Annotated in this window: 240 protein-coding genes, 5 tRNA genes and 1 other RNA gene (2 of these 246 only partly in view); 139 read left to right on the forward strand and 107 right to left on the reverse strand. The window is 62.3% G+C overall.

The window, feature by feature from the left end; genetic code table 11:
- The 4 genes in view from fdhF (OPC11_RS06290) to OPC11_RS06305 are tightly spaced (at most 23 nt apart) and all read left to right on the forward strand, a layout consistent with a single transcriptional unit that may run on beyond the window.
- Positions 1-1,570, forward strand: partial view of a formate dehydrogenase subunit alpha gene (gene fdhF / locus OPC11_RS06290; protein ID WP_264781366.1) — the 3' portion only. 779 nt of this gene lie to the left of the window's left edge; 1,570 of the gene's 2,349 nt are visible here — the last part of the coding sequence; the start codon falls outside the window, past its left edge; the stop codon is at positions 1,568-1,570.
- A gap of 23 nt (positions 1,571-1,593) precedes the next feature.
- Entirely contained in the window at positions 1,594-1,704 is a 111-nt protein-coding gene (locus tag OPC11_RS06295) for a C2H2-type zinc finger protein (RefSeq protein WP_264781367.1), read from the forward strand.
- A complete protein-coding gene (locus tag OPC11_RS06300; protein WP_264781368.1) occupies positions 1,701-1,970 on the forward strand; it encodes a hypothetical protein in 270 nt (89 codons plus the stop codon). The genes OPC11_RS06295 and OPC11_RS06300 overlap by 4 nt, the downstream gene beginning before the upstream one ends.
- Positions 1,967-3,670: a molybdopterin-dependent oxidoreductase gene (locus OPC11_RS06305; RefSeq protein ID WP_264781369.1), complete on the forward strand. Its 1,704-nt coding sequence runs from the start codon at positions 1,967-1,969 to the stop codon at positions 3,668-3,670. The genes OPC11_RS06300 and OPC11_RS06305 overlap by 4 nt, the downstream gene beginning before the upstream one ends.
- A 7-nt stretch (positions 3,671-3,677) precedes the next feature.
- Here the strand turns inward: OPC11_RS06305 and OPC11_RS06310 are convergent, their stop codons facing one another.
- On the reverse strand, positions 3,678-4,238 hold the full coding sequence (locus OPC11_RS06310) for a GNAT family protein (RefSeq protein WP_264781370.1): 561 nt from the start codon (positions 4,236-4,238) through the stop codon (positions 3,678-3,680).
- A 326-nt stretch (positions 4,239-4,564) separates the two neighbouring features.
- Here OPC11_RS06310 and OPC11_RS06315 point away from each other — a divergent pair, with 326 nt between their 5' ends.
- Genes OPC11_RS06315 through OPC11_RS06325 form a run of 3 tightly spaced genes read left to right on the forward strand, consistent with a single transcriptional unit; the run spans position 4,565 to position 7,339 of the window.
- The gene (locus tag OPC11_RS06315; protein WP_264781371.1) at positions 4,565-5,620 is read left to right on the forward strand and encodes a YeiH family protein; all 1,056 of its coding nucleotides are present in this window, start codon (positions 4,565-4,567) and stop codon (positions 5,618-5,620) included.
- Between the two features lie 53 nt (positions 5,621-5,673).
- Complete coding sequence (locus OPC11_RS06320) at positions 5,674-6,411, forward strand: helix-turn-helix domain-containing protein (RefSeq protein WP_069449713.1); 738 nt, start codon at positions 5,674-5,676, stop codon at positions 6,409-6,411.
- Between the two features lie 52 nt (positions 6,412-6,463).
- Complete coding sequence (locus OPC11_RS06325) at positions 6,464-7,339, forward strand: sulfurtransferase (protein ID WP_007982962.1); 876 nt, start codon at positions 6,464-6,466, stop codon at positions 7,337-7,339.
- 361 nt (positions 7,340-7,700) lie between these two features.
- On the opposite strand, the gene OPC11_RS06330 is transcribed toward OPC11_RS06325, so the two are convergent.
- From OPC11_RS06330 to OPC11_RS06345, 4 genes are all read right to left on the reverse strand, one after another.
- Positions 7,701-8,759 (reverse strand): tyrosine-type recombinase/integrase, encoded by a 1,059-nt coding sequence (locus OPC11_RS06330; protein WP_264781372.1) that lies wholly within the window; start codon positions 8,757-8,759, stop codon positions 7,701-7,703.
- Positions 8,746-9,141, reverse strand: coding sequence for a DUF5805 domain-containing protein (locus tag OPC11_RS06335; RefSeq protein ID WP_264781373.1), 396 nt, complete (start codon positions 9,139-9,141; stop codon positions 8,746-8,748). The genes OPC11_RS06330 and OPC11_RS06335 overlap by 14 nt, the downstream gene beginning before the upstream one ends.
- Before the next feature lie 675 nt (positions 9,142-9,816).
- The gene (locus tag OPC11_RS06340; RefSeq protein WP_264781374.1) at positions 9,817-10,338 is read right to left on the reverse strand and encodes an HAD family hydrolase; all 522 of its coding nucleotides are present in this window, start codon (positions 10,336-10,338) and stop codon (positions 9,817-9,819) included.
- A 124-nt stretch (positions 10,339-10,462) separates the two neighbouring features.
- A complete protein-coding gene (locus OPC11_RS06345) occupies positions 10,463-11,374 on the reverse strand; it encodes an alpha/beta hydrolase (RefSeq protein ID WP_264781375.1) in 912 nt (303 codons plus the stop codon).
- Positions 11,375-11,427: 53 nt separating this feature from the next.
- Between OPC11_RS06345 and OPC11_RS06350 the strand changes: the two genes are divergently transcribed.
- From OPC11_RS06350 to OPC11_RS06360, 3 genes are all read left to right on the forward strand, one after another.
- Entirely contained in the window at positions 11,428-11,964 is a 537-nt protein-coding gene (locus OPC11_RS06350) for an NUDIX domain-containing protein (protein WP_264781376.1), read from the forward strand.
- 132 nt (positions 11,965-12,096) lie between these two features.
- Complete coding sequence (gene kynU / locus OPC11_RS06355) at positions 12,097-13,347, forward strand: kynureninase (RefSeq protein WP_264781377.1); 1,251 nt, start codon at positions 12,097-12,099, stop codon at positions 13,345-13,347.
- A gap of 38 nt (positions 13,348-13,385) precedes the next feature.
- Complete coding sequence (locus OPC11_RS06360; RefSeq protein WP_007978933.1) at positions 13,386-14,048, forward strand: helix-turn-helix domain-containing protein; 663 nt, start codon at positions 13,386-13,388, stop codon at positions 14,046-14,048.
- Here the strand turns inward: OPC11_RS06360 and OPC11_RS06365 are convergent, their stop codons facing one another.
- The 8 genes from OPC11_RS06365 to OPC11_RS06400 form a co-directional block, all read right to left on the reverse strand.
- Positions 14,049-14,321, reverse strand: coding sequence for a hypothetical protein (locus OPC11_RS06365; protein WP_264781676.1), 273 nt, complete (start codon positions 14,319-14,321; stop codon positions 14,049-14,051).
- Complete coding sequence (locus OPC11_RS06370) at positions 14,318-14,545, reverse strand: hypothetical protein (protein ID WP_264781378.1); 228 nt, start codon at positions 14,543-14,545, stop codon at positions 14,318-14,320. Before OPC11_RS06370 ends, OPC11_RS06365 begins: the two co-directional genes overlap by 4 nt.
- 110 nt (positions 14,546-14,655) lie before the next feature.
- The gene (locus OPC11_RS06375) at positions 14,656-16,260 is read right to left on the reverse strand and encodes an AAA family ATPase (RefSeq protein ID WP_264781379.1); all 1,605 of its coding nucleotides are present in this window, start codon (positions 16,258-16,260) and stop codon (positions 14,656-14,658) included.
- Between the two features lie 180 nt (positions 16,261-16,440).
- Entirely contained in the window at positions 16,441-17,280 is an 840-nt protein-coding gene (locus OPC11_RS06380) for a VOC family protein (protein ID WP_264781380.1), read from the reverse strand.
- A 70-nt stretch (positions 17,281-17,350) separates the two neighbouring features.
- Positions 17,351-17,998 carry a winged helix-turn-helix transcriptional regulator gene (locus OPC11_RS06385; protein ID WP_007978944.1) on the reverse strand — a complete coding sequence of 216 codons (648 nt, stop codon included), beginning with the start codon at positions 17,996-17,998 and terminating at the stop codon, positions 17,351-17,353.
- 45 nt (positions 17,999-18,043) lie between these two features.
- Positions 18,044-19,114: a glutamate--cysteine ligase gene (locus OPC11_RS06390; protein ID WP_264781381.1), complete on the reverse strand. Its 1,071-nt coding sequence runs from the start codon at positions 19,112-19,114 to the stop codon at positions 18,044-18,046.
- 45 nt (positions 19,115-19,159) lie between these two features.
- Positions 19,160-19,795: a fibrillarin-like rRNA/tRNA 2'-O-methyltransferase gene (locus OPC11_RS06395; protein ID WP_264781382.1), complete on the reverse strand. Its 636-nt coding sequence runs from the start codon at positions 19,793-19,795 to the stop codon at positions 19,160-19,162.
- Positions 19,792-20,652, reverse strand: a complete 861-nt coding sequence (locus tag OPC11_RS06400; protein WP_264781383.1) for an NOP5/NOP56 family protein — start codon at positions 20,650-20,652, stop codon at positions 19,792-19,794. Before OPC11_RS06400 ends, OPC11_RS06395 begins: the two co-directional genes overlap by 4 nt.
- A 452-nt stretch (positions 20,653-21,104) precedes the next feature.
- Between OPC11_RS06400 and OPC11_RS06405 the strand changes: the two genes are divergently transcribed.
- Together OPC11_RS06405 and OPC11_RS06410 are read left to right on the forward strand one after the other, a co-directional pair.
- Positions 21,105-21,875, forward strand: a complete 771-nt coding sequence (locus tag OPC11_RS06405) for a class I SAM-dependent methyltransferase (protein WP_007978949.1) — start codon at positions 21,105-21,107, stop codon at positions 21,873-21,875.
- Complete coding sequence (locus OPC11_RS06410; RefSeq protein ID WP_007978950.1) at positions 21,875-22,264, forward strand: methylated-DNA--[protein]-cysteine S-methyltransferase; 390 nt, start codon at positions 21,875-21,877, stop codon at positions 22,262-22,264. Before OPC11_RS06405 ends, OPC11_RS06410 begins: the two co-directional genes overlap by 1 nt.
- Here the strand turns inward: OPC11_RS06410 and OPC11_RS06415 are convergent, their stop codons facing one another.
- The 6 genes from OPC11_RS06415 to paaA all read right to left on the reverse strand — a co-directional run bounded on the left by OPC11_RS06415 (position 22,265) and on the right by paaA (position 25,364).
- Positions 22,265-22,477 (reverse strand): YwbE family protein, encoded by a 213-nt coding sequence (locus OPC11_RS06415; protein ID WP_264781384.1) that lies wholly within the window; start codon positions 22,475-22,477, stop codon positions 22,265-22,267. It abuts the gene before it with no gap.
- A gap of 160 nt (positions 22,478-22,637) precedes the next feature.
- The gene (gene paaE / locus OPC11_RS06420; protein WP_007978952.1) at positions 22,638-22,805 is read right to left on the reverse strand and encodes a 1,2-phenylacetyl-CoA epoxidase subunit PaaE; all 168 of its coding nucleotides are present in this window, start codon (positions 22,803-22,805) and stop codon (positions 22,638-22,640) included.
- Positions 22,802-23,266, reverse strand: a complete 465-nt coding sequence (paaD, locus tag OPC11_RS06425; RefSeq protein WP_264781385.1) for a 1,2-phenylacetyl-CoA epoxidase subunit PaaD — start codon at positions 23,264-23,266, stop codon at positions 22,802-22,804. The genes paaE and paaD overlap by 4 nt, the downstream gene beginning before the upstream one ends.
- Positions 23,259-24,101, reverse strand: coding sequence for a 1,2-phenylacetyl-CoA epoxidase subunit PaaC (gene paaC, locus OPC11_RS06430; RefSeq protein ID WP_264781386.1), 843 nt, complete (start codon positions 24,099-24,101; stop codon positions 23,259-23,261). Before paaC ends, paaD begins: the two co-directional genes overlap by 8 nt.
- Positions 24,101-24,421, reverse strand: coding sequence for a 1,2-phenylacetyl-CoA epoxidase subunit PaaB (gene paaB / locus OPC11_RS06435; protein ID WP_007978955.1), 321 nt, complete (start codon positions 24,419-24,421; stop codon positions 24,101-24,103). The genes paaC and paaB overlap by 1 nt, the downstream gene beginning before the upstream one ends.
- 1 nt (position 24,422) lies before the next feature.
- Positions 24,423-25,364 (reverse strand): 1,2-phenylacetyl-CoA epoxidase subunit PaaA, encoded by a 942-nt coding sequence (paaA, locus tag OPC11_RS06440; RefSeq protein WP_007978957.1) that lies wholly within the window; start codon positions 25,362-25,364, stop codon positions 24,423-24,425.
- 84 nt (positions 25,365-25,448) lie between these two features.
- Between paaA and OPC11_RS06445 the strand changes: the two genes are divergently transcribed.
- From OPC11_RS06445 to yqeC, 3 genes are read left to right on the forward strand one after another with little or no spacing between them, the layout of a single operon-like run.
- Positions 25,449-26,090, forward strand: coding sequence for a helix-turn-helix domain-containing protein (locus OPC11_RS06445; protein ID WP_007978959.1), 642 nt, complete (start codon positions 25,449-25,451; stop codon positions 26,088-26,090).
- Positions 26,091-26,148: 58 nt separating this feature from the next.
- Positions 26,149-26,346: a hypothetical protein gene (locus OPC11_RS06450; RefSeq protein WP_007978961.1), complete on the forward strand. Its 198-nt coding sequence runs from the start codon at positions 26,149-26,151 to the stop codon at positions 26,344-26,346.
- Positions 26,347-26,366: 20 nt separating this feature from the next.
- Positions 26,367-27,092 (forward strand): selenium cofactor biosynthesis protein YqeC, encoded by a 726-nt coding sequence (gene yqeC, locus OPC11_RS06455; protein WP_264781387.1) that lies wholly within the window; start codon positions 26,367-26,369, stop codon positions 27,090-27,092.
- Between the two features lie 145 nt (positions 27,093-27,237).
- Here yqeC and OPC11_RS06460 read toward each other — a convergent pair whose 3' ends face one another.
- Positions 27,238-27,855 carry a molybdenum cofactor guanylyltransferase gene (locus OPC11_RS06460; protein WP_007978964.1) on the reverse strand — a complete coding sequence of 206 codons (618 nt, stop codon included), beginning with the start codon at positions 27,853-27,855 and terminating at the stop codon, positions 27,238-27,240.
- A gap of 80 nt (positions 27,856-27,935) precedes the next feature.
- Here OPC11_RS06460 and OPC11_RS06465 point away from each other — a divergent pair, with 80 nt between their 5' ends.
- Positions 27,936-29,684: an aldehyde ferredoxin oxidoreductase C-terminal domain-containing protein gene (locus OPC11_RS06465; RefSeq protein ID WP_264781388.1), complete on the forward strand. Its 1,749-nt coding sequence runs from the start codon at positions 27,936-27,938 to the stop codon at positions 29,682-29,684.
- A 73-nt stretch (positions 29,685-29,757) separates the two neighbouring features.
- Here the strand turns inward: OPC11_RS06465 and fdhF (OPC11_RS06470) are convergent, their stop codons facing one another.
- From fdhF (OPC11_RS06470) to OPC11_RS06480, 3 genes are all read right to left on the reverse strand, one after another.
- The gene (gene fdhF / locus OPC11_RS06470) at positions 29,758-33,045 is read right to left on the reverse strand and encodes a formate dehydrogenase subunit alpha (protein WP_264781389.1); all 3,288 of its coding nucleotides are present in this window, start codon (positions 33,043-33,045) and stop codon (positions 29,758-29,760) included.
- Between the two features lie 81 nt (positions 33,046-33,126).
- The gene (locus OPC11_RS06475) at positions 33,127-34,680 is read right to left on the reverse strand and encodes an NADH-ubiquinone oxidoreductase-F iron-sulfur binding region domain-containing protein (RefSeq protein WP_264781390.1); all 1,554 of its coding nucleotides are present in this window, start codon (positions 34,678-34,680) and stop codon (positions 33,127-33,129) included.
- 195 nt (positions 34,681-34,875) lie between these two features.
- The gene (locus OPC11_RS06480; protein WP_264781391.1) at positions 34,876-35,259 is read right to left on the reverse strand and encodes a PaaI family thioesterase; all 384 of its coding nucleotides are present in this window, start codon (positions 35,257-35,259) and stop codon (positions 34,876-34,878) included.
- Between the two features lie 54 nt (positions 35,260-35,313).
- Here OPC11_RS06480 and OPC11_RS06485 point away from each other — a divergent pair, with 54 nt between their 5' ends.
- The 3 genes from OPC11_RS06485 to OPC11_RS06495 all read left to right on the forward strand — a co-directional run bounded on the left by OPC11_RS06485 (position 35,314) and on the right by OPC11_RS06495 (position 37,481).
- A complete protein-coding gene (locus tag OPC11_RS06485) occupies positions 35,314-36,078 on the forward strand; it encodes an enoyl-CoA hydratase-related protein (RefSeq protein ID WP_007978971.1) in 765 nt (254 codons plus the stop codon).
- A 341-nt stretch (positions 36,079-36,419) separates the two neighbouring features.
- The gene (locus OPC11_RS06490) at positions 36,420-37,088 is read left to right on the forward strand and encodes a hypothetical protein (RefSeq protein ID WP_007978973.1); all 669 of its coding nucleotides are present in this window, start codon (positions 36,420-36,422) and stop codon (positions 37,086-37,088) included.
- Between the two features lie 108 nt (positions 37,089-37,196).
- Positions 37,197-37,481, forward strand: coding sequence for a hypothetical protein (locus OPC11_RS06495; protein ID WP_007978974.1), 285 nt, complete (start codon positions 37,197-37,199; stop codon positions 37,479-37,481).
- A gap of 150 nt (positions 37,482-37,631) precedes the next feature.
- Here the strand turns inward: OPC11_RS06495 and OPC11_RS06500 are convergent, their stop codons facing one another.
- The 5 genes from OPC11_RS06500 to OPC11_RS06520 form a co-directional block, all read right to left on the reverse strand.
- The gene (locus OPC11_RS06500) at positions 37,632-38,993 is read right to left on the reverse strand and encodes a dihydrolipoyl dehydrogenase (RefSeq protein WP_264781392.1); all 1,362 of its coding nucleotides are present in this window, start codon (positions 38,991-38,993) and stop codon (positions 37,632-37,634) included.
- Positions 38,994-39,048: 55 nt separating this feature from the next.
- Positions 39,049-39,474, reverse strand: a complete 426-nt coding sequence (locus OPC11_RS06505) for a hypothetical protein (RefSeq protein ID WP_264781393.1) — start codon at positions 39,472-39,474, stop codon at positions 39,049-39,051.
- The gene (locus tag OPC11_RS06510) at positions 39,471-40,499 is read right to left on the reverse strand and encodes a hypothetical protein (RefSeq protein ID WP_264781394.1); all 1,029 of its coding nucleotides are present in this window, start codon (positions 40,497-40,499) and stop codon (positions 39,471-39,473) included. The genes OPC11_RS06505 and OPC11_RS06510 overlap by 4 nt, the downstream gene beginning before the upstream one ends.
- A complete protein-coding gene (locus OPC11_RS06515) occupies positions 40,492-40,707 on the reverse strand; it encodes a DUF4177 domain-containing protein (RefSeq protein WP_007978981.1) in 216 nt (71 codons plus the stop codon). Before OPC11_RS06515 ends, OPC11_RS06510 begins: the two co-directional genes overlap by 8 nt.
- Before the next feature lie 70 nt (positions 40,708-40,777).
- Positions 40,778-41,653 carry an amidohydrolase family protein gene (locus OPC11_RS06520; RefSeq protein WP_007978982.1) on the reverse strand — a complete coding sequence of 292 codons (876 nt, stop codon included), beginning with the start codon at positions 41,651-41,653 and terminating at the stop codon, positions 40,778-40,780.
- 157 nt (positions 41,654-41,810) lie between these two features.
- Between OPC11_RS06520 and OPC11_RS06525 the strand changes: the two genes are divergently transcribed.
- Entirely contained in the window at positions 41,811-43,259 is a 1,449-nt protein-coding gene (locus OPC11_RS06525) for a hypothetical protein (RefSeq protein ID WP_264781395.1), read from the forward strand.
- Positions 43,260-43,289: 30 nt separating this feature from the next.
- Here the strand turns inward: OPC11_RS06525 and OPC11_RS06530 are convergent, their stop codons facing one another.
- From OPC11_RS06530 to OPC11_RS06540, 3 genes are all read right to left on the reverse strand, one after another.
- Positions 43,290-44,486, reverse strand: a complete 1,197-nt coding sequence (locus tag OPC11_RS06530; protein WP_264781396.1) for an SLC13 family permease — start codon at positions 44,484-44,486, stop codon at positions 43,290-43,292.
- Positions 44,487-44,551: 65 nt separating this feature from the next.
- Complete coding sequence (locus OPC11_RS06535) at positions 44,552-45,892, reverse strand: hypothetical protein (RefSeq protein WP_264781397.1); 1,341 nt, start codon at positions 45,890-45,892, stop codon at positions 44,552-44,554.
- Positions 45,893-46,011: 119 nt separating this feature from the next.
- The gene (locus tag OPC11_RS06540) at positions 46,012-46,473 is read right to left on the reverse strand and encodes a MaoC/PaaZ C-terminal domain-containing protein (RefSeq protein WP_007978987.1); all 462 of its coding nucleotides are present in this window, start codon (positions 46,471-46,473) and stop codon (positions 46,012-46,014) included.
- Between the two features lie 51 nt (positions 46,474-46,524).
- On the opposite strand from OPC11_RS06540, the gene OPC11_RS06545 reads away from it, so the two are divergent.
- A complete protein-coding gene (locus tag OPC11_RS06545) occupies positions 46,525-47,019 on the forward strand; it encodes a hotdog fold thioesterase (protein ID WP_264781398.1) in 495 nt (164 codons plus the stop codon).
- 282 nt (positions 47,020-47,301) lie between these two features.
- The gene (locus OPC11_RS06550; protein WP_264781399.1) at positions 47,302-48,207 is read left to right on the forward strand and encodes a universal stress protein; all 906 of its coding nucleotides are present in this window, start codon (positions 47,302-47,304) and stop codon (positions 48,205-48,207) included.
- 24 nt (positions 48,208-48,231) lie between these two features.
- Here OPC11_RS06550 and paaK read toward each other — a convergent pair whose 3' ends face one another.
- The gene (gene paaK, locus OPC11_RS06555) at positions 48,232-49,518 is read right to left on the reverse strand and encodes a phenylacetate--CoA ligase PaaK (protein ID WP_264781400.1); all 1,287 of its coding nucleotides are present in this window, start codon (positions 49,516-49,518) and stop codon (positions 48,232-48,234) included.
- 106 nt (positions 49,519-49,624) lie between these two features.
- Here paaK and OPC11_RS06560 point away from each other — a divergent pair, with 106 nt between their 5' ends.
- Positions 49,625-50,038, forward strand: a complete 414-nt coding sequence (locus OPC11_RS06560) for a hypothetical protein (RefSeq protein WP_007978996.1) — start codon at positions 49,625-49,627, stop codon at positions 50,036-50,038.
- A 92-nt stretch (positions 50,039-50,130) separates the two neighbouring features.
- The gene (locus OPC11_RS06565) at positions 50,131-51,813 is read left to right on the forward strand and encodes an AMP-binding protein (protein ID WP_264781401.1); all 1,683 of its coding nucleotides are present in this window, start codon (positions 50,131-50,133) and stop codon (positions 51,811-51,813) included.
- Positions 51,814-51,825: 12 nt separating this feature from the next.
- On the opposite strand, the gene yciH is transcribed toward OPC11_RS06565, so the two are convergent.
- The gene (yciH, locus tag OPC11_RS06570; RefSeq protein ID WP_198292369.1) at positions 51,826-52,101 is read right to left on the reverse strand and encodes a stress response translation initiation inhibitor YciH; all 276 of its coding nucleotides are present in this window, start codon (positions 52,099-52,101) and stop codon (positions 51,826-51,828) included.
- Between the two features lie 111 nt (positions 52,102-52,212).
- Complete coding sequence (locus OPC11_RS06575) at positions 52,213-52,599, reverse strand: hypothetical protein (RefSeq protein WP_264781402.1); 387 nt, start codon at positions 52,597-52,599, stop codon at positions 52,213-52,215.
- An 84-nt stretch (positions 52,600-52,683) separates the two neighbouring features.
- Between OPC11_RS06575 and OPC11_RS06580 the strand changes: the two genes are divergently transcribed.
- On the forward strand, positions 52,684-53,835 hold the full coding sequence (locus OPC11_RS06580) for a thiolase family protein (RefSeq protein WP_264781403.1): 1,152 nt from the start codon (positions 52,684-52,686) through the stop codon (positions 53,833-53,835).
- Positions 53,832-54,209: an OB-fold domain-containing protein gene (locus OPC11_RS06585; protein WP_264781404.1), complete on the forward strand. Its 378-nt coding sequence runs from the start codon at positions 53,832-53,834 to the stop codon at positions 54,207-54,209. The genes OPC11_RS06580 and OPC11_RS06585 overlap by 4 nt, the downstream gene beginning before the upstream one ends.
- Before the next feature lie 113 nt (positions 54,210-54,322).
- Here OPC11_RS06585 and OPC11_RS06590 read toward each other — a convergent pair whose 3' ends face one another.
- From OPC11_RS06590 to OPC11_RS06605, 4 genes are all read right to left on the reverse strand, one after another.
- Positions 54,323-55,042, reverse strand: coding sequence for a hypothetical protein (locus OPC11_RS06590; protein WP_264781405.1), 720 nt, complete (start codon positions 55,040-55,042; stop codon positions 54,323-54,325).
- Between the two features lie 107 nt (positions 55,043-55,149).
- Entirely contained in the window at positions 55,150-56,325 is a 1,176-nt protein-coding gene (locus OPC11_RS06595) for a GNAT family N-acetyltransferase (RefSeq protein WP_264781406.1), read from the reverse strand.
- A 133-nt stretch (positions 56,326-56,458) separates the two neighbouring features.
- Entirely contained in the window at positions 56,459-57,241 is a 783-nt protein-coding gene (locus OPC11_RS06600) for an SDR family oxidoreductase (protein WP_264781407.1), read from the reverse strand.
- A gap of 108 nt (positions 57,242-57,349) precedes the next feature.
- A complete protein-coding gene (locus tag OPC11_RS06605) occupies positions 57,350-57,796 on the reverse strand; it encodes a universal stress protein (protein WP_007979014.1) in 447 nt (148 codons plus the stop codon).
- Positions 57,797-57,934: 138 nt separating this feature from the next.
- Between OPC11_RS06605 and OPC11_RS06610 the strand changes: the two genes are divergently transcribed.
- Positions 57,935-59,362: a gluconate:H+ symporter gene (locus tag OPC11_RS06610; RefSeq protein ID WP_007979015.1), complete on the forward strand. Its 1,428-nt coding sequence runs from the start codon at positions 57,935-57,937 to the stop codon at positions 59,360-59,362.
- A gap of 391 nt (positions 59,363-59,753) precedes the next feature.
- Here OPC11_RS06610 and OPC11_RS06615 read toward each other — a convergent pair whose 3' ends face one another.
- Entirely contained in the window at positions 59,754-59,885 is a 132-nt protein-coding gene (locus OPC11_RS06615; RefSeq protein ID WP_264781408.1) for a hypothetical protein, read from the reverse strand.
- Between the two features lie 163 nt (positions 59,886-60,048).
- Here OPC11_RS06615 and OPC11_RS06620 point away from each other — a divergent pair, with 163 nt between their 5' ends.
- A complete protein-coding gene (locus OPC11_RS06620) occupies positions 60,049-60,816 on the forward strand; it encodes an MOSC N-terminal beta barrel domain-containing protein (protein WP_264781409.1) in 768 nt (255 codons plus the stop codon).
- Between the two features lie 132 nt (positions 60,817-60,948).
- On the opposite strand, the gene OPC11_RS06625 is transcribed toward OPC11_RS06620, so the two are convergent.
- From OPC11_RS06625 to OPC11_RS06650, 6 genes are all read right to left on the reverse strand, one after another.
- On the reverse strand, positions 60,949-63,588 hold the full coding sequence (locus OPC11_RS06625; protein ID WP_264781410.1) for an MMPL family transporter: 2,640 nt from the start codon (positions 63,586-63,588) through the stop codon (positions 60,949-60,951).
- A 185-nt stretch (positions 63,589-63,773) separates the two neighbouring features.
- On the reverse strand, positions 63,774-64,052 hold the full coding sequence (locus OPC11_RS06630) for a hypothetical protein (protein WP_018128685.1): 279 nt from the start codon (positions 64,050-64,052) through the stop codon (positions 63,774-63,776).
- The gene (locus OPC11_RS06635; RefSeq protein ID WP_007979022.1) at positions 64,049-64,504 is read right to left on the reverse strand and encodes a helix-turn-helix domain-containing protein; all 456 of its coding nucleotides are present in this window, start codon (positions 64,502-64,504) and stop codon (positions 64,049-64,051) included. Before OPC11_RS06635 ends, OPC11_RS06630 begins: the two co-directional genes overlap by 4 nt.
- Before the next feature lie 227 nt (positions 64,505-64,731).
- Entirely contained in the window at positions 64,732-65,466 is a 735-nt protein-coding gene (locus OPC11_RS06640) for an amino acid ABC transporter ATP-binding protein (protein WP_007979023.1), read from the reverse strand.
- On the reverse strand, positions 65,463-66,281 hold the full coding sequence (locus tag OPC11_RS06645; protein ID WP_007979025.1) for an amino acid ABC transporter permease: 819 nt from the start codon (positions 66,279-66,281) through the stop codon (positions 65,463-65,465). Before OPC11_RS06645 ends, OPC11_RS06640 begins: the two co-directional genes overlap by 4 nt.
- Before the next feature lie 45 nt (positions 66,282-66,326).
- Positions 66,327-67,205, reverse strand: coding sequence for a basic amino acid ABC transporter substrate-binding protein (locus OPC11_RS06650; protein WP_264781411.1), 879 nt, complete (start codon positions 67,203-67,205; stop codon positions 66,327-66,329).
- Between the two features lie 294 nt (positions 67,206-67,499).
- Between OPC11_RS06650 and OPC11_RS06655 the strand changes: the two genes are divergently transcribed.
- Both OPC11_RS06655 and OPC11_RS06660 read left to right on the forward strand, forming a co-directional pair.
- Positions 67,500-68,726: a cytochrome P450 gene (locus OPC11_RS06655; protein WP_007979029.1), complete on the forward strand. Its 1,227-nt coding sequence runs from the start codon at positions 67,500-67,502 to the stop codon at positions 68,724-68,726.
- Positions 68,727-68,771: 45 nt separating this feature from the next.
- Positions 68,772-69,275 (forward strand): hypothetical protein, encoded by a 504-nt coding sequence (locus OPC11_RS06660; RefSeq protein ID WP_018128683.1) that lies wholly within the window; start codon positions 68,772-68,774, stop codon positions 69,273-69,275.
- A 76-nt stretch (positions 69,276-69,351) separates the two neighbouring features.
- Here the strand turns inward: OPC11_RS06660 and OPC11_RS06665 are convergent, their stop codons facing one another.
- Together OPC11_RS06665 and OPC11_RS06670 are read right to left on the reverse strand one after the other, a co-directional pair.
- A complete protein-coding gene (locus OPC11_RS06665) occupies positions 69,352-69,948 on the reverse strand; it encodes a nitroreductase/quinone reductase family protein (RefSeq protein ID WP_264781412.1) in 597 nt (198 codons plus the stop codon).
- A gap of 192 nt (positions 69,949-70,140) precedes the next feature.
- The gene (locus tag OPC11_RS06670) at positions 70,141-71,232 is read right to left on the reverse strand and encodes an NADH:flavin oxidoreductase/NADH oxidase (protein WP_007979034.1); all 1,092 of its coding nucleotides are present in this window, start codon (positions 71,230-71,232) and stop codon (positions 70,141-70,143) included.
- A 113-nt stretch (positions 71,233-71,345) separates the two neighbouring features.
- Between OPC11_RS06670 and OPC11_RS06675 the strand changes: the two genes are divergently transcribed.
- The 3 genes from OPC11_RS06675 (at position 71,346) to OPC11_RS06685 (ending at position 76,886) form a co-directional block, all read left to right on the forward strand.
- Positions 71,346-72,023, forward strand: coding sequence for a hypothetical protein (locus tag OPC11_RS06675; protein ID WP_264781413.1), 678 nt, complete (start codon positions 71,346-71,348; stop codon positions 72,021-72,023).
- A 321-nt stretch (positions 72,024-72,344) separates the two neighbouring features.
- A complete protein-coding gene (locus OPC11_RS06680; protein ID WP_264781414.1) occupies positions 72,345-73,775 on the forward strand; it encodes an aldehyde dehydrogenase family protein in 1,431 nt (476 codons plus the stop codon).
- 1,896 nt (positions 73,776-75,671) lie between these two features.
- Positions 75,672-76,886, forward strand: a complete 1,215-nt coding sequence (locus OPC11_RS06685) for an orc1/cdc6 family replication initiation protein (RefSeq protein ID WP_007979040.1) — start codon at positions 75,672-75,674, stop codon at positions 76,884-76,886.
- Positions 76,887-77,026: 140 nt separating this feature from the next.
- On the opposite strand, the gene OPC11_RS06690 is transcribed toward OPC11_RS06685, so the two are convergent.
- Entirely contained in the window at positions 77,027-78,355 is a 1,329-nt protein-coding gene (locus OPC11_RS06690; protein ID WP_264781415.1) for an APC family permease, read from the reverse strand.
- 235 nt (positions 78,356-78,590) lie between these two features.
- On the opposite strand from OPC11_RS06690, the gene OPC11_RS06695 reads away from it, so the two are divergent.
- From OPC11_RS06695 to OPC11_RS06715, 5 genes are all read left to right on the forward strand, one after another.
- The gene (locus OPC11_RS06695; RefSeq protein ID WP_264781416.1) at positions 78,591-79,358 is read left to right on the forward strand and encodes a hypothetical protein; all 768 of its coding nucleotides are present in this window, start codon (positions 78,591-78,593) and stop codon (positions 79,356-79,358) included.
- 65 nt (positions 79,359-79,423) lie between these two features.
- The gene (locus OPC11_RS06700) at positions 79,424-80,194 is read left to right on the forward strand and encodes a sugar phosphate isomerase/epimerase (RefSeq protein WP_264781417.1); all 771 of its coding nucleotides are present in this window, start codon (positions 79,424-79,426) and stop codon (positions 80,192-80,194) included.
- Positions 80,195-80,450: 256 nt separating this feature from the next.
- Positions 80,451-81,416, forward strand: a complete 966-nt coding sequence (locus OPC11_RS06705) for a carbohydrate kinase (RefSeq protein WP_264781418.1) — start codon at positions 80,451-80,453, stop codon at positions 81,414-81,416.
- Between the two features lie 66 nt (positions 81,417-81,482).
- Positions 81,483-83,042 (forward strand): solute carrier family 23 protein, encoded by a 1,560-nt coding sequence (locus OPC11_RS06710; protein WP_007979045.1) that lies wholly within the window; start codon positions 81,483-81,485, stop codon positions 83,040-83,042.
- 86 nt (positions 83,043-83,128) lie between these two features.
- On the forward strand, positions 83,129-83,404 hold the full coding sequence (locus OPC11_RS06715) for a hypothetical protein (RefSeq protein ID WP_007979046.1): 276 nt from the start codon (positions 83,129-83,131) through the stop codon (positions 83,402-83,404).
- On the opposite strand, the gene OPC11_RS06720 is transcribed toward OPC11_RS06715, so the two are convergent.
- Positions 83,397-83,771 (reverse strand): secondary thiamine-phosphate synthase enzyme YjbQ, encoded by a 375-nt coding sequence (locus OPC11_RS06720; protein WP_007979047.1) that lies wholly within the window; start codon positions 83,769-83,771, stop codon positions 83,397-83,399. The two genes, OPC11_RS06715 and OPC11_RS06720, sit on opposite strands and share 8 nt — an antisense overlap.
- 178 nt (positions 83,772-83,949) lie before the next feature.
- Between OPC11_RS06720 and OPC11_RS06725 the strand changes: the two genes are divergently transcribed.
- The 10 genes from OPC11_RS06725 (at position 83,950) to OPC11_RS06770 (ending at position 94,466) form a co-directional block, all read left to right on the forward strand.
- Positions 83,950-85,191 carry an ABC transporter substrate-binding protein gene (locus OPC11_RS06725; RefSeq protein ID WP_264781419.1) on the forward strand — a complete coding sequence of 414 codons (1,242 nt, stop codon included), beginning with the start codon at positions 83,950-83,952 and terminating at the stop codon, positions 85,189-85,191.
- Positions 85,191-87,623, forward strand: a complete 2,433-nt coding sequence (locus OPC11_RS06730) for a methyl-accepting chemotaxis protein (RefSeq protein WP_264781420.1) — start codon at positions 85,191-85,193, stop codon at positions 87,621-87,623. Before OPC11_RS06725 ends, OPC11_RS06730 begins: the two co-directional genes overlap by 1 nt.
- Positions 87,624-87,692: 69 nt before the next feature.
- Positions 87,693-88,169: a YbaK/EbsC family protein gene (locus tag OPC11_RS06735; protein WP_264781421.1), complete on the forward strand. Its 477-nt coding sequence runs from the start codon at positions 87,693-87,695 to the stop codon at positions 88,167-88,169.
- A 94-nt stretch (positions 88,170-88,263) separates the two neighbouring features.
- Positions 88,264-88,692 (forward strand): DUF4149 domain-containing protein, encoded by a 429-nt coding sequence (locus OPC11_RS06740; RefSeq protein WP_007979052.1) that lies wholly within the window; start codon positions 88,264-88,266, stop codon positions 88,690-88,692.
- Positions 88,693-88,774: 82 nt separating this feature from the next.
- Positions 88,775-89,038 (forward strand): bacteriophage holin, encoded by a 264-nt coding sequence (locus tag OPC11_RS06745; protein ID WP_264781422.1) that lies wholly within the window; start codon positions 88,775-88,777, stop codon positions 89,036-89,038.
- 26 nt (positions 89,039-89,064) lie between these two features.
- Complete coding sequence (locus tag OPC11_RS06750) at positions 89,065-89,484, forward strand: DUF4149 domain-containing protein (protein ID WP_264781423.1); 420 nt, start codon at positions 89,065-89,067, stop codon at positions 89,482-89,484.
- Between the two features lie 3 nt (positions 89,485-89,487).
- Positions 89,488-89,928 carry a GIY-YIG nuclease family protein gene (locus OPC11_RS06755; protein WP_264781424.1) on the forward strand — a complete coding sequence of 147 codons (441 nt, stop codon included), beginning with the start codon at positions 89,488-89,490 and terminating at the stop codon, positions 89,926-89,928.
- 33 nt (positions 89,929-89,961) lie between these two features.
- Positions 89,962-92,064 carry an acetate--CoA ligase gene (locus tag OPC11_RS06760; RefSeq protein ID WP_264781425.1) on the forward strand — a complete coding sequence of 701 codons (2,103 nt, stop codon included), beginning with the start codon at positions 89,962-89,964 and terminating at the stop codon, positions 92,062-92,064.
- Complete coding sequence (locus OPC11_RS06765) at positions 92,061-93,173, forward strand: phosphotransacetylase family protein (protein ID WP_007979061.1); 1,113 nt, start codon at positions 92,061-92,063, stop codon at positions 93,171-93,173. Before OPC11_RS06760 ends, OPC11_RS06765 begins: the two co-directional genes overlap by 4 nt.
- A gap of 12 nt (positions 93,174-93,185) precedes the next feature.
- The gene (locus OPC11_RS06770; RefSeq protein WP_264781426.1) at positions 93,186-94,466 is read left to right on the forward strand and encodes an FAD-dependent monooxygenase; all 1,281 of its coding nucleotides are present in this window, start codon (positions 93,186-93,188) and stop codon (positions 94,464-94,466) included.
- A gap of 109 nt (positions 94,467-94,575) precedes the next feature.
- On the opposite strand, the gene OPC11_RS06775 is transcribed toward OPC11_RS06770, so the two are convergent.
- Together OPC11_RS06775 and OPC11_RS06780 are read right to left on the reverse strand one after the other, a co-directional pair.
- Positions 94,576-94,881 (reverse strand): hypothetical protein, encoded by a 306-nt coding sequence (locus OPC11_RS06775; RefSeq protein ID WP_007979066.1) that lies wholly within the window; start codon positions 94,879-94,881, stop codon positions 94,576-94,578.
- A gap of 229 nt (positions 94,882-95,110) precedes the next feature.
- On the reverse strand, positions 95,111-96,145 hold the full coding sequence (locus OPC11_RS06780; RefSeq protein WP_264781427.1) for an NAD(P)-dependent alcohol dehydrogenase: 1,035 nt from the start codon (positions 96,143-96,145) through the stop codon (positions 95,111-95,113).
- 87 nt (positions 96,146-96,232) lie between these two features.
- Here OPC11_RS06780 and thiC point away from each other — a divergent pair, with 87 nt between their 5' ends.
- A complete protein-coding gene (gene thiC, locus OPC11_RS06785; RefSeq protein ID WP_264781428.1) occupies positions 96,233-97,672 on the forward strand; it encodes a phosphomethylpyrimidine synthase ThiC in 1,440 nt (479 codons plus the stop codon).
- A gap of 18 nt (positions 97,673-97,690) precedes the next feature.
- On the opposite strand, the gene OPC11_RS06790 is transcribed toward thiC, so the two are convergent.
- Positions 97,691-98,641, reverse strand: a complete 951-nt coding sequence (locus OPC11_RS06790) for a phytoene/squalene synthase family protein (RefSeq protein ID WP_264781429.1) — start codon at positions 98,639-98,641, stop codon at positions 97,691-97,693.
- A gap of 272 nt (positions 98,642-98,913) precedes the next feature.
- On the opposite strand from OPC11_RS06790, the gene OPC11_RS06795 reads away from it, so the two are divergent.
- Both OPC11_RS06795 and OPC11_RS06800 read left to right on the forward strand, forming a co-directional pair.
- Entirely contained in the window at positions 98,914-99,606 is a 693-nt protein-coding gene (locus OPC11_RS06795) for a rhodanese-like domain-containing protein (RefSeq protein WP_264781430.1), read from the forward strand.
- A 74-nt stretch (positions 99,607-99,680) separates the two neighbouring features.
- Positions 99,681-99,890, forward strand: coding sequence for a hypothetical protein (locus OPC11_RS06800; protein ID WP_264781431.1), 210 nt, complete (start codon positions 99,681-99,683; stop codon positions 99,888-99,890).
- Positions 99,891-99,902: 12 nt separating this feature from the next.
- Here the strand turns inward: OPC11_RS06800 and OPC11_RS06805 are convergent, their stop codons facing one another.
- A complete protein-coding gene (locus OPC11_RS06805; RefSeq protein WP_264781432.1) occupies positions 99,903-100,991 on the reverse strand; it encodes a CNNM domain-containing protein in 1,089 nt (362 codons plus the stop codon).
- A gap of 342 nt (positions 100,992-101,333) precedes the next feature.
- Between OPC11_RS06805 and OPC11_RS06810 the strand changes: the two genes are divergently transcribed.
- Genes OPC11_RS06810 through OPC11_RS06825 form a run of 4 tightly spaced genes read left to right on the forward strand, consistent with a single transcriptional unit; the run spans position 101,334 to position 106,622 of the window.
- Entirely contained in the window at positions 101,334-104,378 is a 3,045-nt protein-coding gene (locus OPC11_RS06810) for an MMPL family transporter (protein WP_007979073.1), read from the forward strand.
- Between the two features lies 1 nt (position 104,379).
- Positions 104,380-105,117, forward strand: a complete 738-nt coding sequence (locus tag OPC11_RS06815) for a TrmB family transcriptional regulator (RefSeq protein WP_264781433.1) — start codon at positions 104,380-104,382, stop codon at positions 105,115-105,117.
- Positions 105,118-105,155: 38 nt separating this feature from the next.
- Positions 105,156-105,566, forward strand: coding sequence for a hypothetical protein (locus tag OPC11_RS06820; protein ID WP_264781434.1), 411 nt, complete (start codon positions 105,156-105,158; stop codon positions 105,564-105,566).
- 30 nt (positions 105,567-105,596) lie between these two features.
- Entirely contained in the window at positions 105,597-106,622 is a 1,026-nt protein-coding gene (locus tag OPC11_RS06825; protein WP_264781435.1) for a hypothetical protein, read from the forward strand.
- A 4-nt stretch (positions 106,623-106,626) separates the two neighbouring features.
- Here the strand turns inward: OPC11_RS06825 and OPC11_RS06830 are convergent, their stop codons facing one another.
- The 3 genes from OPC11_RS06830 to OPC11_RS06840 all read right to left on the reverse strand — a co-directional run bounded on the left by OPC11_RS06830 (position 106,627) and on the right by OPC11_RS06840 (position 109,920).
- The gene (locus OPC11_RS06830; protein ID WP_007979077.1) at positions 106,627-107,073 is read right to left on the reverse strand and encodes a hypothetical protein; all 447 of its coding nucleotides are present in this window, start codon (positions 107,071-107,073) and stop codon (positions 106,627-106,629) included.
- Between the two features lie 49 nt (positions 107,074-107,122).
- A complete protein-coding gene (locus tag OPC11_RS06835) occupies positions 107,123-109,441 on the reverse strand; it encodes a DEAD/DEAH box helicase (protein WP_264781436.1) in 2,319 nt (772 codons plus the stop codon).
- 101 nt (positions 109,442-109,542) lie between these two features.
- Positions 109,543-109,920 (reverse strand): hypothetical protein, encoded by a 378-nt coding sequence (locus OPC11_RS06840; RefSeq protein ID WP_232423705.1) that lies wholly within the window; start codon positions 109,918-109,920, stop codon positions 109,543-109,545.
- Between the two features lie 248 nt (positions 109,921-110,168).
- On the opposite strand from OPC11_RS06840, the gene OPC11_RS06845 reads away from it, so the two are divergent.
- Both OPC11_RS06845 and OPC11_RS06850 read left to right on the forward strand, forming a co-directional pair.
- Positions 110,169-111,119, forward strand: coding sequence for a HalOD1 output domain-containing protein (locus OPC11_RS06845; protein ID WP_264781437.1), 951 nt, complete (start codon positions 110,169-110,171; stop codon positions 111,117-111,119).
- Between the two features lie 175 nt (positions 111,120-111,294).
- A complete protein-coding gene (locus tag OPC11_RS06850) occupies positions 111,295-113,274 on the forward strand; it encodes a hypothetical protein (protein ID WP_264781438.1) in 1,980 nt (659 codons plus the stop codon).
- A 9-nt stretch (positions 113,275-113,283) separates the two neighbouring features.
- Here the strand turns inward: OPC11_RS06850 and OPC11_RS06855 are convergent, their stop codons facing one another.
- The gene (locus tag OPC11_RS06855) at positions 113,284-113,418 is read right to left on the reverse strand and encodes a hypothetical protein (protein WP_264781439.1); all 135 of its coding nucleotides are present in this window, start codon (positions 113,416-113,418) and stop codon (positions 113,284-113,286) included.
- A gap of 426 nt (positions 113,419-113,844) precedes the next feature.
- Between OPC11_RS06855 and dps the strand changes: the two genes are divergently transcribed.
- The 5 genes from dps (at position 113,845) to OPC11_RS06880 (ending at position 116,943) form a co-directional block, all read left to right on the forward strand.
- On the forward strand, positions 113,845-114,471 hold the full coding sequence (dps, locus tag OPC11_RS06860; protein WP_007979084.1) for a DNA protection during starvation protein: 627 nt from the start codon (positions 113,845-113,847) through the stop codon (positions 114,469-114,471).
- A 50-nt stretch (positions 114,472-114,521) separates the two neighbouring features.
- The gene (locus tag OPC11_RS06865; protein WP_007979085.1) at positions 114,522-114,884 is read left to right on the forward strand and encodes a 2Fe-2S iron-sulfur cluster binding domain-containing protein; all 363 of its coding nucleotides are present in this window, start codon (positions 114,522-114,524) and stop codon (positions 114,882-114,884) included.
- A gap of 105 nt (positions 114,885-114,989) precedes the next feature.
- Positions 114,990-115,424, forward strand: coding sequence for a DUF393 domain-containing protein (locus OPC11_RS06870; RefSeq protein ID WP_264781440.1), 435 nt, complete (start codon positions 114,990-114,992; stop codon positions 115,422-115,424).
- A 65-nt stretch (positions 115,425-115,489) separates the two neighbouring features.
- On the forward strand, positions 115,490-116,623 hold the full coding sequence (locus OPC11_RS06875) for a pyridoxal phosphate-dependent aminotransferase (protein ID WP_007979087.1): 1,134 nt from the start codon (positions 115,490-115,492) through the stop codon (positions 116,621-116,623).
- A 26-nt stretch (positions 116,624-116,649) separates the two neighbouring features.
- A complete protein-coding gene (locus tag OPC11_RS06880) occupies positions 116,650-116,943 on the forward strand; it encodes a PRC-barrel domain-containing protein (RefSeq protein WP_007979088.1) in 294 nt (97 codons plus the stop codon).
- Here OPC11_RS06880 and OPC11_RS06885 read toward each other — a convergent pair.
- Entirely contained in the window at positions 116,940-118,385 is a 1,446-nt protein-coding gene (locus OPC11_RS06885) for a DHH family phosphoesterase (RefSeq protein ID WP_007979089.1), read from the reverse strand. The two genes, OPC11_RS06880 and OPC11_RS06885, sit on opposite strands and share 4 nt — an antisense overlap.
- 148 nt (positions 118,386-118,533) lie before the next feature.
- On the opposite strand from OPC11_RS06885, the gene OPC11_RS06890 reads away from it, so the two are divergent.
- The 3 genes from OPC11_RS06890 (at position 118,534) to OPC11_RS06900 (ending at position 120,515) form a co-directional block, all read left to right on the forward strand.
- Positions 118,534-119,571, forward strand: a complete 1,038-nt coding sequence (locus OPC11_RS06890; protein ID WP_264781441.1) for an ABC transporter ATP-binding protein — start codon at positions 118,534-118,536, stop codon at positions 119,569-119,571.
- Positions 119,568-120,338, forward strand: a complete 771-nt coding sequence (locus OPC11_RS06895) for an ABC transporter permease (RefSeq protein WP_264781442.1) — start codon at positions 119,568-119,570, stop codon at positions 120,336-120,338. Before OPC11_RS06890 ends, OPC11_RS06895 begins: the two co-directional genes overlap by 4 nt.
- Positions 120,339-120,441: 103 nt before the next feature.
- A tRNA-Lys gene (locus tag OPC11_RS06900) sits at positions 120,442-120,515 on the forward strand.
- A gap of 466 nt (positions 120,516-120,981) precedes the next feature.
- Here the strand turns inward: OPC11_RS06900 and OPC11_RS06905 are convergent.
- Positions 120,982-121,650 carry a site-specific DNA-methyltransferase gene (locus OPC11_RS06905; protein ID WP_264781443.1) on the reverse strand — a complete coding sequence of 223 codons (669 nt, stop codon included), beginning with the start codon at positions 121,648-121,650 and terminating at the stop codon, positions 120,982-120,984.
- A gap of 53 nt (positions 121,651-121,703) precedes the next feature.
- Positions 121,704-123,197: an IMP dehydrogenase gene (guaB, locus tag OPC11_RS06910; RefSeq protein ID WP_007979094.1), complete on the reverse strand. Its 1,494-nt coding sequence runs from the start codon at positions 123,195-123,197 to the stop codon at positions 121,704-121,706.
- 464 nt (positions 123,198-123,661) lie between these two features.
- Here guaB and OPC11_RS06915 point away from each other — a divergent pair, with 464 nt between their 5' ends.
- The 4 genes from OPC11_RS06915 (at position 123,662) to OPC11_RS06930 (ending at position 126,595) form a co-directional block, all read left to right on the forward strand.
- Positions 123,662-124,573 carry a DUF5794 domain-containing protein gene (locus OPC11_RS06915; RefSeq protein ID WP_264781444.1) on the forward strand — a complete coding sequence of 304 codons (912 nt, stop codon included), beginning with the start codon at positions 123,662-123,664 and terminating at the stop codon, positions 124,571-124,573.
- A 74-nt stretch (positions 124,574-124,647) separates the two neighbouring features.
- On the forward strand, positions 124,648-124,872 hold the full coding sequence (locus OPC11_RS06920) for a DUF5795 family protein (RefSeq protein WP_018128679.1): 225 nt from the start codon (positions 124,648-124,650) through the stop codon (positions 124,870-124,872).
- Positions 124,873-124,915: 43 nt separating this feature from the next.
- A tRNA-Trp gene (locus tag OPC11_RS06925) sits at positions 124,916-125,090 on the forward strand.
- 170 nt (positions 125,091-125,260) lie between these two features.
- Positions 125,261-126,595, forward strand: coding sequence for a hypothetical protein (locus OPC11_RS06930; protein ID WP_264781445.1), 1,335 nt, complete (start codon positions 125,261-125,263; stop codon positions 126,593-126,595).
- Between the two features lie 51 nt (positions 126,596-126,646).
- On the opposite strand, the gene OPC11_RS06935 is transcribed toward OPC11_RS06930, so the two are convergent.
- From OPC11_RS06935 to OPC11_RS06945, 3 genes are all read right to left on the reverse strand, one after another.
- A complete protein-coding gene (locus OPC11_RS06935; protein WP_007979104.1) occupies positions 126,647-127,219 on the reverse strand; it encodes a metal-dependent hydrolase in 573 nt (190 codons plus the stop codon).
- 270 nt (positions 127,220-127,489) lie between these two features.
- Complete coding sequence (locus OPC11_RS06940) at positions 127,490-127,801, reverse strand: HalOD1 output domain-containing protein (protein ID WP_007979105.1); 312 nt, start codon at positions 127,799-127,801, stop codon at positions 127,490-127,492.
- A gap of 202 nt (positions 127,802-128,003) precedes the next feature.
- Positions 128,004-128,318: a HalOD1 output domain-containing protein gene (locus tag OPC11_RS06945; RefSeq protein ID WP_007979106.1), complete on the reverse strand. Its 315-nt coding sequence runs from the start codon at positions 128,316-128,318 to the stop codon at positions 128,004-128,006.
- A 176-nt stretch (positions 128,319-128,494) separates the two neighbouring features.
- Between OPC11_RS06945 and OPC11_RS06950 the strand changes: the two genes are divergently transcribed.
- Together OPC11_RS06950 and OPC11_RS06955 are read left to right on the forward strand one after the other, a co-directional pair.
- Positions 128,495-129,850 (forward strand): DNA polymerase IV, encoded by a 1,356-nt coding sequence (locus tag OPC11_RS06950; RefSeq protein ID WP_264781446.1) that lies wholly within the window; start codon positions 128,495-128,497, stop codon positions 129,848-129,850.
- 52 nt (positions 129,851-129,902) lie between these two features.
- A complete protein-coding gene (locus OPC11_RS06955) occupies positions 129,903-130,187 on the forward strand; it encodes a hypothetical protein (protein WP_069452394.1) in 285 nt (94 codons plus the stop codon).
- Positions 130,188-130,197: 10 nt separating this feature from the next.
- Here OPC11_RS06955 and tpiA read toward each other — a convergent pair whose 3' ends face one another.
- Positions 130,198-130,842 (reverse strand): triose-phosphate isomerase, encoded by a 645-nt coding sequence (tpiA, locus tag OPC11_RS06960; RefSeq protein ID WP_264781447.1) that lies wholly within the window; start codon positions 130,840-130,842, stop codon positions 130,198-130,200.
- 182 nt (positions 130,843-131,024) lie between these two features.
- Between tpiA and OPC11_RS06965 the strand changes: the two genes are divergently transcribed.
- Positions 131,025-131,945, forward strand: a complete 921-nt coding sequence (locus OPC11_RS06965; RefSeq protein WP_264781448.1) for a DUF4349 domain-containing protein — start codon at positions 131,025-131,027, stop codon at positions 131,943-131,945.
- Between the two features lie 72 nt (positions 131,946-132,017).
- On the opposite strand, the gene OPC11_RS06970 is transcribed toward OPC11_RS06965, so the two are convergent.
- The 3 genes from OPC11_RS06970 to OPC11_RS06980 form a co-directional block, all read right to left on the reverse strand.
- Positions 132,018-133,637 (reverse strand): GMC family oxidoreductase, encoded by a 1,620-nt coding sequence (locus OPC11_RS06970; protein ID WP_264781449.1) that lies wholly within the window; start codon positions 133,635-133,637, stop codon positions 132,018-132,020.
- Positions 133,634-134,176: a gluconate 2-dehydrogenase subunit 3 family protein gene (locus OPC11_RS06975; RefSeq protein WP_264781450.1), complete on the reverse strand. Its 543-nt coding sequence runs from the start codon at positions 134,174-134,176 to the stop codon at positions 133,634-133,636. The genes OPC11_RS06970 and OPC11_RS06975 overlap by 4 nt, the downstream gene beginning before the upstream one ends.
- A gap of 124 nt (positions 134,177-134,300) precedes the next feature.
- Positions 134,301-135,254 (reverse strand): TIGR03557 family F420-dependent LLM class oxidoreductase, encoded by a 954-nt coding sequence (locus OPC11_RS06980; RefSeq protein ID WP_007979121.1) that lies wholly within the window; start codon positions 135,252-135,254, stop codon positions 134,301-134,303.
- Positions 135,255-135,445: 191 nt separating this feature from the next.
- On the opposite strand from OPC11_RS06980, the gene OPC11_RS06985 reads away from it, so the two are divergent.
- Positions 135,446-135,688, forward strand: coding sequence for a hypothetical protein (locus OPC11_RS06985; RefSeq protein WP_264781451.1), 243 nt, complete (start codon positions 135,446-135,448; stop codon positions 135,686-135,688).
- Between the two features lie 128 nt (positions 135,689-135,816).
- On the opposite strand, the gene OPC11_RS06990 is transcribed toward OPC11_RS06985, so the two are convergent.
- Positions 135,817-136,122: a hypothetical protein gene (locus tag OPC11_RS06990; protein ID WP_264781452.1), complete on the reverse strand. Its 306-nt coding sequence runs from the start codon at positions 136,120-136,122 to the stop codon at positions 135,817-135,819.
- A gap of 108 nt (positions 136,123-136,230) precedes the next feature.
- Here OPC11_RS06990 and OPC11_RS06995 point away from each other — a divergent pair, with 108 nt between their 5' ends.
- The 4 genes from OPC11_RS06995 to OPC11_RS07010 are packed head-to-tail and all read left to right on the forward strand — an operon-like array spanning position 136,231 to position 139,092.
- Complete coding sequence (locus OPC11_RS06995) at positions 136,231-137,400, forward strand: pyridoxal phosphate-dependent aminotransferase (protein ID WP_264781453.1); 1,170 nt, start codon at positions 136,231-136,233, stop codon at positions 137,398-137,400.
- Positions 137,397-137,915: an AAA family ATPase gene (locus OPC11_RS07000; RefSeq protein ID WP_264781454.1), complete on the forward strand. Its 519-nt coding sequence runs from the start codon at positions 137,397-137,399 to the stop codon at positions 137,913-137,915. Before OPC11_RS06995 ends, OPC11_RS07000 begins: the two co-directional genes overlap by 4 nt.
- A complete protein-coding gene (locus OPC11_RS07005; RefSeq protein WP_007979132.1) occupies positions 137,915-138,517 on the forward strand; it encodes a CDP-alcohol phosphatidyltransferase family protein in 603 nt (200 codons plus the stop codon). Before OPC11_RS07000 ends, OPC11_RS07005 begins: the two co-directional genes overlap by 1 nt.
- Before the next feature lie 41 nt (positions 138,518-138,558).
- Entirely contained in the window at positions 138,559-139,092 is a 534-nt protein-coding gene (locus OPC11_RS07010; RefSeq protein WP_264781455.1) for a multiprotein bridging factor aMBF1, read from the forward strand.
- 392 nt (positions 139,093-139,484) lie between these two features.
- On the opposite strand, the gene OPC11_RS07015 is transcribed toward OPC11_RS07010, so the two are convergent.
- The 3 genes from OPC11_RS07015 to OPC11_RS07025 all read right to left on the reverse strand — a co-directional run bounded on the left by OPC11_RS07015 (position 139,485) and on the right by OPC11_RS07025 (position 142,138).
- Positions 139,485-139,919: a hypothetical protein gene (locus tag OPC11_RS07015; RefSeq protein WP_264781456.1), complete on the reverse strand. Its 435-nt coding sequence runs from the start codon at positions 139,917-139,919 to the stop codon at positions 139,485-139,487.
- A 53-nt stretch (positions 139,920-139,972) separates the two neighbouring features.
- Positions 139,973-140,713: an ATP-NAD kinase gene (locus OPC11_RS07020; RefSeq protein WP_264781457.1), complete on the reverse strand. Its 741-nt coding sequence runs from the start codon at positions 140,711-140,713 to the stop codon at positions 139,973-139,975.
- A gap of 114 nt (positions 140,714-140,827) precedes the next feature.
- Positions 140,828-142,138 (reverse strand): M28 family peptidase, encoded by a 1,311-nt coding sequence (locus OPC11_RS07025; protein WP_264781458.1) that lies wholly within the window; start codon positions 142,136-142,138, stop codon positions 140,828-140,830.
- Positions 142,139-142,349: 211 nt separating this feature from the next.
- On the opposite strand from OPC11_RS07025, the gene pdhA reads away from it, so the two are divergent.
- Both pdhA and OPC11_RS07035 read left to right on the forward strand, forming a co-directional pair.
- A complete protein-coding gene (pdhA, locus tag OPC11_RS07030) occupies positions 142,350-143,411 on the forward strand; it encodes a pyruvate dehydrogenase (acetyl-transferring) E1 component subunit alpha (RefSeq protein ID WP_264781459.1) in 1,062 nt (353 codons plus the stop codon).
- Positions 143,412-143,492: 81 nt separating this feature from the next.
- A complete protein-coding gene (locus OPC11_RS07035) occupies positions 143,493-143,726 on the forward strand; it encodes a hypothetical protein (protein ID WP_264781460.1) in 234 nt (77 codons plus the stop codon).
- On the opposite strand, the gene OPC11_RS07040 is transcribed toward OPC11_RS07035, so the two are convergent.
- Positions 143,727-143,984, reverse strand: a complete 258-nt coding sequence (locus OPC11_RS07040) for an MTH865 family protein (RefSeq protein WP_264781461.1) — start codon at positions 143,982-143,984, stop codon at positions 143,727-143,729. It abuts the gene before it with no gap.
- Between the two features lie 112 nt (positions 143,985-144,096).
- Between OPC11_RS07040 and OPC11_RS07045 the strand changes: the two genes are divergently transcribed.
- Together OPC11_RS07045 and OPC11_RS07050 are read left to right on the forward strand one after the other, a co-directional pair.
- Entirely contained in the window at positions 144,097-145,146 is a 1,050-nt protein-coding gene (locus OPC11_RS07045) for a M20/M25/M40 family metallo-hydrolase (protein WP_264781462.1), read from the forward strand.
- A gap of 635 nt (positions 145,147-145,781) precedes the next feature.
- Positions 145,782-146,372, forward strand: coding sequence for a plastocyanin/azurin family copper-binding protein (locus OPC11_RS07050; protein ID WP_007978914.1), 591 nt, complete (start codon positions 145,782-145,784; stop codon positions 146,370-146,372).
- 1 nt (position 146,373) lies between these two features.
- On the opposite strand, the gene OPC11_RS07055 is transcribed toward OPC11_RS07050, so the two are convergent.
- Both OPC11_RS07055 and OPC11_RS07060 read right to left on the reverse strand, forming a co-directional pair.
- The gene (locus OPC11_RS07055) at positions 146,374-146,931 is read right to left on the reverse strand and encodes an FAD-dependent oxidoreductase (RefSeq protein ID WP_007978912.1); all 558 of its coding nucleotides are present in this window, start codon (positions 146,929-146,931) and stop codon (positions 146,374-146,376) included.
- Positions 146,932-146,965: 34 nt separating this feature from the next.
- On the reverse strand, positions 146,966-147,442 hold the full coding sequence (locus OPC11_RS07060) for an SRPBCC family protein (RefSeq protein WP_264781463.1): 477 nt from the start codon (positions 147,440-147,442) through the stop codon (positions 146,966-146,968).
- A gap of 87 nt (positions 147,443-147,529) precedes the next feature.
- On the opposite strand from OPC11_RS07060, the gene OPC11_RS07065 reads away from it, so the two are divergent.
- Positions 147,530-148,120: an arsinothricin resistance N-acetyltransferase ArsN1 family B gene (locus tag OPC11_RS07065; RefSeq protein WP_264781464.1), complete on the forward strand. Its 591-nt coding sequence runs from the start codon at positions 147,530-147,532 to the stop codon at positions 148,118-148,120.
- Here the strand turns inward: OPC11_RS07065 and lrpA1 are convergent.
- From lrpA1 to OPC11_RS07080, 3 genes are all read right to left on the reverse strand, one after another.
- The gene (lrpA1, locus tag OPC11_RS07070; protein WP_007978906.1) at positions 148,113-148,541 is read right to left on the reverse strand and encodes an HTH-type transcriptional regulator LrpA1; all 429 of its coding nucleotides are present in this window, start codon (positions 148,539-148,541) and stop codon (positions 148,113-148,115) included. The two genes, OPC11_RS07065 and lrpA1, sit on opposite strands and share 8 nt — an antisense overlap.
- A 104-nt stretch (positions 148,542-148,645) precedes the next feature.
- Positions 148,646-149,581, reverse strand: a complete 936-nt coding sequence (locus tag OPC11_RS07075) for a thiamine pyrophosphate-dependent enzyme (protein WP_007978905.1) — start codon at positions 149,579-149,581, stop codon at positions 148,646-148,648.
- 2 nt (positions 149,582-149,583) lie between these two features.
- Complete coding sequence (locus tag OPC11_RS07080; protein ID WP_007978903.1) at positions 149,584-151,473, reverse strand: 2-oxoacid:acceptor oxidoreductase subunit alpha; 1,890 nt, start codon at positions 151,471-151,473, stop codon at positions 149,584-149,586.
- Between the two features lie 296 nt (positions 151,474-151,769).
- On the opposite strand from OPC11_RS07080, the gene OPC11_RS07085 reads away from it, so the two are divergent.
- Both OPC11_RS07085 and OPC11_RS07090 read left to right on the forward strand, forming a co-directional pair.
- Positions 151,770-155,141 (forward strand): PKD domain-containing protein, encoded by a 3,372-nt coding sequence (locus OPC11_RS07085; protein WP_264781465.1) that lies wholly within the window; start codon positions 151,770-151,772, stop codon positions 155,139-155,141.
- 289 nt (positions 155,142-155,430) lie between these two features.
- Entirely contained in the window at positions 155,431-156,129 is a 699-nt protein-coding gene (locus tag OPC11_RS07090) for a hypothetical protein (protein ID WP_264781466.1), read from the forward strand.
- A 26-nt stretch (positions 156,130-156,155) separates the two neighbouring features.
- On the opposite strand, the gene OPC11_RS07095 is transcribed toward OPC11_RS07090, so the two are convergent.
- Entirely contained in the window at positions 156,156-156,371 is a 216-nt protein-coding gene (locus tag OPC11_RS07095; RefSeq protein ID WP_007978898.1) for a hypothetical protein, read from the reverse strand.
- A 3-nt stretch (positions 156,372-156,374) separates the two neighbouring features.
- Positions 156,375-157,415, reverse strand: coding sequence for an Mrp/NBP35 family ATP-binding protein (locus OPC11_RS07100; RefSeq protein WP_007978895.1), 1,041 nt, complete (start codon positions 157,413-157,415; stop codon positions 156,375-156,377).
- 175 nt (positions 157,416-157,590) lie between these two features.
- On the opposite strand from OPC11_RS07100, the gene moaA reads away from it, so the two are divergent.
- From moaA to rpsB, 16 genes are all read left to right on the forward strand, one after another.
- Positions 157,591-158,565: a GTP 3',8-cyclase MoaA gene (gene moaA, locus OPC11_RS07105; protein ID WP_007978893.1), complete on the forward strand. Its 975-nt coding sequence runs from the start codon at positions 157,591-157,593 to the stop codon at positions 158,563-158,565.
- Positions 158,566-158,638: 73 nt separating this feature from the next.
- Positions 158,639-159,415, forward strand: coding sequence for a M99 family carboxypeptidase catalytic domain-containing protein (locus tag OPC11_RS07110; protein ID WP_264781467.1), 777 nt, complete (start codon positions 158,639-158,641; stop codon positions 159,413-159,415).
- Positions 159,412-159,705 (forward strand): hypothetical protein, encoded by a 294-nt coding sequence (locus OPC11_RS07115; RefSeq protein WP_007978889.1) that lies wholly within the window; start codon positions 159,412-159,414, stop codon positions 159,703-159,705. The genes OPC11_RS07110 and OPC11_RS07115 overlap by 4 nt, the downstream gene beginning before the upstream one ends.
- An 82-nt stretch (positions 159,706-159,787) precedes the next feature.
- Positions 159,788-159,872: transfer RNA gene (locus OPC11_RS07120), tRNA-Ser, on the forward strand.
- 16 nt (positions 159,873-159,888) lie between these two features.
- Complete coding sequence (locus OPC11_RS07125; protein WP_007978888.1) at positions 159,889-160,395, forward strand: 30S ribosomal protein S13; 507 nt, start codon at positions 159,889-159,891, stop codon at positions 160,393-160,395.
- Positions 160,395-160,916, forward strand: a complete 522-nt coding sequence (locus tag OPC11_RS07130) for a 30S ribosomal protein S4 (protein ID WP_007978885.1) — start codon at positions 160,395-160,397, stop codon at positions 160,914-160,916. Before OPC11_RS07125 ends, OPC11_RS07130 begins: the two co-directional genes overlap by 1 nt.
- Complete coding sequence (locus OPC11_RS07135) at positions 160,913-161,299, forward strand: 30S ribosomal protein S11 (RefSeq protein ID WP_007978883.1); 387 nt, start codon at positions 160,913-160,915, stop codon at positions 161,297-161,299. The genes OPC11_RS07130 and OPC11_RS07135 overlap by 4 nt, the downstream gene beginning before the upstream one ends.
- A 3-nt stretch (positions 161,300-161,302) precedes the next feature.
- Entirely contained in the window at positions 161,303-162,049 is a 747-nt protein-coding gene (locus OPC11_RS07140; protein WP_007978882.1) for a DNA-directed RNA polymerase subunit D, read from the forward strand.
- A gap of 189 nt (positions 162,050-162,238) precedes the next feature.
- Positions 162,239-162,323: transfer RNA gene (locus OPC11_RS07145), tRNA-Leu, on the forward strand.
- 30 nt (positions 162,324-162,353) lie between these two features.
- A complete protein-coding gene (locus tag OPC11_RS07150) occupies positions 162,354-162,707 on the forward strand; it encodes a 50S ribosomal protein L18e (RefSeq protein WP_007978880.1) in 354 nt (117 codons plus the stop codon).
- Positions 162,704-163,141 carry a 50S ribosomal protein L13 gene (locus OPC11_RS07155; protein WP_007978879.1) on the forward strand — a complete coding sequence of 146 codons (438 nt, stop codon included), beginning with the start codon at positions 162,704-162,706 and terminating at the stop codon, positions 163,139-163,141. The genes OPC11_RS07150 and OPC11_RS07155 overlap by 4 nt, the downstream gene beginning before the upstream one ends.
- Positions 163,135-163,530 (forward strand): 30S ribosomal protein S9, encoded by a 396-nt coding sequence (locus OPC11_RS07160; RefSeq protein WP_007978877.1) that lies wholly within the window; start codon positions 163,135-163,137, stop codon positions 163,528-163,530. Before OPC11_RS07155 ends, OPC11_RS07160 begins: the two co-directional genes overlap by 7 nt.
- A gap of 12 nt (positions 163,531-163,542) precedes the next feature.
- Positions 163,543-163,743 carry a DNA-directed RNA polymerase subunit N gene (locus tag OPC11_RS07165; RefSeq protein ID WP_018128667.1) on the forward strand — a complete coding sequence of 67 codons (201 nt, stop codon included), beginning with the start codon at positions 163,543-163,545 and terminating at the stop codon, positions 163,741-163,743.
- On the forward strand, positions 163,743-163,925 hold the full coding sequence (locus OPC11_RS07170) for a DNA-directed RNA polymerase subunit K (RefSeq protein WP_007978874.1): 183 nt from the start codon (positions 163,743-163,745) through the stop codon (positions 163,923-163,925). The genes OPC11_RS07165 and OPC11_RS07170 overlap by 1 nt, the downstream gene beginning before the upstream one ends.
- A complete protein-coding gene (eno, locus tag OPC11_RS07175) occupies positions 163,922-165,133 on the forward strand; it encodes a phosphopyruvate hydratase (protein ID WP_264781468.1) in 1,212 nt (403 codons plus the stop codon). The genes OPC11_RS07170 and eno overlap by 4 nt, the downstream gene beginning before the upstream one ends.
- Positions 165,130-165,909 carry a 30S ribosomal protein S2 gene (gene rpsB / locus OPC11_RS07180; protein WP_007978869.1) on the forward strand — a complete coding sequence of 260 codons (780 nt, stop codon included), beginning with the start codon at positions 165,130-165,132 and terminating at the stop codon, positions 165,907-165,909. Before eno ends, rpsB begins: the two co-directional genes overlap by 4 nt.
- A 136-nt stretch (positions 165,910-166,045) precedes the next feature.
- Here rpsB and OPC11_RS07185 read toward each other — a convergent pair whose 3' ends face one another.
- Positions 166,046-167,347: a methyl-accepting chemotaxis protein gene (locus tag OPC11_RS07185; RefSeq protein ID WP_264781469.1), complete on the reverse strand. Its 1,302-nt coding sequence runs from the start codon at positions 167,345-167,347 to the stop codon at positions 166,046-166,048.
- Positions 167,348-167,547: 200 nt separating this feature from the next.
- On the opposite strand from OPC11_RS07185, the gene mvk reads away from it, so the two are divergent.
- Both mvk and OPC11_RS07195 read left to right on the forward strand, forming a co-directional pair.
- Positions 167,548-168,531: a mevalonate kinase gene (mvk, locus tag OPC11_RS07190; RefSeq protein WP_264781470.1), complete on the forward strand. Its 984-nt coding sequence runs from the start codon at positions 167,548-167,550 to the stop codon at positions 168,529-168,531.
- Positions 168,528-169,268 carry an isopentenyl phosphate kinase gene (locus OPC11_RS07195; protein WP_264781471.1) on the forward strand — a complete coding sequence of 247 codons (741 nt, stop codon included), beginning with the start codon at positions 168,528-168,530 and terminating at the stop codon, positions 169,266-169,268. Before mvk ends, OPC11_RS07195 begins: the two co-directional genes overlap by 4 nt.
- Positions 169,269-169,318: 50 nt before the next feature.
- Here OPC11_RS07195 and OPC11_RS07200 read toward each other — a convergent pair whose 3' ends face one another.
- From OPC11_RS07200 to OPC11_RS07235, 8 genes are all read right to left on the reverse strand, one after another.
- Entirely contained in the window at positions 169,319-169,573 is a 255-nt protein-coding gene (locus tag OPC11_RS07200) for a hypothetical protein (RefSeq protein ID WP_007978861.1), read from the reverse strand.
- Positions 169,566-169,937 carry a hypothetical protein gene (locus tag OPC11_RS07205; RefSeq protein ID WP_007978860.1) on the reverse strand — a complete coding sequence of 124 codons (372 nt, stop codon included), beginning with the start codon at positions 169,935-169,937 and terminating at the stop codon, positions 169,566-169,568. Before OPC11_RS07205 ends, OPC11_RS07200 begins: the two co-directional genes overlap by 8 nt.
- Positions 169,938-169,964: 27 nt before the next feature.
- Positions 169,965-170,729, reverse strand: a complete 765-nt coding sequence (locus OPC11_RS07210) for a cytochrome bc complex cytochrome b subunit (protein WP_007978858.1) — start codon at positions 170,727-170,729, stop codon at positions 169,965-169,967.
- Positions 170,730-170,733: 4 nt separating this feature from the next.
- Positions 170,734-171,528, reverse strand: a complete 795-nt coding sequence (locus OPC11_RS07215) for a cytochrome bc complex cytochrome b subunit (RefSeq protein WP_007978856.1) — start codon at positions 171,526-171,528, stop codon at positions 170,734-170,736.
- A gap of 1 nt (position 171,529) precedes the next feature.
- Positions 171,530-172,372 carry a Rieske 2Fe-2S domain-containing protein gene (locus OPC11_RS07220; protein WP_007978854.1) on the reverse strand — a complete coding sequence of 281 codons (843 nt, stop codon included), beginning with the start codon at positions 172,370-172,372 and terminating at the stop codon, positions 171,530-171,532.
- Positions 172,373-172,375: 3 nt separating this feature from the next.
- Positions 172,376-172,762, reverse strand: coding sequence for a hypothetical protein (locus OPC11_RS07225; RefSeq protein ID WP_007978851.1), 387 nt, complete (start codon positions 172,760-172,762; stop codon positions 172,376-172,378).
- Positions 172,763-173,443 (reverse strand): plastocyanin/azurin family copper-binding protein, encoded by a 681-nt coding sequence (locus tag OPC11_RS07230; RefSeq protein ID WP_264781472.1) that lies wholly within the window; start codon positions 173,441-173,443, stop codon positions 172,763-172,765.
- Positions 173,444-173,531: 88 nt separating this feature from the next.
- Complete coding sequence (locus OPC11_RS07235; RefSeq protein WP_007978848.1) at positions 173,532-174,320, reverse strand: hypothetical protein; 789 nt, start codon at positions 174,318-174,320, stop codon at positions 173,532-173,534.
- Positions 174,321-174,410: 90 nt separating this feature from the next.
- Between OPC11_RS07235 and OPC11_RS07240 the strand changes: the two genes are divergently transcribed.
- Positions 174,411-174,899: a hypothetical protein gene (locus tag OPC11_RS07240; protein ID WP_264781473.1), complete on the forward strand. Its 489-nt coding sequence runs from the start codon at positions 174,411-174,413 to the stop codon at positions 174,897-174,899.
- An 11-nt stretch (positions 174,900-174,910) separates the two neighbouring features.
- Here OPC11_RS07240 and nth read toward each other — a convergent pair whose 3' ends face one another.
- A complete protein-coding gene (gene nth / locus OPC11_RS07245; protein ID WP_007978844.1) occupies positions 174,911-175,597 on the reverse strand; it encodes an endonuclease III in 687 nt (228 codons plus the stop codon).
- 108 nt (positions 175,598-175,705) lie between these two features.
- Here nth and OPC11_RS07250 point away from each other — a divergent pair, with 108 nt between their 5' ends.
- From OPC11_RS07250 to OPC11_RS07260, 3 genes are all read left to right on the forward strand, one after another.
- Positions 175,706-175,903, forward strand: a complete 198-nt coding sequence (locus tag OPC11_RS07250; RefSeq protein WP_264781474.1) for a hypothetical protein — start codon at positions 175,706-175,708, stop codon at positions 175,901-175,903.
- Between the two features lie 78 nt (positions 175,904-175,981).
- Positions 175,982-176,956, forward strand: a complete 975-nt coding sequence (mvaD, locus tag OPC11_RS07255; RefSeq protein WP_069453086.1) for a phosphomevalonate decarboxylase MvaD — start codon at positions 175,982-175,984, stop codon at positions 176,954-176,956.
- 61 nt (positions 176,957-177,017) lie between these two features.
- On the forward strand, positions 177,018-178,127 hold the full coding sequence (locus OPC11_RS07260) for an FAD-dependent oxidoreductase (RefSeq protein WP_264781475.1): 1,110 nt from the start codon (positions 177,018-177,020) through the stop codon (positions 178,125-178,127).
- Here OPC11_RS07260 and OPC11_RS07265 read toward each other — a convergent pair.
- Positions 178,124-178,468: a hypothetical protein gene (locus OPC11_RS07265; protein ID WP_007978837.1), complete on the reverse strand. Its 345-nt coding sequence runs from the start codon at positions 178,466-178,468 to the stop codon at positions 178,124-178,126. The two genes, OPC11_RS07260 and OPC11_RS07265, sit on opposite strands and share 4 nt — an antisense overlap.
- Before the next feature lie 142 nt (positions 178,469-178,610).
- Here OPC11_RS07265 and OPC11_RS07270 point away from each other — a divergent pair, with 142 nt between their 5' ends.
- The gene (locus OPC11_RS07270) at positions 178,611-178,832 is read left to right on the forward strand and encodes a hypothetical protein (RefSeq protein WP_254663508.1); all 222 of its coding nucleotides are present in this window, start codon (positions 178,611-178,613) and stop codon (positions 178,830-178,832) included.
- Positions 178,833-178,883: 51 nt separating this feature from the next.
- On the opposite strand, the gene OPC11_RS07275 is transcribed toward OPC11_RS07270, so the two are convergent.
- Entirely contained in the window at positions 178,884-179,237 is a 354-nt protein-coding gene (locus OPC11_RS07275; protein WP_069453083.1) for a hypothetical protein, read from the reverse strand.
- Positions 179,238-179,398: 161 nt separating this feature from the next.
- Between OPC11_RS07275 and OPC11_RS07280 the strand changes: the two genes are divergently transcribed.
- From OPC11_RS07280 to OPC11_RS07300, 5 genes are all read left to right on the forward strand, one after another.
- Positions 179,399-179,854: a thiol-disulfide oxidoreductase DCC family protein gene (locus OPC11_RS07280; protein WP_007978831.1), complete on the forward strand. Its 456-nt coding sequence runs from the start codon at positions 179,399-179,401 to the stop codon at positions 179,852-179,854.
- A gap of 284 nt (positions 179,855-180,138) precedes the next feature.
- On the forward strand, positions 180,139-182,073 hold the full coding sequence (locus OPC11_RS07285; protein ID WP_264781476.1) for an asparagine synthase-related protein: 1,935 nt from the start codon (positions 180,139-180,141) through the stop codon (positions 182,071-182,073).
- Positions 182,070-183,770: an alkaline phosphatase family protein gene (locus tag OPC11_RS07290; RefSeq protein WP_264781477.1), complete on the forward strand. Its 1,701-nt coding sequence runs from the start codon at positions 182,070-182,072 to the stop codon at positions 183,768-183,770. Before OPC11_RS07285 ends, OPC11_RS07290 begins: the two co-directional genes overlap by 4 nt.
- 5 nt (positions 183,771-183,775) lie before the next feature.
- The gene (locus OPC11_RS07295) at positions 183,776-184,795 is read left to right on the forward strand and encodes a GNAT family N-acetyltransferase (RefSeq protein WP_007978824.1); all 1,020 of its coding nucleotides are present in this window, start codon (positions 183,776-183,778) and stop codon (positions 184,793-184,795) included.
- Positions 184,796-184,880: 85 nt separating this feature from the next.
- Positions 184,881-185,975, forward strand: coding sequence for a hypothetical protein (locus tag OPC11_RS07300; RefSeq protein WP_264781478.1), 1,095 nt, complete (start codon positions 184,881-184,883; stop codon positions 185,973-185,975).
- A gap of 14 nt (positions 185,976-185,989) precedes the next feature.
- On the opposite strand, the gene OPC11_RS07305 is transcribed toward OPC11_RS07300, so the two are convergent.
- On the reverse strand, positions 185,990-187,063 hold the full coding sequence (locus OPC11_RS07305) for a M23 family metallopeptidase (RefSeq protein WP_007978821.1): 1,074 nt from the start codon (positions 187,061-187,063) through the stop codon (positions 185,990-185,992).
- A gap of 68 nt (positions 187,064-187,131) precedes the next feature.
- Positions 187,132-188,016, reverse strand: coding sequence for a helix-turn-helix domain-containing protein (locus OPC11_RS07310; protein ID WP_264781479.1), 885 nt, complete (start codon positions 188,014-188,016; stop codon positions 187,132-187,134).
- Positions 188,017-188,246: 230 nt separating this feature from the next.
- Here OPC11_RS07310 and OPC11_RS07315 point away from each other — a divergent pair, with 230 nt between their 5' ends.
- Positions 188,247-188,939, forward strand: a complete 693-nt coding sequence (locus OPC11_RS07315) for a metallophosphoesterase family protein (RefSeq protein WP_007978818.1) — start codon at positions 188,247-188,249, stop codon at positions 188,937-188,939.
- 38 nt (positions 188,940-188,977) lie between these two features.
- Here OPC11_RS07315 and OPC11_RS07320 read toward each other — a convergent pair whose 3' ends face one another.
- Positions 188,978-189,715 (reverse strand): histidine kinase, encoded by a 738-nt coding sequence (locus OPC11_RS07320; protein WP_264781480.1) that lies wholly within the window; start codon positions 189,713-189,715, stop codon positions 188,978-188,980.
- A gap of 186 nt (positions 189,716-189,901) precedes the next feature.
- On the opposite strand from OPC11_RS07320, the gene OPC11_RS07325 reads away from it, so the two are divergent.
- The 6 genes from OPC11_RS07325 (at position 189,902) to OPC11_RS07350 (ending at position 195,590) form a co-directional block, all read left to right on the forward strand.
- Entirely contained in the window at positions 189,902-190,666 is a 765-nt protein-coding gene (locus OPC11_RS07325) for a 2-phosphosulfolactate phosphatase (protein WP_264781481.1), read from the forward strand.
- A gap of 141 nt (positions 190,667-190,807) precedes the next feature.
- Positions 190,808-191,587: a sugar phosphate isomerase/epimerase gene (locus OPC11_RS07330; RefSeq protein ID WP_264781482.1), complete on the forward strand. Its 780-nt coding sequence runs from the start codon at positions 190,808-190,810 to the stop codon at positions 191,585-191,587.
- Between the two features lie 266 nt (positions 191,588-191,853).
- On the forward strand, positions 191,854-192,627 hold the full coding sequence (locus OPC11_RS07335; protein ID WP_264781483.1) for a hypothetical protein: 774 nt from the start codon (positions 191,854-191,856) through the stop codon (positions 192,625-192,627).
- Positions 192,628-192,943: 316 nt separating this feature from the next.
- A complete protein-coding gene (locus OPC11_RS07340; protein ID WP_018128665.1) occupies positions 192,944-193,822 on the forward strand; it encodes a helix-hairpin-helix domain-containing protein in 879 nt (292 codons plus the stop codon).
- An 85-nt stretch (positions 193,823-193,907) separates the two neighbouring features.
- Positions 193,908-194,501 carry a peroxidase-related enzyme gene (locus OPC11_RS07345; RefSeq protein WP_264781484.1) on the forward strand — a complete coding sequence of 198 codons (594 nt, stop codon included), beginning with the start codon at positions 193,908-193,910 and terminating at the stop codon, positions 194,499-194,501.
- A 744-nt stretch (positions 194,502-195,245) separates the two neighbouring features.
- The gene (locus OPC11_RS07350) at positions 195,246-195,590 is read left to right on the forward strand and encodes a carboxymuconolactone decarboxylase family protein (protein WP_264781485.1); all 345 of its coding nucleotides are present in this window, start codon (positions 195,246-195,248) and stop codon (positions 195,588-195,590) included.
- 247 nt (positions 195,591-195,837) lie between these two features.
- Here OPC11_RS07350 and OPC11_RS07355 read toward each other — a convergent pair whose 3' ends face one another.
- On the reverse strand, positions 195,838-196,083 hold the full coding sequence (locus tag OPC11_RS07355) for a hypothetical protein (RefSeq protein ID WP_007978808.1): 246 nt from the start codon (positions 196,081-196,083) through the stop codon (positions 195,838-195,840).
- 151 nt (positions 196,084-196,234) lie between these two features.
- Positions 196,235-196,429 carry a cold shock domain-containing protein gene (locus OPC11_RS07360; RefSeq protein WP_007978806.1) on the reverse strand — a complete coding sequence of 65 codons (195 nt, stop codon included), beginning with the start codon at positions 196,427-196,429 and terminating at the stop codon, positions 196,235-196,237.
- 962 nt (positions 196,430-197,391) lie between these two features.
- Between OPC11_RS07360 and OPC11_RS07365 the strand changes: the two genes are divergently transcribed.
- Positions 197,392-198,066, forward strand: coding sequence for a hypothetical protein (locus OPC11_RS07365; RefSeq protein ID WP_264781486.1), 675 nt, complete (start codon positions 197,392-197,394; stop codon positions 198,064-198,066).
- A 373-nt stretch (positions 198,067-198,439) separates the two neighbouring features.
- Here the strand turns inward: OPC11_RS07365 and OPC11_RS07370 are convergent.
- Positions 198,440-198,514 (reverse strand) — tRNA-Arg (locus tag OPC11_RS07370).
- 101 nt (positions 198,515-198,615) lie between these two features.
- Between OPC11_RS07370 and OPC11_RS07375 the strand changes: the two genes are divergently transcribed.
- The 3 genes from OPC11_RS07375 to OPC11_RS07385 all read left to right on the forward strand — a co-directional run bounded on the left by OPC11_RS07375 (position 198,616) and on the right by OPC11_RS07385 (position 200,764).
- Entirely contained in the window at positions 198,616-199,497 is an 882-nt protein-coding gene (locus OPC11_RS07375; RefSeq protein ID WP_007978804.1) for a geranylgeranylglycerol-phosphate geranylgeranyltransferase, read from the forward strand.
- A 158-nt stretch (positions 199,498-199,655) separates the two neighbouring features.
- Positions 199,656-200,297: a recombinase RecA gene (locus tag OPC11_RS07380; protein ID WP_264781487.1), complete on the forward strand. Its 642-nt coding sequence runs from the start codon at positions 199,656-199,658 to the stop codon at positions 200,295-200,297.
- 56 nt (positions 200,298-200,353) lie between these two features.
- Positions 200,354-200,764: a CoA-binding protein gene (locus OPC11_RS07385; RefSeq protein WP_007978800.1), complete on the forward strand. Its 411-nt coding sequence runs from the start codon at positions 200,354-200,356 to the stop codon at positions 200,762-200,764.
- Between the two features lie 42 nt (positions 200,765-200,806).
- Here OPC11_RS07385 and OPC11_RS07390 read toward each other — a convergent pair whose 3' ends face one another.
- The 4 genes from OPC11_RS07390 to OPC11_RS07405 all read right to left on the reverse strand — a co-directional run bounded on the left by OPC11_RS07390 (position 200,807) and on the right by OPC11_RS07405 (position 205,144).
- Entirely contained in the window at positions 200,807-202,867 is a 2,061-nt protein-coding gene (locus OPC11_RS07390) for an alkaline phosphatase PhoX (RefSeq protein ID WP_264781488.1), read from the reverse strand.
- A 330-nt stretch (positions 202,868-203,197) separates the two neighbouring features.
- The gene (locus OPC11_RS07395; RefSeq protein WP_007978797.1) at positions 203,198-203,617 is read right to left on the reverse strand and encodes a hypothetical protein; all 420 of its coding nucleotides are present in this window, start codon (positions 203,615-203,617) and stop codon (positions 203,198-203,200) included.
- Between the two features lie 183 nt (positions 203,618-203,800).
- Positions 203,801-204,781 carry a PLP-dependent cysteine synthase family protein gene (locus OPC11_RS07400; protein ID WP_007978795.1) on the reverse strand — a complete coding sequence of 327 codons (981 nt, stop codon included), beginning with the start codon at positions 204,779-204,781 and terminating at the stop codon, positions 203,801-203,803.
- 57 nt (positions 204,782-204,838) lie between these two features.
- Positions 204,839-205,144, reverse strand: coding sequence for a DUF5798 family protein (locus tag OPC11_RS07405; protein ID WP_264781489.1), 306 nt, complete (start codon positions 205,142-205,144; stop codon positions 204,839-204,841).
- 81 nt (positions 205,145-205,225) lie between these two features.
- Here OPC11_RS07405 and OPC11_RS07410 point away from each other — a divergent pair, with 81 nt between their 5' ends.
- The 3 genes from OPC11_RS07410 (at position 205,226) to ffs (ending at position 206,423) form a co-directional block, all read left to right on the forward strand.
- Entirely contained in the window at positions 205,226-205,624 is a 399-nt protein-coding gene (locus tag OPC11_RS07410; RefSeq protein ID WP_264781490.1) for a hypothetical protein, read from the forward strand.
- Between the two features lie 82 nt (positions 205,625-205,706).
- Positions 205,707-206,039: a DUF5658 family protein gene (locus OPC11_RS07415; protein WP_264781491.1), complete on the forward strand. Its 333-nt coding sequence runs from the start codon at positions 205,707-205,709 to the stop codon at positions 206,037-206,039.
- Positions 206,040-206,111: 72 nt separating this feature from the next.
- Positions 206,112-206,423: signal recognition particle sRNA (gene ffs, locus OPC11_RS07420), an RNA gene on the forward strand.
- 89 nt (positions 206,424-206,512) lie between these two features.
- On the opposite strand, the gene OPC11_RS07425 is transcribed toward ffs, so the two are convergent.
- The 3 genes from OPC11_RS07425 to OPC11_RS07435 form a co-directional block, all read right to left on the reverse strand.
- Positions 206,513-207,412 carry a succinylglutamate desuccinylase/aspartoacylase family protein gene (locus tag OPC11_RS07425; RefSeq protein ID WP_264781492.1) on the reverse strand — a complete coding sequence of 300 codons (900 nt, stop codon included), beginning with the start codon at positions 207,410-207,412 and terminating at the stop codon, positions 206,513-206,515.
- Positions 207,413-207,484: 72 nt separating this feature from the next.
- On the reverse strand, positions 207,485-208,360 hold the full coding sequence (locus OPC11_RS07430; RefSeq protein ID WP_264781493.1) for a mechanosensitive ion channel family protein: 876 nt from the start codon (positions 208,358-208,360) through the stop codon (positions 207,485-207,487).
- Positions 208,360-208,605 (reverse strand): YhbY family RNA-binding protein, encoded by a 246-nt coding sequence (locus OPC11_RS07435; RefSeq protein WP_007978788.1) that lies wholly within the window; start codon positions 208,603-208,605, stop codon positions 208,360-208,362. The genes OPC11_RS07430 and OPC11_RS07435 overlap by 1 nt, the downstream gene beginning before the upstream one ends.
- A 138-nt stretch (positions 208,606-208,743) precedes the next feature.
- On the opposite strand from OPC11_RS07435, the gene OPC11_RS07440 reads away from it, so the two are divergent.
- Positions 208,744-209,907: an NAD(P)/FAD-dependent oxidoreductase gene (locus OPC11_RS07440; protein WP_007978787.1), complete on the forward strand. Its 1,164-nt coding sequence runs from the start codon at positions 208,744-208,746 to the stop codon at positions 209,905-209,907.
- Positions 209,908-209,947: 40 nt separating this feature from the next.
- Here OPC11_RS07440 and OPC11_RS07445 read toward each other — a convergent pair whose 3' ends face one another.
- The gene (locus OPC11_RS07445; protein ID WP_264781494.1) at positions 209,948-210,679 is read right to left on the reverse strand and encodes a fumarylacetoacetate hydrolase family protein; all 732 of its coding nucleotides are present in this window, start codon (positions 210,677-210,679) and stop codon (positions 209,948-209,950) included.
- A gap of 105 nt (positions 210,680-210,784) precedes the next feature.
- On the opposite strand from OPC11_RS07445, the gene OPC11_RS07450 reads away from it, so the two are divergent.
- From OPC11_RS07450 to OPC11_RS07465, 4 genes are all read left to right on the forward strand, one after another.
- On the forward strand, positions 210,785-211,510 hold the full coding sequence (locus OPC11_RS07450) for a metal-dependent hydrolase (RefSeq protein WP_007978785.1): 726 nt from the start codon (positions 210,785-210,787) through the stop codon (positions 211,508-211,510).
- A gap of 529 nt (positions 211,511-212,039) precedes the next feature.
- Positions 212,040-212,432, forward strand: a complete 393-nt coding sequence (locus tag OPC11_RS07455; RefSeq protein ID WP_264781495.1) for an OsmC family protein — start codon at positions 212,040-212,042, stop codon at positions 212,430-212,432.
- Positions 212,433-212,489: 57 nt separating this feature from the next.
- Positions 212,490-212,666: an HVO_2753 family zinc finger protein gene (locus tag OPC11_RS07460; RefSeq protein ID WP_007978781.1), complete on the forward strand. Its 177-nt coding sequence runs from the start codon at positions 212,490-212,492 to the stop codon at positions 212,664-212,666.
- 3 nt (positions 212,667-212,669) lie between these two features.
- The gene (locus tag OPC11_RS07465; protein WP_007978779.1) at positions 212,670-212,936 is read left to right on the forward strand and encodes an elongation factor 1-beta; all 267 of its coding nucleotides are present in this window, start codon (positions 212,670-212,672) and stop codon (positions 212,934-212,936) included.
- Positions 212,937-212,959: 23 nt separating this feature from the next.
- Here OPC11_RS07465 and OPC11_RS07470 read toward each other — a convergent pair whose 3' ends face one another.
- Together OPC11_RS07470 and OPC11_RS07475 are read right to left on the reverse strand one after the other, a co-directional pair.
- Positions 212,960-213,628: an MBL fold metallo-hydrolase gene (locus tag OPC11_RS07470; RefSeq protein ID WP_264781496.1), complete on the reverse strand. Its 669-nt coding sequence runs from the start codon at positions 213,626-213,628 to the stop codon at positions 212,960-212,962.
- An 80-nt stretch (positions 213,629-213,708) separates the two neighbouring features.
- Positions 213,709-214,875 carry a cystathionine gamma-synthase gene (locus OPC11_RS07475; RefSeq protein WP_264781497.1) on the reverse strand — a complete coding sequence of 389 codons (1,167 nt, stop codon included), beginning with the start codon at positions 214,873-214,875 and terminating at the stop codon, positions 213,709-213,711.
- Between the two features lie 87 nt (positions 214,876-214,962).
- On the opposite strand from OPC11_RS07475, the gene OPC11_RS07480 reads away from it, so the two are divergent.
- The 8 genes from OPC11_RS07480 to OPC11_RS07515 all read left to right on the forward strand — a co-directional run.
- The gene (locus OPC11_RS07480; RefSeq protein WP_264781671.1) at positions 214,963-215,952 is read left to right on the forward strand and encodes an aldo/keto reductase; all 990 of its coding nucleotides are present in this window, start codon (positions 214,963-214,965) and stop codon (positions 215,950-215,952) included.
- A 122-nt stretch (positions 215,953-216,074) separates the two neighbouring features.
- The gene (locus tag OPC11_RS07485; protein ID WP_007978773.1) at positions 216,075-216,365 is read left to right on the forward strand and encodes a 50S ribosomal protein L21e; all 291 of its coding nucleotides are present in this window, start codon (positions 216,075-216,077) and stop codon (positions 216,363-216,365) included.
- A 3-nt stretch (positions 216,366-216,368) separates the two neighbouring features.
- Complete coding sequence (locus tag OPC11_RS07490) at positions 216,369-216,725, forward strand: RNA polymerase Rpb4 family protein (protein WP_007978772.1); 357 nt, start codon at positions 216,369-216,371, stop codon at positions 216,723-216,725.
- Positions 216,726-216,768: 43 nt separating this feature from the next.
- Positions 216,769-217,341: a DUF655 domain-containing protein gene (locus OPC11_RS07495; RefSeq protein ID WP_007978771.1), complete on the forward strand. Its 573-nt coding sequence runs from the start codon at positions 216,769-216,771 to the stop codon at positions 217,339-217,341.
- Between the two features lie 132 nt (positions 217,342-217,473).
- The gene (locus tag OPC11_RS07500) at positions 217,474-218,358 is read left to right on the forward strand and encodes a 16S ribosomal RNA methyltransferase A (protein WP_264781498.1); all 885 of its coding nucleotides are present in this window, start codon (positions 217,474-217,476) and stop codon (positions 218,356-218,358) included.
- Positions 218,358-219,590 (forward strand): mechanosensitive ion channel family protein, encoded by a 1,233-nt coding sequence (locus tag OPC11_RS07505; protein WP_264781499.1) that lies wholly within the window; start codon positions 218,358-218,360, stop codon positions 219,588-219,590. Before OPC11_RS07500 ends, OPC11_RS07505 begins: the two co-directional genes overlap by 1 nt.
- The gene (locus OPC11_RS07510; protein ID WP_264781500.1) at positions 219,587-220,162 is read left to right on the forward strand and encodes a HemK2/MTQ2 family protein methyltransferase; all 576 of its coding nucleotides are present in this window, start codon (positions 219,587-219,589) and stop codon (positions 220,160-220,162) included. The genes OPC11_RS07505 and OPC11_RS07510 overlap by 4 nt, the downstream gene beginning before the upstream one ends.
- Before the next feature lie 63 nt (positions 220,163-220,225).
- On the forward strand, positions 220,226-220,487 hold the start of the coding sequence (locus tag OPC11_RS07515; RefSeq protein ID WP_264781501.1) for a 5-methyltetrahydropteroyltriglutamate--homocysteine methyltransferase. Its footprint extends 734 nt past the window's final position; the window shows 262 of its 996 coding nt (coding positions 1-262); its start codon is at positions 220,226-220,228; its stop codon lies beyond the right edge, outside the window.

A 220,487-nucleotide genomic window follows, 5' to 3' on the forward strand; every position in this document is an offset into this window, starting at 1 on the left:
AATCAAGCAGAACGTCAAGGACGACGACGCGGACATGTTCGTCTTCGACCCGCGCAAAATCCAGATGGCGCAGTTCGCCACGCAGTACACCCGAATCAAACCGGGCTACGATACCGTCTGGATAAACGGGCTGATCCGACACGTCATCGAGAACGACCTCCACGACGAGGAATTCGTCGAGGAGCGTACCGTCGGGTTCGAGGAGGTAAAGGAGGGCGTCGAGAAGTTCACGCCCGAGTACGTCGAGGAGAAGGCGGGCGTCCCGCCCGAGGAACTGAAGCGCGCGGCCGAAACCATCGCCGAGGCGGACTCGTGTACGTTCTGCTGGACGCTCGGCCTGACCGAGCACAGCCACGGCACGGAGAACATCGTCTCGATGGCGAACCTCGCGCTCGTGACGGGGCACGTCGGCACCGAAAAGTCCGGCCTCGCACCGTTCCGCGGCCAGAACAACGTGCAGGGCGGCGGCGGCGACATGGGACCGATTCCGGGGAACTTCCCCGGCTACCAGAAGGTGACGAACGACGACGCGCGCGAGAAGTTCGAGGAAGCCTACGGCGTGGACCACCTCCCGGACGACGAAGGCTACACCATCACCGAGCAGTTCCTCGCCGCCGACCGCGGCGAGATTCGGGGGATGTTCATCCAAGGCGAGAACGTGGTGTACTCGGAACCGAACGTCAGCCACGCCGGGGAAATCCTCGACGACTTGGAGTTCCTCGCGGTACAGGACATCTTCCTCACGGACTCCGCGAAACACGCGGACGTCGTGTTGCCCGCGAACGCCCCCGTCGAGACGAACGGGACGTACACGAGTTCGACGCGCCACGTCCAACTCGTCAAGCGGGCCATCGACCCGCCCGGAAACGCGAAACCCGACTGGGTTATCACGCAGGAACTCGCCGAGCGGTTCGGCTACGAGTGGGGCTTTCGCAACCCGAGCGAAATAATGGACGAAATCAACGACCTGACGCCGATTTACGGCGGCATCACCCACGAGCGCCTCGAAACCGAGGGGAGCATCCCGTGGCCGTGCTGGGACGAGGACCATCCGGGGACGCCACACCTCTACACGGAGGAGTTCAACACCGACGACGGGAAGGCCCACATGTTCCCGACCGACGTCTCCGGCCCCGTCGAGGCGGACATGGAGGACGAGGCGTTCCCGCTGGCGATGACGACCGGCCGCGTCCTCTACCAGTATCACACCGGGACGATGACCAACCGGGAACCCGGAATCCGGTCGTACACCGACGAGTTGTTCGTCGAAATCAACCCCGACACCGCGGCCGACCTCGGCGTCTCGGACGGACAGGAGGTCGAAATCACCTCCCGGAAGGGGTCGATAACCGCCCTCGCACAGGTCACGGAACGAACCGGCGGCGACGTCGTTTTCGTTCCGATGCACTACTTCGGCAGGGGCGACGTCGCGAACGAACTCACCGACGAGGAGCACCTCGACCCGCAAGCCCACGTGCCGGAGTACAAAGTCACCGACGTTCGAGTGGCCCCGACGGGCGAGGGTGAACGAACGGAGGCACAGAAAGCCGGGGCGGAAGGGGACGACTGACCGAAACGACGACATCCAACACCATGCCAGACAATCCAACCGCGAGCGACCACGAGTGCCAGTTTTGTCACGAATCGTTCGACAGCGAGGACGACCTCCGCGAACACATCCACCAACACCATTCCACGGCATGAAACGCACGTACACCGTCAAACGGCTGCTCGGCATCGACAACGGCCTCGTCGGGGTCGAAAACGACCGCGAACGCGACGTTCACGAGTGTACCGTCTGCGGAGCGCGGTTCGAGACGATTGCGCTCAGGTGTCCGGAGTGTGGCAGTCACCTCTTCCGGACGAAAACAGTCGTTCCGAACGCGCTGGTCACCCTGCTCGTCATCGTGGCGCTCGCCGGGGTGGGTGCCGCGTACAACGTCCTCGAAGGCGACGTCCCGAAGGGATGAACGGAACGAACCCCGACGAGACGGTCGAAAGCGTCTGCCCGTGCTGTTCGGTCGGCTGTCGCGTCCGATACAGCGACCGGCGGGACGGTGCTGTGGGGTGTGACGGCGCACCCGTCAACGAGGAGGGGCGGCTCTGTCGAAACGGAATCAATGCCTTCGACGGACTGAACGCCGCCGACCGACTTACCGACCCGCTGATTCGAGAGGAAGGGAACCTCGTATCCGTGACGTGGGAGAAGGCGTTCGACCGAATCGAAGCCGAGTTCGAAACCGTTCTCGACGACCGCGGACCGGACGCGCTCGCGTTCTTCGGCGCGCCGCGCTGTACCAACGAGGAGAACTACCTCCTCCAGAAACTCGCTCGCGTCCTCGGGACGAACAACGTCGATAACAGGGCGCGAATCTGCCACGGGTCGGTGGTCGCGGCGATGGTCGAGCGGTTGGGGTCGCCGGGCATGACCAACACGCTCTCGGATTTGACCGAGGCGGACCTGTTCCTCGTCCTCGGCGCGAACCCGGCCGCCCAGCAGCCCATCGCCTTCAACTCGTATCTTCGCCCGGCAATCAACGACGGCGCGATGTTGATTCACGTCGAACCGGACGCCAACGAGACGACGCGACTCGCCGACGCGCACGTCGCGCCGACCCCCGGCACCGACGCGCTGTTCGTGAACGCCGTCACCGCCGAACTCCTCGACCGGGAATTGCAAGACGAGGCGTTCATCGCCGAGCGGACGACGAACTTCGAGTCGTTCGCCGAATCGCTGGCGTCCCTCACCCTCGCCGAGTGCGCCGAGCGAACCGGCGTCGATGCAGAGCGGATTCGCCACATCGCAGAGCGGTTCGGCCGCGCCGACCGCGCCGCCGTCATCGTCGGAACGGGAGCGGAAGAAGACGACCACGAGGGAACCGCGACGGCGGATGCGCTCATCGACCTCCTCCTCGTGACGGGTAACATCGGCAGGCGCGGGACGGGGATGAACCTCCTGCGCGGTCTCACCAACGAACAGGGGGCGAACGACGTCGGCTGTCGTCCCTCGACGCTTCCGGGCTTTCGTCCCGTGGCCGACGCCGACGCGCGGTCGGCGGTGGCCGAGGAGTGGGGCGCGGCCCCACCCTCGCGTCCCGGCCGCTCGGAACTCGACGCGGTTCGCGCGTTCGGCGACGCGATTCGCGGCGCGTACGTCGTCGGCGAGAACCCCGCCGTGAGCAAACGGGGCACGCAGTCGGTCGCCCGGTCGCTCGAATCGCTCGACTTCCTGCTCGTGCAGGAGGCGTTCCCGACCGAGACGGTCGAACACGCGGACGTGGTGCTTCCGGCGAGCCTCTGGGCCGAGAAGGGCGGAACGGTGACGAACCTCGACCGGCAGGTACAGCGGATGCGCCCGATGACCCCGCCGCCGGATGGCGTTCGACGCGACCTCGACATCCTCCTCGAAATCGGGAGACGACTGACCGACGCTCGGTTCGAGTACGACGACAGAGAAGAAGTGTTCGACGAACTCACGCGCGTCAATCCGCTGTACGCGGGGATGTCGTACGACGGAATCGGTCACGGAAGTCAGCGCTGGCCGTTACCGGACGATGCGGAGGAGGGAACCGAGATTCTGCACGAGGAGCGGTTTCGAACGGGCGAACGGCGAACGGCGTTCGTGCCGGTCGAAGACGTCCCGACTCGCGTCTCCGCGCACCACGACTGACGACCGGTCACGCCCGTTTTCGTTCCCGCCACTCCTCGCGGAGGAGGCCGTACTGAACGATGTCGCGGTGCTCGCCGTCGACGAATATGTACTTGCGCTGGCGGCCCTCCTCGGTGAATCCGAGCGATTCCAACAAACCGCGAGAGGCGTCGTTGAAAGGGTACGCACCCGCACCGATGGCGGGGGTGGCGTAGGTCCGAAACACGTAGTCGATGACCAACGAGACGGCCGCTTTGCCGTAGCCGTTGCCGTGCGCCTCGGGGACGAGCCAGTAGACGAGTTCCGGGCGTTTCCAGTCGGCGTCCTCCACGCCCACGCACCCGATTCGTCGGACCGCTCCTTCCTCGGGAGTCCCCGGACCCGCATCGTCACCGTCGAGGCAGACGAGAAACCGGTCGGCGTGCTCCTCTTCCAGATGCGCTTCGACTTCCGCACGGGTCCTGAGCGGTTTCCCCATCGGATAGCGGATTTCGGGGTTCGTTGCCTCGCGCTGGACGAACGGAACGTCCTCTTCTTCGACCGTCCTGAGCGTGATTCGCTCGTCGCCGTCGATGCGTGCGCCGGGCATTGAACCAGTGTTTTCGAAGCGAGGTAATATGTTTTCCGTGATGAACGTTCGAAGTGGACGAATTCCATCGGAGAAGGAGTTGATCCCTCACCTTCGAATCATTCGCGGTGAATCGAGATTCGGGTAAGGAGTTGTCGTACGACAACCTTGTCGTGCGACAACCGAATTCGTATTTCACTCCCGTTCGGAGTATCGACCACAGTGAGCGATTCCGTTTCCCCCTCCGAACACCTGTGGCGTTGGTGGACGAGTCTCGAAAACGACTGGCAGGCGGTTTGTCTCGGACTTCTACTACTGGTCGCCGTCTCTCTCGGCGTTTCGATTCCATGGTGACGATTCGACGAACCGTTCCGGGATTGGCGGTCCTCCTCGCGGTCGGCCTTCTCGCCCGTCTCGTCGCGTCGGCCGTTCCCGGTCTCAACTACCTCATCGTGACGATACTCCTCGGCCTGCTCGTCGGTAATCTCTACGGAATCCCCGACTGGGCGCGCCCCGGCGTCCGAACCCACAAAGTCTGGCTCGAAGCCGGAATCGTCGTCATGGGCGCGAGCGTCGCGCTCGACCGGGTCATCGCCGCAGGGCCGACGATACTGTTCCTCGTCGTCGCCACCGTCACGACCACGATTCTGGTGGTCGAACTGCTCGCCCGGACGGTCTTCTCGATTCACGAGGAGACGGGTTCCTTGCTGGCCGCCGGGTCGGGCATCTGCGGCGTGTCTGCCGTCGTCGCCATCGCCGAGAGCATCGACGTGGACGAGACCCGAATCGCGTACGCGGCGGCGACGGTCCTCCTGTTCGACTCGACGACGCTCTTCGTCTACCCGGTCGTCGGCCACGCGCTCGGGCTTTCGAGCACCGTCTTCGGAATCTGGGCCGGGCTGACCATGTTCAGCACCGGTCCCGTGACGGCCGCCGGGTTCGCGTTCTCGGAAACCGCCGGACAGTGGGCGCTCCTCGTGAAACTTACCCGGAACTCGATGATAGGCCTCGCCGCCATCGCGTACGCGGTGTACTACGCTCGCCGTACCGACGGCGACGCCCACCGCGACGGCGACAGCCACCGCACCGACGGCGATTCGGACTACAAATCCGGCGACGGCGTGCCCGGCGGGTGGCGGTTCCTCTGGAACACGTTTCCGAAGTTCGTGCTCGGGTTTCTGGTCGTTCTCCTCGTCGCCAACCTCGGATTCCTCTCGGAGGCGCAGATCACTTCCCTCTCGAACGCCTCCGATTGGGCGTTCCTCCTCGCGTTCGCCGGGTTAGGACTCGAAACGCGACTCGACGAACTCCGCTCGACGGGATACAAGCCGATACTCGTCGTCCTCCTCGCCCTGCTCGTCGTCGCCACGGCGATGCTGGCCGTCGTGCAGGCGCTGTTCTGACCCGCTTCGCCAATGAGAGTCTTTTTGCCCGCCCGACGACCTCATCGAGGTGAATGCGGGAGTTCACGTTTGCCATCGAGTACGAAGTCGGTGCGGACCCCATCATGGACGTCTTCATCGACCACCCGTCCGTCGTGGCCCACTCGCTCGATGGGTTCGTGACCGAAGACCGGTTCTGGCGAATCGAACGAATTTCGGGGCCGCGGTCCGCGCTCGACCGCATCGAGGAGATTCGGTTCGACGATACGTGTTGCGGCGAGTCGGTCACCGAGCGGGATTGCGATGCAACCCGTTTTCACGACGTGCTCGAACGCTCCTCGAACGAACTCGTCCTGTACACGTATCTGACCGACATTCGCGGCTGTGAATCCGTCCACACCCTCGCCGGAAAGCACCTCCCGAGGGGATTGATATTCGAAACTCGCCGCCGCGAATCGACCCACTGGTGGCGAATTCTGATGCGCTCGGACGAGAAAGTCGGCGTCTTCTACGACGCCCTCGGCGCGCGACTCGCCGCGGGTCTCACGTTTCGAATGGGCCACCTCCGCGACGCGAGCGGGTGGCGACAGGATTCGCTGGCGACCGTCGCAATGCCGGAAGAGCAGGAGGTCGCGCTCCGCGCCGCGCTCGAAGCGGGGTACTACGAGACGCCGCGCGAGGCGACGCTGGACGAAATCGCCGCGGAACTCTCGATTCCTCGTTCGACGCTTTCCTATCGGCTTCGACAGGCAGAAGCCCAACTCGCCCGGCGCTACGCGGGCGGCGACGAGGGCAACCGATGGCTCGAATGAGACTACCGCGGACGGCGGGGTATTAATGCGACTCCCGCCACAAGGTTCAGCAATGACCAGCGATACCACCGACGCACTGGTTTCCGTCGGCTGGGTGGTCGACCGACTCGACGAGTTCCAACGCGACGACCCCTCGTTTCGGCTGTTGGAGGTCGATATCGACCCGAGCAACTACGACGAAGCGCACGTTCCGGGCGCGACGAAAGTGGACTGGCGGACCGAACTGCAGGACTCGACGACGTTCGACGTGCCGACGAAGGGCGATTTCGAGGCGTTACTCGGCGGACACGGCATCACGGAGGATTCGACGGTCGTGCTGTACGGCGACATGATGAACTGGTTCGCCGCCTACGCCTACTGGCTTCTCACGTACTACGGCCACTCCGACGTGCGGTTGCTGAACGGCGGCCGCGACAGTTGGTTGGGCCGCGACGCGCCGGTCACGGACGAGGTACCGGAGTTCACGGCGCGCTCGTACAGTGCGGCGGAACCGAACGCCGACGTTCGCGCCGATCAACCGGACGTTCTGGACGCGATACCGCGGGAGACCTCGCTCATCGACGTTCGAACGCCGGAGGAGTACCGCGGCGAAATCCTCGCACCGCCGGGATGGAACGAGGGCGTCCAGCGCGGCGGCCACATCCCCGGCGCGGTCAACATCCCGTGGAGTCAAGTCGTCGATGGCGAAGGCCGTTTCAAATCCGAGGACGAACTTCGAGCCATCTACGAGGCGGCGGGCATCGACGAAACGACCGAAATCATCACTTACTGTCGTATCGGGGAACGCTCCGCCCTGACGTGGTTCGTCCTCCACGAACTGCTGGATTTCGAAGACGTGCGAAACTACTACGGGTCGTGGGTGGAGTGGGGCAACACGGTCGGCGCGCCGATAGAGAAGGGCCAACGCGCGGAAATACGACGGCAGTGACGCGATAGCCGAAATCGAAGCGAGGAGTCGAGGGAATTTCTGCAGAAGATGGGAAAATCGTTCTAGCCGTGGCACCGAACTCTCCAACAATTCGATATAGCGAAATAAGATTTATGTCGTCGAAACGAGACGCCCATGCCATGGATAAATAAAGCATATTTGTCATTCTCTGGCGGCTCAAACCACTCACATCCGACTCACGCATCGGTCTGCGAAGGAGAGGGAAAGAGACGGCCGAAGGCTTCTCGAAGAAGTCACGACCCTCTCGACTCACAGCGGTCAGTATCGTTCCGCCGAGTCCGACTCGAATTCGTCCCGACGACAGGTTCCCCCGTATCTCTCCACGAAACGAGAAACCAACTTACAACAGCGAGTAGATGTTCGCCTCGTACACTTCGCGCACCCTGTCTCCCCAGTTGTGCGTGTAGGTGTCGATGATGTCGCTCGCCACGTCGCCGCGGAGGTACTTCACGATACCGCGGTCTCCGGTTCGGTCGCGGAGATGCGTGGTGAAAAAGTGCCGGAAGTAGTGGGGCGTGACGTTTTCTTCCGCGCCGCCGCCGGTTCGGTGCCACCCCGCATCGCGGGCGTGGCGTTCGACCACGTTCCGGATCATCTTCGGCGTGAGCCGTTGACCCCAGTCACCGCTCGTGCTGACGAACAGCGGTTCCGCGGGCGACGGTGAATCCGGCCGAATCGCCAGCCACCGGACGAGCACCCGACGAAGTTCGTCGTCCACGGGGACGATGGTGTCGCGCTTTCGCTTGTTCGAGGCGGTGCGCTCCTCGCCGTTGACGACTTGCCCGCGAACCGCGTCGGTGCCGACGAAAATCGAGTCGGGACGGCCGTCGAGTCGCGGACGCGCCCCGAGGGAGTACGCCGACCGAACGTCCTCGTCGGCGAGGTTCACGTCCCGCAAATCGAGGTTGCTCACTTCGCCGACACGCATCCCCGTCTTCAACAGCGTGCAGACGACGGCGCGCTCCAACGGATGGCCGATTTCCCCGACGAATTCGCGCATCGCTTCGACGGAAATCTCACGGCGGGTCGGGTCCTTGTCGATGGATTCGTGCATCTCCTCGACCACGAGCGCCATCGGGTTGGATTCGAACGCGCCGACTTGCGTCATGTAGGCGTAAAACCGGTGGAGGTAGGACGCGTAGGTTGCTATCGTACTTTCGGCGTTGTCCCCGCGAAGCGTGTGAATCCACGCCATGCAGTCCCGTTGGGTCGCCTCCCCCGGTGCAATGGTTCTCCCCGACGGGTTTCGGTCGGGGTCGGAAAGAAATCCCTCGAACCGCCGCAACACGCGTTCGTAGGCGTCGCGAGTGCGCTCGCTCTTTCCGTGATAGAGCAGGTCCTGGAGGAAGTACCCCACCGGGTCGTCCGGGTTCGGATTGGCGGGGCTACTCGTCGCCATCGACACCCCCGACGAGGACGTACCCGCCGTGGCGCCCGCTGTACTGGACGCGGTTTTTCGCCTGCAGTTCGTTCAACACCTCGTCGAGTCGGTCCTCGAAGTTACCGGCGAGCCGTTCGACCAGTTCGTCCCACGACATGTTGTCCTCCCTGGCGAGCGATTCGAGCACCCGTGTTTCGAGGTCGTTACCCCCGGGGTTCGACCCCCCAGAATGGTCCTCCACGGGATTCATCTCGAACCCCCGTCGTCCGGCCTGCACCATGGACCTGACGAACTCGCTCTGGCTCATATCGAGTTCGTCGGCGTGCGCCTGCCACTCCTCTTTCTGATATTTCGGAATGTACGTCTTTACGACAGTCCGTTCCGTCCCGTCATCGGCCATGGTTTCCCATCTCATCCCGAGTACATTAAGCTGTCCCACGGAGAGTGATAAGCGAACTTATCTGTGAATATAGCACCCCAAATCAGGGCCAAATAATAAAATATCTCGCTAGATAGTCCTGCACTATCACCCGTTCTAGGAACACAAATGACGATATTATTTTGAGCGCCAGCTACGGAGGAGTTATTGGTCCTCCGAAATATTCCAATGGCGCGGGCAGAATACACAGTAATATGTTCAGAACGATTGCTATTACCGTCGTCTCGTAGCCATTTCCCACTATAGACGAAGACAACTTCCGATGGAGATCGTGGTGGTTTCAGAGGGAGTTTTCATCTCGAAGGAAGCAAAAAAAGAGAGATTATTCACAGTTTGTGATCGGTGGCGTGGTCGAAAAACACCCTCCAATTTCGCAACTTCGACATCCATTCGATGCCCCTCGAACATCGTTCCGAAAGAAATTGCATCGGTTCCCGTCCCGGTTTTTGTGAAGAGTCACGATATCTGGCTGATGACGTACTCGTTTGTCTGTATGGGTTCAACGTCGGCGACGCTCGTGTTGACTAACACACCGATAAACCGTATGCCGCGATATTATCTCGGAGGATACAGCATGGCACAGAGGGGGAAAACACGGGAATCGAAGCGATGTGCCGGTTCCTCACGTCGTCGATATCACACCCGTCGAAACGCGGTTCCAGCCCTCCGGGCCGTCTCCGCGTCGCTGTCCGAGTCGCCGACGAACAGGGTACGTTCCGGCGTCGCACCGAGTTTCTGCATGGCCGTGAGCAACGGTTGGGGATGGGGTTTCCGTTCCGGGACGGAATCCCTGCCGACGATGACGTCGGTCGCGTTCGGGACGCCGTGGGCGTCCAGCGCGAGACGACACGCGGCCTCGCAGTTGAGCGAACAGATGCCGACCGGACCGTCGGCGGCGGCCAACTCGTCCAACAGCGGAAGCCCCTCCGAGTCACGGGCACCCGCACGTTCGGCCGCCGCGAGGTGCGGTTCGACCTCCTCGGCGAGGCCCATCGATTCCGCCACCGGTAACAAATCGAGTGCGTCATCCGCGTCCGCGTCAGCGCCGTGCTCCCGGAGAATCGGCTTGATGGGTTCCGCGGCGGCGGCCCAATCCACGGCGAGTCGAACGAGCGTTCCGTCGAGGTCGTACACGACCGCATCGTAGTCGTCGGTCACTTCGTACGATGCAACGTTCGGGGAGATAAACGCTCGCCCTCGGTGGGAGACGAACGTGACCGTCCTCGTCGCCGACGTGCTCGTCTCGTCGTTCAACCGTCGCCCGCCGTGTTACCGTCGTGACTCACATCGAACCGAGGGACGACGCGACCGCATCCATCGCTTCGTCCGCCGTGGTCACGTCGCCGGTGAGACTCAAAAAGCCGTGGGCCATGCCGGGATAGTGGTCGTGTGCGACCGAAACCCCCGCGTCGGCGAGTCGGTCGGCGTACGCGATGCCCTCGTCCCGAAGCGGGTCGTGACCGCACGTGACGACGGTCGCTGGCGGGAGGTCGGAGAGGTCGCGCGCGCGAAGCGGCGACGCGAAAGGATTCCGGCCATCGACCGGACTCCGGAGGTAATGGCTCCAGAACCACTCCATGTCGGCGCGGGTGAGCAGCGGTCCGTCACCGTTCTCCTCGTAGGAGTCCGTATCGAAGGCGTGGTTCGTGATGGGATAGAGGAGACTCTGGTGGGAGAGCGTCGGCCCGCCGAAGTCGCGGGCGTAGAGCGCAGTCACGGCGGCGAGATTGCCCCCCGCGCTCGTCCCCGCGACGCCGAGACGGGTCGGGTCACCGCCGAACGTCTCCGCGTGGTCGGCGGCCCATTCGAGCGCGGCAACGGCGTCGTCCACCCCCGCCGGAAACGGATGCTCCGGTGCGAGTCGGTAGTCCACGGAGACGACGACGCACTCGGCGCGGTTGGCCAGTTCCCGGCATACGCCGTCGATGGAGTCGAGCGTCCCGAGCGTCCACCCGCCGCCGTGATAGAACACGACGACCGGGGCGTCCCGAACGTCGGGGCGGTAGACGCGAATCGGAATCTTTCCGCGGGGGCCGGGAATCGAGAGGTTGCGAACGAACGCGACCTGCGCGCGGTCGTCCGCGGTGAACACGTCGTCCTCGACGCGTCGCGCGCTCTCGACGGACAGGGCGTGCCACGGCGGGACGCCCATCGCTTCGATTCGTGCCACCGCATCGGCCATTTCGTCGTCCATACAGACTTCAGCTCGGCAGGAGAGTTATAGTTTCAGCCTGCCAACGTCGAATCATGTCACTCGAAGCGCGAACCCGTGACGCCACGACGGAGAGCCTCCGTCGGCTTCGAAACGCATACGGGATGTTTCCCGTCCACGACGAGCGGGTCGGGAACGACGCCGACTACTTCGAACACGGACGACGAAAAGCAGCGGACGGATGGCTCGGCGACGCCGCCGTCTGGGTGACCGACGCGAAGGACCGGGTAGCGATGATTCGCCATCCGAACGCGGCGAACGAGTGGGGCGTCCCCGGCGGCGGCCATGAACCCGGTGAAACCCTCTCCGAGACGGCCCGGCGCGAGGTGCGTGAGGAGACGGGACTCCGCTGTCGCCTGACGGACGTCCTCGACGTTCGGCGGAAGGAGATATTTCTCGAAACTGACCCGAGCGAGCGACTATTCGCACTCTCGGTACTCTTTTCGGGCGTCCGCGTCGGCGGCGAGTTGACGGTGGGAGACGACGTTCTCGACGCCCGGTGGTTCGACTCGCCGCCGGAGCGCGTCCTCGATTTCATCGAGCCACAGGTCGAACGCTGGCGCGATGGGTGAGGTGGTCGGCGGAGACGTGTCACGGGGTGTCGAGATAGGGACAAGCTGACGACCCGCCAAAACGGAGTTCGGGAATCACGACCGACTGACCGGGGCGCGTACAGTGAAGTAGCCGTGCCCGAAACGATACGTATGGATACGGGTGCGGACGACGCGAAACGACGTGACGAGGCCGACCCGCTCGCTTCCGTTCGGGACCGGTTTTCGATTCCGGAGGGCGAACTGTACATGGACGGCAACTCGCTCGGCGTACACTCGTCGGACGCGGAGCGGGCGCTCTCGAACGCGGTCGAGGAGTGGAAAGAACTGGGAATCCGAGGCTGGACCGACGCCGACCCGGACTGGTTCCACTACGGGGAGCGCCTCGGCGACCGACTCGCGCCGCTCGTCGGCGCGGACGAGGCGGAGGTCGTCGTCGGAAACTCCACGACGGTCAACATCCACGCGCTCTTCTCGACGTTCTACGACGGCGGGGAGGTCGTCGTCAACGAACTCGACTTCCCGACGGACCACTACGCCATCCGCGCACAGATGCGACGGCTTGGTCTCGACCCGGACGACCACCTCGTCGTCGTCGAAAGCCGAGACGGGCGCACCATCGAAGAAGAGGACGTCATCGACGCGTTGACCCCCGAAACGTCGATTCTGTTCATGCCGTCCGTCCTCTACCGGAGCGGACAGTTGCTCGACCTGAAGCGACTGACGGACGCGGCACACGCCCGCGGCGCGCTGGCCGGGTTCGACCTCGCCCACTCGGTCGGCGCGGTACTCCATCGACTCTCCGAGTGGGGCGTAGATTTCGCCGTCTGGTGTAGCTACAAGTACCTGAACGCCGGACCGGGCGCAGTTGCGGGCCTGTACGTCAACGAACGCCACTTCGGCACCGAACCCGGACTCGCCGGATGGTGGGGACACGACAAGGAAACCCAGTTCGAGATGGAGACGACGTTCACGCCCGCCGCGGACGCCGGAGCGTGGCAAATCGGCACGGTACCCGTCTTCAGCGCCGCCCCGCTCTTGGGGTCGCTCGAACCGTTCGAGGAGATTGGAATCGACCCGGTGCGGGAGAAATCGCTGTCGCTCACCGACTTTCTCATCGAGATAGTGGACGAGTTGCCGGAGTATCGGGTCGGCACCCCGCGTGACCCCGAACGCCGGGGCGGACACGTCGCCGTCGAACACGAAGAAGCGTACCGCATCGGCGAGGCGCTGAAAGAGAGAGGCGTCGTCGTGGACTTCCGGCCGCCGAACGTCGTCCGGGTCTGTCCGGCACCGCTGTACGTCGGCTTTCACGACGTGTGGCGTGTCGGAGAGCACCTGCGCGAAATCGTCGAGACGCGAGAGTACGAGTCGTTCCACCGTCGCGGTGGCGGAGTGACGTAGCCGTAGCACGTATTACAGTCGCTGGCATTCGTTGTCGTATGAGTACCATCGCCGAAATAGAACTCCCGGCGAAGGAGTTTGCGCTCAGAACCGCCTTGGAGCGTGCGCCGAACGCCGAGTTCGATGTCGTTCGCGTGGCGGCACACGACGCGAATCACGTCATGCCCTACCTCTGGGTGACGGCGGACGACCTGGAGAAGTTGGATTCCGCCCTTCGTGCGGACAACAGCATCGATAAATTGAATCTCATCGAGGATCTCGGCGACGAGCGACTGTACCGGATGCACTGGGTGGACCAGATACACGTCGTCATCCACATCCTCGTCGAGGAGGAAGCGACCATCCTGAACCTCCACGGCAAGGAGGACCGCTGGCGGCTTCGCATCCTCTTTCCCGACCGCGACTCGCTGTCGGCGACGTACGACTTCTGTCAGGACACCGGCCTCTCGCTCGACGTGCGCAACATCTACGAGATAAGCGACACGCGCCACGGCCTGTACGGACTGACCGAAGAACAGCACGAAACGCTGATGATGGCGCTCGAAGCCGGATACTACGACGTCCCGCGAGACTCGACGGCGGACGACCTCGCTGGGGACCTCAGCATCTCCCATCAGGCGGTGTCCGAACGACTTCGACGCGGGCATCGGAGTCTCGTGAAAAACGCGCTCGCGCTCTCCCCGAGCGACGGCCGCGAGTGATCAGGCGTCGTTCATCCGCCGAACCGTCTCCTCGCCGCATTCGACGCAGACGCTGACTCGGTACGGTTCGCGGGAAAACGAACTGTGCTTCGCCTGTTCGTTTTCCGTTCGAATCTCGATAGTGACACGGTGTGGCGTCTCCGCCACACAGGTCGGACACTCCTCCGTCCTGTCCGCCTGCTGTTCATCGTTTTCGTTCCGTGTCGCTTTCGCGTTCTCGTTTTCGTTCCGCGCGTTTCCATCGTCCGGCGTTCGTGGTGGTTTTGCTTTCACTGGGAACCATCCTCGCATTGGACGCTCTTTCTGAAGGCGAAACAGTCGAGCCAGAACCGCTCGACGTCGCTCGTCGGCGGTTCCCCCTCGTGTTGCGGCGTCCCGTACAACCGCTCGGGGTTGTCGTCAACGGTAACCTCGTGTTGTGGGTCGCCGTACAGACGACGTTCATCGTCCGAGCCGTCCGCTTGGTCCGGCGCGTGACCCACTCGTATCGTGCTCATAGGTTTCCCCCTCTAACAAAACGAAGCGTCTCCGGCGTCAGGTGACTCGTGCCTGCACCCGCAAGTGGATGAAAAGGAGTGGTTTCCGTTCGGTTGTAGGACGTCGAAGGTCAGTTCCCGCCGAAGACCGAGCCGAGTTGATCGCGCCACTCGTGGAGTTCCTTCAGTTCGCTCTCGATGTCCCCGATGTCGGAACGGAGCGTGTCGATCTTTTCGTCCATGCGCGTCTCGGTCGCCTCGACGGAATCCGAGAGGTCGGAGACGTCCTCGGAAAGCGCCTCGATTTTTCCTTCGAGCGAATCGACCGTCTCGAAGTCGTCTCGGAGGTCTTCGAGTTCGTCGTCCAACGCGGACGCCTCTTGGGTGTTCGTCGCAACGAGGTCCTCCAAGTCGTCGAGCTGAGACGTGAGTCCGTCGAGGTTGGAGTCCAGTTCGCCCAACTCGTCGAGGTCGTCTTCGAGGTCGGCGAGGTCGCTTTCGAGACCCGATTCGAGGCTGTCGATACTCGTTTCGAGACCGTCGAGGTTCGTTTCGAGGTCGGCGACGCGGGCGCGCGCCTGTGCACCCTCGTCCTTCGCGTTCTCTATCTCCGAACCCATCTCGTCGAGGTCGGCGCGAACCGATTCGACTTCGGATTCGAAGCCGTCGATGAGGGTTTTCGCCGTCCCGTTCTCGTCGATGAACTCCTCTAACGCCTCGGTGTAGGCCGCGAGGTCGTCCACCCGGGACTGGAGGTGGCGGATGCGGACGTTCGTGCTCTCGGGCGTGTCCAAATCGAGTTCCTGCTGGATGCGTTTGAGGTCGTCGTCGTTCACCTCCCCGGCGCGAATCTCGTCGGCGAGAGCGGCGGCGACGCTTCCGGGCCGCGGGGGTGACGCCGGAGGTTCGTCGGCGGTTTCGACGGGCGCTTCGAGGCTGTCGTCGTTCGACTCGTCCGCGTCGTCGCCCCCGTCGATGGAGTCGTCGCCCGGCTCGTCCGCGTCGATGATGTCGTCCTCCGAGCCAGCGAACGGACCGTCTTCGGTATCCGAACCGGCGGGGTCCGATTCGTCGGGTGCGGAGTCCTCACCCGTCGAGTCAGCCGACGCGCTCGCCGCGTCCGCGAGCGGGTCCGTGGCACCGTCGTCCGCGTCGGCACTCGACCCGAGCGGGTCGGAGAGGGGGTCGTTTCCGACGTCGGCGAGCGGGTCAGCGGGGTCGTCGCCCGTTTCGGCGTCCTCGTCCAGTCCCGGCAGTCCGCTGTCGCCCGCGATGACGTCGCGGACGACCTGACTGCTGTCCTCGGAAACGATGTCGGTGATGGTGTGTTCCTCCATGCGCTCCTCGCCCTGCCCGCCGTCGTCCGTGACCGGCGTGACCTCTTCGAGTTCCGGTTCGATGAGGAACTTCTCGGCGTCGGACCAGTCCGACAGTCGAATCCCGTACACCGTCGTCAGCGACTCGTTCGGTTCGAGCGTCCGCTCGAACTGGACGCGGTGGTCCTTGTAAGCCGTCCAGTTCTCGTTCTCGTATTCGGGGTGGAATCCCACGTTGTCCATCGGAAAGTCGTCGGGAATTCGGTCCGTGATGCGGACCGTCACCGCGTCGTCGTGGTCCGACCGGAGTTCGAACCGAATCGCCGGGACCGCGAACGCCTCCCCGTCGAACGATTTTTCGATCGTAACCCCGCTCTCCGAACTCGAAATCACTTCGTTCCCGCTACTGAAATCACTCATACTGTGCACATCCGAGAATGGATATATAAATCATGCGCCGGTAGAATTATCGAACAACAGCTATTACGAAGAATATTTCCGTTCGTCGTAACGTTCGAAGCTACCTAGAAGCCTCGATTTAGGGCCTCTTGGAGAGTATTCGAACATCGAACCCCGATATCCCACCTTTCATACCTACAATCAATCATTCACTGTGATTCGTAGAGTTATAGTATCGGAATCGGACACGTCGAATCCATTCTCCCTCGAAGTCGTCTCGACGCCACGCGCGGCGAACCGATGTCGGGCCTCGTCGAGCGCCGCCCGGTCGGGGACGACGAGTTCGAACCACAGCAACCCGCGCCCCGCGGTCGGTTCCGTGCGGTCGTTCCACGTGTTCAGGCCGATGTGATGGTGATAGTCGTCTGCCGCGAGGAAGAGCGCGGACGGGCCGAACCGCTGACGAATACGGGTTCCAAGCGTCTCGACGTAGAACTCCCGGGCGGCGGAGAGTGACGAGACTTCGAGGTGGACGTGCCCGACGGTCGTTCCGGACGGGACCGTTTCGGCGTCCGTCCGCTGTTCCCGGAGTTCGTCGATGTCGAGCGGCAGCGTCTCCATCCGAACGCTCCCGTCTTCCTCGACGGGCCACTCCTCGCGGGGGCGGTCACGGTAGATTTCGACGCCGTTCCCTTCGGGGTCCGTGAGGTAGAGCGCCTCGCTTACGCGGTGGTCGGACGCGCCGGACAGCTCCCAGTCGTTCTCGATGCGCACGAGCGCATCCGCCACGGCGCTCCGCGAGGGGACGAGAAACGCCGTGTGAAACAGTCCCGCTTCGGTTCGTCTCCGCGCGGGAGCGTCGGCGTCCGCGACCAGTTCCAAAAGCGGAACGCCACCAGCGCCGAGGACGGCGGTTTCGCCGTCCTCCCGCAGGCGTTCGAGTCCGACGACGGTCTCGTAAAAGCGACGCACTCGGTCGAGGTCGTTGACTCGGAGTGCGACGCGACCGACGGTCGTTTCGGGAGAAATTGTGGACTCCATGATAGTCAGTACGGTCAGTACCGTGTGTAGAGTCGGGTGAGAAGACCGTGTATCTTTCCGAAGGGGAAGATTACTCCTCGTCCGCTTCGTCGTCCGATCCGGTACCGTCGTCGGCCACGTCCGCCGTGTCTTCCTCGTCCACGTCGTCCGAGATGTCCTCGACTTCGATACTGACCGGTTCGGTTTCGGACACCTCGTCGTTCAGGTGGCTGTCGAGGTTGAACACCGTGTTCAGCTCCTGTTGTACCTGGTCCACGATACCGCCGACGAGTTCGCTCGGCGCGATGGCCGTGTACTCGTACGGGTTGTTTCCGGCACCCGAACTCTCGCGTTTCTCGCGGAAGACGTTCTCCTCCTCGTGGAGTTCGGCGAGCGATTCGCGGACCGTGCTCGGATACAGCCCCGTCCCTTCGGCGATTTCCTCGCTGGTACTCCCCGGATTCTGCCGGAGGTAAACGTAGATTCGCGCGCGCGTCTCGGTGTCGAGCACCCACGAAAGCAGGTCCACGATACCTTGGTCGAACCCTTCGACCGCGCGGTCCGCCTCCTCTCCGAGGCGTTTCCGACCGCGCGACAGCGGTTTTTCGCCTTCCACCTCGTCCGCATCCAATTCGTCGCCGACGGCCTCCGCGTCGTCCGCACCGCTCGTATCGACGGGTATCTCGTCGCCGGTATCCTCGGAGTCGTTCCGTTCGTTGTCAGCGTCGTCCCCAGTCATGTCGTTCTCAGAAGGACAAAAGTCGGTAGCGCGTAAAAAACTTGCCTACAGCAAAAGGGATTCACACAGCGTCTCGAAGCCGTCTTCCTCGTGGAGTCGCCGTTGACACTCGGCACCGCTCTCCGCGTCGTAGATGTCGCCGATGCCGCTGACGCCGAGGCGGTCGCACTCGCGGTCAACCACCTCGCCGAGCGAGATTTCGCCGTCACAGTCGCGGTCGATAAAGGAAGCGTCATGGCCGTAGCGTATCGCACGCCACTTGTTCTCGTCCAGCAGTTCGCGGCGGTGGCGGTAGCCGGACTCGCCGTCCTCGTAGCGCTCCACGAGGTCGGTCACGAGGGCGTGGGTGTACTCCACGAACGCGAGCACGCGTTCCGGGTCGGCCTGCCCGTCGGGTGTTCGAACCTCGACCGTCCCGTGGCCGGAGTGGGGGCGAACGTCGTACCAGAGTTCGCCGCGGTCGTTTATCGACCCCGTTTCGACCATCGTCCGCTCGAACTCGGCGAACGCCTCGTAATCCTCGAAATCGGTCGGCATGCCGGTGTTCGGCAGCGCCTCGAATATCTTCGCCCGTGCTGACTGCAAGCCGGTGTCGTAGCCGTTCCAATACGGCGAGTTGGCCGACAACGCCAGCATGACGGGGAGATACCAGCGAATCTCGTTCGCCACCCAGACGGCCGCGTCCGCGTCGTCCACGCCGACGTGGACGTGTAGCCCGGCGGTCGTGTTGCGGTGTTGCGGGTACTGAATTCGGTCGAGTTGCGCTCGGTAGCGCGGCTTTTCGGCGTGATCCAGTTCACGCCACTTCGCGCCGGGGTGGAGACCCGCCGCCGCGATGCCGAATCCCTGCGAACTGGCGTGCTCGACGAGAGCTTCGCGTACTCGCCTCACATCGTCGTCAACGTCCGAAAGCGTCGTTTTCGGCGTTTGCGTCTCGATGACGCATTTGAACAGTTCGTGGTCCAAGCGACCGTCGAGTATCTCCGGTGGGTCGGTCTGGTAGACGAGTTCGTCTGTCCCTGCGGTCGGGACGCCTCGCTCGTCGACGACGTAGAACTCCTCTTCGACGCCGAGCGTCCCTAGGTCGGTGAAATTCTCGGCCGAACCCAAATCCATTTTTCGAGATTTAGCCACCCGAGACGTAAATACTTCCGGTGACGGTCACACCTTCCGGGGAACGGCCACGACGCCGAGATGGTCCACGTGGAACGGTTCGAGTCGTCGGGTTTCGATGATTTCGTACCCCTCCCGAAGCGTGTCGAGCGCGCGCTCGAACACGGTTTCCGGGTCGCTCGCCACGTCCTCGCTTCGGGCTTTGATGGCGAGAAGTAGCCGACCGTCCTCCCGAAGGAACCGCGCGTTTTCACAGGCCACGCGGGCCTGTCCTCGCGTCGCCACGTCCTGAACGAGCACCTCGACGTCAGATTCGACGACGTGCGCGTACGTCTCGGGTTTTCGCGCGTCCTTCAGCAGCGGAAAGAGGTTTTCGCGGGTTTCCACGGCGTCGAGCAGGTCGCGGGTCGGTCGCGGTGCGAATTCGACCGCGTACGTCGGCCCGGAGAAGTCGGCGACGTGGCTCACCGTCGTTCCGCTCGCCGCCCCGAGGTAGAGCACCGTCTCGCCACCGTCGAGACCGGTGTCCATCCCGTGTTCCAGCATGGCGGCCAACTTCGAGCGCCGAGCGTCCCAGCAGCGCCAGTCCCCGTCGGTCGGTTCGCCGTAGACCGGGTGACCCTTCGTCGCCAGTCGGTCGTCGCCGCCGAACGTCCGCCGTTCGACGCCATCGGGGAGCGTCATTCGTCACCCCGCGACTGAATCGCGTCCATCCGGCGGTCGAGTTCCGCCTTCAGTTCCGGGTTGTGTTCGCCCGAGTAGTGGTCGATTCGCGCCGCGATGACGAGTTTCCCGGACAGCGTGCGCGCCGCCGACCCGCGCTGGTCCGGCGGGGCCGCCCGAACCGCTTCGTGCGTGTAGATGATGCCGTGTTTCGGCGAGGAGGCGTGTCCGCGGAGGTGGGCGAACAGCGCGTTCTCCGCGCCGAGCACCTGTACCGTCCCGCCCGGCATCTTCGCCAGCGATTCGAGTCCCCCGGCCAGCGCGATGAGTCGCGCGGCGAGCACCGGGTCGGCGAGCGTGGCGAGATTCGGCGCGACCGCCGGTGCCTGTCGCTCCACGAACGACCGGAGTGTATCGCGCTCGTCGGCGAGGTCCGCGACCCGCTCCGCCAGCGACACCACCCGCTCCTCGACCGGCGTTTCGGGGTCGCTCTCGGCGAGTTCGCGGGCGTATCCGACGCCCGTTCCGGCGTCGGGATACAGCGTTCCCGCCCACTCCGCGACGCGTTCAGCGAGTTCGTTCGCCTCCGATTCACAGTCGTCCATCGCGCGCACCGCGTGCACGAGTTGGCGGTCGTCCGCCCGTTCGCGCTCCGTCACCGCGTCCCGCGTCGCTCGGATGGTCGCCGCTCGAAGCTTCTCGTAGTAGTCCGCGTCGTCCTCGGCGAATCCGGCCTCGACGGCCCGCTCGGGCCAGTCCGCCGGTGTGTCGGCGCACCCCTCCCGGATGGCGCGCGCGCCGTCCTCCACGTCGTCCGGTTCGACGCCCGCGAACCACCCCGGTTCGCCACCCGTCGTCTCGGCGTCCGATTCGGTCATGGCCGTGGGTTGTGCGCCTTCTCGTTTAAACCTACGTTTACGCGCTCTCCGGTGCCTGTCACGGGTGCTGTCGTGCGGCGGTAGCCACATCGCGTAGTCGTCAAATCTCGTCTTCCCGGTGTGCGAAGCGATTTTAGTGTATAATAGTAAAAAATAGTATTTTTTAGTATGAATCGGTAGTTTCACGGACGGCTTGGGGGTTCGCGAGACGAGTTAGTACACCGGTTTCATCGCACCTCACAGGAACGCACCGCCGACAATCGTGGTCTCGCGTATCGGAAACCGAAGCGAATTCGGTACGTTGCCATCGGACCGCACCACGGTGGAGTCCGGTCACAGGGGGCCGGACGGATGAAGCCATCTCGTCACAAAAGACGAACTGTTTCAGCCGTTCATCCAACCCTTTTCGTCCCGATACGAGCAGTTAAGACCCACCCGCAGAGTTGGAAGTTATGGCCGGTCTCTACGCGCATCCCGACTACTACGAGATTGCCTTCGATTTCCGCGATGTGGCGGCCGAAGTAGACTTCTTCGAAGCCTGTATCGACCGATTCGGCGAGCGGTCGAATCGTCCGGATTCCGTCCTCGAAATCGCCTGTGGCCCGTCCCCGTATCTGCTCGAATTCGACGCGCGGGGCTACGAGTTCACCGGCTTGGACAACTCCTCGGAGATGATTTCCCACTCCATCGAAAAGGCCCGCGAACACGACATCGAAGCGACGTTCCTCCGGCGAGACATGGCGGACTTCGTTCTACCGAGCGACGTCGATTTCGCGTTCTGTGCGCTCGGGTCGCTGTATCTCGATTCGAACGAGGCCCTGCTGTCGCATCTCGATTCGATGGCCGACGCGATGACGCCGGGGTCGCTCTACTGCATCGACGGCTCCATCGATTTCGCGGGCGGCACGTCCTCCCAAAGCGAATGGGAAACGACGCGTGGAGACACGACGGTTCGGTTCGGCATCGAACAGGAACCGATACACACGACGGAGCAGTTGGTTCGACAGACGCTGACGACGCGCGTCGAGACGCCCGAGGGAACGCGGCACTTCCGCGAGGAGTACGTACGCAAGACGTTCGCGCCCCAAGAGTTCCGCATGCTCCTCGAACGGACCGAGTTCGACCACGTGGGGTGGTTCGACAGCTTCGACCTCTCGACCCCCGTCGAGGACTGTGAACCGGGTACGCTCCACCGACCCGTGACGGTCCTCAGGAGGCGCTGATGTTCGTCTCCGTTTGGGACTGGCAGGTCGAAATCGACGACGCGCTGGTCGCCGAACCGCTCGACGAAATCCGTCAACAGGTCGGCGAGTACGCGGCGGGCGAACGGCGGTCGTTCGACCTCACCGTGGACTATCCAGACTCTTTCACCGGACGGGTCATGGCCGCGATGGCCGACGTGCCGCGCGGCGAGACGCGGACGTACGGCGACATCGCCGACGAACTCGACACCGCGCCGATAGCGGTCGGACAGGCCTGTGGTCGCAATCCCGTGCCGCTGGTCGTGCCGTGCCATCGCATCGTCGGCGCGAACGATTTAGGCGGGTACTCCGGCGGACGGGGGGACCGCCTCGGACTGAAAAAACGGCTGCTCGACCTCGAATCCGACTGACTATCCGTCCGGTACGATGCGTTTGACGCGTCCGGTAATCCCGGACTCCAACTCGACTTTCACGCCGCCGGGTTCGCTGTGCTCCTCCGAGAGAATCTTCGCGATATCGCCACGGAGCGGTTCGGCTTCGTCCGCGTTCTCGGCGTTGGTCTGCTCGATTTCGACGGTCATTCCGCGGCGCAACTCCTCTCGCGTCGGTCGATTTGCGGACATACGACGAACTGCAACGGACGGCGGAAAAAACGTGTTGGCCATCTCCATTCGTGTATGGAATCAGACCCATTTATTCACCCTACAAAAGAATTATGTTTACTTTCTCCATAGCTGTTGGTGCGGACCCATCAACACGTCCCCTCGTCGGGACACAAAACCCCTACTCGAACTTCTCGAACGGCTGTTCACAGCCGTTACAGTAGTGCATCGACCGACAGAGCGACGGCCCTTTCGGGTGTTCGCGGTGGGTGTCCGTCGAACCGCAGTAGGGACACTCCGCGCCCGTTTCCTCGCCGCTCGTCGTGACGCTGGGGTCGAGTCGTCTCATATGCTCAGTCCGAACTCCCTGAGGTCGTCTTTGCCCTGTTCGGTCACCATCTCGATGGACCACGGCGGATTCCAGACGAGTTCGAGGTCCGCGTCCTCGACGCCTTCGACCGCCGCGACGTCGTTCACTATCTCCTCGGTCAGCATCTTACGGGCGGGGCATCCGGTGTACGTCAGCGTCATGATGACGGTGACGCTCGCTCCGGCGGCGTTGCTATCGTCACGGGACTCCTCGGGAGTCTCGCACTCGACCCCGTAGATCAGCCCCAGATCGACGATGCTGATGGGCATCTCGGGGTCTTCGATGTCGTACAGCGCGTCCCAGACGCGCCGTTCGAGGCCGGTCGCTCCCTCGCCCGTCGCGGGCAGTTCGTCGGGGGACCGTCCGCTTTTCGTGTAGTCGGTGTACGCACACGCGGTCGGTTCGGAGTCGGTGTCGAACTCCTGTGGGTCACTACTCATTATCTGGGTCCGGCATGATTCGGTGGGCTTCGGTTCGCCCGAGGTCCCGGTACGTCCGCGTCATGTCGTCGTGAAGGTCGGCCCAGTCGTCGGTGTGGTTTCCGTCTCGTCCGATGTGCTCGGGGAGCAGTTCGTCTACGTCGTCCTCGGATTCGGCGGGCACGTCCACGCCGAGCGACGCGAGGAACGGGACCACGATGTCGAGCCACTGCTCGCGCATCGAGTCGAGCGACTCGGTTCGAATCCCGAGTTCGTCGATGTCCTCGTTGGCGTCGCCCGCTTCGAACAGCGTCAGCGCGTACGGGAACAGTCGGTCAACAGCCGCCTGTACGCGTTCTACCCCCTCGTCGTCGCTCGTCAGCCGTTCGAGCCAGTTCTGTGCGTGCTCGCGGTGGTAGTTTTCCTCGCTCAAAATCTTCGCCACGCGGTCCGCGATTCGCGGATACGACGTATCTTCGAGGGCTTCGAGACGGAGTTCCTCGGCAACGTCGTAGAAGTATCCGCGCACGATGGCGTCGGCCCAGTCGCCGGTTTCGAACGGGCGTTCGACGAGCGTCGAGTGGCGGAAGTCCGCGGGGTCGCGCTCGAAGATGAGTTCGGCTTCCGTGTAGCCGAAGTCCTGCAACAGGTCGTACCAGAGCCGGGCGTGGCCGAGTTCGTCCTGTGCGATGTTCGAGATTGCGAGGTCGGATTCGAGCGTCGGCGCGCGAACCTGCCACTCGGTGTAGCGCTCCGCGAGGACGAGTTCGTCGTCGGCGAGTCGGCGGAGCAGGCTTTCGACGGCCGCTCGCTCCGCATCGCCCAGTTCGTCGGGTCCGGCGAGTTGTGCCGACATTATGCCTCACTCCGTCGTCGGTCCGCGTCTTCCTGTTCGCTCTCGGAGTCCTCGATTTCCTGTGCGAAACTGGAGTCGATGGTGTTGTACGCCATCACCCAGCGGTAGGATTTGTTCGTCGTGCCGCCGAAGGCGGTTTCGTCGGCATCGACTTCGCCGATTTCGTCCTTCGGGACGACCCAGAGGCTGTTGGTCGGCTTGCGACGCCCGTGTTGGACTTGGGCGAACATGAGCGCCATGTCGCGGTCCGGCGCGTGGACGTTTCCGCAATGGGTGTGATACTTGCCCGCTTCTTCCTGTCGGAACACTTCCCAGATCATGTTAATCAGCCGCCACCGGCGTGTTCGAACCGCTCGATTCCCAGTCGTCCAGTACGTCACGAACCCATTCCGCCGCGTCCTGTGCGTGTTTGCGGCCGTTTATTTGACCGACGCCGGGTTCGTAGCTGTTCTTCGCGATTTGGAAGAACTCGTCCCAGTCGAGGTCGTCCTCGCGCACTTTGTACGTCCCTGTCTCCTCGTCACGCTCGATGCGGGGTTCGTCGGGAATTTCCAATCCGTACTTCTTCGCCTTCGGGATGTAGGCGTTGAGGAAGGCGTTGCGGAGGTCGTCGTTCGTCATCGTCTTCAACCCGACTTCGGCGGAGAAGTCGTGGTGGGTGCTCTTCTCGTTGGTCGGCCCGAAGAACTGGATGATGCGGGGCCACCACTCCTCGAAGGCCTCCTGCATGAGTTCCTGTTCCTTCTTCGACCCCATCGAGAGTTCGCGCATGATATCCTCGCCGTGTTTGACGTGGAAGCCCTCCTCGAAACACACCTTGTCCATGGCGTGTGCGTAGGGTTCCCAACTCGTGCGCTTCAGCGTCGCCTGTCGGCGCATCGCCGCGCCGTCAACGAAGAAGGCGATCATCGGCGTCTCCCACCAGTTTTCCATCTCGTAGTGGAAACAGTTCAGGAACTTTCCTTCGCCGTTCGCCAACTCGTCCAGCATCTGGTCGCGGGTCTTGATACCCAGCGATTCTGCGGCGCGATAGAGCAGTTGCCCGTGGCCGATTTCGTCCTGCACCTTCGCGCTGAACGCCAGTTTGCGGTCGAGGCTCGGCGCCTGTCGAATGAACGGGCGTTCCAGATACGCCCCCATGATTTCGGAGTTCGCGTGGAACTGAATCATTCGGGTCGCCGCCTTGCGGTACTCCTCCGGCATGTCGTCCTTCGGACTGAACTGCCGGGGTCCGGCCCGCTCCTTGACGGTTGCTATGTCCATGGTCGATAGTTATGGAGCCCAACCCATACCGATTCGCCCGTCCATGTACGGGGTTTAAATATGCAGAGCGCATACAATCGCGGCATGATTGACGAGTGCCTCGTCGTCGAATTCGCCGTAACGGGCGACGACTGCCCGTTGGCCGAGGCGTCGCGCGAGACGGGGGTTCGTATCGACTGCCAACCGCCACAACATCGGGACGATGGCTACGCCCTGCTCCGGTTCAGCGCTCCCGCAGAAAACGACGGTCTCGCCGACTTTCTCGACGAAGACGACCGTATCCGATACCTCCACGTTTCCACGACCGACGGCAGACAGAACTTCCGCTGTCTCTCGAAGCACGCGTGCGTCGTCCACGAACTGACCAACGTCGGGTTCATGGCCGAGTCGCTCCGCTACCGCGACGGCGATGCGAAGTTTACGGGGGCGGTCGTCGGCCACGACGTCCTCCAAGGCGTGCTCGAAGCCGCCGGTGAAACGGTCGGGATGCGACTGGAGCGCGTCCATCAACTCGGGTCCGAGGACGAGAACGTCGTCGCCCAGCAGTGGGACGTGACACCCGCACAGGAACGTGCCCTCCGAACCGCACTGGAATCGGGCTATTTCAGCGTCCCGCGCGGGGCGACCGCGAGCGACGTCGCCGACGAACTCGGCATCAGCAAGTCGGCGTTTTTAGAGCGTCTCCACCGCGCCGAGCGGTCGATGTTCGCACAGATATTCGCGTAGCTGTCGCGGGCGGAAACCCGACGCAAGGTTCATGTTCCGGTGCCAGATATTCTCTCCCGTGCCCACGTCCGACGTCCCCTCTCGACCGGAGATCATCCTCCTCGTCTTCGGCTATCTCTCCATCTCGCAAGCCCACGTCCTCCCGGATGGAGCGGCCGTTCTCGGCTACGCGACCGGGTTCTTCCTGTTCGTGTTGATTCCGTTATTAATTTTGGACGAGACTGACTCCCGGTCGGAATCCAGTAGTTCGAAATAGCGCCCGTTCGATTTTCTCACATGGACCTCGTTACGGCACTCTCGGCGGATTCCGGGCTCCTCTGTGTCGTCGGAGCGGGTGGGAAAAAATCGACGCTGTACACGCTGGCGTCCCATCTCGACAGGGCCGTCGTCACGGCGACGGTCCGAATCCCGATTTTCGATGACCACGTTCGGGAAGTCGTCGTCACTGATTCACCGGGGGAAACACTCCATAGGGTCGAGGAATGGCCCGTTGGGGTCGTACCGGAACAGGAGCGACCCGATCGCTATCGAGGATACGACACCGAGACGGTGGCGTCGCTTCGGGACCGGATCGACGCGCCGGTTCTCGTGAAGGCGGACGGCGCGCGGACGCGGCTTCTGAAGGCACCGAACAACCGCGAGCCACAACTCCCGTCGAACACCGACGTCGTCGTTCCGATTGCGAGCGCTCGCGTCGTCGGCAAGCCGCTGACCGAGGAGTTCGTCCATCGACCGGAGCGAGTGGCGTCGCTCACGGGGCGCGAAGCGGGCGAAGAACTCCGTGCGTCAGACGTGGCTACCGTGCTGGCGAGCGCGCGCGGCGGGATGAAGGACGTTCCCGAGGAGGTGACGGTCGTTCCGGTCGTGAATATGGTCGACGACGGGGAGTTGGAAGCCGTGGGACGGGACATCGCGGAGCAGGTGCTAGCGAGTGCGGACGTTTCCCGCGTCGTCCTCACGAGGATGACGGCGGACGAACCCGTGGTTGCGGTCGTCGAATGAGAGCACGAGTGGGTCGGGGTGCAGGAAACCCGTATGGCGAACAGACGGCACGGCCGGACGTGAAGCGGTGTGCCGTACTCCCGCGGGTCGCTTCACGGCGCTTTGTGGCGGATGGCGAGTGTGGCCGCGTGCTCGGATATAAACCTCAGGTTCCTTCGAGTTGGGTTTCGGCGCGTTCGAACTCCTCGCGCGTGTTGACGTTCTCGAAGGAGTCGAGCGAGCCGTGTTCCCGGAGTTCGTCCTCCTCGACCACGACGTATTCGAGGTCGAACAGCGGTTCGACGATTCGTCGCTCGCCGCGGGCGAGGGCGGCGGCGCACGCCTCGACCATGGGTTCCGGTCGGTACACGGCGTGCGTGGGTTGGAACCATCCGTCGCCGAGTCGAGGGACGGCGGCGTCGTAGCCGTCCACTCGATTCAACAGGAACGAGACGATTGCCGGGTCCACGAAGGGCATGTCACAGGCGACGACGACGGCGTAGTGGTGGTCGCACGCCGCGAGTCCGGTACGGATTCCGGCCATCGGTCCGGTGTCGGGGTCGGTGTCGATGGCAAAGCGAACGGGGAGCGGATAGTCGCTCATGGCGTCGTCGATCGTCGCGCGTTGGTCTTCCCGACAGTTGACGACGAGTTCGTCGACGACATCGACGAGTTGGTCGGCGACGCGGCGAATCATCGGCACTCCCGCGAGCGGAGCGACCGCTTTGTCCGATTTCCCGAATCGAGTCGAGCGACCTCCGGCGATGACGACACCTGCGGGCATATGGTTTTTCGTACGTGGCGGGTGAGTAAGTTTCTGTGGCCGAGGGGATTTTCCCCATGCAATTCCTCGGTTCGAAACGAATGGCGTCTCCATCGACCGCTCGGCTTCTTCGAATCGACCTCTCGTCTCGCAGAGCCGAAAGCGAACCGGTCCCCGCGTCGTGGTCGCGGCGGTTCGTCGGCGGAAAGGGACTTGCGGCGCGATATCTCTACGACGAATTGGATGCGGGTATCGACCCGCTCGGACCCGAGAACGCCCTGCTGTTCATGCCCGGACCGTTGACGGGCACCGTCCCCGGCGAGTCGCGCTACGCGGTGGTTACGAAATCGCCGCTCACCGGAACGTTTCTGGATTCGTACTCCGGCGGGTCGTTTCCCGACCACCTCGCCGCCGCGCTGGGAAACCACGTCGGCGTGCTGTTCACGGGCGCGTCCGCCGACCCCGTTTCCGTGCGAATCGAGGACGGGGACGCGACGGTCGAACCGACCGACGAGCTGTGGGGTTCGACGGTCGAGGAAACGTGTGACGCGTTCGAGCGACCGACGGCCTGCATCGGTCCCGCGGGGGAAAGGGAGGTTCGATACGCGACCGTCGCGTCCGACGGCGGGGACCACCACGCGGGTCGCGGCGGTACCGGTGCCGTCATGGGGTCGAAGGGTATGAAAGCCGTCGTCGCGGTCGGCGAAGCGGGGCGTGGCGAGGCGGAGTCGAACTACGGGAGCACCGACATCGGCCGGTGGCAGGCGTCGAGCGAAACGCTCGAAACGGTCGATTTCGCCAACGAGGTCGGCGTCCTCCCGACGAGGGGGTGGCAGGAAGGGTCCTTCGAGGGCGCGGACGACATCGGCATCGAGAGCGCGCGCGAACGGGCCGTCGCGCGGGAGAACCCGGACGACGAGGTGGCCGGTGGGTTTCGCGTCGAGAGTAGCGAGGGCGAAACGGTGCCGCGTGGCGCAACCGCCATCTCGCTCGGGTCCGGGTTGGGCATCGACGATTTCGACGCGGTAGCGGTACTCGGCGCGGCGTGCGACGACCTCGGTCTCGACCTCATCAGCGCGGGCAACGCCGTCGCGTGGACAATTCGCGCGGCGACGGAGGGCGTCCTTTCGCACGACATCGAGTTCGGCGACGACGAGGCGGCGCGCGACCTCTTGGAGGAAGTCGCGTATCGCTCGTCCGAACTCGGCGACGTGCTCGCGGATGGAGTAGACGCGGCGGCGGCGCGGTACGGCGGTGAAACACTCGTTCCGACGGTGAAGGCGATGGATTTGCCGACCTACGACCCCCGCGGCGCTCCCGCGATGGCGCTCGCGTACGCCACCAGCGACCGCGGAGCCTGCCACCGCCGGGCGCGTCCCGTCCTCGAAGAGGTGTTCGCGGCCGGGTCGTGGACCGACGAGCGCCGCGCGGAAGCGGTCATCGAGGAGCAGGACTTGCGGTCGCTCCTCTGGAGCCTCGTCGTGGACGATTTCGCTGGCGAAGCGCTGTGGAACGAGGCTGGGGCCGAGTGGTTGCACGAGTCGGGAATCGGTCTGTCGGCGGACGAACTTCGGCGGGTCGGCGAGCGGGTCTGGACGCTGACTCGACTGTTCAACGTCCGCGAAGGGTTCGACCGGGAGGACGACGCGCTCCCGGCGATGCTCGCAGAACCGTTGCGAGGCGGCCCGAACGACGGGGCGCGACTCGACCCCGAGGAGTTCGAGCGATTGCTGTCGGTCTACTACGAAAAACGCGGCTGGGACGAAACGGGGCGGCCCACCCGCTCGCTACTCTCCCGGTTGGGACTCGATTCGGTCGTGGACGACGAAACCCCCGTCGGGAAGGAGTAGGTCCGTTTTTGCGCTCGGTGGTCGTTTCCGGTGGTCGTTTCCGGTGGTCGTTTCCGGTGGTGTGTCCCTCGATTCAGTCGTCGCCCGTCGTCTGCTCTCCGGGCCTTCCTTCGAGCGTTCCCGTCGGCGGTTCGACGGGGAGGGGGTCCTCGTCGGTGTCCAGGCCGAGCGGTTCGATTCGAACGCTCGTCACCTTGTACTCGGGGATGTAGGACGTCGGGTCGAGCGCGTGCTGGGTGAGTTCGTTGATGGCTCCGTGCGCGAAGTGCATCGGGATGAAGACGACGCCGGGGTCCGAGGTTTCCTCCACGTTGGCCTTCGTCACGATGTCCCCGCGTCGGGACGTGACGCGGACGTACTCGCCGTCCTTCACGCCGAGTCGGTCGGCCATCTCCGGGTGGATGGTGACGAAACTCTCGGGCACGTGGTCCATCAGCACCTCGACGCGGCGGGTCATGGTGCCGGTGTGCCAGTGGTAGAGCACCCGGCCGGACGTGAGCATCAACGGATACTCCTCGTCCGGGAGTTCGACCGGGCCGCCGTAGTCCGCCGGGACGAACCGGGCCTTGCCGTCGTCGAAGTTGAACTCGTCCTCGTACAGGAACGGCGTTCCGGGGTCGTCCTCGTCCTCACAGGGCCACTGAAGTCCTTCCGGCGTGGATTCGAGACGGTCGTAAGTGACGCCGCCGTAAATCGGCACGAGGTCGTTGATTTCGTCCATCACGTCCGCCGGGCCGTCGTAGTCCCAGTCGAAGCCGAACCGACCGGCGAGGTCCGCGAGGATGTCCGAATCGGTTCGCGCCTCTCCCGGCGGTTCGACGGCGGGGCGGACGCGCTGGACGCGCCGTTCCGTGTTCGTGAACGTGCCGGACTTCTCGGCGTTCGACGCCGCGGGGAGCACCACGTCGGCGAACTCGGCCGTCTCGGTGAGGAAGATGTCCTGTACGACGAGGAAGTCGAGTTCCTCGATTGCGTTCTCGGCCTCGCGGATGTCGGGTTCCGAGAGCACGGGGTTCTCGCCCATGATGAACATGCCCTTGATGTGGCCTTCCGTGATGGCCTCGTACTGTTCGGGCAATCGGAGACCGATTTCGTCCGGCGGTCTGACGCCCCACGCGTCCTCGAACTTGTCGAGCACGTCGTCGTCCGAGAGGTCCTGATAGCCCGGCAGGGTGTGTGGTGCCGGACCCATGTCGCCGCCGCCGCCCTGCACGTTGTTCTGGCCGCGGAACGGAGACACACCGGCGCGCGGTTTCCCGAGGTTGCCCGTCACCAGCGCGAGGTTCGTCAACGCGATGACGTTCCGCGTTCCGTGTGCGTGCTGGGTCATCCCCATCGCCCAGCCGAAGATGCAGGTGTCGGCCTCGGCGATGGTTTCGGCCGCGTTCGTGAGTTCCTCCGGGGGAACGCCCGCGAGTTCTTCGACCTTCTCGGGAGTGAACGGCTGGACCTTCTCCTTCAGTTCGTCGAAGTGCTTGGTGCGCTCCTCGATGAACGCCTCGTCGTGGAGGTCGTTCTCGATAATGTATCGCACCATGCCGTTTATCCACGCGATGTCCTCGCCGGGTTTGGTCTGCGTGTACTGGGTCGCGTGCTCGGCCAGACCGATTTTGCGGGGGTCGAAGACGAACAGGTCCGCGCCGTCATCGACGTTCTGCTTGATTCGCGTCGCCAGCACGGGATGGCTCCCCGTGGTGTTCGACCCGGTGATGAGATAGCAATCGGTCTTCCCGATGTCCTCGTTGATGCGGTTCGACATCGCGCCGTAGCCGAGCGTCTGCTGGAGTCCGGCCACGGTCGATGAGTGACAGAGCCGGGCGCAGTTGTCCACGTGCTTCGTGTGCAACACCTGGCGGGCGAACTTCTGGGCGAGGAAGTTCTCCTCGTTCGTACACTTCGAGGAGGAGGTGACGGCGATGGCGTCGTCGCCGGTCTCCTCGCGTATCTTCGACAACCCTTCGTACACCTTGTCGAGGGCTTCCTCCCACGTCGCCTCGCGGAACTCGTCGCCTTCGCGGATGAGCGGCGTGGTCAGGCGGTTCGGGCTGTTCACGAAGTCGTAACCGAACTTGCCCTTCACGCAGGTCGAGAAGTCGTTCGCGGGCGTCGCGTCCTCGTCCGCCGGTCGGACGCCGAGCACTTCGCCGTCCTTGCCGTACAGGTCGAACCGACAGCCGACGGCGCAGTAGTTACAGGTCGTTTCGGCTTTCGTCACGCCGGAGAGGCGCGGGCCGCTGACGAGTTCGGCGACGTCGAACATATGCCCGATGTTCAGCGTCTCGGAGGCGGATTTCTCGGCGACGTGTTCGGCCTCTTCGAGCAATTCGTCCTTCACGCGCTCGCCGGTTTCCCGTGCTTTCCCCTTCGCCTTCGCCATGAACCGCGCGACGCCGGAGAGTTCTTCCTCGTCGCGTTCGCCGGGTACGTTCCGGTTCGGCGCGGTGGACGTATCGGACGTTTCGGCGTGGTCCACCTCGATGGTCTTCCCGATGGAGTTCTTCTGGTTGAATCCGGGGAGCGGGATGGTCGCCGAGTCGGTCAGGCCCTGTTCGACCAGCGAACCCGTCGGGCAGACGGTTGCACAGTGGCCACAGGAGACGCACGTCGAATCGCTCATCGTCTCGGCGTCGCTCTGGAAGCCGATTCGGGTGTCCTGTCCTTGACCCTCGATTCGGAGGACGCCTTCGACCTGCACGTCGTTGCAGGCCTCGACACAGCGATTACAGAGGATGCACTTGTTCCGGTCTATCTGGATGGCGGCCGACGTGTCGTCGATGGGTTCGTACTCGTCGCGGTCCTCGAACACGCCGTAGCGGGGCTCCTCGACGCCGTTCTCGATGGAGGTGTCCTGTAGCTCACAGCGGCCGTTCTGCCCGCACGTGGTGCACCTGAGGTTGTGATTCGAGAGCACCAAATCGAGGTTGACGTCGCGGGCGTTCGCCGCGTCCTCGGCGTCGGTTCGCACCGTCAGGCCGTCCTCCGCGGGGAAGCTACAGGACGGGACGACGCCGTGTTCGTCCGTCTCCACCATGCACGTCCGACATTCCGAACGCGGTCCGATGTTGTCGCCCTGCTCGGTGTCCCGGTCGTAGTAACAGAGCGCCGGGACGTGTCCGTCCGTCTCAACCGCGTCGGTGGCGTCGATGAGCGTCGAACCCGGCGGCACGGCTATCGGGTGGCCGTCCACCGTCACGTGATTCATTCCATCGCCGTCCGCACCGAGGTCGGGGTCGTTCGCCGTCCCCGTGACGAAATCCTCGGTCAGCGGCGTGCTCGGTCGCGGGTCTTCGATGTCCGGCACACCGGGTTTGGGTGCGGCCGGAGCGGTGTCTTCGATTCCTGATTGCTCGTCTGAACTCATTTTGTGATGTCGCCTCTCGTCATCCGCGCTGCGTTTGTAACGCACGTGTCGCTCTCACGGTTGCACATGTTGCTCTCACGGTTACTGTACTTCCTCGCACGCGCCGCTCGGACAACGGCCCTCGGCGTGTGCGTGAAACTCGGGTTCGAATTCGTCCATCGCGGTCGTTACGGGCCGCGACGCCGACCGTCCGAAATAGCAGATGCTCGTCTCGCGCATCGTCCGGGCGAGTTCGCGGAGCATGTCGTCCTTGAACTCGCCGGAGTAGATATCTCGAAGCAGGTTCGTCAACTGCTTCGAGCCTTCGCGGCAGGGAACGCAGCGCCCGCAGTTTTCCTCCTCGGCGAACCGCGCCCGCGTTCCGGCGGTCGCCACGGCACACCGCGACTGGTCGAAGAGTTCGACCACGCCGTCGGTTCCGAGGCGTGCGCCGGTCAGCGCCGGGGCGCTCGGCGTGTGGTCGAGCGAGCGCGTGACGCCGCCGAACTGCCCGCCGACGCACGCCATCTTGAACTCGCTATCGACCGAGACCGCCTCCAGCACCGTTTCGAGACTGCCGCCGGTCGGCAGTTCGAGGGTCGCGGGGGCGGTCACGTCGCCCGTCACGGTCAGGAGTCGCGTGCCGGGGTCGGCGTCGTCCGGGTCGAACGCGTCCGGGTCGCGCAGGATTCGTCGAACCTGTGCGAACGTGCGCGGCGTGTGGACGATTGTCGGCCGACCGTACAACCCGTGCTCGCCGGGGGACGGCGGGCGGAGGCGGGCCTCCAACCGGTCGTTACCCTCCAGTGCTTCGAGGGCCATCGTCGGCTCCGCCGCGATGTACATGTCCGGGGCGGCGAAGGTGCGAATCGTCACGCCCTCGGCGGCGTCGGTGTCGTTAAACGCGGTCATCGCCTCCCGAACCCGTTCACGGGTTCCGAGGGCGGATTCCGGGCAGTAGACGACGATATCCTCCGCACCGATGGCCGAGGCGACCGCCGTCGCGCCGTCGAGCACCGCTACGGGGTCGGCCTCCAACAGCGTCCGGTCGGTGGCATTCCTATCGTCGGTTTCCCCGGCGTTCACGACGACGACCGGGTCGCCGTCGGTTTCGCGGGCCGTCCGCCACTCCTCGGCGACCGGTTCGTCCATCCGCGCATCGCCCCGTCCACGGCCGAGCAAGCCGACGGTTTCGACCTGTGAGATAACTGCTTCCGGGGCTGCACCGGCCTCCGCCGCGACGAACTCCTCGTATCCCGCCGTGGTCGTCGGGTCCACCCAGCCGCACCGTTCGAGGACGTCCCGGCGACCGACCGACAGCGGCCCGTCGTCCGGCACCGGGAAGGTCGCTTGCTCCTCGCCGTGGCTCACGACCGCGTGTGCGCCCTCCTCGACGACGGTGCCATCCTCCAGCGATTCGACGAGGGTTCGGGCTCGCTCGGGGGTGCAGTTCGCGTGAAGCGCGGTGGTTCCGTCGGCCGTGGTCGCCACGAGCGGCGTTAGCTCCTCGATTCCGACCGGGCCGACGTTCGCAACCGCCGCCGTTTCCGCCGCGTCGCGTGCACTGTCGAGCACCGCTTCCGCGTCCTCGCGCCCCGCCCCAGCCGAAACGCGAAAAATCGGTGCATCGAGTGCGGGCGAATCAGAAGTTCCCATTCCCGATGTACTATTACAGCCAGCCGATAAAAGATTATGACCGGCAGGCCGACACGACGGTGAAAACGAACGCGACGGCCCCGTTAGAACGGCGGTTCGAGTTGTGTGCGTGACCGCTTTCGTCGGCGGAGCGCGAGTGAGACGGTCACGATTGCGAGCAGGATGACGAGGAGAGAGCGGCATCGCTTCATCGTGTCACCCCGTCTTGTAGACGCCGCGCGCATCCGCGACGTGTTCGTCGTCCTCGTCGTAGACGCTCACGTCGACGGTTCCCACGTCGCTCCCGTTCCGCACTACGTCGGCCTCGGCGTAGAGATCGCCCGTACCAGCGCTCAGATAGTCGATTCGCATGTCGATGGTCGGCACCGGCTGGTCGTTGAGGGAGACGAGCGCAGCGCCGCCGACGGTATCCGCGAGGGTGAACGTGACGCCGCCGTGGGCCATGAGTCGGTCCTGATTCCACGACAGTTCCTCGCGTATTTCGAGTCGCCCCTCGGCGTGTCCGTCCGCCGCTTCCGTCACCTCGACGCCGAGCAGGTCCGCGAACGGCATGCCTTCGAAGAACGCTTCGATGTCCATACCACGACTGGACGCGGGGAGTAATTAAATGTACGTGGGGAGACCCTCTCAGGTATGCACGTTTCCGACGACGACGGAATCAGGACCATCACGTTCGACCGCCCGGAGGTTCGGAACGCCTTCACGCCCGACGCGGCGGGCGAACTCGCCGAAATCCTCGCCGAAAGCGACCCGAAAGAACAGGACGCCATCGTGCTGACCGGCGAAGGGAAAGCGTTCAGCGCGGGCGGCGACATCGAGTCGATGGCCGAACGCGAGGAGAACGTCCGGGAAGCCTACGAGCGCGTTCGTGACACTCTCTCCCGCGTGGTCCACGAGGTGCTGACCGCGCCAGTGCCGGTCGTAGCGAAGGTCAACGGCGACGCGGTAGGTGCGGGGATGGCGCTCGTCACGGCCGCCGACTTCGCCTACGCGACGGAATCGGCGCGGTTCGCGGCGTCGTTCATCAACGTCGGCCTCATTCCCGACATGGGCGGAACCTTCCTCCTCCCGCGACTCGTCGGGCTTCGAAAGGCGAAGGAACTCGCCTTCACCGGCGAACTCATCTCGGCCGAAGAGGCGGCCGAACTGGACGTGGTGAACGAAGTCGTCCCGGACGAACAGCTCGATATCCGGGTCACGGAGCTGACGGACACGCTGGCGGACCAGCCGACCCACACCATCGCGCTGGGCAAGCAGGCCCTCCACGAGAATCTGGGCAAGGACTGGCGCGAAGCGCTGGATTACGAGACGATGGTGCAGTCGCAAGCCTACGACATGCCCGCCCACATCGAGGGCGTCGCGGCGTTTTTGGAAGGTCGGGAACCGGAGTTCGAATAGCGGAGAGCGGTCGAATCGCAGTTCGGTATTCGGAGGATTTTTCGGCGGTTTTTGACAGAGGATTGTTACCTTTGTTCGGTGGGGTCGTCGGTTTTCGAACGGATAAACTGTATCTCGCTCTATCGAATCATCCCGTCCGCGAACGATTCAGCGTCAGGGATTTTCGGAGCGGACGCCATCCGTCGTCGTCATCGTTCGATAACGGCTCGACTGACGGCGCTGACTGACGAATAGCCGCGAGCGACGCCGCCGACGAATACATCCCGACGAGCGACACTTCGACGAATTTCCACCGAGTGATTTAACGGAATGGAGGCCCACGGTACGAAATACGAAAACCGATGGTCCCAGATTTCTTTACCGCTACCGTCGTGGCGCTGGCAGTCGGGGTCGGGCTCGCGTTCACCTACTTCGGCTACTCCTTCGTGACGCAACTCACCTCGCTCGTCGGCGGTCTCGGCGGTGCCCTGTTCGGCAGTTTCGCCGCTCGAACCCTCGCCCCCGCACTCGGCATCGCGTCGCCGAACCTGTTGCTCGTGTCGCTGGTCGGTGCCCTCCTCGGCGGCCTCATCGGGAGTCGGGTGGCCCACTCCGCCCAACGGTTCGCCATCGTCGGGGGGAGCGCCCTCGCCGCTGCCTCGGCGGCGTACGCGTCGTTCGGGTCGGGTGGAGTCGAAACGATTGCCCTCCCGATGCTCGACGGGGCCGCGGACCCGCTCGTCGGGTCGCTGCTCGTCGGCGGCGTCACGGGGATTCTCGTCTGGCGGTTCTACCTGCCGTTCCTGACCGTCGTGACGAGCCTCCTCGGGGCGACCATCCTCCAACAACTCGCGCGCCAGTGGGGGAACGTCCTCCCGGTGTTTCAGGCAGACGTGTGGGCGATGCTCGGGACGAACGAGGTGTTCTGGCTCCTCCTCGTCGGGTCGGGCGTCCTGATCCAGTATCGCCGCCACCGCCGCCTGAAATCCCACGTTCGGTTGCGGCGGCTCTCGCCCGGACGGTCGCGGTGAATCGCCTTTTATTCCCGTCTTAGTACTGTTCGACGATTTTCAGTTCATCGCACTGTCGGACACCACAAAGCTTTCACCAGATGTGATGGAAACTATTTGTGAATCCACATGTCCCCCTGGTTGGTCACCTACACGTTCAGAGATGGGAGCACCGTCCGCCGCACCCTCGATGCTCCGACGATAGACGACGCGTACGAAGCGTCCACCCTCCCGAAGACTATCGGCGACCGCGTTCTCGACGGGATAACCATCGAGGAACGAGCGCAGCGGTCCGACGGCCACCGCACGTCGATACGGTTCGGCGAAGAGGAGCGAGGTACGGAACCCACGCCGCAACCGCGGATGGCGGAGTCCGGCGAGCGCGTGCGGAAAGTCGCGGGAGATACGTCGTAAGCGACCCGTCCACGTGAACCGGCCGCTGAAGATATCATTCGAAACGAACCGGTAGGTCAACCGCCCCAATACGACGAACGACTCGTTTCGAACGCTATCGATTCGGATGTCCCGATTGATCCTCCACTGACATCCACGAGGAACGCGCACCTACTCGACGTCCTCGAACGCTTTCAACACGACCTTGCTCAGCGACGGGTGGATGTGGATCGTCTCGGTCACGTCGCCGACGGTCCCGGACCCGCTCGCCAGCGCGAGAAGGACCTCGTGAATCAGCGTCGAGGCGTCGGTACCGATGATGTGACAGCCGATAACGGCCCCGTCGGGGTCGGCGAGCACCTTGACGAAGCCGTCCCGGTCCTTGAGCGCGTTACCCATCACCGTCTCCCGGTAGGCACATCGACCGACGGCGTACTCCCGCCCCGCATCCGCCAACTCTTGTTCCGTTTTTCCCGTTCCGGCAATCTGCGGTGACGTGAAAATCGCGTGGCCCATGCTCGTATACTCGACCGCCTCTCGTTCCCCGTCGAGGGCGTTTTTCACGACGTACTTCGTCTCGTGGTCGGCGGCGTGTTTGAACTCGTAGGTCCCGATGACGTCACCCTGCGCCCAGACGTGTTCCGCGCTCGTCTCCAGAAACTCGTTCGTCTCGATGTAGCCGCGGTCGTCGAGTTCGATACCCGCTCGTTCCGGGTCGAGACGGTCCGTGTTCGGCCGTCGCCCGGTCGCAACCAGCATCTCGTCGGCCGTGACCGCGACCGGTTCGCCGTCCTCCGCGGTCGCCGTGACGGTCACGCGCCCATTCGATTGAGAGACCGCGGTCGCCTCGTAGCCCGCGTGAACCGTGTGGCGGCGACGGGCGATTTCGGTGAACGTCTCCGCGACGTCGCGGTCCTCGTTCGAGACGAGCACGTCGCTCCGACCGATGATGGTGACGGCCGTCCCCAGCGCCTCGTAGAAGTAGCCGAGTTCCGCGGCGATGTAGCCGCCCCCGACGATGACCAGTCGGTCGGGTTGGCTGTCGAGTCGGAGCGCGTCGGCGCTCGTGAGGTATTCCACGTCCTCGATGCCGTCGATGGGCGGAATCGACGGGCGCGCTCCGGCGGCCACGACGACTTTTTCGCCACGGATGCGCTCGTCGCCGACGTCCAAGGTTCGCTCGCCGACGAACCGCGCGTCGTCGCGGAACAGCGTAACGTTCTCGCGCTCCTCGTCGATTCGTTCCATCCTCCGCGATTTGCCGTCCACCGCTCGGGTCACCTCGTGGACGATGCGGGGAAAATCGATTCGTTCGAGGTCGGCGTCGATGCCGAACTCGCCCGCTCGCCCGACGGTTTCCGCCACGTCCGCCCGGTGTATCAGCGTCTTCGACGGGTTACACCCGCGGTTGACGCACGTTCCGCCGACAGGCCCCCGTTCGACGAGCGCCACGTCCAATCCGCGGTTCGCGGCCGCGAGCACCACTTTGTTTCCGGTTCCCCCGCCGATAACGACGACATCGAACTCCTCCATTCCGTTCACCCGGACTCCGTACGACGAGGAGGGTCAAGAATCCCCGAGGCGTTCCTTAGAGGAGTCGGTCGCCGCCGACCGTCACGGACACCGAATCGACCGTCTTCCCGTCGAAATCGACGGCGGTGAGCGTGGATTTCCCGACGGGAAGGAAGACGCTCTTCGACGTTTGGCCGCCGTAGACGCCCGCCGTGTCGAACTCGCTTCCGCTCGAACTGACGACCACGAGGGTCCGAACGCCGTACTCCGTCGTCGCTGACGGCGTGAAGGTCACGGTCGCACTCACGCGACCGCTGGCCCACGGTTCGCTGACGGAGATCGCTTTGAACACGGTCGAATCCTCGATACCCGTGACGCGGACCGTCGGGCTGAGAGTCAGGCACCCGCTCGTTCCGACGATTCCCGCGGCGGCCGCCGCACCGAGGAACGCTCGACGTGAGCGTCGGTTCTCCCCTTCGTTCGCGTCGTCGTTCCCCGTCATCGCTGTGAATCCCGCAGGATGAGCGGCCCGATGGCGAGGGTTCGTTTGGCGACCGTGGCGATACGGAGGATGTACGAGACGAGGAGCATGAACGGAACCAGCGTGACGCTGAACGCCGCGCCGACGACCAGCAGGATGTCCGAAAATCCGAACGTCGTTCCCGTGAACGTCCCGCTGCCGACGAACGCGAGCATCGAACCCGCCACGAACAGCGCGGGAATCGCGGCGTACAGTATCATCTGCGAGAGGTCGATGAGCGCCCACTGGAAGTAGAGCGTCTTGATGTGTTCGCGTGCGGGGCCGAACATGGACAGCGAGGTCTTTAACCGCTCGAAGAGTCGATACTGGTCGTCCGTGAGGTCGTCCCGATACTCGTCTCGCATCCGTTCGACGTGGAATATCTTCCACGAGTAGTTGAAGTTGAGCGCCGCGAACAGCACGTCGAACGTGCCGAACGTCGCACCGTCGAGTTGCTCTTTGACGGTATCCGCGTTACCGGTGAGGCTGTCGATGAACTCGTCGAGTTCGCCGCGCAGTTCCTCGTTTCCGTCCCGTTCGACGGAGTTCCGAAGTTCGTTCGCTCGTTCCTCGGTCGTGTCGATTATCTCGCTCAGGAACTTCGACGGGTCGGACGGCGTGGTGTGGCCCAGCATCTCGCCGACGAAGTTCCGGAAGTCCATCGCGTCGCTCATCCGTCCGCGCTGGTCGCCGAGCGGACCGTTCTCCTGTGAGATAACCAACTGCGTGATGGTGACGACGAGCGTCGTCGCGGTGATGTTCGCGCCGAGCATGGTCGAGAACATCGTCTCGATGGTGTCCGATTTCGCTATCTCGGACCGCAGGGGTGGGTAGAGGAACGTCCCGGCGATGACGAACGCGACGAAAAAGAGCAGGACTATCGCACCCGTTACGAACAGTCGTCTCGCGCCGAGAACGACCCAAAGCTTTGCTCTGCTCTCGCCCGCCCGCTCGCGCATCGTGTTGGCGGTGCTGATCTGGTCGCCGTTGTCGTCTCGCTCACTCATTCTCGTCGTCGTCATCCCTCCATGCCGGTCGCTTGAAGACGAGATACTTCGTCCCGCCGCCGACGTATTCGATGGTCGTCACCAGCTCCCAGCCGTCTTCGCCGAGGTCGTTCAGGTCGTTTTCGGGGTCGATGGATTCCTTTTTCGTGCTTCCCCGCGGCGGCCTGATGGTGTGGTATTCCCACCGCTCGGTCGCTCGTTTCGCCATGGGTGGTTTTCTTCGGGGGAGGGAAGGAATAGAATTGTGGCCCCGAACTGTCGCGTAGCGGTCCGCGAGACTACAGGTCGAGGAACTCCTCCGCGTTCTCCCAAAGTATCTTCCGCTGGACCTCCTCGGGGAAGTCGAGGTCCTCGAACTGGTCCAACCACTGTCCGGGGCGAATCATCGGGTAGTCCGTCCCGAACATCACTTTGTCCCGCAGGAGCGTCTTCGCGTAGTGGAGCACTTGGTCGTCGATGTACTTCGGAAGCCACCCGGAGAGGTCCATGTAGACGTTGCCCTTCTGCTGGCAGATGGCGAGTTGCTCCTGTTCCCACGGGAACGCGGGATGTGCGAGCAGAATCTGGAGATCCGGGTGCTCGGCGGCCACGTCGTCGATGAGCATCGGGTTTCCGTACTTGATTTTGAGGCCCCTGCCGCCGGGTGCACCCGCGCCGAGCGTCGAGTTACCGCCGTGGAAGACGACGGGGACGCCGAGGTCCTCGATGGTCGAGAACAGTTCCTCGTGTTCGGGAGCGCTCGGGTCGAAGCCCTGAGCTATCTGTTGGAATTTGAACCCGGAGAGGTCGAGGTCGTTGACGACGCGTTCGGCTTCCTCCACGCAATCGTCCTTCAGGGGGTCGACGCTGCCGAAGCCGATGAAGAAGTCGTCGTACTCGTCGCGGACTTCAGCGACGTAATCGTTCGGCACCGGCGGGTTTCCGGTGTTGGTCTCGGCGTCCCAGCCGAGCAGAATCGTCCGACCGATTCCGGCCTCGTGGTACTCCTCGACGAGCGAATCGTAGGTGTCCGTCTCCATCTTCGCGCCGAACTTGTTCGCGGCGTCCTCCATCATTTGCCCGCCCGCGTCCTCCAAGAACTCCTTCGTCGGCTGGTGGGCGTGCGTGTCGATAATCCGCGGTTCGTCCTCCGCCTCGAGTACGTCGAGCGTCATACGCGATAGTTCGCCGGAGAGGTGAAAAAGATGAACGACCCGGAGTCGCCCCGCCATCACACCGCGTCGGCGTACCGTTTCGAACGTTCATGAACGATATTTTTAGTAATTCAACCACGAACTGATTTTATGAATTATACTCGCGTTTCTGCTGAAGATGTCCGAGAATCCAGATACACCGAACGAGCGAACGACACTCGACCGACGGTCGTATCTAAAAATCGCAAGCGGCGCACTGGTTGCGGGAGGAACCATCGCTTCCGTCACCCCGACGACGGCCACGTCGAGCGTGACGAACGGTGACATCGACAGCAACGTCGAGGCGACGACGGCGACTCCGGACGGCTTCCAGTACGACGAGGTGTACGACGTCGTGGACGACCTCGGAATGGACCCGGGTGGGGAGGAACCCATCGACGACATCCTCCGCGAGAATCTCCAGAGCAACACGAAACTGGAGTTCCCGGACGGGACCTACCGCGTCACCGAGTTGGTGTATAACTACGGAAACGGACTCCACGACTTCGGGATGGTCGGCGTCGAGGAGGGGGCGACGATGCTCCTCGACACGCCGGACAGCGCCACGCAAAACCCCGGTGCGATGTGGCTGTCGGTGGGCGGCGCGAGCGATTCGTACAACATCCAGTACGAGGGGCTTCGACACGACGTCACCGACGCCCCGGAAGCGCCGGGGATGCAGATAAACGTGGACGACGGCCTCCTCGTCCGGGACGTGGACCATCACGGCGTCCACGACGGGTCGAAAGGACCGTTCATCTTCGGCGTGCTCACCGACGACGGGTCCGGGTTGGTCGAGGGACTCCGCGCCCCCGACGGCGCGCCGGACGGGAGCGGCGCGGTCGGCGTCTTCGTCCACCAGTACACGAAGGGGGACCTCGAATTCAGGGACTGCCACGTCGGAGGATTCCCGAACAACGGCCTGTACGAGTCGAGCAAGAGCACCGGAACCGTCACCGTCACCGGCGGCGAGTACAGGAATAACAACATCGCGAACGTCCGTCTGGCCGGGTCCGGCGGTACGGTTCGTGACTGCTGTGTCGTCATCGACGACGCGCATTCGTCCTCCTCGTTCCCGACGAACATGCGGGGTATCTGGCTGTTCGCCGACGACGCGACGGTCGAAAACTGCGACGTCAGCCTGACCGCCGACGTAGCGAGCGACGGGGCGATAGTCGCCGCCGGTGCGGGAACGACCACGATTCGAGACACCCGGATTCGAATCGGCACCGACGACACGGCGGCGATGTACGCGGTGAAGCCGAAGTCCACGCCCGCGCCGGTCGTCTGTTCCGGCGTACAGGTGACGGGCGACGCGAACCACACGGGAAGCGGCTATCCCGGCAGCGCGCCGCTCCGCGCCTTCGGCCGCCCGAACTCCGTCTTCGAGTCCTGCTGTGTGAGTCAGACCGGTACCGACCGCGACGGAATCCTGTTGCAGTACTGCGACGGCAGCACGGTTACGGGAAGCGGGTTCGACGTGACCGGGGACGCCGTCGTCCTCGACCACTCGGACGACGTGACCCAACGGTGTAACTCGACCTGCGGGGCGTCCTGTGCCTCCCCGTCGTGCTCGTCGGAGGAGTAAGGCCGCCGACTCGCGGTTTTGGTTCGTTTTTCACAGTCCCGCGTTGAGCATGAGCACCGCTACGGCACTCGTGACGATAGCCACGGGGACGCCCACCGATAGCAACCGCCGGATGGAGATGTCCACCCCGCGGCGGGCGGCCTGCTGAAGCGCGATGAGCGTCGCCGCGCTGGCGATGGGCGTGGCGTTCCCGGCGAGGGTGCTGACCGCCGAGAGGACCAGCCAACCGGATTGAGTCGTGACGCCCGACGAGAGCAGGACGACCGCCGGAACGTTGCTGATGAGGTTCGACAGGACGAACGTCAGTCCGGCGAATCGCCAACTAGCGCCGAATCCGGAAACGAGTCCCATCAGCGACGTCTCCTCCAGACTGCCGACGAGGACGAAGATGCCGACGAACAGGACGATGATGCTCCAGTCCATCCCGTGCAGTATCTCCTCGCCGGGCACTCGACGGAACAACTGGAGCCACGTGATGTGAATAATTCCCATCGACGCGGCGATGATGCCGGGGTCCGAGTCCGGGAAAACGATGAGAAGGGCGAACGTGGCGAGGAGAAAGACGACGCTCGACAGCGCCCACCGCTCGTCGATGTCGGGGACGGGAATCTCCGGGAGCGTCGTCCCGGCGGCCGTAATCGGCACGAGGACGAGCGCCGCGATGAGCAGGCAGACGAGCGCGACCGGCGCGAGGTGCGCGACGAACTCGACAGACGTCAATCCGCTTCGGTTCAGGATGTAGGCGTTCTGCGGGTTGCCGAGCGGCGTCGCCGCGCTGCCGATGTTCGCCCCGAGGACGACGGCGATGAGCGGCGGCACGGGGTCGATGTCCGCGTTGCGAATCACCTGCACGAGGATGGGGGTCAGCAACAGGACCGTCGCGTCGTTGAGCGCGACGGAGCTGAAGACGGCGGCGACGACGAGCGTTCCCACGGTGAGTCGTCTCGCCGTCCCGGTGAAATCCACGAGGTACGACCCCGCCCAGCCGTAAAAGCCGCTCCGCGAGAGCGCCTCGACGTGGGCGAGCATACCGAACAACAGGAGGAGAGTGCTCGTATCGACGCTGGCGAGCGCCTCGTCGGGAGAAATCGCCCCGAGCGCGAGGACGACGACGGCACCCGTCGCGCTCGTCAACGACCGGCTGAGCGGGTAGACGCGAATTTGGTTGAAAAACAGCAGGCCGAAGGTACAGAAGACGACGGCGACGACGAGCGCGTCGGAGACCATGGACTAAATTTCGAAGGGAACGGCATAGAACGTTCGGAGGTAAGAACTATCGTCTGGTATATTCTTCATTTTTTCAATTCATTTAGAGTATCAATCACAGACTCCGCTCGTTGCCGTGCATTTTCCCTCTCTGTCTCAGATTTCGCACCATATTTTAGCAACTGTTGATAGTCTTCTCTGGAGAAGCCACGTTGATAATTCTCGAAATAAAACTCTAGTAAACCGTCCAATAGTAATTTTGTAATCCCATGGTCGCTGGGCGTTACCCTGACATTGGGTTTTTCATGAGCGAACATGTTACGCTTGTCTCTTATATTTTCCATCGCTTCATCAAGTTCAGGTCGCCGCTTTTTTCCTCTAGCCCGATTCAGAGCAAATTCTGCTCTGTCTATTGCTTCTTCTTTCTGCCCTGATTCTACTTGAGCAAGATTCTCCATACCTCTCCAAAATGAGAAAAATGATTGTGAGGTTGACGACTCTGTAATTCCCTCGTGGAAAGCTAGCAATGCATTAACAATGTCTTCGTCTACACCAGCCAAGGATGGTGTTTCTGCCGAGAAGTCTGGAAGTTGGAGAAATTCATAAATTTTTTCACAGTCAACTCGACCAGTGGATACTGCCCCCCTGCGGTATCCGTAGTCCACTGGCTGGTATGTAACATAATCCCCTTCTTTGAATGTGAGATAGAAAAATGGCTCCTGTAATCGTGACCAACGGGCACTTGGTGGACGTGAGCTATTTCTTGATGGCTGTGGAATTCCGGCTGACCACTTATAAATAACAAAATTTAGTTTTGCAACCAAGATTTTGGTTTGATTACTAACAACATGCAGAGAGAAAAGCTCGTCCCGTGCGTCATATTTCGCTTCCCAGAAGGTATAGAACATGCTAAGAGAATCTCTCGCATCAAGATGGTTTGGTGTCTCTTGACAGAATCTTTCTAATGTAGTATCGTCTTTATTCAATGCCTGTTCTTTGTATTCACTTCTCCATTTATCATATGTTATTTTATTGTATTCTACATCCGGTGTAGAAATCGAACTTGGGATGTCGCTGTCTCTGATATTCAGTGGAAAAACAACCGTATAGGTAGTTTTCTCAGCACCAATTGTCTTCTTCAAGAGATTGTCCTTTCTTCTTTTGAACTCATCAACCCAATCCTCTAAGTCATCACTTGGAGTATCTTCTGCGATTTCAAGTATCTCTGATCGCACTGCGGTATGCATAGCTTGCTCACTCATTTTATATTCATATGGAGAAAATCCAAAGTATTCTTGGATAAGATTGGTTATTGAAGAACTAACTTTTCTTCCGGTACCAGACCTAAATTGATAGCCATTATCAAACGGAAAGTTGTGTACACACGAAAATACCTCTGTGAGATATGATTCGAAAGTATCTTCCATTTGTAGATTATTAGAATCGGGACCTTATTCAAGAATTCGATGAAAGTACCGTATTTCGACAGATTAGTCCCATTCCCATTCTCCACTGGAAGGTAGGAGATAAGGGCTATCTTTGGCGTTCAGTCGCGGCGCTTGATGAGGAACTTCATGTCGCCTTCGAAGACGACGGTATCCTCTTGATTGGTCATCGTGGTGTCGATGACGACGAGACCGGAGTCCTCGCGGCTGGAGAGGTCCTTCGTCTCGATGACTTCCATGTCGAGCGAGATGGTGTCGTCCATCTTGACGGGCGCGGGGATGTCCATGTAGTTCATGCCGAGGAACGCGAGGACGGTGCGCTCCAGGAAGCCACAGCGGTAGACGAACCCGGTCGCCAGCGAGAACGTCATCGGGCCGTGTGCGACGCGTTCGCCGAAGTACTCGTCCTCGGCGTAGTGCTTGTTCGTGTGGAGTTCCGTCCAGTCGCCGGTGAAGGCCGAATGCATCACGAAGTCGTACTCGGTGACCGTCCGGCCGACGCTCTCGAACGTCTGGCCTTCCTCGAAGTCCTCGAAGTAGTGTGGTTCGTAGCTGTAAGCCATGTCGAATCCCACTCGGGAAGAATATAAGTAACTACTGTGCGGAACCGACCCATGGCGAATATCCCGGACGAGAGATACGACGAAATCGCGAACGACCCCTTCTGTGCGACCCTCGGAATCGAACTCACGACCCTCGAGTCGGGCGGGGCGCGGACGGAACTCACGGTCCGAGAGGAGTTGCTGAACTTCCACGGGACGCCCCACGGCGGCGTCGTCTACTCGCTCGCGGATGCGGCGTTCGCGGCGGCGTCGAACGCCGACGGCGACACCGCGCTCGCGCTGGAGACGAACATCTCCTACCTCTCGGCCGCGGACGTGGGCGACAGACTCGTCGCGGTCGCCGAGCGCGAGGACGAGACTCGACGCACCGGTACCTATCGGGTGGACGTGGCCGTCGAGGCGAGAGCTGAGAAAGACGAGGCGGAAACCGAAACGGAAGACGGGAGCGGGGGAACGGAAACCGCGAGAGAAGGAAGCGAAGGAACGGAAGAAGCAAGCGACCCCGAGAACGTCGCCATCTTCCGCGGTCGGGTGTACAAACCCTGACAGCCGGACCGACACCGACCGCCGAAGCACCCGACGGCACCCCGAACACTCCCAAACATCCCCGAACACCCGTCGAACTCGGCCTCGATTCGTCCCACTTCGGTCGTGATATTTCGAGCCAATTTTAATTCCATTGGTAGTTACTTCGAGAACTGCACGCGGTAACCACGTTCGAAACGCTCACCGAAAAGAAATGAGAATTTTATCGGCACGAGGGGCTTAAATTCCAAATTTGGCTGGATAATGGTGTGATTTATACCGTTTCAGTAAATGTCGTGAGGTATGAACACGAGTCCCATGCCGTGGGCTCCCTCGCTGCTGTACGCAACGGCCGGTGGGCGATCACCGCGGCAGAACGTCGTCGTCCTGTCCGACGGGGGTGACGCCGAACGGACGGTTTCGTTCGCGGCGGCGCTCGCCGACGCGCGCGGTGGCGAGTTGATACTCGTCAACGCGGCCGTCAGGTCGTCGGGAACGCCGCTCAATCTCGCCGGAGACGTGTTGAGCGAACGGCAGGCGGCGGCCCGGCGGACCCTTCAGACGACCGTCGATTCCGCACTCGACGTTCGAACCCGCGCGGCGGCCCGAGTCGGACGGAACTATCTCACCATCGCACGGACCGCGAGCGAGGAGTTCTCTGCCGGTGTGGTCGTCGTGGACGAATCGGAGTCGATGACGTCAACGGCGTTCGGTCGAAGCGTCTCGACGCGCGTCGGTGGCCACGTCGATTGTGACGTGATCTCCGTCGGCGGAAATCACATCTCGACCGACGTGACCTCGATTCTCGTTCCGGTGGCTGGCGGGCCACACTCCGGGCTGGCCGTCGATATGGCACGATACCTCGCCGAGAAACACGGCGCGTGGCTCGAACTCCTCCACGTCGTCCCGAGTTCCGCGGACGAACGCGCCCACACCGACGCGGAGCGGTACATCGCCGCGGCTAACGAGCGCCTCGGCGACTTCACCGCCGTCGATGAGTGGATTCTCGAAGCGGACGACGCCACCGACGCCATCGTCGACCAGTCTCAGTACTACGACGTGACGGTACTCGGCGCGCCGCAAAAGAACAGGCTTCGGGAGTTCGTCTTCGGGTCCACGACGGCGGACGTTCGTTCCTCGGCGTACAGCACCGTCGTCAGCGTCGAACGCCCGGACGGGCGCGACTCGTTGCTCGGTCCGTGGCTCTGAGTCGAGCGACGCGAAGCGCAGCCCTCAGCGGTGGTCGTACACGCGCTTTACCTTCCCGACCTCGGTCCGTTCGAGGGCACCCGGTTCGACCACTTCCAGCGTGTCGGGTTTGACCTCCAGAATTTCGCGCAAACGCTCCTGAATTCGCTCGCGGAGTTCGTGCGGCGAATCGTCGAAGTCCTCGTGGTATTCGACGGTTATCTCCATCCTGTCGAGTTGGCCGTCCCGCCGCAAGTCGATTCGGTAGTGCGGGGCAACGGCGTCCAGGTCGACCATGACCTCCTCGATTTGGCTCGGGTAGACGTTCACGCCGCGAACGATGAGCAGGTCGTCGGCGCGGCCCGTGACGTTGCCCATTCGAACCATCGTCCGGCCGCAGTCACACCGCCCGTAGTTCAGCGTCGTCATGTCGCCGGTTCGGTAGCGCAGAACGGGCAGGGCTTCCTTGGTCAGACTCGTGATGACGAGTTCCCCCTCCTCGCCCTCGGGGAGCGGTTCGCCCGTCTCCGGGTCCACGACTTCGGGGTAGAAGTGGTCCTCCCAGACGTGGAGGCCGTCCTGTGCGTCCGCACACTCGATGGAGACGCCCGGCCCGATGATTTCCGAGAGGCCGTACACGTCCACCGCGGTCACGTCGAGCGCCTCCTCTATCTCCTCGCGCATCGGGTCGGTGAACGGTTCCGCGCCGATGATGACCGTCGATAGCGGGAGGTCCTTCGGGTCGATGCCGCGCTCTTCCATCGCTTCCGCGAGGTACAGACAGTAGGAGGGCGTACACGAGAGCACGTCGCTCTCCAAGTCTTGGAGCATGTCTATCTGCCGGGCGGTGTTGCCGCCGCCGACGGGGATGACGCACGCGCCGAGTTCCTCCACGCCGTCGTGGAACCCGAGGCCGCCGGTGAACAGTCCGTAGCCGTAGGCGTTCTGAACGACGTGTTCGGGTTCGACGCCCGCGGCGGAGAGCGACCGTGCCATAACCTCGCGCCAGACACCGAGGTCGGAACCGGTGTAGCCGACGATTTTCGGCTTTCCGGTCGTCCCCGACGAGGCGTGAATCCGCTGTAGTTCGGCACGCGGGACCGCAAACATTCCGTCCGGGTAGTTGTCGCGGAAGTCCTCTTTCGTCGTGAAGGGGAGTTTCGATACGTCCTCGACGCTCTCGATGTCGTCCGGCGAGACGCCGGCCTCGTCGAGCGCGTTCCGGTAGTGGGGGACGTTTTCGTAGGCGTGTGCGACCGTTTCTGCGAGTCGGTCGTCCTGAAGCGCACGCAGTTCCTCCCGAGATGCACTCTCGGCATCACTGTATGTCATGCTTATTCATGATTTGAAGGGGTACGGGAAAACTGTTTCTCGATTCCCGCCGAAATATCGCGGCTCGACTGAACGTTTATTTTCCTCGCCGTTGCACGCGGAGTGGATGGCAACTGTCTCGGAACTGTGGGGGCGGTCGAGTGCGGGCAAACGACACTGGCGAGTCTTCGTCGGCGGGTACGCCGCGGTCGTCTTCGCGCTCCTCGTCGTCGTGACGCTCGCCGGTGGGTCGGTTTTCGCCGACTCGTTTCTGCTTTCCGCGGCGCTGTTTTACGCGCCGCCGTTCGTCTCCGCGGCGAGCGCCTTTCGCGGCGGCGGCGCTCCCGCCAGCCTCGCCGTCGGTCTCGCACCCGGCGTTTTGTTCGCGTTCGTCGTCGGGAGCCGCGCTCTCGTCGGCCACCCCGTACAGGGAGAAGCGCCGCTCTGGGCGCTGACCGTTGGGTTCTCACTCCTCGGCGTGGTCGGAGCGCTGCTCGGGTACGGGCTCGGAAGGGGCGTGCTCCGCTTCGTGGAAGGGTAGCTGATTCGGATGACGTGAAAGGAGGGGAGGGAAGGGAAGTCGCGGAAGGGAAGTCGCATTGGGCGCTGAGCTCCGGCGGACGCTTCTGTCCGATGCGTGATACCAGACGACACAATCAAATAATCGACCACCGCAGTTCGGGACGGATGCAAATCGACTACCAGCGCGAACTCGCGGAATTCGAGTGGGACATCCCGGAGGGGTACAATCTCCCGGCGGTCATCGAGTCCCACGCGGCGGCGTTCGGCGACCGACTCGCCGTGCAGTTCCGGGACGACGACGGGAACGAGGCACGGCGACGGTTCGCCGACCTGCGCGACGATATGAATCGGTTCGCCAACGCGCTCGAATCGCTCGGCGTGGGCGAGGGCGACCGGGTGATGCACCTCCTGCCGCGCCACCCCGACGTGTTCGCCATTCAACTCGGGGCGCTGAAGCGCGGCGCGATTCTGGTGCCCTGCTCGGCCATGCTGAAACCAAAGGACATCCAGTTCCGGGCGAACGACTGCGAGGCGACGACGATAGTGTGCCACGACGAACTGACCGACATGGTAGAGGCCGTCGCCGACGAGACGCCGCTCGACACGATGGTCGTGCTGGGCGGGTCGCGGATGGGCGAGTGGGAATCCTTCGGCACGCTCATCGACGGGGAATCGACCGAACACGACGGGCCGGACATCGGTCCACAGTCGCCGATGTCTATCAACTACACGAGCGGGACGACGGGACAGCCGAAACCCGTGCTCCACCGTCACCGTTGGATGCACTGTTTCGAACGCGTCAACGGGCGCTACTGGTGGGGCGTCGAGGAGGGGATGGACTTCGAGGACGAACTGCTCTGGGCGACGACGGGCACCGGGTGGGCCAAGTGGTTCTGGAGTCCGGTCGGGGTGGCGCTGACGACGGGGGCACCGCAGTTCGTCTACCGGGGCGACTTCGACCCGGAGACGTTCCTCTCGCTGCTCGAATCGGAGGGCGTCACACGCCTCTGTGCGGTGCCGACGCAGTACCGGATGTTCACCCAAGTGGACGACATGGCCGACTACGACCTCTCGCTGAAGCAAACGCTGTCGGCGGGCGAACCGCTGAACCGCGAACCGATTCAGGCGTTCGAGGAGGCCTTCGACGTGACGCCGCGCGACGGCTACGGGCAGACCGAAACCGTCGCCTTGGTGACGAACTACCCCGGTATCGACGTGAAGCCCGGAAGCATGGGCAAGCCGACGCCCGGTCTCGGAACCACCATCATCGACACGGTGGACGAGGAAGAAGTCGAGCGGGGAGAAATCGGCGAAGTCGCGGTTCCCGTCGATAGTCCCGCCATCTTCGACGGCTACTTCGAAAAGCCGGAATTGGACGAGCGGACCTTCTCGGGGGCGTACTACCGAACCGGCGACTTGGCGAGCGAGGACGAAGACGGCTACTTCTTCTTCGAGGGCCGCGCCGACGACATCATCATCTCCTCGGGCTACCGCATCGGGCCGTTCGAGGTGGAGGATGCGCTCGTCGGCCATCCGGCGGTCGCCGAGGCCGCCGCCGTCGGCAGTCCGCACGACGAGCGCGGCAACGTGGTCAAAGCGTACGTTATCCTCGCGGAGGGCTACGACGGGAACGACGAACTCGTCGAGGAGCTACAGGAGTACATGAAAGAGGAGACGGCACCGTACAAGTACCCGCGACGTATCGAGTTCGTGGACGAACTGCCGAAGACGTCGAGCGGAAAAATCCGACGTATCGAACTCCGAGACAGGGAAATGTCGAAGTTCGGAGACTGACCCTCGCCGCTTTTATTCGACCGCGAAGCCCTTGTCCTGTAGTACCTCCGTGACCCGCTCACGGTGGTCGCCCTGTAGTTCGATAACCCCCTCGTGTACCGTCCCCCCGGTCGCCATCTTCCGCTTGAGTTCGGACGCGAGGTCCTTTACGTCCACCTCGCCGGTGTCGAACCCCTCGACGATGGTGACCGGTTTGTCGTAGCGCCGTTTCTCGGTTCGGATGACGAGGCGCGTCTCGGTTCGCCCCAAATCTTCGTCGATGCCGAGTTCTTCCGGCAGTCCCGTGATGGAACTGAAGTCGTCTTTGTCGTTTGCCACGGCACACGAACTATGCCACCCAGTACCTTGGTTCTGTCTAATATCAGAAAACCCACATCATGAGGCGGGTCCCAAAACCGTTCATCGGCACCCCGGACCGTCGTTGTGAGAGAAGATGCCCACGTTGCCGGACCGATAATCGAGTATCACGTCGTGGCAACCGCGTTTCGTAAAGGTCGCGTGAGTGTGAGCCGACCCGACGCTCACGCTGAGCGTGTATCGCCCCGGTGTCGTTCCCCACGTTCGGTCGGCGACGGGGATAGCGATGGGATCATCGTGCTCCACTCGCCGAGAGAATCGATGGACGGTACTTCCGTCGCGTTCGATTCGGACGCGAAAGACGTGCGGTTCGTCGTCGTAGTTCATCAAGTCGAAGTGACCGAGCGTCGCCTCGGGATCGTTGAAAATTCCGACACACCCGGCGGTTACACCCGTACCGAGGGAGACGAGGAGGGCTCTCCGTTGCATATCTGACACGATACCGAACCGCGACAAGTGCTTTTTGTTGTCGAAATCTCAAGCTTCTAAACCCGTCCCCCCGTCGTGGCGACCATGGAACGAGTCGCAATCATCGGCGCGTCGATGACCCAGTTCGGGCAGCGCGACGCGTGGATACGCGAACTGTTGGCGGAGGCCGGGGAGGCTTGCCTCGACGACGCGGGCGTCTCGCCGTTGGAACTCGACCACCTCTACGTCTCGAACATGGCGAGCGGCGAGTTCGAGGGGCAGACCGGCGTGCCGAACGCGCTGGCGCACGACCTCGGCGCGCTCCCGGCGTACACGCAACGCATCGACCAGACGAGTTCGAGCGGCGGCGCGGGAATCTACGCCGCGTGGCAGTCGGTCGCCTCGGGAGCGAGCGACCTGACCCTCCTCGTCGGCGGGGAGAAGATGACTCACGAGACGACCGCCGAGGCGACGGACGTCATCGCCTCGCTGACCCATCCCGTCGAGTACAAACACGGACTCACCCTGCCGAGTTTCGCGGGACTCACCGCCCGGCGCTATCTCCACGAGTACGACGCGCCGCGCGAGAGTCTGGCCAAGGTCGCCGTCAAGAATCACAGAAACGGCGTGGACAACCCACACGCGCAGTTCCGCAAGGAGGTCGATGTGGAGACGGTGATGGAGTCGCCCATCGTCGCCGACCCGCTCCGCCTCTACGACTTCTGTCCCATCACGGACGGAAGCGCCGCGCTGTTGTTCTGCCCGGAATCGGAGGCCAAGCAGTACACCGACGAGTACACCGTCGTCTCCGGAATCGGCGGCGCGACCGACACCCACGTCGTCCACGAGCGCGACGACCCGACGGTGATGGGTGCGGCCGTCGAGAGCAGCGAACTCGCCTACAACATGGCCGAGCGAGGACCCGAGGACATCGACGTGGCCGAACTCCACGACATGTTCACCATCCTCGAATTCCTGCAGAGCGAGGCCGTCGGCTTCTTCGAGCAGGGCGAGGGCTGGAAAGCCGTCGAGGAGGGCGTCACCGACCACGACGGCGACCTCCCAATCAACACCTCCGGCGGCCTGAAATCCAAGGGCCACCCGCTCGGCGCGAGCGGCGTCGCACAGGCGTACGAACTCCACCAGCAGTTGCTCGGCAACGCCGGAAAACGACAAGTCGATGCGGAGGTCGCACTGGCCTGTAACGTCGGCGGATTCGGCAACTGCGTCATCACCACCATCATGGAGCAAGCATGAGCGGAAATTCGAAATTCGAAGCGCACCGCTGTCCCAACGGCCACCTCTCGTATCCGGGGCACCCGCGGTGCCCAGAGTGTGCCGAACCGCAAGACGAAGCCGTCGATTTGACCGATAGGACCGCCGAGGTCGTCACGTGGACGACCAGCACCGCGACCCCGCCCGGCGTCCGCCAACCGAACCACATCGCCATCGTCGAGTTCGACGTGGACGGCGACTCGGTGCGGGCCATCGGGCAGTTGACGACGGACGGCGTGGAAATCGGCGACGAAGTGCGGCCCGTCTACGCCGACGAACTCCGCGACCCGGACGCCGGAATCCGCGAGAAGGCGAGTCAGGAGTGGGACGGCTACCGGTTCGAACCCGTCGAGTGAGCGCACGGTCGTCGTTTTTCCATCCGGTTCGAAACCCCGTCGATGGTTCGAGCGGGGACGCTGAAACAGAACGAAGAACGAGAAGAGGGGAGAACAGAGGGAGAAGAAGGGGCTTACGCGTCGGGGTCGTCGTCGGGACCGGATTCGTCATCGTCGGAAGAGGATTCGTCATCGGCGGAGGGGGATTCGTCATCGGCGTCCTCGTCGCCGCTGCCGTTGCCGCGAACGCCCAACTCGTCGCGGATGGAGCGGAGTTCGGCATCCACATCCACTTCGGGTTGGTCGACCTCCTCTTCCAGTTCCGCTTCTTCGGCATCGGCGTTGTCCGCGAGTTCGCGCCCCTCGTCGGCCTGTTCGCTCCCGGCCGAAACTTCCTCGCGGATGTCGTCGCTGAGTCGGCGGGCGTCTTCGAGGATGCGTCGGGCGCGCGGTTCCTCGGGTAGGCCACCCTCGGTGAGAGCACCTTCGACGTCGTTCAGCGTATCCTGCAATCGGTCGAGAGTGGCGCGACTCGCCCGTCCGGCGCGGGCGCTGAGGTCGGAGCGCGCTCCTTCCGTCGGGTCGTATTCGGGGTCCACGAGGCGGATGATCTGCTGGAGCGCCTTCAGCGCGCGGACGTTCGCTTCCAGCATGGTGATGAGCGTCGGGATAGCGTACTCGCCGGTAAACGAGAGGACTTCCCGGGGCGTCGGCGGGCGGGGCAGTCCCATCGGCCCGCGCGGCGGTTGCCGAAGTTCGGTCTGGAGGCCGCGCAGGGTGGTTTCCAGTTCCTCGATTCGCTCTTCGAGGTCCTCTCGGTCGTCCCGGTCAGGGTCGTCCCGGTCGTTCGACATAGGTGACCGTTGGCACCGCAGAACAAAAGTATTGGTCGGTCGGAATGTGCGGGTCGGTCAAAATGAGCGGGTGGGTCGGAACATTCGGGTCGGTCGGCGGTCGGGACTCAGAACCCTTCCGTGAGGAACACGTCCCGCTCGGGGAACAGCTCGGCGAGGTTCGCACGCGCGTCGTCGGTTTCGATGGAGAGGTTTCCGAACCGTTCGGCGTCTTCGACGGCGTGGTAGCCCACGACCAACTGCGAGAGCGTGTTCACGTCGGTCACCGCGTCGGGGTCGGCGTCGGTGCGCTCACAGCGAACGACGTCGCCGGTGTCGAGTTCGAACGTCCCTTCGTTCCACTCCGCCAGCGGGTCGGTGACGCGGAGGACGACGTTGGCGTCCGCATCGTACGCGATGCTTTCGAGGGCGCGCGGGACGTCCACGAGGCGGAACATGGGACCGGCGTTGATTTGGCAGTCCACGTCACGGGGATTCGCCACGATGTCGAGGAGGTCGGTGGATTCGGGGACGTATGTCAGCTCGACGGTTTCGACTTGCGAGTCGTGGTACTGCACGAACCGCAGGAGGTGGCGGTATGCCTCGTCGTCCATGGCCGTCAACTCCCACACTTTGAACCGTTTGCCGTCGTCCTCGTCGTGGACGGTGTAGACGACGTAACCGCGCGCTTCGCCGTCCCGCATCCACGCGTACACGTAGGGGTCCCGCTTCCAGCCCTTGAAGACCCGCTCTCGCCACCAGTCTTCGGTTCGGTCGGTGCTGAGGGCGTATCCCTCGGTCATCGCGTCGAACGCGGGAACGAGCAGTTCCCAGTCGTCGGCGTCGAGCGGCCGAAACTCGCCCGCGGGTTCGATGTCCAAATCGAGCGCGTCCGGGGTCGTCTCGTATTTCGTGTGCTTGTTCGCCGTCGCCCAGCCGTACTTCCGATAGAACTCGTAGGAGAAGGGCCAGAGGGCCGAGAAGTACACCTCGTTCTCGCGGTACTCGGCGAGCGATTCGGCGAGCATCTCACGCACCAATCCACGGCGGCGGCTCTCGGGCGGCGACGCGACGGCGGACAGACCGGCCATCTCGTGCCACTCGCCGCGGATACGAGTCGTGAACCAATGGTGTTTGCACACGCAGAGCAAGTCGTCGCCGTCGAAGAGTCCGCGACGGTCCCCGAGTTCGGGGTCATCGTCGTCCTCGCCGATGTCGGGACCGTCTTCGGGTTGGAACGCGTAGTACAAAAATCGCCGATACTCGTCCTTGTACTTCGCGGGAATCGGCCGATAGTCGGGCATGATTAGAGATTGATGAGAAGCGAGAAATAGGTTCGTGTCGGGCAGTTGGACCGCATTTCGCGGTACGAAAGAAGGGATATCGGGGAAGTATGTCGGATCGATATGAAAGGCGAAATACAGGGCAGAACGAACTCTATGACTTGCTTCCCCAACCGAACGAGAGCCATCCGCCGTCCGGGTGGAGGATTTCGCCGGTCATGAAGTGTTCACCTTCCGCGAGGAACGCGGCGCAGTTGGCGACTTCCTCGGGGGTTCCAAACCGACCGAGCGGCGTGCGGTCGATGACGTCCTGCTCGTCGAACCCTATCTGGTCCTGTGCGTCGTCCACCATCTCGGTTCGGATGTAGCCGGGGGAGATGGCATTGACGTGGATGTCGTGTTCGGCCCACTCGACGGCCAGACAGCGGGTGAGGTTGTTGACGCCGCCCTTCGACGTGTTGTACGGCGTCCGGCCGGTCTGGCCCTGTTCGCCCATCATGCTGGAGATGTTGATGATGCTCCCGCCGGTTCCCTGCTCTATCATCTGTCGTCCGGCGAGTTGCGCCCCGGAGAAGGCGCCGGTCAGGTTCACGTCGATGACTTGCTGCCAGTCGGAGAGCGACATCTCCTCGGCCGGGCCGCGGATGTTGATGCCCGCGTTGTTCACCCAGACGTCGAGGGAGCCGAACTGCTCGACGACGTCCTCGACGAGCGATCCGAGCGAGTCGGCGTCCGTCACGTCGGCTTCGATGGCAACGACGGACTCTGAACCCGTCTCGTCCGCGATTTCCTCGGCCGCTTCGGCCGCCCGCTCCTGCGAGCGTGAGTTGACGACGACGTTCGCGCCCCGGGACGCGAACTCCTGTGCGATTGCGAACCCGATACCGCTACTCGACCCCGTTACGACGGCGGTCTGGTCGTGCAATGTGCTGGTCACGGTTGTTGGCTATCGCGCTGCCGTTTTATTATTCCGGTTGTTTCGTCACTATTTGCACACTAAACCGTGTGAAACTGGACTATTGTTGAATAAATGGTGAAGAATCAGTTAATCCGTAAGAACGGTGACCGGTCCGTCGAAGTCGAGAATGACTTCCTGTGTCGCGTCGCCGAAGAGGGCCTTTCCCGTCGGCGAGCGCTGTCGCCCCGTAACGAACACGTGGTCGCAGTCGTACTCCTCGGCGGCGGCGAGGATTTTCTCGGCCTTGTTGCCCAGATAGCCCGTCACGTCGTACTCCACATCGAGTTCGGAGAGGACCTCGTCACCGATGTCACGGGCGAACTGCGTCGCACCCTCCTCGGCCTCGCCGACGGTGTAGCTCGCCGAACTGCTCATGAGCGATTCCATCGCGTCCCGCCGAGCGCCGTACTCTTGTTCGGTAGTGATATGCGTTAGAATCAAGTCGGCGTCCAATCCCTCGGCGATGATACCTGCTTCGCGAACGAGTTCCTTGGCCGCCTCCGTAGGTTCGACGACGGCGAGTGCACGGTCCATAAATACCGCAAATAAACGAGAAATAATAAAACCAGCGTTCGTTTACATAGTGAAGAAATAATACAATCTATTTCAAATATACTGTTTGTTAATTATTCATCTTTATTAAATTATCGCTATTAAAGGAAAATGTTTTCAATGAACATCAATGACATGGAGTCGCAATCCATGGCAATCGAATTCGCACAGAGTCCGCTGTTGACGTTCGCAGCCGGACTGATTTTAGTCATCCTCCTCCTGGTCGTCTGGGACCTCCCGGCGTTCGTCGGGCTAGCTATCTCCGCATTTGGTGTCGGATTACTCAACGCGGTATTCGTCGCCGACTTCACGTTCGGCGACGCGGCAGCACGAACGGCGACGGAGTTCGGGAACGGGATGGCCGGTATCGGTATTCCAATTCTAATGGCATCGGTTATCGGAAAGTCGATGCTCGAGAGCGGTTCCGCCCAACGTATCGTTCGGGCGTTCCAATCGGTCGTTGGAAAGGAAAATTCGGACATCGCGCTGTGGGGCAGCAGTACCGTACTCGCGATTCCTGTGTTCTTCGACAGCGTGTTCTACCTCCTCGCGCCGCTCGCACGTTCGATGCGCGCACGTGTGGGGAAGAATTACGCGCTGTATCTGATAGCCGTCGGGGCAGGTGCCTCGGTGGCTCACGTCTTTATCCCACCGACGCCGGGACCGTTAGCAGTCTCGGATCAACTCGACATCGCTAACCTCGGGCTGACCATTCTGGTCGGTATCGTCGTCGCCATTCCGTCGGCGATCATGGGAGGTCTGGTCTACGGCCGCTGGATAAACAAGCGGATGAACATCCCGCTTCGGGATGCCATGGGAACGACGACGGAAGAACTCGAAGAGCGTGCGAACCGGGACAACAAGAACCTCCCCAGTGTGCTCGAATCGGCCATCCCCATCATCCTCGCAATCGGGTTGGTCGCCTCCTACACCATCGTCGATACGTTCAAGGACCCATATCCGGTGCTCGCGAACCTGCAACCGGTGGTCGCGTTCGTCGGGGACAAGAACGTCGCGCTGACTATCGCCGCCATCGCGGCGGCGTACACCTACCTCCGCTGGTCCGACCTCTCGCGGTCGCTCTGGGAGGAGGAACTCACGGAGGCGCTGAAGAGCGGTGGAAACATCGCCGCTATCACCGCGATGGGTGGCGCGTTCGGTGCGCTCTTGGCCGCGTCCGGAATCGGGTCGTACATCGCAAGCCACCTCAAGGGCATCGGCATCGGCCTGCTCGTGACCGCGTGGCTCATCGCCGCCATCGTTCGCGTCGCGCAGGGGTCGGCGACGGCCGCCATGCTCACCGCCGCGGGAATCATGGCACCGCTCACCGCACAGCTATCGGTTAGCCCGGTGTACATGGTGATGGCCATCGGAGCGGGCGGAAACATCTGCTCGTGGTACAACGACTCCGGGTTCTGGCTCGTCAAGGAAATCGGCGGGCTTACGCAAGCGGAGACGCTGAAGACGTGGACCGTGTTGACGACGATCATCTCCATCACGGGCCTCGTGACGGTGCTCGTCATCTCGACAATCTTCCCACTGGCGTAGTTCGAACCCACCGAAATTCCCCGATTTTTCCGGAGCCGTCGCTTAGCAGTGGAAAAGCCACCTGACCCCCACGGAGAATCATAGTCAAGCGACGAACGCGCGCCCTGTTCGAATTCGGTGTTGCCGCGATAACGTTGGTCGTTCAGATACGCCATTGGCGGGCACTGCTGAACGACGACCGACCGTGACGTCGGCGGTGTGCGAACGAAACGCCGTCGCCGTCTGCTGTTCATCCTGTGCACGGGCGCTGCCCGGCGACGATTCCTGCCACAAACGGGAGCGTTCAGGGACAACTTCGGCGTCGGTCAAACACCCGGGATGGTCGTTTATCGACTCCGGTACGGCGTGCTTCGGCCGCTTCCCGGTACGGACGAATAGAAAAGTCGGCCGATTACAGCACCACCGAGAGGAACTGCTTCGCACGGTCCGTCGGCTTGGGCCCGGTTTCCGGCTCGAACGCGTACCGCAAAAACCGCTGATACTCGTCTTCGTATGTGGCCGGTATCGGCCGATAGTCGGGCATGATTAGAGATTGACGAGGAGCGAGAATTATGTTCGTTTCGGCCACATGTATCGTATATCGATATATGAAATCGGGGGGTTCGAGCAGGGGTATCGTCCGCCGGGAAACCGGCGCAGCCGACCTGAAAGTCAGCTATATGCTCGTCGCGGAACCATAGCCATCCATGAAACTCGGACGGATACGGGTGTATCCCATAAAAGGGCTCGACGGCATCGAGGTCGATGCGACCGACATCGTACCGGGTGGCACGATAGCCTACGATAGGGAATTTGCACTCTTCGACGCCGCGGGCGACGCCGTCAACGGGAAGCAAACGGATATGTTCCAACGGCTGTCAACGGATTTCGACCCCGCTTCGGGTGAGCTGACGATAGAAACGCCGGACGGAGAGACACGCCTCTTCGACCTTCCCGAGCAACGCGAACGGGCCGAACGGTGGTTCAGCGACCGCTTCGAGATGGACTTGACGCTGCGTCGGGACACGGAGAACGGGTTCGTTGACCGGCGAAAGTGGGGGCCGTCGGTTATCAGCACGGCCTCGTTGCGTGCCATCGCGTCGTGGTTCGACGGGATGACGGTCGAAAGCGCGCGGAGACGACTCCGCGCCAACGTCGAAATCGAAGGCGTTCCCCCGTTTTGGGAGGACCGATTCATCGGTGACGGGTCTCCCGCCTTCGAAGTCGGCGGTGTCCGATTCGAGGGCGTCGAGGCGTGCAATCGGTGCGTCATCCCACAGCGCGACCCGGACACGGGCGAAGCCCTCCCAGAATTCCGCACGCGATTCATCCGAAAACGGCGGGAGACGCTCCCGGACTGGGTGGACGAGAGCGCGCTCGACCACCACTACGCGGCGATGCTCATCGCCCAGATACCCGAGTCGGACCGCCATCAAACGCTCCGCGTCGGCGATGCCGTCAAAGTAGTCGAATAGGCCCGAACGGATTCGACAGCACGGCACGGAGCCACGATTTTCGAACCACGACGGGCACGGAAAATAGAGAACACGGGGACAGTCGAAGGACCGCTTGCGACCGTCGAATACCGTAAAAGACCGGCAGCGTTTTCAGTTCGCCGCTTCCCCGGATTCGACGTTCGTCCGTCGTCCCAGGAGTCGCTCGCGGATTACGAGGAGGCACGGAAGCACCGTGACGCACGCGACGAGGGCGTACACGATGCTCAATCCCGTCACCGTCCCGAACCGCCGGAGCGGAGGCGAGAGCGCCAACGCGAGCACGCCGAACCCGGCGGCCGTCGTCACCGCGCTTCCGAGGAGCGCGCCACCGGTCCCGACGATGGCGGCCGAGAGCGCCTCCCCGAGCGTGTCGTGACGAGCGCGTTCGTCCACGACACGTTCGCCGAGGTGGATGCTGTAGTCCACGCCGAGACCGATGGCCAGACTGGTGATGATGACGGTTTCGCTGTTGAACGGAATGTCGAGCAACGCCATCGTTCCGAGCAGCCACGCGAGCGCGATGAGGACGGGAACGAGGAGCACCGCACCGAGTTCGGGTGCACGGTATCGCCACCAGTACAACCCGACGAGGAACACGAGGATGACGCCGAGCGTGATGGAGAATCCCTCGACGAGCGTCTCGAACAGCGCGCTCTGGACGACGGCGGTAACGACCGGCTGACCGGTCGCAATCGCCGTGACGGGGGCACCTCGTTCGACCGCGGTGGCGACGGCGCGGACGTCGCTCGCGCTCGACTGCGCCGAGGCGTCGCCCGCGATTCCGACGATAACGCGTGCGGATTCGTACGACCCGTTCGCGTCACGGTAGAGGACCGTCGCCGCGCGTTCGGGAGCGGCGTCGTACAACCGGTCGAAGACCGCCGCGACGTCTTCGTCCGGGAGTCCGTCGCCGTCACGGTCGCGGTCGTCGATTGCCGCGGCCACCGTGTCGTTCGTGGCGGCCACGTCGCGCAGGACCGTCGCGGGGCTTTCGACGGCGGCCGACCCGTCCGGCCGCAAGACGATGGTGCCGTTCCGCCCGCCGCGTTCCGTTGCAGTCGTCGTCGCCGCATCGAGCGCCGCGAGTGATTTCGGGTCGGTGACGGTCCCACGGACGAGTATCTGCGCCTCCGACCCTTCACCGCGCTGCCGGAAGTTATCGCTCAGGTACGCGAGGTTGGCGCTCACGTCGTACTGGTCGGGCGCGAACGGTTCGGGGAGCGAGTGCATCCACGCGGGGGCGTCCTGCGGGATGAAATCGGCTTGGTTGAACTCCGTATCGATGCCCGTCGCGCCGTAGACGCCGGACGACGCGAGGAGGACGGCGACGACGAGGACGACGACGGGTGCCCGTTGGGCGAGGTTTGCGGTACCCGAAAGCGCGCGCCGAATCGGTCCGTTACCGCCGCCGAACGCCGAACGCAAGCGGGGACGGCCGCGGCGGTCGAAGAAGCGTTCGACTTCGAGTTTGACCGCCGGGACGAGCGCGGCGAAAACGACCAGCATGGCGATGATGCCGGTGCCGCTCAGGAGCGCGAAGTCGCGGATGGACGCCAGCGGACTGACGTAGTTCGAGAAGAACCCGATGGCGGTCGTAAACGCCGCGATGACCAGCGCGAGGATGACCCCGGAGAGCCCCGACCGCATCGCCATCGCCGGAGACCGCCGGTCGGTATCCGAATCGTCGGTATCGAGGGCACCGGTCCGCGCCTCTCGGTACCGCATGACGACGTGCAGCGAGTAGTCGAGGCTCAACCCGATGAGGAGGAACGGAACCGCGATGAGGAGCGAACTCGACGGAATCCCGAGCCACGCCTGCGCGCCGCTGAGCCACACCATCACGACGCCGACGCCGAAGACGCTGATGAGCACGTCCACGAGGTCGCGGTAGGCGAGGGTGAGCGCGATGAGCAACAGGACGAGGGCGACCGGCGTGATGATGATGAAACTGTCGCCGATGGCCCGCGACGAGGCGTCATCGACGATTCCCTGCCCGAAGACGAACGCGTCGTCGAAGCGCGAATCGACCAGCGACTCGATGGCCACCTGCGCGTCGTACGCGGCTTGAGTCGCGGCTTCCGAGTCGTCCGTTCCTCGCTGGAAGACGAACGTAATCCGTGCGTCGGCGCTCGTCGTCCCCGGTTCGTAGTTCGAGGAGAGGAACTCCGTCGGGTCGGTTCCCGGAGTGGTCGCGTCGGAATCGAGCACCGTTCCGACGAGGGACCGGACGTCGGCGGGAGAGCGCGTTTCGAGCGCGCGTATCTGCTGGTCCAACGTCGGCGACGGTGGACGGGTCGCCGGAGCACCGGCGTTCGTCCCGGACCCGTTCTTCGACGAGTTGGCCCGTTGCCGTCGCACGTCCTCCGCGTACGCGGCGGTTGCGACGACGTTCTCGATGCCGACGAGTCCGCGGTCGGCGCGGAGCGTCCCGTTGATGGAGTCGTCGTTTCGTATCTCGCGTTGGAGACGGAGACTTCGAAGCAAGGACTCGCGGGAGAGGACGTTTCCGTCCTCGGTTCTCACGACGACTTGGCTTACTATCGCGTCGTTCGTCCCGTACGTCGCCCCGATTTCGTCGAGGGCTTTCTGTTCCTGCGACGTGGTTCCGGCTTGGCCGATGGGCGCGTCGCCCGTTTCGCCGATGACCGCGCCCGCACCCACGACCACCGAGACGAGGAGCAAGAGCGCGATGACGAGCCGGCTCCGCTCGACGATGGTGTCCGCGAACCGTTCCGCTACCGTCCGCTTCATCGGTCACCACGCGGTCCCGAAGCGGGTCGTCGGTGCGGCACGTCGAACGTGAGGGTACCTTCAGTCATGACTCTCATTACGATAGTCTCCACAGGCATCGAACAAGAACCGATGGTGGGGTCTCACAACGTGGGACAACCTCGAAACGTGGAGGGAAACCGGTTTGTGAACGGACGAAAACGCCGCTATTGCCCGTACAGTCCGACGACCATGACGCCGAACCCGACGCAGATGATGGAGCTTTCGAGGAGCATCCCCATCGTGAGTTCGACGTGGAGGAAGTGGTGGAAGACGCCGACCAGCACCGTCCCGACGGTGATGATGAACAACCCGATGGCGAAGTAGCGAAGTCCCGCGAACTGCGTGCGCTCGTAGGCTCGGTAGGCGAGTAGAGTGACGACCCCGCCGAGTCCGAGCGCGGTGAACTTCACGATGACGAGGAGCCACGTTATCGCGTCCATCATGATTCTTTTTTCATCTCCGTCCAGAAAGTCGCCATCCGGTCCGTGGCGTCCCGGTCCGGCCGCTCGACTGAAACCGTGAACTCGTCGTTCTCGTCGATGCTGATGGAGATATCAGTAAAATCGCGCTCGTAGAGGGTGGCGTTCGGTCCGTCGCGTCGAACCTCGGTGTACTCCCGCACGAGTCCGGCCTCGCCGAGTCGTTCGAGTTTCCGATACACGGTCGAACGGGGCATGTCGCACTCGGTGCGGAGCGCGGTCGCGGACGTGGGTTCGCGTAACGCCGTGAGGAGCGTTCGACACTTGTCGTCTTCGAGCGACCGCAGGACCACCGACGGCGGCGGGGACGTCCGGTCGTCCGACGGTTCTCGGTTCATGTCTGTAGACGGCTCGGTCGTCTCCGTCCGCTCGGGAACCAGTAACAACCGGCTCCAATCGACGTTGTGTTCGTTCATTCGGGTCGCCGGGACCGCTCGATGCGACGTGCGGAATCGGTCCCGTATCTACCCGTCATTTCCGGGCAGGTGTAAAAGAGACATCGACTCGTCCCAGAAGCTTGGAATTGGGTTCCGTCTCACGAAAACGAGGGGGGGAGTACAGGACAGTCGGGAGAAATGAAGGTCGGTCGAAAGGAATTCGACGGGACCGTCGAGAAAGGTGGGACAGGAGCGTTCAAAAACCGCTACAGCACCATCGAGAGGAACTGCTTCGCACGGTCCGTCCGCGGGTTCTCGAAGAATTCCTCGGGCGGCGCGGTTTCGATGACGTGCCCGTCGGCCATGAGGACGATTCGGTCGCCGACTTCGCGGGCGAAGCCCATCTCGTGGGTGACGACCATCATCGTCATGCCGCCCTCGGCGAGTTCGCGCATGACGCCCAGCACTTCGCCGACGAGTTCGGGGTCGAGCGCGCTCGTCACCTCGTCGAACAGCATGACGTGCGGGTCCATCGCCAGCGCGCGAGCGATGGCGACGCGCTGTTGTTGCCCGCCCGAAAGCTGGTTCGGGTAGGAGTCGGCTTGGTCCTCAAGGCCCACGTCGGTGAGGAGTTGCTGGCTCCGTTCGTCCGCCTCCGCACGCGACAGTCCCTTCACGTCTATCGGCGCGATAGAGACGTTCTCCAGCGCGGTCTTGTGCGGGAAGAGGTTGAAGCTCTGGAACACCATTCCGATGCGCTGGCGGAGGAAGTTGATGTCCACCGTCGGGTTGGTGATGGACTGTCCTTCGATGCGGATGTCGCCGCCCTGTATCTCCTCCAAGCGGTTCGTACACCGCAACAGCGTCGATTTCCCGCTGCCGCTCGGGCCGACGACGACGACCACTTCGCCGTCCTCGATTTCGAGGTCGACGTCCTTCAGGACGTGTGCTTCGCCGAAGTACTTATCAACGCCGTCGAACTCGATTTTTGGAGTATTCATCGCTGTTCACCCCATGCAGCGCGCTCTTCCAGCATACGCACGAGTTTGCCAAGTGGGAGCGTGATGGCGAGGTACGCTATCGCCACGAGGACGAGCGGCGTCCACGCGTCGAATTGGTTGCTGTTGACGTTCCGGAAGAGGCTGATGAGTTCGCTGACGGCGATAACCGACAGCAACGACGTGTCCTTGACCAGGATGATCTGGTCGTTCCCGACCGCGGCGAGGGAGTTTCGGAACGCCTGCGGGAGAATGATTTTCCGCATCGCACTGATGTAGGACATGCCGAGCGACCGCGCGGCCTCCATCTGACCGTCCGGAATGGAGTTGATACCGCCTTTGATCGCCTCGCCGGAGTACGCCGCGTGATTCAGCGAAAGGCCGATGATACCGGCGTACCAACCCCACCGGGAGAAGTTTCCGATGCCGAACCTCGGGAGTCCGATGTACAGGACGAACAACTGGAAGAGGAGCGGCGTTCCGCGGAAGAACTCGACGTAACACGTGGCGACGGCGCGAGTGAATTTCGTTTTCGACACGCGACCCAAGCCGATGAAGACACCGCCGATGAGCGAGAGGACGCTCGAAACGACGACGATTACGAGAACGTCGATGTACGTGCTGATGAATCGCGGGAAAATGGTCACCAACAGATCGTAATCGACGAAATCCGTGAGGATACGGAAGATGACGTACGCGATGAGAAGCGAGAATCCTCCAGCGACGGCGATTCCGAACCATTTGAGTCGGGTGTCGGTCAGTAGGCCGTCGCCTGCGCGGTGTTCGGCGGCAGCGTCTTCGTGATATGTCTCTGCCATAATATATCAAGTTATAGTTGTTTGGTGAAGGCGACGTCCGTGGAATCAGCCCTCGAAATACTTGCCGTATATCTCGTCGTACGTGCCGTCGTCCTTGATGGCTTTGATGGCCTCGTTCACCTGTTTCCGGAGGTCATCGTCGTCCTTGCGGAACGCGATGCCGTACTCCTCGATCGTCAGCGTGAGATAGTCGGGTGCGTTCTTCCCCTGCTTCGCGGCTTCTCCTTCGCCTTCGAGGAATACGACGCCGTCCATCTTGTTCACGAACTCCGCGTTGACGGTGTTGTCGTTGATGACCGCGACCGCCTGCTGGTTCCGCAGCGCGTTGAACGCGCCCGCAATCTGGTCGTAGCTGTGAATCGTGAGGCTGCCACCGAAGTCCTCCTTCACTTTTTCCGCCGCACTTTCGCCGGTCGTCCCCTTCTGGACGGCGACGGTCTTGCCTTTCAAGTCGTCGAGCTTCTCGATGCCACCACCCTTGCGAATCGCAACGGTCTGGTACGCCGTGAAGTACGGGTCGGAGAAATCGACCTTCTCGGCGCGCTTGTCGGTGATGGTCATCGCGCTCATGATCAGGCGGAAGTTCTTGTTTTTCAGACTGTCGATGATGGTGTCGAAACCGGCCTTCTTGAACTCGTACTCCCGGTCGAGCTGTCCCTTGAAGATGGCTTCCGCGATACCGGGGTCGAACCCTTCGAGCGACCCGTCCGCCGTGCGGTACTCGAACGGCTTGTACGGTATATCGGAGCCGATGAGTATCTTGCCGGTGTCGGAATCGTCCTTGCCGTCCGAACTGGTCTTCTTGTCGTCATCGTTGTCGCCGTTGTCGTCGCTACCGCTGCCACCAGAGTCGCCCAAACAACCCGCGAGCGCCAGCGCAGCAACTGCTCCGGAACTCGCTTTGAGGTAGGTTCGTCTATCCATGCTATGAAAGCATTTACCACAATTATATTAGCCTTCCGTCTCAGTTCCGTGCGAATTGAAAGTCGGGCAAAGTAACGGGCTTTCACCGTGAATACTGTCCGTCATCGTTCGCAATATTATCCTATTGTTCGCTAATTAATCGTCATCGGGACAGAATGGTCATAAAAGAATTCTGGAAATAGCGTCGAGGAGGACCCTCCTTCACTCGAAGTTTATCCGGGCGTTATTTCAAGGAACCCGAGGACCGATACGAGAAGGGTAATCCTGATACGCCGCGCCCCTGTAGTGTCAGGGATGAGTTCCTCCGACCCACAGGGTTTGCAGGCGTTCCCCGACGAACTATCCGAGCGAGAAGCGTGGCTCGAGCCGTTCGACTGGTATCGGGAGATGCGCGAGCGGGCACCGGTTCGGTACGACCCGACGCGGAAGGTGTGGGACGTGTTCCGATACGACGACGTAAAGGAGATGCTCGACGACGACGAGCGATTCTCCGTAAGCCCGCGGAACGCGAGCGGATTTCAGGAACCTGAGGGCGAGGAGGCGGGCGTCATGCTCGATACGATGCTCCTACAGGACCCGCCGCGACACGACGAACTCCGCGGCGTCGTGGACGAGGAGTTCAGTCCCCGAACGATTCGGGAACTGGAGCCGCGTATCCGCGAGTTGACGACTGAGTTGCTGGACGACATCCTCGATAACGGGGACGAAATCGACCTCGTGTCGGAGTTCGCGTACCCGCTTCCCGTCATCGTCATCGCGGAACTGCTCGGCGTTCCGACGGAGGACCGCGAGCAGTTCAAAACGTGGTCGGACGCCATCGTCTCGGCCGCGAGCGAGGACGAGAGCGGCGCGGAGTTCGTCGAACGCCAAGAGGAGATGCGCCAAGAGATGGCGTTCTACTTCATCCAACTCATGGAAGACCGGCGCGAGAATCCGCAGGACGACCTCATCTCGACGCTCGTCACCGCCGAAATCGACGGCGAACCGCTCACGCATCGGGAAATCCTCGGAACGTGTATTCTGTTGCTCGTCGCCGGGAACATCACGACGACGAACCTCATCACGAACGCGATGCGGTCTTTCGACGAGGTGGACGCCGTGGACGAACTGGCGGGCGACGACCGCGCGCTCACCACGGCCATCGAGGAGGTACTTCGCTACCGGTCACCCGTGCAGGCGATGACCCGCGTGGCGATGGAGGACGTGACGATGCACGGCGAAACCATCGAGGAAGGCGACCAAATCGTCGTCTGGCTCGGTTCCGGGAACCGCGACGAGCGGCAGTTCGACGACGCGGACGAGTTTCGGCCCGACCGCACCCCGAACCAACACTTCGGGTTCGGCTACGGCACCCACTACTGTCTGGGTGCGCCGCTCGCCCGACTCGAAGCGAAGGTCGCGCTCTCGGAACTGCTGTCCCGCGTGTCGAACGTCACGATTCCCGAGACGACGCTCGAACCGACGCGGAGTTCGTTCATCTACGGCGTCGAGTCGCTTCCGATTCGCTTCGACCGCGAGTGAGACGGGGCGACAGAGCTTATCGACGTGGGAAGCGTCTCTACCGACATGAGCCTCGACGTCACGACACCCGCCGCGCCGACCATCTACGAGCTAACGCGGGACGACCAGTACGAGTCCGACGTCCACAAACGAGCCGACCTCCAGACGTATCTGGACGGCGAGGAGAACGCGTGGCACGAGGGATTCTCCGCGTGGGCGGCGGAGACGGCGCTCTCGGTGGACGCGTATCACATCGCGCTCGACCTCGGGTGTATCGCGGCGTTCGACTTCTACTGGGACCCGGAACTGGAAGAGGTGGCGTACGAAGCGCCCGAAATCCCGGACGATTGGGAGGACCGGAGTCGCTACGCGGACATCGACTCGTGGTCCACCGTCTCGGCCATCAACGAGGAGATGGACGCCCTCGGCGAGACGGTGGCGGGCGTGCTCACCGAGTACTACGTCGATTGGGAGTCCGAACGGGACATCGTGGAGACCTTCGGCGACCAGTACAACGGCCGGGACGACGCGATGCCGGAGCACATCCGGGAGGACAGTCGCTACGAGTGAGAGTCAGGTACGTGGGGAAGTTCAGGGAAAGTCACGTGAGGAAGTGCGACAGAATTACGGCGGAAGTGCGACGGCACTACGACGGCACTTCGGTCCCGAAGCGGTTCGAGAACTCCTCTTCCCGGATGTGAAGCGTCTGGAAGACCGGTTCGAGGTCGTCGACGGAGAAGCGAACGACGACGAGTTCCGGCGCGACCGCTTCGAGTTCTTTGACGGTCGGCAGTTCGTCGCCCTCGATTTTCAGCCCGAGCCAGCGCGCTCGTTCGATGCCGTAGCGGACGAGCGCGCTCCGGACGAGCTCCGCGATTTCCCGCGTGTCGGTCGTGGCGAGTCCCGTCGTTTTCCGGCGGGTACCGCGAAGCCAGACGGTCGCCGGGTGCTCCTCGCGAAAGTTCTTCCACCAGTTGCTGTGGTGGCGGAGGGTGGTGGCGACGAGAGTGTCCTCGCGCCGGTCGTAGGCGACGGGCGTGGTGTATCGCGTGCCCGACCGTCGCCCGACGTAGGAGAGGAGCATGAGTCGGTTGCTCACGAGCCAGTGGGCCTTCGAGCGGAGGAGTCGCCGGAGGACGGGATTGGCGACGTACCGCTCGAGGAGAAAAAACGGTTCCGGTGGCGTCCTGATTTCGACCGTCCGTCCACCGCCGCCCTCGCGGGTCGCATCGTCAGTCGGCATGGACGTTCCTCCGCCCTCTTCGGACGTGGTTTCCACGACTGAGCGCCAGCGCCATACCGATAGATGGAGAAGAAACGGCTTAAATGGACCGTCAGACGGAGGTGGGACCGTCAGACAGGGGTGTGGCGTGTCGTCGCCTCGTCATCGTTCGGTTTCGTTTTCTCGCTACCGTTCGGGGACGTTCCCTCGTCGTCACTGCACGGCGCGTCGATACTGTATCGGCCACTCGACGCTATCTTCGGCGTCGAGTTCCTCGGCGGCGTGCAGCGTAAAGTAGGGGTCGCGGAGGTGTTCGCGCCCGATAATCGCGAGGTCGGCGCGCCCGTTCCGGATGAGGGCGTCGGCCTGTGCGGGTTCCGTGATGCCGCCGACCGCGCCGACGGGAACGTCCGTGTCCTCGCGGATTCGCTCCGCGAACGGGACCTGGTAGTTCGGACCCGGATTCGGAATCCGCTGGTCGGGGTGTAGTCCACCGGCGCTCACGTCGATGAGGTCGGCACCGATGTCACCGAGTCGGTCGGCGAGGTGGACGGAATCCTCTATCGTCCACGACTCGCGCTCGGGCAGCCAGTCGGTCGCCGAGATGCGGACGAAGACGGGTTTGTCGTCGGGCCACACGTCGCGGACCGCTTCCGTCACCTCCCGAACGATTCGGGTTCGGTTCTCTAGACTGCCGCCGTACTCGTCCTCGCGGTCGTTCGTAACGGGAGAGAGGAACTCGTGGAGGAGATAGCCGTGTGCGGCGTGGACTTCCGCGATTTCGAACCCGGCGTCGAGCGAGCGCTCGGCCGCCGCCGCGAAATCGTCCACCAGCGTTGCGATATCGTCCGTCGTCATCTCTCGGAGTTGCGGCGGCGTGTCCTCGTAGGGCCACGGGTCCGCGCTCGGGGCGATGGCTTCCCAGCCGCGTTCGTCGGGTTGCAGAGGTTGATTTCCGTCCCACGGACTGGTCTTGCTGGCCTTCCGACCCGCGTGGGCGAGTTGAATCGCCGGGAGCGCACCGCGGTCGCGGATGAACTCGGTTATCGGGGCGAGCGCCTCGGCGTGGTCGTCGCTCCAGATGCCGAGGTCGTCCGGCGAGATTCGACCGCGCGGTTCGACGGCCGTCGCTTCGGTCATCACGATACCGGCGCCGCCGGTGGCGCGGCTTCCGAGGTGGACGCGATGCCAGTCGGTTGCCAGTCCATCGCCGTCACAGGAGTACTGGCACATCGGCGAGACCATCACGCGGTTTCGCGCCGTAGACTCTCGAAACGAGATACTGCTGAACAGGTCGTCGGTCATCGTTCCCCGTACGGATTCGACGCTTAAGATAGCTACAAAGACAGTCGCGTTTGCCGACTTTCGCCGGAGGCGACCCGAAGACTTATGATACATAGACAGACACGTCGGAAACAATGGAAAGACGTGGCGAAAACAGTTCCGAGGCCCGAGAAACGGCCGAGATTTTCACCCGGGAACTGGCGGAACTCAAGCGCCGAGGAAGTGGCCTCTTGGTGGTGGGAACGAAACCACCCATGCAACGAGCGTGCGAGCGGTTCCTCGGTGATGCCACGGAAACGCCACGCCGTCGGGTCTTCGTTCGGACCGACGGTGAGTGCCACCACACGCACGCGGGGGCGCACGAGGACACGAAATTCATCGAACAGGTGACCGATACTCGGAGCACCGCGGCCGTTTCGAACGTCGGCAATCGGGCGGACACGACCGTCCTCCGGACTCAAAAGCTCGCTCCGCTCGGCATCGAGATTTCCGGCGCAATAGACGAGTTCGAACGCGAGTGCGGTCCGTTGGCACCCGGAGAACTTCGGGTTTGTTTCGACTCGCTGACTCCCCTCATCGAGGAACACGACCCCGAATCGGTGTTCCGGTTTCTGCACGTCCTGATCGGTCGTATCATGACCGTCAATGGGATGGGGCACTTCCACCTTCCGGCGGAGATGGATTCCACTATCGTCCGGACGCTGTTGCCCGTCTTCGACGCCGCGGTCGAGGTTCGAGTGAACGGCAGTAACGCAGAACAGCGGTGGCATCTGGTCGAACGTGACGTGACCACCGAGTGGTTATCGCTTTGAATTGACGAATCGACGTTTTCGGGAGACGGTGTGCGAATCGACGCTACCGTTGTGAACCGGCGCTACCGTTGTGAACCGGCGCTACCGTTGTGAACCGGCCAGTGCCCACCGATGCCAGTCATCAGTACCGACGACGCGAATCGTCGATGGTACCAACGGCTCGAATCGTCGCTTGTACTGACGACGCGAATCAGCGCGTTTCGGTGCACGAATAACTGCAGTCCCGCGGTAGTGTTCGACACATTGCGAGATAAAAGCAATCATGTGTCATTAATCCGGTTGTGAGTAAATAATTTACCTACCGAGTCCTAAGGTGTAACCATGTCACAGAAACCGATCCATCGACGGGAGCAACTCTACATCGATGGCGAGTGGCTAGACGCCGACGGCACGCTCGACGTGACCGACCTCGCGGACGGGGGCGTCTTCGCCGAAGTCGCCGCCGCCGATGCCGAACAAGCCGACAACGCGCTCGCTGCAGCGGAGCAGGCAGAAGCGGCCATGCGCGAGACGACGATTCCGCAACGGGCGGAATGGATGGAAGACATCGCGGACGGTCTCCTCGAACGGAAAGAGGAACTGGCCGAAGTCATCGTCCGGGAGGCCGGAAAACCGATTTCGAGCGCGAGCGGCGAGGTCGAAAGCGCGGCCGAGCGGTTCCGCCGCGCGGCGGAGGAAGCCCACGACCTGCAAGGCGAGTTCCGCCAAGGAACTACGAGCGGCCACGAGGGGTGGGAAGCCATCCTCAAGCCGGAACCCATCGGCACGATTCTGGCGATTACGCCGTACAACTACCCCCTCGCCACGACCGCGCTGGAGGTCGCCCCGGCGCTCGCGGCGGGTAACTGCGTCATCCTCAAACCCGCCAGCAAGACGCCGGTGAGCGCGGCGATTCTCGCCGACGTAATCGCTGACGTCGGACTGCCGAAGGGCGCGTTCAACTTCACGCCGGGACGCGGAAGCGAAATCGGCGACCTGCTCGTCGGTGACAACCGCATCAACATGATCACGATGACCGGCAGCAGCGCGGCCGGGAAGCACGTCGCGCGCAAGAGCGGGATGGTCAACTTGCACATGGAACTCGGCGGCAACGCGCCCGCCGTCATCTTCCCCGACGCCGACCTCTCCGAAGTTGCCGGTGCCTGCACGAAAGGGTCGTTCAAGTACGCCGGACAGCGATGTTCCGCCGTCAGCAGGGTGCTCGCCCACGAAAGCGTCCACGACGAGGTGGTCGATCGGATAGACGCGGCGATGGACGAGTGGGTCGTCGGCGACCTCTTCGACGAGGACACCCAGATGGGACCGCTCATCAGCGAGAGCCAAGCCGAGTGGGTCGAGGAACTCGTCGAGGACGCGGTGGAGAAAGGCGCCGACCTGGTTCGCGGCGGCGACCGCGACGGGCAGTTCTTCGAACCGACGCTGCTGGCGAACGTGCCGCACGACGCGCGGATTATCCACGAGGAACAGTTCGGCCCTGTCGCGGCCGTCACGACCTTCGAAACCGAGGAGGAAGCCCTCGAAATCTCGAACGGCGGCGACCTCGCGCTCGACGCCGCCGTGTTCACGGACGATTACGACCGCGCACGCCGGATGGCCGATAAACTCGACGCCGGAGCCGTGCGCATCAACGGCGCACCCAGCCACGGACTCGGCGACATCCCGTTCGGCGGGAACAAAGGGTCCGGAATCGGTCGGCAGGGACTCCACCTGACCATCGAGGAGATGGTCCGACAGAAGAGCATCATCCTCTGAAGCGAGTCGTTCGTTTCCGTTTCGGCGACGGAACAGCACGTGGGGTGTAATTCCCGTCGCTGGGGCATTGCTATGCCGTTGGCGAGGTCCACGGTCGAATTCACATCGTTCCGTGTACCGCTTGGAGTTACATCGTTCCGTGTACCGCTTGGAGTTACATCGTTCCGTGTACTCTTTCGATTCCCGTTACATCCAGTTATCCCGTCACACGTGAACACGCCAACGAACCCCATCGTTCCGCTGTGTCTGACGGGTCGAGCTGACAGAGCGATTTCACCGTTTCGCAATTTTTGTATAAGCGAGATATGGTTTTTTACGGCTCTATTCGCCATTTTGTACGACTTTCGATGTTCCGGCCGGTCGAAGCTCCCACGGGACGAACCCCGTCGTTCCGCTGTTTTTTAGCCCGTCGAACCCACGTCGTTACCCCCACCGCCGTTCCGCTGTTTATTCTCATTTTTTAGAAATGGGCGTGGTTTGTAATAGAACGTTAAGTTATAGAGTCGTGTACGGTCGAGAGCGGGTGATGGCCCGTGGTCGAGTCTATCGCTGTAGTCGGCGTGCTGCCAGATAGCTCGAAAGTCGGGCCCTCGAACCCTCGCCGCTCGACGTTCGCCTACCGGAACGTCATAGAAGAGATGGTTCGAACGCTATCGGTCCATCGAACCCCATCGTTCCGCTGTTTTCGGCTTCCGTCGTTCCACCGTTCTCGTCTTCCGTCGTTTCACTGTTTTCCGCTATCCGTCATTCTCGGCTACGCGCCCTCCCAATTGAGAGTCATCCACTCGCCGCCCACGACTCGCGAGGGGAAGTTGCCACGGGTGGGATGGGTGGACACCACAAGAGTTGCTCATCACCGAGAGTTGCTCATCACCGAGAGTTGCTCATCACCGAAGGCTGGATACCACCGAAAGTCGTCGTTGGACACCCCACCGTTCCGCTGTTTTTTCGTGAATTCGGTCGGCAAACGAGCAAGAAGACAACTTTGCACCCGCATCAGGTTTGTTTCACCACCCCATCGTTCCGCTGTAATTATGCTCGCTGTCGATACGTCCGGTCGAACGAACCGCGGCAAAACGAATCGCCATCTTCAGTCGATAGCTCCCGACTCATCAGCCGTTCAACCGGGTGGTACTATCTCGGCTTGTTCACTATCGGTCACGGCCACTGTCTCGGTTGGTTCCCTCTCCTTCGACTCACCGTCGCTACCCCTGACCGAGATGATCGGGATAGTTCAAGTCTACGGGAGTGTTTGACACAGCCCATACACCGTCGTTCCGCTGTCTTTCGTCCGAAGCTGTTTGCTAGTTCCGGTCGTTACCCACTCGAACAGTAGTTCTCAACCACCCCATCGTTCCGTTGTTCTCTATAGTCGTGCAGAGTTCGCGGTGGAACCGCGCCGACCGCTGTTTCCGTTGTCACGTTTGGCTTATAATGACCCCCACCCCTCTGTTCCGCTGTATTTGCGCTCGGAGGTGGGGCGGAGCAATCGCGGAGCGTTGGAAAGAGAGCGAAGGGGAACGAAAAGAGAATAATTCAGCGACTATTTCGACGAAATAGTCTTTTTCGTCTAGTTTGCGGATATTGTTGTGATGGTCATGACTTGAACGTTTCCGTTCTAGAAAGACCTCCCTCACCCCCACCCACCCTTTCCGACCAACTCAGCGGAATCGAGGGGTGGGGGTGGTTTTTAAACAAACGGGACAAAAGAAACAACGGAATCATAGGAACGGCCGGTTCTACGGTCAGTTCGTCTCGTTCGAATCCACGGCTACGGCGTGAAATCCTCTGTTTCGAGCACTCTCTCCCGAAGTCGGGTGATACAGATGAAACTCAGGAATCACAGGAACGGGTGGTTCGGAAGCGTTATAGTACTCCTCCGTTTGCGAAAATACAATGGGTTCATTCGAGTTCGTTCGCGAACATTCTCCGTACAAAAATCGTGAAGCATTACTGGACGATTATACGCCCGACACGCTGGTGGGCCGTGATTCCGAGTTGGAGGAGTACCACGGGGCGCTACAACCCGCAATCTATGGCGAACAGCCGGACAACATCTTTCTCTACGGCAAGGCCGGTGTGGGGAAAACCGCCGCGACGCGATTTCTACTCGATAAGCTCGAAAACAACGCCGACGACTACGACGACCTCGACATCTTCACCGAACTGGTCAACTGCGACGGACTCAACTCCAGTTATCGCGTGGCGAGCCATCTGGTGAACACGCTTCGTGATCCCGCGAACCGAATCAGCGAAACCGGCTACTCTCGGTCACAGGTGTACGAGTTGATGTGGGACGAACTCGATACTCACGGCGGCATCATCCTGCTCGTACTGGACGAAATCGACCATCTCAAGGACGACAGTATTCTCTATCAGCTTTCTCGCGCACGCGAAAACGGAAACCTGACCGAGGCCCGAATCGGCCTCATCGGTATCAGCAACGACCTCACGTTCCGCGACGGCCTCTCGCCGAAGGTTCGATCCTCGCTGTGTGAACGCTCCATCTCCTTTTCGACCTACGACGCAAACGAGCTTCGGGCCGTCCTCGACCAACGTCGAGAGGTCGCGTTCAAGGACGACGTGTTGACCGAGGACGTGATTCCGCTGTGTGCGGCGTTCGGCGCACAGGAGTCGGGCGACGCGCGAAAAGCGCTCGACTTGCTGCTCAAGGCGGGCGACCTCGCGCGCGAGGAGAACGCGGAACGGGTATCCGAGGAACACGTCCGGCGGGGCCGCGACCTGCTCGAACGCGAGCAGGTCGCTCGTGGCATCGCCGACCTGAACGACCACGAACGACTGGTCGTCTACGCCCTCGCAACGTTGGAGGCGGAAGGCGAAACGCCCGCCCGGTCGCGCGAAATCTACTCCCGGTACAAGGCGCTCTCGGTGACGGCCCAGCGCGAGGCTCTGACTGCCCGCTGGCTTCGAGAACATCTCGACGACCTCGCCATGCTCGGCATTCTTTCGGTGTCCGAAATCAACGAAGGGTCGGCCGGTGGTAAGTATCGAGAATACGCGCTCCAGCAGGACCTCGCCGTCGTGCTGGACGCGCTCGAAGAAACCCTCGAAGCGATGGGGGTTCACACGAGCGTCAAAGGGTACGTCTGACTCATCTGTCCGACCTCTTGGAGTCAACCGTCTGACCCCTCGACTTATCCGTCTGACCCATCGGATACCCGACGCTCACGATATCAGACGCTCACGATATCAGACGCTCACGATATCAGACGCTCACGATTTTACGCCGGTCACACGATATCTTCGAGTTCCGACTCCACCGACGAGACGCCGTTCTCTATCGATTTTCGTTCGAAATAGAGCAACTCGATGACGACGACGACGACCGCGATGGTTGCGACCGTCCAGAACACCGAGTTCTCGCTCGTATAGAGGTGCCAAAGCAGCGCGGCGATGGTTGCGACCGCTCCGGCGGCACCGATTGCGGGCACGACGCTCGTTTTCAGGTCTCCGCCGCTCCGGTTTCTGAACGCGAGATAGCTCGCGGCCCCGAAGATGGTGATGAACGCGAGCGACGCAAAGGACGAAATCCCGTCCAAACTTCCGAGGGCGGTGAACGCCATCGTCAGCGTTCCCAGAATCACCAGCGCCCGTACCGGTTCCCCGTCGCCGTTGCCGCCGACTTGTGCGGGGAGGTAGTCTTGGGACACCATCTTGTTGAGAAGGCGGGAGGAACTGAACAGCGTCGCGTTGATGGCGCTCCCCGTGGAGAACAGCGCCGCAATCGAGATGAGAACGAATCCGGCTTGACCGAGGAACGGCCTCGCGGCCACCGCCAGCGCGGTTTCGGCGTTCTGTTTGATAACCTGTGGCGGGACGAGGTTCGTCGTCACGACGGCGACGATGATGTACAAGGCGGTCACGCCCACGATGGAGATATATATCGCCTTTCGTATCGTCTCCGCCGGGTTCCTGATACTGTCGCGGTCGAACAACAGGAGTTCCCAGCCTTCGAACGCGACGAACGAGAGCGCGGCCGCGATGACTGGGCCGACGCCGAACTGTGACAGGCCGGAGCTGAGCTTTCCGTTTTTGAATCCGTAGTAGACGCCGCCCAACCCGAAGAGGAGTAGTATCGCCACTTTCAATCCGACCAGCACGTCCTCAGTCCGTCCCGACGCGTGCGCGCCGAGCACGTTGAGGCCGACGAACAGGACGATGACGGCCGCGGAGACGAACGGCCGCGCTGGTAGCCCGGCAATCGTCCTGATACCCACGAGCTCGGTGAAATAGCCGCCGAACGCGTAGGCGTACATCGCCATCGTACCGATGTAGCCGACGACGAACGTCCACCCGGTCATTCCGGCCAGTTTCGTACTCCCGGTGAACCGCTCGATGTAGGTCAGCGGACCGTCGTCATCTTCCTTCGAGAGTTTCCCGAGTCGAACGAACGAGTAGCCCGCGGCCAGCGCGATAACCCCTGCGACGATGAACGCGAGCCACGCGAGCGTGCCCGCGGCTGACGCCACGACGCCGAGAACGGCGAAAATGCCGCCGCCAACCATCCCACCGACCGCCATCGAAACCGACGCGGGTAACCCGATCTTTTCGGACGCCATATACGACCAACTGTGTTCCAGTATCTCAATAGTATCGACCATCTGTTAGCATAGGGTCAGAAACGATGCCGAACGAGGGAAACCGACGATGAAGGTGGAGAAGGCTTCATTGTGAGAAAAACACCGTCAGGAAACCGCGTGTCGTCGTGACGTTCAGTATCTCCCCGACGTTCAGTCCCTTCTCGCGCGAACGATGGCCACCGTTTATTGAGTTCCCCGGCGTATCTCTCGTGGCATGAGAAACGACCGACTGACACACGGCGATTCGCGACGGGGGCATTCACGACGGCGATTTCTCGCCGTTACCGGTGGGACGCTGGTCGGGGTGACCGCCCTCGGAAGTGCCCAACGGACGGACGACTCACACGCCGAGACGTTTCGATTCGGCGGGCGCGTCCAAGGATGGCAAGGGAGGGAACCGAACGCTATTGACGGGCAAACGAATCCCACACTTCGATTGCACACCGGGGAGGTGTATCGGGTAACGTGGACGAATCTGGACGGGCAACAGCACAATTTCGCCCTCCGGAACTCGGACGGACGGAACCTGAAAGTCATCTTCCCGAACGTGCGGACGAACATGAACGGCGGGAATATGGATGACGGAACGATGGATGATGGGAACATGGGTGACGGAGGCGGTGGCAACGCGACGCCGCCGAACGACGCCATCAGACAGACGGAAATCGTCCGAACGGAGGGCGCGACCCAGACGTTCCGATTCGTCGCCACGGCGGACATCGACCGGTACACATGCACCGTCCATCCGACGACGATGCAGGGGAGCGTGGAGACGAGCAGCGATGGAGGGTCCGGCGGCGAAAGCGGTGACCACGGTAGAAACGGCGGGCACGATGGGGATGGTGACCACATGGGAGGAAATGGTGACCACATGAACGGGAATAGCGACCACATGAACGGGAATGATGACCACGGTGGCGACCACATGGGTTCTTCCACCGAGCACGGTCGTGACGACCGAAACGGGGCCAGCGGCGCCTAACGACCCGCTGTTTTCGACTCGTCGCTGGCAACTAGAACTAACCGACCGGCGGTCGATTTCGAGGTATGAACCCCGAAACCGGATTCGTCACGCAGGTCGGCATGGAGTACGAGGAGGCGTTCGAGGTCGCGGACGACCTCGGTTTCGACTACGTGGAAGTGATGATGGACGGCGCGAACGAGCGCACCCGCATCGACCCCGAGTCGGTGCGGTCGCGGGCGGACGACTGCGACGTCGGCCTCGCGGTACACCTGCCGTTCTCGTTGGACATCGGGTCCCCGTTCGAGCACGTCCGCGAGGGGGCGGTTCGGGAACTGCAGGCCGCAATCGAGACGGCACGCGAGTTCGGGGCGACGAAGGGCGTCGTCCACGCGAGTTCGAGCGCGTGGAAACCGGCGTGGGACGCGGAGGAAATCGGGTCGAACGTCGTCGAATCGGTGAACGCGCTCGACGAGTTCGCCCGCGAACGCGACGTCGAACTCTGCGTCGAGAACATCCCGGACGGGTGGTTCTCCGTTCACGATTTCGACGGACTGTTCGCGGAGACGGACGCGTCGATGACGCTGGATACGGGTCACGCGAGAATGGATGGCTTGGATTCCGGCGACATCGCCGCCTTCGTCGAACGCCACGGCGACCGAATCTCGCACTTCCACCTGAACGACACGCGACGCGCGAAGGACGAACACCTCCCGTTCGGTGCAGGGACGCTCGATTTCCGCGCCATCTTCGACGCCCTCCCCGACGACTGGGAGGGGACACTCTCGCTCGAAGTGTTCACCCTCGATTACGGCTACATCAAGACCAGCAAAGCGTATCTGGACGAACTGCTGTGAATCCGGAATCCGGAATCCGGAATCCGGAATCCGGAATCCAGAATCCAGAACCCAGAATCCAGAATCGACGTCGAAACCGCCGAAAACGGGGCTACTGGTTCACCGGTTTTTCCTACTGCATAGTCACTCCCAATACTGAATCATACATATTTAACCTATTTTATACTAAATCATACTGACTCCTACTAAAGAAACGGGTGCAGCATCCGGAATCGCGGAGGCAAATCCTTTCCCCTTCGCCCTCTCACGCAACAGCATGACGCTATCGACGCCGCGAATCCTCGTATCGGGCGAGACGCTGATCGATTTCCTGCCGGAACGTCCCGGACCGCTTTCGGAGGTGCCGACGTTCGAACGACGTCCCGGCGGCGCGCCCGCGAACGTCGCCGTGGCGCTCTCCCGGTTGGACGAGACGCCGTGGTTCTGGACGCGAATCGCCCGCGACCCGTTCGGCGACTTCCTCGCCGAGACGCTCGACGCCGAGCTGCCCGACCGGTTCGTCGAACGCGACCCGGACGCGAAGACAACGCTGGCGTTCGTGACCCACGACGAGGCGAACGACCGGGCGTTCACGTTCTACCGGGACGGGACGGCGGACACGCGACTGCAACCCGGCGGGGTCCCGGACGACGCGCTCGCCGAACTCGATTGGGTGTACGTCGGCGGCGTGATGCTGGCGAGCGACCCGGCGCGAACCGCGACGTTCGACCTCGCGGAGCGCGCTCGCGCGGCAGACTGTTCCGTCGTCTTCGACCCGAACGCGCGGCCGGAACTCTGGCCCGAAGACGGGTTCGCCGAAGCGGTGGACGAGATGCTGTCGCTCGCCGACGTGGTGAAGGCGACGCCCGAGGACCTCGACATGGCCGGGTTCGAGGCGGACGACGCGGACCGACTCGCCGCGAGCGTCTGCGAGGCCGGGCCGCACACCTGCTTGCTGACGCTCGGTGGGGAGGGCGCGTACGCGCACGCGACCGACGACGCGCCGTGGGAGTCGGGGGCGGCGACGCACGCGGGCTACGATGTGGCCGTCGTGGACACCACCGGCGCGGGTGACGCCTTCACCGCGGGCGCGTTGGCGGCGCTGGCCGACGGAAAGCCCCTCGACTCGGTTCTCGGCTTCGCCAACGCGGTGGCCGCGCTGACGACGACCGAACCGGGCGCGATGACGGCCCTCCCCGACCGCGATGCAGTCAGGGGGTTACGAGAATCGCAATCGAACTAGCGAAATTCGTAACGTCACTTTTAAGTCTCTCATCGGAAATCGAAGAACGAGTACCACTGAGAACGCATGAGTGACAGCACAGGTGACACGGACGGGGACGCGGCGCTCGAGGAGGCGTCGTTCGTGGAGTACGGTATCGAAGACAAACCACCACTGGGGGAGTCGGTTCTGTTGGGCTTCCAGCACTACCTGACGATGATCGGCGCGAACATCGCGGTGCCGCTGGCGCTGGCCGGTGCGATGAAGATGCCACCGGCGCAGACGGCCGAATTCATCGGAACGTTCTTCGTCGTTTCGGGAATCGCAACGCTGGCCCAGACGACGTTCGGAAACCGCTATCCCATCGTACAGGGCGCGACGTTCTCGATGCTCGCACCGGCGCTGGCCATCATCGGCGTCATCGGTGCGGGGTGGCGCGTGACCCTGCTCGAACTGCAAGGCGCGGTCATCGCGGCCAGCGCCGTCGAAGTGCTGGTCGGCTATCTGGGATTGATGGGCAGGCTGAAAAAACATCTCTCGCCGGTCGTCATCGCGCCGACCATCGCACTCATCGGGCTTTCGCTGTTCAGCGTTCCACAGATTACGGCCGCGAACCAGAACTGGTGGCTCGTCGGACTCACGCTCGGCCTCATCGTTCTCTTCTCGCAGTACCTCGATAATCACCGCGCGTTCCGCCTCTTTCCGGTCCTCCTCGGCGTCGTCACGGCGTGGGCCATCGCGTTCGTGCTCTCCTACACGGGATTCTACACGCCAGCGAATCCCGGTTACGTGGATTACATGAGCGTCGTCAACGCGAACCTCTTCCAACCGGTCATGCCCCTCCAGTGGGGGATGCCCCGGTTCACGCTCCCGTACATCATCGGTATGTTCGCGGGCGTCGTCGCCTCAATGATAGAGAGCTTCGGCGACTATCACGCCGTTGCGCGCCTCTCGGGCGTGGGCGCGCCGAGCAAGAAACGCATCGACCACGGCATCGGGATGGAGGGCATCTCCAGCGTCTTCGCCGGACTCATGGGCACCGGCAACGGTTCGACCTCCTACTCCGAGAACATCGGTGCCATCGGCTTGACGGGCGTCGCCTCGCGCTACGTCGTTCAAATCGGCGCGGTGGTCATGCTCGTCGTCGGGTTCGTCGGCTACTTCGGCCAGCTCGTGGCGACGATTCCGAGCCCCATCGTCGGCGGCTTGTTCATCGCCATGTTCGGACAGATATCCGCCGTCGGGCTGTCGAACCTGAAGTACGTGGATTTGGACTCCTCGCGCAACCTGTTCATCGTCGGACTCGCCACGTTTGCGGGGCTCGCCATTCCGGCGTACATCGGAAATCTCGGTGCCGGTGTGGAGCAAAGCGGTGCCGAACTGTTCCAGCAGGGGATGCACAGCGTGGCCGTCATCGGTCCCGTCCTCGGCACCGACATCGTTTCGAACACGCTGTACGTCGTCCTCGGCACCGGGATGGCGGTCGGCGGTCTCGTGGCGTTCGTTCTCGACAACACCATCGAGGGAACCCGCGAGGAGCGCGGCCTCGAAGCGTGGGAGACGATTACGGAGGACGAGAGCGACTTCCAGAGCGCCTTCGAACGCTTCGGGTCGGAGAGCCGTCCGGACCCGACGAAAGCGGACTGACGAGAACTTACACGAAAAACCGCCCACAACCTTTTGTTCCCCGCCGTTGTGTAGAACGATAGCACATCGCATGTGTTGATTCCCCCATGACGACGAATGAATCGGAGTCCACGACGGAATCGTCCCCTCACGAAGCGGTCCCTCGTTCGGAAGTCGAAGCGCTCCGTGAGGAACTCGAAGCGACGAAGGAACGACTACGCATCGCCGAGAAGAATCTCAAGTGGATGGCCCAGCATCAGGCCGTCGAGACCGGAAAGAGCGTCTGTCCCACCTGCAACTCGAACGGGTCGTTGGGCGTCGAACGAACCGCGACCGGGAAGAAGAAGGTCGAGTGTACCAACTGTGGTGAGCGCCTCATTTGACGACGATTCGACGGGTTCGCGGCCCGTCGCAGTCCACGAACAGGATGGACTGCCACGTCCCGAGCGCGAGTTCGCCGTCCTCCACGGGGACGGTAACGTGTTCCCCGAGTAACACCGAACGGAGGTGCGCGTCGGCGTTGCCGTCCAGTTGGTCGTGTGCGTAGTCGTCACCGCGGGGAACGAGCCGCGACAGAAGGGTTTTGAAATCCGAACGTAACCGCCGTTCGTTCTCGTTGACGATGACACCGGCGGTCGTGTGCGGGACGAAGACGGTACACGTGTCGGCGGCCTCGGGGACGTGCTCGGCCACTCGGTCGGTGATGTCCACGATGTCTACGCGCTTCGACGTTGTGACTTCGAACTCCATATCGTCGCTTCGACGGTCACCGACAAAACCGCTCGTAAAATCGAGGGCACACTATCAGAATACCAAGAAGATTCACTTGTTGAATTCTAATATTTGCTAGCAATATTTTACCATCGATTCTCAGATTTGGTATCTGGACCGAAAATCCTTTGCGTCTTTTGACTATCCTCCTCTATATATGAATGATTACCTGTCTAGAAGAGGATATTTACGTCTAGCTGGCGGGTCCCTCTCCGCTAGCAGTGCCCTCGCTGGCTGTCTCGGTGGGAAACTCGATACGAAACCGGTCCAGGTGGGTGCCCTCCTTCCACTCTCGGCATCGGGGTTTCTCGAAACGGTTGCGAAACACCACCGACGCGCCATCGAACAAGCCGTCACGGACATCAACGACGCCGGGGGTCCGCTCGGACGCGAACTGAAACTCACGGTCGAAGACACCGAACTCGACCCGGAAGCGGCGAAGACGGCGTTTGCCTCGCTCGTCGATTCGGGCGTCGTCGGACTCGTCGGACCCGTCGTCACCGATATCTCGATGGCGCTGGCCGACAGTTTCGCCGAGGAGGAGGTCATCGCGGTGAGTCCGTCGAGCACGCATCCAGCGCTCGCGTCGGCGGCGGTCACGGACGCGACCAAGTATTTCGCTCGCACCGCCGCGAACGACATTCAGCAGGCGCTCGTGATGGCGAAAATACTCAACAGCGAGCGATTCGTCGGCGCCGAAACCGTCGCTATCGTCCACGTGGACAACAGTTTCGGGGAGGGGTTGGCATCGGTCATCGGCGAGAAGATAACGGGGAAAACGGTCGAAACGGTGGCGTTTCCGCCCGGCCGGGAGACGTACTCCGGTCGCGTGAGTCGGGTGGTGCGGTCCGGCGCGGACGCGGTCGCGTTCGTGGCCGAACCGGGGAACGTCACGATTCTTCAGCGGCTCGCGCGGAGTTCCTTCGACGGCGAGTTCGTGCTCAGCGAGGGCATCATTCCGGGCGACGTTCCGTCGTACATGGACGGAATGTACAGCGCGTCGGTGGCGGCCGAGCAGACGACGGGTTCCATCAAACTTCGACAGGAACTCGACGACATCACGCCGCTCGCGCCCTACACGCAACACGCCTACGACGCCACGTTCCTGTTGGGGACCGCGATACAGCAGGCCGGAACCGCGACGGGGACCGCCATCAGCAACAATCTCGTCTCCGTTTCGGGCGGCACGGGCCAGACGGTTTCCGTCGACGAGTTCGGGCGGGCGGTGACGCTCATCGACGCGGACCGCACGGTGAACTATCAGGGGGCGTCGAGTTCGGTGGACTTGAACGAGAACCTCGAACCCCTCAACGCGTACATCATCGAACGCGTCGATGGTGATGGGATGGACGAACTGGAACTGCTTCGAGCGTCCTTCTTCCAAGGGAGGACGACGTGATGGCCGACTCATCGCTCTCGTTGCGACGACGGGCCAGTGCGCGCCTCGCTCGGTACGTCCCGAGCAGGATACGGCGGAGCTACGCCGCGAAGTTCGGCGCGGTACTGTTCGCCATCCTCGTCCTCATCGCCGCAATCGGCTTTTTCATCCACCTCGACACGAAGCAACTCGTGACGGGGCAGACGAACGACGAACTACAGAGCGCCGCGAAGATGGAGGCCGAATCCCTCCACGAATGGGTGGGCCAGAAACGCTCCACGACGCGGTACCTCTCCTCGTCGCTCGACGGAAACGAATCGAACGCCGAGCGCCAGACGTACCTCGAAGGGCAGTTGATAAACATGCCGAACGACGTGCAGGCAATCCACTACGTCGACCGGCAGAGCGGCATCGTGCTCGCCAGCACGACCGACGAGATGGTCGGGACGACGGCGGACGGCGCGGCGTGGCAGAACGACTCCCTGTCGTTCGCGGCCGACTCGGTTACCATTTCGTCGCCGTACGAAGTGAACGGCGAACCCGTCGCCGCGTTCGCCACCCCGACCGAGGACGCGAATCATCTGGTCGTCGTTACGGCGTCCCTCGCGGAGCACTCCCACGTGTTGTCGTCGCCGACGGCGACCGGTGACGTGACCGTTATCGACGAGCAGGGAACCGTCGTCCTCGACAACCGCAACGTCGGGTTGCTACGCACCTACTCGAACGGAGTGGATTCGACCATCCAGCGGGCACTGACCGGCGAGAGCGACGTGACCCAGGTGTCCGGGACGGACGGGTCGTCGGTGATGGCCTACACCCCGATCGTCGGAACGGACTGGGTGTTGCTGTACAACGTCCCCCACGAGACCGCGTTCGCCCTGCAGACGAACGTCACGAAGAACATCGGCATTCTCGTGCTGATGGCGGTGCTCTCGCTCGCGGTCGTCGGTCTGACCATCGGTCGCGGCACCGCGAAGTCCCTCTCGTCGGTCTCCGGGACGGCCGACCAGATAGCGGCCGGGCAACTCGACACCGAACTGCCCGAGACGACTCGGGAGGACGAGATGGGCGAACTGTACGGTTCGTTCGAATCCATGCACGGCTACCTGAACACGGTCGCCGACCAAGCGGACGCCCTCGCACAGCAGAACTTCGACGCGCCGGTCTTCGACGAGACGGTTCCGGGCACGTTCGGCGAGACGCTGGAGCAGATGCGCGACGACCTTCGAACGATGGTCGCGGACATAGAGCAGGCCCGCGCCGAAGCGGAGGACGCGCAAGCGGACGCCGAGGCGGCGCAAGTCGAAGCGGAAGCGGCGCAGGCCGAGGCGGAGGAACTCAACGCGGCGCTGGAGCGGAAGGCCGCGGAGTTCAGCGTCGTGATGGAGGAAGCGGCGGACGGCGACCTCACCCAGCGGATGGCGACCGACAGTCCGACCGAGTCCATGACGGAAATCGCACACGGATTCAACGAGATGATCGCCGAACTCGAAGCCACGATACGCGACGTGAGCGAGTTCGCCGAAGATGTCGCCGCCGCGAGTCAGGAGGTCACCGCGAGCACCGCCGAAATCGAGCGGGCGAGCGAGCAGGTGACGGAATCGACGCAAGTGATGTCGTCGGGGACGGTCGAACAGTCGGAACGGCTCGAAGAGACCGCCGGAGAGATGAGCGAACTCTCGGCGACCATCGAGGAAGTCGCCGCCTCCGCGGACCAAGTGGCACAGACGGCCCAGAGCACCGAGGCGCTCGGGCAGGACGGACGGGAAGCGGCCTCGAACGCCATCGACAAGATGGACGCCATCGAGACGGGGACGGACGAAACGGTCGAGCAGATGGAGGACTTGGCCGACGAAATCGGCCGCATCGGCGATGTCGTCGAACTCATCCGCTCCATCGCGGACCAGACGAACATGCTCGCGTTGAACGCCAACATCGAGGCGGCGAGCGCGGACGGCGACACGGAAGGGTTCGAGGTGGTCGCAAACGAGGTGAAGGAACTGGCGAACGAGACGAAGGAAGCGGTCGTGGACATCGAACAGCGCATCGACACCGTGAAAGAGCAGGCGAACGTGACTGTCACGGACGTCCGGGAGACGCACGAAGCGGTCACCGACGGGGCGGAGACGGTACGCGACGCGCAGGAATCGCTCCAAGCCATCATCTCGAACGTCGAGGAGACAACCGGCGGCATCGAGGAAATAAACGACGTGACCGCCGAACAGGCATCGACGACCGAGGAGGTCGTCGCCGCGGTGGACGAGGTGACCCGCATCAGCGACGAAACGGCCGACGAAGCCGAAGACGTGGCCGCGGCGGCGGAGGAACAGACCGCTTCGGTCAGCGAGGTCGCTCGGAGCGCGGATTCGCTCGCCAAACAGGCCGAATCGCTCGCCGCCACCGTGGACGACTTCACGGTTACCTACCGGAGCGATCCGTCGGGCGGACAGTAATCCCGATTCCTTTTCCGTATTGTTACCACCACCATCACCGATTTATTCCGTCGAAGAGAGATGGGGGACATGCACGAACGAGCAGAAGAGTTCGAAACGCGCGCCGCGGAGCGGTACGATTTCGGCGCGGACGTTCACGAGTTTCCCGAAGGGACGAAAACCGCCGCGGACGCTGCGGACGCCATCGGCTGTGACGTGGCCCAAATCGCCAGCAGTCTCGTCTTCCGCGCGGACGACGAACTCGTCGTGGTCGTGACCAGCGGGGCGAAGCGCGTGAGCGAGGGCCGACTGGCGGAACTGCGTGACGCCCCCGCGTCGGCGGTCGGCATGGCCGACGCCGACGCGATTCGGGAGTCGGTCGGCTGGTCCATCGGCGGCGTCCCGCCCTTCTGCCACGACAGCGACCTGCCCGTCTATCTGGACGAGACGCTGACCGAGTTCGAGACGGTCTGGGCCGCCGCCGGGACGCCGAAAGCCGTCTTTCCGATTTCACCCGACGAACTGGCGGAGTACGCCGACGCGACGGTCGCGCGCGTGAGCGAGTGATCGGGAGGGCGGAAACCGGTCGGAGGGGAAGTCAGAGCGAGAGCGGAAATCGGTCGGGGAAAGACCGATTACGCGATGTATCTTCCGTTCCGTCATGACTCTCCTCGGAACGGCGCTGTTGGTGATTCTGGACGCGAGTCTCGGGATGTGGCTCGGCGGTATGGTGTTCTTCTCGTTCGTCGGTGCGCCGACGACGTTCGACGTGTTGGGCGACGACGCGGGGCAGGTCGTCAACGCCATCTTCCCCAAGTACTACGAGTTCGGTTCGATACTCGGATTCACCGCGGTCGGCGTGGCCGTCGTCGCGTGGAATCGGGGCGTCCTCGACCCGACGGCCACGCTGTTCATCCAACCGCTCATTCTCATCGCGCTCGCGGCGACTATCTACGCACAGGCTCGGCTCCTCCCGAAGATGGAGACGGCGGGCGACGACGGCTTCGCGCGGTACCACAAGCAGTCGGTCGTCCTGAACGGCGTGGCGATGCTCGCGGTCGCCGGTGCGCTGGTGCTTTCGCACTTCTGAGTTTCTCCCCCGTCAACCGCCGCGCAAACCCCTCTCGCCACCCAACGCTAAGACCGTTCGCGTCGAACTCATTCGAGGACTCATGACGGACAAGCTCGACATTCGCGCGTTCGCGCTCGGCGGCGGCGTGATGTGGTCGCTGTACGTGATGCTGGACGCGTGGATAGCACGGTTCGGTTGGGGCGACGAAACGGTCGAAACGCTCTCCTCGCTGTACATCGGCTACCGGCCGACGCTCCGGGGAAGTCTCGTCGGCGCGCTCTGGGGATTCATGGACGGAGCACTCGGTGGTGCCATCGTCGCCACGGTGTACAACGCCGTCGCGCGCGACGAAGAACAATCTTGATTGGCTAGTCGTTCCAACCGTTCGATATGACCCTTCTCGGAACGGGACTCCTCGTCGTCGCGGACGCGGCGCTCGGAATCTGGCTCGGCAGCATCGTGTTCTTCTCGTTCATCGGCGCGCCGACGACGTTCGACGTGTTGGACGACGACGCGGGACAGGTCGTCAACGCCATCTTCCCGAAGTACTACCAGTTCGGACTCGGATTGGGTGTCGTGGCGTTCGGTGCCGCGGTCGTCGGCAACGCGATGGACGCGTTCGACGGCATCGTCGTCGCCGCTCTCGCGCTGGTCGGCGTCGCCTTCACGGGATACGCCCGCTGGGTGCTCATCCCGAAGATGGAGGCGGCGGGCGACGACGCGTTCGCCCAGTATCACAAGCAATCGGTCGTCCTGAACGGTCTGACGATGCTCGCGGTGGCGGGTGGCATCGTGGCCTCGCACCTCTAAGAGATGAAGGGGACGTACACCCTCCTCGTCTCGCTCGCGGCACCCGCGGATATCGAGTTCGGGGCGAAGGGACCCAGAGCACTCGATTCCGGGTGGTACGCCTACACCGGCAGCGCGTTCGGACAGGGTGGCTTCTCGCGTATCGACCGCCACGCGCGGGTCGCGTCGGGCGAGAACGGTGCCCGCCATTGGCACGTCGATTACCTGCTCGGTCATCCCGAAACGGACCTCGCGGCCGACGTTCGAACCGAGGCGTCGGACGTGGAGTGCGCCGTCGCCGACCGGCTCGCCGAGGAAATCGAGCCGGTTCCCGGCATCGGCGCGTCGGATTGCGACTGCGGGACGCACCTCCATTTCGCGCCCGAGAGGGACTCCCTCGAAGCGGCGGTTCGGCGGGCGCACGAATCGGCGGGTAATTCTCCGCCGGTGGAAACAGGGCACTAGTTTTAATCCCGCGCTCGTCCAATCTTCGAAACGATGGGTGACACCGTACTCACAGACCTTTTCGCGCCGTCTCGTGTCGCCGTCGTGGGAGCCACGGAGAACGAAGGCTCCATCGGTCGCGCCATCGTGACCAACCTCCGCGACGAGTTCGACGGCGAGACGGTGCCCGTCAATCCGAACTACGACGAGGTGTTCGGACTGGACTGCTATCCCGACCTCGCGTCCGCGCCGGACATCGACCTCGCGGTCGTCGTCGTCCCGCCGCACATCGCGGTGGACGTGGTTCGCGGGGCTGGCGAAGCCGGAATCAAAAACGTCGTCGTCATCACCGCCGGATTCGGCGAGACGGGGAGCGAAGGTGCAGAGCGGGAGCGAGAGTTGCAGGACATCGCGGCGGAGTACGACCTGAACCTCGTCGGCCCCAACAGCCTCGGGATAATGAGCACGCCGGTCGGCATGAACGCGACCTTCGGGCCGGAGAACGCCCTGCCGGGGTCCATGTCGTTCATGAGCCAATCGGGGGCGTTCATCACGGCCGTCCTCGACTGGGCGAACGACGAGGGACTCGGCTTCAAGGACGTGGTGTCGCTCGGGAACAAGGCCGTGTTGGACGAGACGGATTTCGTCCGCGCGTGGGGCGAAGACCCCGACACGGACGTCATCCTGGGCTACCTCGAAGGCGTCGAGAACGGCGGGACGTTCATCGACACGGCCCGCGAGGTAACCGACGACACGCCTATCGTGATGGTAAAATCGGGGCGCACCGACGCCGGGGCGCAGGCCGTCTCCTCGCACACCGGAACCCTCGCGGGGAGCGACCGGGCGTACGAGGCCGGACTCGAACAGGCGGGCGTGTTGCGCGTCGATTCCGTCCAAGAGCTGTTCGATTTCGCCCAGATTCTGGCGGGCCAACCCTTGCCCGAGCGGGACGACGTGGCCATCGTCACGAACGCGGGCGGACCGGGCGTGATGACCACCGACGCGGTGGGCGATTCGACCCTCTCGCTGGCGTCGTTTTCCGACGACACGCTCGCGGAACTGGGAGAGGCCCTGCCCGAGGAGGCCAACATCTACAACCCGATAGACGCCATCGGCGACGCCGACATCGGCCGGTTCCGGGACGCCATCGACATCGCGCTCGGGGACGAAAACGTCGGAACCGCGGTCGTGCTGGCCGCGCCGACGGCCGTCATCGACTACCGCGACCTCGCCGACGTCATCGTCGAACTGCAGGCGAAACACGGGAAACCGGTCGCCGCGGCGTTGATGGGCGGCGAACGAACCGAGGAGGCGGCGGAACTCCTCCGCGAGGGAGGGATTCCGAACTACTTCGACCCGGCCCGCGCGGTCCGAAGTCTGGACGCCCTCACCACGTACCGCGACATCAGCCAGCGCGAGTACGGGAAACCGACCGAATTCGACGTTGACAGGGAACGCGCCGCGGAAATCCTCTCCCGCGCGAAGGAGCGCGGGGACAACCGCCTCGGCGTGGAGGCGATGGGACTGCTCGACGCGTACGGCATTCCGACGCCCGAAGGGACCATCGCGGATTCACCGGAAGACGCGGTGAGCGCCGCACAGGACATCGAGGGGAACGTCGTCATGAAGATAGTCACCCCCGACATCCTGCACAAATCCGACATCGGCGGCGTGAAAGTCGGCGTCGGAAACGAGGACGTGTACGACGCCTACGAGGACCTCGTGACGCGGGCGCGGAACTACCAACCCGACGCGACGATTCTCGGCGTGCAGGTCCAGGAGATGGTGGACCTCGACTCGGGTACGGAGACCATCATCGGCATGAACCGCGACCCGCAGTTCGGTCCGCTCCTCCTGTTCGGACTGGGCGGCATCTTCGTCGAAATCATCGAGGACACCACCTTCCGCGTCGCGCCGATAAGCGAGCGCGAGGCGAGCGAGATGGTGAACGACATCGAGGCGGCACCCCTGCTCCGCGGGGCGCGGGGCCGCGACCCCGCCGACATCGACGGCGTGGTCGAAAGCCTCCAGCGACTCTCACAACTCGTGACCGACTTCCCCGCGATTCTGGAACTCGACGTGAACCCACTCGTCGCCACTCCGGACGGCGTGCGAGCGATAGACATCCGACTGACCGTGGACACGGACGAACTATGAACACGATACTCGTCACCGCAACCGAAGAAAGCACAGGCAAGACCGCCGTCGCCCTCGCGCTGGCGCGACTCGCACAGCAGCGCGGGCTGTCGGTGGGCTACATGAAACCGAAGGGCACCCGACTCCAGAGCAACGTCGGCAAGACGTTGGACGAGGACCCGATGCTGGCCCGCGAACTGCTCGGCCTCGACGCCGAAATGCACGAACTCGAACCCGTCGTCTACTCGCCGACGTTCATCGAGCAAGCCATCCGAGGCCGCGAGGACCCCGACAAACTCCGCGAGCAGATTCGAACGAGCTTCGAGTCGCTGTCGTCGGGCCACGACCTGATGATAATCGAGGGCGGCGGCAATCTCACGACCGGCGGTATCGTCGACCTCACCGACCCGGAAGTCGCCGAACTGCTCGACGCGGAAGTGCTTCTCCTCTCCGGGTACGAGAAGGGGAGCGACGTGGATGACCTGCTCGCCGCCGTGGACGACATCGGCGACCGTCTGTCCGGCGTGCTGTTCAACGCCGTCTCGAACACGAACTTCGACCCGCTCGATACGGACGTGGTTCCCTTCCTCGAAGGGCGGAAAATCCCCGTTCTCGGCGTCGTCCCGCGCCAGCAGGACCTCGCGGGCGTTACGGTCGGCGACCTCGCGGCGGAACTCAACGCGGAACTGCTCACGAAGGCGGACACGGGCGAGTTCGTCGAGCGGTTCCTCGTCGGCGCGATGAGCGGCGACAAGGCGCTCCGTCACCTCCGTCGGACGCGGGATGCCGCCCTCGTCACCGGCGGCGACCGTCCCGACCTGCACACCGTCGCGCTGGAAGCTCCCGGCGTGAAGTGTCTGATCCTGACGGGCGGGTTCCGCCCGCCGGGTGCCGTCATCGGCAAGGCGGAGGAGAAGGGCGTCCCCGTCCTGCTCGTGCAGGCGGACACGCTGACGACCATCGAACGCGCCGAGGACGTGATTCGAAGCGGTCGAACCCGCGACGAGGAGACGGTCGAGCGGATGGGCGAACTCCTCCACGACCACGCCGACGTGGACGCGCTCCTCGGTGAAGGAGCGGTGGAATCGGACGCGGACGTCGATTCCGACGCCGACGCGGACGAGGAGTAGCGGGGACCAGACATGGCCGACCAGCGCGCGTCCGCGACGACCCGCGAGACGACCGTCGTGGTCGTCGGTGCCGGGCCGGGCGGCTGTGTGATGAGCTACCTCCTCGCCAGAAGCGGCGTCGATACCGTCCTGTTGGAGCGCCACGCCGATTTGGACCGGGAGTTTCGCGGCTACTTCTTCCAACCGCTCGCGGTCAAACTGTTCGCGGAGATGGGCGTGCTGAACGATATTCTGGCCCTCGACCACGATGAGGTGCGGCGACCGGAGGTGACGGCGTTCGGGCGGTCCTATCACGCCGTCGATTTCTCCGAACTGCCGAAACCGTACGATTACGGTCTGTTGATGGAACAACCGCCGTTGCTCCGCTTGCTCATCGACTGCGCCGACGAGCTTTCGACCTTCGAGTTCCGTCCGGCGACGGGCGTCACCGACATCGTTCGTGAGGGGGGACGGGTCGTCGGCGTGCGAGCGAGCGACCGCGAGCGGGACGAGGACCTCGAACTTCGAAGCCGACTCGTCGTCGGCGCTGACGGCCGCTTTTCGACGGTTCGGAAGGCGGCCGACCTCGACCCCGGCCTGTTCGACTCCGACATCGAACTGCTGTGGTTCAAACTCCCGGCGGACGCCGTTCGGTCGGCCGCACAGGGGCGCATCGAGCGCGACGGCATCCTGCTCTACTTCGGCCTCGGAGAGGAGGACGCACAGGCCGGGTGGTTCATCGAGAAGGGTACCTATCCCGACATCAGACAGCGCGGTATCGAGCGATTTCGGCGAGAAATCGCCGCGGTGGACCCCGCCATCGCCCGGCATCTGGAATCGTTCGACCAGTGTTCGCTCCTCCACATCGAACCCGGACTGACGGAACGATGGGTGGACGACGGCCTGCTCCTGCTCGGCGACGCGGCGCACGTCGCCTCGCCGGTCGGCGGACAGGGGAACGGCCTCGCAATTCAGGACGCCGTGGTCGCCCACGGGACCATCACGACCGCGCTCGAAATGGGTGATGCGGGCGACACGGGAGACGAACCGATTCCGGCGGAACGCCTTCGGCGGTTCGAGTCGGTTCGCCGACCCGCCGTCGAGGAAGTGCTCCGCCTCCAACGGCGCGGCGAGCGGGTCGTCACGTGGTACGTACAAAACGGCGAGTCGGTTCCCGAGTGGGCTGTTGCTCCGCTCGTTCGGGGTCTGTTTACCGTCGCCCCGAAGCTGCCGTCCGTCCGGCGGACGTGGCGGACCTTCGCCCTCGGACCGACACCGGTGTCGGTCGATACGGCCGCGTTCGAGGAGTCGTAGCGCACGCCGAAAAACCGGCGAGTCGAAAAATCGGTTCTCTGTTTCCGTTCGATTCTCCCCCCGACTTCGGCGAAGCCGTAGGGTCGCGTTTCGTTCGAGAAGTTGCCGATTAATCGGCGTGTTGCGGTGCGCCGTGCCCGTTAGTCCGCGTTTCAGTTTCGGAGTCCGCGGGCGTAGCGAGCGGGTTCGGCGACCGAAGCGCCGCGATGAGACTCCACATGATCCCCGTGAGCAGGGAACCGGCGGCAGAGAGACTCATCCCGAGCGTGAGGAAGGCGGTTCCGTAGACGATGCCGATAACGGCCGATGGAAGGGAGGTCCCGAGCGGGACGTTCGCCATCGAGTCGCGGAGAGTCGGAACGAGAACGAGGAGGGAAAAGACGCTCCCGCAGAGAAATACGATGTCTTGCCACATTATCGCTCACCCTCCCCAGTTGTCGTTTCGTTACTCGTGTCAATCATCACTTCCCGGTAGTTGGTTGGTGTTGATAAGGTTTACTCATTACCGAGTAAATATTTCGACAGAGACTAGCATGGCAATCTCTGGCTAGACATCTGTGGTGACTGCTCATTCGACAAAAAGTACCACACACGGGGCGTTTCCGTCACGAAACGGGTCGCCGTCGTTCGAATTCCGAACGCGCTCACCGCGAAACCGAAAGCATCCCTTTCACCGTCTCGGACTCCTTCGCCCGCTCGAACGCCTCGCCGACATCCGGCAGTTCCATTTCGAAATCCACGATACCAGCCACGTCGACCGCGCCGTCGGCCAGCAACTGGACGGCGGCGGGGTACGTGTTCCGGTAGCGAAACGACCCTCGGAGGTCGAGTTCGTTGTCGATGATTTCACTCGTGTCGAGCGGGATTTCCGCGTCCTGTGCGAGTCCGATGAGGACGACGGTCCCGCCCCGCCGAACCGCGTCGATGGTGGTTCGAATCGCGGGGTCCGCTCCGGACGCTTCGATGACCACATCGACGCCCTCGCCGTCTGTGAGGTCGGAGACCGATTCCCCGAGGTCGTCTTCCCGAACGTCGATGGTCGCGTCCGCGCCGCGCTCCTCGGCCAGCGCGAGTTTTTCGGGAACGACGTCGGAGACGAACACCTCCGCCGCTCCGGCGGCGTTCGCGGCTTCCATCGCCAGCAGACCGATGGGACCGCACCCCGTCACGAGGACGGAATCGCCGACGCCGACCTCGCCCCGTCGAGCGGCGTGGATGCCGACGCTCAAGGGTTCACAGAGCGCTCCTTCGCGGGTCGAGACGGAATCCGGTAGCCGATAGGTGAAGTCGGCGGGCCACGCGACGAACTCCGCGAACGCGCCGTCGTCCGGCGGGGTCGCCATGAACGTCACGTCGGGACAGAGGTTGTACTCGCCGCGCTTGCAGTACGGACAGCGCCGACAGGGGACGCCGGGTTCGAGCGTCACGCGGTCGCCGACGTCGAAATCGTCGTCGGCGTTCTCGCCGATAGCGGCGACTTCGCCAGCGCTCTCGTGCCCGAGGACGAGCGGCGATTCGACCACGTAATCGCCGATGCGGCCGTGTTCGTAGTAGTGAACGTCGGACCCGCAGATGCCGACCTCGCCGATTTCGACGACCACCTCGTCCGGGTCGGGGGCTGGTTTGTCTCGCTCTTCGACGACGAAGGAACCGGGTTCTTCGAGGACTGCGACTCGCATACGCCACGTTCGTGCCGGGTGATGGTGAACGTTGGTGCCGATTTCGCTCGACAAGAATTATTACCTAGTAATATAACTCAGTAATTGATGTCGGAAACACAACTCCAACGCGCTCGTTCCGGCGAACTGACCGCGGCGATGAAACGAGTGGCGGAGCGGGAGAGCAGGGACCCGGAGACGATTCGGCGAGCGATCGCCGAGGGGCGGGCGGTCATCCCGAACAACCACGAACACGACGTGCTCGACCCGATGATAATCGGGCGAGAGTTCGCCACGAAGGTCAACGCGAATATCGGCAACAGCGAGACGACGAGCGACCCCGAGGAGGAACTTCGAAAGCTCCACGCGGCGGTTCACTACGGCGCGGACACCGTGATGGACTTGAGCACCGGTGCGAACCTCGATTCGATTCGTGAGACGAACGTTCAACACGCTCCGGTTCCGGTCGGAACCGTCCCGATTTACGAGGCGGTCACGCGCGTCGACGACGTTGCCGACCTCACGCCCGAGTTACTGCTCGACGTCATCGAGAAACAGGCCCGGCAGGGCGTCGATTACATGACCGTCCACGCGGGCGTGTTGCTGGAACACGTCCCGCTCACCAACGGTCGGAAGACCGGCATCGTCTCGCGCGGCGGGTCGATTCTCGCCAAGTGGATGGAGGAGAACGAGGCCCAAAACCCGCTGTACACTCACTTCGAGCGGATTTGCGCGATTTTCGCCGAGTACGACGTGACGTTCAGCCTCGGCGACGGCCTTCGGCCCGGTTGCCTCGCCGACGCGTGCGACGACGCGCAGTTCGCCGAACTGGAGACGCTGGGCGAACTGACCCGAACGGCACGGGACCACGGCGTTCAGGTCATGGTTGAGGGACCGGGACACGTCCCGATGGACGACATCGAAATGAACGTCGAACGCCAGCAGGAGGTCTGCGACGGCGCTCCGTTCTACGTCCTCGGTCCGTTGGTGACCGACATCGCGCCCGGGTACGACCACATCACGAGCGCCATCGGTGCCACCGAGGCCGCTCGGGCCGGGGCGGCCATGCTGTGTTACGTGACGCCGAAAGAGCACCTCGGACTCCCCGAAGAGGAGGACGTTCGGGACGGCCTCGCGGCGTACCGAATCGCGGCCCACGCGGCCGACGTCGCAACCGGCCAACCGGGTGCCCGCGACTGGGACGACGCGCTCTCGGAGGCCCGCTACGAGTTCGACTGGTCACGACAGTTCGAACTCGCCCTCGACCCGGAACGGGCACGAGCGTACCACGACCAGTCCCTCCCCGGCGATAACTACAAGAAAGCGCGCTACTGCTCGATGTGCGGCGTGGAGTTCTGCTCGATGCGCATCGACCGGGACGCGCGGGCCGTCGACGGCGACATGGAATCGATAGACGGCGAAACGGACCTGACGGACTCGCCCGCGGCGGCGGCGAACCTGCCGCCGACGGGGACACACGACATGCGTTCGGTTCCGGACCTGCCGTCGTTCGCGGAGCACGCCAGCGAAGGCCACGGTGACGATTGAAACGAGGAGAAGCGAGAGTTATCGAGTCGGAAGCGTATCCCGACGCTCCACGTCCGACCCGCGGTGTTCTGGCGTTCCGACCGGGCTTACGGTCCGGAAGACAGTTTCGGGGTCGCGCGTCTTCCGCCAGTGCCACCGCGTCTTGGCGAGGAGCACGATCTTTCGGACGGTCCCCAGCGACGGTTCCTTGGAGAGCACATCGTACCTCTGCGCTCGAATCACGCGGTGGTACTCCGCGTACAGCACCGCCGCGAGCAAGACCGCAAACTGGCAGTCCTCGGGGAGGTACCGGATTCCGGCGACGCCCTCCCGGTACAGGGCTTCCGCGCGGCGAAGTTCGTCCTGCATGACCTCGGCGAACCCGGCCGTGAACTCGAGGCGCTCTATCTGTTCGTCGGTCACGCCGTGCCGCGAGAGCGTCGTTCGAGGAAGGTAGATTCGATTCCGGTCTTCGATGTCCTCGCGCACGTCCCGGAGGAAGTTGGTGAGTTGGAACGCCTCGCCGAGCGACGTCGCGTGCGGTCGCGCTCGCTCGGCGTCGTCCGGGTTCATCACCGACGTCATCATTTGCCCGACGGCGGCGGCCGAACCGCGCATGTACGTCTCCAGTTCCTCGTAGGTTTCGTAGCGCGATTTGTCGATGTCCGTCGCCATCGCGTCGATGAAGACGACGACCTCCTCGTCCGCGATACCGCGTGATTCACAGAGGTCGTGGAACGCCTCCAAAATCGGGTCATCGGGTGGTTCTTCCCCGAGCGCCTGCTTTCGGAGCGACTCCAACCGTTCGGCTTGCTCCTCGGCCGGAACGTCGGCGGCGTCGTCCACCACCTCGTCGCAGATACGGAAGAACCCGTACAGCACGTACGTCGGGTGGCGCACTCGCTCGGGCAACAGCCGAGTGGCGAGATGGAACGTTTTCCCGGTCTGCTGCTGTATCGCCTTCCCCGCCTCTACGTGTGTGTCTTTCATTGGGTGTGCCCCGAGAATAGCAGTTGGTACGCTGTCATTCTGAAAAAAGACGGTGCCAAACCTGTTAGGTATGTTTTCCGTACCGACCGTCGATTCGATTACGCAGTCTGTAATTAACAGCGTTCTGTTAATAATAAAATTGATAAAGGGGTAGTTGCTACGGGGCCATAGTAATGAACCGACGTACCTTTCTCGCGGCTAGTTCCGTGGCAGTCGCGGGATTGAGCGGGTGTCTCAATCGAGGCAGTGGCTCGGGGTCTTCGAGTTATCCCATGCCCGAAGACGGCAACGTCGATGGGTATCCGCCGGAGTTCGACGAGAAGCCGAAGAAAAAGAGCTTCGACCCGTCCTCGTTCGACACGAAATCCGAGGGCGGCGAGGAGGTCCCCCTCGTCCCGACAGATATCGTCTACAACTGGTACAAGCGCGGGGAAGCGCGGTTCGCCGACGCTCGCGGTACGAAACAGTACAAGACCTCGCACATTTACGGGGCCGTGTTGAGTCCCGCACCGGGCGTCCGTGGTGCCCCGGAGCGTGACCCCGTACTGGACTGGCCGAAATCCGACCGTATCGTCTGTTACTGTGGCTGTCCGCACCATCTCTCTTCGATTCGAGCATCCGCACTCATGCAGAAGGGCTACGAGAACGTGTTCGTCATCGACGAGGGGTTCTGGGAGTGGCACGACAGGGACTACCCGATCCGCGGCTCCAACACGTCGTACAATCCGGTGGCGTACATCATCTCGGGCGTCACGGACGCCGCCTTCGCCGGAAAGACGGCGTGGGCGCGACAGCTCGAAACCGGACAGAACGAAGCGACGGACATCCTGACGGACGGGTCGTACACCCTCGAACTCAAGTTCGAGGACGTAACGGCGGACTCGATGATCCACATCGAGACGCCGGAGTACACCGTGAAGGGAACCATCGGCGACCTCTCCTCGCGGGTCGTGAGCGGCGAATAGACCCCACCGACCGCCACTGACCGTCACCGACGTTTCTCAAGGCTTATATCCCTCGTAGCGAGTGACGACATTCAATGATTCGGTGCAGCCAAGACGAGTGCGGTTGGATCGCCATCGCGCCGTCGGAGCGGGCCGCGTGGAAGCAGTACGAATCGCATCTCCTCGAAACGCACGTTGAAACGGTCGAAACGGAGATTCCCGACGGACACGTGCAGGTACGAACCGACGACGGCGAGTGGGAGACGATGACGCGCGAGCAAGCGCGAGAGTTCCACGACCGGTAGGCGAACGATTCCTCAGGCGGCCATCTCCCTGTCCATCGGATCCTCTAACTCCCCGAGGACGGCTTCGAACGCGTCCGTCGCCGTTACCAACCCGATGACGTCCTGTCCGTCCAACACCAGCGCGAGTTCCTGGTTTTGCGCCTGAAACAGATCGATGGCGTCCGCGACGCTCGTATCGCCCGCGACCGTCATCGGGTCGTGTGCGATGTCGGTCAGCGAGATCTCCTCCGAGGTAAGTTCGTCGTACCGTTCGATGACGGTCGGCGCGTAGACGATTCCCCGAAACTCGTCCAGCGACCCGTCGATGAGCGGAAAGCGGACGAGCGGGTTCTTCTCCATCCGTTCGACGTTCTCCTCGATGGGGTCGTCGGTCGAGAGGGCCACGATGTCCTCCCGCGGAATCACGATGTCACGAACCGGGACGCGCTCGATTTGAAGCGCGGCCAGAATCTCCTCTTCGCGTTCCTCCGGGAGACCCTCCACCGCGCTGAGAACGTCGCCCATCTCGCGGTGGAGGTCGGCGCGGCTGACTATTTTCCGCTCGTCGCCGTCCGATTCCTCGGCTTCCGTCCACGAGCGTTCGATTTCGACGCCGAACAGGGAGAGGAGGCTCTTGGCGGTCTTGTCAGCGAGGATGATGACCGGCGACATCAGTTTCGTCCACCAGTAGAGGATGCCCGACCCGTATCGGGCCGCGAACTTCGTTCGCTCGATGCCCAGGTACGTCGGCGCTTGCTCCCCGACGATGACGTGCAGGAGGTTGATGACGGCGAGTGCGAGAATCGCCGAGAGCGCTTCGGTGGAGCCGCCCCCGAAACCGACGGCTTCGATGACCGGATGGAACACCGCCACCACCGCTGGTTCGGCGACCACACCCAATCCGACGCTGGCGATGGTGATGCCGACTTGGCACCCGGAGAGATAGATTTCGAGGCGGTCGGTCATATCCCACGCGCGCTGCAATCCCTTCGAATCCTCGAACTCGGACTCGTCGAACTGTCGCACCCGCGTCATGGCGAACTCGGTGACGACGAAGTAGGCGTTCATCAGCAGGAGGAATACGCCACCGAGGAGATGGAGTACGGTGAGCAAATCTACCATCGTCTCTCTCTGTATCGGGGACGATGGTAACGTTGATGGCGAACTGACGAAAATTCCACTTGTTGTTGTAGATATGAAATTCACAAAGCGACACGTCTCGGAGAACCCGTCCCATTCTCGTCCCCGCACGTACTGCCGTCGCCCGAACCGGATTTCGTCCGGCACAAACGCGCGATAGAGTGCTGTACGTGCTCTGATTGGACCGTTTCTTCGTTGTACCGGAAATGTGTTTGTGACTTTATGTCATACTAGAAACCGAAACCTCCATCTTTTTGGTGGGGCTGTCAGTAGTATTCTAACAACAGCTATGGCATTACAGCTACATAGCCGAGGAGGGCGTCCGTGACGCTTCTCGACCGGCTTTTCGAAAACGTAACCAAGCACAGTCGGGCCATCATCGCCGTGCTTCTCGTTGCGACGATTCTCGTCGGGGCGGGCGCGCCGATGATAGAGCAGTCCTCGTCGCTCGACCAGTTCCAGAGCGACAGTCCGGCCGCGAAGAAACTGAACTACATCAACTCGAACTTCACGACGGGGAACGAGAATACGACCACCGTACAGGTAATCCTCAAGGGCGATAACGTCCTGTCGAAGGAGGCGATGGTGAACTCGTTACAGTTCCAACAGCGCCTTCGGGACAATCAAACCATCAACGAGACGCTGGCGGAGGGAACCGCCTCCACCGGCGTCGCGAACGTCATCGCCATCTCCGCGATTCAACAGCAGAAGGTCGCGGAGCTCAAAGCGTCTGGTGCGAAACTCCAACAGCGCAGCCAGCAACTCAACCGGACGGCCGCCGGACTGAGCGACGCACTGAATCAGACGCGCGCGCTGCAGGGAAAATACGACCAGTTGAACGCGTCCCATCAGTCGGGCGACGTGGACAACGAATCGTATCGCCAGCAGTCGGCGAAAATCGAAGCTCAACTCTCACAGGTGCGGGCGACAGCCACCGCGAACCTCTCGGCCGAGCAGTCGGCGACGTTCAACAAGTCCGCACAGCAGGCGCGCGGCTTGCAGGCCAAACTCGACGGCTTGAACGCCTCCTACCGGTCGGGCGACATCAACGAATCGACCTACAAGCAGCAGGCAGGCGAAATCCAGTCGCAGTTCGGCAAGGTGTACAAACTCGGCACCCAAGGCGTGCTGGCGGACGAGTATGAGAAACTCGGCGAGCAGAGCGAGAAACTGCAGCAAAAGCGGAGCGCGCTCGAAAACGGCTCGATGCCGACGCTCGCCGAGCAACTCGACCAGTTGCAGTCGATGAACCAGTCGCAGATCGATTCGCTGACGAAGGCCGTGCTCTCCGACGACGGCGGCAGTTCGGGCGGCATGGCGAGCCAAGCGTTGGCGTTCATGCCGACGTCCTACGACACCGGGTCGACGGAGGCGAACGCGACGATGTTGGTCATCTTCCAGAAACAGGAGAGCCAGTCGTCGATGGAGGGACAGGCCTCCGACGTGCTCGTCTCCACCCAGCAGGGGATGAAGACCATCGCGGACGAGGAGTTCGACCACGAGGCGCTCGTCTTCGGGAGCGGCATCATCAGCGAGGAGATCAACCAGTCGATGGCAGATAGCCTCGCCATCGTCGGGCCGCTGGCGCTGTTGTTCGTCATCCTGACGCTCATCATCGCCTACCGCGACGTCCTCGACATCCTGCTCGGCATCCTCGGAATCGCCTTCGTCCTCGTCTGGACATTCGGCTTCATGGGCTGGGCAGGCATCACGTTCAACCAGATGTTCATCGCGGTGCCCGTCCTCCTCATCGGACTGGCAATCGACTACGCGATTCACGTCTTCATGCGCCACCGCGAGGAGCGGGAGACGAACCCCGACGAGGACGTTCGCGGGTCGATGCGCGTCGCGCTCGTCAGCGTCGGCGCGGCCCTGACGTGGGTGACCGCGACGACGGTCATCGGCTTCCTCTCGAATCTGGTCAGCCCGCTGCCGCCGATTCAGGACTTCGGTATCGTGAGTTCGGTCGGTATCGTCGCGGCGCTGATTATCTTCGGCGGCTTGATTCCCGCCCTCAAACTGGAACTCGACGGGTTCCTCGAATCGCGCGGCTTCAACCGCAAAAAGCGCGCGTTCGGTACCGGCGGCGGCGCGCTCGGAAGCATCCTGACCGTGGGCGCGACCGCGGCGCGGAAAGCGCCGCTCGTGGTCATCGTCCTCACGCTGCTCGTCAGCGCGGCGGGCGGCTACGGGGCGACGAAAGTGGACACGAGTTTCTCGCAGGAGGACTTCCTCGCCAGTAGCCCGCCACACTGGACGAAACAGCTCCCGGAACCGTTCAAGCCCGGGAACTACTCCGCCAAGCAGAACCTGGACTTCGTGAACGACAACTTCGTCAGGGAGGATTCTCAGGCTCAACTACTCGTCGAGGGCGATATCACCCGTGATGACGCGCTCGAACAAGTCAAGCGGGCGGAGGAGCAGGCGGCGAAGAAGGACGTCACGCTCACCCTCTCGAACGGTGAGCCACAGGTTCAGAGCCCGCTGTCGGTGATGAAGCAAGTCGCCGCACAGAACGAGACGTTCAATCAGACGTTCACCGCGGCGGATACGGACGGTGACGGCGTGCCCGACGAGAACCTGGAGACGGTTTACGACGGGCTATTCGCCGCCGCGCCCGACGACGCCGCTGGCGTCATCTACCGCGAGGACGGCAACTACGAGGCGCTTCGCGTCACCATCTCGCTGAAGGGTGGCGCGTCGAGTTCGGCGGTCACGACCCAGATGCGTGAGGTCGCCGACAACTTCGACGGCCTCACCGCAACCGCGACGGGCCAGTCCATCGTCTTCGAAATCGTGCAGGACGACCTGCTCAACACGGTCATCGAGAGCCTCATCATCACGATGGTCGCCGTGTTCGCGTTCCTGATGCTCATCTACCGCATCACGGAAGGTAGCGCGACCCTCGGAGCGGTCACCCTGCTCCCCGTCGTGTTCAGCGTCGCGTGGATTCTGGGGACGATGTACCTCCTCGGAATGCCGTTCAACGTCCTGACGGGCATGATTACGAGCCTCACCGTCGGGTTGGGTGTCGCCTACAGCATCCACCTCTCCGAGCGCTACAACGTCGAACTCGAACGACAGGGCTCGGTGTGGGAGGCGATGCACGTCAGCCTCACCGGAACCGGCGGCGCGCTGTTGGGAAGCGCGGCGACGACCGTGGGTGGTTTCGGCGTGCTCGCCTTCGCCATCCTGCCCGCGCTCCAGCAGTTCGGCATCATCACGGGACTGACCATCATCTACGCGTTCATCGCCAGCGTGTTGGTTCTCCCGAGTCTGCTCGTCGTCTGGACGCGCTACTTCGGACCGGGCGCTCGCGGCAGCATCGACCTGAAGTCCGAAGGTGCTCCAACCCCGAGTGAGGACTGACATGGACGAAGTTGACGCCATCGACGCGCTGACCGACCTCGGCCTCTCGAACTACGAGGCCAAGGTGTTCGTCGCGCTACAGAAGCTGGGGACCGGGACCGCGCGGGACATCCACGGCGTCACCGACGTACCGCGGTCACAGGTGTACGGCGCGGCCGAAGACCTCCAGGAGCGCGGCTTGGTGGAGGTAAAACAGTCCAAGCCGATTCAGTATCGACCGGTGAGTTTGGAGGCGGCGAAGTCGCTCCTCCGCGACCAGTTCGAGCGGACGCAAGAACGCGCGTTCGATTACCTCGAATCGGCGAAAAACGAGTTCGTCGATAGCGACGAGGAGCGCGAAGACGTGTGGTCGGTCGACGGCAAGGATGCCGTCAGCAGCCGAATCTGCCAGTTGGTGGCGGAAGCCGAATCGAGAATCGTCTTCGGCCTTCACGACGAATCGCTGGTCACGGAGAAACTCACGGAGATACTTCGGGAACGGGCGACTGCGGGCGTTGACGTTCTCGTCGTCTCGCAGGACCCGTCGCTGCGGGACCGATTCGATGGGCTACGGTTCGTCGTTCGTCACGACAAGCCGGAGGGGGCCCCTGCAGGGCGCATCCTCATCGTGGACGACGATACCGTGCTCATCAGCATCCTCGGCGAGCGCGAAAGCGCCATCTGGAGTTCCCAAACCGGTTTCGCGGAACTCCTCTGTCAGACGGTCAGTTCGCATATCGACGACATAATCGTCGAATAGCCCACTACGCATTTCTTTCAGCCGGTTCAATGTCGGGTATGACCCCGAGACGCCGACTTGCCAGAAACCTGCTCTCGGAAGTACGGGCGTACGGCTACACGCTTTCTATCTGGGGCGGCGGTGCGCTCCTTCTGACTCGCTTCGGCACGCCGACCGCATCGGAGGTGTTCGCCTACGTCGGCGGTGCCGTCGTGGCGTTCGCCTTCCTCGCTTTCCTCACGTTCGGCGAGTTCACGGTCGAACCCAACGTGACGACGGAGATACGAGCGACCTCGTTCGTCCACGTCGTCGCCACCGTCGGCAACCTCCTCGTCAGCTATCTTCTGACGTTCGTGCTTCACGGACTCGTCGCGTTTCTGGTCGTGGGGGTACAGACCACGTTCACGTACAACGTCCTCCTGCTTCCCGAGGAGTACGTCGCTCACGTTATGAGTCGGTCTGTCCGATAGTTTAACTATCAAGACGCACAACAGCTACGCATGTCATGGTACGCCGTCGAGGCGCTGGACGACGCCATCGAGGGAACGCGGGAGTTCCTCTTCCCGTTCGACGCGGGAACGTGGCTTCGACTCGCCATCGTGGTGTTCTTCCTCGGAGGGGCCAGTTCGTCCTCCCCGTTTCAGGGGGGCATGCAGTTCTCCTCCGGGTCGAACGACCCGGTTCCGACGCCCCCGAGTCCGCCGGGCGGCGGTGACGTCTCGATACCCACCGACACGATTCTGCTAGTGGTCGCGGCGGTCATCATCGTCGCCGTCCTTCTGGGGCTGTTGTTCACCCTCATCGGGTCGATGATGGAGTTCGCATTCGTGGAGTCGCTTCGCTCACGGGAGGTTCACGTTCGGCGATACATGAGTCGATACTTCGGACAGGGGCTTCGCCTGTTCGTGTTTCGACTCGTCCTCTTTCTCGTCGTCGTACTGCCCATCGGCGTCCTCATCCTCGTCACCGTCCCGGTGTTTTCGGCTGGTTCGCCGTCCATCGCGGCCGGGACGGTGCTGGTGTTCATCCCCGTGTTCATACTGCTCGCCCTGTTCGTCGCGCTCGTGGACGGGCTGACGACGAACTTCGTCGTTCCCGTGATGATACTTCAGGAGCGAGGCGTGATAGCGGGTTGGCAGGCCTTCTGGCCGACGCTTCGCCGCGAGTGGAAACAGTACGGGGTCTACCTCGTGCTCAAGTTCTTCCTCGCCATCGCGGTCGGCTTCCTCGTCTCCATCGCGGGCGGTATCATCGCGGTATTCCTGTTGATTCCGTTCGCCATCTTCGCTGTCCTGTTGGTCGTCGCGTTCGGCGGATTCGCCGCCATCAGTGCGACGCTCTCGAATCCGGTGGCGCTGGTCCTGTTCGGCGCGCTCGTTCTCGGATACGTCGCCTGCCTTCTCTTCGCGCTCGCGCTGGTTCGCGTGCCGATTCGGACGTATCTCGGCTACTTTTCGCTACTCGTGCTGGGCGATACGAACCGAGAGTTCGACCTCATCCCGGAGCTTCGGGAGGAAATCCGCTGACGTCTCAGAGTTTCGAGTCGAGCTGACGGCCAACGGCGTCGTCACCGACCGGTCCACAGTCACGCGCGAGGTGAACGAGCGGCGCGTTTTCCATCCGTAGCCACGCGCCTTCGCGGTCGCTGGTGACGGTAACGGACCGCTGTGTTTGCGGGAGTCCGTTGGCGCGAACGCCGTCGGTCCGCTCGCGGACGCCGACCATCTGGAGGTGTTCGGTCGAGAGTTCCGTGACGACGAAGCGGTACGTCGGCAGGTCCGGGTCGTGGTCGCGGAGGGCGTTTCGATACTCGCGTGCGAGGTCCGCGGCACGTGCGGCGTCGTCGTGAGTTTCGAAGCGCGTGCCGGTAATCGGAGTCGGACACTCGCCGGTTTCGGCGGCGGCGACGGAGAACGGACCGGATTCGACGGATAGCTCCTCGATTTCGCGTCGGGTTCGCCGGAGGATGTCGTCCATATTTAGGCTAACCTAATTTAGGTTTAGGACAGCCTAAAAGCGTTGCGACTCAGACCGTGAGGTCGGCGAGGAGGTGTTCGGCGAGTCGTTTGTCGAGCGGGTCGTTCGCGTTCCCGCACTGGGGCGACTGTACGCAGGACGGGCACCCCGACTCGCAGTCGCACGCGCGAAGCATCTCCCGCGTGTTCGTCATGAGCGATTCGACGGTTTCGTACCCTTCTCGGGTGAGTCCGACGCCGCCGGGGTAGCCGTCGTAGATGAAAATCGTGCTCGTGCCGGTGTGCGGGTGAAGCGGCGTGGAGAGGCCGCCGATGTCCCCGCGGTCACAGAGGAGTTCGAGCGGAAAGAGCGAAATCATCCCGTGCTCGGCGGCGTGAATCGCGCCGTTGAAGTCGCCGTCCATCGCCCGCAGTTCACGCTCCAGGTCGTCGGGGATCGTGAAGTAGAGCGCCTTGGTTCGGAGCGTGAGTTCCGGCAGGGAGAGCGACTCGCGTCCCAGCGTCTCGCCGCGCTTTGCATCCCGGCGCTCGAACCCGGTGATTCGCTTTCGCATCGTCACGTCGGCGAACCGGACGGTGCAGTCCTCGCGGGTCGGGAGCGACTTTTCCGACAAATCCTCCTCGACGGTTATCTCCTTGTCCGTCAGCGTCTTCGTGTGGTAGTCCGCCCACGTCGGCGAGAGTTCGGCGACGTCCCGCGACAGGTCGAGGTCGACCACCTCGTAGGACTGGCCCTGCTGGTGGTATATCGCGCCGGGGTGGGCGTCGTTGAGCGCGTCGCTGAACGGGAGGGAGGCGATGACGTCACCCCGCGAACGGTCGAGCAGGTCGATTTCGCGGTCGTCGATGGTGCGAAGGCTCATCTCGTGCTGGGGACTTCCGTCGCCGTCGTACACCCAGCGGACCCCGCCGCTCGTTTGCCGCCGTTCGAGTTCGCCGCGCGCTTCGAGGTCGGCGACGAGTTCGGGAAAATCCGGGCCGAAATAGGTCTCGTCCTCCGGCGAGAGCCACGTCTCGCGGGCCGCGGAGGTGACGTGGGAGGGGAGCAGTTCCGCGTTTTCGGGATTGACGACCGCCCGCTCGGGGTCGCCGGAGAAGAACTCGTCCGGGTTCGCCATCAGGTACTGGTCCAGTTGGTCCTCGCCCGCGACGAGCGCGACGAGGCTGGGGTCGGTCCCCCGCCCCGCCCGTCCGGCCTGCTGGAACGTCGCCATGCGCGTGCCGGGATAGCCGTCGAGCAGCACCGCGTCCAGTCCCCCGATATCGACGCCGAGTTCCAGCGCGTTCGTGCTCCACGCGCCCCGGACGTTCCCGGAATGGAGGCCGTCCTCCAGTTCTCGACGGCGGTCGTTCCGCAGGGCCGCCTGATACGCCGCGATGTCGTTGGCGAGGTCGCCGTCCCCTCGCCGTCGAAGTTCGTCGGCGCTCTCCATCGCGTACCGTTCCGCGGCCTGTCGAGCGCGGGTGAAGACCAACGTCTGGCAGTCCCGTCCCACGAGGTCGGCGAAGATGCGCTTCGTCTCGCCGTGGTTCGATTTCCGCCGCTTCGTGCCGCCGTACCGGTCGTCCTCGTACTCCGGCGGGTTCCAGAGGAGCCAGTGCGTCGGTCCGGTCCGACTCGTGTTCTCGTCCACGAGGTCGAACGAGGGTTCGGGCTGGCCGGTCACGGCGCTCGCGTGTTCGACCGGATTACCGATGGTCGCGGAACAGCAGACGAACTGCGGGTCGGCGTCGAACCGCTCACAGACGCGGGCGAGTCGGCGGAGGACGAGCGCGACGTGACTACCGAAGACCCCGCGATACTCGTGAACTTCGTCGATGACGACCGTCTCCAACCCCTTGAAAAACCAGTCCCACAGGCGATGCGCGTACGGAAGCAGGGCGTAGTGGAGCATGTCGGGCGTCGTGAGCACGACGGTCGGCATTCGGTCGCGTACGGCCCGCTTTTCGTTCTTGTCGAGTCGGCCGGTGTACTGGGCTATCGAGACGCGACTCCCAAAGCCCAAGTCGCGGGCGAGTTCGGACAGCGTTTCCTCTTGGTCGTTGATGAGAGCGTTCTGCGGCGCGATGTAGAGGGTTCGACCGCCGTGATCCATCGCGCGCTCGAACGCCGGAATCGTGTAGGCGAGGCTCTTGCCGCTCGCGGTTTGCGTGGCGATGACGGCGTTTTTCCCGTCGCGGACCGACTCCACTGCCTCGGCTTGGTGGCGGTAGAGTCGGTCGATGCCGCGCTTTTCGAGGGCCGACTCCAACCGCGATTCGAGCGGGAGGTCCCGAAACTCGCCGTCGTTCCCCGAAACGGTTTCGTGGCGAGCGATTTGCCCCTCGTAGTAGGGTCGCCCGCGAAGCCAGTCGATGGTGTCCTGCACTGCGAGGGGGTTGGCAGTGGACGCTCTAACCGGTTTCGTCCATCGCGCATGTCACGACGGGACCCGGCCGAGCGAGCTTTGGCGGGCCGAACCACGGAACGCTACTCTTCGTCCGAGCTCAACAGCGACGGAATCGGGTCCACGACGTCCTCCCCGTACGACCACGAGATGATTCCGTAGTCCCCGAGACGTGGCAGGTGCTCCTGTTCGAGTCGAACGCGCACTCGCTCCTGCTCGGACGGCGTTACGTTCGACACGGGCGTGTCGTTACACCGACTCGCTACGTCCGCCGCCACCCGCGAAATCGGTGTCGGGGTTTCCTGTTCGCTGAGATAGAGGACGAGGTATCTCCGTTGTTCGTCTTTGAGCAGTTCGAAAACCCAGTCCTCCGTGGAAGTGAGCGACTCGGCACCGACCGCCTCCAAGAAGCGTAGTAACTCCATGAGTCTCCCCTCCTCACGGTCCGATGTATCGCCCATACCAGTTCTACTACAGTAATACGCATGAATCACCCGATGGTGGAACTATCCTCCGGCAGTTGCTCGTTCTTCATCGGGTTCGCAATAGATGTCAGTTGGGTTGTTTCTATGGTTCGATATACGGTCGTATGGGGGATACCCGTACGGAATCCGGTTTCTCGTCGAGTTGGATTTCGATACCGTTAGTTGATATAACGCAAAACCAGCACAAGCGCTTTTAGCCGTTCAGCTACTACCGATACCAGATTATGGGTTCGATGGAGGATGATGCTGCCCTGCCGTTCATGTGCGGCGTCGAGGAACCGGCGAGGCTGCAGTACGATTGGGGGAGCGGGGTGCCGCTGGGAACGTATATCGTCCAGCAGATGGCGGACCGTGCTCGGGTTAGTGCGACCGACGTCCCAGAATCGCTGTACGGACGTATCGACCCGGACGCGCTGGAGGACTTGTTTCGACCCCTCGTCGACGGAACGCCGCGCGCGAACGGCGAAGTGACGTTCACGTTCGCGGGTCACTACGTCACGGTCAGCAGCGACGGAACGATAGAAATCGAGTCGGAACTCGGGCGATTGAAACGGTCCGGGGGGAACGTACTGCTCACGGGCGACGTTCCGGCCGACGTTTTCGACGAGTTGAGCGCGCAGTTCTTGGGCGAGCCGGAGTACGGCAGAACGCATCTGTTCGCGCTCTACGGACGAGATACGGACACGGCCCGGGGGCGTCTCGAACGCGCGACCGCCGACACCGACCACGCTCACATCCTCACCTACGAAGCGGCGGTACGTTCCGCGACGGAAGTACGACCGCAGAACCGACAGAACAGACCGTCCGTGACGCCGGTCGTCGGGTCGCTCGACGAGTTCGAAACCGCGATTGTGGACGACATCTTCGAACTCCAATATCGGCAAAAAGGGTTCGAACCGGGTCAGCTTCGATTCTGTTTCGATTCATTACAGTTCCTCTCGGAGGAGAAGTCGGCGTCCTCGGTGGAGGAGTTCGTGCGAGACGTTACGAAGACCGTCGAAGACGTGTCCGGCTTGGGTCAGTATCTCTTCCCGGGCGCATACGACTCCGCACCCGTTCGAGCCGTCGAACCGCTGTTCGACGGAACAATCGAACTGAAGGTCGGTGCGCGAGGTCCGATGCAACGGTGGCATCTACACGACACGGACTATACGACCACGTGGTTCCCACTCTAACGGTTTCCGCCCGCCGGTCCCTGTCAGAATATGAGATGTCTGCGAAGTACCGCATAGCGAGCCAACCTACAGAACAGTAATGAAGCCGATATTTCGCCGAAGTTCGGACTTCCCGGGAGTAACCGTCGTCGACCCGATTCATCGGAGACAGTTCCCCATTCGAACGTCAGTCCCCGTGGACCCGCGACAGACGGATACCGACCAGTTTCACTTCCCGGTGGACAGTGCCGTCGAAGTCACGACGGACAGCCTCATGCTGCCGTACGTCGTCATCACGCACGTCCGAGGTATCGACGGGGCCTTCCTGCGGGAAGCCGAGGATTTTTCGTACGAACAGTTTCCCGACGGGGAGTACCTCGTCGAACTGAACGCACCCATCCGAATTTACCTGCGCGTCTCCGGCGAGATGACCCTCGCGTCGTCGGCGGAGCACATGGCGTTCGACTTCGGCACGGAGACGCGGGTTCGAATCGGCGCGCGGTCCTATCACGAACAGCCCGAAGCGACGGTGACGACGACGACGGACCCACGGGACGTGATGACCGCTGTTTCGACGTTCGGGTCGGCGTTGAAGACGCTGAGCTGCGAGCGGTCGCTCCCGTCGCTCAGGGGCCATCCCCCTCGAATCGAACTCGGGGACGAACTGCACGTCCCTGACGAACTCTCGCCGCCGGAGACGGGGGTCCGAATCGAGCTTCCTCCCGAACTACCGATGATATATTCGGCGAGCACCCTCGCGTACTATCTCGGTGCGACCGTGGTTCCGGGCGACGAACCGAGGCTCGTGACGGACCGCGGCTTCGTTCACCCCCTCGACCACCACGAACGGGGATACGAGGGAGAAATCGAACGGGTTCTCGCGCAGTCGCTGTTTTTCGACTGTGTGACGCGGACCGAGGGATTGTATCGGATACCGCTTCACGAGCGACGCGTGATAGAACCGCTTCTCGACCTCTCGTTCGACGAGTTGTACGAACTGGACCTCGCCGAGCAACTCGAAACGTATCTCGATATTCCGTTCGACGTCGTTCGGGAGCACGTCCCGACGTGGTTGTTGTCGACGACGGTTACGGACGATATCGCCAACGTCCGGTCGATTCCGTATCTGGTGAACAACCTTTCGTTCATCTCGTCGCCGAGAGAGGACGAGCGCCACGAACCGGCACCGGAGGTTCCCGACCCGATCGACAGTTTTCTGCGCGGCGGAGGATCACGACGGGAGGACCGTCCCGCCGACCCCGGCCGGTACGTCGCGCCGACCTCGACGAATTCGTTGGAACGCGCGTGGCTCGGCGAGGGGATGCCCATCGGCGCAAACAAGCTGATAGAACGCGCGTTCGAGAACAGATTGGAGCGCTCGTCCTCGACCGACGGTATCGACATCACGGTGGTGTGTAACGAACCGGAGATGAGCGCGGAGTACGACGCGGGGGACGCACTCTACGGGAAACGGGACGAACTCGCGTTCGACATCGACGTTCATCGGAACCTCTCGGTGGACGAACTGGCGTCGGTACTCGCCACCCCAACCGACTTCCTCCACTACATCGGTCACGTAGAGGACGGCCATTTCATCTGTCGGGACGGAAAACTCGACGTCGGATCGGTCGACGGCGTTGCGGTCGATACCTTCTTGTTGAACGGGTGTCGGTCGTACGAACAGGGGCTCGAACTCATCGATTCCGGGAGTATCGGCGGCGTCGTCACCTACAGCGAAATCACGAACAAGAGCGCGATAGCGGTCGGTCGAACCATCGCACGACTCCTGAACCGGGGCTTCTCTCTTCGGTCCGCGCTCACCATCGTTCGGGACCAGCGGATGGTCGGTAATCAGTACATCGTCGTCGGTGACGGGAGCATCGAAATCGCCCAGAGCGAAAGCGGGACACCGTTCGTCTGCCATCTGGACGCGGACGGAAACGACGGGCGCTACGAACTGCGGATACTGACGTATCCGACGGTCGAGTCTGGGATGGGTGCCCTCTTCACTCCGTTCATCAACGACATCGACACCTACTTTTTGAGCGGCGGGGAGGTGAGCACGTTCTCGGTTGACAAGGAGACGCTGGTTCAGTTTCTCCGCCTCGAACAGATACCGGTGATCGTCGATGGCGACCTCACGTGGTCGACCGAATTAAATCTGGGACTGCTATAAAAACGGTGATTACCGAATCGTTCCGCCCGCCGCCGCCGCCACGCTACCGGTCTGCGTGAGCAGCAGGCAGATGGCGAACAGCACGCCGATCATTCGTGGGTTCTCCGCGAGGTACGTCGTTAACGTGTCATTACTTTCGGACATCGCATCAGTCCGGAGGAACCGCCCGACGATAGCTTTTTCTAAATGATAATTATAGGAAATAAATTGGAATTTCCCGCATCACCCCAAGAGAAAGCAGACGGTATGGGGGCGTTGCTCCCGGAAGTGGGGGGTTATTCACGTCGGCCAGTCGCCCACCGGGAAGTGTATGGTTCAATGCGAACTACCCTCTTGAGTAATTACCGATTACGGGTGAATTCGTCACCGTCCGTAATCGTGGTGGAGACCGTTCAACGCGTACATTTCTCCGTTCCACCTCCCTCTACCGGTCGGTAACGTTCCGAGGTGGGAAACTCCGCCGAAACGAATAATATGCAAATTGTTTTTGCTCACTTGAAAATTTTGGCCAGTATTCAGAAGAAAATCTTAAGGAAATTGGAATCCTGTGCTATGAGGAGGTCAGAAACTATGTCAGACGACAAGAAACACGGTTCCGGAAGCGTATCGCCGGGCGACACGAGCGACCGAGTCGGTATGCAGGTCATTCGGGAGCGGGGTGGGGACCCGGAAGAAATTCGTGAGACGCTCATCGACGCTATCGGGGCTGAGTTCTCCACGTACTACTACTACACCAATCTCCGCACCCACCTCGCGGGTCACGAGGACTACAAGGAAATAACCGAGGACGCGCGTCTCGAAGACCGCGCTCACTTCGAACTCGTGATGCCGCGGGTGTACGAACTCGGCGGCCACATCCCCGTGAACATCGGCGACTTCATGGACCGCGCGAGCTGTCCGCACGCCGAACTGCCGGACGACCCGACGGCCGAGAACATCCTCGAAGTCCTTCTCGAAGCCGAACGGTGTGCGATTCGAACGTGGTCCGAAGTCTGTGACATGACCCAAGGTTGTGACCCGCGGACGTACGACATGGCCAGCCGAATTCTGCAGGAAGAAATCGACCACGAGGCGTGGTTCATCGAACTGCTCTCGATGGAACGCGACGACGAAGTTAACCCGGCCGGTCACTTCGTCCGGGACCAACCCGGCGACGCGCCGTACTCCAAGAACCACAGTTTCAACGAGTCGGCGTAGGGAACCACGAAGGCCGACACCCACATTTTTCTTCGATCGTAAGTACTCCCGTGAGCTCCTACACCGTCGAAATCGAGGTCCCCGAGGAGTGCGACGTGGAGCAGGCGGGCGAAACGGTGGAAATAGACGTGCCCGAGGACGAATACCTCCTCGCCGCCGCGCGGGAGAGCGGCGTGTGGCTCCCCGCCGACTGTCAACAGGGTTGGTGTACGACCTGTGCCGCCGAACTGCTCTCCGGCGACGTGGACCAGTCGGACGCCCGGCGCTACTACGAGGAGGACCGTGAGGAAGACATGATTCTGCCGTGCACCGCGAAACCGCGTTCGGACCTCGCGTTCGAAGCCTGCCAGTACGAGGAGATGCTCGACGTTCGGGCCGAACACGACCAACCGCCCGGACGCTCGAAGCGGTGAGGGACGAACGCGCTCGCGGCTCTCCTCGTTCGCTCGGCTTCCCTTCGACTCTCCTGTTCCCGGTGCGAGAACGCTTTTCCGCGAAAATCACGTACGCCGAATCGCATGACCGACTATCGCGCTGTGCTCGTCTTCGACGGCGACTGTCCGTTCTGCTCGGCCGCCGCGTCCGCGCTCCGACGGGTTCGCGGCGTGGGCGCGGTTCCGTGGGACGACGACGCCGCCCAGTCGTTTCTCGAAGCTCAGTTCGACGAGACGCCGTTCGCGCTGGTGTTCGCGGAACGCGAGGAGAAACGGGTGTACGTGGGGCGCGACGCGGCCCGCCAACTCTGTGAGCGGGCGGGCGTGCCGACGCTGGTCGGCGATATCGTCGGCGACAACTACGAGTCCATCGCGGACGCCATCCGAACGGTTTCCGGGGTGGACGACGACCCCGACCCTTACCACGGGGTCTATCCGATGGCCGAAGACGCCCGCGACCGGTTCGACTCGCTCGCGGCGGACGCGAGGTCGATGCCACACGCGATACGAACCGACTGATTCCTTCGACGACGCGCTTTGCACCCTTCCCGAACGTTAAGACCCTCGTACTCGTAGCCCCCGCCATGTTCCCGCATATCGACTATCTCGAGTGGATTACCGGTCGTCCCGAGGCCGCGACCCACGACCTCGGGTCGAGCGACCTTCGGCGGGCGGTCCCGGAACCGGACGGCATCGTCCCGCCCGAACTCGAAGCCCTCCCGTCTCCGCCGGACGACCTCGACCTCGAAACCATCATCGCCGACGCCTACGACGTGGGGACGGAGAACGTCCTCGTCACGGCCGGGGCGACCCACGCCAACTTCGTCGCCATGGCGGCGGCAATCGACGACGCGAACGCGGACGAGGAGACAGACGAGGCGGACGACGAGCATCGGGACCCCCGAGTGATGGTGGAAAAACCGGGCTACGAACCGCTGGTGGCGACGCCCGACGGCCTCGGTGCCACGGTGGACCGGTTCCGACGGCCGGAAGAGGACGGATACGAACTCGACCCCGGACGAATCGAAGCGGCGATGGATGAGGAGACGTGCTGTGTCGTCGTCACGAACCGCCACAACCCGAGCGGACGCGGGGCGAGTCGGGAGACGCTCGCCGAGGCGAGCCGCATTACCGCCGACAACGACGCGACCCTCCTCGTCGACGAGGTGTACGCACCCTTCTGTGCGAACGGCGAGGCCAGCGTGTTCGGCGGCCCGACCGCCGCCGACCTCCCGAACACGGTCGTCACGAACTCGATGACCAAGTTCCTCGGGTTCGGGCCGGTTCGAGTCGGGTGGCTCGTCGCCGACGCCGAGTTCGTCTCGCGTGCGCGGTCGGTCATGTTCCACGTTCCGGCGATTTCGGCACCCGGGATGGCCCTCACCCGCCGTGCGCTGTACGCCGAGTCCGACCTCGCGGACGGTTCGCGCGAGCGAATCGAGGCTAACCGGGAACTCCTCGCGTCGTTCGTCGCCGAGCGCGACGACCTCTCCGGGGACGTTCCATCGGGCTGTACCTACGGTTTCTTCGCCCACGAGTCGGCCGACGGCGACGAGGTTTCGGCGGCCGCGTGGGAGGAGGACATCCTCGTCGTTCCGGGCCGCTTTTTCGACGATAGCGACCGTTTCCGCTTGAGTCTCGGCCTCGATACGGCGACGGTGAAGGAGGGATTGGACGCGTTCGAAGATGTCCTCGATACGGTATCTGCCAAGAGTTAAGGCCCGCGCATACCATCCACGTTCATATGGACGGAACCCCAGAGGAAATCACCACGCTCGTCGGCCGCGAGGTGTACTCCAACAACGGCGTCTTCGTTGGAGAGGTCGACGACGTTCGACTCGACCTGAACGAAATCGCCGTGACCGGCCTCGCGCTCGGCGGCATCAACGACGAACTGTTCGGCAAGCGGATTCAGGGCGGACGCGGCGTCATCATCCCGTATCGGTGGGTACGCGCGGTCGGCGACGTCATCCTCGTCAACGACGTCGTGGAACGACTGAAGCAATCCGAAGACGGCGAAGAAGAAGCGGTCGTCTAATTTCCGTTCGTTTCTCCATCCACGCCCATCGCGTCGAACAGTTTCTTTTTGACGGCTTCCTCGGTGAGCGAGAGGAGCGTATCGCGGTTGTCCTCGTTCGTCTCGATGCCGGTGAAGATGCCGAGCGGAATCTCCGCGCTGGCCTGCGTGGAGTGACCGGCGGCTTCGCCGATGTTGTCGAAGGCGTCCTGCAGGACGTTGCCGATGTTCATCCGAATGTCCTTCGACCGCGCGGCGAGGTAGATGGTGTCGTCGGCGATACCGAAGACGGCGGACGTCGTGATGCCTTCGAGGTTGAGGAGGTGCTGTGCGGCCTGCGTCAGCGCGTCGCGGTCGCGGATGAAGCCCGCGTTGCTGACGAGATGACTGCCCTGTACTTCGCGGTTCGTGATGGCCTCCGCGAGTACGTCGAGCGTCTCGGGCGACATCGACGGCGACTCGACCTGTTCGAGCGTGTCGTGGTTGGCGAAGGGATACAGGTAGGCCGCCGCGGTGAGGTCGGCGGGCGTGGTGTCGCGCTTGAAGTCGAGCGTTTCCGCCCGGATGCCGTACAGGAGCGCCGTGGCGACTTCCTCGCTCAGGTTGATGTCGAACTCCTGCACGTACTTCGTCATGATGGTCGAGGTGGAACTGACGTTCGGGCGAACGTCGGAGAACTCCGCCTCGTACTCCGAATCGGGTTCGTAGTGGTCGATGAGGATATCAACCGGGTGGTCGAGTTCGGGTTGCGTCGCCCGCATGTGGTCCACGAGGGCGAACGTGTCGTAGCTCTCGACGTCAACCTCGTCCCGTTGAAGGAGTTCGATGCCGAGTAGGTTGACGAACGCACGGTTCTCCTGATGCCCGATTTCGCCGTGATAGAGGATGTCCGCCTCGACGCCGAGGCTTTCGGCGATGGTCTGGAGCGCGGCGGCGCTGGCGATGGAGTCGGGGTCCGGGTTGTCGTGCGTGAGCACCGCGAGTTTTTTCGACGTGTCCTCGATGACGCCGGACAGCTGTCGCGCCTTGTACTCCAACTCGCCCGCTTCGAGCGACCGAAGCGCGGAGTTGGCGATGACCGACGAGGGGTTGATAACCACGTCGGCACCCATCTCGGTGAGTTCGTCGGCCGACACCGGGTCGCTCGCTCGGACGACGGTGAACCGCTCGCCGCCACGTGCCTGCAGGTTCGAGACGGCTTCCTTGTTCGCGGCGACGTCCGAGGAGAGAATGAGCACGACGTCGCGGTCACCGACCTCTTCGGCGACCGATTCCTCGCGGATGTCTCCCCCCTGTGCGTTCAAATCCTGGTCACGGAGCGCCTCAACGCGGTCGGTGTCCCTGTCGACGATGAGAACCTCCTTCCCCTGTGCAACGAGTTCCTCGGCGACGGCGTAGCCGACGCTCCCACAACCGAGAATGGCGTACGTAGACATCGAGGAGATAGTTATCCCGGCGCTCATTACTATTGGGCCGTAGCCCCGGCCGGTACTTAATCCTCCCGGAGCGCCGCTGAAACCAGCCCGATGCACTGTTTTAATCACTCGGTGGGAGAATCGTATTCACCATCGAAACTTTCAAAAGTAACGTCACTAAACCTCTTTGGTACTAATGGGCACGCTCGAAATGGACACGGACCACACTCCTTCGCCGTCCGATTCGGCCACGGGCGAAATCGCCGTGAGTGTGGAACATCTGACAAAGGAGTATTCGACGCGGGATGGAGACGCCATCACCGCCGTCGATGACGTCTCGTTCGACATCGAGTCCGGCACCATCGTGGGGCTTCTCGGACCGAACGGGGCGGGGAAGACGACGACCATCAAGTCCACGCTCGGACTGCTGATTCCGACGGACGGGTCGGTTCACATCAACGGCGTCGACGTTCACGACGATTACCGAGGCGCGTACGAGAACGTCAGCGCGGTCCTCGAAGGCAATCGAAACGCGTACTGGCGGTTGACGGTGCGGGAAAACCTCGACTACTTCGCCAGTTTGCAGGGAATCCACCCGAAGACGGTTCGAGACCAACACGACGAGTTGTTGGAGCAGTTGCGGCTCACCGACAAGGCGAACGAGGTCGTCAAGGACCTCTCGCGGGGGATGAAACAGAAGGTTTCGCTCGCCATCTCCTTGGCGCGCGATACGCCGGTCGTCTTCATGGACGAACCGACGCTCGGACTCGACGTGGAGGCGGCCCGCGACCTCCAACGCGACTTGCGGACGCTCGTCGACGAACACGACCGAACCATCGTCGTCAGCAGTCACAACATGGACGTCGTACAGAGCTTGTGCGACCGCGTTATCATCATGAACGAGGGGTCAATCGTCGTCGATCGCCCCGTGGACGCGCTCTCGGACCTGTTCGATACGCGGACCTATCGGGTCGTGCTCGAAGGTCGTCTGCCGGATTCCCACCGGGAAACCGTCGAGGGGACCTACGAAACCAGCCGGTGGAAGACGTCCGACAACCGCACCGAGTTCACCGTCGCCGTCGAAACGCCACGACGACTGTACGACGTCGTGGATATCCTCCGCGACGGCGGCGTCGCCATCGAATCCGTCTCGTCGAACGAATCCGACCTCGAAGAGGTGTTCCTCACGATAACCGGGGATGACGGAGACAACATGCTGGAGGGAAGCGGATGAGCAACTACGTCCTCTTTCGCGGCAACTTCATCAAGTCGTACATCCTGCTCAAACGCTACATCGTCAACACGGTCGCACAAATCGGCACCATCTACATCCTCTTCTTGCTCATCTTCTTCGGCGGGCAGGCGGTCGCCGGTCGGTCCCTGAACGACTCGCTCGGCGGCATCATCGTCGGCTTTTTCCTGTTCACCATGACGCAGATAGCGTTCTCCAGTCTGGCACAGACGATGACGCAGGAAGCGCAGTGGGGGACGCTCGAACAGCTGTACATGACGCCGTTCGGCATCGGGCGCGTCATCACGATTCAGACCGTGGTCAACCTGCTGTGGAGTTTCGTGTGGGGTAGTCTCATCCTCGTGTTGATGTTGGTGACGACGGGCGAGACGCTCATCATCGACTTCGTGACCGTCATCCCGCTCGGGATTCTGACCATCGCGTCGGCCATCGGACTCGGGTTCGCGTTAGGCGGCCTCGCGTTGCTCTACAAACGAATCAGCGCGGCCTTCCAGTTGATGCAGTTCGTCTTCATCGGCCTGCTCTCGGCACCCGTGACGGACGTGCCGCTGGCGAAGTTCCTCCCCCTCTCGCTCGGGAGCTATCTGCTCCGCCAGTCGATGCAGAACGGAACGTCCCTCTGGAACATCGACCCGACCGACCTCGGTATTCTGGTCGGCGTCGCCGTGGTGTACACCGTCGTCGGTTACGTAGCGTTCACCCTCTGTCAGCGCCGCGCGCGGAAACTCGGCGTTCTCGGTGATTACTGACCCCTGCGGGTCACTCGGGGTCGTTCGTTTCTCGGCCAAACCCGAAGACCGCAGTCCGAAAGGAAACGTATTTACGTCCCACCCGACTTTTTCCGAATGCGTTGGGCCGGTAGCTCAGTTAGGCAGAGCGTCTGACTCTTAATCAGACGGTCGCGTGTTCAAATCGCGCCCGGCCCGTTTTTGCCACGAACTACTTCGTGAGTTGTGGCTGTCGCGGTGATTTGAGGACGACGGGATGGAACCGCGGTAGACCGCGTTGATTTTGATTCGAATTCTGATTTTGTTGCGATTGCAGCCACCGAGACGACTACTTCGAAAGCCCCCGCCCGGCCAATAATAGTGGCCCGCGCAAGCGACCACGTAAGCGCGAACGGACGGCCCCTTTCATCCCCGCAAGGCATGAGCGGGGAGTTGAAAGGCGAAGCCTTTCAGAAGTCCCGTCCGCGACCACACCGCTACCGCACCACACCCTCCCCAACCGACTCCCTCACTCCGTTCAGTCGTCTCTCGCGCGGGCGCACTGGCGTACGCCATCGCGCGCCGTCCGATTGGATCGTATTGCACAACCCGTCCTTCCTCCTGTCGCGCGCTGACGAGGTGGTTCGGCTGGCGCTGCCCGAGTACACAGTACGGGCGCTATCCGTTATTTCTCGTTTCGAAACACGAGACAGTAGTTGTGGTCGTAGCCGTAATCGTAGTTCCCGTCTCTTTCACCCGTATCGGACGCGTCCCACCCGACCACGATTTCTCCCTCAAAGTGGTATTGGTCCGAGAGAATTCTCCCAGCGTCCCACACCAACGTCGTTACGTTCCCGTCGTTTTTCAAGTTAGAAATATCGACGAGGAGGTGAGCGTCGCTTGCCAGACACTCTTTGACGGTAGCGAAAGCGCGGCGGAAATCTGCCAGATACTCCTCGTAACTGCCCTCTCCAGTGTAGTTCTGAAACGGGTTGGTCTCCCCTTCTTCGGCCATGTACGGCGGTGAGGTGAGACAGAGATCGGCGGTCGGTAAGTCGTAAGCAGGAAGGTCGAAGACGGTGCCGTGGACGACGTTCTCCCCGTGTTCGATCCGGTCACGGATGAATGAAACCCTGTCTTCCTCGTATTCGACGCCGTAGGGAACTCGGTTCAACTCTTCAGTGACCTTCATCGTCGTTCCGAACCCAGCAAAGGGGTCGAGAACGGTGTCACCGTCTTTCGAAAACTCCGTGACGAACTCCTCCACGAACGATTCGGGTGTTCGAATGTCGTGCCCGAATTCGGACGGGAGTTCGTCGGGTTTCTCGTACTGTAATCGGAGAAACGTCTGCATAGCTGCTATTTTCGAACAGATGCGACAAAAATTGACGTGTGTGAACGACTCTCTTATTCGCCGGGGCTGTAGTTCGGCGCTTCGTCGGTAATCATCACGTCGTGGGCGTGGCTCTCCTGCTGACCGGCGGGCGAGATGCGGACGAACTCGGAGCGTTCCTTGAACGCCGGAATCGTCTCCGCGCCGACGTAGCCCATGCCGGACTGCATGCCACCGACGAGCTGGTGGAGTTCGCTTTCGAGGGTTCCCTTGTACGGTTTGGCCGCCTCGACGCCTTCGGGGACGTACTCGTCTTCGTCCTGCGGGTCGTCTTTCAGGTAGCGGCTGCCGTCGCCGCTCTTCATCGCGCCGACGCTTCCCATGCCGCGGTACTGTTTGTACTTCTTGCCTTCGATGGTGATGACGCGGCCGGGGGCCTCGTCGGTTCCCGCGAAGTACGACCCGAGCATCACCGCGTCCGCGCCCGCCGCGATGGACTTGATGGCGTCGCCGGAGTATCGGATGCCGCCGTCGGCGATGACGGGAACGTCGTGTTGGGTCGCCACGTCGGCCACTTGCGAGATGGCGGTGATTTGGGGCATGCCGGACCCGCTCACGACGCGGGTCGTGCAGATGCTTCCGGGGCCGATACCGACCTTGAGGCCGTCGGCGAAGTCAACGATGTCCTCCGCCGCTTCGCGCGTGCCGATGTTGCCGACGACGACGTCGGCGTCCACGGATTCCTTGATTTCTCGCGCGCCGTCGATGACGTTCAGGTTGTGCGCGTGGGCGCAGTCGATGAAGAGCACGTCGGCCCCCGCTTCGTCGGCGGCGACCGCACGGTCGGTTTCGAACGGGCCGACGGCGACGCCCACGCGGAGGTGACCGTCTTCGTCGCGGACCGCCTCGCCGTACTCGCGGCGCTGGAGGACGCCCTGCATCGTGACGAGGCCGGTGAGGTGGTTTTCCTCGTCCACGATTGGGACGCGCTCGATTTTGTGCTCGTACATCAGTTCGAGGGCTTCCCGGGCGGTCACGGTTTCCGTCGCGGTGATGACTTCATCGGTCATCGCTTCGCGTACTTCGTCCTTGTCACCGACTTCGAGGTAGGGTCGAATGTCGGTGCCCGAAATGATGCCGAGCACTTCGTCGTCGTCGTCGACGACGGGTGCGCCGCTGACTCCTTGCCGCGCCATCATGCCGTCCACTTCTCGGACGGTCTGTTCGGGATTCGCGGTCACGACGTCGCGGATGATGAGTTCGTCCGCGCGTTTGACCCGTTCGATTTCGTCGACCATCGTATCGACCTCCATGTTTCGATGGAGGACGCCGAGACCACCCTGTCGGGCCATCTCGATGGCCATCTCGCTTTCCGTAACGGTGTCCATCGCGGCGGAGAGGACCGGCACGTTGAGTTCGACGTTCTTCGAAACGCGCGATTTCACGTCGGCGTCGTCCGGTTCGACGCGGCTCTCCTTCGGGCGCAAAAGTACGTCGTCGAAGGTGAGCGCCTCCGGTACGCGGAGTTTCTCGGAAAACGGCCCGTCGTGGTGAGAATCTTTCGCCATGTAATCCGAACGAAGCGGTTACTGAAAAACGTTGCGAGATTGTGCTTGACTGACGTGGTAAGCGTTGGATTTTATACACACATGTGTCTATTTGCGCGCCATCGGCCGAAAGTGGCATATATTGCCACTTAGGAACAGTTGGCGAATGAGTGTATTTGACAAAAAAGGAAAGGCGTGTCGGCAGTTTTCGTGTCCATTTCGCGTTGCATGGGGGCATCTGTCACACAACACTTAAGCAACAAACGACAATATTCGTAAATATGGACTCTACCAGTCTCATGGCACAGCGTATTGCAGGTCGGACGAGCAGCGACTCTTTCGCTCCGATTGCAATCTTTGCAAAACTGTGCACAACACTGGTAGGAAAACCGCTTGCGGGGAATCTTCGACCGAATTCGCATCACCGGTCGCACCGCAGGTACCATCACCCTTCGCCCACGGGTCAGGGTTATAGTCACTAGTCGATGAGCAGCTCCCAACACCCAGTCGCCTATCGCCTCGAGCGGCAAGTAGGCGGCGCGACGAAGCTGCTGGCGACCGTCATGGGGCTTCCCCTCGTGGACGGCATCTTCCCCGCGATGGTTCTCGCCGGAGCGCTGAGTTCGCCGGTCGGCATCATCCAGGTCGGCCTGCTCGTCTTCGGCGGTAGCGCGACCGTCGCGGTCATCCTCGCCGAGATGGACGGCACCCCGCGTGAGCAGGCCACGTCCGTTCTCGCGGTCGGCGTCGTCCTCATCGCCATCGCTGGCATCGAGGCCGCGTTCGCGCCGACCATCGCGAGCGCGTTGAAGATGGAGACCTTCGAGCGCTTCGCCGCGCTGGTCATCGCCGCAATCGCGGCGAAGACCGCGAGTGCGCGCATCGGCGAGGTTCTGCCGAGCCCCGGAATCATCATCGGTTTCGGCCTGCTCGCCAGCCTGCAACCCTCGGGCTTCGAGGTGAAGGCCATCGAAGCGACCCAAATCCTCCCCGCCGTCGCGGCGGCCGGTACGGGCGTCGCGTTCGCGCTCGCCATCGCGCTCACCTCGCCGTGGCTCCGCGGCATCGTGGACATCGACCGCTTCCGCTTCGGCAGCGCGGTCGCGCTGGGCGTCCTGCCCCTGTCGATACTCGGCTTCGCGCCGGGTCGCGCCCCACTGGCCGTCCTCGCGGTCACCAGCATGCTGGCGCTCGACCCCGGCGAACACGTCCCGGACGACCTCGACGACGCGCACGCGGACGCATCGGCGGACGCCCCGGCAGAACCGGCACCCGCCGACGGCACCGCGGTGACGGACGGCGGCGAGAACGCCGAACTCACCGAGGGCGAGGACTCCTCGGCGGCCTACGGCTACCCCGGCGAAGAGGACGGCGACGAACGCCGTCCGTGGCTGTAAGCCGAGCTTCGATTTTCTCTGTTTCTCGGTTCGCGGCTGTAACGTTTTTCCCGCTCCGTCGCCGTGGTTCTGACATGCCGGACAATCGCGTCGTGCAAGGGCGGATGGTCACGCCGAAGCGGCTGGCCGAACTGATAGAAGACGACACCGTGATGGAAGCCGACAGCATTCGGGATGCAGAGCGCGAGTGCCCCGAGTGCGGCGGCGACGTGCTCTCGGTCGGGTACATGCCGAGCGTGACGGCGTTCGTTACGGGGTATAAATGCCAGGACTGCGATTGGGGGACGCGAGAGGAGTAGAAATCGAAACCCCTTTAGGTCGTTTCGACCAATCACCGTTCGCGGGGTCGTGGCCAAGCCAGGGATGGCGACTGACTCCAGAGGCTACGCGCCCGGGACGAAACTCCAGCTGATATACCGAGCGGGTGACTGATCATCGCCCGCGTTGACGACCCTCTGGAGTTCCGAGGCGCACCGGAGATATCAGTCGATCGGGGGTTCAAATCCCTCCGACCCCATTTTACCGCGAACCACACGACGAGCGCAGCGAAGGTTCCAATCATAATAAATAATCGATAGCGGATAGCGAATTCGTTCAAACGCGAACTGGGATTCTAGCATCGCTTTCAGACGGCGCATAACAAATAGCGAGTCGGTCGTTTGTTCATCCATACGTGAGTCACTCACGATGAAACCCCTACGCGATACACGAACTCGCCGTCGGGTACTTCGCCGTTCTGGCGCTGTCCTCGTGGGGTCGGCCCTCGCCGGGTGTTCGACGATAAAAGATGTAATCCAAAAACGACAACGGGGGAAGAACACGTCGGATGGCGGTGACGAAGCGACCGACGTCAGTCGGCTCTCGTTGCGGAAACGAGGACAGGCACACCTTTCGGCGGGGTCCTCCCCGAGCGGTGGCTATTCTGAAGTGTCGGTTCGGAAGGACGGAAAATACGCCGTCGTCGGAACCAAATGGGGGACAACCGGGACAGTTCTGGTCGATGTCAGCGATTCGTCATCGCTGAAACAAGTTCACTATCTCGGCAACTCGAACGATGCACCGAATATAGACGTCAAGTTCGACTCCCGAAACGGGCTGTATCATCGAGCGATAGAGAAAACGTGGTCCGGGAACTTCGAAATCGTCGACTACGGTTTCTCCGCCGGAACACCGACAAATCCCACCGTCGTCGGGTCCGTTTCGGACGGCAAGTCGCACAACGTCCGACCGCACCCGACGAAGCCGGTGCTCTATACGATGAACTACGGATTGGAAAGCAACGGGTTCGACGTGTATGACGTTTCGAACCCGACATCCCCGCGAAAGCTCGGAGAGTACGGTCCACAGGGGGCGGGTCACGACATCAACGTGGACCCGGAGCGGGACCTACTCTGCTGTGCGTACCAGTCGGGACAGTTCATCGGTTTCATCATCTACGATGTGAGCGACCCGAGAAATCCGACCGAGATCGGACGGTTCGACTATACGAAGCGGAAATCGTACGACGAAGCCAACGTCGGCGAGGAAGCGTTTGGAGCGGCACATCACGGTCACTTCGACCCGCGACGCGATCTGCTCGTTTTGGGAGACGAGCGCCCGCAGGGAGTCCCGGGCGGAAAACACGTCTTCGATATCGGGTGGAAAAACGGGTCGCTGAAGAATCCGGTCCCGGTCGGATTTACCGTCTCACCGAACGCTCGACGGATGGAAGACGAGTACGCCGAACGCTTCGATTGGACGGGCCACCACTTCGATATCGTCCCGAAGGGTGAGGCCACGCTCGTTGCCAGCGCCGACTGGCACGAGGGAGTGGTGGTGTACGATATCACCGACCCGACGACTCCGACTCCCGTCGATCGATATCGGACCGACGACGGTGTGAGCGATATCAGGGTGAACGACGAAGTCTCGCAACTCGGCAAGGCACCCATGGCGTGGAAAACGGAATACAACGAAGAGCGGGACTTCATCGTCGCCAGCGACACGTTTACTGGGCTATACACGTTCGAACTAACATCTTGAACGCGTCGTCCACCGTCGAAAAGCGAGAAGGAGGAACCGTTCCGACTGCCTTCACCGCCCGACGACGGCGCGTTTGAGTTCCGCAACGACCGGCGCGCCGTCCACTACCCAGAGGAGGAATACGAGGAAGTACGGCGCGAGGTAGATGCCGAGTATCAGCAGCTGTTTTTCGGTGGAGAGCGAGTGGAAAAACGTGCCGATGATGTGGAAGGCGCGGTCCAACAGGGACACTTCGTGGCCGTACGGCGGGAGGGTCACGACGGGCCACAGCACGCGGTCGAACGGCGACCGCTGGTGTTCCATCATGGCCATGAGGATGTCGCCGACGAGGTGCGACCAGTAGCCGACCACGAAGGCGGCACCGAGGGTGGCGCGGTTTTTGTACACTCCGAGGGCGAGCACCAGCAGGCCGACCGGAATCGCCACGAAGACCGAGTGGGCGACGGAGTAGCCTTGCGGGAACAGGTGGAGTCCCCACGAGAGGGGTTTGTCCACGAGGTCGGGCAACTGGGTCCCGAAGAGGAGGGCGAGCACTGCCTGTGCGGACGGCGGCGCACGGGTCCACACGCGGTGGCCGAGCGAGTACAGGGTGTACCCGAAGGCGGCGTGACCCCACGGCATCATGGGATTTTCACCGCCGGAAGAGCACGGACGCGACGGAACGGCCGAAACGGTTCGGTCGTTCGTATCGTGCCCCTGTCTGAATATCTCATCACCCCGTGGATAGTAAGTCGAGGGTTAAAAAGTTCGGAGAACTACCCGCACGTTCATCGAATCCCCGATATATCACGAAGAAAGCAGTCGCTCCGTGAACGGCTCGGGGTCGGTCGGTACGAATCGGTATGGGGAGATGAGGATGGTCTCGGCGGCGGACGTCCGCCGCGGGAACTCGGTCTACTCCTTGACGACGACTTTTCCGTTCGCGTTGACGGTCACTTCGTAGACGTCGTAGTGGAACGTGATGGAAACGTTGTCCCGTGCGTCGCCGTAGCGGCGGGTTCGGAACAGCGCGTCGATGGCGTCGCAGTTGACGGCGGCATGGAGCGGTTGCATTCGGTTCGGCTCCGTGTCCATGACGCTCGCGAGGGAGCGGACGAGCCCGGCGCAGGTGTGTCCGTTTGCCATCTCGCGCTCGATATCGAAGACGTACGTCGAAGACGTTTCCGCTGGATTGTCGTCACTAAGGTTCTCTATCTCAATTTCCATACTATCATCACTGGGTGAATCGACCACTGGTATACTACTACTCTCTCAGAGGCGAGGCAGTAATATAGCTATCGGCGATTTCGGGAACCGAGAGAGGCGGCGGGGGTCGTCCGGTGTCAGAAGCGATAGCGAACGGTTTCGGGCGCAGGCAGTGGCGATATCGATATCGGCTGGAGGTCGCGTACCCGAACGATGGTCGTCGTTAGTTGTCTCCCGATGCGGTCTCGGTGGTCGATGAAGGCGAGTCGGCGTCTCGAACGCGCTCGATGTCGATTCGACCGTCGCTGTGCACCGTCACTTCGTGGGGGCCGTACCGAAATTCGACGCTGCCGCTCGCTCGGGTGTCGCCCTCGTGCGTCGCGGAAAAGAGCGAATCGAGCGCGTCGGGGTCGATGATATCGTAGAGAACGGGCCTGATTTCCGTGGGGGTCGTTCCCTCGTGTTCGGCGATTGCGCTGATTACCCGGATACTGAGTCGATCATCCGCATTCGAACGTCCTTCGTCGGGGGCGACCATTGTATTCACGGCTACCACATATCCGTCCATAAACATAGCGGAATCGACCGTAGAAGCCCGGAGATCAGTATTTATCGCTTGTGGCCGCCAGAGATGTAAACGATATTTCCGCTTCGGTTTCCACTTTCGGCGTGGTTTGCACAGCTTCATTCCGTTGGCTCGCTAACGGACTGTCAATGTCGGACCGCGGCGGTTCACGCTTGCCCGGTGTCGGAGACGAACGCGAGGAGCGAATCGTCCTCCACGTCGATATGGACTGTTTCTACGCGGCCTGTGAGCGACTCCGCGAACCGGACCTTCGCGGCGAACCGGTCGTCGTCGGGATGGGGTACGAGGAGGGAGAGAACCACGGAGCCGTCGCCACCGCGAGCTACGAGGCCCGCGAATACGGCGTCGAAAGCGCCCAAGCAATCGGGAGCGCCCTCGAACGACTGCCCCGGAAGGCGGAGGGCGATTCGACCGATTCTAGCGGTGCTGACAGCGAAGATGGTGCTGACGGTGAGGACGAAGCGGACGTGGCTGGCTACTACCGACCCGTCGATATCGAGTTCTACAAATCGGTCAGCACGGACGTTCGTGCCATCCTCCACGACTGTGCGGATACGGTGCGCGAGGTGAGCATCGACGAGGCGTACCTCGACGTCACGGAACGGACCGCGTGGGAGGTCGCGGAGGGATTCGCCCGGCACGTCAAGAACCGAATCGAGCGCGAAGTCGGCGTCACGGCGAGCGTCGGCGTCGCGCCGAACATGAGCGCGGCGAAGATAGCGAGCGACCACGACAAACCGGACGGATTGGTCGTCGTCGAACCGGGAACGACGCGAGACTTCCTCGCCCCGCTCGACGTGGCCGAGATTCACGGCATCGGCCCCGTGACAGCCCGCACGCTCCGCGAGATGGGAATCGAGACGGCGGGAGACCTGGCCGATGCCGACCCGCGCACGCTCGTCGACCGGTTCGGCGAGCGCGGCCGCGAACTGTACCACCGCGCCCGCGGCGACGACGACAGGCGGGTGACGCCGACGGGACGGCCCAAGAGCCTCTCACGCGAATCGGCGTTCACCGACCCGACGACCGACCCCGAGGAGAAGCGCGCGCGGGTCAGCACGCTCGCGGCGGCCGTCGCCGAACGCGCCCGCGACCGGGACGCCATGTACCGGACCATCGGCGTGAAGGTCGTGACGCCGCCGTTCGACGTGCACACCCGCGAGCAGTCGCTTCCGGGAACGGTGGACGACCCCGAACTGGTCGAGGAAGTCGCCCTCGACCTGCTCGCCGAGTTCGACGACGACCGGGTTCGAAAGGTCGGCGTGCGCGTCTCGAACCTCCAGTTCACCGAGAGCGACCAGACGAGCCTCGACGGGTTCGACGCGCCGAGCGGGACGGGAGAGTCGAGAACGGCGGATAGCTCCGACTCGGCGGACGACCCGAAATCGTCGGCGGAGGCGGCGGATGATGGTGAGAAGACGGACGAGGGAGTCCATCGAACGTCACGCAAACGCGACGGGCAGGTGTCGCTCTCCGACTTCTAACATCCGTTTCGTTCTTCGGACCGCTGATTACCCCGCCCCGTGTAGTTCCGGTATGAACAAGCTGGCGGCGGTGGGCGACGAGGAGGGTCGCTGGCACCTTCCCCAACACGCCCACGTCATCGTCTACGAGGCCGAGCGGGGCGACCAACTGCTCACCATCTACGACTGCGGTGCGGCACAGAAACCGCCCTCGGCGCAGGTCATCGGCAACCTCGTCCGCATCCGGGCGGCCCACGAACTGGAGCGGACGGTCACGGGCTACATCGTGAGCATGCGGGAGGAATCGGTGCTGGAGCGACAGGAAAAGGACCACTTCGTCATCGTTTCCGACGAATAGTTCGAATCGATTACAGCGGTTCGACGAGGTTCTCCAGCGCGGCCTTCGGGTCGTCGGCCTTTGCGACGCCGCTCGCCAGGAGGACGCCTTCCGCGCCGAGGTTCCGCGCCGCAACGAGGTCTTCGCCGGTGCTGATGCCAGCGCCGCAGTAGACGCTCACGTCCTCATCGACCGCTTCCGCGGCGGCCACCGCGTCGGTCACGATGTCCGGGTCGGCCTTGCTGACGGGCGTGCCGGTGCCGATGAGTTCCGGGGGTTCGACGGCCACGGCGTCGGGGGAGAGGGCGGCGACCGCGCCGACCTGCTCGGGGTTGTTCGCACAGACCGTGGTGTCGAGGCCGACGCGCTCGGCGGCGTCGAGTCCGGCGTCGATGTCGGCGAGTTTCTGCCTGCACTCGGAGTGGTTGATCATGGTCCCGGTCGCGCCCGCGTCGGCGACGGCCTCCGCGAGGGTGCTCCCGGTGTGGCTTCCGTGTTCGACGGGACTGACGTGTTGGCCCCACGTTTCGACGCCCGTGTCGGCGACGCGCGAGAGGTGGGCGGTTTGCGGTGCCACGGCGATATCGACGCCGTAGTCGTCGCTCACGTCGCGGGCGGCGTCCGCGATTTCGACCGGGTCGCACGGATAGGCTTTCAGATTGACGAGTACGAACATATCCGAAGCGACTGTCGGCGCCCCCAAATAGGTTGCGTCATGCGCAAGTACGGACGGGGAAACCGGACGACGGAAACGCGGGAGGTGGATGCGGAGCGGGACGAGCGTTGATGCGACCGAAGGGTGAAACAGGTCTTTCACTCTACCCAACAGTTTTGTCCACGGCTTTACCAGTAGACCCCATGACAACACGCCCCCGACGACTGGCCGTCCTTTCGGTGGTCGTCCTCGTTGTCCTCGCCGGATGCGCCGGAATGGGCGGGAACGACGCGGCGAAGGACAGCGCGAATCACGATGGCGGCGGTTCGAACGGCGGCGACGCCGGGAACGCGCGCCCGAACGACGGGACGGCACCGCAGTCCGCCTTGGTCGTCCAGCAACGCGCCCTCATCCGAACCGGAAACGTCACGCTATCGGTCGAAAACTTCGGGAACACGAGTCGGTCCCTGACCCGCGCGGCCCGCGAACGCGGCGGGTTCGTCAGCGACTCCTCCCAGCGCGTCCACCGCGATGGTAACGAGACGTGGACCTCCGGGAGCGTCGTCTTCCGCGTCCCGAAGGAGAACTTCTCGGCGTTCTTCGAGCGGGTCAAACGAGCGGGTGAAGTGGCGGAGTCGAGCACCGGCACAGAGGACGTTACCGACCGGTTGGTGGACCTGAACGCCCGCCTCGAAAACCTCCGGTCACAGCGCGACAAGCTCCGGGCGCTCTACGAGAACGCGAGCGACACGGAGGCGGTGCTCTCGGTCCAGAAGCGACTCTCCGACGTGCAAACCGACATCGAACGACTGGAGGCGAAACAGCAGTCGCTCGAACGGCGAGTCGCCTACTCGACGGTGACGGTGCGGATGCACGAACCGCAACCGACGAGCGACACGAAAAGCCCGGCCGAGAAGTCGTGGTACGAGACGGGTGTCGTCGCCGCGTTCCTCGATTCGGTCGACGGTGCCATCGTCATGCTCCGCGCGTTCGTCGTCGGGGCGGCCTACCTCCTTCCGTACCTGGTCGTTCTCGGCGTTCCGGTCGGCGGTGCGGTCCTGCTCTTGCGCCGCCGGTCGGAGTCGGAGACGTCTGCCGCGCCCGTTACGGACGAAGAGGAATGAGGAAGACGGCTCGCAGTCGCTCGCGGACGGCTCACGGCCCCTGTGGGAAGTTCATAGCCGCCCGTGGACGGTTCACAACCGCTCGTGAACGTGGTCCGCGGCCTTCAGCGAGAGGGCCGCGATGGTGAGAGTGGGGTTCATCGCCCCGCTGGTGACGAAGACGCTGCTCGACGCGATGGTGCAGTTCTGCAGGTCGTGGGTGCGGAGGCGAGCGTTCACAACGCTCGCTTTCGGGTCGGTTCCCATCCGGGTCGTCCCCATGTGGTGAAACGCCGGGCCGGTGTTTTCGGGGCCGACGTGCCACGTCACCTCCGCGCCGAGTTCGTCGAGGATGGCCCGCTGAATCTCGTTCGCCCGGCGGAGCGTCGCCTTCGTCCGCTCGTCGACTCGCCAGTGAATCCGAGGAACCGGGTTGCCGTGGTCGTCGGTCGTTCCGGAATCGAGCGCGATTCGGTTCTCCTTTCGCGGTTTCTGACCGGCGAGCGCCCCCATGCCGACCGAGTTGCCGTACTCCTCGCGGATGGTCGAAAGCAGCTCGTCGCCCCACTCGTCCCCGTCGAGGGCGAGGCCGACCGGCGTAGGTCCCGCGTAGTTCGAGAATTCGAGTTTCAGGCGGTCGTACTCGGCGTCGTCGGCCGCCGAGATTCCCTTCGTTCCCCGCGCGGGGTCCTCGTAGAACTGGTGACATTCGCTGGTGATGAAGCCGACGCGGTGCTGTCGGGTGCGCCGGTCGATTCGTCCACCCATCCCCGCGTACAGGTGGTCCATGAAGTAGCGGCCGACCGCGCCGCTGGTGTTCGCCAGTCCGTCGGGATACGTCTTCGATTTCGAGAGGAGAAGCAGGCGGGGTATCTCCACCCCGCCACCGGCGAGGACGAACTCGCGGGCCTCCTGTCGGTGTTCGACGCTTCCCGTTCCCCCGTTCCCGTGGTCCGGCGCGGCATACACCGCGGCTTCGATGCGCTTTCCCTCGTCGTCGTGTTCTAGGCGTTGCACCGCCGCGCGGTCGATGACGCGCGCGCCTTCCTCCTCGGCCTTCCGCACGTGGACGTCGGCGCCGTACTTCGCGCCGGAGGGACAGACCGGTTTGCAGGTGCCGTAGCCGACGCACTCGCTTCGTCCGTCGTGCGGTTCGGAGTTGCGCGCGTTCGGCACGGAGTGCATGGCGACGCCGAGCGACTCGCACGCGTCGGCGAAGATGGAATCGCTGTGGGAGGGACGGAACGCGGGCAGGGGAAACGGTTCCTCGCGCGGCGGCGCGAAGGGGTTGTCGTCCGCACCCGCGACTCCGAGTTGCGACTCGGCGCGGGCGTAGTACGGTCGAAGGTCGTCGTAGCTGATGGGCCACGCGTCAAAATCGGATTCGTGCAGGCGCATGACCATTCCCTGCCAGTGGAGCGTGCTGCCGCCGACCCCCTTGACGCGGGCGCGGTTCAGCGGATAGAACTGCTCGCCGGTCGAGGTGTAGGCGTCCCGCGGCCCGCCCATGTCCCAGACCGAGCGGTCGTCGTCGCCGGGGCGAATCGCTCGCTCCATCCGACGTTTTCGGTCCTCGAATTCGAATCGCTCGCCCGCTTCGAGGACGACGACATCGTGGCCGCGTCGCGCGAGCGTGTGAGCGACCAACGCGCCCGCCGGACCCGCGCCGATGACACAGACGTCGGCACGCTCGGAGGGGGTTCGGTCGGTCATTCGTCACCACCTCGGTAGGTGTCGAGGCCGCCGGGGTACCCTTGTGGATTTTCGGTGCCGACGAGTTTCCCGCCGGTCGGCGAGGTGAACAGCGCGAAGAGGACGTCGTTGACGAGGTAGTACCGGACCCGCGCCGCGTCGGACCCGTCCGGGTCGGGACGCGCGGTCGCCACACCCATCTCGTCGAGGAGGGTGTTTCGCGTCTCTCGGTCGAGTTCGACGAACGTCCCGTCGTACCACTCGGTCGCGTAGGTGTCGAGGGTCGAAATCGCGGCGGCCGTTCCCCGCCGGTAGCCCGGGCGGTCCTCGGTGCGTCCGACGGCGTAGGTCGTCACAAACTCCCGGATTCCGGTCACTTCGGTGGGGAACACGACCCGCGCGACCGCGACGAGCGTGTCGATGTCGTGTGTCGCCAGCGCTGGCTCCTTCCCGTCGTCGCCGAACTCCAACACGTCGGATTCGACCAGCGCCGCCCCGCCGACGACGGCGACGCCGCTCGCGGCGAGGGCGGACAGCGCGTCCCGGCGCGTTAACTCCATTTCGAACGAGATTAGGCACACCTAAACCTTGAGGGTTGTCCTTCCCGTTCGCGCCTGTTCGAGTCCGTGCTCCGGTCTCGAAGACGGAGCGAAGATTCGCTCCCTCCGCGTCCGTCGGCTTCGCTCATTCGACCTCGGGTAGCACTTCCTCCTCGTAAAACCGGAAGAACGACTCTTGGTCGGGACCGATTTGGTGGACGTACACGTGGTCGTAGCCCGCGTCGGCGAACTGCTCTACATTCTCGATGTGCGTCTCCGGGTCGGGGTCGGTCACGATGCTCCCCTCGGCGATGTCCTCGCGGGTGACCATTTCACACGCCTGTTCGAAGTGGGTCGGCGTCGGCAGTTGCGAGTTGAGTTCGCCCGCGAGCGCGCTGTTCGGCCACCACTCGTGGGCCGTGTCGATGGCGTCCTCCTCGTCCTCCGCGTAACAGACGGTCATCTGACTATACCGCGGTCCCTCGCCGCCCGCGTCCTCCCACGTCTCCACCGTGTCCTGCGGACCGACGCTCCAGAACCCGTCGCCGAGGTCAGCGGCGGCTTGCGCCGCTCGCTTCCCGTAGGCGGAGACGATGATGTCCGGCGGTTCCTCGGGGAGCGTGTAGAGGCGCGCGTTCTCGACCGTGAAGTGGTCGCCGTAGTAGCTCTGCTGGCCGCCCTGCCACAGTTTGCGGATAATCTCGACCGCTTCTTCGAGCATCTCCGTTCGAACCGCGTGTTCGGGCCAGTGCTCGCCGGTGACGTGTTCGTTCAGGCGCTCGCCCGTCCCGACGCCGAGGAAGAAATCGCCCTCGAACATCGTCGCGGCGGTGGCGGCGGCTTGCGCGACGATGGCCGGATGCATCCGCATGATGGGGCAGTTCACCCCCACCCCGACCGGCAGGTCGTCCGTCGCCCGTGCGACCCCGCCAAGCGTGGACCAGACGAACGGGGCGTTTCCCTGTTGGCTTATCCACGGATGGTAGTGGTCGGAGATGGACGCGAACTCGAATCCCGCCCGCTCTGCGCGGACCGCGTGGTCGACCAGTTCGTTCGGCCCGTGCTCCTCGCTCGAAATGGTGTAGCCGATGTGCGTCATCGCGTTCCTCCGTCGGCGGTCGTGTCGAGAATCATGCCACCGGCGCTACATCGGTCGCCGGTATGAGGACTCTGGCTGAAAACGCAAGGACAGTTTCGACGGCGGTGTCCTCGAATCGCTCATGCCGTTCTTACCGCTCCTGCCAGTTCTTACTGCCCCTGCCGTTCCTACCGCTCTTACCGCTCCTGCAGTTGTCTTTGGAGCCGTTGCTGGCGTTCCTGTTGTCGGCGTTGTCCCCGTCGTCGCTGGTGTTCCGATTGTCGTGGCTGTCGTCCCCGTTGTTGCTGTTCGTTCGGTTGCTGTCGTCCCCGTTGTTGCTGTTCGTTCGGTTGCCGTCGTCCCCGTTGTTGCTGTTCGTTCGGTTGCCGTCGCCGCTCGGTGGGGTGTCGATATCGCTCCTCCGTCGGCGAGCGTTGCTGTTCCGACCGGTGTGACCCGCCGTGTCGCCGCTGGCGTTCCCCTCCTTGTCGCCGTTTTCCGTACCGTCGTTCCCGTTGTAGGCGCTCCTGTCGCTGTCGTCGTTCCTGTCTCCCCCCGCGAATTACGGTTCGCTCGACGTCGCTCAGCCGTCGTTCGGACCCGCCCTGTTGCCGTTCGATTTCACCTCGTCGTTCGCCTCCCTCTCGGTGCTGTTCGACCCCGTGCTGTCGCTGTCCCTGCCGCTGGCGACCGTAGCGTCGCTCTTTTTGCTGTCGTTGCTGTCGTCGATGTGGTTCGTGTTGCTCTCCCCGACCGCCTTGCCGACGGTTCGGTTTCGACCCGTACCGTCGCTGGTGGCCCGCCTGCCGTTCTCGTTCTCTCCCTTCCTTCCGCGGACCGCCGTACCGTTGGGGTTCCCGTTCGCTCTCCCGACCGCGTTGGCGCTCACGATGTCGATGATGTGTCATTGTACCTCACGGCTGAGTCGGTCGGAAATCGTTTAGTCGTGCTGGCCGCGGGTGGCCACGCTTAAGACCGGTCGGTGACACCTCCCGACATGGAACCACGAGACCTCTCCGCGCACGTCGCGTATCAGGCCGGACGGGGCATCGAAGAAGTCGCTCGGGAACTCGGCATCGACCCCGACGACCTCGTGAAACTCGCATCGAACGAGAACCCGTTCGGGCCGAGTCCGGCGGCGGTGGACGCCATCCGGGATGCGGCCGGGAACGCGAGCACGTACCCCAAGGCGTCGCACACCGACCTCACCGCCCGGCTCGCCGACCGCTGGAACGTCGAATCCGAACAGGTGTGGCTGGCGAACGGCGGCGACGGCGCGCTCGATTACCTCTCGCGCGCCTTGCTCGACCCGGGCGATACCGTCCTCGTCCCTTCCCCCGGGTTCGCCTACTACGGCATGAGCGCCCGCTACCACCACGGCGAGGTGAACGAGTACCGCCTCTCCGCCGAGGACGGCTTCCCGCTGACCGCGGACACCGTGCTCTCCCAGTACGACGGCGAGCGAATCGTCTACCTGACCAGCCCGCACAACCCGTCTGGCGGCCGGTTCTCGCTCGACGCCGTGACGAAAATCGCCGACGAGACCGACGAGGAAACGCTCGTCCTCGTGGACGAAGCCTACGGCGAGTACGCCGACGGACCGAGCGCGATTTCGCTCCTCGCCGAGCGCGATGACAGCGACACATCTGCCGGTGTGTCTGGCAATCGCGCTCCACGCGATGACAGCGATGCACCTACTGGTGCGTCTGGCAATCGCGCTCCGCGTGATGACGTTGCGGTCCTCCGCACGTTCTCCAAGGCGTACGGACTCGCGGGAGTCCGGCTCGGCTACGCCGTCGTCCCCGAGGAGTGGGCCGACGCGTATGCGCGCGTGAACACGCCCTTCGCGGCCAGCGAACTCGCCTGCCGTGGCGGCCTCGCGGCGCTCACGGACGACGAACACGTCGAGAAGTCCATCGAGACGGCCCGGTGGGCGCGCGAGTACATCTACGAGACCCTCGACGCGCCGACGTGGGAGAGCCACGGCAACTTCGTCCTCGCGGAGGTCGGCGACGCGAGCGCCGTCGCCGAGGCGGTCCAGGAACGCGGCGTCATCCTCCGCGACTGCACGAGCTTCGGGCTTCCCGACTGCGTGCGCATCACGTGTGGGACGAAAGACGAAACCCGACGCGCCGTGCGCGAACTCAACGAGGTGCTGTCCTCGTGAGGGTCGCCGTCACCGGAACCCCCGGCACGGGCAAGACGACGGCGACGGAACTGGTCGAAACCGACCTCGAAGTCGTCCACCTGAACGACGCGATTCGGGAGGAGGAACTCCACGACGGGGCGGACGAGGAGCGCGGGAGTCTCTACGCGAACTTCGACGCGATTCGGCAGTGGTTGGACGAACAGGGCGACGGAGGCGACGACCTGCTCGTCGATTCGCACCTCGCCCACCACTTCGACGCCGAGGAGGTCGTCGTCCTCCGGTGTCACCCCGAAGAGCTGCGCGAGCGACTGCTCGAACGCGGCGAGACGGACGCGAAGGCCGAGGAGAACGCCGAGAGCGAGGCTCTAGACGTGATTTTATCGGAGTCGGTCGCGGAACACGGCACCGAGTCGGTCTACGAAATCGACACGACCGACCGAGCGCCGGACGCGGTCGCGTCGGATATCGAGGCCGTTATCGAGGGCGAGCGCGAACCGTCCGCCGGAACCGTCGATTATCTGGAGTACCTCTAATGCTCGACCAACTTCGCCCCGTCGCCAACCGCGCGCTTCGACCGTTCGTCTCGGCATCGACAACCCTCGGATTAACGCCCAACGCGGTGAGTATCATCGCATTCGTCCTCGCGGGCGGTGCCGGTGTGGCGTTCTACGTCGCCCCGGGTGCCCCCGTCTGGTATCTCGTCGGTGCCGTCCTCGTCTTCCTGAACGGCTGGCTCGACATCCTCGACGGTGCGCTCGCCCGCGAACTCGGCACCGACTCGCCCGCGGGCGACCTGCTCGACCACGTTCTCGACCGCTACGCCGACATCATCCTCATCGTCGGGTTCGCGGCGGGACTGGGCCGGTTCGCGCTCGGACTCGCCGCCGTGACGGGCGTGTTGATGACCTCGTACCTCGGCACGCAAGCCCAAGCCGTCGGGTTGGACCGCGTGTACGGCGGTTTGCTCGGCCGGGCCGACCGGTTGGCGCTCATCGGCATCGTCGGTGCGCTGGCCGCGTTCGTCCAATCCGTCGGCGGGTACTCGCTCGTCGTGCTTTTACTCGCCCTGTTCGCCGTCGTCGGGCACATCACGGCGCTCCAGCGATTTTACTATTCGTGGCGCGCCTTGTCCTGACGTGGCGTGCCATTTATGAGTCGAGACGGTAAATAGCAAGTATGGTTCAGTGTGAGATGTGCGGTGCCGAAACGGCGTCTCCCAAGACTATCAAGGTCGAAGGTGCGGAACTCGACGTGTGTGACAACTGTGCCGACTTCGGCACGGAAGTCAAGACACAACAGACCTCCTCCACCTCGACCAAGTATTCGACGTCTTCGTCCTCGTCTTCGGGCAATTCGAGCACCAGCACTGGCAGTGCGGGGTCATCCGGCGGGTCGCGCTCGCGCCGGAGGGACATGTTCGACGACATGGACGAAATCGCGCCGGATTACGACGACCGAATTCGAAACGCGCGCGAATCGACCGGTCTGAGTCAGGAGGACCTCGCCAAGGAACTCAACGAGAAGGCCAGTCTCATCCGCAAACTCGAACACGGCGACATCCTGCCGAGCGACAGCGTGCAAAGGAAACTGGAGAAAAAACTCGACATCAGCCTCACCGTCGGTAGCGCCGGGGCAGACGACGAGGAGTGGAGCGGCGGCAGTTCGACCGGGAGTTACACCCTCGGCGACGTCGTGAAACGCAAAGACTGAACTCCACGACGCGATTTCCGTCTTTTTCGACGTTCGTGACGCCGTGAGCGGCGCGAACGCGGCGTGGTGTCTCGTCGATAGAAACGAGCGGTTCGAAGAAGTAGTATATTTCAGTATTTAACAGTGCTTTTTAGTACCATTCAGTACTTTTCGTTGTATTACAGTACTATTTTTCCATATTCAGTACTCTCTCCGCCGTATTCAGTATCTTGTCTACCGTTTCGGTGGTATTCGAGCGGGTACCGTTCGCTCGGACACGCAATCGGAACGCGTCGGACCTTCCGATTGCGACCGAGGTCCGACCTCGAAACTGGACTCCACGAAAAATCGAAACCCCATCACTCGGGAGCGGGATGTGAGAAACGAGAAAGGGAAAACCGAACGGAGCCGCTTCAGATAACGGCGTCCCAGATTGGCTTGATGATGAAGAAGACCGTCTCGTAGCCGATGTACATGAGGACGAGCACGGACGCCAAGACGGCCGCTTTCGGTTTTTCGAGCGGGAGTCCACGACGCAGCTCGACCGAGCGGGCCTCCACTTCGAAGAAGTCGGTGATGATGAGACCGAGGACGAGCGTCGAGAGGACGATACCGCCGTGGTGGTGGAGCGTCAGGAAGTAAAACGCCGAGAGGACCAGCAGGATGTTGCTGACCTCGTGGGGAATCCAGCGACTCAGCGTTTCGCGGTCGTCGTCTTTTGCCTGTTTCTCGTAGTTACGGGACGCGAGGATACGCGTCAGCATGTTGACCAACACGAGACCGAACACGACGAACCCGGCGTACGGTTCGAGCGCGTCGACCGGTCCGAGTAATGATAGGGGTTGCATGCTCGAAACTCAGTGCGACAGCGTATTATATTCTTTCCAATTGGGCCGCTCGGTCACTCGTCGAAAAACGGCCGACTTGATTCGACGCTGACGAGTTCCATCGACCCGTCGAACGCAACTTCGACCGGTTCGTGCGGTCGGACGGGACGGACCGACCGGTCGTCGGCGAGGAGTTCCACCGCGTCCTCGTCGCGTTCGACGGCCAACGTCACCGGGCCGCGGAGCACCCAGTTATCGACGTGGATGGCGAACGGTGCGACGGGAACGACGGAAACGACCCCGGTACCGCGTTCGACGACCGGTCCTCCGGCGTCGTGCGCGTAGCCCAAACTCCCGGTCGGCGTGGCGACGACCACGGCGTCGGCACGGAACTGGGAAACCTCTTCGCCCGCGACGCGGACGCTGTACTCCGATATTCGGGCGGGTTCGCTGGTCACCAGCGTCGCATCGAACAGCGCGTCGGCGACGTGTTCACCATCGACCGTCGCCGAGAGTAGCGGTCTGTCCACCGTCGTCCACTCCCCGGCGAGGAGGTCCGCGACGGCGGGTTCGATGTCGTTCGGCGCGACGCTCTCCAATCCCGGTCCGGCATCGACCGGCAGGACCGGGACCGACACGCCCGCGCGCACGAGGTTCGTTACTGCCTGCTCGCCGACCGCGACGACGACGGTCGGGTTCGCGTCGAGGACGGTTCCGGTGTCCTCGCTCGTCGTCGGTTCGGCTTCGTCACCGAGCGCACCCTCGATTTCCTCGACGACATCGCCGTCGGTACTCGGTACGATGCCTACACGCATTCTGGCCTCCGTCCATAGTGGTCGCGTGGTTCGGTCATTATCAGAACAGTCTCACCCCGACCAGAAAAGGATACCGCGCTCCGAGTGAAACCGTGCGACGGAAACGGACGCGGGTTACTCGTCGTAGGGCCAATCGCCGATTATCTTCATCCCCGCCGCTTGGTCCTCGGCTTCGAGCGCGTCGGCGATTTCCTCGGGGGCTTTGTGTTCGACCTCGAACTCGTCACTCGCGAGGTACACCGCCAACTCGGTGAGGAGGATGGCCTGTTCGCGGAGGTCGCGGACTTCGAGTTTGTCCAGCGTGTCGGCGAAAGTGTGTCCCCATCCACGTCCCTCGTCGCCCGTCTCGCTCATGACGTGATAGCCCGGGACGCCCCACTGGACGAACGGCCAGTGGTCGCTGTGCGGTCCCTGTTCGGGAATCGTCGAGATGGGGTGTCCGTACTGGTCCGCGACTTCGTGAGCCGCGTCGTCCAGTTCGTCGAACCCGTGCGTGGTGAACGTGAGCGTCCGCCCTCGGGCCACGCCGTCGTTGTTCAGGATGGCTTTGATGCCGCCGAAGTCGGTGACGCTGGCCATGTGCGACGACCCGTCGAGACCGACTTCCTCGGCACCGAAGGCGACGAAGTGAACCTTCGTGTCGAGTTCGTCCTCGCGCTCCGCGAGCGCGTTCGCCATCTCGACGACCATGGCCGTTCCCGCGCCGTTGTCCATCGCGCCCTCGGCGATGTCGTGGGCGTCGATGTGGCTGGTGACGAGCACTTCCCGCTCGGTGTCCGGGCCGAGTTCGGCGTGAACGTTCTGGCTGGTCGCGTCGTCTATCTCCGCATCGACGTTCACCGTCACGTCGTCACCTTCCCAGCGCCGAGCGAGTCGAGCACCGACTTCCTTCGAGACGCCGACGGCGGGGATGTCGCCGATGGGGTCCTCTTCGGTGCCGACGCTGCCGGTCGGCGGGAGACAGCCCTCGACGTGGTTGCGGAAGACGAAGGCGGCCGCACCGCCCTCGACGGCGTAGTAGTACTTCTCCCGTCGGTGGATGAACCGGTCGTAGTAGCTCGGGACGTTCGAGGCGACCATCACGACTTTTCCTTCGATGTCGTGCTTCTCGAAGTCGTCCGGGAGTCCGTAGCCGAGGTCCACCAACTCGCCGTCCGCGCTTCCGTCGGGACTGCGCGGCAGGGCGATACAGTCCTGTGTGGTGTCGCCAGCCTCGATGGAACTAGACCCCCGCGTCCAGCCCTGCACGTCGAACTCCGCCAGGCGAGCGTTCCGCGCGCCAGCGTCGGCGAGCGCGTCCCGGGTCGCTTCCGCGGCCTCCCGTTCTCCGTCGCTCCCGGTCATTCGGTTTCCGATATCGACTATCGTCTCCAGAAAGTTCCATCCCGCATCGCTCGTGAACGTCCGCCCGATCCACTGTGACATACGCCTACACATCTCTCAGGGGTCGCCTAAATGTTTCGAAACGTAACATCCTGACAAATCGTCGGTTATTCCGTCACTTTCGGAAGAATCCTCGGCGATTTATAATTTGGGTACTTAAACCACCTATCTATTCATCCCAATATTCCTTCTGTGGCGATGCTTTATAACGAATGATGCCGTTTGACCGATAGACAGTCGGTGATTCCAAGATATGGCTTCACAAGCACCTGACATGGCGCGCGTAGTTGGACTCGACGGTAGTGTCGAAGGGAACGTGAATCTCTCCCCGACGGACGTGGAGAACATGTACCGATTACAGGTACTCGCACGGACATTCGACGAGAAAGCCGTCTCGCTCCACCGGCAGGGGCGGATCGGGACCTACGCGCCATTGCAGGGGCAGGAAGCGGCACAAGTCGGTGCGGCGTACGCGCTTTCGCCGGACGACTACTGCTTCCCGACCTACCGCGACCACGGGATTTACATCACCCGCGGGCACGCGATGCGAGACATCCTGCTCCACCTCTCGGGAGCGGGTAACTACGTGGACCGCGAGGATGCTGACGGACTCCGGACGTTTCCGCCGACGATTCCCATCGCCACCCAACTGCCCCACGCGGTCGGCGTCGGCATGGGTGCGAACTACACGGATGACGACTGCGCCGTCCTCGCCAGCTTCGGTGACGGCGCGACGAGCGAAGGCGACTTCCACGAGGCGCTGAACTTCGCTGGCGTCTTCGAGACGCCGACGGTGTTCTTCTGTCAGAACAACCAGTGGGCGATTTCGGTGCCGCGCGAGCGCCAGACGGCCAGCGCCACCATCGCCCAGAAAGCACAGGCATACGGCTTCGAGGGGGTCCGCGTGGACGGTAACGACGTGCTGGCCGTCTACCGGACCGTCTCCGACGCGCTCGAACGCGCGAAGGAGGGCGAGCCGATACTCATCGAAGCGGTCACGTATCGGCAAGGTGCGCACACCACGACCGACGACCCGACGAAGTACCGCGACGACGCGGAAGTCGATGCGTGGGCGGAAAAGGACCCGATAGAACGGACCCGCGAGTACCTCGAAACGGAGCACGGCTGGACGGACGAGGACGAGGACGAACTTCGTGAGGAGGCGAAAGTGCGGGTCGCGGAAGCCGTCGAGGCCGCCGAAGCGCACGACGGTTACGACGTCGATGCCATCTTCGACCACGTGTACGCGGACGACCATCCCCGCTACTCACGACAGCGCGCCAACGTCCCCGAAAACCCCGACGTTGAACGCTGACGCCCCGCCCGACTCGTTCTCGCCGCGGCGGTCGCCAGCACAGTTATGTGTCGGGCTGTGGTATCCGGCACGGGGTCTACGATGGAACGTCACGAAAGACGAATGGGAGAGTACGGGGCGGAAACCGAGCAAATAGCGGACATCGCCGAGATGGAAATCACGGATCCGACGCTGACGTGGCTCGAAGTGTCACAGCCACAGCAGCCGATTCCGCTCGGGGAAAACGACCGGGTGATAGACAGCCGATTCAACGAGCAACACGACGTGTGGGAGGTACTGCTCGTCGCGTTGCCGGACGAGGAAGAAGAATCGTAGTTACAGCATGTCCTTCTGTTTCAGCCCTTCGATGAGGTCATCGACGAGGGCGTCAACGTCGTCGTAGGGGAAGTCCTGTGCGTCGTTCATCTTCGTCGCGAGCTCCATCGCCGTGAAGCTCGTATCGCCCGCTTCGAAGCGCGTGCCGGGACCGTTCGGTAGCGCCGGAACGAGTTCCATCGGGTTGCTGACGGGGTAGTCTGCACCTTTGAACGCGTCCTGGAACTGCTGTCGGAATTCCGCTTCTTTGTCAGCCATGTCAGCCACTGTGTGAGTAAACGGCAAAAACGTTCCGAAACCACAATACACAAGTTGTGAGTTTATTCTCCGCTTCAGAGAGGTTTATACGGAGATGGGAACGAGATTCGGTATGGCATTCGATTTCGATTTCGAACTTTTGTGCGAACTGACGGAGGCGAACGGTGCGGCGGGGTACGAGGACCGAATCCGCGACATCGTTCGACGGGAGTTGGAGGACGAAGTTGACGAACTCCACACCGACGCGATGGGGAACGTCGTCGGGACGATAGAAGGGTCCGAGGACTACGACGTCGCCGTCGCCGCCCACATGGACGAAATCGGATTCATGGTCCGGCACGTCAACGAGGACGGTTTCGTCTCGCTCGACGCGCTCGGCGGGTGGGATTCCCGCGTGTTGCGAGCACAGCGCGTCGTCGTTCACGCCGAGGGCGGTGACCTACCCGGCGTTATCGGCTCGGTACCGCCGCACCTGTTGGACGGCGACGAGGAAGAAGAGGACGTCGAGGACATCTACGTCGACCTCGGGCTTCCGGCGGACGAAGCGACCGAGCGCGTGTCGGTCGGCGACATCGTTACGATGGAACAGACGACGAGGAAAGTCGGCGAGAACGTCTCCGGCAAGGCGCTCGACGACCGCGTTTGTCTCTTCGCCATGCTGGAGGCTGCAAAGCGAATCGAGGACCCCGATGCGACCATCCACTTCTGTGCCACGGTACAGGAGGAAATCGGCCTTCGCGGTGCGACCGCACTCGGCGTCGACGTGGACCCCGACCTCGCGGTCGCCCTCGACGTCACCGTCGCAAACGATTTCCCCGCCGTGAAGCGCGAACGGGACTACGTGACCAGCCTCGGTGACGGCACCGCTATCAAACTCAAGGACGGCAGCGTCGTCACCACCCCGAAGGTCCACCGTCGGATGCGGTCGCTGGCCGAGGCGCGCGACATCCCGTACCAACTCGAAGTGCTTCCCTCGGGCGGGACCGACACCGCCGGTTTCCAGAACACCTACGGTGCGAAACCGGTCGGCGCTATCTCCATCCCGACGCGCTACCTCCACACCGTCACCGAGAGTGCCAACGGCGACGACGTATCCGCGACCATCGATCTCCTCACCGCCTTCCTCGAAACCGAGGACGGCGAGCACGATTACGCGCTCTAGAGCCACCAGCTTTCAGCCACCACCTTTTACGACGGTCACAAGCAGGAGCGATGGCGACAGCCATCGCTCTTGCTGGCTTCTTCACGGCTTCGCCGTGGAGGAACGAGGGAGCTCCGCTCCCTCGCATTCCCTGGAAAAGCTGGACCAAAAGCACCACGTCACCCCACTTCCGTCGCTCCTTTCAGTCGCTCCGTCCGGGGGTTCCTCGGCCCGTTCGCTCACTACGCTCGCTCACGGTGAGGACGCTTGTCGTGAAAATTCACCCAGCCTATCACTCCCACCGGTCGCTGTTTCCCGGTGAGCGACTGGAGGGAGCGATAGGTCATTGAGACGACCGGGGAAATCGGCTATCGACCCAAATACCGGGGATGAGCAAGTGCCTGAAACCTAGAATCGGTCAGAGACACGGCCGCTCGTCGCTAGCATCCTCACCGGAAAATCGGAGATTTTCCGGGCCGACGACCGAGCGGAACATAGTGGAGCGAGGGAGGAGTGCTTTTGGTCCAGCTTTTACAGGAAGACGGGCGAGACCAGCGCGATTCGCGCTGGTCTCGCCTTTCGACCGTCGTAAAAGGTGGTGACAAGGTCGTAGGCAAACCAAAGTATTCAGTACCCATCGGTACAAACCCCCGCTCATGACAGATGGGGAAGCGGATGAATCAGTCACTCGACGTGGATTTCTCCTCGGTTCTGCGGGTGTCGTCGCGGCGGGTGCGGCCGGAACGGCGGCCGCACAGGAAGACGGCACGACGACCAGTTCCGGTGAAAACAACAGCAGTTCCGGCGGCGGCGGTGGCGCGACGAAGACCGTAAAGGTCGGTCCGGGCGGCGACTTGGTGTTCGACCCGGACAAGCTGACCGTCACGCCCGGGACGACGGTCAAGTTCGTCTGGGAGTCGGACGGTCACAACGTCGTCCCCGAAAGCCAACCAGAGGGTGCCGGCTGGGAAGGCTCGGGCAGTGCGAGCGAGCTTTTCGACACCGGTCACACCTACTCGCACACGTTCAGCACGGCTGGCGAGTACGCGTACGTTTGTGCCCCGCACAAGAGCGCCGGCATGACCGGTTCCATCACCGTCGGCTCCTCGTCCGGGTCGTCGGAACCGGCGATTCCGGGTAACGCGAAAACGCTCGGCATTGCGACGTCGGGGGCGCTCGCGTTCACCCTCTCGATAGGATACTTCTTCATGAAGTTCGGCGGAGATTACGGCGAAGCGGTCGAGTAGCCTACTCCGCGTCGTCCGGCGTATCGAAGTCGTGGAATGCACGTCCCTTTTCTGTGCTCAGGATATCCAAGCCAGCGGCCGCGCCGCCGCCGACGGAAATGGCCGCCTGTATCTTGTCCGCCCGGGAACACCAGCCCGCGGCGTAGGCGTTTTCGACCGTCGTTTCGTTGTCCGAGTCGGTTTTCACCGTCCCGTCGTCGTTCAACTCACAGCCGAGGTCCTCCGCCATCTCGCGCGACCGTCCGGTGGTGAAGAGGACGTAGGTAGCGTCGTACTCTCCGTCGGCGGTCGTAACCGTGAACCCGTCGTCGGACGTCTCGACGTTCGTGACCTCCTCGCCCTGCTTTCGGTCTGCCCCCTGTTCGTCCACCTGCTCGCGGGCGATTTCCATGAATTCCTCACCGTCGATGCTCTTGATTCCGAGGTAGTTGAACAGGTGTGCGGCGTGCATCGCGGTGTCGTCGGTATCGAAGACGACCGTATCGAGGCCGTTTTTCGCGGTGAACAGTGCCCCACTTAATCCGGCGGGACCGCCGCCGATGACAGCTACATCTGACATACGGTGTCGGATACCACGCTGACGATGATAAAGTTCATCGCTCCAGCAGTTTCTTCGTCTTTCGGTGTCGATACCGGAACATGGGTTCGAAACCGACTTTTGCGAGCGGGCTTCCCGGTTCGCCCAGCGCCGGGAATCGGTAGTTCACCACGTCGCGTACCAGCGTCTTCCCGTCCCCGGCGTAGAACTGGTGGGTGTGTTCCCATTCGGGAAACGGACCGCCTTCCATCACGTCCCGAAACATCGCGGCCCCGTCTTCCTCCTCGCGCCGGACGATTTTCGAAACCCACCGTTGGCGCGGACCGACGTCGAACGGCCGAAGCGACAGCCGGATTTCCGTTCCGTTCCCCAGCACGTCCGGATCGGACTCTCCCTCCGGTCCGCGGATTCCCTCCACGCGGAGGTTCATCCATCCCGGTGTGAGCGCCTCCAAGCCGTCGATGGTCGAGTAAAACCGCCACACGTCCTCGAACGGCGCGTCGACCCACACTTCGCGCTGATAGGTAGCCATCGTTCGGGAATTCCGTCGCTCACCTCAAAGGTCTTGTGCGCAACCAGTACGACGGCGATTTATCCCGGCTCCGAACGTACACCGCCCATGCCAAACCTTCGATTCGCCGAGACGGGCGATGCCGCCGACATCGCGGCCATCTACGCACCGGTCGTCCGCGAAACGACCATCTCGTTCGAGACGACGCCACCGGACGAAGACGAGATGGCGGACCGCATCCAAACGACCCTGCCAACCTATCCATGGGTGGTCTGTGAACACGACGGCGAACTCCTCGGCTACGCCTACGCGGGCTCTCACCGGTCACGCGAGGCGTACCAGTGGTCCGCGGACGTGTCCGTGTACGTCCACCGCGACCATCGTCGATCGGGCGTCGGGAACGGTCTCTACGAGTCTCTGTTCTCGCTCCTCGAAAAACAGGGCTTCTACAACGCGTACGCCGGAATCGCGCTCCCGAATCCCGCCAGCGTCGGCCTCCACGAATCGCTCGGATTCGAGCACGTCGGGACGTACGAAGCCGTCGGCTACAAAGACGACGCGTGGCGGAGCGTGGGCTGGTGGCACCGTCGGCTCCGACCTCTCGACGACCCGGAACCCCCGCTCCCCCTAACTGCAGTACCGGAGAACGCCGTGGAAGACGCGTTGAATTGCGGCCGCGAATCGATACGAATCACTTGAGTCGCTCTTGGAGGAACGACGGGTGGGCTGCGGTGACGCCGTCGATGGTGAGGATGTCGTCGCTGATGACGCCCCCGACCGCATCGCCGTTCGGCGCGCGCACTTCGGCCATCAGCATGTGGTCGCCGCTGCACGTGTAGAGCGTATCGATATCTTCGAGTTCCTGTAGCGCTCGGGTCGCCTCGACGTAGCGTTCGCTTTCGACGTCGATACCGACCAGAGCGATACTCTGGCTCGACAGCTTCTTCGGGTCGATTTCAGCAGAATACCCGACGATGACGCCTTCGGCTTCGAGCTGGTCGATGTATTTTCGAACGGTCGGTTTCGAAACACCGGCCCGGTCCGCGATTTCCGAGTACGACGCTTGCGCATCGTCCTCTAACACCCGGAGAATGCGGTCTTCGGTCGATTCCGTGCTCATGTTACCAGTATGTTTCCCGCACAGGAAAAAATACCTTGCGAATTGAAAAACACATTAGCAACCATGAAAAGGTTGTTAGATCCGTCGAGAACGGAGAAACGAGATTACTTGTGGCGGTCGAGGAAGTCGTAGCTCCGTTCCCACTCGTAATCGTCGTCGAAGTACCGCTCTGCGAGCGGCGTTTCCGGCATGTCGCCCGTGGACTGTTTCTCCTGCTGGTAGGAGGGGCGCTCGTCGTTCACGTAGAAGCGGCCGGTGAGGACCTTGCCCTCGTAGAGCGCGTCCTCGGCGTCGTGCATCGCTTCCATCGCTTCACGACGGTCGTGAACGTCGAAGTCGTAGTCGTCGCTGTCCTGCACGTCGATGTACGGGACGTACTGCTTTGCGTCCTTGTTCCACGTCGGGCACTGCGTGAGGAAGTCCACGTGTGCGAACCCGTCGTGTTCCATCGCCTCGGCGAGGATTTCCTTCGCCTGGTTCGGATTGACGGCCGCCGTTCGCGCGACGTACGTCGCACCCGAGGTGAGCGAGAGCGAGAGCGGTCGAATCGGGCTCTTCGCGTTCCCGCGCGGCTGGGTCTTCGACTTGTGTCCCTTCGGGGACGTGGGCGACGTCTGCCCCTTCGTCAGTCCGAAGATCTCGTTGTCGAAGACGATGTAGGTCATGTCGTGGTTCTCACGAGCCGTGTGCATGAAGTGGTTCCCGCCGATTCCGTAGCCGTCTCCGTCACCGCCTGCGGCGATGACTTCGAGGTCGGGGTTGGCGAGTTTGGCCGCTCGTGCGACCGGCAGGGACCGCCCGTGGATGGAGTGGAAGCCGTAGCTCTGGAAGTAGCTCGAGAGCTTCCCGGAACAGCCGATACCCGTGACGAGCAGCGTCTCGTCCGGCGTGCGGCCGACTTCGGGCATCGCCTGTTTCAGCGCCTTCAAGACGCCGAAGTCACCACAGCCCGGACACCACGTCGCTTGCGGTTCGAGGCTGGGCGTGAACTCGTTCACGTCGATATCTCGTTCTTCGTCGATTGCGTTGAATACACTCATTTTCAGTCACCCGTTGCGGATTCGATGCGCGTGTTGTGCGCTGGCTCGGCACTGCCGTCGAGTCGTGCTTCGAAGCCGTCTACGACGTCGGTCGGCTCGAACGGGTTGCCGTCGTATTTCAGCAGGCTGAACAGCTTGTCGCCGTGCTTGCCGGTCGCCGCCTGAATGTGGCGGCGGAACTGTGCCGTGGCGTTCATCTCGACGACGAGCGCTTCGTCGACGCCTTCGAGGAACGAATTGACCTCGTTCTTCGGGAACGGCACCATGTCGCTGACGTTCATGGCTTTGACCGAGTGGCCATCCTCGTTCAACATGTCGACTGCCTCCTCGACGGCACCCTTCGTGCTGCCGAAGTTGAGGATGGCGTAGTCGGCGTCCTCGTCGCCGTAGACGGTCTGGTGGGACTCGTCCATCGCGTCGAGTTCGTCGCGGATGGCGTCGAGTTTCTCCATCCGTCGGTCCATCTGTGTGACGCGGTTGTCCGGGTCCTCGCTGATGTGACCGGCCTCGTTGTGCTCGTTACCGGACGCGAGGAAGTTGCCGCCCTTCTGTCCCGGCAGGGAGCGCGGGCTGACGCCATCTTCGCCGTCGTAGCGGTAGCGCTTGAAGCGACCGGCGAGACGCTCGCCCTGCTCGATGTCTTCCTCGGTCACGACTTCGCCGATGTCCGGGTTCGGCTCGCGGTCGAACGTGGACTCCGTAACCGTCTCGTGACCGCCGGAGAGTTTCTGGTCGTAGAGGATGATGCTCGGAATCTGGTAGTTGTACGCGAGTTCGAACGCCTTGCGCGTCTGGATATACGATTCCCGGGCATCACCCGGTGCGAAGACGACGCGGTTCGAGTCGCCCTGACTCGTGTACAGGACGTGTTCGAGGTCGCCCTGTTCGGGTTTCGTCGGCATCCCGGTCGAGGGACCGGCGCGCATCGATTCGACGAGCACGATGGGCGTCTCGGTGATTTCCGCGAGTCCGAGCGGTTCGGACATCAGCGCGAATCCACCGCCGGACGACCCGCTCATCGCCTTTGCACCCGCGTGGCTCGCACCGATTGCGAGCGAGGCGGCGGCGATTTCGTCCTCGACCTGTTCGGAGATTCCGCCGAGGTCGGGGAGGTGCTGGGTCATGATGGTGAACACGTCGGTCCACGGCGTCATCGGGTACCCGGAGATGAACCGACATCCCTCGTCGATGGCACCGTAGGCGATACCGTGGCTCCCCGAGATGAGGATCTGTTCCTCGTCGTGTTCGCTCTCGGGAACGGTGACGCCGACGTCGGTGTCGTAGTTCTCCTTGACGTCCTCGTAGGACTCTCGAAGGATTTCGAGGTTCGGTTCGAGGATTTTCTCCGGCATGGCCTCGCTCATCAGCTCCTCGACGATTTCGAGGTCGAGGTCGATGATGGCGCACGTCGCGCCGACGCCGGCCGTGTTTCGCATGACTTCGCGGCCGTGCTCCTTGGCGAGTCCGCGAAGGTCCAAGTCGAAGACGTGCCAGTTGTTCTCCTCAACGCGCTCATCGAAGTCCGGAATGTCGTCGGTGTCGAGCAGTCCCGAATCGTAGATGATGACGCCACCCTCGCGGAGTTCGTCCAAGTTCTCCGACAGGGGCTTGATCTCTTCGTTGCCGTAGTAGGCTTCTTCCTGTGGGTTTCGCGCGAAGCTGTCTCCGAGCGCGAGGAGGAAGTTGTAGTTGTCCCCGCGCGATTTGACTTCGTGGTCCGCCGCGCGAATCTCCACGTAGGTGTGGCCGCCGCGAATGCGCGACGGATAGTGTCGGTGCGTGAATACGTGTAACCCTGCTCGCATGAGGGCTTTTGCAAAGTTCTGACTCGTCGAGTCGATCCCGTCACCGGAACCGCCTGCGATTCGCCAGATGAGTTCGTCATCCGTCATAATTGAAGCTCCTGGCCTCCCGGGCCTAGTGGATAAGAGTTGAGTCGCAAGGTGGTAAAGCCTTTGCCATAGATTAGCAAGGAACTATTGTGATAGATGGCGCGTAACGGCTGATTTCAGGCGTTTTGACTGGATAAACTCTGTATTTATTAATGATTGTTTAACGGTTGATGGACAGACCTTTACGACACCTCGCGGTTATTGCACCCCCGTTTTCAGGCAAATGTTTTAATATATAAATATAGATAAATCAAATAACTTTTTAAACCAAACCGATGCAAAACTCGTCGAATCTCATGAACCGAGTCGTATCGAGCACCATCATGCTACTACTACTCACGACGACATTTCTACCGTCGGTAACGACGGCGAACGAACCGCCGCTCGCGGACGCTGGTCTCGACCAGCACGTCGCGCGAGGAAGCACCGTCCTTCTCGACGCCACTGGCTCACACGACCCGGATGGATACGTCGAAGGATACGAGTGGACGATAGAGACACCCGGTAATCGAACGATCGAACCGAACTGTCCGAGTTGTCCGCAAACCCGATTCCGTCCGAACACCGTCGGAACGTACACGGTATCTGTGACGGTTACCGACGAGGATGGTACTAAAAGTCGAGACTCGCTCTACATCACCGTGTCGCCGGGCGAGTCCCCGACCGTTGACGTTTCGGGTTCACGCACCCCTTTCGTCGGCCAGCAAACGGTTTACTCCGCGACTATCGATGCGGGTTCTGCATCGCTCGACCACATCGTTTGGTCACTCGATGGAACGGCTATCGCCACAGATTCTCTCTCGGGTGCGAAAGACGTCGATACTATCACCCGGACGTTCCCGAACACCGGTACGAGAACGGTTACCGCTACTGTGTACGATACGGACGGACAGACGGACACGGATTCGATCGATTTGTCTGTCCGATCGAACGGGAGTCCCCCACCGTCGAGTTCCACTGCCGAGAAGTACACGCCAACTGTTGCTGGTGATTCACTGATCACGGGGACGGCACCGTTTCGTGGAACGTATCGTTTGAAGTCTATCCCCACATCGAACCAAATACGTTCCGTACGTTGGTTTGGAGACGGCGTACGACTCGCAAGCGGTCGAACGCTGACGACCGACTGGAAAGCGGGTGACCATTCGCTGTACGCCGCCGTCTCCTACTCTGATGGCTCCCACGACATCGCCCGTTTTTCCGACGGGACGACCACTGTCGTAGCCGACCCCAAACCCACGATTGACCTCCCATCGCTCGACAGTTATGGTGCCGTTTCTGGTCGAACCACCGCGACAGATCCGTACGGTAACCTGCAATCGGTTCGCGTCCAGCTCGGTGGAAAGAGAATCGGCCGCACTAAAATGGATGCCACCTCCCCCGGAGCGATGCAGCGGCATCGATCGGTATCCTTCGATACTCGGGATTTCAAGGTCGGTAAGAAGTACACGCTCTCCGTGACGGCAGTCGATTTTCACGGCCAAAAAAGCACGCTGAAACGGACCATAACACCCGCGAAGATGCCGAAAATCATCCAATCAGGGTTCGTTAAAAACGATGTAGATTCGTACGATGAGCGGATCGACCCGAAACGATATACTGCACACCACGTGACGAAAATAGATTTAAATGGAGTTGATCCGTCGGATGTTCGAGAAGTAAGTGTCGGAGAGATGCGTCATATTCGAGTGATACATAAAGATAGAACAAAAGAGGGCGAAATATTATTTATAAAATCCCTCCTTGCGGGGGAATTCCCTAAAAATTACAAAATAGCCAGAGAATACGATGTATTAAATAAAAAGACTGGCAATTTAGAAACGGCTCTCTCCAGCAAGTCTACTCTCCACGTACACCCCAGCCCTCCAGAAATTCGACTTTCGGTCATCCGCGATGGGGGGACCGGTTATCGTCCGACCAATCTGGGGATGGTTGTGGATGCGGGCGACTCGTTCGACCCGGATGGATCAGAGTTAAGGTATATCTGGAAACAAGGAGCTAATCCGATCACTCCGGATAACACGACAGCGAAGTTTAGCTCCGTCGAACTCGCTGGACTGGAAGTCCGCGACGGATACAACAAGTCGGCTTCGGTCAATTCCCACTTTCTCAACTACTTCGCGCCGGAGATTAAAAATGTGGAGTTGCTTTCGGACGGGCCTTACAAACCAAACGAGACGATACGTCTACGGGTCACGACCGAACGATACAAATTTAGCAAAAATAGCTATCACCTTCGATATGATTTGGGGATTTCAATTGAAGGTGCATCCGGTTCGATCACTGATTGGCAAAAAGACAAGATTACGAAAAGGAGTCTTAAAGAAAATTTCCACGGTACGGACCCTCGATACTACGCTGGAATCGTGGAGCTTCCAGCATCCCAACTGTTCCGGAAAAACGACACCGTGAAGGTGCGGGTATATAACGAAGAGAGACCGGAGACGTACAACGAGATCGAAATTCCGGATGTCGAGGTAATGCGGAGATACGGTCAGTTCTGGACGAACCCCAGAATCAAGAGCACGGAGTATTTCGTTAACCGGCCGACGTACGACTGGAAACTCGCAACATCGCCGGAGAAACGCGACCGCTATCTCTCGAAGGGATATTCGGTCGATCAGAAGAGTCGTGATGGCTTCGAGTACTCGCTCGAAAAGCGCAAAAAGGTTCGGGACGCGAAATACGAAGATGTTGATCGGTCGTTCTCGACCGAGTTACAGCAGTCGGCATTCTTACAGGGACACCCGAACTGGTGGTCGACGGGTCGCAAGGCGGAAAAATACACCTACACGACGACCGAGCACGAATGGCACGATTCGAAATCGGGGAGAGGGAGATTCACCGGGGAGACACGACGTGTGCAGGTTCACCCGGCGCAGTATCGAACGTTGAAACAGTTCGCTCACGAACACGAAGTGACGAAGACGGGGACGAGAACGGTCCGGAAGACGAAACAGGTCGAAGTGACGAAAACGGATACCAAATACGTGATGCAGTGTCGTCCGAACGGTATCTGTTTCGAAGTTCCGGAGCAGTACACGTACACGACGACCGTCTCAAGGACGTACACGACGACCGAGACATATACCTATACGGTCACCGAGACGGATACCTACTGGTCGTATCAAAAATTTAACTTCGATGACTACTATACGGGTGAACAAAAGCGAGTGAAAGTAGAGGATGCAGAGTACGATACAGAGTATCGGTTCGAGTACTCGGAACGACACACGGGCGTAGACTATACGTACGGAGTGCAAACGCGGGAGAAAGTCCGAGACGCACAGTACGAATGGCAAGAGCAGTCAACGACGACGAAACGGGATGTCGCAATGTCGTTCGCCCGGAACAGTGATTGGCGAATTGGAAGTTATCGCCCGAACGTGAAGTGGAGTCTAAAGAAACGGACGGGTACCGAGACCAAAACTGTCGATCAGTATCTGGAATCAGATACCGTCGTAATGACCTACGTGACTGCAAAAGTCGACCTTGTTCGTCAGTATGTTACCGAAGGTGGCGAAATTCAGAACAATACTGTCGGGGAGAAGATCGTTGATGAGTCCTTCCAAAATCTCCTGACCGATTCTGATCTTCGGACGCAACTCAAACACCACCGAGACCAACGAGAAAACGGCTGTAATGGTGAAACAAACTGCATGACATAACACATTAATTTTATATACCTATTGTGCACAAATCATCTGCATGAAGCGTGAAGTTACAATCACCATGATTATAATAGCACTATGTTCGTTCATTTTTGTTCCAATTGTAGGTGCTAATTCACTTAATAATGGCAACTCTGGATGTCCGGTTTCGAAAAGCGGTGATACGAGATATATACAGTCATTTAATGGTGTCTGTGTCAAATCCCACTTTACAAAAGATGTTGTTTCAATTGTTGTTTCTAACCCGACTGACTCTTATATAGATCTTTCTGGGATACTTGTTCAAGTGGATGATACAGACTTCCATGATGAGTCCTTCGATATTGGTCCTGGGCAACAGATCCATCGAGAGATAAATATCACTAAAGGTTTAGACATAGTCAAAAACAACCACACGACAACCGTCTCCACATACGGCAATTACACTACCTACAACTTCACCGAGAAAATCAACGCATCGGCGACGGATGAAATCCCGACTCCGTATATTGCGAACGTCACGGTAGCCGATGGAACCATCGATGGGGAACCGTCTGCGGTTGCGTACGTCACGCTCGTCAACCCGTCGATGCGGCGATATCCGACGAAGCTGTTCGTTCACACGATAGGGACGGACGGGAGCTTCTATGCGCCAACACCACTGCCGAACAATTCGACGACGATCAAAGTCGAACTGCTCGATAAACGCGGTACGAAAATCGCGGGTGAAGCTCGCTTGTACACCGGCAATCTCACGAAAAAACAAGGCGGACTCGATCAAGTCGGGTTCGTCGGAAAGGCAGGGGAGGATACCCAGCAATGGAACGAATCATTCCAGCCGGCCCGTCCGACGTGGATGAACGATCACTATCAGTACGAAAACGACACATATTCCCAAAGCTTCGGTGAGAAGTTGAGCGGAGACCGCGAAATCGGTGGTGTACCGGTTGTCTATCTGGGACTGGTCGTGCTAGTCGGATTGCTTTTCGTTCGGCGCTGGCGCTGAACGCACACGGGTCGACTTTCTCCGCGTCAGTTCTCGCTCTTCGTCCGAATTATCTCGCGCATATTGATGAAGATGTCACGCGGCGTCGTCTCTTCGTCGGGGTCGAACAGATCGCTCACGCGGTAGAGCATCGCGGCGACCAGCTTGCTCTCGCTCGACTCGCCGCGGATGTCGTCGGCGATGTCTCGGAGAGTTTCCATACGCTCCTCGTCGGGGTCGAACGATTCCGTCTCGCGTGGCATGGTTCACTCCTGTTGCTGGCGGCGGCGGTTGATGATGCCGACGTTGTTGGCGACGTTTTCGGTCAGGGTGCGGAACGACTCTCCGGTGTCGCTCTCGTCGTCGAGGACGATGGGCTCTCCTTCGTCGCCGCCGCTTCGCACGGAGGGGTCGAGCGGTATCGAGCCGAGGAAGGGCATCTCGTGGTCCTCGGCGAATTCGGCCCCACCGCCGTGGCCGAAGATATCGTGTTCGCCGCCACAGTCGGGACATTTGAAGGTACTCATGTTTTCGGCGATACCGAGGACGGGGGTGTCGTGTTTGCCGAACATCTGGAGACCTTTGTTCGCGTCGTCGAGCGCGACCTGCTGGGGCGTCGTAACGATGACGGCACCGGTGACGGGGACGCTCTGGAGGAGCGTGAGTTGCGTGTCTCCGGTTCCGGGGGGTAGGTCAACGACCATGTAGTCGAGCTGCCCCCATTCGACGTCCTCCCAGAGCTGTGTGAGGACCTTGTGAACCATCGGGCCGCGCCAGATTACGGGATCGTCCTTGCCGGTGAGGAACGCCATGCTCATCAGTTTCACGCCGAACTTCTCGGGCGGGACGAGCTTTTGCTCCTCGGTGGCCCGCGGTCGCTCGTTGGCGTCCACCATCCGCGGGACGTTCGGGCCGTAGACGTCGGCGTCGAACAGGCCGACGCGGGCACCGAGCTTTGCGAGTCCTGCCGCGAGGTTGACCGCGACGGTGCTTTTTCCGACGCCGCCCTTTCCCGATGCGACTGCGATGATGTTTTTCACGCCCGGAAGCACCTGCTCTTCCGGGGAGAGCTGGGTATCGACGCGTGCGGAGAGTTCGGTGTCGATTCCCTCGTCGTTGAGCGCTTCGCGGACGCGATTGGCGATTTCCGACTCGTGGGGTGCGTAGGGTGCACCGAGCGCGAGTGAAATCCGTGCAGTCTCGTCTTCGACCGTAACGTCGTTTACGAGTCCGAGAGAGACGATATCTTCGCCGAGGTCCGGGTCTTCGACCGTTCGGAGAACGGCTCGAACGTCAGTTTCATCCATATGATGACGATAAGGAGGGATTTGTCGATAAGGCTTGTGAACCCCGAAGCCGGAAATTTCGATTTGTGAGGCTGATTTCCGCTAGCTGTCGAACTCCCCGTAATTGAATTCGGTTACGTTCAGGTTGCATCCTCCCACGAGTTTAAGAATCCTCGCGCGCAAGACAGGGATACTAATGCTCGAAGACTCGTTCGGGCGCGAGGTTACGGGGGTGCGCGTTTCGCTGACCGACCGGTGTAATTTCGATTGCGTCTACTGCCACAACGAGGGATTAGGCGATACACGCGGACCGATGGAGCCGGGTGACGACGAGATGGGTACCGACGACGTGGTTCGGTTTCTCGAAGTCGCCCGCGAGTTCGACGTCGGAAAGGTGAAGTTCACCGGCGGCGAGCCGATGCTCCGGGAGGACTTGGAGGAGATAATCCGCCGGACGCCCGACGGGATGGAGACGTCCCTGACGACGAACGGGACGTTTCTTCCGGGGCGCGCGGAGGAACTCCGGAAAGCGGGATTGTCCCGCGTAAACGTCTCACAGGACGCGCTCGACCCGAAAGCGTTCGCGGAGGTAACGAAGAGCGGTGCGTACGACAAGGTGCTCGAAGGGGTCGAAGCGGCGCTCGATGCTGGACTCGACCCGGTAAAGCTCAACATGGTCGTTTTCGAAGCGACGGCTGGCTACGTTCCGAAGATGGTGGAACACGTCGCGGAGAACGACGGGTTGCAGTTGCAACTCATCGAATACATGCCGGAACTGACCGGCAATCCCGAGTGGGCGATCGACATCCAGCGGGTTCACGATTGGCTCGAAGAACAGGCCGACGAGATAGAAATCCGCGAGATGCACGGGCGGAAACGATACTGGGTCGGCGGCGGAATGGTCGAAATCGTGGACCCGGTGGAGAACCCGAGCTTCTGCTCTAATTGTCATCGCGTGCGCGTCACGCACGAAGGATTCCTAAAAGGTTGTCTGAATCGCAACGACGACCTCCGACCGATGGGAGAGATGACGAAACCCGAAATCCGGTCGGCGTTTCGTGAGACGGTGGCGAATCGAGTCCCGTACTACGGCGAATACATGGTCCGAAACGACGACGGGGAATGGGAGATAAACGACCGCTACATCGACGACCAGTATATCGACGCGTGATTTTTTCGGCTCTCGATTCTGACCACACCACCGAGCGACAAGGTTGATAGTGCTCCACTGTGGCGGTTCCCGTATGCGACGGCGCTCACTGCTTTCGAAGACCGGCGCACTCCTCGCCGGAGGGATGGCGATGTCGGTCGCCGGGAGCGGACGGGAGAGTCTCGACCCTTCCTATCGAATCCTTCCGGATACGAAGTACGAGACGGGGGTCTTCGTTCGAGAGGGGACGTCCGACGGGCCGACGGCGATGGTGGTCGGTGGGATACACGGCGACGAGCAGTGTGGTTATCGCGCCGCGAGCGAAATCGCGGGATGGCAGGTCGACCGGGGAAAACTGGTCGTGCTTCCGAAGGCCAACCGAGTGGCTATTCGAAGGGACCGGCGAGAAGGAGCACATGGCGACTTGAACCGTCAGTTTCCGACCGGCGAGAAACCGGAGACGAGGTTGGCTCGCGCCATCTGGGGAGTGGTCGAGCGCCACAACCCGGACGTGGTGCTCGATTTGCATCGGTCGGTCGGCATCTACGGCTATCACGAGTCGTCGGTCGGGCAGATGATTTGGCCGACGGACGCCGGAAACGCGAGCGAGTACGCGAAGCGGACGGCGGAGGAATTGAACGGGAACGTCGTCCCGTGGTACATGCCGTTTCACGAGTATCGCCGCGGCGGCGAACTCGACGGGTCGAGACCGATGCTGGTACACAAGGTGGCGGGCGATCTCGACCGGCCGGGATACATCGTGGAGACGACAGAGTTCTTCCTCGACGCCGACACGCGGGTTCGGTGGGAGAAGGCGGTGGCGACCGACCTGCTCTCACGGCACGGTATCGAACAGCGAGGGAACCGATGAGCGGGGCTGTGAACGTTCGGCGGCTGTTTCTCGGACGCTCCGTCTGGGTTTGGTATCTCCTGTTGGTCGGTCCGGTCGCTCTCGGCGCGTTCGACACTCGGTTGATGACGCCGCTCGCCCTGCCGGGGTACGTCGCGCTCACCATCGGAAGCGCGTTCGGGAGTTACCTCTTTCCGACGCTCGAACTGTGGGTGTTTTGGGGGCCGCTTCTCGTGGGTGCCTATTTCGTGTCCGTGGCGCTTGCGGCGGCCTCTCATGCGGTTCGGGAGACATTCGTTGCGTTTAAATAGTAACCCCCGGTAGAATGCAGTGCAGACACCTGTAGGGGCACGCGTCCCGAGTCCGGAAGGGCGAACATATACAAGCGAGCGTGTCGAGGTAGCCTAGTCTGGCCCACGGCGCAGGGTTGCTAACTCTGTGGCGTCAAGCCTCGAGGGTTCAAATCCCTCCCTCGACGCTCCAAACTATCAACCATGAGTACCGAACAACCACAGGACGAAGACGACGACCTTCGGTACTTCGTCCGCATCGGGCAAACTGACCTCGATGGGACGAAGACCGTAGAGCGGTCCCTCTCCGAAATGAACGGGATCGGTCGTCGAACGGCCCGAATCGTCGCCGAGGAGGCGGACGTCGACCGGAAGGCGACGTTCGGCCGACTCGACGATGACGACATCGAACGTGTCGTTGAGGCCGTCGAAAACTACGCCGACGAAGTTCCTGCGTGGCTCACGAACCACCGCAAGGAGTACTTCTCCGGCGAGACGACTCACGAGACCGGCAACGACCTGTCGATGTCCCGACGCCGGGACCTCAACAGGATGCAGATGATCGACTCCTACAAAGGCGTCCGACACAAGCGTGGACAGAAGGTTCGCGGTCAGCGAACCAAGTCCACGGGTCGTACCGAGGGTACGATCGGTGTCAACGTCGAGGAGATCAAAGAAGCCGCAGGGGAAGAAGCCGAGGGTGAAGAATAATGTCGCTCCCAGGTGAGAACACCAAGTTCTACGAGACGCCGAACCACCCGTTCCAGGGCGAGCGAATCGCCGAGGAACGCGGTCTGATGGACCGATACGGCCTGAAGAACAAGGAAGAGCTCTGGCGAGCACAGAGTGAACTTCGCAACTACCGCCGCGAGGCACGGTCCCTCCTCGGGGACATCTCCGGCGACGAAGTCAGCGAAAGCGACGAGTTCCTCTCGCGCCTGAAGCGACTCGGCATCCTCGACGATGGCGACGAACTCGGCGACGTGCTGCTCCTCGACATCACGGACGTTCTGGAGCGCCGTCTCCAGACCGTTGCGTACCGAAAGGGCCTCGCCCACACGCCGAAACAGGCACGCCAGTTCATCACGCACGGTCACGTCACCGTCGACGGCCAGCGCGTGTCGGTTCCGTCGTACAAAGTCGAGATCGACGAGGAGTCCGACATCTCCTTCGACGAGCACAGCCCGATTGCGGACGAACTGCACCCCGAACGGTCGGAGGGTAACGAATGAGCGACAACGACGAAACATGGGGCATCGCCCACGTACACGCATCGTTCAACAACACCATCATCACCATCACGGACCTCACGGGTGCCGAGACGGTTGCGAAGTCGTCCGGTGGCTCGGTCGTGAAGCAGAACCGTGACGAGTCCTCGCCGTACGCGGCCATGCAGATGGCCGAGACGGTCGCCGAAGAGGTCAAAGCGGCTGGCATCGACGGCTTGCACATTCGCGTGCGCGGCCCCGGTGGCAACCTGCAGCAGAACCCCGGTCCCGGTGCGCAGGCGACGATTCGAGCGCTCGCCCGCGCCGGTATCGAAATCGGTCGCATCGAGGACGTCACACCGATTCCGCACGACGGTACCCGCGCACCGAAAGGTAGTGGATTCTAAACCATGACCGAAGACTTCGACGTAGAGTTCATCGACCGCGGCGAACGGAAGGCGCGTTTCCTCGTTCGCAACGTCACCCCGGCGTTCGCAAACGGGATTCGCCGAGCGATGATCGCGGACGTTCCGACGCTGTCAATCGACACGCTCCGGGTCATCGAGAACTCCTCGGTGATGTTCGACGAGCAGATCGGACTGCGACTCGGACTCGTTCCGCTGACGACGCCGCCCGGAGAGTTCGAGGAGGGCGACACGGTAACGCTCAGCCTCGACGTTTCGGGACCGGGAACCGCGTTCTCGGGCGACCTCATCAGCTCGGACGAGATGGTGCAGCCCGCCGACGATAACATCCCGATAATCGACCTCAAAGAGGGGCAGCGTCTCGAACTCGAAGCCGACGCGGTGCTCGGCTCGGGGAAGGACCACGCCAAACACCAGGGTGGCGTCGCGGTCGGCTATCGTCACCTACAGCGCGTCGAAGTCGTCGGCGACCGGGACGAGTTCGGGGAAGAAGAACCCCGAATCCTTCGCGGAACCATCGAAGACGATGGTGAACTCGTTCCGACGGAGACGTTCGACCACGACCTCTCCCAGCGGTTCCCCGGAAAGGAGGTCGAGGTTCACGACGTTCCGAACGCCTTCGTGTTCGACGTCGAAAGTGACGGCTCGTTCACCGTCGAAGAGTTGGTGACGCAGGCCGTCGATTCGCTCACCGAACGTGCGGACGAACTCGAACAGGCAATTCAACTATAACCATGATCGGCCCTTACAACCTCCCTGACGTGTCCGCCGGTTCCGCGAGTTTCGACTCTCGGAATCGCTGGACTCGCGGGCGACGGTCGCTCGCGGAATCCGAGGTATGTGCCTCGGCAATCGAAAGTGGTTTTAAGGGCCACGGACAACACTGTGTTGCCCGCGAGGGTACGCACGTGTTCTCAGCGTGCAGGGATAGCCAAGTCTGGCCAACGGCGCAGCGTTCAGGGCGCTGTCTCGTAGGAGTCCGCAGGTTCAAATCCTGCTCCCTGCACTTCAGTTCTCAGTACTTGGAGGAAGTAGCATGAGCAAAACTAACCCGAGGCTCAGTAGTCTCATCGCCGAACTCAAGTCGGTGTCCCGTGATTCGGACGCTGACGTGTGGACCGACGTTGCAGCACGCCTCGAGAAACCACGGAGTACGCACGCGGAGGTCAACCTCGGCCGCATCGAGCGGTACGCGGAGGAAGACGAGACCGTCATCGTACCCGGCAAGGTTCTCGGTAGCGGCGTCCTGCAGAAGAACGTCACCGTTGCTGCAGTCGATTTCTCTTCGACTGCGGAGACGAAGATCCAGCAGGCAAACGGCGAACCGATCCAACTCGAACAGGCAATCGAACAAAATCCCAGTGGTTCCAACGTGCGGGTGATTCGATGAGCATCGCGGAATTTGACGCAGATGTCGTAGTCGACGCGCGCGACTGTATCCTCGGTCGTGTCGCGAGCAACGTCGCACAGCGTGCGATGGACGGCGAAACGATCGCCGTCGTCAACGCCGAGCAAGCTATCATCACGGGCGACAAACAGGACATACTGGACAAATTCGAGACGCGCTTCAACCTCAGCTCCGACCAGGGGCCGTACTACCCGAAGCGCCCGGACATGCTCGCAAAGCGCTCGATTCGGGGAATGCTCCCGTACAAGAAGCCGCGAGGGCGCGAAGCCTTCGAAAACGTGCGTGTCTACGTCGGCAACCCGTACGACGAGGACGGCGAAATCCTCGACGGCACGTCGTTGGACCGACTCTCGAACATCCGCTTCGTCCAGCTGGGCGAAGTCAGCGACTACCTAGGTGCTAACGTCACATGGTAACGAACACGAGCGGAAAGAAGAAGACGGCCATCGCTCGCGCCACGGTCACGGACGGCGAGGGTCGCGTACGGATCAACTCGAAGCCAGTCGAACTGGTGGAGCCGGAGATGGCTCGCCTCAAAATGCTCGAACCGTTCCGCATCGCGGGCGACGAGCGTGAGGAAGTCGACGTTGAAGTGAGCGTTTCGGGTGGCGGAATCACCGGACAGGCAGACGCCGTCCGCACCGCCATCGCGCGCGGTCTCGTCCAGTACATGAACGATGCCGAACTCCGCGATGCGTTCATGGAGTTCGACCGTTCCCTGCTGGTCAACGACGTCCGCCAGTCCGAACCGAAGAAGTGGGGCGGCCCCGGTGCCCGTGCCCGCTACCAGAAGTCCTACCGCTAAGGTGATTTCCCCATGATGATTCCAGTCCGGTGTTTCACGTGTGGCAACGTAGTCAGCGAACACTGGCAGGAGTACAAGGCGCGCGCCGAGACGCAGATGGGCAACGAAGACCCCGGTAAGGTCCTCGACGACCTCGGTGTCGAACGCCACTGCTGCCGACGGATGCTCGTCGCTCACAAAGACCTCGTGGACATCGTCGCACCCTACCAGTAATGGCTCAACAACAATACTCCCGATACGAAAAAGCACGAATCCTCGGTGCGCGAGCGCTGCAGGTGTCGTATGGCGCTCCCGTCCTCATCGAGACGCAAGAGTCCCAGCCGATACTCATCGCGGCCGAGGAGTACGACGCTGGCGTGCTGCCGTTCTCCGTCCGGCGTGAGGAGGCAGAATGACGCGCATCGAGAGCGTTCGGCTCCGTCAGATACTCGACTCGCGTGGGAACACCACGGTCGAAGCCGACATCCTGACCGAGAGCGGTGGATTCGGTCGTGCCGCCGCACCGAGCGGTGCGAGCACGGGCGAGTACGAGGCCATCGAACTCGACACGAGCGAGGCAATCGCGTCCGCTCGTGAGCACGCCGTTCCGCGTCTCGAAGGAGCCGTCTACGTCGGCGACCAGCGCGACGTGGACCGAACCCTCCGTGCTGCGGACGGAACGGACAATTTCTCCGAAATCGGCGCGAACAGCGCCGTCGCTATCAGCATGGCCGCCGCGAAAGCCGCGGCGGACGTGCTCGGTGCACCGCTCTACCAGCACCTCGGCGGTGCGTTCCGCGGCGACAACTACCCGATACCGCTCGGTAACGTCATCGGGGGTGGCGAACACGCCGCCGACGCCACGGCGATTCAGGAGTTCCTCTCCGCGCCGGTCGGCGCACCGAGCGTCCAAGACGCGGTGTTCGCCAACGCGGCCGTTCACTCGGAAGTCGCGGACATCCTCGCCGAGCGGGGAGTCCCCTCGGCGAAGGGTGACGAAGGCGCGTGGGCGCCGTCCATCGACGACGACGACGCGTTCGAAGTGATGGACGATGCCGTCTCGACCGTCTCCGACGAGTTCGGATTCGAGATTCGATTCGGTCTCGACGTGGCCGCAGCCGAGATGTACGATGCCGACGCCGACGAGTACCAGTACCGCGACCGGACGCGCTCGACCGACGAGCAGATCGAGTACATCGCGGATCTCGTGGACGAGTACGACCTCGCGTACGTCGAGGACCCGTTGGACGAAAACGACTACGAAGGGTTCGCGAAACTCACCGACAAGGTGGGCGAGAAGACGCTCGTCTGTGGTGACGACCTGTTCGTCACGAACGTCGAACGACTGTCCGAGGGCATCGAGAAGGGTGCCGGAAATAGCATCCTCATCAAGCCGAATCAGATCGGCACGCTCTCGGACGCGTTCGATGCCGTCGAACTCGCGGTCGAGAACGGGTACGACCCGGTCATCTCGCATCGAAGCGGTGAAACCGAGGACACGACGATTGCACACCTCGCCGTAGCGACCGACGCACCGTTCATCAAGACGGGGACGGTCGGCGGCGAGCGAACCGCAAAACTCAACGAACTCATCCGAATCGAGCAGAACGTATCACGATTATGAGCGATAACGAATCCGAACAGGTAGAAGAAGAAACGGACGGTCTCGACGCCGCGGAAGAGGAGATCGACGCGGAGCCGACCGGCGAGTCCGGTGCGGAACCGGCAGTCGACCCTGACGAAGACGTCGCCGCACAGGCGGACGAGACCGAAGAAGAAGACGAACCGCAGTTCGACGAGGACGTCCTCGGCGACGAGGAGGCGGACCTCCTCATCCCCGTCGAGGACTACCTCGGCGCAGGTGTCCACATCGGTACCCAGCAGAAGACCGAGGACATGGAGCGGTTCATCCACCGCGTTCGAACGGACGGCCTGTACGTCCTCGACGTGAGCAAGACGGACCAGCGAATCCGCACGGCGGCGAACTTCCTCGCCGACTACAACCCCGAGCAGATTCTGGTCACGTCCTCGCGCCAGTACGGTCGGTTCCCGGCCGAGAAGTTCGCCGATGCGGTCGGCGCACGTGCCCGCACGGGGCGCTTCATCCCGGGTACGCTGACGAACCCGAAATACGACGGCTACATCGAGCCGGACGTCGTGGTCGTCACGGACCCAATCGGAGACGCGCAGGCGGTCAAGGAGGCCATCACGGTCGGCATCCCCGTCATCGCCATGTGTGACTCCAACAACTCCACGAGCAACGTCGACCTCGTCGTCCCGACGAACAACAAAGGTCGCAAGGCGCTGTCGGTCGTCTACTGGCTGCTCGCCAACGAGACGCTCGACCGCCGCGGTGCGGAACCCACCTACTCGCTCGACGACTTCGAGAGCGAGATTTAATCGCCGAGTTTTCGATTCGATTTGCGCTGTTTTCCGATTCGCTTCGTCGGCCAGCGGTCGCGTTCGCCTTCGATTCGGCTTCACAACCGCTCGGAGATGACCGCCGAAAATAGAGTGGGCTAGTTCGACAGGCCGCTCAGTCCAGCGACTGTTCGATTTCGGTTTCGAGGGCGTGAATCCGCTGTTCCAAGTCGGCGACCATCTCCGTCTGCTGTTCGTTGGCGGTGGCGATGCTTTCGACCGATTCCGACACCTCTTCGCTCCGGCGAACGCTGTTGTCGATGATGGTCGCTATCTCCTCCGCGCTCGCGGCCTGTTCGTCGGTCGCGTCCGCGATTTCCGTGATTCCCACGTCGGTTTCCTGAATCGCGGTGACTATGGATTGCTGGTTCTCGACGACGGTTTCTATCTCCTCGGTCGCCGCGACGATACCGTCGTTGGTGGCCTCGACGCTCTCGACCGTATCGAGCGCGGTTTCTCGGATATCGTTGACGATGGCTTCGATCTGTTCGACGCGTTCTTTCGACTGCTCGGCGAGGTCTTTGATCTCGTTTGCGACGACGGCGAAGCCGTCGCCCTCCGCTCCGGCGCGCGCCGCTTCGATGTTCGCGTTCAACGCGAGCAGGTTGGTCTGCTTTGCGATGTTGTCGATGACTTCGACGATTTCGTCTATCTCGTCGATACGGTCTTCGAGTTCGTTCGCGTCGGTGACGACTTCCTGTGCGCTCTCGGAGACGTCATCGACCGTGGCGAGGGTTTCGACCGCGGCGTCGGCTGACGTTTCCGCGAGGGTTTTGGTTTCGGTGCTCTGACTGCTGACCTCCTCCGCGCTCGAAGCGATCTCCTCGATGGTCGCGCTGAAGGTAGCGACCTCCGATTGAACGTCCCCGAGGTTTTGGGATTGGTCGTGCGCTAATTCGCGGATGGATTGGGAGTCGTCTGCGACGTCCGCGGCGGACTCCCGGAGTTCGGCGACGGCGCCCTCCACCTCGTCGGTCATCTGTTCTTGGAGCCTCCGAACGGATTCCCGCTGCTCGATGAGTTCGGTGACACGGGTGATGACCTCGACGGCACCGACGCACTCGCCGTCGGGCGTGGTTATCGGGACGCCCAGTGTGCGCCCGTGAATCGTCTCGCCGCTCGCCGCGGTCGCGGCGCGGATGTCCGATTCGCGGATGACCTCGCCCGTTCGAACGACGGCTTCCGCGAGCGTTTCGGTTTCCCCGTCGGTCCCGAACAGTTCGTAGGCTGGCATGCCGATTGCCTCATCTGCGGAATACCCCATGAGGTCCTCCACCCTTCGATTCCAGTGCGTTACCGTTCCGTGTTTATCGATGACGAACGCCGGTTCCGGGTACAGCACGATCAGGTTTTCGAACGCGTGCCGCCAGAACGACCCAGCGTCGAGGTCGCCGCCGGGATATATCTCGTCTCTCACAGGTTTCTCAGTTGCCATTGTTCGATTATGTATTAAGGGCGATACAACCGATGGGCATATATTTTTGGACTGACGACGGATTGAGGCATCAAATCATATACACATATCAGCTAGTCTGTCGTCGGTGGCTCACGGGGAATTCGGTGTCGGGCGGACCGCAGTCCGAAAGCCCTGTTATGTCCCGGTGCGGAGCCACGAGCATGACCGTTTCCAGCGCCCCGGGGAAGGTGTATCTCTTTGGGGAACACGCCGTCGTGTACGGCGAACCCGCCGTCCCGTGCGCCATCGAGCGCCGGGCGAGCGTAACCGTCGAAGCGCGGGACGACGACCGACTCCGCGTGCACGCCAAGGATCTGAGTATCGACGGATTCACCGTCGAGTACAGCAGCGAGACGAACGCCACGCCCGACGTGAACGTCTCGGAGTCGCTCGTCAGGGCCGGTGTCGGCTACATCGACGCCGCGATAGAACAGGCACGCGATGCGACCGATACGCCGGACGCGGGATTCGACATCACCGTGGAGAGCAACATCCCGCTCGGTGCGGGTCTCGGCTCCTCCGCCGCCGTGACCGTCGCCGCAATCGACGCCGCGACCCGCGAGCTCGGCGTGACGCTCTCATCGGACGAAATCGCGGACCGTGCGTACAAGGCTGAACTCGCGGTGCAGGACGGCGAAGCGTCGCGCGCGGACACCTACTGCTGTGCCACCGGCGGCGCGGTTCGCGTCGAGGGCGACGACTGTCGGTCCATCGAGGCACCCGACCTCCCCATCGTCGTCGGCTTCGACGGCGGCGCGGGCGACACCGGAAAACTCGTGGCCGGGGTCCGGGCGCTCCGCGACGAGTACGATTTCGCCGCCGAAACCGTCGAGAGCATCGGCGATATCGTTCGACAAGGCGAACAGGTGCTCGCCGACGGCGACCTCGACGAACTCGGCAAGCTGATGAACTTCAATCACGGTCTGCTGGAGGCGCTCGGCGTCTCCTCGCGCTCGCTCGACAACATGGTCTGGGCGGCCCGCGACGCGGGTGCGATGGGGGCGAAACTCACGGGTGCGGGCGGCGGCGGCTGTATCGTCGCCCTCGACCCGACGGACGAGACGAAGACGGCGCTCCGGTTCACGCCCGGCTGTGAGGACGCCTTCCGCGCGGAACTCGACACCGAAGGGGTGCGCGTCGAATGAGCCTCACCGTCCTCAAACTCGGCGGAAGCGTCATCACGGACAAAGACCGTCCCGACACGCTGGACGGGGAGATGTTGGACTACGTTGCGGATGCGGTGGGCGATGCGCAAATCGACGACCTCGTGCTCGTTCACGGCGCCGGTAGTTTCGGCCACCACCACGCCAGCGAGCACGGCGTTTCGAAAACGGTGGGAAGCAGTGACGTCGCGGCGGTTATCGACATCCACGGCGCGATGGAGACGCTCGACCAGTTCGTGCTCTCCCGCCTCCACGAACGCGACGTTCCCGCCGTCCCCGTTCATCCGTTCTCCGTCGCGTCCCGTGATTCGGACGCGGAGCTCTCACTTCCGGTCCAGCAGATTGCGACGATGCTCGGAGAAGGGTTCGTTCCCGTCCTTTACGGCGATGTCGTCGTCCACGAGGGCAAGGGCGTCACCATCGTCAGCGGCGACGAACTCGTCACATCCGTTTCACGGCAACTCGACGCGGACCGCGTTGGCTTCTGTTCGACCGTTCCCGGCGTCCTCGACGAAAACGACGCCGTAATCCCCGAAATAACGTCCTACGAGTCGGTCGCGGACGTACTCGGTGAAAGCGAATCGACCGACGTGACCGGCGGAATGGCTGGCAAGGTCGCCGCACTGCTCGAACTCGGTGCGCCCGCGTCTATCTTCGGCCCGGACGACGTGGCGGCGTTTCTCGACGGGGAGAATCCGGGGACGAAAATCGACGGGTGAGCGGGTACGGTCAGCGGATAATCGGAGAAAAAGCGGAGAAAAGACTCGTTTTACGCGCGGGACTGGCGAACCTGTCGCAGGACCGGGATGACGAGCCAGAAGAACACCATCCCGAAGATGGCGAGCCAGAAGGTCGCCTCGCGAAGGATGAGGGCCAGATTCCCGTACATGCCCAAGCCGCTGGGGACCTCCCCGATGAGTTGTGTATCCTCGAACCCGGGGGTGGTGTACCAACCCGAGAGAACCATCCATGCAAGCCCTGCGGTGGCCGCGATACCGAGTCCCTTTGCGAATTCGTCAGCCATTGTTAGACGGTTCGTCGGAGTCATCTTTAGACTTTCCCATTCCCTCGGTGCGGAACCGCGTCGAAAAGGCGTAGACGACCGCACCGGCGGCGATGAGGAACAAGCCGAAGATGGCGAGCGGGAAGTCCACTTGCGGAAGTGGTGCGGTCGCTCGGTCAGTCGCCGAATCGAGGAGGATGAAGCCGAAAACGACCGCGAACACGGCGAACATCGTCGAGAAAACGGTAACCGCCTTGTACACCCGGAGCGGGACGACGACATCGCGCGAACGGATTCCACCAGCGGTGTCCGCGGTGTCGCCTTCGGATTCGTCGTCGAATACCGAGTCACTCCGCTCTTCGTCGTCGTCCCGAGATGAAGACATGGAAATGGGAATGGAAATGTGTGGTAGTTACTTCGGCGGGCGGAGTCGATAGTACCGGCGGTTCAGGCTGAACATGTACCCTTCGCGCATCGACTTCAGCACCGTGTAGGTGATGGTTCCCGCGATAACGGGCACGAAGAACGCCAAGTCGAACGTCAGGTGTGCCGCGATGGGCAGCAGGTTCTTGATCGACAGCGCACTGATGGTGGTGGCGAACGTGACGCCACCGACACCGACCGCGGACCAGAACGGCTGTTCGACCGGCCGCCGTGCGCTCCCCTTGTTGAGGAACGGAACGATGGCGATGAAGCCGACCACGACGACGTTTGCGACGACACCGAACGTCCGGTCGGCCATCAGCTTCTGCCCGCCGAGGATGGCGAGCTCGGGATTGAGCGGACCGAGCTTCAGTAGGCCGAACGACCAGTAGAGATACCAGTCCGGCAGGATGATGGCCGGAGTCGAACTCGGGTCCGCCGGCGGTCCGAGGTGCGGCGGGAGCGTCGCCGCGAGGAACAAAATCATCCCGATGAAGAAACTGCCTATCGAGAGGTTTCGAATCATCTCGTGGGGCCACGTCGGGAACGCCAGCACGTCACGTTCGACGTAGCTGGACTCCTGTCGGAGGTCTTGGTCCTCCCGCCGCGACCGCTCGAAGTATTCGTACGTCAGCCGGGAGAGCCCCTGCGTGCGCTGCTTCCGTTCGAGCCACGTCGGGGTCTCGTCGTCCGGCGGGACGATGCCGGTACCACTTCCGTCGGTTCGGGGTTGGGATTCGTTTTCGTCGGTCATTGTATCAGTGTGGTTCCGCGATGCCCTGCATCCAGACGATGCCGATGTGGACGGCGACGAGCGTCGTCACGACGAACGGCAACAGGAACACGTGCAGGATGTACATGCGCTGGAGCGTCGATTGACTCAGGCTGAAGCCACCGAACAACAGGTGTGCAACCCATTCGCCTATCAGCGGTACGGACAGGCTCATTTCGACGCCGATCTGTCCGGCCCAGAACGCCAGCTGGTCCCACGGGAGCAGGTAGCCGGTGTACCCGAACACCAGCGTCAGGCTGATGAGGATGATGCCGAGAATCCAGTTCACCTCGCGCGGTTCCTTGTACGCACCCGTGAAGTAGACACGGAGCATGTGGAGGAACACCGCCGCGACCATCACCTGCGCCGCCCAGCGGTGGATCGACCGAAGCATGAACCCGAAGTTCAAGTCGGTCATGATAAACGTAAGCTGGTTGTACGCGGCCGACGGGTCACCGGCGGTCGAGGGCGAGTAGTAGAACCCGAGTAGCGCGCCGCTGATCGCGGCAACCGCGTACGCGAGGGTGGAAAAGCTCCCCAGCGCGTACAGCGGATACCAGTACCAGAACTTGTTGTCGAGGCCGTACTGTTCGGTGTGGCTTTTCGGCATCTGGAGGTTGACGCGGTAGTACAACGTCTCCAGGATTTCGAGGTAGTCCACGATGCGGAAGCGCTTGTCCATCCACATCAGCGTCGTGAGGAACGTACTCTCGATGGGCGTGAGGTCCTTCTCACGGAGCCACTCCCCGTGGTCGTATTCGTCTTTTGGTTCGAGACTCATCTTAGCTGTCCCCCTCCGGGCGTGGCAGCGCCACGAAGGATTTCTTTACGAGGCTGAAGGGGTCGTACACCGACTGGTGGCACGGACAGTAGACGTCGTCCTGGGCGTTGAACTTGGCGGACCCCGCGATTCCCTTGAATTTGGGAACGCAACAGAAGTGGGTACACTTGTTGAGCCACGCAACGAATCCTTTGTCCGTACTGGCGTTTACCCACTCGTTGTCCTTCTTCTCGATGAGCGGGCTACGGAGGACTTGTACCGTCAGGGTCTGCGAGCTGTCCACGTCCTGTGAACGCCACGTGACCGTCGCGGGTTTGCCGAGACCGGACTTACCGATGCCGTTGCCCCACGTCTTGTAGTCCGAGAAGTCGTCGACGTGGACTTTCCCGCCCGCCTCGACGTCGGCCTGCCATTCGTACTGTGCCCCTTTCTTGTATCGGAAGTAGTTGTCTTGGTCCGCTTCGGGGTCAACGCCTTTGTACGTCTGGACACCACAGTACTGGAACCATTCGGGGGAGTACGTCATGCCGCCGATCTTCTTCTCGGCGACGACGACTTCCTGTCCGCCCTTTTGGACCTTCTTCGCCTCGGGGAACTGCCCCTTGAGATATCCTTCGCTGTCGATTTCGATGGGTATCTGCGGCATTCCACGCGGGGCGGGTCCCGCGATGTTCTCGACCGCCATGTACTGCGTGGTCCCACCGCCCTCGCCGGACGGGGAGGTAGCAGTTTTCAATGCGGCACCGGCGCCGACACCGACGCCAGTGAGCGTTGCACTGCCGACCACGCCTTTGACGAAACGGCGGCGACCTGTGCTCTCCGGATATTTGTCGTCTCCTGCCATTGTTTATCGTTTGTAGTAGGGGTACACTGCTCGTTTGAACTGTTCCCACGCGTTACCGAACGATTCGGTTCCTTCCTCTTGTCCCTCGCGCACGTAGAGGTCTTCCCATTTGCGACGACGCTTTTTCACGATCATCACGTCGGGGAGGAACTCCTTGCGGTACAACATGAGGATGAACGCGAGGTCGATGAAGATGACCGCGAGGATGCCGCCGAGGAACATGTTGCCGGCCTCCCTGAGGCCCCAGCCGTTGAGGAGGCCGTACGTGAACAGACCGACGAACACGACCTCGACTATCGTCAACAGGACGATGGTGATAGCGGCGGTCGTGCTTTCTCGTGCCGGTTCGTATCGGTGAATATCGCCGTAAGTGCTTCCTGACGAGGACATCTATCTGTTCCCTCCACTGGTGTTTGCGGATTCGCCGTACTTCAGGAAGAAGAACGTGTAGAGGAGCGACATCATCACCATCAGAATCGTCGCGATTCCGACGTAATGTGCCTGGAACGGAACACCCATCTCCTCCGGGTCCGCTTCCGCTACCGCGCCGCCACCGCCCGAGCTACCGACGGTGATGGAACCGGTCATGCCGGCGCTCTTGTGCGGGGCACAAACGTACGCGTACTCGCCGGGCGTACTGAACGTGTGCGAGTAGGTGTGACCGGTGTCGAAAAGCTCGCTCGCACTGCCCGAGCCTTCCCAGCCGGCACCCTCTGGTTGGCTTTCGGGGACGACGTTGTGACCGTCCGACTCCCAGACGAACTTGACCGTCGTCCCGGGCGTGACGGTCAGCTTGTCCGGGTCGAACACCAAGTCGCCGCCCGGACCGACCTTCACGGTCTTCGTAGGACCGCCACCACCGCCGCCCTGTGATTGGTTCCCGCTCGATTGATTCCCGCTGGACTGGTTCCCGCCTCCCGACGTCGTCGTTTGGCCTCCACTCGTCCCGTTACCACCGGACTGGTTTCCGCCTCCTGACGTCGTCGTTTGTTGCGCACCAGCGGGTGCCGCAGTCGCGGCTGTTCCGCCAGCAACACCGCTGGCCGCCAGTAGAAAGTCCCGCCTCTTCATACATGTGTTGGTCAGGATGGGACTTGCTTAAACCCACCGATGCCGATGGATTGCCGTCATCGGCAGGCTCGGAATCCCTCCGTCCGGTTCAGTCGTCCTGGTCCTTTTCGTCGACGGGGAGAAAGTCGGGTCGCATCCCCGATTCGACGCCCGCCGAGCGGAGTCTGTTTCGATACTCCTCGGACCGAAATCTGTCGGACAAACGGGCGTTCGCCACGATGAGAAGGACGAACAGTCCGAAGACGAAGAAGGCACCCCCGACGAGGGCGAGCAGGGGTGCGCCGTCTCGAACCGAATCGGCGACGCCGACGACACCGAGGACGATGAGGAGCCACGCGATTATCATCCCGATACCGCCGAGCACGTGAATCGCGCCGATGGTCTGCATCAGCTTGTTGCCGAGTTCGCCGCTGCCCTCGGTCACCTCGTCCGGTTGCGGTAGTTGGCCCCCCTCGGGCATTTCCGGGACCTCGTACTCGTCCATCGACGCTAACGCTACCGTGGGTTTCACGTCGCGCAAAACGGTTCCACGTCCCTCGACGCTACCGTCGGGGTAGACGATGGCGTATCCCTCGTCGGAGTACGCGGCCAACTGTGGCTCGCCGTCGCGCGTGATGCGCTCGACGACGGCGAACACCTCCCTGATAGCGATGCGGTGTTTCAGGTCGGCCTCCACGCGGTCGAGCAACTCCGTGCCGGTTATCCACGAGTCGGGGTCGAAGGCGACCTCCCACTCTTCGAGCGACATCTCCGCCATGTCCTCGGGTCCGAAGTTCTCGAAATCGTACTTATCGTCGACCTCGCGGCGGAGTTCCTCGCGGGATTTCTCTGGCGCGTCGTCGTCCACGCCCTCCGTCCCGCTGTCGGAGTCAGCCATTACCCGAACCTTACACTTCGATGGCTAAAACGTCTTCTGACCTGCCCGGCGTTTCGGACGGTTTAACGCATCCCGGTCTAACCATCCAGTATGGTATCCGACGCGGCGATTGCGACCGTGGTCGCCCTAGTCGTGACGGCGAGCTTTCCGTTTTATCTTTACGGCGCGTGGATCATTCTCGAATCGGACCCCGTGACGTGGGCGGTACTGACCCGCCATCTGAAGTATATCTCCGTCGGACTACTGTTGACCACGGTGCCCTTCCTCACGTGGATGCTTCCGCGATTCATCGCCCACTTCGGCGGCGGTCTCGCCGCGGTGCACGCCTTCCTCGGGTTGCAAGCCTACGCGATGTTGATACTGGCGCTCACCGGCATCGTTAGGATATTTCAGGTCAAACGCGCTCACGATTTGTACGGCACGCCGAACCCCGAGATGGACATCGGCGAACTCCACGAAAACATGGACTCGTGGCGGTGGCGTCTGCGCGCCGGTGTCGCTGGCTACATCATTTTCTGGCTGCTCGCGTGGACGCTCGGCGTCGCACGCTTTTTCATCCTGCACACGGACTATCTCTGATTCGAAGTCCCTCAGTCCCACGCCTCGCCGCTGGCGAGGTCGATGTCGTTGTCGAGTTTCGAGGACGGACAGATGTCTTCGAGGATGCAGTCCCCGCAATCGGGGTTCCGCGCGGTGCAGGTCGCCCGTCCGTGGCTGATGAACAGGTGGGTCAGCCACTGCCAGTCCTCCTCGGGGACGAACGTCATCAGGTCGGACTCGATTTTCTGGGGCGTCTTCTCCTCCGTCAGACCCAACCGGCGCGAGAGACGCTGGACGTGGGTGTCAACGACGATTCCTTCCACCACGTCGTGACCGTGCTGGAGCACCACGTTCGCGGTTTTCCGCCCGACGCCCGTGAGGTCGGTCAGTTCGCTCATCGTGTCGGGAACCTCCCCGTCGTGTTCCTCGATGATGGTCCCGCAGGCGCTGTGTATCCACTTCGCCTTGTTGTTGTAGTACGTGATGGAGTTCAGGTCCTCGGCCAACTCGTCCACGTCGGCGTTCGCGTAGTCCTCCACCGACTCGTACTTCTCGAACAGGTGTTCCGTCTCCTTGTTCACGCGCTCGTCGGTACACTGGGCCGAGAGCATGACCGCGATGAGGAGTTCGAGGCGGTTCGAGAAGTTGAGCGAGATGGTCGCGTCGGGATACTCGTCGTACAGTCTGTCCACGATTTCGTCCAGTTGTTCCTCCCGCGTGTCGAGTGGGACGCCCATGTCGGTGTTCTCGGAGGGCGTCGGTTTGAGTGGTTCGGTGTCTCGGGAGAGCGGGGAGAGAGTCGGCGCGGAGAAAGAATCTTACTCCCGGTGTTCGTAGGCGCGAACATGTCCCCCGATGGCTACTCGGCTTGGTGGACGGACCCGGATTACGTCTCGACGGTCGTCGGCGTTCTCGCCGCCGCCGCGCTCTACTTCTACAGCGCGTGGGTGAACTGGGGGCCGACGACGGTCGAAATAACGGTCGTCTTGCTAGCGGTCCTGCTCCCGACGACGCTCGGCTACGAAATTGCTCGTCGTTTCTAAGATGGACGACTCGGAAACCGCCCGTTGTCCGACTCGTATTCCAGAGAGTTTAAACGCCCGTCACGCACCCATCTCCGTATGAAAGCGACCGCGAAGGCCCACCCCATTCAGGGGCTGGTCAAGTACCACGGGATGCGCGACGAGGAACAGCGGTACCCGTACCACGACAGCATCAGCGTCTGTACCGCACCGAGCCACACGAAAACGACGGTCGAGTTCGACGAGTCGTTCGACTCGGACACCTTCGTCGTCGACGGCGAGGAACTGACGGGGCACGCGGCGGACCGCGTACGTACTGTGGTTTCCCGCGTGCGCGAGCTGGCCGAAATCGACACCCGCGTCCGACTGGAGAGCGAGAACAGCTTCCCCTCGAACGTTGGTCTCGGCTCCTCGTCGTCCGGGTTCGCCGCCGCCGCGATGGCCGCGGTGGAGGCCGCCGGTCTCGACCTCTCGCGTCCGGACGTCTCGACCATCGCGCGCCTCGGGTCGTCCTCGGCCGCCCGCGCCGTGACGGGCGGCTTCTCCGACCTTCACATGGGCCTGAACGACCACGACTGCCGCTCGGAGCGACTCGAATCGCCGCTCGAAGACGACGTGCGAATCGTCGCCGGACTGGTTCCGGCCTACAAGGAGACCGAGGAAGCCCACCGCGAAGCCGCCGACAGTCACATGTTCGACGCGCGGTTGGCGCACATCCACGACCAACTCGTCGAGATGCGCGACGCGCTCCGCGTCGGCGACTTCGACCGCGTGTTCGAGACGGCGGAACACGACTCCCTCTCGCTCGCCGCGACGACCATGACAGGTCCGGCGGGATGGGTGTACTGGAAGCCCGAAACCCTCGAAATCTTCGACGCGGTTCGGAAACTCCGCACCGAGGAGGATATCCCGGTCTACTACTCCACGGATACGGGTGCCAGCGTGTACGTCAACACGACCGCCGAGCACGCCGAATACGTCGAGGAAGTCGTCGCCGATTGTGGCGTCGAGACCATGCGCTGGAAGGTCGGCGGCCCGGCCGAAATCCTCCCCGAAGACGACGCGCTGTTCTGAGTTCCCGAACCGCTACTTGAGCGGGGAGTACGCCTTTAGCCCTCCCATCCGTTGTTTTCCCATGGACATCGCAGTGCTCGGCGCTGGCTATGCCGGTCTGTCCCTCGCTCGAAAACTCGAAACGGACCTCTCCGACGACGCCACCATCGTCGTGGTCGAGGAAACGGGCGAACACCTCGTTCAGCACGAACTCCACCGCGTCATCCGCCGCCCCTCGCTCGCGGACCAAATCTCGATTCCGTTGACCGACGTCCTCGACTGCGAGGTTCGGGAGACTCGCGTCGAATCGGTTGACCCGGACGAAAATCGCGTCCGCCTCGAAGACGACGCGCTGGAGTACGACTACGCCGCCGTCTGTCTCGGTGCCGAAACCGCCTTCTACGACCTCCCCGGCGTCGAGGAGTACGCGATTCCCCTGAAGCGTCTCGAACACGCCCGCGAGATTCGGGAGGGCTTCCTTTCCGCCGACGGCGGTCGCGTCGTGGTCGGCGGCGCGGGACTCTCGGGCGTGCAGGTCGCGGGTGAACTGGCCGCCCTCGCCGACGAGGAGGAGATGAACGTCGAAATCGTCCTGCTCGAACAGTTCGAAACGGTCGCGCCCGCCTTCCCGGCCAACTTTCAGGAGGCCGTACGGGACCAACTCGAACGACGCGACATCGACATTCGTACCGGAACCGCCGTCTCCCGCGCCGATGACGACACTATCACGCTCGAAGACGGCGAAACGCTCGCGTACGACCTGTTCGTCTGGACTGGCGGGATTCGCGGTCCCGACGCGATGGGCGGCGACCGCGCCCGCGTCGATAGCACGCTCCGACTCGGCGACGGAACCTTCGTCGTCGGCGACGCCGCGCAAGTCGTCGATGGCGACGGCGAGGCGGTTCCAGCGAGCGCACAATCCGCCGTGCGGGAGGCCCACGTCGTCGCGAAAAACATCGTTCGACTGGTCGAGGGCGACGACGTGTTCGACCCGCGTCTCGACCAGTTCACCTTCGACTCGCCGGGGTGGCTCGTTTCGGTCGGCGACGGCACGGTGGCGCAAATCGGCCCGACCGTCGTGACGGGACGGGCGGCGAAGGCGCTCAAGGCGACGGTCGGCGCTGGTTACCTCTCGTCGGTCGGTGCCGTCAGAAACGCGGTCGATTTGATCGGAGAAGAGTTGGGGGACTAAATACCCGGAATCCCGAGCGCGCTCGACGTCAGGACGTCGAGGAAGACCAGCGCGTAGGAGATGACGACCACCGAGAGCCACGCGATGAGGCCGATCCCGATGGCGTTGCCCCAACCGCCGGGATACCGCCAGTTGATGACCCAAACCCACGCGATGAGGACGACGATCCAACCGAACAACCAGCCGACTAACACCGCGACGATACCGCCGATGACCGAGCCAACGATGGCTGTTATCAACGCGTACCCGTAATCGTCGGTTCCCGTGACGACCCGCGCACCGATGTAGATGCCGAGACCACCGATGAGCAGGCTCACGATGAAGCCGACGACGGAACCCATGAGGGATAACATCGTGAATTCCCCTACGACGAACCTGTTTTTATAAGAACCGCTTGCGACTCGTCGGAACCTCCGCGGCGAAATGGTTATAATAAACGAATTCAGCATCATCTTTAAGGTACTGGCCCATCCTTGCCTCACCATGGCACGCGAGCCGACGCTTGACACGGTACTGATCGGCGCGGTCGGAGCCGGTGCTGCGGCGCTAATCGGAACGAGAGCACTGGAATACTACCGAGAACGACGACGCCGCTCGACGCCACACGTCGTTTGCACGGACTGTGGCGAAGCGATGCCGATAGACGACGTTCTCGACCCGGCAGTCACCTGCGCTTGTGCGACCAGTAACGTGCGAATGGACTGAGAAGAAACTGCGTGCCACGACGTTCACTTTTCGAGAAAACGAGTCAGGGAGTTAGACGTGGCGCAAACTGCCACGAAGTCCCCGCTCGGCTACTCCGATGAGGAGCAGGGCGAAGAACGCCACGACGAGCCATCGCCCCGTCTGGGAACTGACCGCATCCGCGAACAGTCCCAGCAGGTCGAATCCGACTGCTTGGCCGAGTGCGAACAGCAGCAACACGAATCCGATGGCTATCAGACCGGCCATCATGCCGGTCTTTGCGAGCCAACTCGACGTATCCTCGTCGTCCGTCCGACGTCTCGGCTCGGCCTGCTGGTCTGCATCGCCTCGTCCGGTCGTTTTCTTCCGTTCGGTTCGTTGACTACCGTCGTTTCGGTCGTCTCCGCTCTGTTGTGGTTGGGGCATCGTGTATCCCCATCGACCTCGAGACGGGCGAGACGTATAGCTATAAACCGATTAAACGGCCCGTTTCGGACCGTTTTGTGTGACCATATCCGACGGGTTGGGGTGGTAGGAGGACTTCCGACGAACCTATCGGTCCGCGACACCGAGTGGGGAACGAAACGATGACCGACGAACGGGACCCCGACGAAATCATCGGCGACCTCGACGGGCCGGTGTTGCTCTTCGACGGCGTGTGCAACCTCTGTAACGCCGCCGTTCGGTTCACGGTTCGGTTCGACGAGTCGGGGACGTTCCGGTTCGCGCCGCTCCAGTCCGCCGTCGGGCGGGCGCTCCTCGACCGACACGGCCTCTCGACCGACGAGTTCGATTCGGTCGTGCTCGTGGAGGGTGACGACTGTTACACCCGTTCCACCGCCGCGCTCCGGGTCTGCCGCCGACTCGACGGTCCGTGGCCGCTCCTGTACCCCCTCGTTTTTCTCCCGGCCGCCCTCCGAGACCCGGTGTACGACCTGATAGCGACGCACCGCTACCGGCTCTTCGGGCGGACGGACGAGTGTCAAATCCCGGACCCCGAACTCCGCGAGCGGTTCGTCGAGCGCGCGCTCGATACGGTATGAACCCCCTATCGCGCGAGTAGGTTCCCTCTTCTCATCGGTTCGTTCCCGCTACTCGACCGGTAGGATGACGTACGTCACCCACAGGCCGCGTATAACAATGGTTCGGCGTCGCCAGTTGTATTTCAGTGAGAACGGATGAACGAAAGGCCACATCGAATCGAATTAGGCTGCGGTTCCGCCGAACGGGTCGCCCATCCACCACCGGCGAACGGTCGGACTACCGACCGCTACGCGGCCGTTATGAGTGAGAAGGGAATTCGACGCGTTTCGGGAGGGAGGGGCACATGGTAGGATTGTTCGGTGCCTTCGGCGACCGCACGGTCGGCTTAGACGCGTTTCCGAGCATGCGGCGTGGGGGCCCAGAGCGAACGGATTCGTTCGCCGACGATGCGGTCGCCGTGACCACGGGATTCCATCCGCTGCTGGCCGACGAACAGCCCGTCCGAACCGCCACGGAAGACGTGCTGGTCTGGACCCTCGGCGACGTGTACGGGTTCGAACGAAACGGCTCGTATCAACCGCGTCCGGCCGCCATCGATACGCCGACGTTCTGTGCGAACCTGTACGAGTCGTACGGCATCGACTTCGTGGACGGTTTAAACGGGGAGTTCGCGGGCGTCGTCTACGACCGCGAACGACGGACCGTCTTCCTGTTGACCGACCGATTGGGTTCGTATCCGCTCTTCCACACGGAGGCGGGCGACGCGCTGTTGTGTTCGACGGACATCCAAACGCTCGCCGGATTTCCGGGCGTCGAAACCGCGTTCGACCGCGACTATCTCGCCGAGTTTCTCGCCTACAAGCGGTCGTTCGGCGTGACGACGCCGCTCTCCGGCATCGAACGGCTTCCACCCGCGACGGTCACGGCCATCGACCTCGACGACGCATCGACGGATTCCCGTCGGTACTGGCGGCCCGAGTACGCGCCGAAGGACGAACCGTTCGAGTACTTCGTCGAGGAGTTCGTCGAGCGATTTCGACGCATCCTCGACGAGTGGGTACGTGACGACCGCGAGTACGGCCTGCTGTTGAGCGGAGGGAGCGATTCGCGGCTCGTCATGGCCGCGATGGACCGTCCCGTCGTCGGGTTCCACATGAACGACTGGAGAAACCGCGAGGCGCGCGTCGCGGAGCGTATCGCCGCGGCCGCCGGTAACGAATTTCGGTTCCTCCACCGCGACGAGGAGTACCGGCGGCGGTCGCTCGCGGAGAACCCCTCCCTCTCGAACTTCGACGGGTGGTACAAACAGGGCTACCCGACGGGCTTTGCCGACGAAATCACGTCGTCGGTGGACGTGCTCATGTCCGGGCTGTACGCCGACACGCTGTTCAAAGGCCACGCGGTCCCGTCGCCGAAGGTGTCGCTCGGCCCGGTGGGGAACGTGACCTTGCCGCTCGAAACGCCGATTCGGACGGTGGACGAGTTCATCGACCGGCTCGCCACCGACGCCCCGCCGTACCTCGACGCCGATGTGGACCTCGAAGCCGTCCTTCGGAAAAACATCTCCGTCACTTCGGACGGGGAGATAGACCACCACGGCGTTCGATACCGGTCGATTCGGGAACTCGTCCTCTGTAGCGACTACTACCCGCTGTCGAACGACACCGAACTCATCTACACGAACAGCCTCCGACAACTCCGTCCGTATCGGACGCCGTTTCTCGACAATCGGCTCATCGACCTCCACCTCTCGATGCCGGTCGAATATCAGCTTCGGCGCAACATCGTCCATCAGGCCATCGAGCGGCTCGACTCGCGTCTCGCCGCGGTTCCGCACTCGGAGTCCGGCGTTCGAGCTGACCGCTCGTTTCCGGTCGAATACGTCGGCAAACACCTGAACGCATTCCGGTGGAAGCACTTCGAGGACGAGACGCCGCCGGAACCGTGGTGTACGCACGGCCCGTGGCCGAACGACGCGGCGTTCGTCCGACAGGACGGATTCGTCCGGGACGCGCTCGCCGCGAACCGCGAGGTCGTCGAAATCCTCCCATTCCTCGATTGGGAGGGCGTCCGGCGAAGCTACCGCGACCACTTCGACGGCGCGGACAACACCGTCGAACTCTACACGCTGTTGACCCTGCTCGAGATGCCGGTAACGAAACTGCTGGGCGATGCCGTCGAAACCGACGACTCAGCGTCGCCGACCGGTTCCGAACCGGTCGGCGACCGACCGCTGATCAGGCTTCCGACCGCCGACGAAGGGGGTGAGGAGCGGTGAGCGGCAACGGCAGTAGTGGCGATGGCGGCGACGGAGACGTCGGTAACAATGACGGCCTTCGAACGCTGGTGCTCGGACTGGACGGGGCCTGTCCGCCGATTCTCGAACCGCTGTTTTCGGCGGGGGCGCTTCCGAACCTCCGCTCGATATTCGACGGCGGCGTCTCTGGTCCGCTCGAATCCCAACTGCCGCCGTGGACGCCGAGCGCGTGGCCGTCGCTGTTCACCGGCGTCAACCCCGGCAAACACGGCGTGTTCAGCTTTCTGGACTACGAGGGCTACGACTGGAGCGTCGTGGACGGCTCGGACGTCCGCGCCGTTCCCGTCTGGGAGCACCTCTCCCGGCACGGATTCTCGAGCGTCGTCGTCAACGTGCCCGTGACGCACCCGCCGCGCGAGTTCGACGGTGCGCTCGTGCCGGGGTACATGGCCCCCGACTCCCCGGCGTGTCACCCGCCGGACCTGCTCTCCGACATCCGCGAGGAAATCGGGAACTACCGCGTCTACCCCGAAACGACGGACCTCTCGCCCGAGGAAGCCGCCGCCGAGTACCGCGACGTGGTGGAGATGCGCGGTGAGGCGTTCCGCCTCCTCGCGGACCGGTTCGACCCCGACTTCGGATTCCTGCAGTTCCAGCAGACGGACACCGTGTTCCACGAGTTCCCCGGCGAGCGGGAGACGGTTCGGGCGGTGTACGAGGCGGTGGACGAGCAGGTCGGCGAGGTCCTCGACGCGACCGACCCGGACACCGTTCTCGTCGTCAGCGACCACGGGATGGGCGAGATGACGGGCACGGGATTCTACGTCAACGAGTTCCTCGCAAAACACGGGTACGTGGACGTGTCGCAGGGCGGCGACGGAATGCCCTCGTGGGTTCCGACGCGGGAGTCGCGGCTTCGAAACGGCGACGCGGACGGAGAAGACGCGGACGACCCCAACTTGCTTCGGCGCGTGACCGCCCTCGCCGCCAAGTGCGGCCTCACGACGGCACGGGCGGGAAAACTGTTGTCGGCGGTCGGCCTCCGCGATTTCGCGTCCGAACACGTTCCCGCGGGGGTCGTCCGGGCGAGCGGCAGGCAGGTCGATTTCCCGGCCTCGACGGCGTACATGCGGGCCAGAATCGAGTGCGGCGTCCGCATCAATCTGGCGGGCCGCGACCCGAACGGCGTCGTCCCGCCCGAGCGATACGAAGCCCTCCGGACGGAACTCATCTCCCTCCTCGAAGGCGTCGAGACGCCGGACGGAGAGCCGCTTTTCGAGGACGTGGCACGGCGGGAAGCGTACTTCGACGGACCGGAGGCGGACCGGGCGGTCGATATCGTCACGGTTCCGGCCGACTTCGACCACTTCCTCTCCGCGGAGCTTTCGGGGGACGAGTTCGCCGCGCCCGGCCAACCGTGGAACCACAAGCGAAACGGCGTCGTCGCCATGGCGGGCGACGGCATCGACGGCCCGCTCGGGGACGCTCACATCTTCGACGTGACGCCCACCGTCCTCGCGCTGTTCGGCGTGCCGACGAGCACCGAGATGGACGGCGAGGCGTTGTCTTCCGTGGAACCCGTCGGGGAACGTTCGTACCCGACGCGGCGGGAGGGCGGACGCGAGCGGAAGGAAGAAGCGCGGGAGGACGGACGCGAACCGACCGCATCCGAGGAATCGATGGAGAACCGACTGACGGCACTCGGCTATTTGGAGTGATACGCATGACGATAGACGTAAAAGAAGCGGACGATAGCACGCTCGAACGATGGAACTCGTTCGTGGACGAATCGAAGGAAACGACCCCGTTTCATCGGCGCGAGGCGCTCACGCACCTCGCGGAAACGGCGAACGCCGAGGTGCGGTTCCTCGTCGGTTACAAAGGGCAGGAACCGGTCGGCATCTTCCCGATATTCGAGACGACCAAGGGACCGTTCCGGATGGTGTACTCGCCGCCGCCGCACCTGGAGGTGTACTACCTCGGTCCGGCCCTGCTCAACTTCTCGAAGCTGAAACAGCGGAAAGCGGAGCGCCGACATCGGTCGTTCATCGACGGCTGTCTGTCGTGGATAGACGACGAAATCGACCCGCACTACGTGGACGTTCGGACCGTGGACGGGTACACCGACCTGCGCCCCTTCTCGTGGAACGGGTTCGACGTGTCGCCGTCGTACACGTACATCCTCGACCTGACGGAAGACGACCTGCTGATGCAGTTTAGCCGCGACGCGCGGAGCAACGTCAGGAACCGGGACGACGACTGCACGATTCGGGAAGCGGGCGTCGAGGGTATCGAGGCGGTCATCGGCCAGATTCAGAACCGCCACGCGGCACAGGACAAGGAGTACCGCATCGACCCCGCGTTCGTGACCGAACTGTACGAGCGACTGCCCGAGGGATGCGTCCGCCCCTACGTCTGCGAGCGAGACGGCGAAATCCTCGGCGGCATGGTCACGCTCGAAGGGGACGACACCATCTACCGCTGGCAGGGCGGCGCGAAACACGACCTCGACGTGCCCATCAACGACCTGCTGGATTGGCACATCATTCGGGACGCGCGGGAGCGAGGGCTGACCCGCTACGACCTCGTTGGCGCGAACCTGCCCCGCCTCTGTCGGTACAAATCGAAGTTCGGCCCGGAGCCGGTCGCTTACCACACCGTCCAGCGGAAGGCGACCCGGATGCAGGCGGTGACCGGGGTGTATCGTCGGCTCCCGTCCGCGCTCAGGGTGGTGTCGGAATGAGACGCCCTGCTGCCGACCTGTTCGCCCCCGACCTGCTAGCCGACGATTGCCCGACTGCACGTTCCCCGACTGCAAGCCGACGAGCATGACGAAGCGAACACGGAACGGCATCGAGCGACGAACACGGGACGGTATCGACCGACGAACGTACCTCCTCGCGGTCGCCGAGGGCGTCGGTGCCATCGGCGGCGTTTCGGCCGCCAGTCTCGGGGGCGAGAACGACGGGTCCCGTTCGAAGGCGGTCGTTCGACCGTCGGAGTTCGTCCTCGAACAGGACGATACGTGCGTCCCGCTCGGTGTCGTCACGTCGGACCTGCCGATAGAGACGTTCTACGACTACCGCTCGTCGGACACCGACCCCGAGGGGTGGTACAGCGCCTACGGCCCGGCGACCGACCTCGAACAGGCCGAAAACAGCGTCCTCTACCTCTACCGTGGTCCGAAGGGGAAGAGCCTCGTCTTCATGCACGGAAAGCGCGGGAGCGACGGCGGCGGGTCGGTCACGTTCCACATCACCGGTCTCCCCGCGGACGGCGAGTGGGCGGTCACCGACGACCAGTACGACGCGTCCACCAACTACGACACCTTCTCGAAGTCGGACGACGGCTGGACCGTTGATTGGACGTGGGCGGGCGATTCCCACCACGGCGGGGGTGCCGACGGCGGCGCGTTCCGGGGAATCACCCGCGACGACGTGGTGACCATCGACCCGGCGTTCAACGACGACGCGCGGTTGTACAGGCAACACGTGAACCGAAACTACGTCGGACCGGTCGAGAACTGGAACGCGCTCGCCGCCGATTCCGATGGCCATCGGTGGGCGTCGTTGGACATGGAAACACCGGTCGTCATCCGTTCAGGGCAGTGTGGTGGGAACGACGGTTCGACAACTACGACCTCGACCACGACTGCCACCGAACCGCGAACGACGCGCGGCGGGAGTCGGACAGAAGAGACGACGAGCGCCACCGGGAGAACCACGACCGGTTCTGGAGGCGACTCGACCGTCACGGACGGTACGACGCCGCTGACATCGACGGCGACCGAAGGAGCGGCGAGCGGACCCGAAGACGGAACCACGTCGAACGGACAGGCCGGGTTCGGAATCCTCGCCGGTGTCGCTGGGTTCCTCGGGATGTTCGGTGCGAGTCGCTACTTCGAGCGGGATAGATCCGACTGAGCGGACTGTGCGCCTCAGTCCGCTCTCGGGGCGACCCGCTGGCCCGCCGAAACGTAGCGGGGGTCGCCGGAGTCGTCCGCCGCGTCGGACGCGACGTCCTCGAACCGAATCGGCAGTCCCATCCCGAGGTAGAAGTTCGGGCGGTCCTGGACGTGGAAGTGAAGGTGGGGTTCCGTCGAATTGCCGGAGTGCCCACAGCGACCGATCTGCTGTCCGCGTTCCACGCGCTCGCCCTCGGAGACCGCGACGCTTCCGCGCTGAAGGTGTGCCGAGACGCTGTACTCGCCATCGGCGTGCTCGATGGTGACCCAGTTGCCGAGGATGTTGCGTTGGCGCAGGTCGAGCCATCCGCCCGCACGGGGACCGTCTCGATGGCCGTCGTGCGCCGCGACGACGACGCCATCCGCGGGTGCGCGTATCGGTTCGCCGTAGCAGTAGTACTGGTCCGGGCGTGACCCGTCGCCGGTGTGAGTGCGACCCTCCTCGTCAGTTATCACGAAGTCGAGGGCGTATCGCTGGGCGAGGATGCTCCACGAATGGGAGCGTTCGCGCGTGGGGCCGCCGTTGATGACCGTCCACGTTTTGCCGTCCGTCGGTGCTGTACCACCGTCGGCGTCGTCGGTGGAATCGTCCCGTAATGTGCCGTCGGCGAACGGCAACCGGTAGGCGGTCGCCTGTTCGAACCGGTCGGGGTTCGGCAATCGACCGCGGTATCGAAGGAGCGTCGGAACGTGTCCGACCAGTTGGAGCACGCCTTGTACGAACACGAACGGGTTCAACTGCAACAGCAGAAGCGACAGGCGCGACCGGCGCGTGTAGGATTTTCCGCCGATGGCGACCCAATCGGTCGGGTCCTCCTCGTCCTCGCCGAACGAGGGAAGGAAGCCCCGCACGAGCGGCCACAGCCCGAACAGGAAGAACAGCGCGAACAGCCGGAGGGAACGAAGTGATTGGAACAGGTAGCCGGGTATCGAGAGGAAGCCGAGCAGGGAGAGAAACGTCGGGTCGGGGAGACGCCCGAGGAGCCCCTCGCGTCGGGTCGATTCTACTCCGTCACCGGAATCGGTCGGGCCGTGTGCGCCGGACATCGGGAGTAGATGGGGTCGTCTCCCGCTTCAGTGTTTGGCGAACGATTCTTCGATTGAATTTTTGATAGTTACTCCACGGTTCGCCGCGTCGTCTCCGTGGCGTGGGCGGTGTCGTCTATCGTAACGGACAGCTCCTCGCCTTCGAGTCGGAAGGTGAGTCGGAGACGGTCGTCGTCTCGCTCGTTCACGAGGGACCCGTCGTTCTGTGCGAATTCGAGTTCCCACAGGTACGACGTACGGACGGAGCGCCCGTGGCGATTGTACAACGCGTTCACCTCCGGATGGCTCAACAGGCAGAATCCGATGGGACCGAGGAGTTGGGCGCCACACGTCTCACAGACCGCGTGGAATCGCGGGACTACCTCCTCCTCTCCCACCTCCGGTTCGACCGGCCGGACCGCGGTCGAAATCGAGTCGTAGCACTTGGGACACGTGCCGAGGAGCGCCAACTCCACGGCGCGGTGGACCAACACCGTCGCCAACTCGAGGAGTTCCTCGACGGTCGCGTCCGCGGCGGCGGTAGGTGGCACTCCCCACTGGAACAGGGGATGGTCGTTGTCACAGGAAACGGAGAGAACGCCGTCCTCGTACGCGCCGATGGCCGTCTCTCCGCATTCGCTGCACGCGCTATCGAGTTCGACCGGACCGAGCGTTTCGCGCCCGGTGTACGTCCCTGCGAGGATGGCGGACGCCATCTCGACGCCCGCGTAGTTGAGTCGGTACCCCTCGTCCGTCTTCTCGACGAAGTGCCCGCGGAGCTTCTTCAGATGGTACAGAAATCGCCCCGAGTCGCGGACGCCGACGCACTTTCGCAACTCGGAGAACGGCAACGTCGGATTTCCCGGCCGCTCGCGGTGGGTGTCGGCGAGCGCTTCGATGATTTCGACCCGCGTCGGGTCGCTGAGCGCGCCGAACGCCGTTGCCGGGTCGATAGCCTCGTCTGGCGAATCCATGGGTTCGTTTGCTATCGGACCGAGGGGCCGTGTGAGTGTAAATCCACGGAACTGACGCCGCGGGTTCCGGCGACGAGCGGCGGGCGAGTAGGCGGTCATCCCGGTGGACGACCGTCGTTGCACACCACCGGTTCCGGGTGGGCTTCCCGAACGAGTTCGAGCGCGGAATTCGGAGCGTTTCGGAGCTTATTTCTACGCCCGTTTGAGAACGCTCATCTACGACACGACAAATGAACTCGGCCCCGTTTAATCGGAGTATCTCGGCACAGCACCGCGCCATCGACCTCGCCGATTGGAACAACGTGTACGTCGTCGGCGACGTCCACGGGTGCCGAAAGACGCTCGACCGACTCATCGAGAAACTCGCGCCGAGCGACGACGACCTGCTCGTCTTCGTCGGGGACCTCGTTCGACGCGGACCGGACAGTCACGGCGTCGTCGAACTCGTCCGCTCGTCGGACAACATGCTCTCCGTTCGAGGGAACAACGAGGAGAAACTGCTCCGTGGCCGACGGGTCGCGCCGGACCTGACCGAGGCCGACCTCCGCTGGCTCTTTTCGCTTCCGGTCGCCATCACGTGGGAGAACGCGCTCGTGGTCCACGGGGGCATCGACCCGCGGAAGCCGCTCGGCGAGCATACCGTGGACGACTTACAGAACATGGAGTCGCTCGGCGACGACGGCCGCCCGTTCTGGTGGGAACGCTACTCGGGAGACGATCGGGTGTTCTTCGGCCACACGGTGCTCGAACGGCCGTTCGTCGAGGACGCCGCGGTCGGCCTCGACACCGGTTGCGTCTACGGGGGCGCGCTGACGGCATACGACGTTCGCCGCGACCGAACGATACGCGTCGAACCCGCCCGCGCCCACAAGGAACGGCCGCCGGAGAAGTTCGTACGCCCGATGCTTGCGACGCCGAAGTAGAGCGCTCGGACGGTCCGACGGAGCGGATACACGGACCGTCAGCCCCGCAACGCGTCCTCGATGGAGTCCGCGAGCGGGGTTTCGAGGCCGGTGTGTTTGAAACTCGTCGCCGGATTGCTGTCGACCGCGACCCAGCGGTCGTCCACCCGAATCACGTCGACGCCGAGCGCGCGTGCACCGAGAAAATCGAGCAGTCGTTCGATTCTGACGGCCACGTCGGTGTCGATGGTGCCGGGACCGAGGCGTTCGCGCTCGCCGTGGAGCTTCGAGTCGAACCGCACGACCGCCGTGTGGGTTTCGGTGCCGTCGTGGACGGCGTAGTACTTGTGGTCCGGCCCGTCGGCGTCGAGGAGTCGCTGATAGAAATCCCCGGTCCCGTTCGCCACGGGGTCGTCGCCGATGTCGATGAACCCCTTCGCCACGTAGTCGCCGTCCGGCGGTTCGGTCAGAATCGACGGGATACGAAATCCGGCGGCGGCGAGACAGCCGAGTTGGGATACGCGATTGAACAACAGCAGGGAGGCCACGTAGCCGTTCCACGTCTTGATTCCGTTCCGTTCGGCGTATTCGAGCGCGTCGAGCGACTCCCACCGCGCCTTCTTGTTGACGAGCATGGTCAGTCGGTCGAGGCGGTCGCGTGGCTGCTCCACACCCGGTTCCAAAAACTCGACGTCGTACCCTCGCTTTCGTAAGGTTTCGGCGACGACGCCGAACACTTGATGGTTCGAATCGCAGATAATTCCGATACGTTCGTCGCCGGTGGCTTCATCCCCCATGGTGAATCACCTTGCCACGGAGTACCACCCGTGTTCGTATATGTCTTCGTGGCAACAGGCACCCACCGTGATTGACTATATAGTGCTCTGTAGAGATATTACAGAGCGCTTTTCTACCTAGATAGGCGTTAAACTACCTGCATACGCAATCATTGCACGTTCCTATTCGGACACTCCAGATACTCTATGCAAAATACGAACCAACTCTCCATCGACTTCGATGGGGACCACATCCGACGATGCGAGGACCTGCCAACGGAACCCGCTCCCGGCAACTACGTCATCATCGACGTCATGTTCTTCTCGACCACCGTCGTCGAGTTGCTGGCCGCGGGTGCCCAGTCCGTCCACGTCCCCGAAGAACGTGGACTGGAGTTCGAGTACCAGTCGGACAACGCCGACGCGAAAATCGGTGGCGGTCGCACCGAGGCGTTCGAACCCGAGGACGGGTACGACTTCTACAATTCCCCGAGCTACGTGCAGTCGGTGGACGTAACGGGGCGTCCCACGAGTTTGACCTCCTCGAACGGCGGGCGTGCGATATCCAACCTCCAAGAACTCGGCGACGATGACGTCGACATCTACATCGGGTCCACGACGAACGCGGCGGAGCTGGCTCGTCACCTCCCCGACGACGAGAAGACGTATCTCGTCAGTGCGGGGTCGAAGGGCGAGTGGGCGACGGAGGACGACCTCGGTGCCGCCATGATCGGTCGATACCTGAACGACTATCCCCTCCTCGATTTCGAAATCGAGATGTTTCAGGACATGCTGCAGGTGGCGAAGGGCGAGAACTACGTCGAGCGACACGAGGTTCGCCGCCGGGACGTCGAGGAGTTCGTGCAGGCCATGAACAGTCGGTCGGTCGTGCCGAAACTCGTCGGCGGCGAGTTCGTCGACGTGAACGAGTCGCCGCTGCAGACGGCGGCCCAACCCGCGACCTCCGACTGATCGTTTTTATCGTCAGTTCTGCCGTTTCACTGTTTTTCTGCCGTTTCACCGTCGATGTCGTAGTCGCTTCGACGCCGGAACCTCGCCTGTCTCCCGAGTGTGAATAACGGCTATACGCTCTGCGGACGCAGTATTACGGCGGTGAGTACAACTATGCAGTTCGGTGCATCGCTCGACGTGCGGTTCGATGAATCGGTCGAGGAGTTCGTCCGGTTCTTGGGGGAACAGGGGCTTTCACACGTCGAGCTACGAAAGGGGTACTTGGACGTGCGTTCGGACCCGCCGAGTCCGGACCGATTGCGGCGAATCGCGGACGACCACGGGGTGACGTACACCGTCCACATGCCCCACCGTGACTGCAATCTCGGGAATCAGAACGAACGGCTTCGACGGGCGTCGGTCGAAGCCGTCGAGGAGTCGCTGGATTTGGCCGCGAACATCGAGGCCGGTGGCGTCGTGGTTCACGGCGGGTCCGTGCGGACGCGGTATCCGGAACGCGCACAGGAACACGGCCGCGAGCAAGCCGTTCGCTCCATCCGCGAGTGTATCAACTACGCCGAGGAGGTCGAAGTACCGGTCTGTCTCGAAAATCAACGGGATAAACCATCGAGCCGACGGAACACCGCGGTCCCCGACCGGCTTGCGGCGTTCGCCGACGACATCGGTATCGACTCGGAATACTTCCGGTTCACGCTCGACGTGGGGCACGCGAAGGCTACGGGGGTTCCCTACGAGGCGTTCGTCGAGCGATTCGGCGACCGTATTCACGTCGCTCACCTCCACGACAACGACGGGACGGGTGACGACCACGACCCCCTTCCGGAGTTTCGGGCGGTCGCGGACGAAATCGGTGCCGAATACAACGTTTTCGAGATGAAGTCGCTCGACGATATCCGCCGGTGCGTCTCGGGTGGTTCGTAAGCGATTCCACACCGCCGGTCCGTCGACACGTCGCGTTTGGGAGGCGATGTATGGCCGTCCGTAACTTTCACTCGTCCGTTCCGATGCTGTTCGGCACGCGTGCGCCGGGAATCATATTTATATACTCATATATAGATTATATTGACATAACAGAGCTATTGCGTGGTAGGCATACACAATTTCTATACGTACACCTATGCTAGAGGGTGTCTGTGTCGCTTAACAAGAGATCTCAAGGGGGGGAACAGTCTCGACAGCGAGTGGGGGTGATTTGCAACGAGGAACACGACGTGTTCTCGGTCGTTGGAGACGAACTTCGCAATCGCGGTATCCGTGTCGATTTCTTCGAGCCCGGAACGGCGCTGTCCGAGGAAACTATCTCGAATCTCGATCTGCTGATGAACAAGAAGGTGGACCCGCATTCGTTTCGCGCGCTGGAACGGGCCGAATCGGCGGGTATTGCGACGTGGAACGGGTACAGAACGGTCCTTCTCGGCGCTCGTCTCGTCGGGTATCGCGTGCTCGAACGCGTGGGCTGTCGGGTGCCACCGGTCTCGTTCGAAAAACCGTCGGGTGATTACGTGGCGAAGACATCCTTCGACTGGCACTTCCATCCCGACCCCGAGTTCAACGGAGAGGGGGATTTCTATCAGAAACTCGTCCCGGCGGATCCCATCGATCACAAGTACTACGCCGTGGACACCGGCGACGAAATCGTCGTCCGAGTGCTCCGTGCGAAGTCGAAACTACGCGGGAAAAAGGAGTACATCGACCTCATCGACCCCGAACCCGTGCTGGCCGACCAGATTCGAGACGTGATGAAACTCACCGGCTCGCAAGCCATCGGCGTTGACTTCATCGAATCCGACGACGGCTACTGGGCCGTGGACGTGAACCCGGCGATGAGTTTCAGGGAAGCCGAGATGGAAGACCAACTGGTCGAGTCGGTCCTCGCGGTGCTGTCGCGCGATACCGACGACTCGACCGAGACGGCAACCAGTCCGGTGCTCACTAAACGGGAACTCGGGACGGGAGACTGACACCCCGGCGACGGCAGCGGTCCGTCCGAGCGAATCCCGTTTCATCGTACCACGTCACCGTCGTAGTGTTTATGCTACTTACGGTCGTCCGTGTGCGGTGGGCCCGTCGATACTGGGGCTATCGACGAAACGAGGGGGGTCGGGCGGCGTGGTCGCGTCCACCGCACGGACTGCCGGAAGAGAACCGCGGTTCGACGGGACAACCAGTCGAGTACCGACGCCGAGGAGCGACCCAAACGACATCACAATACCATATCGTCGGTTGCTCTCCCGGTGTCAGCAACATCGATACGATACAACACATCATAAAATGACCATGAAAGTAATCTGTGAAAACGGACTCACCCTCGACTGTAAAGGGTACAAAGCGGTAGACAGCGGCGTCATTCTGATGGATGACGAAGACCGAAAGAACGTCGTCGGGTTCGTCCCGAGCGAACACCTGGAGTACGTCGTCTCCGAGGACGTTTTCGAGGAGAACCGGGAACTGCTCGGCGTTCCGGAACCCGAAATCGAATCGCCCGAGGAACTCGACGACCAACTGGACCGATTCGAGCGGGAAGTCGCCGAACTGGAAAAGAACCTGGACGAGCAGACCGAAGCGATGTCCGAGGAGGAAGTCGAACTCCGCGAAGAAGTCGAGGAGCGACGCGACCACCTCCAAGCGCACGTCGAATCGGTCCAATCCCAACTGTCCCAGGTCATCGACCGAGCGGAGCATTTACGACGGCTCTCGGAAAGTGAGGAAGCGGTCGAAACGGAAGCGGGAGACGCGGACGCCACAGCGGAGGCGGGCGCTTCATCCGCCGTGGAAATCGACGAGACGAGCGAGGACGTCGAGGAACTCCGTCACGAACTCGACGACCGCCTCTCGGCTATCGAGGACCGTCTCGAAACTATCGCCGAGACGGGCGAAGCGAGCGACGAGTCCGACGACGGTGACAAAGCGGAAGCGGAGGAAACGGAGGGCGAAGAGGGTGCGGAGATGGAAGCGGAGGGCGACGGCCAGCACCTCGAACGGATCGACGGGTTGGGCGATACCTACCGCTCACGGCTCGAAAATGCGGGCATCGACTCCCTCGAAGACCTCGCTTCCGCCGAACCGGACGACGTTGCCGAGGCGGCGAACGTCCCCCAGACCAGAGCCGAAGGGTGGGTCGAAGAGGCCTCCGAAGAGCAACGCTCGAACGCGTAACGGACGGTATCAGTTTTGTTTTTCGAGTCCAACCGTTTCGGAACCGGACGACTTTGTTAAGTGAGAACACACCGAATCGGGGGATATGTCCGACCCGACCCTCTCCGACGAGGCACAGCGACGATTTCCCGTCCCCGACTACGATGAGATTCCCGACGACCTCCGCGAACGCATCGACGAGGAGACCGAACGCGCCGGATTCACGCCGAACGTGTTCGCGGCGCTCGCGTACAAGCCCTCCCACTTCCGCGCGTTCATGGCCTTCCACGACGCCCTCGTCGACGATACGTCGCTCGACCGTGAGGAGGTAGAGATGATAATCGTCGCCGTCTCCGGGGTCAACCACTGCTATTACTGCAACGTCGCCCACGGCGCGCTCGTTCGCATCTACGCGAAACGGCCCACCCTCGCCGACCAGTTGGTGGCGAACTACCGGCAGGCGGACGTGAGCGAGAAGCGGATGGCGATGCTCGACGTGGCGGTGAAACTCACCGAGCGCCCGACCGAGGTGTCCGACGACGACCTACAACGACTGCGCGACGTCGGGTACAGCGACGAGGAAGTCTGGGACATCGGAAGCGTGACGTCCTTTTTCAACCTCTCGAACCGGATGGCCATGTTCGCCGACTGGCGACCGAACGACGAGTTCCACACGATGGGCAGGGAACGACGCGAGTAGCTTTCCGTGACGAACGGACGTCGGCACGCGAATCGTGCCGTCCCATCGCATTAAAAATCGACCGCTCCACCGAACTCGTTGTACGAACGGGGGTGGAATCGAACCACCGGGGCCACGAAGTGGCCGCCACCGACGCGGGGTCGATGGTGCTTCTACCAACAAGCAACCCGTTCTCGTCCCGGAGTCCCCCACCGGAGCGCGGTATGGCCGTGCCGGGAAGCGGGCACGACCTGACTGGCGTGAGTATGCCGTGGAACACGACGTTGGGCAGCTGTGCTCGAACGTCGCGGAGTGCGTGGCGACCCGGTCGCACCCTACGACGCTCGCAATTCATCCAATGGCCGCATCCGGTATTGTTATACGGTCCCTACTGTCGAATAATCCGACCGAAGCGCACCACGACTGACGACGGTGACGTGAAACGGCCCGACTCGTTGCGACTCGTGTTGGTTTCGAACGGCATCGAATTCGGTCGTTGGCACTGTTTTATGAATACTCTACTACCCTCGGTCGGATACAAACCGTTCGAGGATCGAACGGACGCCGCAAGCTTTTGTTTGACCGTCGAACGAATCGTCCTTTCGAGCGTGAGACGACCGAATTCGATTGTCTCGGAATGGATGTGTCCGGCAACGAATCTGAACCCCCTATGCCGTTAGTGCAAAAAACAGGGCACACGGGGGCTGTTCTCGCCGATTGGGAAATAACCTCAAAGACATGCGATTGGACATCGAACGGTCTTCTATGAGTCGCTCTGAAGAGTTGGCTGCGTTCAAAGCATCGCTCGGAGAACTGGTGGAAGAAGCACCCGAACTCGAACAGTTCGTCGGGTTCGTCGAATCCGCCGAAACGACGACCGTCATCGACCACAAAACCAAGGAGCTGATGTCGCTCGCCATCGGCGTCGTCACCCGGTGCGACCACTGCATTCTCTGGCACACCGATGCCGCACTGGAGGCCGGTGCGACCCACGAGGAAATCATCGATACGCTGAAGATAGCCGTCGTAATGGGAGGCGGCCCGGCAATGACCTATGCGATTGTCGCGTACGAGACCCTCCAAGCACTTGAGGCCGAACGGGACGAGTAAACCCGCCTCCACGTTCGATCATGATCCGAATCGTCCTTTCGGGCGTGAGGCGTCTGAAAGCGGGAACCACGGAACACTGATATTTGTCGATAGCGAACAAGTGAGACACGTCTGTGTATTGTGTGAAAACTGAAAGCGGAAACTACGAATACGATCCCACTGTGGGGGAGAGACCGTTGGACCTATCGAGTAACCGTCTTAGGGGATTTGTCTTACTCCGGTAGTTGCCTGCTCTGTTCTGTATCGATTACTGCTTCTCCTCGAAGGGTTCATCTCGCTGTTCGAACACTACCGTGAGCCTCCCTGGTCTCTGTCGTTGGGCGGCATTGTGGATCCCCTCGAAATGCTCTAACATCTCCGTTGAATCACTCGTTCCGGCACGGACCGTCCGTGACTCCTCTCGGAGCGTGTCGTACAGTCGATTCAGCAATCTTTCGACGGCATGTGCATCGTCCTTCGACGTAATCTCGAAGGTGGCCTCGTACTCATCCATACTGTCGCATAGGTTCTTTCGAGGGATAGGGTTATCCCAAACGGGCTCTCTACCGTACCGTCCGTCAAACAGCGATAGTTCTCTCCGGGAAGTTCGACTGGAGAAATGAAGTTACGTCGTATCGCCGTGTGGCGACGGTACGAAACGTTAGTTAGTTGCGGACGACGTTCGTCGCGCGGGGGCCCTTGGGGGCCTGTTCGATGTCGAATTCGATATCGGTCCCTTCCGTCAGGTCTTCGCCGCCAACGTCTTCCATGTGGAAGAACACGTCGTCGTCGGAGTCGTCAGTCGAGATGAAACCGTAGCCGCCAGTGTCGTTGAAGAAATCAACCTTACCGTTTGCCATTACAACTAAACAGAGACCCACCACACGGATATACCTACCGCATTCGTTTTTTAATCCGGGAATTATTTAGACAAACATCCAGAATAGAGGAGTTTCGATCTTTATTTGACCAATTGAGTGGTTCTGTGGAGAAGACACACCGAATTCACCAGAACGAACGGTTCCTTCTACTGAACCCATACTTCTCGATCGGCGAGGCCTACTGGTCGGGTCATGAATCTCGGTGGAAAGCACTCAGTTGTTCGACTATCGAACGAAAACAACGGCGCTGCAGGCACCCGTTCGGCTGTCGAACGACTTGTCCTTCCAGGCGTGAGGCGGCCGAGTTCGGCCGTCTCAAAATCGCCATACTTGTGGGACAATTTAATTATATGTATTTATTATGGAACATGTGTGGTGTAGGTCGGTAGTTTTCGCTTATCGTCGGATTCTCTCTAGATGTAACCGTTCTATCATTTTGGCTTGAAGAGTATGCAAATCACTACCGAGTGTGTTTAGCAGACCCAGCGATGCAAGTAGTTTTGACACTCATTGACATTATGAGCTTGAGAACCACTACTGCTATATATCTATCCAGTCTTTGATGGAAATATGGCAGCCGAATCAGACGATACTAGTTTATATCGTCAACAGCGTTTCATAAGTGGACTATTGGGTGTCGTGCTGACAATATTGTATGCTTATCTTTCCAGCTATGTTGGGAGTAAGTTGACAATTATACTGGTAGCCTTTCCACTAGCATGCATACTACGAACCTTCCAACAAAGATCTTGGAAAAGATCCTTTATGAATGCGAGTGCAATTGCTCTGGGACTTCTTTTGCCTGCCTACCTCAATATATTTTAATCTAGTCTAGAAATCCTTAAATAGTGATCAAGAAAATATACATCTGAATTGTAAACAGACGTAAGTTTCTGAAACTCAGTTCAACTGGAATTGCGGGAACAAGTGCATTTAGTGGGATGGCCTCTGCAGCGGAACATTCTACACCAGACGAAATTATTAGTAGCTCAAAAGTAGTGGAAGAAACCGATGAATATACAATTAGAAGAACTGAAACGGAAGGCGGAATCGTATACACTCGATTCAATAAAATCAAAGGGACTGTTGAGGTGTTGCCAGATTATGGTACGGAAGCATCTGCGTCTACATTCTCTCAAGAACGAGTAGGTACAAGTGCCACAACTAGCGGAGTTAAGGTTATTGAAACATCGACTCCCTATTATATTGAGATAGAAAATCAATGTCATATTAAGAGATGTGGTAGTGGTTATGACCACATAATTTCTGGCACCTCATTTAGATTTGTGGGCTGGGCGAACACAATTGCTAATGCAGTACTTGCAAGTGCTGTTCTTAGCACCCTTACTGAAAGACTCCCTGCTCTCGCAGTTTCTGCGATTAAGAACCATGAAACAGTGGCAAATGCTTTTGTTTCGTTATTTGCAGGCGAAGTTGCAAATAATTCGTACTCGTTTGCAGTATATGACTATGATTTGGGTGGTTTCGGGATCTACTCTCCTGCAATCGGCGGTGGATTTGCGAATGTATGGAAAGCTCGGAAAAATGCCCTTATCCCACATCCAGCTTTGCTTGGTGCAGGTATGAAAGACACACATTTAGGGAGTAACTGCTGAGGCTCCCGTTCCCCCGGCAGAAGTTATATTTTGACCAATATTTATTGCGAGGACTCGGGGCTCTGTAGGGTATAAAAACCACCTAAATTTTGTGAAACACTGATTAAAATAACAATATTTTAATATATAGTAGTCTCTCGGTGAAGAATATTTGCACTCTCGCTAGAACTAGGTAATCCAATGTTTTACAGATGGACCTAAGAAAACCAGTAGTTTCCTAACATACTATTGCCGATCTACTGACTTTGGATGTGGTTTAACTGTAAGAAGGCTTCGACCCCCGTTCAGTTCCTAAACGAAATCTACTCGACCAACAGGGGTCGATTTGTAAGGAATCCACTCACGTCTATTGGATTTGTATCGTTCATAAACATGGGCGCTGCAGGATTTGAACCCGCGGCAACTTGGTCCGAAGCCAAGCACTCTGTCCAGACTGAGCTAAGCGCCCGTACTCACTCGTACTGCCCCCTACTTTTTAAACGTCGTGGTTTCGTCTCGCGGAAATCTCATTCCGACCATTTATACGGCGTGGACCGAGTACGTCGCCGTATGAGTATCGACGGGCGTGCGAAGGGACTGTTCGAACTCACACGTCCGGGGAATACGTTCGCGGCGGGCGTGCTCACCTTTATCGGCGCGTTCGTCGCGGGTGGCGTCTTCACCGATTCGCAACCGGTACAGGTGGTCGCGGCCGTGGTGGCGACGTGGTTGGCGACGGGAGCGGGCAACGCCATCAACGACTACTTTGACCGGGAGATCGACCGCATCAACGCGCCGGAGCGACCCATTCCGCGCGGAGCGGTTTCGCCGAAGGGAACCTTGATATTCAGTATCGTGTTGTTCGTCGGTGCCGTGGTCGCGGCGCTCGCGTTGCCCGTCTTCGCCATCGGCATCGCGGCGCTCAACCTCCTCGCGCTCGTGGCCTACACGAAATTATTCAAGGGTCTGCCGGGAGTCGGGAACGCCGTCGTCGCCTATCTCGGGGGCAGCACGTTTCTGTTCGGCAGTGCGGCGGTTGCGGCCGACGCGGGGAGCGTCGGCGTTCCGGTCGATCAAATCCGAACCGCCGCGATTCTCTTTTTGCTCGCCGCGCTCTCGACGTTCACGCGAGAGATAATCAAGGACGTCGAGGACATGGCTGGCGACCGAGAAGAGGGGTTGAACACTCTTCCGTTGGCAATCGGTGCACGTCGTGCGACGGCCTTCGGTGCGATACTGCTCGTCGTCGCCGTCGCCGCGAGTCCGCTGCCGTATCTGTGGGGCGTGTTCGGGCTGCCCTATCTGGTGGTCGTCGTTCCCGCGGACGCCATCATGCTCTATGCCGCCGCTGAGAGTTTCGGGAACCCGACAGCCGGGCAGAATCATTTGAAATATGGTATGTTCCTCGCCGCTATCGCGTTCGTCATCGGTCGGATAGCCGTTCTCTTTTGAGTGTTTTCGACGGATCAGATAGCAATCAAAAAGAATATAAGCGGAACCCAATATATTAATCCCAGATGATACAGGGGGAGAAAACTGGCGTTTCGCTCACCGTTCCCCCGTTTCGCTATCGAATCGAAGGGTGCAACCGTGTACAGTGAGGGTCCACGATGTACGACTTAGGTGGGGCGTTCGCAGGGAGAGACATCAATCCCGGGACGAATCTGCTCGTCGCAGGACCGCCGATGACCGGAAAGCGGCGTCTCACGTTCGACATGCTCGCACACGGCAACCGTGCAGGTGATGGTTCGATACTCGTGACGACGAAAAGTGCGGGTGAACAAGTGCTCTCGGAGTACGAATCGCGCCTCGATGGCCCGGACGCTCCCATCGGTGTCGTGGATTGTGTTTCGAAACAACAGGGAATGGCTCCGCAGCGGACCGACGGTATCGAATTCGCGTCCTCGCCGGTGGACATGACCGGCATCGGAATCAAACTCTCGGAGTACCTCCAGCGATTTTACGATTCAGGCGTCCGTTCCAACCGCATCGCGTTCGATTCGCTTTCGACGCTCCTCATGTACTCGGATCTCCAAACCGTGTTCCGGTTCCTCCACGTCTTCACCGGTCGCGTCCAGAGCGCGGAGGCCCTCGGACTGTTCGTCATCGACTCCTCGGCGCACGACGCGCAGACGATGAGCACGCTCCGGCAGTTGTTCGACGGCGAAATCGAAGTTCGGGAAGACGGGGACGACGGGTCGGAAATCCGGTTGAAGGGCGTCGGTCCGACGACCGAGTGGCGGCGAGTGTAGCTCGCAGTCCGGCGACAGAGCCAACGCTTTTGCGCGCTGGTCGTCTCAGTTCTCCCATGCCAATCGAAGGAGACGACGAACTGCGGGACATCCTCGAACTCGACACGGTGGCGGTCGTCGGCTGCTCTTCGACGCCCGGAAAGGACGCCCACGAGATTCCGAAATACCTCCGCGACCACGGCTACGAGGTCATCCCGGTCAACCCCTTCGCGGACGAAATCTTCGGACGGGAAGCGGCCGATTCCCTCGCCGATGTGGACGAGGAGATAGACATCGTGGACGTGTTCCGGCCGAGCGAGGAGGTTCCCGAAATCGTCGATGCCGCTCTCGAACGGGACGACGTGGATACCGTCTGGATGCAGTTGGGCATCCGCGACGACGACGCGGCGAAACGCGCGGAGGACGCCGGAAAACGAGTCGTTCAAGACCGCTGTATGAAGGTCGAGTACGGCCGGTTGATGGGGTAAGGGGACGAACCCCATCGAAAACCCGCCGAATCGCTGTTTCCCTTACTTATCGGGTTCGTAGACGTACAGACAGTCGTTGCTGTAGGACCGACCGAACTTATCGGCGTCCTCACAGCAGAGGACGCGACCGTCGTCCATCACGTAGATGTTGTCGACGTTGATGAGGGCGTCGTCCGCGATGTCCGCCGGGTCGCTCGCGTCGGGGCCGACGATGACGGGTTCGAGGGTCGAAACGTTGTAATCGTCTTCGAGTTCGGCGCGGTAGACGACGCCGCCGTCCACGCGGTCGAGTCGAACGTCGCCGAGCGTGTCGGCGAGCGCGTCGTTGAGCGCCGAGATGGCGAAGTAGATGTAGTCGCCGGGCTGCGCACCGTCGACGCTATCGACGCCTTCGGCCTTGTTGAACTCGATGGTCGCGCCGACTTCCTTGGCCGCCGCACGGGTTTCGAGGAAGGGAACCTTCCGGAGTTCCTCGTCCACGCCGTTCGGCCCTTCGTTCTCGTACTGCTCGGCCCACTCGACGATCTCCTCGTTCGTGATGTAGTTCCGGTTGCCGTTTTCGACGACTTCCGTATCGGCCTCTTCGAGCGCCGTGTCGAGGTCGTCTTCCCAGTCGGTGTCGGCGTGGGTGTCGAGGTAATCGACCTGTGTAACGTCGTCGTACTCGGCGATCCATTTCTCGACCTCGTAGTTCGCGGCGTGACCTAGTTCCAACCACTCGAATTCGAGGTTCACGTCGGCGGGCGGGTTCTTCTTCGCCGCGTCCGCGTTGGTCACCTTCGGTGCGTACAGGGTTCCGGCGACGTTCATCGGGTCGCAGTAGCCGTCGATCTCCTCGTCGGCGACGAACTTGTAGATACCCTTGCTGTCGCCGTCGGAACAACCGTACACGGTTCGTTTGTCGCTCTGTATGTCTGGAGATTCCCACGACGCTCGGCCCATCACGTAGTATTTGATGGGTTCCGGCGTCTCCGCCGTCGGCTCGCGGAAATCGACGAAATAGCCGTAGCGGTACGGGTTCGGGTACACGTCACCGATGGGGTTCGTCGTGTTCCGCTCGTCCTCCGCGGACTGGTCGACCGGTGAGGCAGTCTGGTCGATGCGTTCGGCACCGAGGTAGTACGCGAGGAATTCGAGGCCCGTGAGCGCCCAGTAGCCTTGGACGCCCCACGACTCGTCGCCGTAGTACTCGTCGATGGCCTCCTGAATTCCGCTCGGATTCGGTCGGTTCCAGAACTGACAGCCGCCGATGAGGTTCTTCCCGCTTCCCTTCTCCACGATGTCGCCCACCGTCGCGGTCAGCGAAACGCGGGGTTGCGCGTAGTTCTCCTCCGCCGAAATCATCGTGTTCCACGGACTGCGGTCGCCGTAGCAGTTGATTCGCGTCCCACCGAGTTCGCGCATCGGTTCCGTGTTTGCGAGGTTGATGGCGTTCTCCAGGTCGGCGGTCCAGCCGCCGTCTTCGTCCTGACTGATGGGTATTCGGGACACGTTTCCGGGGCTGTTTTCCCAGTTGGTGAACAGGAACCCTTCGGTACCCTCCTCGTCGGTCGGAATGAACTGATTACAGTCGGGATTGGATGCGGGGTCACCGTACTGCGTCCCGGCGAAGTTGTCCGGCGTGATGTTCCAGCCGTCCGGCGTTTGGGTAACGCCGAGACGTTCGGTGTTCCCGTTGATGCGGTCTTCCTCCCGTGCGAGGAACGTGAATTCGCCGCTCGCGCTTCGAACCATCCCTTTCTCCTCGTTCGTTTGCGGCGTCGAAAGCCCGGAGAAGTCGTCGTTGCGTCCGTCCATCGAAAACCGGAACCCCTCGAAATAGCCGATGCCGGACCTGTTGTACGGCGCGGGGTTGTCGCGGCTCGGATGTTGAAGGCTGTACAGCGGCGTTCCGTCCTCGAAGACGAACGGGCCGGTGACCTCCGCGCCGAACGCGGTGGACGAAAAGCGTTTGAGGCTGCCCTTTACGTACGGTGCACTCGGTGTGTCGTCGTCCTCCGGGGGTTCGGTGCTCTCGATTCCGATAACGTTCGACGAAACGCTCGCGCCCAGTGTCGCAGCGACCGATGTGGCCATCAGTTTGCGTCGGGTGAACTCGACCATGCGAGCGTCGATTTACAGTAAGATAATATGTAAATTTATAATATATGTATGTGGTATATTGGTTCGGCACGACGTCTATGTACGCATTTCTCCGACATTGTTCGAAGTTTTAAACATTCGTCCCTCACCCGCCGAGAACGTGGTGCTTTCACGGAACTCGGCGAGCGTTCGGCCGAGTCTCCCGCTCTCCCTCGCTCTATAGTTCTCGAACTGGTTTGATATCGTATGGAACTCCGGTGTAATGTGGGTGGTGATGGGGGCCTCCCACGGAGCTATTCACTCCATCCCCAACCGAAAACAGAACGTTCTCCGAGAGACGAGCGAGTTCTCCTACTCCATCCCCATCTCTTCCGCGCCGGTGCGTATCTCTTCGGCCCGCTTCCGAACCGTCGAAACGTACCGTTCTATCTCCGGAGGCGTTTTGCCGTAGAACGAGGCGACCCAGTTGAGGTCGGTGTACGGTTGGGTGAGGAAGTACGCGGACAGCGTATCCCGACCCGCCTGGATTATCTCCGGCGGGACGCCACGTTCGCCCGTTCCCGCCTCCTCGAACCCGTTCACGTCGAAGTACACGTCCGCGTACAGTTCCGCCAACTCGGGGTCCTCGAACCGAACTCCTTCGTGGTTCGGCGCTTCGAATCGGTAGCGGGCGCTCCCATCCTCGGTCGGTATCGTGACGATTCGGACTCCCAGTATGTACTCCCTGTATACCGTCTCGGAGGGAGTTGCATTTCGATCAGTCTGTGACATGGATAGTTGGTCGTGGTCGCTCGACCGCCACCGAGACCGATAGTCGTCGGTCCTCGGATGTAGAGGCCCAAGGGGGAGCGTCGTTTAGTAGTTTGATAATTTCACTATATACGGCTCCGTACCTTGCATCCGCAAAAGTCGGTCAGCGCCTCTCCGTCTCCATGTACCTCTCTAACCCCGCGCTTATCCCTCCCACTCGGCGAACGAGCGGTAGATTCCCTTCGAGAGGTAGCGCTCGCTGGAGTCGGGGAAGATGGTGACGACCGAGTTTCCGGGAGCATCGATTTCGCCGTCCCGAATCTTCTCGGCGACCTGCTGGGCCGCGATGCTCGCTGCCCCGGCCGAGGAGCCGACGAGGTGGCCCTCCTCGCGTGCGAGCCGTTTCAGTTCGTCGTGGGCGGCTTCGTCCGGCACTTGGATGATTTCGTCCACGAGGTCGGGGTCGAACAGTTCGTTGGTCGTCGGGTCGTGCGTCCCGATGCCCTCGATTTTGTACTCCTCCTCGGGCACGTCGGCCCCCTTCGTCGTGGAGTAGAGCGACCCTTCCGGTTCGACGGCGGCGACGTAGGTATCGGGGTGCTGGTCGCGGGCGTACTTCGCCATGCCCATCAGGGTTCCGGCGGTCCCACACCCGGCAACGACCGCGCCGATGTCGCCGTCGAGGGCGTCGTAGAGTTCCGGTCCCGTCGTCTCGTAGTGCGCCTCGACGTTCAGCGGGTTGCTGAATTGCTGTGGAACGACCGCGTTCTCGGTTTCCTCGGCGAGCTGGTGGGCGCGCTCGATGGCGCCGCCCATGCCGTCCGCGGTCGGCGTGTTGATGACCTCCGCGCCGAGCGCGCGCATGAGCTGTTGCTTTTCGAGGCTGAACCGTTCCGGGACGACGAACACGGCGTTCACGCCGAGTTGCCCGGCGGCGATGGCGAAGCCGATACCTGTGTTTCCGGCGGTCGGTTCGATGACGGTCCCGCCGGGTCGGAGTTCGCCGCTGTCGAGCATCGCCTCTATCATGTACTTCCCGATGCGGTCCTTGACGCTCGCGCCGGGGTTGAACGATTCCACTTTCGCGTACACTGGTATCTCGTCGGAGGCGGCCTGAACACGAACGAGCGGGGTTCGGCCCACCGTGTCGAGGACCGATTCGAGCGGTTCCCGATGTGTCGTCATGTCGCAAAAATTGACGGGAGGGCTGTTAGTCGTTGTTATGTCTTCCGACTCGGTGACTCACGTGCTCGCTTCGACCGTCTCGTCGGGCGAGTCGTCCTCCGCTTCGCCCTCGTCGTCCGCCTCGGCGGATTCGACTTCGGACAGCACCTCGTCTACGTCGATGCCTTCCTCGCGGGCCAACGCCTCGATGAGCGCCTTCTGGTGTTCGTTTTCCGCTTCGAGTCGCTCGACGCGCTCGTTCGTCGTCTCCAGCGTCTCGCGCATGTCGACCAACTGCTCGCGCATCTCGTTGAGTTTAGCGTACAGTTTCTCCGCGGTGTCGGCGACTTTCTGAATCTTCTTGGCCGTGCTTCCGAGTCCCATATTCCCCCATTCGTTCCGGAGTAATGTGGGTTTTCCGACTCAAGCAGGACGTTTAACTCGGTTCCACGGATGGGTATGCACATGAGCAAGGCGCTGAAAGCCGGTATGGTGTCGTGTCTGGTCGTAGTTGCGCTCGTTTCCCTGCCGTATTTCGTCGCTCCGGCGACGGCGGTCAGCGTCTACTACGATACGATTCCCGTTCCTGTCGAACTGCTCGACGTTCTCCTCTCTCTCGTCGCGTTCATCGCGTTCGGGTCCGCACTCCGCGGCCGGTCGGACCCGGCGACCGTCGCGGGCGTCACCCTCGTCCTCGGCGGCTTTCTGGCGGGCATTACGCTCTGGTGGGCCGTCGTGACCCCCGCGTCCACGTTGGTCGAAGCGGCACGCATGGACGCGTTGAACGGGTATCGCTGGGTGATTTTCCTCGCGACGCTTGCCGTCCCCACAAGCGCGGGTTGGTACGCCCGAACCGTGCTGTAGTCGTCCCTTTTGGGTCCACAGCGATGTGTTACTCCCCGACAGTCGGCCTATAACAAAGTAACGTGACGGTGCAGGTGGTGGCGTGTCGCCGAACGCTCTCTCTCGCCTGTGGTCGCACGTCTCCCCCCCGTTGCTGATCGCCGTATTAGGAGTGATGCTCGGCGACGTGATAACGACCGGTATCGGTTTGGAACTCGGGCTGAGCGAGGGGAACCCGTTCGTCGCCCACCTCCTCGCCGAGATGGGACTGTTCGGATTGCTTCTTCTCAAAGCGGCGACCGTCCTCCTCCTCGTGGTCCTCTCGGGATGGACCCAGCGGTCGCGTCGGACGTTTCGACTCGGAAGTATCGTCTATCTCGTCGTCGGACTGCTCGTCGTCGTCTCGAACGTCGTGGCCATCGCCACGGTCGGGTGACTTCCGGGCCAAAGTCGAAGCCCGACGCCATTCCGAACCCGAAAGGCCCTTAAGTCGGAGTGGAGTAGAGGGAAGTGGACTAGGTTGGGCAGTTAGGCCCTGCTCCCCGCCCGCGCTATGGTCTTGAGCGGGAACCAAACTCCGGGTACGTCCGGTCAGACCGGGCCGGGCCCCGAAAGCCAACGCAGAAGCCTCGTCCGACGGGGCCAGCGGTCCGTGGCGAACACTCGCAGGGGTGTCCCGTCGCGGTTAGTCGGTGGCAATCCGTCAGGCACGGAAGTGAGCAGCGGACCGCCGAACAGCTGTCGCTCGTCGGATCGCGGGGTGGAGGAGGCAACCGGGATTCCCCGGTCCGGAACGCCGGGCAACCCCGGCCGTCCACATTCATATCGCATTCTCACCGCCGAGTCGAAACGCCGTCTCGAATAGAGATGCCGTCCCGAATACAGATGTCGTCTCGGTTCGACCGAACCCTATCCGTTCAGTCGTGACGACCGAATCCCCCACGAATCGAGCATGCTATCGACGAAGGCCCGCGTCCAGCGAGCGCGTTTTTCGGGTTTCACGTCGTCCTGCGTGACCTCGAAGAGACACGACGGCACGTCGCGGTCCGCCCGCATCTTGTTGACGAGCATCGGCGTGGTGTCGTATTTCGTCTCGCTCACGGGCGTGTGAACGAAGTCGTAAACCGGTTTGTAGCCGGTGACGTACTCGTCGTTCAACCGTCCGACCGCCGCATCGACGCTCGTGACTATTTCGTCGTGTTTCGAGCGGAACACGTTCTGTCCGACGCCCTCGTCGCCCTCGCGTCGCAAGATTCCCTTGGAGCTGTGAAGGTCGATGAACAGGTCCGGGTCGTACTCCTCGATGGCCCTCCAAACCGCCTTCGCGAGCGCGTTCGTCGGCGGCTCCCCGATGGGGAACTTTCTGTTCAAGTCCATTCCCGGCGGCCACTCCCGACGTTCGTGGCGCACGCCGCGAACGTTCGCTTTCGGGAGGACGACGAGCGTTCCGGCGTCGATGTCCCACTTCCTGATGGCGTCCGCTGCCCAGTATCCGCTCTCCTCGTTGCCGTGCATTCCCCCTCCGACGAACGCGGTCGGACCGGGAGACCCCGAGCGAATCTCGTAAATAGTCGTCTCCTGTTCCGTCCCGTCGCGTATCGTCGCCGTCGAGACGGTTTGTTTTCCCGTCGCGGTGGTTGTTTCCGTCGTCGCCGTCGAGTCCGCCGACTCCGCCCCGGACGATACGTCCGTCGTCCGGCCGTTCGCGTCCCCGTCCGAGTCGCTTCCAGCACACCCCGACAGGAGGACCGTGCCACCGATCGAAACGGAACCGACGGTAGAGAGGAAGGTTCTTCGACTGCCGTTCATACCGAAAAATAACGCCCGGTCTACTTCAACGCTGTTCCACGACCGTCGGAACGACGGGCGACGATGGCCGCCTCAGTCTTCCGACAGCACCGCCAACTCGGACGGGTTCGAAATCTCGATTCCCCCCGCGAGGTTGCGGTAGGGGTACGGGATGTCGATTCCCTCCTCGTCGAAGCGCTGTTTGACCGCGGTGACGTACTCGCCGCGCGTCTTCACGAAGTCACTGCGCTTCGGGTCCGAAATCCAGAAGCGGGATTTGAGCCCCACGGAGGAGTCGCCGAGTTCGGTGAGCCGAACCGACGGTTCGGGGGTATCGAGGATGTCCGAGTGGTTCTCGGCCTCCTCGATGATGATCTCGGTCGCCCGGTGGATGTCGTCGTCGTAGCCGATGCCGAAGAGGAACTGGATGCGGAGTTTGTCGTTGGCGACGGGGTTCTTGATAACGCCGTCGGTCAGCACCGAGTTCGGCACCGTCAGCAGTTCGTTGTCGAACGTTCGGACGCGGGTCACGCGGAGGTCGATGTCCTCCACGATACCGGAGTAACTGCCGTCGTCCCACTCTATCCAGTCGCCGATTTTGAACGGTTTGTCGGTGAAGATGAACACACCGGCGACGAAGTTGGCGATGAGGTCCTGTAACGCGAAGCCGACTGCCAACGTCGCGGCGGCACCGATGGTGGCGAACGCAGTGAGGAAGTTCCCGAGCTCGGCAAACCCGAACGCGAGTGCGACTGCCACGAACAGGACGACCAACTGCGTTATCTTTGTAAGTGGTTTCTTGACGCTATCGTCGTATCCACGCCTGTCGAGTAGGCGTTTTACCATCGGTATGACGACGATTCTACCGAGCAGGTAGAGGGCGATAAACGAGACGACGAAGTAAATTGCTTGTGTCACGACCCCCGCGTTATCGCCGAAGATACCACTGAGTCCGGGTAGCGGTTCCATCAGTGGTACACCGCCGTGTTCCCACGCGTTTCGACGAGTTCGGCGTTCACCTCGTCAGCCAGTTCGTCCGCGAGTTCGTCGGTCGAGGTGCCGCCGCGGGCCGCTCGGAGGAACTTCACCTTCACGAGCTTCTCGTTTTGCAGTTGGTTCTTCAGTTCCTCGGTGACGGCACCGACGCCGCCCTTGCCGACCCACACCGTTACGTCGAGGTCGTGTGCCTCTTTGCGCAGTTCGTGATTACTCATAAGTAGCGGATAGTTTGGCGCGACCACCTTTAAAGCTTGTAACCAACACGTCCGGTCAGATTTGGGGAGAGTGTGAATATCACGCACCCGCTTGCGGGTTTCAACACCTTTGTATCGTATGAATCCCGATGTTCGGATATGACTTCGAAGGTCGTCGTGCTCGGTGCTGGCTACGCTGGTGCTGGCGCGATACAGCAACTCGAAGAAGAACTCGATGACGCTGACATTACGTGGGTGTCGGACAAGGACTACCACCTCGTACTGCACGAATCCCACCGTGTTATCCGTGACCCGCGAGCGAAGGACAAGATTACGCTCCCGATTCACGAGATCAAGTCCCCGAGCACGCGCTTCGTGCAGGACACCGTTGTGGACATCGACACGGACGACCGAACGGTCGAACTGGAAGACGGTGACGACCTCGAATACGATTATCTCGTCGCCGCGCTCGGCAGCAAGACGGCCTACTACGGCATCCCGGGCATGGCGGAGAACGCTCTCACGCTGAAGAGTCTGGACGACGCGCTCGAAATCCACGACCAAGTGAAGGAGGCCGCCAAGACCGCCTCCCGCAACGACCCGGCGAAGATCGTCATCGGCGGGGCCGGACTGTCCGGCATCCAGAGCGCCGGTGAAATCGCGGAGTACCGCGACAAGCACCGCGCACCCATCGACATCTACCTCGTCGAGGCACTCGACGAAATCATGCCCGGACAGGACCCCGAACTGCAGGGGACGGTGAAGAAGTACGTCCTCGAAAAGGACATCAACATCCTGACCGGCGACCCGATTACCGAAGCCACCGAGGACGAGATTCAGTTCGACGAGGGCGACGCCCTCGACTACGATGTGTTCGTCTGGACCGGCGGCGTGACGGGCCGCGACGCCATGGACGACTGCGGACTCGACAACGAACACAACCGCGTCACCACCGAATCCAACTTCCAGACCAGCGACGACCGCGTGTTCGCCATCGGCGACTGTGCCATCATCGACCAGGGCGAGAACCCGGCACCGCCGACCGCCCAGGCCGCGTGGCAGGCCGCCGAAGTCGTCGGCGAGAACGTCGCCCGCGCCATCTACGGCCAGCCGCTCAAGACGTGGACGTACAACAACAAGGGGACCGTCATCTCCATCGGTGACGAGGCCGTCGCTCACGACGTCAAAGTCGCCGGGATGGACTTCCCCATCAGCACCTTCAACTCCACGCCCGCGGAGGTCCTGAAGAAGGCCATCGCGGCGCGCTGGATCGCCGACATCTCGTCGTACAACCGCGCCATCAAGGCGTGGAGCGTGCTGTAATCGCGGGTTCGCCGCCTCGAAAAATCAGTTTTCCAGATTGCTACGGAATTCGAACGTCGTGTTCGAGCGTTCCGATTCCCTCTATCTCGACTTCGACGGTATCGCCGTCTTCGAGCGGCGCGACCCCCGACGGCGTGCCGGTGATGACGACGTCGCCCGGTTCCAGCGTGAGGTAGGTCGTAATCTCAGCGATGAGTTCCGGGACGGAGAAGATGAACTGGTCGCGCGAGGACTCCTGTCGCACCTCGCCGTTGACGCGGAGTTGCACGCGGGCGTCCTCCGGGACGTCCTCGGGCGACGCCACGACCGGCCCGAGCGGGCAGGAGTTGTCGAACGCCTTGCCGCGAACCCAGTTCTGCTCCAAATCCTGGTCGTCGCGGTTCGAGATATCGTTCACGCATGTGAAGCCGTCAACGACGTCCATCGCGTCCTCCTCGGCGACGTTTCGACACTGCTCGCCGATGACGACGCCGAGTTCCGCCTCGTGGTCGATGCGCTCCTTTCCGGCCGGGAGCGTGATGGTGTCGCCGTGGGACGCGACGGTGTTCGGCGGCTTGAGGAACAGTAGCGGACGCGTGGGAACGTCCTTGTTTCGCTCGGCCGCGTGGTCGGCGTAGTTCAGACCGACACAGACGACCTTCGACGGTTCCGTCGGTGCGAGGAGTTCGACCTCCTCGGGCGCGTAGCTGTCGCCCCCGAATCGGAGTTCGCCGTCGCGCCATTCGCCGGTTCTAACCGACCCTGCCGGGTCGCGGAATCGGACTCGATGCATACGCTGGGTGTCGTATTCGGGAGGCAAAACGGTTCGGACTCCGGTAACACCCCACCCGCCGCCAACATCTTTTAAGACGGTTTAGGAAGTATCCCAACGTACACCATGGAGCTTACTTGGTACGGACACTCGACATGGCACGTCACCGTCGGCGACACGGAACTCCTCATCGACCCGTTCTTCGACAATCCGAAGACGGACACGGACCCGGAGGAGTTGGACCCGGACTACGTGCTGCTCACGCACGGGCACGCGGACCACATCGCGGACTCCGACCGGTTCCGCGACGCGCACTTCGTCGCCACGCCGGAGGTCATCGGCTACGTGACCGACGAGTACGGCGTCGAGGACGGTACCGGGATGAACATGGGCGGCACCTTCGAAGCCGATGACGCCTACGTCACGATGGTTCGCGCCGACCACACCAACGGCCTCGACACGGGCTACGGTGCCTCCGGCGGGATGCCCGCGGGCTACGTCATCAGCGACACCAAGCCGACCCAAGTCTCCGACGAGGAGAGCGAGACGTTCTACCACGCGGGCGACACCTCCCTGATGACCGAGATGCGCGACGTCATCGGTCCGTTCCTCGAACCCGACGCCGTCGCGGTTCCCATCGGCGACCACTTCACGATGGGACCGTGGCAGGCCGCCGTCGCGGTGGACTGGGTGGACGCCGACTACGCGTTCCCGATGCACTACGACACGTTCCCGCCCATCGAGCAGGACCCCGAGGACTTCGTGCGCGAGGTGGAGGCCACCGGCAACGACGCCGAAGTTCACGTCTTGGAGGGCGACGAGACGTTCGACCTCTCCGAAGAACTCTGGTGACGGGAATCGAGAGTGGACGGGACGGTTTTTCGTTTTCTTCGCTGAGTTCGAGTAGGAGAGAGGATACGGGCCGATTTCGATGGAGGAGAGACATGAACCGGAGAGCACCAGTTTTCGAAAGCCCCCGCCGGTCGCGGTCGCTCGCCGACATCTCGATGCAAACCGCACATCGAGAGCGGTCACCGAGACGACCACGATAAACGCGACCGGGCGGCCACTTTCAATCCACCCAGACACAGCGACCGCCCCGCCGCCGCACCGCGTACTCACGGCGCTGCCGTTCGTTTTCGAGGTTTCTCTGAAACCTCGCATGCCACTCCCTCCCCAACCGACTCCTTCGCATGCGCTCAGTCGTCCCTCGCGCTTTCCAGCAGGCCCTCGGATGTGAAATCCTCGGCCTGCTGACGCACGCGCCATGGCGGTTGACTTGTTTCACACCGACTATCTTGCACGGTTCTACACGTTCACTCCGACAAGCGCGGCCGGAAGAACAAGCCTTAGGAGTGTTGCGGCGAACGTGGAAATTGCAATGCCAGAAGTCACTACCACGTCGGAAGCAGGATACAGCGCAGAGAACGAGGTCCGCGATTTCTCCGTCACCATCGACGCGACGGGCGAGGACGCCCCGGACACGCTCGAAACACTGCTCGCCGCGTACGGTTCGTGCTACGTTCCCGCCCTTCGCGTTGGTGGCGAACAGCGCGGCGCTGGCGACCTCGGCAAGATCGAAATCGACGTGAGCGGCGACCTGAACGACGACGACAAACTCGACGCCGTGGCGTTCGACATCAAGTGGGAAGCCGAGACGGACGACGAGACGGCACAGGACGTCATCGACCGCGCCTTCGAGCTCTGCAAGGTTCACGACGCGGTGAAAGAGAGCCTGCACGCCGAGACGACCGTCGAGACGGGCGCGTTCTAACGCCGTCTCGAACCCCGAAAGGGAAGCGTTAAAAGTCGCGCGGCGGAACGTGGGTGTATGAGTCAGACCCAAAAACAAGCGCGAAAATGCGTCTCGTGCGGGATTAACATCTCCGGCACGAACGCCGCGTCGTTCAAATGCCCCGACTGTGGGCAGACGATCTACCGCTGTGCGAAGTGCCGAAAACAGAGCAACCTTTACGAGTGCCCCGACTGTGGGTTCCTCGGACCGTAAATCATGGGAAAAGTAGCAGCTAAAGTCAAGGTAATGCCGCAGAGCCCGGAGATCGACCTGGACGACCTCCAAGAGAAACTCGAAGATTCGCTCCCCGAGGGTGCGAAAATCAACGGCTTCGAACGCGACGACGTTGCGTTCGGTCTCGTCGCGCTCCTGCCGACGGTCATCGTCCCCGACGATGCCGGTGGCACGGAAGCCGTCGAGGAGTCGTTCTCGAACGTCGATGGCGTCGAGAGCGTCGACGTGCAGAACGTCGGTCGGATATAATTCCACTTTTCGTTTCGTTTTTCTCACTCCGTGAGCGACCGGTACGTCGCCTCGACGTCGGCGTCCTCGACGAACCCGCCGTGATAACAGAGGACCTGACTCGTCTCGAAGTCGGCGAGCGTGCCGACCGACTCGATTGCTCGCTCCAACTCGGGCGTGAACCGCTCGTTTGGCCCGACGAGGCCGTCCTCGTCGGCGACGGTGGCGTCGGCAGCGATGAGGAGGTCCGCCTCGGGAAGGACGAGCGAAACGTGGCCGGGCGTGTGACCCGGCGTTTCGACGACGCGCATCGGTCCGGCCTCGGTTCTGAACGTGACGCCATCGACGACCTGCACATCGACCGGAACGGGGGGATAGCGGTCGCCCCTCGATTTGATTGGGTCCTCGTCGCCCTCGATGGCGGGCGTGTCACCGGTCGAAGCCACGACGGTCGCGTCGGTTCGGGAGAGGAGGTCCTCGGCACCGCCCGCGTGGTCGCCGTCCTGGTGGGTCAGAAGCAGCGTCTCCACGTCGTCCAGCGAGAAGTCGTGGTCGGCGAGTGCGTCGGCCAAATCGTCCGTCTGACCGGGGAACCCCGCGTCGAGGAGAAGCAAGCCGCCTTCGGTTTCGACGCCCGACGGGTAGATAACTGTCTCGCGGTCGCCGCGTTCGAAGGTCAACGGAAACGCGTACACGTGGTCGGTCAGTTCCATGCACGACGCTACGTGCTCCGGTTTGGAGTACTGTTGGGCTCCGGCATTCGATTCCGCAACCGCGGAAAATAGAGGGGTGACTACTTCAGCGCGGCGTCGAACGCCTGTTGGAGGTCCGCCTTCAGGTCGTCCACGTGCTCGATGCCGATGCTGGCGCGGATGAGGCCGTCGGTGAGTCCGGCGGCCAGTCGTTCTTCCTTCGGAATCGCGGCGTGGGTCATCGTCGCGGGTTGTTCGATGAGCGATTCGACGCCGCCGAGGCTTTCGGCGAGGGTGAACACCTCCGTCTCGGACACCACGTCGGCGGCCTCCTCCAGCGAGGCGTCGAGTTCGAAGCTGACCATACCGCCGAAGTCGTTCATCTGCTCCGCGGCGAGTTCGTGGTTCGGGTGCGATTCGAGGCCGGGGTAGTACACGGTGTCCACCGCGTCGTGGTCGTCCAACCAGTGGGCGATGTCGCGGGCGTTGTCGCAGTGACGGTCCATCCGCACGCCGAGGGTCTTGGTTCCGCGGAGGACGAGGAAACAATCGTGCGGGCCGGGGGTCGCGCCGACGCTGTTCTGATAGAAGCCGATTTGCTCGTCCAACTCGGCGTCGTCGGTAATCAGCGCGCCGCCAACCACGTCCGAGTGCCCGCCGAGGTACTTCGTCAGCGAGTGGGACACGATGTCCGCACCGAGTTCGAGCGGACGCTGGAGGTACGGCGTGGCGAAGGTGTTGTCCACGGCACAGAGCGCGTCGGCGTCCGCCGCGATGTCGGCCATCGCCGCGATGTCCACGACGTTGAGCAGGGGATTGGTCGGCGTTTCGACCCACAGCAGTTCGGTGTTCTCGCGCACCGCGTCCGCCACTTCGTCGGGGTCGGTCATGTCCACGAAGGAGAACTCGACGTCGTAGTCGGCGTACACCTGCGTGAAGATTCGGTGGGTGCCGCCGTACACGTCCTCGCTGGCGATAACGTGGTCGCCCGAGGAGAGCAGGTTGAGGACGGTGTTGATGGCTCCCATCCCGCTGGAGAAGGCGCGACCGTATTCGCCGCCTTCGAGGCTGGCCAGATTGTCTTCGAGGTCGGTGCGCGTCGGGTTACCCGTCCGGGAGTACTCGTAGCCCCGGTGGTCGCCCGGCCCGTCCTGCACGTACGTCGAGTTGGCGTAGATGGGCGTCATCAGCGCGCCCGTCTCCTCGTCGGGTTCCTGTCCGGAGTGGATGGACCGCGTTTCGAACCTGAAATCGTCGCTGTCGGTCATGCGCGAGGGGACGAACCGGAGGAGGGTTATCCTTTCGCCTCGCGCTCAGGAAGAAGAGGCATGTACCGGGACCACGTGCCGTGCAACATGGACGAACGCGCGCTCGGAACGACGGGCTACGACGTAACGGAAGTCGGAATGGGAACGTGGAACATCGGGTCGGACTGGGGCGACGTGTCCGACGAAGCGGCTCACGAGGCCGTTCGTGCCGCCATCGACGCCGGAATCACGTTCCTCGACACGGCGGACGTGTACGGCGACGGACGGAGCGAACGCGTCATCGCCGACGTGCTCGCGGAGTACGACCCGGACGAGCGTCCCACCGTGGCGACGAAGGCGGGACGGAGGCTCGACCCGCACGACGCGTCCGGGTACACGGAATCGAACCTTCGGGAGTTCGTGGACCGAAGTCGGTCGAATCTCGATACGGACGCGCTCGATTTACTCCAACTGCACTGCCCGCCGACGGACGTGTACTACCAGCCCGAAACTTTCGACGCGCTGGACGTCCTGAAAGCCGAGGGGGGAATCGACCACTACGGCGTGAGCGTCGAGCGCGTCGAGGAGGGACTGAAAGCCATCGAGTATCCAGGCGTGGAGACGGTGCAGATAATCTTCAACCCGTTCCGCCAGCGCCCCGCGGAACTGTTCTTCGACGAGGCGGCGCGCCGCGACGTGGGAATCATCGTCCGCGTTCCGCTGGCGTCCGGGTTGCTGACCGGGAACCTCTCGGCCGAAACGGAGTTCCCGGAGAACGACCATCGGAATTTCAACCGCGAGGGCGAGGCGTTCGACCGCGGCGAGACGTTCGCGGGTGTGCCCTACGAGCGCGGCCTCGAAGCGGTGGACGAACTCCGACCGCTGGTACCCGAGGACGCGACGATGGCGCAGTTCTCCCTTCGGTGGATTCTCGACCACGACGCCGTTTCGACCGTCATTCCGGGTTCGACGGACCCGAAGCACGTTCGGGAGAACGTCATCGCCGCCTCGCTCCCGCCGCTCACGACGGAGGAGACGGAGCGCGTCAGGGAGGTCTACGAGGAGTACGTGGCCGATGCGGTCCACCAGCGGTGGTGACGGGCTTCCCGGTTGGGTGACCGCGCCCCCGGTCCCGTGCCAAACCGACCCGCGAGGTTCGTGTCTCGGCGAGGAGGAACGTATCTTTTATAACCGTCACTGAACAAGAGCGTCATACGACTATGCCGAGCTCGAACGGACCGTACAACACTACCCGCGAAAAGTTGTCGAACAACCCCCGAGAACGTGGTACGTCCCCACCACAGCGCGCCGTCCAGCAGTACGAGAACGGACAGAAAGTCCACCTCAAAATCGACCCGAGCGTCCGCAAAGGTCGCTTCCACCCGCGATTCAACGGTCGCACGGGTGAGGTCGTCGGTAAGCAGGGCAAAGCGTACAAAGTCATCATCAACGACGGCGGCAAGGACAAGACGCTCATCACCCAGCCCGCACACCTCCGCGAACAGAAGTAAGCTATGACTATCTTCAAGGAAAAGCTCGACGAGGAGTATCTCACGACGCCGGAGGCGAAGGAACTCCTCGCGGACATCGAGCGCGAACGCGCGCTGGACGAGACCCGCGAGATGCCCTACAACCTCTCCCGAGCCATCGAACACGTCAACCGGTTCGCCGTCCTCGACGCCGAGGAGTCGCGCGAACTGGTCGGGGAGCTGCTCGAACTCGAAAAAGTGGACGAGGCGACGGCGTACAAGATCGCCGACCTCCTGCCGAAGGACCGCGACGAACTGCGAGCGGTCTACGCACAGGAGCGGTTCACCCTCTCGGGTGACGAGCTGGACGAGATACTGAACGTCGTGGCGAAGTACGAGTAGCTTCACCGATTCTTTAAGTTGCTCGTCATCGTATTCGAGTGCAATGAGTGAATCCGAGACTGACAGCGAAGCGTCGGCTGTGGTGCTCGACTTCCTGCCACACGGTCGTGCGGAAGACGACCGTCCGCAGTACCAGAAGGAACCGGTCGCGTACGTCCTGACTGAATCCGATTTCCATCTCCTCGAACTCGTGCTCGAACAGGGTGCAAGCGTCGGTATCGGCGATAGCATTCCAATCGAACCACCCGCGGCCCGCGAGAACGTCACCAACGTGCGCGAAGTCGCGTACGGTGACCTCACCTCCGCCGCGCAGTCAGAACTCGAACACGCCGTCACGGACATCGTGGACCGCGACGAACGGCGGTTCGTCGATTTCTACAACGACGCCCAACCGATAACCCTCCGTCTCCACCAGTTGAACCTCCTCCCCGGCATCGGGAAGAAACTGCGCAACCACGTGCTCGAAACGCGGAAACGGAAACCGTTCGAGAGTTTCGACGACCTCGAAGACCGCGTGTCCGGACTTCACAACCCGGAGGACGTTCTCGTGGAGCGCATCCTCGAAGAGATCCGCGAGGACGATTTGAAGTATCGAACGTTCGTCCGCTACGACTGACGCGATCGGGGTTTCGATTTTCGCTCGCTTCCCGCTCGCTTTCCGCTCTCTCGTCTCGCTTCGACGAGTGCTAACCAACGCCGGTCGGAACTCGGTGGGTTTACGCCGCTCGCTCCGGTAGACAGGATAACGATGGAACGCTCGCCACCCGAGGAAGCCGGTACGAGGGACCCCGACGCGCTGATTCGACGTGCGGGCGTCCGGGGCGACCCGAACCGCGACCAACACTTCCTCGTGGACGACCGAGTTGTGGACAGAATACCGACGTACGCCGACGAGATGAATCTGGAGCACGTCCTCGAAATCGGCGGGGGACCGGGTGTCCTCACGGACCGCCTGCTCGCGGCCGCGGACCGCGTGACGGTTATCGAGCGCGACCCGACGTTCGCCGAGTTTCTCCGCGAGGAGTTCCGTTCGGAGTGCGACGACGGGGGGTTGACGGTCGTGGATGGTGACGCGCTGTCGGTCGAACTCCCCGACTTCTCGGCCTGTATCGCCAACCTTCCGTACGGCATTTCGAGCGAAATCGCGTTTCGACTCCTCCCGCTCGGAAAGCCGATGCTCCTCATGTTCCAAAAGGAGTTCGCAGAGCGCATGGCCGCCGAGTCTGGAAGCGACGATTACGGGCGACTCTCCGTGACGGCACAGCACTACGCCGACGTGCGCGTCGTGGAGACGGTCCCGCGCGAGGCGTTCGCGCCGCAACCGGAGGTCGAGAGCGCAATCGTCAGGACGATTCCGCGGGAGCCGGAGTACGAGGTGGACGACGAGGCGTTCTTCCTCGACTTCGTGAAGGCGGTGTTCACCCAGCGTCGGAAGACGATTCGAAACGGGATTCGGAACACGGCCCACATCTCGGGGCTCGACGACCCGGACGCCGTCGTCGATGCGCTCGAATCCCCGGACGACGACGTGTTGGACGAGGACATCCTCCGAAAGCGCGCCGGGAAGGTGTCGCCCGTGGAGTTCGCCGCGATGGCACGGGTCGCAGACGAGTTGGGCCGAGGTGGTGGTTGATGGAAGGACTGCCGCTCGCCCAGACGGAGGGGTTGTTCAGACAGATCGGTCGGATCAGTTGGTTCGACATGCGGGTTTTTACCACCGCGTTCGTCATTCTTGCGCTCATCGCGTTTTTCGCCGTGGCATGGTACGCCCGTCCGCGTTTACAAGAGCGAGTGCCCAATTCGCTGGCAAACGTCATCATCATCAGCCTCGTCATCGTGTTTCTCTTGCTCGCGGCGACGACGCTCGCGTTCACGTGGGAAGTAATTAACTCGGGTATCAGCCTAGTAACTGACTTCGGCGTCGATTACGACACAACCGTCAGAGTCGGGTCGACGGCCGTGGTGCTTGCCGCCTCCTACATCGTTGCCGGGGTCATTCGACAGGGGATTCAGCGGGTGGTCAGAGGGCGCGACGCGTTCTCGAAACACCAAACGCAGGTGATGGTCCGCGTCGCGCAGGTCTGCGTGTACGTCGTCGGGTTTACCGCAGTCCTCAGCCTCTGGGAAGTGGATATCACCGGCCTCCTCGTCGGTGCGGGATTCCTCGGAATCGTGGTCGGTATGGCCGCCCGGCAGACCCTCGGGTCGCTGTTGGCCGGGTTCATGCTGATGTTCGCCCGGCCGTTCGAAATCGGCGATTGGGTGATAATCGAAGAGGAGGAGGGAATCGTGACGGACATCTCCATCGTCAACACGCGAATTCAGACGTTCGACGGCGAGTACGTGATGATTCCGAACGATATCGTCGGCGGGAGTACCATCATCAACCGGAGTCGGAAGGGGCGATTGCGGTTGGAGGTGGACGTCGGCGTCGATTACGAGGCGGACGTCGAGCGGGCCGGGGCCGTGGCGAAGGAGGTGATGCGCGAACCGGACGACGTGCTGGCCGTGCCGTCGCCGCAAGTCGTGACGAAGGAACTCGGCGATTCGGCCGTCGTGCTCGGGCTTCGCTTCTGGATAGACAAGCCCAGCGCCCGACGGAAGTGGCGGGCGAAGACGACGGTCATCAACGCGGTGAAGGAGGCGTTCGACCGCGAGGGAATCAAGATTCCCTTCCCGCAGCGCGAACTCTCCGGCCGCGAGGAGATGGGCGGGTTTCGGGTCGCGGAACGGGAACGGGCGCGTGAATTCGGTGCGACCGCGGACGGCGGAGCGACCGACGGCGGAACGACTGATGATGGCCCGACCGACGGACATGTGAACGACGGCGGCCCGGGATCCGACGACGGAGGCGACGAACGATGACAGACCTCGCGGAACGACGCGGAACGGAGACGAAGGTGTACCAACCGGCTGAGGATTCACACCTCCTCGCCGAAGTGGCGGCCGAGGAGATAGCGGGAGACGAGTTGGTCCTCGAAGTCGGCACGGGGTCGGGCTACGTCTCGGAGTACGTGGCCGAGGAGACGGGTGCCCGCGTCGTGGGAGCGGACGTGAATCCACACGCCTGCGCGAACGCACGCGAGCGCGGCGTCGAGGCGGTCCGGACGGATTTGGTGTCGCCGTTCCGCGACGGGGCGTTCGACGCGGTGCTGTTCAACCCGCCGTATCTGCCGACCGACCCCGACGAGGAGCGCGACGACTGGATGGAACGCGCCCTCTCCGGCGGCGAGTCGGGTCGGGAAGTCATCGACCCGTTCCTCGATGCGGTCGGGCGGGTGCTCGCACCGGGTGGACGTGTGTTCCTCCTCGTCAGCAGTCTCTCGGGCGTGGAGGAGGTCGTCTCGCGGGCGGGGGAGAACGGATTTAGCGCCGTTGCGCTCCGCGACGAGTCGTTCCCGTTCGAGACGCTGACGATTCTGAAACTCGTCAGATAATTATCCACAGTTATTTTCCCGAACGGAAAATATTAAACACCGGCATATCTTAGCCCCCCGTACATGACTGAGCGAATCGCCACGACGACGGGGTTGTTCCCGCTCCCGGATTGGGCGAAGGACGACCTCTCGGACCTGAAGGGTCACCAGAAACACGACCTCATCTCCGGCGACGAGGGGCCGGAGGTGACCGCGGTGTACGACGACGCTCGTTCGGAAGTCGTCGCGGTCCAGCAGGACGCCGGACTCGACCGAATCGCCGAGGGACAGCTCCGCTGGGACGACATGCTCGCGCATCCCCTCACGGTTCACGATTCCGTCGAAA

Origin of the sequence: Haladaptatus sp. T7 (assembly GCF_026008575.1) — an archaeon.
GTDB lineage: Archaea > Halobacteriota > Halobacteria > Halobacteriales > Haladaptataceae > Haladaptatus > Haladaptatus paucihalophilus.

Bases quoted from the DNA above. Each gene is read 5' to 3' on its own strand.
- OPC11_RS06295 (WP_264781367.1), top strand. From the start codon at position 1,594: ATGCCAGACAATCCAACCGCGAGCGACCACGAGTGCCAGTTTTGTCAC.
- OPC11_RS06300 (WP_264781368.1), top strand. From the start codon at position 1,701: ATGAAACGCACGTACACCGTCAAACGGCTGCTCGGCATCGACAACGGC.
- OPC11_RS06305 (WP_264781369.1), top strand. From the start codon at position 1,967: ATGAACGGAACGAACCCCGACGAGACGGTCGAAAGCGTCTGCCCGTGC.
- OPC11_RS06310 (WP_264781370.1), bottom strand. From the start codon at position 4,238: ATGCCCGGCGCACGCATCGACGGCGACGAGCGAATCACGCTCAGGACG.
- OPC11_RS06315 (WP_264781371.1), top strand. From the start codon at position 4,565: ATGGTGACGATTCGACGAACCGTTCCGGGATTGGCGGTCCTCCTCGCG.
- OPC11_RS06320 (WP_069449713.1), top strand. From the start codon at position 5,674: ATGCGGGAGTTCACGTTTGCCATCGAGTACGAAGTCGGTGCGGACCCC.
- OPC11_RS06325 (WP_007982962.1), top strand. From the start codon at position 6,464: ATGACCAGCGATACCACCGACGCACTGGTTTCCGTCGGCTGGGTGGTC.
- OPC11_RS06330 (WP_264781372.1), bottom strand. From the start codon at position 8,759: ATGGCGACGAGTAGCCCCGCCAATCCGAACCCGGACGACCCGGTGGGG.
- OPC11_RS06335 (WP_264781373.1), bottom strand. From the start codon at position 9,141: ATGGCCGATGACGGGACGGAACGGACTGTCGTAAAGACGTACATTCCG.
- OPC11_RS06345 (WP_264781375.1), bottom strand. From the start codon at position 11,374: ATGGACGACGAAATGGCCGATGCGGTGGCACGAATCGAAGCGATGGGC.
- OPC11_RS06350 (WP_264781376.1), top strand. From the start codon at position 11,428: ATGTCACTCGAAGCGCGAACCCGTGACGCCACGACGGAGAGCCTCCGT.
- kynU (WP_264781377.1), top strand. From the start codon at position 12,097: ATGGATACGGGTGCGGACGACGCGAAACGACGTGACGAGGCCGACCCG.
- OPC11_RS06360 (WP_007978933.1), top strand. From the start codon at position 13,386: ATGAGTACCATCGCCGAAATAGAACTCCCGGCGAAGGAGTTTGCGCTC.
- OPC11_RS06370 (WP_264781378.1), bottom strand. From the start codon at position 14,545: ATGAGCACGATACGAGTGGGTCACGCGCCGGACCAAGCGGACGGCTCG.
- OPC11_RS06375 (WP_264781379.1), bottom strand. From the start codon at position 16,260: ATGAGTGATTTCAGTAGCGGGAACGAAGTGATTTCGAGTTCGGAGAGC.
- OPC11_RS06380 (WP_264781380.1), bottom strand. From the start codon at position 17,280: ATGGAGTCCACAATTTCTCCCGAAACGACCGTCGGTCGCGTCGCACTC.
- OPC11_RS06385 (WP_007978944.1), bottom strand. From the start codon at position 17,998: ATGACTGGGGACGACGCTGACAACGAACGGAACGACTCCGAGGATACC.
- OPC11_RS06390 (WP_264781381.1), bottom strand. From the start codon at position 19,114: ATGGATTTGGGTTCGGCCGAGAATTTCACCGACCTAGGGACGCTCGGC.
- OPC11_RS06395 (WP_264781382.1), bottom strand. From the start codon at position 19,795: ATGACGCTCCCCGATGGCGTCGAACGGCGGACGTTCGGCGGCGACGAC.
- OPC11_RS06400 (WP_264781383.1), bottom strand. From the start codon at position 20,652: ATGACCGAATCGGACGCCGAGACGACGGGTGGCGAACCGGGGTGGTTC.
- OPC11_RS06405 (WP_007978949.1), top strand. From the start codon at position 21,105: ATGGCCGGTCTCTACGCGCATCCCGACTACTACGAGATTGCCTTCGAT.
- OPC11_RS06410 (WP_007978950.1), top strand. From the start codon at position 21,875: ATGTTCGTCTCCGTTTGGGACTGGCAGGTCGAAATCGACGACGCGCTG.
- OPC11_RS06415 (WP_264781384.1), bottom strand. From the start codon at position 22,477: ATGTCCGCAAATCGACCGACGCGAGAGGAGTTGCGCCGCGGAATGACC.
- paaE (WP_007978952.1), bottom strand. From the start codon at position 22,805: ATGAGACGACTCGACCCCAGCGTCACGACGAGCGGCGAGGAAACGGGC.
- paaD (WP_264781385.1), bottom strand. From the start codon at position 23,266: ATGAGTAGTGACCCACAGGAGTTCGACACCGACTCCGAACCGACCGCG.
- paaC (WP_264781386.1), bottom strand. From the start codon at position 24,101: ATGTCGGCACAACTCGCCGGACCCGACGAACTGGGCGATGCGGAGCGA.
- paaB (WP_007978955.1), bottom strand. From the start codon at position 24,421: ATGATCTGGGAAGTGTTCCGACAGGAAGAAGCGGGCAAGTATCACACC.
- paaA (WP_007978957.1), bottom strand. From the start codon at position 25,364: ATGGACATAGCAACCGTCAAGGAGCGGGCCGGACCCCGGCAGTTCAGT.
- OPC11_RS06445 (WP_007978959.1), top strand. From the start codon at position 25,449: ATGATTGACGAGTGCCTCGTCGTCGAATTCGCCGTAACGGGCGACGAC.
- yqeC (WP_264781387.1), top strand. From the start codon at position 26,367: ATGGACCTCGTTACGGCACTCTCGGCGGATTCCGGGCTCCTCTGTGTC.
- OPC11_RS06460 (WP_007978964.1), bottom strand. From the start codon at position 27,855: ATGCCCGCAGGTGTCGTCATCGCCGGAGGTCGCTCGACTCGATTCGGG.
- OPC11_RS06465 (WP_264781388.1), top strand. From the start codon at position 27,936: ATGGCGTCTCCATCGACCGCTCGGCTTCTTCGAATCGACCTCTCGTCT.
- fdhF (WP_264781389.1), bottom strand. From the start codon at position 33,045: ATGAGTTCAGACGAGCAATCAGGAATCGAAGACACCGCTCCGGCCGCA.
- OPC11_RS06475 (WP_264781390.1), bottom strand. From the start codon at position 34,680: ATGGGAACTTCTGATTCGCCCGCACTCGATGCACCGATTTTTCGCGTT.
- OPC11_RS06480 (WP_264781391.1), bottom strand. From the start codon at position 35,259: ATGGACATCGAAGCGTTCTTCGAAGGCATGCCGTTCGCGGACCTGCTC.
- OPC11_RS06485 (WP_007978971.1), top strand. From the start codon at position 35,314: ATGCACGTTTCCGACGACGACGGAATCAGGACCATCACGTTCGACCGC.
- OPC11_RS06490 (WP_007978973.1), top strand. From the start codon at position 36,420: ATGGTCCCAGATTTCTTTACCGCTACCGTCGTGGCGCTGGCAGTCGGG.
- OPC11_RS06495 (WP_007978974.1), top strand. From the start codon at position 37,197: ATGTCCCCCTGGTTGGTCACCTACACGTTCAGAGATGGGAGCACCGTC.
- OPC11_RS06500 (WP_264781392.1), bottom strand. From the start codon at position 38,993: ATGGAGGAGTTCGATGTCGTCGTTATCGGCGGGGGAACCGGAAACAAA.
- OPC11_RS06505 (WP_264781393.1), bottom strand. From the start codon at position 39,474: ATGACGGGGAACGACGACGCGAACGAAGGGGAGAACCGACGCTCACGT.
- OPC11_RS06510 (WP_264781394.1), bottom strand. From the start codon at position 40,499: ATGAGTGAGCGAGACGACAACGGCGACCAGATCAGCACCGCCAACACG.
- OPC11_RS06515 (WP_007978981.1), bottom strand. From the start codon at position 40,707: ATGGCGAAACGAGCGACCGAGCGGTGGGAATACCACACCATCAGGCCG.
- OPC11_RS06520 (WP_007978982.1), bottom strand. From the start codon at position 41,653: ATGACGCTCGACGTACTCGAGGCGGAGGACGAACCGCGGATTATCGAC.
- OPC11_RS06525 (WP_264781395.1), top strand. From the start codon at position 41,811: ATGTCCGAGAATCCAGATACACCGAACGAGCGAACGACACTCGACCGA.
- OPC11_RS06530 (WP_264781396.1), bottom strand. From the start codon at position 44,486: ATGGTCTCCGACGCGCTCGTCGTCGCCGTCGTCTTCTGTACCTTCGGC.
- OPC11_RS06535 (WP_264781397.1), bottom strand. From the start codon at position 45,892: ATGGAAGATACTTTCGAATCATATCTCACAGAGGTATTTTCGTGTGTA.
- OPC11_RS06540 (WP_007978987.1), bottom strand. From the start codon at position 46,473: ATGGCTTACAGCTACGAACCACACTACTTCGAGGACTTCGAGGAAGGC.
- OPC11_RS06545 (WP_264781398.1), top strand. From the start codon at position 46,525: ATGGCGAATATCCCGGACGAGAGATACGACGAAATCGCGAACGACCCC.
- OPC11_RS06550 (WP_264781399.1), top strand. From the start codon at position 47,302: ATGAACACGAGTCCCATGCCGTGGGCTCCCTCGCTGCTGTACGCAACG.
- paaK (WP_264781400.1), bottom strand. From the start codon at position 49,518: ATGACATACAGTGATGCCGAGAGTGCATCTCGGGAGGAACTGCGTGCG.
- OPC11_RS06560 (WP_007978996.1), top strand. From the start codon at position 49,625: ATGGCAACTGTCTCGGAACTGTGGGGGCGGTCGAGTGCGGGCAAACGA.
- OPC11_RS06565 (WP_264781401.1), top strand. From the start codon at position 50,131: ATGCGTGATACCAGACGACACAATCAAATAATCGACCACCGCAGTTCG.
- OPC11_RS06575 (WP_264781402.1), bottom strand. From the start codon at position 52,599: ATGCAACGGAGAGCCCTCCTCGTCTCCCTCGGTACGGGTGTAACCGCC.
- OPC11_RS06580 (WP_264781403.1), top strand. From the start codon at position 52,684: ATGGAACGAGTCGCAATCATCGGCGCGTCGATGACCCAGTTCGGGCAG.
- OPC11_RS06585 (WP_264781404.1), top strand. From the start codon at position 53,832: ATGAGCGGAAATTCGAAATTCGAAGCGCACCGCTGTCCCAACGGCCAC.
- OPC11_RS06590 (WP_264781405.1), bottom strand. From the start codon at position 55,042: ATGTCGAACGACCGGGACGACCCTGACCGGGACGACCGAGAGGACCTC.
- OPC11_RS06595 (WP_264781406.1), bottom strand. From the start codon at position 56,325: ATGCCCGACTATCGGCCGATTCCCGCGAAGTACAAGGACGAGTATCGG.
- OPC11_RS06605 (WP_007979014.1), bottom strand. From the start codon at position 57,796: ATGGACCGTGCACTCGCCGTCGTCGAACCTACGGAGGCGGCCAAGGAA.
- OPC11_RS06610 (WP_007979015.1), top strand. From the start codon at position 57,935: ATGAACATCAATGACATGGAGTCGCAATCCATGGCAATCGAATTCGCA.
- OPC11_RS06615 (WP_264781408.1), bottom strand. From the start codon at position 59,885: ATGCCCGACTATCGGCCGATACCGGCCACATACGAAGACGAGTATCAG.
- OPC11_RS06620 (WP_264781409.1), top strand. From the start codon at position 60,049: ATGAAACTCGGACGGATACGGGTGTATCCCATAAAAGGGCTCGACGGC.
- OPC11_RS06625 (WP_264781410.1), bottom strand. From the start codon at position 63,588: ATGAAGCGGACGGTAGCGGAACGGTTCGCGGACACCATCGTCGAGCGG.
- OPC11_RS06630 (WP_018128685.1), bottom strand. From the start codon at position 64,052: ATGATGGACGCGATAACGTGGCTCCTCGTCATCGTGAAGTTCACCGCG.
- OPC11_RS06635 (WP_007979022.1), bottom strand. From the start codon at position 64,504: ATGAACGAACACAACGTCGATTGGAGCCGGTTGTTACTGGTTCCCGAG.
- OPC11_RS06640 (WP_007979023.1), bottom strand. From the start codon at position 65,466: ATGAATACTCCAAAAATCGAGTTCGACGGCGTTGATAAGTACTTCGGC.
- OPC11_RS06645 (WP_007979025.1), bottom strand. From the start codon at position 66,281: ATGGCAGAGACATATCACGAAGACGCTGCCGCCGAACACCGCGCAGGC.
- OPC11_RS06650 (WP_264781411.1), bottom strand. From the start codon at position 67,205: ATGGATAGACGAACCTACCTCAAAGCGAGTTCCGGAGCAGTTGCTGCG.
- OPC11_RS06655 (WP_007979029.1), top strand. From the start codon at position 67,500: ATGAGTTCCTCCGACCCACAGGGTTTGCAGGCGTTCCCCGACGAACTA.
- OPC11_RS06660 (WP_018128683.1), top strand. From the start codon at position 68,772: ATGAGCCTCGACGTCACGACACCCGCCGCGCCGACCATCTACGAGCTA.
- OPC11_RS06665 (WP_264781412.1), bottom strand. From the start codon at position 69,948: ATGCCGACTGACGATGCGACCCGCGAGGGCGGCGGTGGACGGACGGTC.
- OPC11_RS06670 (WP_007979034.1), bottom strand. From the start codon at position 71,232: ATGACCGACGACCTGTTCAGCAGTATCTCGTTTCGAGAGTCTACGGCG.
- OPC11_RS06675 (WP_264781413.1), top strand. From the start codon at position 71,346: ATGGAAAGACGTGGCGAAAACAGTTCCGAGGCCCGAGAAACGGCCGAG.
- OPC11_RS06680 (WP_264781414.1), top strand. From the start codon at position 72,345: ATGTCACAGAAACCGATCCATCGACGGGAGCAACTCTACATCGATGGC.
- OPC11_RS06685 (WP_007979040.1), top strand. From the start codon at position 75,672: ATGGGTTCATTCGAGTTCGTTCGCGAACATTCTCCGTACAAAAATCGT.
- OPC11_RS06690 (WP_264781415.1), bottom strand. From the start codon at position 78,355: ATGGCGTCCGAAAAGATCGGGTTACCCGCGTCGGTTTCGATGGCGGTC.
- OPC11_RS06695 (WP_264781416.1), top strand. From the start codon at position 78,591: ATGAGAAACGACCGACTGACACACGGCGATTCGCGACGGGGGCATTCA.
- OPC11_RS06700 (WP_264781417.1), top strand. From the start codon at position 79,424: ATGAACCCCGAAACCGGATTCGTCACGCAGGTCGGCATGGAGTACGAG.
- OPC11_RS06705 (WP_264781418.1), top strand. From the start codon at position 80,451: ATGACGCTATCGACGCCGCGAATCCTCGTATCGGGCGAGACGCTGATC.
- OPC11_RS06710 (WP_007979045.1), top strand. From the start codon at position 81,483: ATGAGTGACAGCACAGGTGACACGGACGGGGACGCGGCGCTCGAGGAG.
- OPC11_RS06715 (WP_007979046.1), top strand. From the start codon at position 83,129: ATGACGACGAATGAATCGGAGTCCACGACGGAATCGTCCCCTCACGAA.
- OPC11_RS06720 (WP_007979047.1), bottom strand. From the start codon at position 83,771: ATGGAGTTCGAAGTCACAACGTCGAAGCGCGTAGACATCGTGGACATC.
- OPC11_RS06725 (WP_264781419.1), top strand. From the start codon at position 83,950: ATGAATGATTACCTGTCTAGAAGAGGATATTTACGTCTAGCTGGCGGG.
- OPC11_RS06730 (WP_264781420.1), top strand. From the start codon at position 85,191: ATGGCCGACTCATCGCTCTCGTTGCGACGACGGGCCAGTGCGCGCCTC.
- OPC11_RS06735 (WP_264781421.1), top strand. From the start codon at position 87,693: ATGCACGAACGAGCAGAAGAGTTCGAAACGCGCGCCGCGGAGCGGTAC.
- OPC11_RS06740 (WP_007979052.1), top strand. From the start codon at position 88,264: ATGACTCTCCTCGGAACGGCGCTGTTGGTGATTCTGGACGCGAGTCTC.
- OPC11_RS06745 (WP_264781422.1), top strand. From the start codon at position 88,775: ATGACGGACAAGCTCGACATTCGCGCGTTCGCGCTCGGCGGCGGCGTG.
- OPC11_RS06750 (WP_264781423.1), top strand. From the start codon at position 89,065: ATGACCCTTCTCGGAACGGGACTCCTCGTCGTCGCGGACGCGGCGCTC.
- OPC11_RS06755 (WP_264781424.1), top strand. From the start codon at position 89,488: ATGAAGGGGACGTACACCCTCCTCGTCTCGCTCGCGGCACCCGCGGAT.
- OPC11_RS06760 (WP_264781425.1), top strand. From the start codon at position 89,962: ATGGGTGACACCGTACTCACAGACCTTTTCGCGCCGTCTCGTGTCGCC.
- OPC11_RS06765 (WP_007979061.1), top strand. From the start codon at position 92,061: ATGAACACGATACTCGTCACCGCAACCGAAGAAAGCACAGGCAAGACC.
- OPC11_RS06770 (WP_264781426.1), top strand. From the start codon at position 93,186: ATGGCCGACCAGCGCGCGTCCGCGACGACCCGCGAGACGACCGTCGTG.
- OPC11_RS06775 (WP_007979066.1), bottom strand. From the start codon at position 94,881: ATGTGGCAAGACATCGTATTTCTCTGCGGGAGCGTCTTTTCCCTCCTC.
- OPC11_RS06780 (WP_264781427.1), bottom strand. From the start codon at position 96,145: ATGCGAGTCGCAGTCCTCGAAGAACCCGGTTCCTTCGTCGTCGAAGAG.
- thiC (WP_264781428.1), top strand. From the start codon at position 96,233: ATGTCGGAAACACAACTCCAACGCGCTCGTTCCGGCGAACTGACCGCG.
- OPC11_RS06790 (WP_264781429.1), bottom strand. From the start codon at position 98,641: ATGAAAGACACACACGTAGAGGCGGGGAAGGCGATACAGCAGCAGACC.
- OPC11_RS06795 (WP_264781430.1), top strand. From the start codon at position 98,914: ATGCCCGAAGACGGCAACGTCGATGGGTATCCGCCGGAGTTCGACGAG.
- OPC11_RS06800 (WP_264781431.1), top strand. From the start codon at position 99,681: ATGATTCGGTGCAGCCAAGACGAGTGCGGTTGGATCGCCATCGCGCCG.
- OPC11_RS06805 (WP_264781432.1), bottom strand. From the start codon at position 100,991: ATGGTAGATTTGCTCACCGTACTCCATCTCCTCGGTGGCGTATTCCTC.
- OPC11_RS06815 (WP_264781433.1), top strand. From the start codon at position 104,380: ATGGACGAAGTTGACGCCATCGACGCGCTGACCGACCTCGGCCTCTCG.
- OPC11_RS06820 (WP_264781434.1), top strand. From the start codon at position 105,156: ATGACCCCGAGACGCCGACTTGCCAGAAACCTGCTCTCGGAAGTACGG.
- OPC11_RS06825 (WP_264781435.1), top strand. From the start codon at position 105,597: ATGTCATGGTACGCCGTCGAGGCGCTGGACGACGCCATCGAGGGAACG.
- OPC11_RS06830 (WP_007979077.1), bottom strand. From the start codon at position 107,073: ATGGACGACATCCTCCGGCGAACCCGACGCGAAATCGAGGAGCTATCC.
- OPC11_RS06840 (WP_232423705.1), bottom strand. From the start codon at position 109,920: ATGGGCGATACATCGGACCGTGAGGAGGGGAGACTCATGGAGTTACTA.
- OPC11_RS06845 (WP_264781437.1), top strand. From the start codon at position 110,169: ATGGGTTCGATGGAGGATGATGCTGCCCTGCCGTTCATGTGCGGCGTC.
- OPC11_RS06855 (WP_264781439.1), bottom strand. From the start codon at position 113,418: ATGTCCGAAAGTAATGACACGTTAACGACGTACCTCGCGGAGAACCCA.
- dps (WP_007979084.1), top strand. From the start codon at position 113,845: ATGTCAGACGACAAGAAACACGGTTCCGGAAGCGTATCGCCGGGCGAC.
- OPC11_RS06870 (WP_264781440.1), top strand. From the start codon at position 114,990: ATGACCGACTATCGCGCTGTGCTCGTCTTCGACGGCGACTGTCCGTTC.
- OPC11_RS06875 (WP_007979087.1), top strand. From the start codon at position 115,490: ATGTTCCCGCATATCGACTATCTCGAGTGGATTACCGGTCGTCCCGAG.
- OPC11_RS06880 (WP_007979088.1), top strand. From the start codon at position 116,650: ATGGACGGAACCCCAGAGGAAATCACCACGCTCGTCGGCCGCGAGGTG.
- OPC11_RS06885 (WP_007979089.1), bottom strand. From the start codon at position 118,385: ATGAGCGCCGGGATAACTATCTCCTCGATGTCTACGTACGCCATTCTC.
- OPC11_RS06890 (WP_264781441.1), top strand. From the start codon at position 118,534: ATGGGCACGCTCGAAATGGACACGGACCACACTCCTTCGCCGTCCGAT.
- OPC11_RS06895 (WP_264781442.1), top strand. From the start codon at position 119,568: ATGAGCAACTACGTCCTCTTTCGCGGCAACTTCATCAAGTCGTACATC.
- OPC11_RS06905 (WP_264781443.1), bottom strand. From the start codon at position 121,650: ATGCAGACGTTTCTCCGATTACAGTACGAGAAACCCGACGAACTCCCG.
- guaB (WP_007979094.1), bottom strand. From the start codon at position 123,197: ATGGCGAAAGATTCTCACCACGACGGGCCGTTTTCCGAGAAACTCCGC.
- OPC11_RS06915 (WP_264781444.1), top strand. From the start codon at position 123,662: ATGAGCAGCTCCCAACACCCAGTCGCCTATCGCCTCGAGCGGCAAGTA.
- OPC11_RS06920 (WP_018128679.1), top strand. From the start codon at position 124,648: ATGCCGGACAATCGCGTCGTGCAAGGGCGGATGGTCACGCCGAAGCGG.
- OPC11_RS06930 (WP_264781445.1), top strand. From the start codon at position 125,261: ATGAAACCCCTACGCGATACACGAACTCGCCGTCGGGTACTTCGCCGT.
- OPC11_RS06935 (WP_007979104.1), bottom strand. From the start codon at position 127,219: ATGATGCCGTGGGGTCACGCCGCCTTCGGGTACACCCTGTACTCGCTC.
- OPC11_RS06940 (WP_007979105.1), bottom strand. From the start codon at position 127,801: ATGGAAATTGAGATAGAGAACCTTAGTGACGACAATCCAGCGGAAACG.
- OPC11_RS06945 (WP_007979106.1), bottom strand. From the start codon at position 128,318: ATGGTCGCCCCCGACGAAGGACGTTCGAATGCGGATGATCGACTCAGT.
- OPC11_RS06950 (WP_264781446.1), top strand. From the start codon at position 128,495: ATGTCGGACCGCGGCGGTTCACGCTTGCCCGGTGTCGGAGACGAACGC.
- OPC11_RS06955 (WP_069452394.1), top strand. From the start codon at position 129,903: ATGAACAAGCTGGCGGCGGTGGGCGACGAGGAGGGTCGCTGGCACCTT.
- tpiA (WP_264781447.1), bottom strand. From the start codon at position 130,842: ATGTTCGTACTCGTCAATCTGAAAGCCTATCCGTGCGACCCGGTCGAA.
- OPC11_RS06965 (WP_264781448.1), top strand. From the start codon at position 131,025: ATGACAACACGCCCCCGACGACTGGCCGTCCTTTCGGTGGTCGTCCTC.
- OPC11_RS06970 (WP_264781449.1), bottom strand. From the start codon at position 133,637: ATGACCGACCGAACCCCCTCCGAGCGTGCCGACGTCTGTGTCATCGGC.
- OPC11_RS06975 (WP_264781450.1), bottom strand. From the start codon at position 134,176: ATGGAGTTAACGCGCCGGGACGCGCTGTCCGCCCTCGCCGCGAGCGGC.
- OPC11_RS06980 (WP_007979121.1), bottom strand. From the start codon at position 135,254: ATGACGCACATCGGCTACACCATTTCGAGCGAGGAGCACGGGCCGAAC.
- OPC11_RS06995 (WP_264781453.1), top strand. From the start codon at position 136,231: ATGGAACCACGAGACCTCTCCGCGCACGTCGCGTATCAGGCCGGACGG.
- OPC11_RS07005 (WP_007979132.1), top strand. From the start codon at position 137,915: ATGCTCGACCAACTTCGCCCCGTCGCCAACCGCGCGCTTCGACCGTTC.
- OPC11_RS07010 (WP_264781455.1), top strand. From the start codon at position 138,559: ATGGTTCAGTGTGAGATGTGCGGTGCCGAAACGGCGTCTCCCAAGACT.
- OPC11_RS07015 (WP_264781456.1), bottom strand. From the start codon at position 139,919: ATGCAACCCCTATCATTACTCGGACCGGTCGACGCGCTCGAACCGTAC.
- OPC11_RS07020 (WP_264781457.1), bottom strand. From the start codon at position 140,713: ATGCGTGTAGGCATCGTACCGAGTACCGACGGCGATGTCGTCGAGGAA.
- OPC11_RS07025 (WP_264781458.1), bottom strand. From the start codon at position 142,138: ATGTCACAGTGGATCGGGCGGACGTTCACGAGCGATGCGGGATGGAAC.
- pdhA (WP_264781459.1), top strand. From the start codon at position 142,350: ATGGCTTCACAAGCACCTGACATGGCGCGCGTAGTTGGACTCGACGGT.
- OPC11_RS07035 (WP_264781460.1), top strand. From the start codon at position 143,493: ATGGAACGTCACGAAAGACGAATGGGAGAGTACGGGGCGGAAACCGAG.
- OPC11_RS07040 (WP_264781461.1), bottom strand. From the start codon at position 143,984: ATGGCTGACAAAGAAGCGGAATTCCGACAGCAGTTCCAGGACGCGTTC.
- OPC11_RS07045 (WP_264781462.1), top strand. From the start codon at position 144,097: ATGGCATTCGATTTCGATTTCGAACTTTTGTGCGAACTGACGGAGGCG.
- OPC11_RS07050 (WP_007978914.1), top strand. From the start codon at position 145,782: ATGACAGATGGGGAAGCGGATGAATCAGTCACTCGACGTGGATTTCTC.
- OPC11_RS07055 (WP_007978912.1), bottom strand. From the start codon at position 146,931: ATGTCAGATGTAGCTGTCATCGGCGGCGGTCCCGCCGGATTAAGTGGG.
- OPC11_RS07060 (WP_264781463.1), bottom strand. From the start codon at position 147,442: ATGGCTACCTATCAGCGCGAAGTGTGGGTCGACGCGCCGTTCGAGGAC.
- OPC11_RS07065 (WP_264781464.1), top strand. From the start codon at position 147,530: ATGCCAAACCTTCGATTCGCCGAGACGGGCGATGCCGCCGACATCGCG.
- lrpA1 (WP_007978906.1), bottom strand. From the start codon at position 148,541: ATGAGCACGGAATCGACCGAAGACCGCATTCTCCGGGTGTTAGAGGAC.
- OPC11_RS07075 (WP_007978905.1), bottom strand. From the start codon at position 149,581: ATGAGTGTATTCAACGCAATCGACGAAGAACGAGATATCGACGTGAAC.
- OPC11_RS07080 (WP_007978903.1), bottom strand. From the start codon at position 151,473: ATGACGGATGACGAACTCATCTGGCGAATCGCAGGCGGTTCCGGTGAC.
- OPC11_RS07085 (WP_264781465.1), top strand. From the start codon at position 151,770: ATGAACCGAGTCGTATCGAGCACCATCATGCTACTACTACTCACGACG.
- OPC11_RS07095 (WP_007978898.1), bottom strand. From the start codon at position 156,371: ATGCCACGCGAGACGGAATCGTTCGACCCCGACGAGGAGCGTATGGAA.
- OPC11_RS07100 (WP_007978895.1), bottom strand. From the start codon at position 157,415: ATGGATGAAACTGACGTTCGAGCCGTTCTCCGAACGGTCGAAGACCCG.
- moaA (WP_007978893.1), top strand. From the start codon at position 157,591: ATGCTCGAAGACTCGTTCGGGCGCGAGGTTACGGGGGTGCGCGTTTCG.
- OPC11_RS07110 (WP_264781467.1), top strand. From the start codon at position 158,639: ATGCGACGGCGCTCACTGCTTTCGAAGACCGGCGCACTCCTCGCCGGA.
- OPC11_RS07115 (WP_007978889.1), top strand. From the start codon at position 159,412: ATGAGCGGGGCTGTGAACGTTCGGCGGCTGTTTCTCGGACGCTCCGTC.
- OPC11_RS07125 (WP_007978888.1), top strand. From the start codon at position 159,889: ATGAGTACCGAACAACCACAGGACGAAGACGACGACCTTCGGTACTTC.
- OPC11_RS07130 (WP_007978885.1), top strand. From the start codon at position 160,395: ATGTCGCTCCCAGGTGAGAACACCAAGTTCTACGAGACGCCGAACCAC.
- OPC11_RS07135 (WP_007978883.1), top strand. From the start codon at position 160,913: ATGAGCGACAACGACGAAACATGGGGCATCGCCCACGTACACGCATCG.
- OPC11_RS07140 (WP_007978882.1), top strand. From the start codon at position 161,303: ATGACCGAAGACTTCGACGTAGAGTTCATCGACCGCGGCGAACGGAAG.
- OPC11_RS07150 (WP_007978880.1), top strand. From the start codon at position 162,354: ATGAGCAAAACTAACCCGAGGCTCAGTAGTCTCATCGCCGAACTCAAG.
- OPC11_RS07155 (WP_007978879.1), top strand. From the start codon at position 162,704: ATGAGCATCGCGGAATTTGACGCAGATGTCGTAGTCGACGCGCGCGAC.
- OPC11_RS07160 (WP_007978877.1), top strand. From the start codon at position 163,135: ATGGTAACGAACACGAGCGGAAAGAAGAAGACGGCCATCGCTCGCGCC.
- OPC11_RS07165 (WP_018128667.1), top strand. From the start codon at position 163,543: ATGATGATTCCAGTCCGGTGTTTCACGTGTGGCAACGTAGTCAGCGAA.
- OPC11_RS07170 (WP_007978874.1), top strand. From the start codon at position 163,743: ATGGCTCAACAACAATACTCCCGATACGAAAAAGCACGAATCCTCGGT.
- eno (WP_264781468.1), top strand. From the start codon at position 163,922: ATGACGCGCATCGAGAGCGTTCGGCTCCGTCAGATACTCGACTCGCGT.
- rpsB (WP_007978869.1), top strand. From the start codon at position 165,130: ATGAGCGATAACGAATCCGAACAGGTAGAAGAAGAAACGGACGGTCTC.
- mvk (WP_264781470.1), top strand. From the start codon at position 167,548: ATGACCGTTTCCAGCGCCCCGGGGAAGGTGTATCTCTTTGGGGAACAC.
- OPC11_RS07195 (WP_264781471.1), top strand. From the start codon at position 168,528: ATGAGCCTCACCGTCCTCAAACTCGGCGGAAGCGTCATCACGGACAAA.
- OPC11_RS07200 (WP_007978861.1), bottom strand. From the start codon at position 169,573: ATGGCTGACGAATTCGCAAAGGGACTCGGTATCGCGGCCACCGCAGGG.
- OPC11_RS07205 (WP_007978860.1), bottom strand. From the start codon at position 169,937: ATGTCTTCATCTCGGGACGACGACGAAGAGCGGAGTGACTCGGTATTC.
- OPC11_RS07210 (WP_007978858.1), bottom strand. From the start codon at position 170,729: ATGACCGACGAAAACGAATCCCAACCCCGAACCGACGGAAGTGGTACC.
- OPC11_RS07215 (WP_007978856.1), bottom strand. From the start codon at position 171,528: ATGAGTCTCGAACCAAAAGACGAATACGACCACGGGGAGTGGCTCCGT.
- OPC11_RS07220 (WP_007978854.1), bottom strand. From the start codon at position 172,372: ATGGCAGGAGACGACAAATATCCGGAGAGCACAGGTCGCCGCCGTTTC.
- OPC11_RS07225 (WP_007978851.1), bottom strand. From the start codon at position 172,762: ATGTCCTCGTCAGGAAGCACTTACGGCGATATTCACCGATACGAACCG.
- OPC11_RS07230 (WP_264781472.1), bottom strand. From the start codon at position 173,443: ATGAAGAGGCGGGACTTTCTACTGGCGGCCAGCGGTGTTGCTGGCGGA.
- OPC11_RS07235 (WP_007978848.1), bottom strand. From the start codon at position 174,320: ATGGCTGACTCCGACAGCGGGACGGAGGGCGTGGACGACGACGCGCCA.
- OPC11_RS07240 (WP_264781473.1), top strand. From the start codon at position 174,411: ATGGTATCCGACGCGGCGATTGCGACCGTGGTCGCCCTAGTCGTGACG.
- nth (WP_007978844.1), bottom strand. From the start codon at position 175,597: ATGGGCGTCCCACTCGACACGCGGGAGGAACAACTGGACGAAATCGTG.
- OPC11_RS07250 (WP_264781474.1), top strand. From the start codon at position 175,706: ATGTCCCCCGATGGCTACTCGGCTTGGTGGACGGACCCGGATTACGTC.
- mvaD (WP_069453086.1), top strand. From the start codon at position 175,982: ATGAAAGCGACCGCGAAGGCCCACCCCATTCAGGGGCTGGTCAAGTAC.
- OPC11_RS07260 (WP_264781475.1), top strand. From the start codon at position 177,018: ATGGACATCGCAGTGCTCGGCGCTGGCTATGCCGGTCTGTCCCTCGCT.
- OPC11_RS07265 (WP_007978837.1), bottom strand. From the start codon at position 178,468: ATGGGTTCCGTCGTCGGCTTCATCGTGAGCCTGCTCATCGGTGGTCTC.
- OPC11_RS07270 (WP_254663508.1), top strand. From the start codon at position 178,611: ATGGCACGCGAGCCGACGCTTGACACGGTACTGATCGGCGCGGTCGGA.
- OPC11_RS07275 (WP_069453083.1), bottom strand. From the start codon at position 179,237: ATGCCCCAACCACAACAGAGCGGAGACGACCGAAACGACGGTAGTCAA.
- OPC11_RS07280 (WP_007978831.1), top strand. From the start codon at position 179,399: ATGACCGACGAACGGGACCCCGACGAAATCATCGGCGACCTCGACGGG.
- OPC11_RS07285 (WP_264781476.1), top strand. From the start codon at position 180,139: ATGGTAGGATTGTTCGGTGCCTTCGGCGACCGCACGGTCGGCTTAGAC.
- OPC11_RS07295 (WP_007978824.1), top strand. From the start codon at position 183,776: ATGACGATAGACGTAAAAGAAGCGGACGATAGCACGCTCGAACGATGG.
- OPC11_RS07300 (WP_264781478.1), top strand. From the start codon at position 184,881: ATGACGAAGCGAACACGGAACGGCATCGAGCGACGAACACGGGACGGT.
- OPC11_RS07305 (WP_007978821.1), bottom strand. From the start codon at position 187,063: ATGTCCGGCGCACACGGCCCGACCGATTCCGGTGACGGAGTAGAATCG.
- OPC11_RS07310 (WP_264781479.1), bottom strand. From the start codon at position 188,016: ATGGATTCGCCAGACGAGGCTATCGACCCGGCAACGGCGTTCGGCGCG.
- OPC11_RS07315 (WP_007978818.1), top strand. From the start codon at position 188,247: ATGAACTCGGCCCCGTTTAATCGGAGTATCTCGGCACAGCACCGCGCC.
- OPC11_RS07320 (WP_264781480.1), bottom strand. From the start codon at position 189,715: ATGGGGGATGAAGCCACCGGCGACGAACGTATCGGAATTATCTGCGAT.
- OPC11_RS07325 (WP_264781481.1), top strand. From the start codon at position 189,902: ATGCAAAATACGAACCAACTCTCCATCGACTTCGATGGGGACCACATC.
- OPC11_RS07340 (WP_018128665.1), top strand. From the start codon at position 192,944: ATGAAAGTAATCTGTGAAAACGGACTCACCCTCGACTGTAAAGGGTAC.
- OPC11_RS07345 (WP_264781484.1), top strand. From the start codon at position 193,908: ATGTCCGACCCGACCCTCTCCGACGAGGCACAGCGACGATTTCCCGTC.
- OPC11_RS07350 (WP_264781485.1), top strand. From the start codon at position 195,246: ATGAGTCGCTCTGAAGAGTTGGCTGCGTTCAAAGCATCGCTCGGAGAA.
- OPC11_RS07355 (WP_007978808.1), bottom strand. From the start codon at position 196,083: ATGGATGAGTACGAGGCCACCTTCGAGATTACGTCGAAGGACGATGCA.
- OPC11_RS07360 (WP_007978806.1), bottom strand. From the start codon at position 196,429: ATGGCAAACGGTAAGGTTGATTTCTTCAACGACACTGGCGGCTACGGT.
- OPC11_RS07365 (WP_264781486.1), top strand. From the start codon at position 197,392: ATGGCCTCTGCAGCGGAACATTCTACACCAGACGAAATTATTAGTAGC.
- OPC11_RS07375 (WP_007978804.1), top strand. From the start codon at position 198,616: ATGAGTATCGACGGGCGTGCGAAGGGACTGTTCGAACTCACACGTCCG.
- OPC11_RS07380 (WP_264781487.1), top strand. From the start codon at position 199,656: ATGTACGACTTAGGTGGGGCGTTCGCAGGGAGAGACATCAATCCCGGG.
- OPC11_RS07385 (WP_007978800.1), top strand. From the start codon at position 200,354: ATGCCAATCGAAGGAGACGACGAACTGCGGGACATCCTCGAACTCGAC.
- OPC11_RS07390 (WP_264781488.1), bottom strand. From the start codon at position 202,867: ATGGTCGAGTTCACCCGACGCAAACTGATGGCCACATCGGTCGCTGCG.
- OPC11_RS07395 (WP_007978797.1), bottom strand. From the start codon at position 203,617: ATGTCACAGACTGATCGAAATGCAACTCCCTCCGAGACGGTATACAGG.
- OPC11_RS07400 (WP_007978795.1), bottom strand. From the start codon at position 204,781: ATGACGACACATCGGGAACCGCTCGAATCGGTCCTCGACACGGTGGGC.
- OPC11_RS07405 (WP_264781489.1), bottom strand. From the start codon at position 205,144: ATGGGACTCGGAAGCACGGCCAAGAAGATTCAGAAAGTCGCCGACACC.
- OPC11_RS07410 (WP_264781490.1), top strand. From the start codon at position 205,226: ATGAGCAAGGCGCTGAAAGCCGGTATGGTGTCGTGTCTGGTCGTAGTT.
- OPC11_RS07425 (WP_264781492.1), bottom strand. From the start codon at position 207,412: ATGAACGGCAGTCGAAGAACCTTCCTCTCTACCGTCGGTTCCGTTTCG.
- OPC11_RS07430 (WP_264781493.1), bottom strand. From the start codon at position 208,360: ATGGAACCGCTACCCGGACTCAGTGGTATCTTCGGCGATAACGCGGGG.
- OPC11_RS07435 (WP_007978788.1), bottom strand. From the start codon at position 208,605: ATGAGTAATCACGAACTGCGCAAAGAGGCACACGACCTCGACGTAACG.
- OPC11_RS07440 (WP_007978787.1), top strand. From the start codon at position 208,744: ATGACTTCGAAGGTCGTCGTGCTCGGTGCTGGCTACGCTGGTGCTGGC.
- OPC11_RS07445 (WP_264781494.1), bottom strand. From the start codon at position 210,679: ATGCATCGAGTCCGATTCCGCGACCCGGCAGGGTCGGTTAGAACCGGC.
- OPC11_RS07450 (WP_007978785.1), top strand. From the start codon at position 210,785: ATGGAGCTTACTTGGTACGGACACTCGACATGGCACGTCACCGTCGGC.
- OPC11_RS07455 (WP_264781495.1), top strand. From the start codon at position 212,040: ATGCCAGAAGTCACTACCACGTCGGAAGCAGGATACAGCGCAGAGAAC.
- OPC11_RS07460 (WP_007978781.1), top strand. From the start codon at position 212,490: ATGAGTCAGACCCAAAAACAAGCGCGAAAATGCGTCTCGTGCGGGATT.
- OPC11_RS07465 (WP_007978779.1), top strand. From the start codon at position 212,670: ATGGGAAAAGTAGCAGCTAAAGTCAAGGTAATGCCGCAGAGCCCGGAG.
- OPC11_RS07470 (WP_264781496.1), bottom strand. From the start codon at position 213,628: ATGGAACTGACCGACCACGTGTACGCGTTTCCGTTGACCTTCGAACGC.
- OPC11_RS07475 (WP_264781497.1), bottom strand. From the start codon at position 214,875: ATGACCGACAGCGACGATTTCAGGTTCGAAACGCGGTCCATCCACTCC.
- OPC11_RS07480 (WP_264781671.1), top strand. From the start codon at position 214,963: ATGGACGAACGCGCGCTCGGAACGACGGGCTACGACGTAACGGAAGTC.
- OPC11_RS07485 (WP_007978773.1), top strand. From the start codon at position 216,075: ATGCCGAGCTCGAACGGACCGTACAACACTACCCGCGAAAAGTTGTCG.
- OPC11_RS07490 (WP_007978772.1), top strand. From the start codon at position 216,369: ATGACTATCTTCAAGGAAAAGCTCGACGAGGAGTATCTCACGACGCCG.
- OPC11_RS07495 (WP_007978771.1), top strand. From the start codon at position 216,769: ATGAGTGAATCCGAGACTGACAGCGAAGCGTCGGCTGTGGTGCTCGAC.
- OPC11_RS07500 (WP_264781498.1), top strand. From the start codon at position 217,474: ATGGAACGCTCGCCACCCGAGGAAGCCGGTACGAGGGACCCCGACGCG.
- OPC11_RS07505 (WP_264781499.1), top strand. From the start codon at position 218,358: ATGGAAGGACTGCCGCTCGCCCAGACGGAGGGGTTGTTCAGACAGATC.
- OPC11_RS07510 (WP_264781500.1), top strand. From the start codon at position 219,587: ATGACAGACCTCGCGGAACGACGCGGAACGGAGACGAAGGTGTACCAA.